At 50.8% G+C, this 230,686-nt stretch carries 193 protein-coding genes, 1 tRNA gene and 1 riboswitch (1 of these 195 only partly in view); of the genes, 127 read left to right on the top strand and 67 right to left on the bottom strand.

Features of this window, described 5'->3' with window-relative positions:
• The 26 genes from rplV to ABD852_RS20735 all read left to right on the top strand — a co-directional run.
• A protein-coding gene (rplV, locus tag ABD852_RS20610) for a 50S ribosomal protein L22 (protein ID WP_345032375.1) crosses the window boundary here: on the top strand, positions 1-255 show its 3' portion. Its footprint begins 108 nt before the window's first position; only the last 255 of its 363 coding nucleotides appear in the window; the start codon falls outside the window, past its left edge; it ends in the stop codon at positions 253-255.
• A gap of 21 nt (positions 256-276) precedes the next feature.
• Positions 277-1,113, top strand: a complete 837-nt coding sequence (gene rpsC, locus ABD852_RS20615; protein WP_345032377.1) for a 30S ribosomal protein S3 — start codon at positions 277-279, stop codon at positions 1,111-1,113.
• Positions 1,114-1,160: 47 nt separating this feature from the next.
• Positions 1,161-1,586: a 50S ribosomal protein L16 gene (gene rplP, locus ABD852_RS20620; protein WP_345032379.1), complete on the top strand. Its 426-nt coding sequence runs from the start codon at positions 1,161-1,163 to the stop codon at positions 1,584-1,586.
• A gap of 40 nt (positions 1,587-1,626) precedes the next feature.
• The gene (gene rpmC / locus ABD852_RS20625; RefSeq protein WP_345032381.1) at positions 1,627-1,821 is read left to right on the top strand and encodes a 50S ribosomal protein L29; all 195 of its coding nucleotides are present in this window, start codon (positions 1,627-1,629) and stop codon (positions 1,819-1,821) included.
• Positions 1,822-1,829: 8 nt separating this feature from the next.
• Positions 1,830-2,096 (top strand): 30S ribosomal protein S17, encoded by a 267-nt coding sequence (gene rpsQ / locus ABD852_RS20630; protein ID WP_345032383.1) that lies wholly within the window; start codon positions 1,830-1,832, stop codon positions 2,094-2,096.
• 4 nt (positions 2,097-2,100) lie between these two features.
• Positions 2,101-2,469: a 50S ribosomal protein L14 gene (gene rplN / locus ABD852_RS20635; RefSeq protein WP_345032385.1), complete on the top strand. Its 369-nt coding sequence runs from the start codon at positions 2,101-2,103 to the stop codon at positions 2,467-2,469.
• A gap of 68 nt (positions 2,470-2,537) precedes the next feature.
• Positions 2,538-2,876, top strand: coding sequence for a 50S ribosomal protein L24 (gene rplX / locus ABD852_RS20640; RefSeq protein WP_345032386.1), 339 nt, complete (start codon positions 2,538-2,540; stop codon positions 2,874-2,876).
• 65 nt (positions 2,877-2,941) lie between these two features.
• Positions 2,942-3,496: a 50S ribosomal protein L5 gene (gene rplE / locus ABD852_RS20645; protein WP_345032388.1), complete on the top strand. Its 555-nt coding sequence runs from the start codon at positions 2,942-2,944 to the stop codon at positions 3,494-3,496.
• 18 nt (positions 3,497-3,514) lie between these two features.
• Positions 3,515-3,784 (top strand): 30S ribosomal protein S14, encoded by a 270-nt coding sequence (gene rpsN / locus ABD852_RS20650; protein WP_345032391.1) that lies wholly within the window; start codon positions 3,515-3,517, stop codon positions 3,782-3,784.
• 75 nt (positions 3,785-3,859) lie between these two features.
• On the top strand, positions 3,860-4,258 hold the full coding sequence (gene rpsH, locus ABD852_RS20655) for a 30S ribosomal protein S8 (protein WP_345032394.1): 399 nt from the start codon (positions 3,860-3,862) through the stop codon (positions 4,256-4,258).
• A 21-nt stretch (positions 4,259-4,279) separates the two neighbouring features.
• Entirely contained in the window at positions 4,280-4,837 is a 558-nt protein-coding gene (gene rplF / locus ABD852_RS20660; protein ID WP_345032397.1) for a 50S ribosomal protein L6, read from the top strand.
• Positions 4,838-4,864: 27 nt separating this feature from the next.
• A complete protein-coding gene (rplR, locus tag ABD852_RS20665) occupies positions 4,865-5,218 on the top strand; it encodes a 50S ribosomal protein L18 (RefSeq protein WP_345032400.1) in 354 nt (117 codons plus the stop codon).
• A 12-nt stretch (positions 5,219-5,230) separates the two neighbouring features.
• Entirely contained in the window at positions 5,231-5,746 is a 516-nt protein-coding gene (rpsE, locus tag ABD852_RS20670; protein ID WP_345032403.1) for a 30S ribosomal protein S5, read from the top strand.
• A gap of 33 nt (positions 5,747-5,779) precedes the next feature.
• A complete protein-coding gene (rpmD, locus tag ABD852_RS20675) occupies positions 5,780-5,959 on the top strand; it encodes a 50S ribosomal protein L30 (protein WP_345032406.1) in 180 nt (59 codons plus the stop codon).
• Between the two features lie 12 nt (positions 5,960-5,971).
• Positions 5,972-6,418, top strand: a complete 447-nt coding sequence (gene rplO / locus ABD852_RS20680; protein ID WP_345032409.1) for a 50S ribosomal protein L15 — start codon at positions 5,972-5,974, stop codon at positions 6,416-6,418.
• A gap of 59 nt (positions 6,419-6,477) precedes the next feature.
• Complete coding sequence (gene secY, locus ABD852_RS20685) at positions 6,478-7,794, top strand: preprotein translocase subunit SecY (RefSeq protein WP_345032412.1); 1,317 nt, start codon at positions 6,478-6,480, stop codon at positions 7,792-7,794.
• Between the two features lie 31 nt (positions 7,795-7,825).
• Entirely contained in the window at positions 7,826-8,641 is an 816-nt protein-coding gene (gene map / locus ABD852_RS20690; protein WP_345032414.1) for a type I methionyl aminopeptidase, read from the top strand.
• 25 nt (positions 8,642-8,666) lie between these two features.
• Positions 8,667-8,885, top strand: a complete 219-nt coding sequence (gene infA, locus ABD852_RS20695; protein WP_207504242.1) for a translation initiation factor IF-1 — start codon at positions 8,667-8,669, stop codon at positions 8,883-8,885.
• A gap of 52 nt (positions 8,886-8,937) precedes the next feature.
• Positions 8,938-9,054, top strand: coding sequence for a 50S ribosomal protein L36 (gene rpmJ, locus ABD852_RS20700; RefSeq protein ID WP_084299511.1), 117 nt, complete (start codon positions 8,938-8,940; stop codon positions 9,052-9,054).
• A gap of 9 nt (positions 9,055-9,063) precedes the next feature.
• Positions 9,064-9,441 carry a 30S ribosomal protein S13 gene (gene rpsM / locus ABD852_RS20705; protein WP_345032422.1) on the top strand — a complete coding sequence of 126 codons (378 nt, stop codon included), beginning with the start codon at positions 9,064-9,066 and terminating at the stop codon, positions 9,439-9,441.
• A 50-nt stretch (positions 9,442-9,491) separates the two neighbouring features.
• A complete protein-coding gene (gene rpsK, locus ABD852_RS20710) occupies positions 9,492-9,887 on the top strand; it encodes a 30S ribosomal protein S11 (protein WP_345032424.1) in 396 nt (131 codons plus the stop codon).
• Positions 9,888-9,969: 82 nt separating this feature from the next.
• On the top strand, positions 9,970-10,575 hold the full coding sequence (rpsD, locus tag ABD852_RS20715) for a 30S ribosomal protein S4 (RefSeq protein ID WP_345032426.1): 606 nt from the start codon (positions 9,970-9,972) through the stop codon (positions 10,573-10,575).
• A 133-nt stretch (positions 10,576-10,708) separates the two neighbouring features.
• The gene (locus ABD852_RS20720) at positions 10,709-11,698 is read left to right on the top strand and encodes a DNA-directed RNA polymerase subunit alpha (RefSeq protein WP_345032427.1); all 990 of its coding nucleotides are present in this window, start codon (positions 10,709-10,711) and stop codon (positions 11,696-11,698) included.
• 112 nt (positions 11,699-11,810) lie between these two features.
• Positions 11,811-12,569, top strand: a complete 759-nt coding sequence (gene rplQ, locus ABD852_RS20725; protein WP_345032428.1) for a 50S ribosomal protein L17 — start codon at positions 11,811-11,813, stop codon at positions 12,567-12,569.
• Between the two features lie 156 nt (positions 12,570-12,725).
• Entirely contained in the window at positions 12,726-13,835 is a 1,110-nt protein-coding gene (gene carA / locus ABD852_RS20730; RefSeq protein ID WP_345032429.1) for a glutamine-hydrolyzing carbamoyl-phosphate synthase small subunit, read from the top strand.
• A gap of 123 nt (positions 13,836-13,958) precedes the next feature.
• Entirely contained in the window at positions 13,959-14,987 is a 1,029-nt protein-coding gene (locus tag ABD852_RS20735) for a methyltransferase (RefSeq protein ID WP_345032430.1), read from the top strand.
• On the opposite strand, the gene ABD852_RS20740 is transcribed toward ABD852_RS20735, so the two are convergent.
• Entirely contained in the window at positions 14,977-16,206 is a 1,230-nt protein-coding gene (locus ABD852_RS20740; protein WP_345032431.1) for a BaiN/RdsA family NAD(P)/FAD-dependent oxidoreductase, read from the bottom strand. The genes ABD852_RS20735 and ABD852_RS20740 overlap by 11 nt on opposite strands.
• Before the next feature lie 261 nt (positions 16,207-16,467).
• On the opposite strand from ABD852_RS20740, the gene ABD852_RS20745 reads away from it, so the two are divergent.
• On the top strand, positions 16,468-17,433 hold the full coding sequence (locus tag ABD852_RS20745) for a DNA/RNA non-specific endonuclease (protein ID WP_345032432.1): 966 nt from the start codon (positions 16,468-16,470) through the stop codon (positions 17,431-17,433).
• A gap of 103 nt (positions 17,434-17,536) precedes the next feature.
• Here the strand turns inward: ABD852_RS20745 and atpH are convergent, their stop codons facing one another.
• The 6 genes from atpH to ABD852_RS20775 all read right to left on the bottom strand — a co-directional run bounded on the left by atpH (position 17,537) and on the right by ABD852_RS20775 (position 20,777).
• Complete coding sequence (atpH, locus tag ABD852_RS20750; protein ID WP_345032434.1) at positions 17,537-18,073, bottom strand: ATP synthase F1 subunit delta; 537 nt, start codon at positions 18,071-18,073, stop codon at positions 17,537-17,539.
• Between the two features lie 59 nt (positions 18,074-18,132).
• Positions 18,133-18,630 (bottom strand): F0F1 ATP synthase subunit B, encoded by a 498-nt coding sequence (atpF, locus tag ABD852_RS20755; RefSeq protein ID WP_345032436.1) that lies wholly within the window; start codon positions 18,628-18,630, stop codon positions 18,133-18,135.
• A 130-nt stretch (positions 18,631-18,760) separates the two neighbouring features.
• Positions 18,761-19,024, bottom strand: coding sequence for an ATP synthase F0 subunit C (gene atpE, locus ABD852_RS20760; protein WP_345032437.1), 264 nt, complete (start codon positions 19,022-19,024; stop codon positions 18,761-18,763).
• Positions 19,025-19,068: 44 nt separating this feature from the next.
• Positions 19,069-20,136, bottom strand: coding sequence for a F0F1 ATP synthase subunit A (gene atpB / locus ABD852_RS20765; RefSeq protein ID WP_345032438.1), 1,068 nt, complete (start codon positions 20,134-20,136; stop codon positions 19,069-19,071).
• 24 nt (positions 20,137-20,160) lie between these two features.
• Complete coding sequence (locus ABD852_RS20770; RefSeq protein ID WP_345032439.1) at positions 20,161-20,523, bottom strand: hypothetical protein; 363 nt, start codon at positions 20,521-20,523, stop codon at positions 20,161-20,163.
• A 41-nt stretch (positions 20,524-20,564) separates the two neighbouring features.
• Positions 20,565-20,777 carry an AtpZ/AtpI family protein gene (locus tag ABD852_RS20775; protein WP_345032440.1) on the bottom strand — a complete coding sequence of 71 codons (213 nt, stop codon included), beginning with the start codon at positions 20,775-20,777 and terminating at the stop codon, positions 20,565-20,567.
• Between the two features lie 127 nt (positions 20,778-20,904).
• Between ABD852_RS20775 and ABD852_RS20780 the strand changes: the two genes are divergently transcribed.
• From ABD852_RS20780 to ffh, 5 genes are all read left to right on the top strand, one after another.
• Positions 20,905-22,029, top strand: coding sequence for a sialidase family protein (locus ABD852_RS20780; protein ID WP_345032442.1), 1,125 nt, complete (start codon positions 20,905-20,907; stop codon positions 22,027-22,029).
• Between the two features lie 100 nt (positions 22,030-22,129).
• Positions 22,130-22,768 (top strand): 3-keto-disaccharide hydrolase, encoded by a 639-nt coding sequence (locus tag ABD852_RS20785; protein ID WP_345032445.1) that lies wholly within the window; start codon positions 22,130-22,132, stop codon positions 22,766-22,768.
• A gap of 236 nt (positions 22,769-23,004) precedes the next feature.
• On the top strand, positions 23,005-24,345 hold the full coding sequence (locus ABD852_RS20790; protein WP_345032447.1) for a Gfo/Idh/MocA family protein: 1,341 nt from the start codon (positions 23,005-23,007) through the stop codon (positions 24,343-24,345).
• A 95-nt stretch (positions 24,346-24,440) separates the two neighbouring features.
• The gene (locus ABD852_RS20795; protein ID WP_345032449.1) at positions 24,441-26,204 is read left to right on the top strand and encodes an SGNH/GDSL hydrolase family protein; all 1,764 of its coding nucleotides are present in this window, start codon (positions 24,441-24,443) and stop codon (positions 26,202-26,204) included.
• A 103-nt stretch (positions 26,205-26,307) separates the two neighbouring features.
• A complete protein-coding gene (gene ffh / locus ABD852_RS20800) occupies positions 26,308-27,630 on the top strand; it encodes a signal recognition particle protein (protein WP_345032451.1) in 1,323 nt (440 codons plus the stop codon).
• 25 nt (positions 27,631-27,655) lie between these two features.
• Here the strand turns inward: ffh and ABD852_RS20805 are convergent, their stop codons facing one another.
• Positions 27,656-30,226: a DUF4838 domain-containing protein gene (locus ABD852_RS20805; RefSeq protein WP_345032453.1), complete on the bottom strand. Its 2,571-nt coding sequence runs from the start codon at positions 30,224-30,226 to the stop codon at positions 27,656-27,658.
• A gap of 199 nt (positions 30,227-30,425) precedes the next feature.
• Here ABD852_RS20805 and ABD852_RS20810 point away from each other — a divergent pair, with 199 nt between their 5' ends.
• The 9 genes from ABD852_RS20810 to ABD852_RS20850 all read left to right on the top strand — a co-directional run bounded on the left by ABD852_RS20810 (position 30,426) and on the right by ABD852_RS20850 (position 41,179).
• A complete protein-coding gene (locus tag ABD852_RS20810) occupies positions 30,426-31,991 on the top strand; it encodes a calcineurin-like phosphoesterase C-terminal domain-containing protein (protein ID WP_345032455.1) in 1,566 nt (521 codons plus the stop codon).
• A gap of 183 nt (positions 31,992-32,174) precedes the next feature.
• Positions 32,175-32,789, top strand: a complete 615-nt coding sequence (locus ABD852_RS20815) for a Cj0371 family chemotaxis-regulating polar lipoprotein (protein WP_345032456.1) — start codon at positions 32,175-32,177, stop codon at positions 32,787-32,789.
• Positions 32,790-33,271: 482 nt separating this feature from the next.
• Positions 33,272-34,444, top strand: a complete 1,173-nt coding sequence (locus ABD852_RS20820; RefSeq protein ID WP_345032458.1) for a glutathionylspermidine synthase family protein — start codon at positions 33,272-33,274, stop codon at positions 34,442-34,444.
• A 193-nt stretch (positions 34,445-34,637) separates the two neighbouring features.
• Entirely contained in the window at positions 34,638-36,677 is a 2,040-nt protein-coding gene (locus tag ABD852_RS20825) for a dienelactone hydrolase family protein (protein WP_345032460.1), read from the top strand.
• 122 nt (positions 36,678-36,799) lie between these two features.
• Positions 36,800-36,896: riboswitch (TPP riboswitch) on the top strand.
• A gap of 84 nt (positions 36,897-36,980) precedes the next feature.
• Positions 36,981-39,428, top strand: coding sequence for a TonB-dependent receptor (locus ABD852_RS20830; RefSeq protein ID WP_345032461.1), 2,448 nt, complete (start codon positions 36,981-36,983; stop codon positions 39,426-39,428).
• Positions 39,429-39,464: 36 nt separating this feature from the next.
• On the top strand, positions 39,465-39,704 hold the full coding sequence (locus ABD852_RS20835) for a hypothetical protein (protein WP_345032463.1): 240 nt from the start codon (positions 39,465-39,467) through the stop codon (positions 39,702-39,704).
• A gap of 125 nt (positions 39,705-39,829) precedes the next feature.
• Positions 39,830-39,997: a hypothetical protein gene (locus ABD852_RS20840; RefSeq protein WP_345032465.1), complete on the top strand. Its 168-nt coding sequence runs from the start codon at positions 39,830-39,832 to the stop codon at positions 39,995-39,997.
• A complete protein-coding gene (locus ABD852_RS20845) occupies positions 39,966-40,142 on the top strand; it encodes a hypothetical protein (RefSeq protein WP_345032466.1) in 177 nt (58 codons plus the stop codon). Before ABD852_RS20840 ends, ABD852_RS20845 begins: the two co-directional genes overlap by 32 nt.
• Complete coding sequence (locus ABD852_RS20850; RefSeq protein WP_345032468.1) at positions 40,136-41,179, top strand: MCP four helix bundle domain-containing protein; 1,044 nt, start codon at positions 40,136-40,138, stop codon at positions 41,177-41,179. Before ABD852_RS20845 ends, ABD852_RS20850 begins: the two co-directional genes overlap by 7 nt.
• 153 nt (positions 41,180-41,332) lie before the next feature.
• Here the strand turns inward: ABD852_RS20850 and ABD852_RS20855 are convergent, their stop codons facing one another.
• Positions 41,333-41,980: an HPP family protein gene (locus ABD852_RS20855; RefSeq protein WP_345032470.1), complete on the bottom strand. Its 648-nt coding sequence runs from the start codon at positions 41,978-41,980 to the stop codon at positions 41,333-41,335.
• A gap of 308 nt (positions 41,981-42,288) precedes the next feature.
• On the opposite strand from ABD852_RS20855, the gene ABD852_RS20860 reads away from it, so the two are divergent.
• The 8 genes from ABD852_RS20860 to ABD852_RS20895 all read left to right on the top strand — a co-directional run bounded on the left by ABD852_RS20860 (position 42,289) and on the right by ABD852_RS20895 (position 52,256).
• The gene (locus tag ABD852_RS20860) at positions 42,289-42,891 is read left to right on the top strand and encodes an RNA polymerase sigma factor (RefSeq protein WP_345032472.1); all 603 of its coding nucleotides are present in this window, start codon (positions 42,289-42,291) and stop codon (positions 42,889-42,891) included.
• A gap of 21 nt (positions 42,892-42,912) precedes the next feature.
• Positions 42,913-43,971: a FecR family protein gene (locus tag ABD852_RS20865; protein ID WP_345032474.1), complete on the top strand. Its 1,059-nt coding sequence runs from the start codon at positions 42,913-42,915 to the stop codon at positions 43,969-43,971.
• Positions 43,972-44,138: 167 nt separating this feature from the next.
• On the top strand, positions 44,139-47,396 hold the full coding sequence (locus ABD852_RS20870) for a SusC/RagA family TonB-linked outer membrane protein (protein ID WP_345032476.1): 3,258 nt from the start codon (positions 44,139-44,141) through the stop codon (positions 47,394-47,396).
• Positions 47,397-47,408: 12 nt separating this feature from the next.
• Complete coding sequence (locus ABD852_RS20875) at positions 47,409-49,100, top strand: RagB/SusD family nutrient uptake outer membrane protein (RefSeq protein ID WP_345032478.1); 1,692 nt, start codon at positions 47,409-47,411, stop codon at positions 49,098-49,100.
• A 73-nt stretch (positions 49,101-49,173) separates the two neighbouring features.
• Complete coding sequence (locus ABD852_RS20880) at positions 49,174-50,559, top strand: Gfo/Idh/MocA family protein (RefSeq protein ID WP_345032479.1); 1,386 nt, start codon at positions 49,174-49,176, stop codon at positions 50,557-50,559.
• Positions 50,560-50,661: 102 nt separating this feature from the next.
• A complete protein-coding gene (locus ABD852_RS20885; protein WP_345032481.1) occupies positions 50,662-51,366 on the top strand; it encodes a 3-keto-disaccharide hydrolase in 705 nt (234 codons plus the stop codon).
• Positions 51,367-51,541: 175 nt separating this feature from the next.
• Positions 51,542-52,027 carry a hypothetical protein gene (locus ABD852_RS20890; RefSeq protein WP_345032482.1) on the top strand — a complete coding sequence of 162 codons (486 nt, stop codon included), beginning with the start codon at positions 51,542-51,544 and terminating at the stop codon, positions 52,025-52,027.
• Position 52,028: 1 nt separating this feature from the next.
• Positions 52,029-52,256, top strand: a complete 228-nt coding sequence (locus ABD852_RS20895; RefSeq protein ID WP_345032483.1) for a helix-turn-helix domain-containing protein — start codon at positions 52,029-52,031, stop codon at positions 52,254-52,256.
• A 12-nt stretch (positions 52,257-52,268) separates the two neighbouring features.
• On the opposite strand, the gene ABD852_RS20900 is transcribed toward ABD852_RS20895, so the two are convergent.
• Genes ABD852_RS20900 through ABD852_RS20910 form a run of 3 tightly spaced genes read right to left on the bottom strand, consistent with a single transcriptional unit; the run spans position 52,269 to position 54,242 of the window.
• A complete protein-coding gene (locus tag ABD852_RS20900; protein ID WP_345032485.1) occupies positions 52,269-52,817 on the bottom strand; it encodes a YceI family protein in 549 nt (182 codons plus the stop codon).
• Positions 52,818-52,833: 16 nt separating this feature from the next.
• Complete coding sequence (locus ABD852_RS20905; protein ID WP_345032487.1) at positions 52,834-53,727, bottom strand: DUF5777 family beta-barrel protein; 894 nt, start codon at positions 53,725-53,727, stop codon at positions 52,834-52,836.
• An 11-nt stretch (positions 53,728-53,738) separates the two neighbouring features.
• Entirely contained in the window at positions 53,739-54,242 is a 504-nt protein-coding gene (locus ABD852_RS20910) for a QcrA and Rieske domain-containing protein (protein ID WP_345032488.1), read from the bottom strand.
• Between the two features lie 281 nt (positions 54,243-54,523).
• Here ABD852_RS20910 and ABD852_RS20915 point away from each other — a divergent pair, with 281 nt between their 5' ends.
• Positions 54,524-54,955 carry an RrF2 family transcriptional regulator gene (locus ABD852_RS20915; RefSeq protein ID WP_345032490.1) on the top strand — a complete coding sequence of 144 codons (432 nt, stop codon included), beginning with the start codon at positions 54,524-54,526 and terminating at the stop codon, positions 54,953-54,955.
• Positions 54,956-54,959: 4 nt separating this feature from the next.
• Here the strand turns inward: ABD852_RS20915 and ABD852_RS20920 are convergent, their stop codons facing one another.
• Complete coding sequence (locus tag ABD852_RS20920) at positions 54,960-55,193, bottom strand: hypothetical protein (protein ID WP_345032492.1); 234 nt, start codon at positions 55,191-55,193, stop codon at positions 54,960-54,962.
• 180 nt (positions 55,194-55,373) lie between these two features.
• Here ABD852_RS20920 and ABD852_RS20925 point away from each other — a divergent pair, with 180 nt between their 5' ends.
• Positions 55,374-57,008 carry a L,D-transpeptidase family protein gene (locus ABD852_RS20925; protein ID WP_345032494.1) on the top strand — a complete coding sequence of 545 codons (1,635 nt, stop codon included), beginning with the start codon at positions 55,374-55,376 and terminating at the stop codon, positions 57,006-57,008.
• Here the strand turns inward: ABD852_RS20925 and ABD852_RS20930 are convergent.
• The 3 genes from ABD852_RS20930 to ABD852_RS20940 all read right to left on the bottom strand — a co-directional run bounded on the left by ABD852_RS20930 (position 56,992) and on the right by ABD852_RS20940 (position 61,209).
• A complete protein-coding gene (locus tag ABD852_RS20930; RefSeq protein WP_345032496.1) occupies positions 56,992-58,320 on the bottom strand; it encodes a sensor histidine kinase in 1,329 nt (442 codons plus the stop codon). The genes ABD852_RS20925 and ABD852_RS20930 overlap by 17 nt on opposite strands.
• Positions 58,320-59,675 carry a sigma-54-dependent transcriptional regulator gene (locus tag ABD852_RS20935; protein WP_345032499.1) on the bottom strand — a complete coding sequence of 452 codons (1,356 nt, stop codon included), beginning with the start codon at positions 59,673-59,675 and terminating at the stop codon, positions 58,320-58,322. The genes ABD852_RS20930 and ABD852_RS20935 overlap by 1 nt, the downstream gene beginning before the upstream one ends.
• 172 nt (positions 59,676-59,847) lie before the next feature.
• Positions 59,848-61,209, bottom strand: coding sequence for a TolC family protein (locus ABD852_RS20940; protein WP_345032501.1), 1,362 nt, complete (start codon positions 61,207-61,209; stop codon positions 59,848-59,850).
• Between the two features lie 274 nt (positions 61,210-61,483).
• On the opposite strand from ABD852_RS20940, the gene ABD852_RS20945 reads away from it, so the two are divergent.
• Positions 61,484-62,734, top strand: a complete 1,251-nt coding sequence (locus ABD852_RS20945) for an efflux RND transporter periplasmic adaptor subunit (protein ID WP_345032503.1) — start codon at positions 61,484-61,486, stop codon at positions 62,732-62,734.
• Positions 62,735-62,804: 70 nt separating this feature from the next.
• On the opposite strand, the gene ABD852_RS20950 is transcribed toward ABD852_RS20945, so the two are convergent.
• Entirely contained in the window at positions 62,805-63,296 is a 492-nt protein-coding gene (locus ABD852_RS20950) for a four helix bundle protein (RefSeq protein WP_345032505.1), read from the bottom strand.
• On the opposite strand from ABD852_RS20950, the gene ABD852_RS20955 reads away from it, so the two are divergent.
• From ABD852_RS20955 to ABD852_RS20980, 6 genes are all read left to right on the top strand, one after another.
• Complete coding sequence (locus ABD852_RS20955; RefSeq protein ID WP_345032507.1) at positions 63,295-63,969, top strand: ABC transporter ATP-binding protein; 675 nt, start codon at positions 63,295-63,297, stop codon at positions 63,967-63,969. The genes ABD852_RS20950 and ABD852_RS20955 overlap by 2 nt on opposite strands.
• Before the next feature lie 30 nt (positions 63,970-63,999).
• On the top strand, positions 64,000-66,414 hold the full coding sequence (locus tag ABD852_RS20960; RefSeq protein WP_345032509.1) for an ABC transporter permease: 2,415 nt from the start codon (positions 64,000-64,002) through the stop codon (positions 66,412-66,414).
• 71 nt (positions 66,415-66,485) lie between these two features.
• Entirely contained in the window at positions 66,486-68,915 is a 2,430-nt protein-coding gene (locus ABD852_RS20965; RefSeq protein WP_345032511.1) for an ABC transporter permease, read from the top strand.
• Positions 68,916-69,132: 217 nt separating this feature from the next.
• The gene (locus tag ABD852_RS20970) at positions 69,133-71,508 is read left to right on the top strand and encodes an ABC transporter permease (RefSeq protein ID WP_345032513.1); all 2,376 of its coding nucleotides are present in this window, start codon (positions 69,133-69,135) and stop codon (positions 71,506-71,508) included.
• Positions 71,509-71,539: 31 nt separating this feature from the next.
• Entirely contained in the window at positions 71,540-73,939 is a 2,400-nt protein-coding gene (locus tag ABD852_RS20975; RefSeq protein ID WP_345032515.1) for an ABC transporter permease, read from the top strand.
• Positions 73,940-73,983: 44 nt separating this feature from the next.
• On the top strand, positions 73,984-76,386 hold the full coding sequence (locus tag ABD852_RS20980) for an ABC transporter permease (RefSeq protein ID WP_345032517.1): 2,403 nt from the start codon (positions 73,984-73,986) through the stop codon (positions 76,384-76,386).
• Between the two features lie 91 nt (positions 76,387-76,477).
• Here the strand turns inward: ABD852_RS20980 and ABD852_RS20985 are convergent, their stop codons facing one another.
• Positions 76,478-77,047 carry a hypothetical protein gene (locus ABD852_RS20985; protein ID WP_345032519.1) on the bottom strand — a complete coding sequence of 190 codons (570 nt, stop codon included), beginning with the start codon at positions 77,045-77,047 and terminating at the stop codon, positions 76,478-76,480.
• Positions 77,048-77,226: 179 nt separating this feature from the next.
• On the opposite strand from ABD852_RS20985, the gene ABD852_RS20990 reads away from it, so the two are divergent.
• The 4 genes from ABD852_RS20990 (at position 77,227) to ABD852_RS21005 (ending at position 83,561) form a co-directional block, all read left to right on the top strand.
• A complete protein-coding gene (locus tag ABD852_RS20990) occupies positions 77,227-77,922 on the top strand; it encodes a LytR/AlgR family response regulator transcription factor (RefSeq protein ID WP_345032521.1) in 696 nt (231 codons plus the stop codon).
• A 124-nt stretch (positions 77,923-78,046) separates the two neighbouring features.
• The gene (locus tag ABD852_RS20995; protein WP_345032523.1) at positions 78,047-80,233 is read left to right on the top strand and encodes an ATP-binding protein; all 2,187 of its coding nucleotides are present in this window, start codon (positions 78,047-78,049) and stop codon (positions 80,231-80,233) included.
• Positions 80,234-80,441: 208 nt separating this feature from the next.
• Positions 80,442-82,829, top strand: coding sequence for an ABC transporter permease (locus ABD852_RS21000; RefSeq protein ID WP_345032524.1), 2,388 nt, complete (start codon positions 80,442-80,444; stop codon positions 82,827-82,829).
• A 69-nt stretch (positions 82,830-82,898) separates the two neighbouring features.
• Positions 82,899-83,561, top strand: coding sequence for an ABC transporter ATP-binding protein (locus ABD852_RS21005; RefSeq protein ID WP_345032526.1), 663 nt, complete (start codon positions 82,899-82,901; stop codon positions 83,559-83,561).
• Positions 83,562-83,592: 31 nt separating this feature from the next.
• Here the strand turns inward: ABD852_RS21005 and ABD852_RS21010 are convergent, their stop codons facing one another.
• From ABD852_RS21010 to ABD852_RS21055, 10 genes are all read right to left on the bottom strand, one after another.
• Positions 83,593-84,873, bottom strand: a complete 1,281-nt coding sequence (locus ABD852_RS21010; protein WP_345032528.1) for a hypothetical protein — start codon at positions 84,871-84,873, stop codon at positions 83,593-83,595.
• A complete protein-coding gene (locus tag ABD852_RS21015; RefSeq protein WP_345032531.1) occupies positions 84,854-85,420 on the bottom strand; it encodes an RNA polymerase sigma factor in 567 nt (188 codons plus the stop codon). Before ABD852_RS21015 ends, ABD852_RS21010 begins: the two co-directional genes overlap by 20 nt.
• A gap of 71 nt (positions 85,421-85,491) precedes the next feature.
• Positions 85,492-86,325 (bottom strand): hypothetical protein, encoded by an 834-nt coding sequence (locus ABD852_RS21020; protein WP_345032533.1) that lies wholly within the window; start codon positions 86,323-86,325, stop codon positions 85,492-85,494.
• Positions 86,326-86,413: 88 nt separating this feature from the next.
• Positions 86,414-87,475, bottom strand: a complete 1,062-nt coding sequence (locus ABD852_RS21025; RefSeq protein ID WP_345032535.1) for an SO2930 family diheme c-type cytochrome — start codon at positions 87,473-87,475, stop codon at positions 86,414-86,416.
• A 100-nt stretch (positions 87,476-87,575) separates the two neighbouring features.
• On the bottom strand, positions 87,576-88,742 hold the full coding sequence (locus ABD852_RS21030; RefSeq protein ID WP_345032537.1) for a parallel beta-helix domain-containing protein: 1,167 nt from the start codon (positions 88,740-88,742) through the stop codon (positions 87,576-87,578).
• A 178-nt stretch (positions 88,743-88,920) separates the two neighbouring features.
• Positions 88,921-90,792 carry a hypothetical protein gene (locus ABD852_RS21035; RefSeq protein ID WP_345032538.1) on the bottom strand — a complete coding sequence of 624 codons (1,872 nt, stop codon included), beginning with the start codon at positions 90,790-90,792 and terminating at the stop codon, positions 88,921-88,923.
• Between the two features lie 105 nt (positions 90,793-90,897).
• Positions 90,898-93,204: a DUF6259 domain-containing protein gene (locus ABD852_RS21040; RefSeq protein ID WP_345032539.1), complete on the bottom strand. Its 2,307-nt coding sequence runs from the start codon at positions 93,202-93,204 to the stop codon at positions 90,898-90,900.
• 17 nt (positions 93,205-93,221) lie between these two features.
• On the bottom strand, positions 93,222-94,931 hold the full coding sequence (locus ABD852_RS21045) for a RagB/SusD family nutrient uptake outer membrane protein (RefSeq protein WP_345032541.1): 1,710 nt from the start codon (positions 94,929-94,931) through the stop codon (positions 93,222-93,224).
• Positions 94,932-95,037: 106 nt separating this feature from the next.
• Positions 95,038-98,490, bottom strand: a complete 3,453-nt coding sequence (locus ABD852_RS21050; RefSeq protein WP_345032542.1) for a TonB-dependent receptor — start codon at positions 98,488-98,490, stop codon at positions 95,038-95,040.
• Positions 98,491-98,700: 210 nt separating this feature from the next.
• The gene (locus tag ABD852_RS21055) at positions 98,701-99,897 is read right to left on the bottom strand and encodes a FecR family protein (protein WP_345032544.1); all 1,197 of its coding nucleotides are present in this window, start codon (positions 99,895-99,897) and stop codon (positions 98,701-98,703) included.
• A 1,217-nt stretch (positions 99,898-101,114) separates the two neighbouring features.
• Here ABD852_RS21055 and ABD852_RS21060 point away from each other — a divergent pair.
• From ABD852_RS21060 to ABD852_RS21080, 5 genes are all read left to right on the top strand, one after another.
• Positions 101,115-102,356 carry an SGNH/GDSL hydrolase family protein gene (locus tag ABD852_RS21060; RefSeq protein ID WP_345032545.1) on the top strand — a complete coding sequence of 414 codons (1,242 nt, stop codon included), beginning with the start codon at positions 101,115-101,117 and terminating at the stop codon, positions 102,354-102,356.
• 56 nt (positions 102,357-102,412) lie between these two features.
• Positions 102,413-104,341, top strand: coding sequence for a sialate O-acetylesterase (locus ABD852_RS21065; protein ID WP_345032547.1), 1,929 nt, complete (start codon positions 102,413-102,415; stop codon positions 104,339-104,341).
• 257 nt (positions 104,342-104,598) lie between these two features.
• Positions 104,599-105,486, top strand: a complete 888-nt coding sequence (locus ABD852_RS21070) for a leucine-rich repeat domain-containing protein (protein WP_345032549.1) — start codon at positions 104,599-104,601, stop codon at positions 105,484-105,486.
• 234 nt (positions 105,487-105,720) lie between these two features.
• Complete coding sequence (locus ABD852_RS21075) at positions 105,721-106,290, top strand: hypothetical protein (RefSeq protein ID WP_345032551.1); 570 nt, start codon at positions 105,721-105,723, stop codon at positions 106,288-106,290.
• 196 nt (positions 106,291-106,486) lie between these two features.
• The gene (locus tag ABD852_RS21080; RefSeq protein WP_345032553.1) at positions 106,487-107,917 is read left to right on the top strand and encodes a T9SS type B sorting domain-containing protein; all 1,431 of its coding nucleotides are present in this window, start codon (positions 106,487-106,489) and stop codon (positions 107,915-107,917) included.
• Positions 107,918-108,035: 118 nt separating this feature from the next.
• Here ABD852_RS21080 and ABD852_RS21085 read toward each other — a convergent pair whose 3' ends face one another.
• The 7 genes from ABD852_RS21085 to ABD852_RS21115 all read right to left on the bottom strand — a co-directional run bounded on the left by ABD852_RS21085 (position 108,036) and on the right by ABD852_RS21115 (position 117,391).
• Positions 108,036-108,620, bottom strand: a complete 585-nt coding sequence (locus ABD852_RS21085) for an RNA polymerase sigma factor (protein ID WP_345032554.1) — start codon at positions 108,618-108,620, stop codon at positions 108,036-108,038.
• A 202-nt stretch (positions 108,621-108,822) separates the two neighbouring features.
• The gene (locus ABD852_RS21090; RefSeq protein ID WP_345032555.1) at positions 108,823-110,076 is read right to left on the bottom strand and encodes an efflux RND transporter periplasmic adaptor subunit; all 1,254 of its coding nucleotides are present in this window, start codon (positions 110,074-110,076) and stop codon (positions 108,823-108,825) included.
• 134 nt (positions 110,077-110,210) lie between these two features.
• Positions 110,211-114,575 carry a CusA/CzcA family heavy metal efflux RND transporter gene (locus ABD852_RS21095; RefSeq protein WP_345032557.1) on the bottom strand — a complete coding sequence of 1,455 codons (4,365 nt, stop codon included), beginning with the start codon at positions 114,573-114,575 and terminating at the stop codon, positions 110,211-110,213.
• A 118-nt stretch (positions 114,576-114,693) separates the two neighbouring features.
• Positions 114,694-115,014 (bottom strand): DUF6660 family protein, encoded by a 321-nt coding sequence (locus ABD852_RS21100; RefSeq protein ID WP_345032558.1) that lies wholly within the window; start codon positions 115,012-115,014, stop codon positions 114,694-114,696.
• A 107-nt stretch (positions 115,015-115,121) separates the two neighbouring features.
• Positions 115,122-116,138, bottom strand: a complete 1,017-nt coding sequence (locus ABD852_RS21105; protein WP_345032559.1) for a DUF4097 family beta strand repeat-containing protein — start codon at positions 116,136-116,138, stop codon at positions 115,122-115,124.
• On the bottom strand, positions 116,104-116,724 hold the full coding sequence (locus ABD852_RS21110; RefSeq protein WP_345032560.1) for a hypothetical protein: 621 nt from the start codon (positions 116,722-116,724) through the stop codon (positions 116,104-116,106). Before ABD852_RS21110 ends, ABD852_RS21105 begins: the two co-directional genes overlap by 35 nt.
• Positions 116,725-116,827: 103 nt before the next feature.
• Complete coding sequence (locus tag ABD852_RS21115) at positions 116,828-117,391, bottom strand: RNA polymerase sigma factor (protein WP_345032561.1); 564 nt, start codon at positions 117,389-117,391, stop codon at positions 116,828-116,830.
• Between the two features lie 205 nt (positions 117,392-117,596).
• Here ABD852_RS21115 and ABD852_RS21120 point away from each other — a divergent pair, with 205 nt between their 5' ends.
• From ABD852_RS21120 to mscL, 10 genes are all read left to right on the top strand, one after another.
• Complete coding sequence (locus ABD852_RS21120) at positions 117,597-118,829, top strand: 4-hydroxy-3-methylbut-2-enyl diphosphate reductase (RefSeq protein WP_345032562.1); 1,233 nt, start codon at positions 117,597-117,599, stop codon at positions 118,827-118,829.
• Between the two features lie 198 nt (positions 118,830-119,027).
• Positions 119,028-119,477, top strand: coding sequence for a 50S ribosomal protein L13 (rplM, locus tag ABD852_RS21125; RefSeq protein ID WP_345032563.1), 450 nt, complete (start codon positions 119,028-119,030; stop codon positions 119,475-119,477).
• Positions 119,478-119,483: 6 nt separating this feature from the next.
• Positions 119,484-119,870 (top strand): 30S ribosomal protein S9, encoded by a 387-nt coding sequence (rpsI, locus tag ABD852_RS21130; protein ID WP_345032564.1) that lies wholly within the window; start codon positions 119,484-119,486, stop codon positions 119,868-119,870.
• Between the two features lie 114 nt (positions 119,871-119,984).
• Positions 119,985-120,833, top strand: coding sequence for a 30S ribosomal protein S2 (gene rpsB / locus ABD852_RS21135; RefSeq protein WP_345032565.1), 849 nt, complete (start codon positions 119,985-119,987; stop codon positions 120,831-120,833).
• A gap of 184 nt (positions 120,834-121,017) precedes the next feature.
• Positions 121,018-121,854, top strand: a complete 837-nt coding sequence (gene tsf, locus ABD852_RS21140; protein ID WP_345032566.1) for a translation elongation factor Ts — start codon at positions 121,018-121,020, stop codon at positions 121,852-121,854.
• A 147-nt stretch (positions 121,855-122,001) separates the two neighbouring features.
• Positions 122,002-122,601: an RNA polymerase sigma factor gene (locus tag ABD852_RS21145; RefSeq protein ID WP_345032568.1), complete on the top strand. Its 600-nt coding sequence runs from the start codon at positions 122,002-122,004 to the stop codon at positions 122,599-122,601.
• The gene (locus ABD852_RS21150) at positions 122,602-122,811 is read left to right on the top strand and encodes a hypothetical protein (RefSeq protein ID WP_345032569.1); all 210 of its coding nucleotides are present in this window, start codon (positions 122,602-122,604) and stop codon (positions 122,809-122,811) included.
• 15 nt (positions 122,812-122,826) lie between these two features.
• Positions 122,827-123,657 (top strand): mechanosensitive ion channel family protein, encoded by an 831-nt coding sequence (locus ABD852_RS21155; RefSeq protein WP_345032570.1) that lies wholly within the window; start codon positions 122,827-122,829, stop codon positions 123,655-123,657.
• Positions 123,658-123,715: 58 nt separating this feature from the next.
• Positions 123,716-124,627: a DUF3078 domain-containing protein gene (locus ABD852_RS21160; RefSeq protein ID WP_345032571.1), complete on the top strand. Its 912-nt coding sequence runs from the start codon at positions 123,716-123,718 to the stop codon at positions 124,625-124,627.
• A gap of 196 nt (positions 124,628-124,823) precedes the next feature.
• Positions 124,824-125,153, top strand: a complete 330-nt coding sequence (mscL, locus tag ABD852_RS21165) for a large-conductance mechanosensitive channel protein MscL (protein ID WP_345032572.1) — start codon at positions 124,824-124,826, stop codon at positions 125,151-125,153.
• Between the two features lie 71 nt (positions 125,154-125,224).
• Here mscL and ABD852_RS21170 read toward each other — a convergent pair whose 3' ends face one another.
• Positions 125,225-125,872: a response regulator gene (locus tag ABD852_RS21170; RefSeq protein ID WP_345032573.1), complete on the bottom strand. Its 648-nt coding sequence runs from the start codon at positions 125,870-125,872 to the stop codon at positions 125,225-125,227.
• 675 nt (positions 125,873-126,547) lie between these two features.
• On the opposite strand from ABD852_RS21170, the gene ABD852_RS21175 reads away from it, so the two are divergent.
• The 10 genes from ABD852_RS21175 to ABD852_RS21220 all read left to right on the top strand — a co-directional run bounded on the left by ABD852_RS21175 (position 126,548) and on the right by ABD852_RS21220 (position 142,957).
• Positions 126,548-127,150, top strand: a complete 603-nt coding sequence (locus ABD852_RS21175; RefSeq protein WP_345032575.1) for a LuxR C-terminal-related transcriptional regulator — start codon at positions 126,548-126,550, stop codon at positions 127,148-127,150.
• Between the two features lie 215 nt (positions 127,151-127,365).
• Positions 127,366-128,880, top strand: coding sequence for a PQQ-dependent sugar dehydrogenase (locus ABD852_RS21180; protein ID WP_345032577.1), 1,515 nt, complete (start codon positions 127,366-127,368; stop codon positions 128,878-128,880).
• A gap of 138 nt (positions 128,881-129,018) precedes the next feature.
• Positions 129,019-130,605: a tetratricopeptide repeat protein gene (locus ABD852_RS21185; RefSeq protein ID WP_345032579.1), complete on the top strand. Its 1,587-nt coding sequence runs from the start codon at positions 129,019-129,021 to the stop codon at positions 130,603-130,605.
• A gap of 439 nt (positions 130,606-131,044) precedes the next feature.
• The gene (locus ABD852_RS21190) at positions 131,045-131,686 is read left to right on the top strand and encodes a LuxR C-terminal-related transcriptional regulator (RefSeq protein ID WP_345032581.1); all 642 of its coding nucleotides are present in this window, start codon (positions 131,045-131,047) and stop codon (positions 131,684-131,686) included.
• A gap of 91 nt (positions 131,687-131,777) precedes the next feature.
• Positions 131,778-134,393: a zinc-dependent metalloprotease gene (locus ABD852_RS21195; RefSeq protein WP_345032583.1), complete on the top strand. Its 2,616-nt coding sequence runs from the start codon at positions 131,778-131,780 to the stop codon at positions 134,391-134,393.
• A gap of 1,128 nt (positions 134,394-135,521) precedes the next feature.
• Positions 135,522-136,853, top strand: coding sequence for a hypothetical protein (locus ABD852_RS21200; protein ID WP_345032586.1), 1,332 nt, complete (start codon positions 135,522-135,524; stop codon positions 136,851-136,853).
• 24 nt (positions 136,854-136,877) lie between these two features.
• The gene (locus ABD852_RS21205) at positions 136,878-139,316 is read left to right on the top strand and encodes an Ig-like domain-containing protein (protein WP_345032587.1); all 2,439 of its coding nucleotides are present in this window, start codon (positions 136,878-136,880) and stop codon (positions 139,314-139,316) included.
• Positions 139,317-139,383: 67 nt separating this feature from the next.
• Positions 139,384-140,460, top strand: coding sequence for a T9SS type A sorting domain-containing protein (locus ABD852_RS21210; RefSeq protein WP_345032588.1), 1,077 nt, complete (start codon positions 139,384-139,386; stop codon positions 140,458-140,460).
• Positions 140,461-140,517: 57 nt separating this feature from the next.
• Entirely contained in the window at positions 140,518-141,174 is a 657-nt protein-coding gene (locus tag ABD852_RS21215; protein ID WP_345032590.1) for a helix-turn-helix transcriptional regulator, read from the top strand.
• A 238-nt stretch (positions 141,175-141,412) separates the two neighbouring features.
• A complete protein-coding gene (locus ABD852_RS21220) occupies positions 141,413-142,957 on the top strand; it encodes a Fic family protein (protein ID WP_345032593.1) in 1,545 nt (514 codons plus the stop codon).
• 91 nt (positions 142,958-143,048) lie between these two features.
• Here the strand turns inward: ABD852_RS21220 and ABD852_RS21225 are convergent.
• A tRNA-Met gene (locus tag ABD852_RS21225) sits at positions 143,049-143,121 on the bottom strand.
• A gap of 109 nt (positions 143,122-143,230) precedes the next feature.
• On the opposite strand from ABD852_RS21225, the gene era reads away from it, so the two are divergent.
• From era to ABD852_RS21245, 4 genes are all read left to right on the top strand, one after another.
• On the top strand, positions 143,231-144,142 hold the full coding sequence (gene era / locus ABD852_RS21230) for a GTPase Era (RefSeq protein WP_345032595.1): 912 nt from the start codon (positions 143,231-143,233) through the stop codon (positions 144,140-144,142).
• 5 nt (positions 144,143-144,147) lie between these two features.
• Positions 144,148-145,458, top strand: coding sequence for a ribosome biogenesis GTPase Der (gene der / locus ABD852_RS21235; RefSeq protein WP_345032597.1), 1,311 nt, complete (start codon positions 144,148-144,150; stop codon positions 145,456-145,458).
• A gap of 191 nt (positions 145,459-145,649) precedes the next feature.
• Positions 145,650-147,431: an ABC transporter ATP-binding protein gene (locus tag ABD852_RS21240; protein ID WP_345032598.1), complete on the top strand. Its 1,782-nt coding sequence runs from the start codon at positions 145,650-145,652 to the stop codon at positions 147,429-147,431.
• Between the two features lie 89 nt (positions 147,432-147,520).
• Positions 147,521-147,895, top strand: a complete 375-nt coding sequence (locus ABD852_RS21245) for a hypothetical protein (protein WP_345032599.1) — start codon at positions 147,521-147,523, stop codon at positions 147,893-147,895.
• A gap of 53 nt (positions 147,896-147,948) precedes the next feature.
• Here the strand turns inward: ABD852_RS21245 and ABD852_RS21250 are convergent, their stop codons facing one another.
• Positions 147,949-148,428 carry an Lrp/AsnC family transcriptional regulator gene (locus ABD852_RS21250; protein WP_345032601.1) on the bottom strand — a complete coding sequence of 160 codons (480 nt, stop codon included), beginning with the start codon at positions 148,426-148,428 and terminating at the stop codon, positions 147,949-147,951.
• A gap of 168 nt (positions 148,429-148,596) precedes the next feature.
• Here ABD852_RS21250 and metH point away from each other — a divergent pair, with 168 nt between their 5' ends.
• Entirely contained in the window at positions 148,597-152,373 is a 3,777-nt protein-coding gene (gene metH, locus ABD852_RS21255; protein WP_345032602.1) for a methionine synthase, read from the top strand.
• Positions 152,374-152,415: 42 nt separating this feature from the next.
• Here the strand turns inward: metH and ABD852_RS21260 are convergent, their stop codons facing one another.
• Positions 152,416-154,119 (bottom strand): hypothetical protein, encoded by a 1,704-nt coding sequence (locus ABD852_RS21260; RefSeq protein WP_345032603.1) that lies wholly within the window; start codon positions 154,117-154,119, stop codon positions 152,416-152,418.
• A gap of 228 nt (positions 154,120-154,347) precedes the next feature.
• Between ABD852_RS21260 and ABD852_RS21265 the strand changes: the two genes are divergently transcribed.
• The 4 genes from ABD852_RS21265 to ABD852_RS21280 are packed head-to-tail and all read left to right on the top strand — an operon-like array spanning position 154,348 to position 155,081.
• On the top strand, positions 154,348-154,563 hold the full coding sequence (locus ABD852_RS21265) for a hypothetical protein (protein ID WP_345032604.1): 216 nt from the start codon (positions 154,348-154,350) through the stop codon (positions 154,561-154,563).
• A gap of 12 nt (positions 154,564-154,575) precedes the next feature.
• Positions 154,576-154,737 carry a hypothetical protein gene (locus ABD852_RS21270; protein ID WP_345032605.1) on the top strand — a complete coding sequence of 54 codons (162 nt, stop codon included), beginning with the start codon at positions 154,576-154,578 and terminating at the stop codon, positions 154,735-154,737.
• 25 nt (positions 154,738-154,762) lie between these two features.
• On the top strand, positions 154,763-154,906 hold the full coding sequence (locus ABD852_RS21275; RefSeq protein ID WP_345032606.1) for a hypothetical protein: 144 nt from the start codon (positions 154,763-154,765) through the stop codon (positions 154,904-154,906).
• 28 nt (positions 154,907-154,934) lie between these two features.
• Positions 154,935-155,081, top strand: coding sequence for a hypothetical protein (locus tag ABD852_RS21280; protein ID WP_345032607.1), 147 nt, complete (start codon positions 154,935-154,937; stop codon positions 155,079-155,081).
• A gap of 32 nt (positions 155,082-155,113) precedes the next feature.
• On the opposite strand, the gene ABD852_RS21285 is transcribed toward ABD852_RS21280, so the two are convergent.
• The 6 genes from ABD852_RS21285 to purH all read right to left on the bottom strand — a co-directional run bounded on the left by ABD852_RS21285 (position 155,114) and on the right by purH (position 161,908).
• Positions 155,114-156,340, bottom strand: a complete 1,227-nt coding sequence (locus tag ABD852_RS21285) for a M20/M25/M40 family metallo-hydrolase (RefSeq protein ID WP_345032610.1) — start codon at positions 156,338-156,340, stop codon at positions 155,114-155,116.
• 77 nt (positions 156,341-156,417) lie between these two features.
• Positions 156,418-156,723: a MerR family transcriptional regulator gene (locus ABD852_RS21290; RefSeq protein ID WP_345032612.1), complete on the bottom strand. Its 306-nt coding sequence runs from the start codon at positions 156,721-156,723 to the stop codon at positions 156,418-156,420.
• A 16-nt stretch (positions 156,724-156,739) separates the two neighbouring features.
• The gene (gene epsC / locus ABD852_RS21295; RefSeq protein ID WP_345032613.1) at positions 156,740-157,609 is read right to left on the bottom strand and encodes a serine O-acetyltransferase EpsC; all 870 of its coding nucleotides are present in this window, start codon (positions 157,607-157,609) and stop codon (positions 156,740-156,742) included.
• 80 nt (positions 157,610-157,689) lie between these two features.
• The gene (locus tag ABD852_RS21300) at positions 157,690-159,309 is read right to left on the bottom strand and encodes a sodium/sugar symporter (protein WP_345032615.1); all 1,620 of its coding nucleotides are present in this window, start codon (positions 159,307-159,309) and stop codon (positions 157,690-157,692) included.
• Positions 159,310-159,417: 108 nt separating this feature from the next.
• Positions 159,418-160,272 (bottom strand): hypothetical protein, encoded by an 855-nt coding sequence (locus ABD852_RS21305; RefSeq protein ID WP_345032616.1) that lies wholly within the window; start codon positions 160,270-160,272, stop codon positions 159,418-159,420.
• 109 nt (positions 160,273-160,381) lie between these two features.
• The gene (gene purH, locus ABD852_RS21310) at positions 160,382-161,908 is read right to left on the bottom strand and encodes a bifunctional phosphoribosylaminoimidazolecarboxamide formyltransferase/IMP cyclohydrolase (protein ID WP_345032617.1); all 1,527 of its coding nucleotides are present in this window, start codon (positions 161,906-161,908) and stop codon (positions 160,382-160,384) included.
• Between the two features lie 145 nt (positions 161,909-162,053).
• On the opposite strand from purH, the gene ABD852_RS21315 reads away from it, so the two are divergent.
• Complete coding sequence (locus ABD852_RS21315; RefSeq protein WP_345032618.1) at positions 162,054-163,262, top strand: TCR/Tet family MFS transporter; 1,209 nt, start codon at positions 162,054-162,056, stop codon at positions 163,260-163,262.
• A 71-nt stretch (positions 163,263-163,333) separates the two neighbouring features.
• Complete coding sequence (locus tag ABD852_RS21320; protein ID WP_345032619.1) at positions 163,334-165,919, top strand: hybrid sensor histidine kinase/response regulator; 2,586 nt, start codon at positions 163,334-163,336, stop codon at positions 165,917-165,919.
• On the opposite strand, the gene ABD852_RS21325 is transcribed toward ABD852_RS21320, so the two are convergent.
• The 3 genes from ABD852_RS21325 to ABD852_RS21335 all read right to left on the bottom strand — a co-directional run bounded on the left by ABD852_RS21325 (position 165,912) and on the right by ABD852_RS21335 (position 168,122).
• Complete coding sequence (locus tag ABD852_RS21325) at positions 165,912-167,300, bottom strand: sigma-54-dependent transcriptional regulator (protein WP_345032621.1); 1,389 nt, start codon at positions 167,298-167,300, stop codon at positions 165,912-165,914. The genes ABD852_RS21320 and ABD852_RS21325 overlap by 8 nt on opposite strands.
• 122 nt (positions 167,301-167,422) lie before the next feature.
• Entirely contained in the window at positions 167,423-167,728 is a 306-nt protein-coding gene (locus tag ABD852_RS21330) for a hypothetical protein (protein WP_345032622.1), read from the bottom strand.
• A gap of 85 nt (positions 167,729-167,813) precedes the next feature.
• A complete protein-coding gene (locus ABD852_RS21335) occupies positions 167,814-168,122 on the bottom strand; it encodes a hypothetical protein (protein ID WP_345032624.1) in 309 nt (102 codons plus the stop codon).
• Positions 168,123-168,435: 313 nt separating this feature from the next.
• On the opposite strand from ABD852_RS21335, the gene ABD852_RS21340 reads away from it, so the two are divergent.
• The 7 genes from ABD852_RS21340 (at position 168,436) to ABD852_RS21370 (ending at position 176,942) form a co-directional block, all read left to right on the top strand.
• Positions 168,436-169,287, top strand: coding sequence for a methylated-DNA--[protein]-cysteine S-methyltransferase (locus ABD852_RS21340; protein ID WP_345032627.1), 852 nt, complete (start codon positions 168,436-168,438; stop codon positions 169,285-169,287).
• Between the two features lie 12 nt (positions 169,288-169,299).
• Positions 169,300-169,917: an alpha-ketoglutarate-dependent dioxygenase AlkB family protein gene (locus ABD852_RS21345; protein WP_345032628.1), complete on the top strand. Its 618-nt coding sequence runs from the start codon at positions 169,300-169,302 to the stop codon at positions 169,915-169,917.
• Positions 169,918-170,160: 243 nt separating this feature from the next.
• Complete coding sequence (locus ABD852_RS21350; RefSeq protein ID WP_345032630.1) at positions 170,161-171,255, top strand: family 20 glycosylhydrolase; 1,095 nt, start codon at positions 170,161-170,163, stop codon at positions 171,253-171,255.
• A 23-nt stretch (positions 171,256-171,278) separates the two neighbouring features.
• Entirely contained in the window at positions 171,279-172,463 is a 1,185-nt protein-coding gene (locus ABD852_RS21355) for a heparan-alpha-glucosaminide N-acetyltransferase domain-containing protein (RefSeq protein WP_345032631.1), read from the top strand.
• A gap of 61 nt (positions 172,464-172,524) precedes the next feature.
• Positions 172,525-174,096 (top strand): glycosyltransferase family 39 protein, encoded by a 1,572-nt coding sequence (locus tag ABD852_RS21360; protein ID WP_345032632.1) that lies wholly within the window; start codon positions 172,525-172,527, stop codon positions 174,094-174,096.
• A gap of 192 nt (positions 174,097-174,288) precedes the next feature.
• The gene (locus tag ABD852_RS21365; RefSeq protein WP_345032635.1) at positions 174,289-175,767 is read left to right on the top strand and encodes a DUF4886 domain-containing protein; all 1,479 of its coding nucleotides are present in this window, start codon (positions 174,289-174,291) and stop codon (positions 175,765-175,767) included.
• A 74-nt stretch (positions 175,768-175,841) separates the two neighbouring features.
• The gene (locus ABD852_RS21370; protein ID WP_345032637.1) at positions 175,842-176,942 is read left to right on the top strand and encodes a lipase family protein; all 1,101 of its coding nucleotides are present in this window, start codon (positions 175,842-175,844) and stop codon (positions 176,940-176,942) included.
• A gap of 53 nt (positions 176,943-176,995) precedes the next feature.
• Here the strand turns inward: ABD852_RS21370 and glpK are convergent, their stop codons facing one another.
• The 4 genes from glpK to ABD852_RS21390 are packed head-to-tail and all read right to left on the bottom strand — an operon-like array spanning position 176,996 to position 183,226.
• Positions 176,996-178,492, bottom strand: coding sequence for a glycerol kinase GlpK (glpK, locus tag ABD852_RS21375; protein ID WP_345032639.1), 1,497 nt, complete (start codon positions 178,490-178,492; stop codon positions 176,996-176,998).
• Between the two features lie 44 nt (positions 178,493-178,536).
• Positions 178,537-180,327, bottom strand: a complete 1,791-nt coding sequence (locus ABD852_RS21380) for a MutS-related protein (protein ID WP_345032641.1) — start codon at positions 180,325-180,327, stop codon at positions 178,537-178,539.
• Positions 180,328-180,332: 5 nt separating this feature from the next.
• Positions 180,333-182,192 carry an ABC transporter ATP-binding protein gene (locus ABD852_RS21385; protein ID WP_345032642.1) on the bottom strand — a complete coding sequence of 620 codons (1,860 nt, stop codon included), beginning with the start codon at positions 182,190-182,192 and terminating at the stop codon, positions 180,333-180,335.
• Between the two features lie 38 nt (positions 182,193-182,230).
• Positions 182,231-183,226, bottom strand: a complete 996-nt coding sequence (locus ABD852_RS21390; RefSeq protein ID WP_345032644.1) for a gliding motility protein GldB-related protein — start codon at positions 183,224-183,226, stop codon at positions 182,231-182,233.
• A gap of 425 nt (positions 183,227-183,651) precedes the next feature.
• Between ABD852_RS21390 and hisH the strand changes: the two genes are divergently transcribed.
• From hisH to ABD852_RS21450, 12 genes are all read left to right on the top strand, one after another.
• Complete coding sequence (gene hisH, locus ABD852_RS21395) at positions 183,652-184,239, top strand: imidazole glycerol phosphate synthase subunit HisH (RefSeq protein WP_345032645.1); 588 nt, start codon at positions 183,652-183,654, stop codon at positions 184,237-184,239.
• Between the two features lie 32 nt (positions 184,240-184,271).
• Positions 184,272-184,997: a 1-(5-phosphoribosyl)-5-[(5-phosphoribosylamino)methylideneamino]imidazole-4-carboxamide isomerase gene (gene hisA / locus ABD852_RS21400; protein WP_345032647.1), complete on the top strand. Its 726-nt coding sequence runs from the start codon at positions 184,272-184,274 to the stop codon at positions 184,995-184,997.
• Between the two features lie 8 nt (positions 184,998-185,005).
• A complete protein-coding gene (gene hisF, locus ABD852_RS21405; protein ID WP_345032649.1) occupies positions 185,006-185,782 on the top strand; it encodes an imidazole glycerol phosphate synthase subunit HisF in 777 nt (258 codons plus the stop codon).
• Positions 185,783-185,813: 31 nt separating this feature from the next.
• Entirely contained in the window at positions 185,814-186,416 is a 603-nt protein-coding gene (gene hisIE / locus ABD852_RS21410) for a bifunctional phosphoribosyl-AMP cyclohydrolase/phosphoribosyl-ATP diphosphatase HisIE (protein WP_345032651.1), read from the top strand.
• Between the two features lie 98 nt (positions 186,417-186,514).
• Positions 186,515-186,850 (top strand): phage holin family protein, encoded by a 336-nt coding sequence (locus ABD852_RS21415; protein ID WP_345032653.1) that lies wholly within the window; start codon positions 186,515-186,517, stop codon positions 186,848-186,850.
• Between the two features lie 49 nt (positions 186,851-186,899).
• A complete protein-coding gene (locus tag ABD852_RS21420; protein WP_345032655.1) occupies positions 186,900-187,250 on the top strand; it encodes a phage holin family protein in 351 nt (116 codons plus the stop codon).
• Positions 187,251-187,329: 79 nt separating this feature from the next.
• A complete protein-coding gene (locus ABD852_RS21425; RefSeq protein WP_345032657.1) occupies positions 187,330-187,749 on the top strand; it encodes a hypothetical protein in 420 nt (139 codons plus the stop codon).
• Positions 187,730-188,494, top strand: a complete 765-nt coding sequence (locus ABD852_RS21430; protein ID WP_425568833.1) for a phosphoglycerol geranylgeranyltransferase — start codon at positions 187,730-187,732, stop codon at positions 188,492-188,494. The genes ABD852_RS21425 and ABD852_RS21430 overlap by 20 nt, the downstream gene beginning before the upstream one ends.
• Before the next feature lie 58 nt (positions 188,495-188,552).
• A complete protein-coding gene (locus tag ABD852_RS21435) occupies positions 188,553-189,401 on the top strand; it encodes a TIGR01459 family HAD-type hydrolase (protein ID WP_345032659.1) in 849 nt (282 codons plus the stop codon).
• A gap of 44 nt (positions 189,402-189,445) precedes the next feature.
• Positions 189,446-190,987, top strand: a complete 1,542-nt coding sequence (locus ABD852_RS21440; protein ID WP_345033162.1) for a YifB family Mg chelatase-like AAA ATPase — start codon at positions 189,446-189,448, stop codon at positions 190,985-190,987.
• Positions 190,988-191,096: 109 nt separating this feature from the next.
• Positions 191,097-191,882, top strand: a complete 786-nt coding sequence (locus ABD852_RS21445) for a sulfite exporter TauE/SafE family protein (RefSeq protein WP_345032661.1) — start codon at positions 191,097-191,099, stop codon at positions 191,880-191,882.
• Positions 191,883-191,935: 53 nt separating this feature from the next.
• Positions 191,936-193,354, top strand: coding sequence for an MBL fold metallo-hydrolase (locus ABD852_RS21450; protein ID WP_345032663.1), 1,419 nt, complete (start codon positions 191,936-191,938; stop codon positions 193,352-193,354).
• Positions 193,355-193,381: 27 nt separating this feature from the next.
• Here ABD852_RS21450 and ABD852_RS21455 read toward each other — a convergent pair whose 3' ends face one another.
• Entirely contained in the window at positions 193,382-194,416 is a 1,035-nt protein-coding gene (locus ABD852_RS21455) for a PorP/SprF family type IX secretion system membrane protein (RefSeq protein WP_345032665.1), read from the bottom strand.
• Between the two features lie 344 nt (positions 194,417-194,760).
• Between ABD852_RS21455 and ABD852_RS21460 the strand changes: the two genes are divergently transcribed.
• Both ABD852_RS21460 and ruvB read left to right on the top strand, forming a co-directional pair.
• Positions 194,761-198,246: a PKD domain-containing protein gene (locus tag ABD852_RS21460; protein ID WP_345032667.1), complete on the top strand. Its 3,486-nt coding sequence runs from the start codon at positions 194,761-194,763 to the stop codon at positions 198,244-198,246.
• A 54-nt stretch (positions 198,247-198,300) separates the two neighbouring features.
• Positions 198,301-199,329: a Holliday junction branch migration DNA helicase RuvB gene (ruvB, locus tag ABD852_RS21465; RefSeq protein WP_345032671.1), complete on the top strand. Its 1,029-nt coding sequence runs from the start codon at positions 198,301-198,303 to the stop codon at positions 199,327-199,329.
• Between the two features lie 40 nt (positions 199,330-199,369).
• Here ruvB and ABD852_RS21470 read toward each other — a convergent pair whose 3' ends face one another.
• Both ABD852_RS21470 and ABD852_RS21475 read right to left on the bottom strand, forming a co-directional pair.
• A complete protein-coding gene (locus tag ABD852_RS21470; protein ID WP_345032673.1) occupies positions 199,370-199,729 on the bottom strand; it encodes a DUF4870 domain-containing protein in 360 nt (119 codons plus the stop codon).
• Positions 199,730-199,906: 177 nt separating this feature from the next.
• Positions 199,907-200,332 (bottom strand): DUF6157 family protein, encoded by a 426-nt coding sequence (locus ABD852_RS21475; RefSeq protein ID WP_345032675.1) that lies wholly within the window; start codon positions 200,330-200,332, stop codon positions 199,907-199,909.
• Positions 200,333-201,028: 696 nt separating this feature from the next.
• On the opposite strand from ABD852_RS21475, the gene ABD852_RS21480 reads away from it, so the two are divergent.
• Together ABD852_RS21480 and ABD852_RS21485 are read left to right on the top strand one after the other, a co-directional pair.
• Positions 201,029-202,033 (top strand): polysaccharide deacetylase family protein, encoded by a 1,005-nt coding sequence (locus tag ABD852_RS21480; protein WP_345032676.1) that lies wholly within the window; start codon positions 201,029-201,031, stop codon positions 202,031-202,033.
• Positions 202,034-202,116: 83 nt separating this feature from the next.
• Positions 202,117-205,461 (top strand): DEAD/DEAH box helicase, encoded by a 3,345-nt coding sequence (locus tag ABD852_RS21485; protein ID WP_345032678.1) that lies wholly within the window; start codon positions 202,117-202,119, stop codon positions 205,459-205,461.
• Between the two features lie 4 nt (positions 205,462-205,465).
• Here ABD852_RS21485 and pnuC read toward each other — a convergent pair whose 3' ends face one another.
• The 4 genes from pnuC to ABD852_RS21505 form a co-directional block, all read right to left on the bottom strand.
• Positions 205,466-206,077, bottom strand: a complete 612-nt coding sequence (pnuC, locus tag ABD852_RS21490) for a nicotinamide riboside transporter PnuC (RefSeq protein WP_345032680.1) — start codon at positions 206,075-206,077, stop codon at positions 205,466-205,468.
• 294 nt (positions 206,078-206,371) lie between these two features.
• The gene (locus ABD852_RS21495; protein WP_345032683.1) at positions 206,372-207,967 is read right to left on the bottom strand and encodes a RagB/SusD family nutrient uptake outer membrane protein; all 1,596 of its coding nucleotides are present in this window, start codon (positions 207,965-207,967) and stop codon (positions 206,372-206,374) included.
• Between the two features lie 30 nt (positions 207,968-207,997).
• Positions 207,998-211,510, bottom strand: a complete 3,513-nt coding sequence (locus tag ABD852_RS21500) for a SusC/RagA family TonB-linked outer membrane protein (protein ID WP_345032685.1) — start codon at positions 211,508-211,510, stop codon at positions 207,998-208,000.
• Entirely contained in the window at positions 211,507-212,505 is a 999-nt protein-coding gene (locus tag ABD852_RS21505) for a FecR family protein (RefSeq protein WP_345032688.1), read from the bottom strand. Before ABD852_RS21505 ends, ABD852_RS21500 begins: the two co-directional genes overlap by 4 nt.
• 163 nt (positions 212,506-212,668) lie before the next feature.
• Between ABD852_RS21505 and ABD852_RS21510 the strand changes: the two genes are divergently transcribed.
• On the top strand, positions 212,669-213,304 hold the full coding sequence (locus ABD852_RS21510) for an RNA polymerase sigma-70 factor (RefSeq protein ID WP_345032691.1): 636 nt from the start codon (positions 212,669-212,671) through the stop codon (positions 213,302-213,304).
• Positions 213,305-213,326: 22 nt separating this feature from the next.
• On the opposite strand, the gene ABD852_RS21515 is transcribed toward ABD852_RS21510, so the two are convergent.
• Entirely contained in the window at positions 213,327-213,557 is a 231-nt protein-coding gene (locus ABD852_RS21515; protein ID WP_345032694.1) for a cytochrome b5 domain-containing protein, read from the bottom strand.
• 203 nt (positions 213,558-213,760) lie between these two features.
• Here ABD852_RS21515 and ABD852_RS21520 point away from each other — a divergent pair, with 203 nt between their 5' ends.
• Complete coding sequence (locus ABD852_RS21520) at positions 213,761-214,207, top strand: hypothetical protein (protein ID WP_345032696.1); 447 nt, start codon at positions 213,761-213,763, stop codon at positions 214,205-214,207.
• Positions 214,208-214,262: 55 nt separating this feature from the next.
• Here ABD852_RS21520 and lon read toward each other — a convergent pair whose 3' ends face one another.
• The 3 genes from lon to uvrA form a co-directional block, all read right to left on the bottom strand.
• Positions 214,263-216,785: an endopeptidase La gene (gene lon, locus ABD852_RS21525; RefSeq protein WP_345032697.1), complete on the bottom strand. Its 2,523-nt coding sequence runs from the start codon at positions 216,783-216,785 to the stop codon at positions 214,263-214,265.
• Between the two features lie 162 nt (positions 216,786-216,947).
• Entirely contained in the window at positions 216,948-218,267 is a 1,320-nt protein-coding gene (rseP, locus tag ABD852_RS21530) for an RIP metalloprotease RseP (protein ID WP_345032700.1), read from the bottom strand.
• Positions 218,268-218,538: 271 nt separating this feature from the next.
• Positions 218,539-221,385, bottom strand: a complete 2,847-nt coding sequence (gene uvrA / locus ABD852_RS21535) for an excinuclease ABC subunit UvrA (protein ID WP_345032702.1) — start codon at positions 221,383-221,385, stop codon at positions 218,539-218,541.
• Between the two features lie 301 nt (positions 221,386-221,686).
• On the opposite strand from uvrA, the gene rpmH reads away from it, so the two are divergent.
• The 4 genes from rpmH to tsaB all read left to right on the top strand — a co-directional run bounded on the left by rpmH (position 221,687) and on the right by tsaB (position 224,705).
• A complete protein-coding gene (gene rpmH, locus ABD852_RS21540; protein ID WP_345032704.1) occupies positions 221,687-221,845 on the top strand; it encodes a 50S ribosomal protein L34 in 159 nt (52 codons plus the stop codon).
• Between the two features lie 2 nt (positions 221,846-221,847).
• A complete protein-coding gene (rnpA, locus tag ABD852_RS21545) occupies positions 221,848-222,255 on the top strand; it encodes a ribonuclease P protein component (protein WP_345032706.1) in 408 nt (135 codons plus the stop codon).
• A 62-nt stretch (positions 222,256-222,317) separates the two neighbouring features.
• Entirely contained in the window at positions 222,318-223,973 is a 1,656-nt protein-coding gene (locus tag ABD852_RS21550) for a S41 family peptidase (RefSeq protein WP_345032708.1), read from the top strand.
• A 27-nt stretch (positions 223,974-224,000) separates the two neighbouring features.
• Positions 224,001-224,705, top strand: coding sequence for a tRNA (adenosine(37)-N6)-threonylcarbamoyltransferase complex dimerization subunit type 1 TsaB (tsaB, locus tag ABD852_RS21555; protein ID WP_345032710.1), 705 nt, complete (start codon positions 224,001-224,003; stop codon positions 224,703-224,705).
• Positions 224,706-224,764: 59 nt separating this feature from the next.
• On the opposite strand, the gene lolA1 is transcribed toward tsaB, so the two are convergent.
• The 4 genes from lolA1 to ahcY form a co-directional block, all read right to left on the bottom strand.
• A complete protein-coding gene (gene lolA1, locus ABD852_RS21560) occupies positions 224,765-225,394 on the bottom strand; it encodes an outer membrane lipoprotein periplasmic chaperone LolA1 (RefSeq protein ID WP_345032711.1) in 630 nt (209 codons plus the stop codon).
• 38 nt (positions 225,395-225,432) lie between these two features.
• Positions 225,433-227,907, bottom strand: a complete 2,475-nt coding sequence (locus tag ABD852_RS21565; RefSeq protein WP_345032713.1) for an FtsK/SpoIIIE family DNA translocase — start codon at positions 227,905-227,907, stop codon at positions 225,433-225,435.
• 17 nt (positions 227,908-227,924) lie between these two features.
• Complete coding sequence (locus ABD852_RS21570) at positions 227,925-228,956, bottom strand: quinone-dependent dihydroorotate dehydrogenase (RefSeq protein WP_345032715.1); 1,032 nt, start codon at positions 228,954-228,956, stop codon at positions 227,925-227,927.
• A gap of 146 nt (positions 228,957-229,102) precedes the next feature.
• Positions 229,103-230,416: an adenosylhomocysteinase gene (gene ahcY, locus ABD852_RS21575; RefSeq protein ID WP_345032718.1), complete on the bottom strand. Its 1,314-nt coding sequence runs from the start codon at positions 230,414-230,416 to the stop codon at positions 229,103-229,105.
• Between the last annotated feature and the right edge of the window lie 270 nt (positions 230,417-230,686).

Below are 230,686 nucleotides of genomic sequence, written 5' to 3' on the forward strand. Positions count from 1 at the left end.
AAGTTTCAGCCCCAGGCGGCTGCGCCTATTTTGCACAAGGTGCTGCTTTCTGCGGTAGCAAACTGGCAACAGGGAAATGAAGAGACCAAGATCGAGGACGCTGACCTGGTTGTGAAAACAGTATTTGTTGACGGTGGACGTATGTTGAAGCGTCTCCGCCCCGCTCCTCAGGGAAGGGCACACCGTATCCGTAAGCGGTCAAATCACATCACGATCATAGTTGACGACTTGTCGGAAGCTGGAAACGATCAATAATAACTAAACGAGCAAAATTGAATGGGACAAAAGGTTAACCCAATTGGTCTGAGGCTTGGAATCGTAAAAGGATGGGATTCCAGCTGGTATGGAGAGAAAGATTTTTCCGATAAGCTGGTTGAAGACGACAAGATCCGCAAGTATATGAGTGCTCGTATACCTAAGGGAGCAATTTCCCGGGTGGTCATCGAGCGGACGCTGAAGCGCATTACGCTTACGATTCATACGGCTCGTCCGGGTATCGTAATCGGGAAAGGCGGCTCGGAAGTTGATAAGATCAAAGAAGAGTTGAAGAGCATCACAGGCAAGGATGTCCAGATCAATATCTATGAGATCAAAAGGCCTGAAATCGATGCGAAGCTGGTAGGTGAGACCATTGCACAGCAATTGGAAGCAAGGATCTCTTACCGTCGTGCTATGAAGCAGGCAATTGCCTCGGCAATGCGTGTGGGTGCGCTCGGTATCAAGGTACGTTGCTCCGGCCGTCTTGGCGGTGCGGAAATGGCACGTACGGAAGAGTACAAGGAAGGACGTGTTCCTTTGCATACCCTCCGTGCTGACATTGACTATGCAATCTCCGAGGCACAAACTGTATACGGTAAAATCGGTATCAAAGTATGGGTGTTCAAAGGCGAGCTTTATGGCAAGCGTGACCTTACACCGAGCGCTTTGACAGCGGCAACAGAACGTAGCGGCGATCGTTTCGAGCGCGGCGGCGGCGGTGAAGATCGCGGCGGCAGAGGCGAACGACGTGGCGGCAGAGGCGGTGACGACAGACGCGGCGGTGGCGGCGGTGATCGGAACAACAGGAGAGGCGGTGGCGGCGCAGCCGGTGGAAACCGTAACAAAAGGAAATAAAGAAAGAATCTTCCTGTAAGTTTTGTGCAGGAGTAATCATCTAGATTATGTTACAACCTAGAAGAACCAAATTCAGAAAGCAGCAGAAACTCAAAGGCAGTTTCAGTGGCATCGCATCACGCGGCCACCAGATCGCTTTCGGTTCATTTGCAATTAAATCACTGGAGTCCGGCTGGATTACAGCACGCCAGATAGAAGCAGCCCGTATTTCTGTTACACGGGCGATGAAAAGAGAAGGACAGGTTTGGATCCGGATTTTTCCTGACAAGCCTATCACCAAGAAGCCTGCTGAAGTTCGGATGGGTAAAGGTAAAGGTGCTCCAGAGTATTGGGTGGCACAGGTGAAGCCTGGTACTATCCTGTTCGAAGCAGGTGGTGTTCCCCTGGATTTGGCCAACGGTGCGCTGGCTTTGGCTGCTCAGAAATTGCCACTTAAAACCAAGTTCATTGTAAGACGCGACTATCAGGAATAGGAGCGCTTTTGAAGGACAAATCTAATCGGAAAGGAACAAGATGAAAAAGCAGGAAATTAAAGGACTTAGCCTGGAGGAGATCCAGGCCCAGGTTGCCGAAGAGAGGACGCGATTGCTTAAACTTAAGTTTGCTAATGCGGTTTCTCCTATCGAAAATCCGCTCAGAATCAAAGCGTCGCGGAAGCATATCGCACGTCTGATGACTGAAGCAACTATTAAGAAAAACGCCAAATAATCCAAGACATGGCTGAAGTAGAATCAAGAAACCTGAGAAAGGAAAGAACTGGCCGGGTGGTCAGCGATAAAATGGAGAAATCCATCATCGTTTCTGTGGAGCGTAGAATTAAGCACCCGTTTTACGGGAAGTTTATGAAAAGAAGTACGCGTCTGGTAGCTCACGATGAGGGGAACACTGCCGGTATCGGCGACGTGGTACGGATCATGGAAACCCGCCCTTTGAGCAAATCCAAGCGGTGGAGATTAGTTGAAATAGTAGAAAAAGCGAAATAGATAAATGGTACAGCAGGAATCAAGGCTATCTGTTGCTGACAACAGTGGTGCCAAGGAAGTTTTGGTGATCCGTGTTCTTGGTGGAACCGGTAAGCGTTACGCTTCTATTGGTGATAAAATCGTAGTGACCGTAAAGTCTGCACTTTCTTCCAGCAGCATGAAGAAAGGAACAGTTTCCAAAGCGGTAGTTGTACGTACAAAGAAGGAGGTTCGCCGCAAAGACGGGAGCTATATCCGGTTCGAAGACAACGCTGCGGTGTTGTTGAACAACAATGACGAGCCAAGAGGAAGCCGCATCTTCGGCCCTGTTGCCCGTGAACTGCGGGAGAAGCAGATGATGAAGATTATTTCTCTTGCTCCAGAGGTTATCTAATCCAATACCCCGCCGGTGAGCCGTTGGACAAATGGTTTACCTGGGGGATATTCCAAGACAAAAAGAACATGGCAAATAATCAGAAAGCTTCTGCAAAACGGCATCTGCGTACCGGCGATACAGTTAAGGTAATCGCTGGTAACTCGAAAGGAAAGACCGGTAAAGTGGTAGCTGTTATTACAGACAAAGACCGCGCGGTAGTGGAAGGTGTCAACTTGGTTACCAAGCACCTTAAGCCCAATGCACAGAATCCCCAGGGAAGCATTGAGAAGCGCGAAGCCGGGATTCATATCAGCAACCTCCAGGTTGTCGATCCCAAAACAGGAGAAGCTACACGTATCGGCCGCAAGCTGAATGACAAAGGCAAGCTCCAGCGCTATTCCAAGAAAAGCGGAGATTTTATCTGAGCTTTTCCGGACAGTAAGTATCTGAATAAGTGGGTCGGTAATCCACTTTAATCTAATAAAAAAGCATGTCAACACCGAGATTAAAAGAGGTTTATAACAAGGACATTGTAGGGAGCCTGAGAGAAAAGTTCCAGTACAAGTCGGTAATGGAGGTGCCTAAATTGACGAAAATCGTCATTAACAAAGGTATCGGCGCTGCGGTAGCAGACAAGAAGCTGGTAGACGTAGGAGTGGAAGAGCTTGGCCTTATTACGGGTCAGAAAGCGATCGCAACACTTTCTAAGAAGTCGGTTTCTAACTTCAAACTGCGGGAGAAAATGCCTATCGGGGCAAAGGTGACCTTGCGTAGCGCAATGATGTACGAATTTCTTGACCGGTTGGTGGCTATTGCCCTTCCGCGGGTACGTGACTTCAAAGGCGTGAGCGAAAAAGGTTTTGACGGCCGGGGTAACTATACGCTTGGTGTTACCGAGCAGATCATCTTCCCTGAGATCAGCATTGACAAGGTCAATAAGATCACCGGGATGGACATCACCTTCGTTACTACCGCGAAAACTGATGAAGAGGCGTACGAGCTACTCAAGAACTTGGGAATGCCTTTTAGCAATTTGAACAAATAACGGAAAGCAATTACATAAATGGCAAAGGAATCTATTAAGGCACGGGAAAGGAAAAGACGGCATTTGGTTGCCAAATATGCCGAGAAGCGTGCTAAGCTAAAGGAGGCTGGTGATTGGGTTGGTTTGGATAAACTTCCTCGTAATGCCTCTCCGGTACGTCTACATAACCGTTGCAAGATTACGGGCCGCCCCAGGGGCTATATGCGTAAGTTTGGTATCTGTCGGGTCGTGTTCAGAGAAATGGCCTCGGAGGGTAAGATACCAGGTATTACAAAATCGAGCTGGTAAGAGCTTTTGAAGTTTGATTTCAATTACTTAACTTTGCACTCCTTTTTCGAGGTGTGCTTAAACGAGTCAAAATAAATGGTAACGGATCCCATAGCAGATTATCTGACACGCATCAGAAACGCCATAAAGGCGCGGCACAGGATTGTTGAGATACCTGCATCCAATATAAAGAAAGAAATCACGAAAGTGCTTTTTGATCAAGGGTATATTCAAAATTACAAGTTCGAAGATACTGGTTATCAAGGAACTATAAAGATTGCTCTTAAATACAACCCGCTGACAAAACAGCCGGCAATCGTTAAGCTTGAGCGCATCAGCAAGCCTGGTCTGCGTAAGTATACGGGCGTTGAAAGTCTGCCACGCGTGTTGAACGGTTTGGGTACTGCGATCTTGTCAACACCCAAAGGTGTAATCACCGACAAGCAGGCACGCGCCCTGAATGTAGGGGGTGAGGTTTTATGTTTCGTGTACTAATCGTACTAACCTAAGAGAAAAATGTCACGAATAGGAAATAAAATTATAGAGGTGCCGGCCGGGGTAACGGTTTCGGTTTCCGATAAGAACGAGGTAACGGTGAAGGGACCGAAAGGGTCGCTTACCCAGAAACTCGACCGCGATATTACAATCGAGCAGGAAGGTGCGAATTTGTCCGTAGTGCGTCCTACTGACCAGAAACGCCACAAGGCGCTTCACGGTCTGTACCGCGCTCTGGTGAACAACATGGTAATCGGCGTTAGCGCCGGCTACCGCCGTGAGCTCGAATTGGTTGGGGTAGGTTACAGGGCCAACGCAAACAATAATGTCCTGGAGCTTAGCCTTGGTTATTCACACTCGATTTTCCTGGCAGTGCCCGAGGAAATTAAAGTGACGACCCTGACAGAAAAAGGACAGAATCCTAAGATTTTCCTCGAAGGGATCGACAAGGAGCTTATCGGGCTTGTATCCGCTAAGATTCGCTCCCTGAGAAAAGTTGAGCCTTACAAAGGCAAAGGGGTTCGCTTTATTGGCGAGCAGGTACGTCGTAAGGCTGGTAAAACTTCTGCGAAGAAGTAATTGAGATAAGAAGAAACATATAAGCATATGTCAAAGAAGATGGATAGGAGGCAACGCCTCAAGTATCATATCCGCAAGAAGGTATCCGGAACAGCTGAGCGTGCAAGACTGTCAGTGTTTCGTTCCAATACGACCATCTATGCGCAGGTAATCGATGATGAGCGTGGGGTTACAGTCGCCAGCGCATCATCAAAGGAGCTCGGCGAAGGAGCACGTTTGAACACCAATACGTCGGCTGCTGCTGAAGTAGGCAAGAAGCTTGCTGAAAGAGCGAAAGAGGCGGGCGTTACAAAGGTTGTGTTTGACCGTAACGGCTACTTGTACCATGGTAAAGTTAAAGCATTGGCCGACGGAGCTCGTGAGGGAGGCCTACAATTTTAAGATTTTCTCAAGATGTTGAATCAATCAAGGCCTTCTAAGGTCAACGAAGCAGAACTTAAAGAGCGGGTAGTTGCCATCAATCGCGTAGCTAAAGTAGTGAAAGGTGGTCGTCGTTTCAGCTTCTCAGCAGTAGTAGTGGTCGGCGACGGCAAGGGTGTAGTAGGTTACGGCCTCGGCAAAGCCAATGAAGTTACCGACGCCATTGCGAAAGGTATCGACGATGCGAAAAAGAACCTGATCAGCATTCCGATGGTGAGAACTACGGTTCCTCACCCGCAGGAAGGTAAATTCGGCGGCGGTTTCGTACTTATCAAGCCGGCAGCAGCCGGTACGGGTGTACTTGCAGGCGGCGCTATGCGTGCGGTCCTGGAGGCAGCCGGAATCAGTGACGTACTTGCCAAGTCTAAGGGTTCTTCTAACCCGCACAACGTGGTGAAGGCTACTTTTGATGCGCTTTTGAAGATGCGTGCCCCTCATCAGGTGGCCATGCAGCGTCGGGTGAAATTGGATAAAGTGTTCAACGGGTAATCGTTACCCGCATTGAACGTAACCGAAAATAAAATGGCGAAAATTCGTATTACTCAGGTTAAAAGTACCATCAAGCGCCCGGAGAATCAAAAGCGGATTATTAAATCCCTGGGACTTGGTAAAATCAACCGTTCTGTTGAAAAAGAGCAGGATGCGTGTTTGGATGGGGCGATCCGCAAGGTGAGCCACTTGGTTAAAGTAGAGAATATTTAAGTTCTATCGAAAATGAAGCTAAGTTCATTGAAACCGGCTGAAGGGTCGGTGAGAGACAATAAAAGAGTTGGGCGCGGCCAGGGCTCCGGACGCGGTGGTACCGCCACCCGTGGTCACAAAGGTGCCCAGTCGCGGTCAGGATACAGCGCGAAGAAAGGTTTCGAAGGTGGTCAGATGCCTTTGCAGCGTCGCGTTCCGAAGTTCGGATTTAAAAACCCGACCCGCGTTGCCTACAAGGCGATTAATCTGGATACCGTGCAGTCGGTAGCCGAAAAAACAGGCGCTACGGTAATTGACTTTAACCTGTTGTTTGAAAACGGCATCGTTGGAAAGCATGATCTGGTGAAGATATTGAACCGCGGTACTGTATCGGCTGCGCTGGAGGTTTCTGCCCATGGTTTCTCGGCAGCAGCGGTTGCTTCTATCGAGAGCGCCGGAGGCAAGGCAATTAAACTTTAACCATTCCGGAAGTAAGGGCATAATTCAGCCGGCGTCCGCTCAGGTTTATTCTTTGAAGAATGAAACGATTCATCGAAACTGTTAAGAACATCTTTTCTATCGAAGAGTTGAGGACTCGTATCCTCAACACTTTGTTATTTATAGCTATCTTCCGGTTAGGCTCGTATGTGGCGTTGCCCGGGGTTGACCCGTCAAGGCTTGACGTGGCTACGGATGGCCTTTTGGGTTTGTTGGATGTGTTTTCTGGCGGCGCCTTCAGCAAGGCTTCTATTTTTGCACTCGGTATCATGCCCTATATCTCAGCGTCAATTGCGATCCAGCTTTTGACAATGGCATTACCGTACTTCCAGAAAATGCAGAAGGAAGGCGAATCGGGGCGTAAAAAACTCAACCAGATTACGAGGGTTCTAACCATTTTCGTAACGGTTGCTCAGTCGCTGACTTATCTGAATACTACTATCCCCAACGAAGCACTGATCGTCTCCCGTATCCAGTTTACGACTATCTCCGTTATTGTGCTTACCGCCGGAACTATGTTCTGTATGTGGTTGGGCGAGCGGATTACGGATAAGGGTATCGGGAACGGAATTTCGATGCTGATTATGATCGGTATCGTTTCACGCTTCCCGGCAGCTATCCTCCAGGAAGCTGACTCGCGGGGTGGCGGTGGCGTATTGCTTTTCGTACTTACCCTGGTGGCGTTGTACTTCGTAGTGATGGGGGCCGTTGCGTTGACACGCGCGGTTCGCAAAATTCCTATCCAGTATGCGAAACAGGTAGTAGGTACCCGCGGCGCGGCTGTGGGTCAGAGGCAGTACCTTCCGCTGAAGATCAATGCAGCCGGTGTTATGCCCATTATTTTTGCGCAGGCATTGATGTTTATCCCGTCTACGGTTGCGTCCTTCTTTGCAGAGAAAAGCGACCTGGCAGGAAGCATTGCATCTACCTTTTCAAATTACACATCGTGGCAATACAACGTGTTGTTCGGGGTGCTGATTCTGGTGTTTACTTTTTTCTACACAGCTATTTCAGTCAACCCGGTGCAGATTGCCGACGAGATGAAGCGGGGTGGTGGTTTCATTCCCGGTGTTAAGCCAGGGAAAGACACTTCCGACTATATCAGCAGCGTATTGGATCATATTACCTTCCCGGGAGCGATCCTCCTTGCGGCGGTTGCCATCCTGCCTGCTATTGCAAGCCTGTTCGGTGTTACGTCCGCTTTTGCCCAGTTCTTTGGGGGAACGTCATTGCTGATTATGGTGGGTGTTGTTTTGGATACGCTCCAGCAGGTAGAAAGTTATCTTCTGATGCGGCGTTACGAAGGATTGATGAAATCAGGAAGGGTTCAAGGGCGTTCGACCGCTTTACCTGCCTGATAGCGTTTAGTACAAGAGAAGAAATTTGCGTATGATTTACCTGAAATCGGAAGAAGAAATAGACCTGATCAAGGCGAGCGGTCAGATTTTGGGTAAAGCGCATGCAGAAGTTGCCAAGTGGATTAAGCCGGGCGTGTCAACGGCCCAGTTGGACAAAATAGCAGAAGGATATATCCGCGACAACGGCGGAATTCCTTCGTTTAAGGGGGTTCCAGGCTCCGGCCGCGGTGTCCCCAGCTTTCCCGGCTCGTTGTGTATTTCGGTAAACGAGGTGGTGGTTCACGGCCTGCCCGGAAATTATACGCTTCGCGACGGGGACATTATCTCGATTGATTGTGGCGTTAAATTGAAAGGCTATCATAGCGACAGCGCCTATACTTATCCCGTGGGTGAAGTTGCGCCGGAAGTGATGGGCCTCCTGGCTGCTACCAAGAAATCGCTTTACCTGGGTATTGAGAAAGCGCGCGAGGGTTTCCGTATGGGCGACTTGAGCTATGCAATCCAGTCACATGTGGAGCGGTTGGGTTACTCGGTGGTGCGTGAGCTTGTGGGGCACGGGGTAGGCAGGGAACTGCACGAGGGGCCGGAAGTGCCGAACTATGGTGCCAAAGGAAAAGGTGTTGCGTTAAAGACCGGAATGGTGATCGCAATTGAGCCTATGATCAATCTCGGTAAGCGGGGTATTGTGCAGGAAGCGGATGGCTGGACGATCCGGACTACGGACCGGAAGCCTTCAGCTCATTTCGAGCATACAGTAGCAGTTGGAAAGACCCATGCTGAGATTTTGACGACCTTCCAGTATATCGAGGAGGTGACGGCAAACAGCAGCCTGATGGTGAATGCTTAATGTTGTAGTCAATCAATAAGAATAAATGGCAAAACAGGCGTCGATAGAGCAAGACGGAGTAATTGTGGAAGCATTGTCCAATGCGATGTTTCGGGTTCAGCTGGAGAACAAGCACGAGGTAATCGCGCACATTTCCGGTAAAATGCGTATGCATTATATCAAGATTTTACCCGGTGACAGAGTAAAATTGGAGATGTCCCCTTATGATCTCTCTAAGGCGAGGATTGTATACCGGTACAAGTAGGTCCCGGTAATTTGGAGTTGAATTGGAAGAACAAGTGTAAATATTAATAACAATGAAAGTTAAAGCATCTGTAAAGAAACGTAGCGTTGATTGCAAGGTGATCAGGCGCAAGGGCAAGATCTATGTGATCAACAAAAAAAATCCAAGATATAAACAAAGACAAGGATAAAAATCAATTATGGCACGTATAGCTGGTGTAGACATCCCTGACAAAAAAAGGGGAGAAATTGGGTTAACTTATATCTATGGAATTGGTCGTAGCTCGGCCAAAAAAATTCTCGAACAAGCCGGTGTTGATGTAAACAAAAAGGTCAGCGACTGGAATGACGAGGAATCAGGAGCCATCCGTTCGATTATCGCTAGCGATTTCAAAGTCGAGGGGGTTCTGAAATCTGAAGTTCAATTGAGTATCAAGCGTCTGATGGACATCGCCTGTTACAGGGGGATCCGCCACCGGAAAGGTCTTCCTTTGCGTGGACAGAAAACGAAGAATAACTCAAGGACCCGTAAAGGGAAACGGAAGACCGTAGCCAACAAGAAAAAGGTTGGTAAGTAACCTGTAGCACAGATTATCTAAATTAAATTTCCCCGTTTCAGGGGTTTGAGATGGCACAAAACAAAAGAAAAGACAAAGCCAAAAAAAGAGTAGTGGTGGTGGAACCTGTTGGTCAGGTGCACATCAAAGCTTCTTTTAACAACATTATTATCTCGATCACGAACTCATCCGGGCAAGTGATTTCCTGGGGTTCTGCAGGTAAAATGGGTTTCAGAGGGTCGAAGAAAAACACCCCTTATGCTGCCCAGACTGCCGCTCAGTCAGCTGCCCAGGTGGCTTATGACCTTGGCATGCGGAAGGCGGAAGTTTTCGTGAAAGGCCCGGGGTCAGGAAGAGAGTCGGCGATCCGTACGATCCAGAACTCAGGTATTGAAGTAACCACGATTCGTGATATCACGCCGCTTCCGCACAACGGTTGCCGTCCTCCGAAACGTAGAAGAGTTTAATTTTTTTTCATGACGCTGTCTCATTCTTAGTTTAGGAACTTGGGGCTAACGAATGGCAGTGTTTAATTCTAATCAATAATAAATGGCACGTTATACAGGTCCAAAGGCAAAGATTGGCAGGAAATTCGGAGAACCGATTTTAGGCGCCAATAAAACTGTTGCTAAAAAAGCTTACCCTCCCGGAATGCACGGGAAAGGACGTAGAGGAAAGAAGTCCGAGTATGCCCTTCAGTTGGCAGAGAAACAAAAGGCTAAATACACTTACGGTATTCTTGAAAGACAGTTCCGTAAAGTGTTCCACAAAGCACACGTGAAGCCGGGAATTACCGGTGAGAACCTTTTGAAGTTTTGCGAGTCCAGACTTGACAACACTGTGTTTCGTTTGGGAATCGCACCTTCAAGGCGTGCAGCACGCCAGTTGGTTTCGCACAAGCATATCCTTGTGGATGGCGAAATCGTAAACATTGCTTCCTATGCGCTTGTCCCCGGTCAGATTGTATCGGTGAGAGAGAAGTCCAAGTCACTGGAAGCGATTACCAATAGCCTTGCCGGCCATAGCAGCAAGCGTTTTAACTGGCTGGAGTGGGATGGTAAAGAGTTGACTGGAAAATTTGTGTCTTATCCTGATCGGGCTGATATACCAGAAAATATCAACGAGCAGCTCATCGTCGAGTTGTACTCTAAGTAATACATATGGATTGAAGACCCCGGGTGAGTCCTCACCCGGGTGTTTTTGGCCTTCGGGCCATTTTTGCGATCGCAATAAACAGTAACGACGGACTGATCAATCGTCATTTACTCAAAAAAAAGGAACATAGACCATGTCAATATTAGCATTCCAAATGCCCGATAAAGTCGTAATGGAAAAAGCGAACGATTTTCACGGGTTGTTTGAGTTCAAACCCTTGGAGAAGGGATATGGCGTTACGATCGGTAATGCTTTGAGACGGATTCTTCTGTCGTCCCTGGAGGGTTATGCCATTACGAGTGTTAAGTTTCCCGGAGTGCTTCATGAATTTTCTTCCATTGAGGGCGTCGTTGAAGACGTTACGGAGATTATTCTTAACCTGAAACAGGTTCGTTTCAAGAAAGTGTCGGATTTGGTCGAGAACCGTATCATTGTTAACCTGAAAAACATCTCAGTTCTGACAGCGGGCGATCTTGGTAAATTCACCAGCTCTTTTGAAGTGCTTAATCCTGACTTGGTTATCGCACACGTGGATGACAGGAAGGAGTTTGAAATGGAGTTGTTCCTGGATAAAGGGCGGGGTTATGTCCCCGCAGATGAGCCGCGCAATACGGAGCTTCCTTTTGGCCATATTGCTATGGATGCCATCTACACACCGATCAAGAACGTGAAGTACAGCGTTGAAAACACCCGTGTGGAACAACGTACTGACTACGAAAGGTTATTGATCGATATTCAAACAGACGGCTCGATTCACCCGGAAGATGCATTGAAGGGCGCCGCAAATATTCTGATTCAACACTTTATGCTGTTCTCCGATCAGACGATGACGTTTGAGAAGCAGAAAGCCGAAGAGGAAAATCAGGTTGATGAGGAAATGCTGCGCATGCGCAAGCTACTCAAAACGCCGCTTGCTGAACTCGATCTTTCGGTACGTGCGTACAACTGTCTGAAGTCGGCCGACGTAAGGTCGCTGGGAGATCTTGTTAAGCTCGAGATTTCGGATATGATGAAATTCCGTAACTTTGGAAAGAAATCATTGACCGAGCTCGAACAGCTGGTACAAGACAAGCAGCTTAGCTTCGGCATGGACGTCAGCAAGTATCGCCTGGACGAAGATTAACAAACAATTTTTCACAGGTTACCTTTCTGGAGCGCGGTCAATAGCTTCGCTGCTCGAAACGGACCGCCGGGGGAAAAAACTGAACAGACAGCCCCGGTAAAACTTAACAATAATGAGACACGGAAAAAAAGACAATCATTTAGGAAGGACCTCCTCCCACCGCAGAGCCCTCTTGTCCAACCTGGCGGGATCATTGATTATTCACAAGCGCATCGAGACTACGCTTGCAAAAGCCAAGGAGCTTCGCAAGTATGTGGAGCCGCTTTTGACAAAATCGAAAGATGATTCAACTCACAGCCGCCGGGTAGTATTCTCTTATCTGAACGATAAGGATGTGGTTAAAGAGCTTTACAATGTGGTGGCCGATAAGATTGCCAACAGACCGGGTGGTTATACCCGTATCATCAAGCTGGGAAGCCGTCTTGGTGATAATGCGGAAGTGGCGCTTATCGAATTGGTTGACTTCAACGATGCATTGTTGCTTGCAAACGCCGATAAACCAGCTAAAACTCGTCGTAGCCGTCGTGGTGGTACTACCAAGAAAACCGGAAGCGAGGCCGCTGCTCCTGTTGCAGAAGCAGAAGTAGTGGAAAGTAGAGTTGCCGGAGAGGCTGCAGCCGACGACCTGGAGAAAATCGAAGGGATCGGTCCGAAGATTGCAGAGGTACTTACTGCCGCCGGGATCGCTACTTTCGCCGGGCTTTCGGAAGCTACTCCTGAAGCAATCCGCGAGATTCTTGACAACGCAGGATCTCAGTTTGCATCACATGATCCTGCTACCTGGCCTAAACAAGCTGAGCTTGCAGCCGCAGGAAAATGGGATGAGCTTAAGACCTGGCAGGATGAGCTGATGGGCGGCCGCGAGGCTTAAGATCAGGATCTTTCTATAAGCGCTTGAATTTGTAGGGTTAAACGTTTTCGTTTAACCCTTTTTTTGTTCAACTTTGCACCCGGTTTTACCGATAGTGCTTTTTTCCATGCTGTCGGAGGTCATCTAGGGTTTTCCCGCATATCATCGTATACTATTATGTCGCAAGCAAAACAGGCGTTATTGGTTTTGGAGGATGGAACAGCCTACTGGGGTTCTCATGTAGGTCAGAAAGGCACTACGGGCGGAGAAATCTGCTTCAACACGGGAATGACCGGCTACCAGGAGATCTATACGGATCCTTCGTATGCAGGCCAGATTATTGTGAATACCACGTCGCATATCGGAAATTACGGAGTGACGCTGAACGAGGAGGAAGAGTCCGCATCTATCAAAATCAGTGGCCTGGTTTGTAACTCCTTCTCCGAGATTTTTTCGCGACAGCAGGCGGACATGTCGCTCCAGGCTTACTTTGAAAAGGCGAACATCGTCGGGATAAGTGATATAGACACCCGTCACCTGGTACGGCATATAAGGGAAAAAGGCGCCATGAACGCTATTATTTCTTCGGAGATCCTTGATGAAAAAGTGTTGCGGGACCAACTGGCGGAAGTGCCTTCCATGGCAGGCCTGGAGCTTTCCTCTGTGGTAAGCACCAAGGAACCTTATTTTGTCGGTGACGAAGCTACGGCAAAATGGCGCGTTGCAGTTCTCGATTACGGTGTCAAAAAGAGTATTCTCAAGCACCTGGCGAGAAGGGGCTGTTTCTGCAAGGTGTTCCCTGCCAAAACCTCCACATCCGATATTCTTGGCTGGGAACCGGACGGCTTTTTTATCTCCAACGGCCCGGGCGACCCGGCTTCAATGGATTACGCGGTGCAGACGCTCCGCGATCTGCTGGCTACCGACCGTCCGCTGTTCGGGATTTGCCTTGGGCACCAGTTATTGGCGCTCGCCAACGGCATCGGTACCTACAAAATGCATAACGGCCATAGGGGGCTGAACCACCCGGTGAAAAACCTGATTACCGGCCGTAGCGAGATTACCTCGCAAAATCATGGTTTCGGGATCATCGCCGACCAGGTTGAAGCCGCTGAAAACGTGGAGATTACGCACGTCAACCTGAACGACAATACCATTGAGGGCATCCGGTTGAAAGACAAGCCTGCTTTCTCGGTACAATATCACCCGGAAGCATCGCCGGGCCCGCACGACTCGCATTACCTGTTCGACAACTTCGTGGAATTGCTGCGGGCCTATAAACAATAGGCGTCTCACCGGTTTTCTAAAGCGCCCGGCATCTGTGCCGGGCGCTTTTTTTTAGGCGCGCCGGTACGCAACGGCAGGCGCGCCTAAGGTAACTTTCACCATATTGCAGGAAAAACGCATATTATGGAGTTGAAAGTCTCACCCTCCCATCCGTTAGAATGGCTGGCGCTCCTGCTGAATAGGGTGCCCATGCCCTTGCTTCACGGGCAAATGTTCCCCATTCTTTCAAAAGCCGTGCTGACGGCCGCGGACAAGGGGGTATTCAGGTACCTTTCCGGAGATAGTCGTACGCTGGGTGAGATCTCGGAGTTTTGTGCCTTTAAACCGGAGCCGGCGCGGCAGCTGCTCGGAGTTTTGGTTTCGCTGGGGTATCTGGTGGCCGACAAAGGGAAATACGGGCTTTCGGCGATGGCGGAGAAGTGGCTGAGAACGGGAAGCGGGTCTGATCTTTCCGATTTGCTGATTTATAACAACCGTGTGGTCTGGAAATGGATGGAGCAGCTCGAGAACTACCTGGAGACCGGGGCGGGAATTGCCTACCACCAACATTTTGAAGAACCTGAATGGCAGCTTTACCAGCGGGCAATGCTGGCAGTAGCGAGGTCCGAAGTAAATGAATTTGCAAAGCGCTGTCCGGTACCGGCGCGGGCGGCCAGGATGCTCGATATAGGCGGAGCCCACGGTCTTCATGTAACGGCCCTGAGATCAAAATATACGGGGCTTGAAGCCGACATACTGGACCTGCCCGGGGCGTGGTCAGCGCATCCGGAGCCGGAGTCGTTTAACCGTATGGAAGGAAATATATTGGAGGTGAAGTTGGAAGATAAACGCTATGACCTCGTCCTGATGTCAAGTCTGGCACACCATTTCAGCGAGGCCGAGAACAGGATGATTGCCCGGAAGGTGGCGGCATCGCTGAAGCCGGGCGGGATTTACGTCATCAATGAATTTGTTCACCCCGCGCGGCTGGATTCAGACAGCGGGCTGGTCGGGACCAGCAGCAGTCTTTTTTTCGGCCTTACGAGTACTTCCGGTACCTGGACGATCGCTGAGACGCAGGCATGGCAGGCGGAAGCGGGGTTGAAACCCATGAAAGCGCGACGCTTCCGTACCGTTCCCGGTAGAGTTTTAATGTCTGCCGTCAGGGTGTAGCGAGGGACAACCCGATGTGCCTGCCCACAGCATAGCCGGTACTCCATGCGTGCTGAAAGTTAAATCCGCCGGTTATCCCGTCTACATCGAGTACTTCGCCGGCGAAGTACAACCCCTTGAGGAGCCTGCTTTCCATGGTTTTGGGGTCGACACTGTCCAGGCTTACACCGCCGCAGGTAACGAACTCTTCCTTAAAGGTAGTTTTACCGGCAACGTCGAACGGGTGATCGGTTACGAGCATCGCCATTTTGTTAATTGCTTTGTGCGGAGTATCGGCCAGCTTTAATTGTGCCGTAATGCCGGCATTTTCGGCCATAGCGCGCCAAAGCCGTGCCGGGATGCCGAACTGGGCATGGGCGGATAATTGCTGCTTTGGAGACGAGTTTTTGAGCGCGATCAGATGGTTCCTTGCTGCGTCGAAGTTGACATCGCCGGTCCAGTTAATCCGTATTTGAAACAGGTAATCTTTTTCGGCAAATTCTCTCGCCCCCCAGGCCGAAAGCCGCAGCACGACCGGGCCGCTGAACCCCCAATGGGTAATCAGGAGCGGCCCCTCCGCCTTAAGTGACGAATTTTGAATTTTTATCACCGCTTTCGGTACCGAAATCCCCGACAGGGCACGGAGGTAATTGTCAGGTGTATTGAAAGTGAAAAGCGAGGGTACCGGGGGAAGGATCGGATGTTGATGCTCGGAAATCCAGTCGAACCCGGAGATTTTAGGTGTCCCCCCGGTTGCAACCAATACCCGGTCGGCGGTCAGGACGCTCCCGTCCTGGAGGATTAGATTAATATGATCGCCTTCCGGCCTGATCTGATCTACGGCGACCGAGGTTCTGATATCCACCCCGGCTCTCCTGGCATTTTCAACGAGGCAGCGGATAACGGTATCGGAAGTGTCGGAAACGGGGAAAATACGGCCGTCGGGTTCCGTCTTGAGCGCTACACCCCGCGATGTGAACCATTCAACGGTATCGGCCGGGCCGAAAGCATCGAACAGTGTTTTGACGAATTTTGCGCCCCGCGGGTAATTTTTTGAAAACACCCCCGGATCGGCGGGCTTGTGAGTGACATTGCACCTTCCGCCTCCTGATATCCTTACCTTCGACAGAACATTCCTGCTTTTTTCGAGAATTGTGACCCTGCAAGCCGGAAAAGTTTCCGCCGCTGTAATGGCTGCCATAAATCCCGATGCCCCGCCGCCAATGACAATAATTCGCATAATAGCTTTGTTAGAGTTTTGGGGAGGTCGGAAATCGGAAATCAGAACTCAGCCCTTTTGTTCCGTCGGGCGGATCCGATTTCCGATTTCCGATTTCCAATTTCCAATTTCCGATTTCCGATTTCCGATTTCCGATTTCCCCCTCCCCAAACAAGTCGTACCTTTGCGGTAAAGATACAGTGCTTTGAACAATTTCTGCAGGAGCCGGGGAGTTCGGCTGCCGTATTGTTCTACATTTCATTGGATACAAGGCGGGATAATATGTTTGGATTTTTTAGGTGGGGATTTGGCCGGGGCGGCAATACGCTGATTTTACTCGGTTTCTTTTTAACAGTAGGTATTTTTCTGCACTTCAAAGACCGGTTCTTCCCTTCCGGCCGGCTTTGGGAAGTGGTAAGCGGTATCGCTTCGGGCTCTATTTCAGAAAAAGCCGGGCTATGGTCGGTTCTTCCGGAGCCGCCCGGGGCAGGCGCAGAAACAGGGGGGATCCCGGCTGAGCCGGGGAAAGAGGCAGCACTGGAAGAGGTCCTCAAGAGAAGCGACTTCGTTTTTCCCGCTCCGGGGAAAGCGAAACTGGAGCTGGTACGACACCAGGGATTTGCGCTTGGATACAACGAGCGCTACGAGCAGGCCGCCTGGGTGGCATATCCTTTGCTGCGGGAGCAGGTGATCGGGCAAAGCGCGCGTGAGCGTTTTTTTAATCCCGATCCGAAGGTAAGCACGGGTTCCGCCCTCTTTTCGGATTACACGCGGAGCGGCTTTGACCGGGGGCATCTGGCGCCGGCAGCAGATTTCAAGCACTCGTTGGACCAGATGCGCGAGACTTTTTTTATGAGTAATATTTCCCCGCAAAACCGCGATTTCAACGCCGGAATCTGGAACGACCTGGAAAAGCTGGTGCGGGCATGGGCCAATCGTTACGAGAAAATCTTCGTGGTAACCGGGCCGGTTCTCAGGCCGGGCTTGTCTTCTATCGGGAAGGTCAACCGGGTGGCAGTACCGGAGAAATTTTATAAGGTGATCTTGTTTGCAGAGCCGCCTCACGTAAAAGGAATTGCATTTTTATTGGATAACCAACCTGCGTCGATGCCCCTTTCAAAGGCAGTCGTGAGCATCGATTCAGTGGAGACCATTACGGGTCTGGACTTTTTTCCGATGCTGCCGGATGACGTAAGCCGGCGCATAGAATCCGTGAGTAATCCGAAAGACTGGTTCAGGTTAAAGTAAATCGCTGCGCGCCATCTGCGAGTTCACCGGCCCCGGGTGCCGGCACATAAAAAAAGGCAGCAGCTCCTGGAAGCTGCCGCCTTAAATTCAAACAAAAAAGATCTTACGAAACCAGTTTTACCTTGAGAGCATTCAGCTGGCTTTTCAAAGAAGCGTCAACTTGCCTGTCGCCCAGTCTCAGGATATAGCCGCCTACCAGGCTCTCGTCTACCTTTTCTTCCAGCTGGATGGTTTTCCCGGTAGAAGCGGTGAGCGAGTCGATAAACTGCTTCCTGACTTCGGGCGTCAGCGAGGTGCTGGAAACTACGGTAGCTTTCTGAATACCTTTGTAAAGGTCGTATTGCTTTACAAATTCATCGGCAATAGCATCCAGGATCGCCTCCCGGTTTTTGCGGGTAATGATGTTGAAAATGCTGAAAGAGACCGGGTTCACCTTGTCCTGGAACAACCCTTTCAGAATCCCGAGCTTCTTTTCATGCCTGACGATCGGACTTCCCAGTACCTTCATCAACAGCGGAGATTCATCAGCCGTTTTACTGAAAAGAACCATATCCTGGTAGACTTCATCTACCACATTCTTTTCTTTGGCCAGTTCTATGAGCGATTTGGCGTATCGGGATGCAACTGTACTGATTGACATTTCTTTACTTTAAAAAGGGATATCTCTGTTTCAATCGTGCGCCGGGGCAATGGCCCCTTTTAGTTCAGCTTAACGCTGTCTTTTACCAGGTCGGCGACAAGCTGTTCCTGGGCGCTTTTGTCATTCAATTCTCTGCGAAGCACCTTCTCGGCAATATCGATAGAAAGGGTAGCTACCTCCTTCTTGATTTGCGCTACGGCGGCAGCCTGCTCGCTTCTGATGGCTTCGCGCGCACTTTCAATAATGCGGTTGCCTTCAGCAGTAGCTTTTTCTTTTGCCGACTCTACCAAACGGTCTGCGGCTTCTTTTGCTTCTTTGATGATCCGGTCGCGGGCAGCATTGGCTTCGATGATCAGCTTTTCGTTGTCAGACTTGAGCCTGGCCATCTCTTCCTTTGTTTTCTTAGCCATATCAAGCGCGCCCTGAATTTCATTTTCCCTTTCTTTCAAACCGTTGATAATGGGACCCCAGGCATATTTGGAGAGAATAAATACCAAAACCAGGAATACAACCAACATCCAAAAGATAAGACCGGGACTCGGGGTTAATAGTGACATTTTGCCTTGATGTTTTGTTTATATTTTTTCTTTTGTTTCAAAAGGGTGGCGGAAGTCTAGCACTTCCGCCGGATACTTTTACGGACGGTTGCCTGGCACCTATTGCGTCAGCGTCCCGGTAGTGTTTTACTTATCCTTTGAAAGAGATAAGAAGACAGATTACCGCTGCAAAAAGAGCAACCGCTTCAATAAGCGCCGCAACGATCAACATAGCAGTCTGGATACGACCAGCAGCCTCCGGTTGACGAGCGATACCTTCCATAGCGCTGGCACCGATTTTACCGATACCAAGACCCGCGCCGATAGCGGCAACACCTGCACCGATTGCTGAGCCGGCAAACGCCAGTCCAAGACCTCCTTGTTCCGCTGCCTGAAGCAAAATTTGAGCTAACATAATTGTGATGTTTGAAAATATATATTGAAAACAAAAGATTAGAATCAATGCCCGTGGTCAGCATGGCTGTGCTCCTCAATGGCACTTCCGATATACATGGAAGACAACAGGGTGAAAATAAACGCCTGTATGAATGCTACCATGATTTCGATGAAGTTCATGAAAAGCGCGAATGCTGAAATAACAGGAGCCAGCGCAAAGCTTTTGAAAATAAAGATAAGGCTGAAAAGGCTCAAAAGAATGATGTGACCGGCAGTGATATTGGCAAAAAGCCGGATCATAAGCGAGAATGGCTTCATGAATACCCCGATGATTTCAACCGGGATCATTACCGGCAGCAAAGCCGGCGGAAGTCCGTCCGGGGCAACCAGGTGCTTCCAGTAGTGCTTGTTCGAGTTGACATGGGTAATGATAAACGTCAGGATCGCGAGAACCATCGTGATGGCGATGTTACCGGTGACATTGGCGCCCCCCGGAAGAAGTCCGAGCAGGTTGTTGATCAGGATAAAGAAGAACAGAGTCAGCAGGTAAGGGAGATATTTGGCATAGTTAGGCCCTACGTTGGGCTTCACTACTTCGTCTCTGATAAACAGGACCAGTACTTCCATTGCAGATTGCAGTCCTTTCGGGGCTTTGCCTTTTTCACGGCTGTAAGCTTTGGCTACAGAGGTAAAAATAAGGATCAGGATGACGGCGCCCAATATCATGGAAGCGACGTTTTTTGTAATGGAAAAGTCATAAATGACACGGTCTCCGTCTACCGGTACGATTTTCTCGCTGTCGCCGTGCTCGAGGCGATAGCCGTTGTATTCGTGCTGGTCGTTGTGAAAACGCGCAGAAGAGAAAATCTCGATTTTGCGGTCCGCAGAGTAGAGAATTACCGGAAGCGGTATGCTTACTCCTTTGGAAAACTCCCACTCGTGGGAATCTCCGATGTGGTGCATGATTAATTTACCCGTATCAAACTTCTCCTCGCCGTCGTGCGCATCATGCTGGGCATGGGCGTCGGCGCCGTGGTGAGCGTGATCGCCTTCCTGAGCGCGTAATGGACTGAAGGCAAGCGTAATAAGGCACAGTGTAAACGTAAGAGCCTGGCGAGTAAATTGTGACATCGTGTCGAAATACTTTGGTCAGTTTCAATTGGCGCGCAATTTACGATAGACTCCCCATATTTCAAAACAAGTATAAAATAAATAGAGTGCAAAAAAGTTCGCGACGAACAAACCGCTGTCCGGAACCCCGTTATAAAGGAAGATGCCTATAAAGGTTAGGCTGAGGAGAAAGCGTACGACGGAAATTGCGAGGTAGAACTGTACGAATTTTTCCCGGTTATTCCTGAAACCCTGTGACATGAGCCGGTCGATCATGAAAGACATCGCCAGGTAGAACGCCAGGATATACCCCATTTTCCCATGGATAATTCCCGAACCGTAGCCAAGTTTATTGACTATAAATAATACAATTCCTAAGACGATGGTAACAAGGGTGGATCGTAGCACGGGATAATGGTTCTGATCTGAAAAATGAATGTTCGCCCGCTTCACTTCCGGGCGCCGCGTATAAACAGGTACAAAGATGCGCCAATAGAGATCAACGACAAAACGAGCGTCCACACCGGAATTTTGTTGCCGGACCATTCGTCCAGCTTGTTTCCGCCCCACGTAAACAGTAAAATTGTACCCAGCATCTGGAAGGCCAGCGAGGCGTATTTTCCGTAGGCATTGCCGGGCGGCTTTTCAGGCTCGAAACTCATAGGTTTGAGGGGTGAGGTTTGAGGGGTGAGCTCATACCTCAAACCTCACCCCTCAAACCCCAAAGATAGCCTTTTTCGCAGGATCTGCGGTATCTAATGCTAAACCATAAACGTAAAAGAAATAGTCATGATAGTAAGACAGCGTTCCCGCCGGTTGCTTGCCGTCGCCATGTTATCGACGGTACCCGCATTATATTCCTGTAACCAGGCTGAAAAGAGCGAGGCCAAAGAAGATAGTGCAGCTGCCGGGATAGCCGCACAGAAGGATTTTGTATTCGGGGATGACCGCCCTTTCCCGCAATGTCATGCATCTACGCTGGTGAGAACAGACGACGGGCAATTTGTTGTCGCCTGGTTTGGCGGTACGAAAGAAAAGGACGATGACGTGGGGATATGGGTTTCGACGGGCAGACCCGGCAACTGGTCGGCCCCGAAAGAAGTGGCAAAGCTGCGGGAGGACCCGCACTGGAACCCTGTGCTGCATCGCGGCAAGGATGGTAAAGTCTACCTGTTTTTTAAAGTGGGCAAAGAGATTTCGCACTGGGAAACCTGGGTTCAGGTATCCGAAGACAATGGAGCGACCTGGTCGGCGGCGCATGAGCTCGTAGCGGGCGATCGCGGCGGGCGCGGGCCGGTCAAGAATAAAATGATAGAGCTTTCTGACGGGACTTGGCTGGCAGGCGCCTCAATTGAGCCGGGACGCTGGCTGGTGATGGTGGACCGCAGTGAAGACCAGGGAAAGACCTGGGTGGAAAGCGAGAAGCTGAAGATGGATACCGTAGCGATTAAAGGAAAAGGCGCCATTCAGCCGACACTTTGGGAAAGTGCCCCCGGTAAAGTGCATATGCTGGTGAGAACTACCGGCGGGGTGATTGGCAGAAGCGACTCCGAAGACAACGGGAAAACATGGTCGGAGATAAAAGCCACCAGCCTTCCCAATCCGAATAGCGGTATTGACCTGACCCGGCTGCCGGACGGAACGCTTGCTCTCATGTACAACCCGGACGATGAGAATTGGGGGTCCCGCTCACCGGTTTCGCTGGCGCTTTCATATGACAATGGTGAAACCTGGCCCGACAAAATCGATATAGACGCCGGTGATAAAAAGGATGAGTTTTCCTATCCGGCGATCATCAGCTGGGGGGATTCGGTAGCAACTACCTACACCTGGAACCGGCAGAAGATTGCATTCTGGATGGGGACAAAAGACCAGGTCAAAAACTGGTCGGCTTCAAAAAAAGCTGAACAATGAGTCTACTATCGTGATAAAGGCATAATTTAGAGGCGCGAATCCTGCCCGCCGGGCAGGATTCGCGCCTCTTTCGTTTTTTGTCCTTAATCCAAAATACAACATGAAAGTAACAGTATTGAGAAAATTAGCACTTTTTTTAACGGTATTGGCCCTTGCCAGCGGCTCTCTTTTCGCAGGTGGCGACAAGCCATCCAAGCCGGGTAAGCCCCAAAAGCTTTTTAACGGCAAGAACCTGAAAGGCTGGGTGGTACATGGCACTGAAAAATGGTACGTGGACAAAGGTGAGCTGGTTTGCGAAAGTGGTCCTGACAAAGGTTATGGATACCTTAAAACAGAAAAGCAGTACAAAGACTTTGATCTTTCGGTAGAATTTCTCCAGAATGCCAATGGCAACAGCGGGGTTTTCATTCGTTCTTCCGTAGAAGGAACAAAAGTTCAGGGATGGCAGGTTGAAGTGGCCGGACCCAACCACGACACCGGAGGGATCTATGAGTCATACGGCCGCGGCTGGCTGGTTCAGATTCCCGACGAAAAAGAAGGCTTCCTGAAATTCGGAAGCTGGAACACGCTCCGGATCCGGGTTCAGGGCGACCGTGTACAGACCTGGTTGAACGGACACGAAATGGTTGATCTGAAAGATGACAAAATCGGTGCGGCCACAGGTTCGATCGCTCTTCAGATTCATGACGGCGGCGGAATTAAAGTACGTTGGAAAAACCTGCTTTTAACCGAGCTGTAATCCTTATAAGGTTATTTAAAGAAGCATCATGTAACCACCTTTCCGGTGAACATGGTGCTTTTTTCGTCGGAGATATGGGAGATCGGAAATCAGAAATCGGAAATCGGCCGGGCCGCGTAGGTCGGGCCGCGTAGGCCGGGCCGATATGCCAATAACCGGACCGTTTCCAATTCCCGATCTCCGATTTCCGATTTCCAATTTCCAACATCCGATTTCCCAACTTCATAAACACAGCAATGGAAAAATCAAGAAGGTCTTTCATCAAAACAGCAGCGGCAGGCGCCGCAGGGGCAGCCCTTTTTAACTTTAATGCGCTACCGGCCAAAGCCTATAGCCGTATTATCGGCGCAAATGACAGGTTGAGAATCGGCCTGGCTGGTTTGGGCAGAAGAATGGGGGCGTTTTATGAACCGATTGCCCTGAAGTCGAGCAACGTGGAGTTGGCTTATCTGTGCGACGTCATGAAAAAGCAGTTGGAAAACGGTGCGGCTAAGTTCTCCAAGCACATCGATTATTCTCCGAAGCTCGAAAATGACATCCGGAAAGTGATTGAAGATACTTCGGTGGATGTCCTGATCAACGCCACTCCCGATCACTGGCATGCTCCCGGTACGATTATGGCGGTGAAGGCCGGTAAACATGTGTATGTTGAAAAACCATGCAGCCACAACCCGCGGGAAGGCGAATTGCTGATGGAGGCGGAGAAAAAGTACAAGAAGATTATTCAGATGGGAAACCAGCAGCGTTCTTCGCCGGAATCCATCGAAATTATCAGCGAAATACACAAAGGAGCAATAGGATCGGTTTACAAAGCGATTGCGTTTTACGCCGCCAGCCGCGGAGAAGTTCCCGTCCAGAAGAAAGCTGCCGTTCCGGAGGGGCTGGATTGGGACCTGTTCCAGGGACCGGCTCCGAGAAGGGCTTATACTTCTGAAACCTGGGATTACAACTGGCATTGGTACGGCTGGAACTATGGCACTGCGGAATCCGGCAACAACGGCACCCATGAACTGGACGTAGCGCGCTGGGCGTTGCAGGTTAATTACCCCTCTTCTGTAGAAGTGGAGGCCGCCAAACGCTACTACGCCAACGACGGCTGGGAAATGTATGATACGATGGACGCTACTTTCCGGTTCCAGGACCAGAAAGTGATCAAATGGGACGGTCAGAGCAGAAACGGCTATAAAACTTATGGCAGTGACCGCGGTACCCTTATTTTCGGAACCGAGGGGTCGGTCTATGTGGATCGTAATGGCTACCGGCTTTACGGACGCGATGGGAAGCAAATCAAAAGCAGCGAGGCGAAAGGAAAAGAAGCCGGTACCCAATTGGGAGGCGGTGGAGACATGAGTACTACCCATATTGTTAACTTTTTCCAGGCGATCCGAGGAAAAGAGAAGCAAAACTCAAATATTGAAGACGGGGCTATCAGCACGCATTTGTGCCACCTGGCCAATATTTCCTACCGGATCGGAAAAGGGTTCAAAGTGGACCCTAAAACCGGGAAAGCAATTGATAAGGACGCCCTGAAACTTTGGAGTCGTCAGTATGAGCCCGGCTGGGAACCGAAAGTTTAGGTATGAGGGGTGAGGGGTGAGAGGTGAGCACCGCTTACCCCTCACACCTCACACCTCATACCTCCACCCCTCACCCCCCAAACCTTTTTAACCCAATGAAATTAATTCTGACAAGTTTCTTTTTTCTCCTTGCGGGCCTTGTCTCAGGCCAGGAAATGCAATGGTGGAATCCTCAATCTGCTTCCTTTAATGTAGTGGAAGGACAGGCTTTTACCGGCAAAACCAAGAGTTTTTATGATCGCCTGCCGGCCAGTGCGGAGGGCTCCGTACGGAGCGCCGTATGGGGACTGTCACGGAATAGTACCGGGCTTATGATCCGATTCCGTACGAATTCACCGTCGATCCAGGTTCGTTACAAGACAACCAACGCCAATTATGCATTGCCGCATATGCCCGCCACAGGTGTCAGCGGGGTGGATTTGTATGCCGTCTCAAGCGATGGTGAAGAACGGTGGTGTGCCGGTCGCTATGCCTTTGGCGATACGGTCAAGTACAATTTCAATGATTTGATACCCAATGACCAGTACCACAAACTGGGACGTGAATACCGCCTGTACCTGCCGTTGTACAACGGTGTGAGCTGGCTGGAAATCGGCGTGAAAAATGACAGCAATTTTGAACCGCTGAAGGTTAGGGACGACCGGCCTATCGTAGTATACGGAACATCCATTGCGCAGGGAGCCTGCGCGACCCGGCCGGGTATGGCCTGGACTTCTATACTCGGTAGAAAAATGGACCGTCCGCTCATTAACCTGGGGTTTTCGGGAAATGGGCGGCTGGAAGAGGAAGTCCTGCGGCCGATAGCTGAAATAGATGCAAAAGTATTTGTACTGGACTGCCTGCCTAACCTGGTTTCGGCAACGGAGCACCCGGATGAACAGGTTGCGCAGCGGATAAAATGGGCTGTAAAATTGCTCAGGGATAAACACCCGCAAACGCCCATAGCGCTGGCGGAACATGCCGGGTACACGGAAGAGGCGATGAATGCGGCCCGTAAATCATCTTATGAGCGGGTGAACCGCGTTTTGCGGCAAACCTTCCAGGAAATGAAAGCAGAAGGGATACAGGGCATTTACCTGATCCCGCATGCAGAATTCAAGCAAAGCATTGAAACCACTGTAGATGGTACCCACCAGTCGGATCTTGGAATGATGCTATATGCGGAGGGCTATGAAAAGGCGCTTCGTACAATATTGAATGAGCCTTCCGGTGAATTCAGTACTACCCGGCCCGTCACGCAGCTCAGAGAGTTGCCGGGTTATGACTGGGAGGCACGGCACCGCCAGGTATTGAACCTTAACCGGAGCGCGGCGCCGGATATCCTGATGATCGGGAATTCTATTACCAACTTCTGGGGTGGTGAACCGCGGGCGTATCGCGCCTACGGGCCTGAAGCCTGGAAGAAAGTTTTTGCCGGTAAAAAGGTGCACAACCTCGGTTTTGGCTGGGACAGAATAGAAAATGTGCTTTGGCGTACCTATCACGGAGAGCTGGACGGCTTCCAGGCGAAGAAAATTTTCCTGATGATTGGCACCAACAATTTTCAACTCAGTTCGGATGAAGAGATTATTGCAGGCTGGCGCCAGCTGATCGGCGCCATCAAAGCGCGCCAAAGCGGGGCTGTACTTCATCTTACCGGGGTTTACCCGAGGCGTAACCAGGAAGAGCGCGTGGCCAGGCTGAACATTGAATTGGCGCGGCTCGCCGGAGATTTTGATTGCGTGTTCATTGATCCCGGTAAAAATCTGCTTGGTCAGAACGGCAAGATCGTGGAAGATTATTTCTCTGACGGTCTGCATCCCAATGAAAAAGGATACCAGCAAATGGTGACCGTTTACAAGTCTTATGTAGACAAATAGACGGCCGTCCTGTCGCTGTTGTCCGCCCGGGGATCGGAAGGAAGGATTTAATCCTCGCAAATAAGTTTTAACTTTGCGGAAAATTTGACAAGAGCTAATTCAGATGTTTCAGAGCTTACAGGATAAACTTAATGGTGCTTTCCGTACCCTTAAGGGAAAAGATAGAATAACGGATATTAACGTTGCGGCCACCACCAAGGAGGTGCGGCGTGCGCTGGTAGATGCCGACGTTAATTTTAAGATTGCCAAGGATATCACCGACCGGATCCGGGAGACTGCTATGGACCGTAAGATCCTGATTTCGGTGGAGCCGGGGCAAATGTTTGTCAAAATTGTCCAGGAAGAACTTACCCGGTTAATGGGGAGCAATTCCGAAAGCATCAGCATCAAAGGAGATCCTGCCGTCATCCTGATCGCAGGCTTGCAGGGGTCCGGGAAAACTACTTTCTCGGGCAAGCTGGCCGCTATGCTCAAGAAGCAGGGAAAGCAGGTGATGCTCGCTGCCTGTGATATTTACCGGCCGGCTGCGATAGATCAGCTGAAAGTTCTCGGGGAGCAGATTGGGGTAGAAGTGTATGCGGAGCCGGAAAATAAAAATGCAGTCGCAATTGCGCAGCAGGCAATCGCATATGCGCGTCAGAACGGCAAAAAGATCGTCATAGTCGATACCGCAGGGCGTTTGGCGGTAGATGAGGCCATGATGCAGGAGGTGGAGGACATCAAGAAAGCATTGAACCCTTCAGAAATCCTGTTTGTGGTGGATTCTATGACCGGCCAGGATGCCGTTAATACAGCCAAGACTTTCAATGAAAGGCTGAACTTTGACGGTGTGGTGCTGACCAAACTCGACGGTGACTCCCGTGGTGGAGCGGCGCTGTCGATTCGCCAGGTAGTGGAGAAACCCATTAAGTTCATCAGTACCGGTGAAAAAATGGAGGCGCTCGACCTGTTCCACCCCGATCGGATGGCCAGCCGTATTTTGGGCATGGGTGACGTTATCTCGCTTGTAGAGCGTGCGCAGCAGGCTTTTGACGAGGAAGAAGCCCGGCGCCTCAATGCGAAAATGCGGCAGAATAAATTCGATTTTGACGATTTCCTTGGGCAGCTCCAGCAAATTAAAAAGATGGGGAACGTTAAAGACCTGATCGGGATGATCCCGGGAATGGGGGCCGCCATCAAAAACCTGGATATCGACAACAGCTCGTTTGTCCCGATTGAAGCAATGATCCAGTCGATGACGAAGAAGGAGCGGGCCAACCCTGAGCTGATCGATAGCAGCCGCAAAAAGCGCATTGCGCAGGGCAGCGGGAAATCAATTACCGAAGTAAACAACCTGCTGAAGCAATTTGACGAAATGCGCAAAATGATGCGCAAAATGAATACCATGCAAGCCGCAGGAAAGCTCGGCAAAGCATTGAAAAAGTAGGGGGGATTTTTCTCCCCCTGCTTTTTTATCTCGTTGCGGCGCTTTTCATGCTATTGTGAAATGCTTCCGTCGCCGGCTTCCCGGACTCCGAGAGGTGGGTAATACCTTCTCTTTCCACTATTTGATTGAACCGGTCATAGCTGCCGTCGTTAACTGCCATTGAAGGTGTCCGGCGGCATTTAAGATAGAGGGCCGGCAGCGCTGCCAGGTCAATCCGCCGGATGATTTCATCGTTATCGGCTACTTTATAGGCTTCGTCAAAGATCGCCAGCGACTCCTCAACAAACTTGTCCGAAAACATCCGGTCGACCGGCTCAAGGCCAATGCCCATGTGTGTATCCGGTTTGACAAGTGCCTGCAGGTTATCGAAGTATTTTCTGACAAATTCCCCTGCGCGGCCATAATAACCATACATGAAATCGTCAATCACCTGTTTCTCGTCGATGTCCGGGTTCCACAGGAGTTTTGAAATTACATAGGCGCGCAATTCGGCGAATTCCGCCCCGCGGCTCTGGTAGGCCGCCTGTTCCATAATGCCGATGGACTTGTTATTACGGAAAGTTTTGATGTTCGGTTTGAGGACCGCAAAATTCGGGAAAGGCATCAGGTAGTGCGAGAAACTGACGACATAATCCCAGATATACAAGTGCGGCGCCCGCCTGGACCAGGCCGTGAGGTCGTCCATAAAGGACTTGTTTTGCGGACAACTTTCAAAATCATGTGCAAAGCAGCATTCGATACTGCAGAACCTGACCACCACATTGTTGCGTGGCTTAATGTTTCTGGGGGCTGAGCGGGTGTACTGATAGGCGAGCGTGCCGATAAATTTATCAGGAAATTCCTTTTCTACTTCCTCCGCAACCTGGTTAACAAACCAGATCATAATGCCTGACTCGCTCCCTTCGCGTTTGACAATGGCCTGGCATTTGTCGCACTCGCATGGATTGTAATAGTCGTTTTGAGACACGTCATAGATGAGGTACCCCGGGTTTTCCCTGATTTTTTTCTTGATCCGTTCTTTCACGATGGCCAGCACCTCGGGATTGCTGAGGCAAAGCTGTGCGTTGTGAGAAACGCGCTTCCCTTCGAGAAGGCTGTAGTATTCAGGATGTTTTTCGAAAAATTCTTCGGGCGGTACCAGCGGGTAAAAGGTGTGTACCGACCAGTAGCTTTCTACTCCTCCCGGCTGATCCGGTATTCCCATGGATCCGTTCATTTTGTTGCGTGCCGCCCAAACGGGGTCGAACGCTTCATAGTAAAAATCGTTTCGGACTCTTATCCCGGCACGCTCGGAATGCCCGAAAGACAGATACTTCAGTTCTGACCTTTTGGGTACAACACTGACGGTCGGGGTGTACCAGCGGCAGCCTAATTCATTTTCGAGAAACGACATAACGCCATACAGGGTTCCCCGCTGTTTTCCGCCGTAGATCAGGATATCCGCGTCGCTGGAAGTGTACCAGTAGGTCTCGTCGCCGTCTGCCGGTGCCTTCACCCCGGTTTTTTTCCCGACTTCGGGATTGTACCCGACAATGATGCGCGGAGATTTACTCTTATCAAGCGGTACTATCGGGAAATCGGCATTGCTGATTTCTTTCAACCAATGCCTGAGCTCGTCGGCAGCCCATTTTTCGGACGGAGACGCGGTGGAAGCCAAAGCGATTGTATAGTCGGTGCGGCCTTTTGAAAAAAGGGTGCGCTCCTCTTTTATACCGGCGCTGAATTTTTGATGATAATGCAGCCTTTCTCCTGTTTTGAGCACAACATCAAAATGGGTGTGATAAGGCTGATACGACGGAGAGGATAATGAAATCGGGTCGAAATAACCCTGGGTGCGGGTGGTGTTCACAACTGTTTTACCGACAGCATTTTCGATTTTGACGGATACCTCACGAATCAAATGGCTGAGTACGGATGAGTGATAAGGTGAATTGAGCTTGATTTGCCCGTTTTTGAGCGGTTCGATGCTGAAAAAGTTTTCCCGTTTCGATAGTTCGTCCACAGAAAAAGCCGCCAGCCTGGCGCAGAACTCCCATTTATTTCCGAGTTGTTCAATCTTGAACAGGATCTGGTTGCGGCCCTTTTTCAAGGCGATCGGCACCCAGTCGCCGTCGATCCTGAGGCTTCGTTGCGTGATGTGGTCCCAGACCGGCTTGCCATTGACAAAAAGCGTACCTCCGTCATTGGTGCCAAAAACGATAAACAGGGTCTGATCCTTGTCGGACACCAGTTCCGCATAGGCATATGCGAGTACCGGCGCTTCTTTGGAGAGCTGGCTCCGCAGGTCAATTATAGAATCGTTCCCGGAAGCAAGCTTCCACACCGCCTGTCCCCCGGCGTAATTGACCACGTCGCCCGCTTTTACCCGGAGGTTCTCCTCACCGCCTGAAGACTTGAGGTAATCGGTTTCGTAGCCGGGAGAATGGTACCATCCGCGGGCCGATTCGTCTGCGTGGTGATTGAGGTGGATCGGGCCGCAAAGCAGCCACGATTTGATCCATTGGCCCGCTACTGCCGGCTGTTCATATTTTTGCTGGCTGTGCGCGGAAAGTTGAAAAAAGTACAGAAGGACCGTGACGAGAAGAATTCGTTGCATATGGAATAAGGGATTAGGCTGTCTGTTTTGGTTTATTACGGCCGGTCCGGACCAAGTTACTACTCACAATTTCATGTAAGCGTCATATTGAAGTAATCTGCCGGTATTTATTTCCCATTTTTATTTTTACCGGTAAAATGCCGGGTAAAACCGGTGAGGCGCCGGTTTATGTTAATAGCTTGATTAACTTGAATTTGCAATGAAAAATTTCGCATTACTGTTTTGTCTTTTTCTTTTTCAATCCTCTCTTTTTGCGCAGGAAAGCGCACAGGGCTATGTATTCCTGGATGCAAATGGCAATGGCACAAGAGACCGGAAGGAGCAGGGACTTGCCGGGGTATCGGTGTCCAACGGCAGGGATGTTGCCGTAACGGACGCAAACGGCCACTATTCGTTGAAAATTGGAACGGACGAAATTATTTTCGTTATCAAACCTTCCGGCTATCAGGTGCGGATTGACAGCAACAGGCAACCGAGGTACTTCTACGTGCACAAGCCGAACGGCTCGCCTGTCAGTAAATATGCCGCTTTTTCGCCTACCGGACCGCTTCCGGCATCAGTGGATTTCCCATTGGTGGAGCAACCCGAAGACGAAACCTTTACAGCACTGGTGTTTGGCGATCCGCAGCCTTATACCCTGGAGGAACTGGAATATTTTGCCCGTGGTATTGTAAAGGAAGTGGAGGGTGTGAAAAACGTGCAGTTCGGAATTAGCCTGGGCGATATCGTAGGTGATGATCTGAGCCTTCAGAAGCACTATACCGGGGTTATTGCCCGGGCGGGCGTACCCTGGTACAACGTCATGGGGAACCATGATATGAATTATGATGCTGCGGCCGATTCGCTGTCCGACGAGACGTTCGAGCGTAATTTTGGACCGGCGAATTATGCATTCAATTACGGGAAGGCGCATTTCATCGTCCTTGACGACATCTTATACCCCGATCCGCGCGACGCGAAAGGATATTGGGGCGGCTTCCGGCCGGATCAGCTCGCTTTCGTAGCCAACGACCTCAAAAATGTAGAAAAAGACAAGCTGATTGTACTGGCGTTCCATATCCCGATTGCAAATGCCGGGTCAGGCTTCAGGACCGAAGACCGCCAGCGTTTGTTTGACCTGCTGCGGGATTTTCCGAATGTTTTGGCTATGTCGGCACACACGCACCTGCAGCGCCAGAATCTTTACCATGAAAAAGACGGCTGGCACGGGAGTAAACCTTTCCATGAATTTAACTCGGGTACACCGTCGGGAAACTGGTACTCGGGAGAAATGACAAATGCCGGCGTTCCGGACGGGACCATGAGTGACGGTACCCCACGCGGTTATTCTTTCCTGCACATAGAAGGGAATCAGTATAAAATCGATTACAAGGTAGCCGGCAAGCCCGCCAGTTACCAGATAAGGATTCATGCACCCAAGGTGGTTCCGGCGGAAGGGAGGACTTCGGCTGCCATATACGCCAATTTTTTTATGGGAATGGCCGGGAACGCCGTACAATGCCGGATCGACAATGGCGCCTGGACAGAAATGGTCCATACCATAGAGCCTGATCCATATTACCTGCACCTGCAGCACCGGTACGACCATGCAGAAAGCTTGCTCTCCGGCAGAAGGCCCGGAACAGCGACAGATTGCATGCATTTGTGGAAATCCGGCATACCCGCCAACCTCGCGGAGGGTCCCCATGTAATAGAAGTAAAGGCTACCGACATGTTTGGGAGGACCTTTACTGAAAAGAAAATGCTTTGGGCCGAAAAGAGATAGGAGGTTTGTAGAATGGCTTCGCCGGTCACGGAGAAAATTCCTGGAATTTTGCTTGTTCACAGGCCGCTCATGTATTTTGGATGGCCGCTTATGCCCGTTTTACGGCAAAAACGGCTATATTTGAATACTTCCGTCTCTCGAGCGGAGGTTTCAAAGACTGAATTTTCACGATCAAAATCAGATATGGCGGTTATTAAAAAGGGCTTGGTTATCAGGAAAGTAAAGCACATCGGGATCAGCGGCGCATTTATTATGGCGTTGGGTGGAGCCGGCGTGCTGTTTACCGGATGTAATAAGGGAGGGAACCAGGAAGAAGAATACAGCTATGAGGAAGTGTCCTATACGAAAGGGGTAATCTCGCATATAAAAGAGGTAAAACCCGGGGAGTTTCAGATCACGGACGAAGAGAGTGTCCCGGCGTCGGATGCGAAAGCCATTGTCAGCTACCTGGATGGGCATACCGACACCCTGTCGGTGGAGACTTCCAAAGCTCTTATTGATAAGGAAATTGCTAATAGCGGCACTCAATACCACAGCAGTGGTCTGTCGAGCATGCTTCTCTATGGAGGGATGGGTTATATGCTTGGAAGCATGATGGGAAACAACCGCATCGCGCAGCAACGTGCTGCCTACCCCAATAACGCAGGTTTTTATGGGTCTCCTGCCGCTTATAACAAGGCGCAGGCCGCCCAGCAGGATGTAAGCGCATCCCGGTCGGTGAGAACCGTTAAATCGAGACCGACAAATAGTCGAAGCGGTTTCATGGGCGCGCGTGGCAGCCGGTCAAGCGGCGGATAGTCCTTTTTTACCACAGAGCTCACGGAGGGCACAGAGGTTTTCTCTGCATGAGTTTGCCGCTAAGGCTTTGTATTCCCGGCGCTCTCTGTGGTTTGTTATTTTACCACAGAGCTCACGGAGGGCACAGAGGTTTTTCTCTGCATGAGTTTGCTGCTAAGGCTTTGTGTTCCCGGCGCTCTCTGTGGTTTGTTTTTTTACCACAGAGCTCACGGAGGACACAGAGGTTTTTCTCTGCATGAGTTTGCCGCTAAGGCTTTGTGTTCCCGGCGCTCTCTGTGGTTTGTTATTTTACCACAGAGCTCACGGAGGGCACAGAGGTTTTCTCTGCATGAGTTTGTTGCTAAGGCTTTGTGTTCCCGGCGCTCTCTGTGGTTTGTTATTTTACCACAGAGCTCACGGGGGGCACAGAGGTTTTCTCTGCATGAGTTTGCCGCTATGGCTTTGTGTTCCCGGCGCTCTCTGTGGTTTATTTTTTGTTAGCTATGATAAAATTAAGATCTCTGTCACAATCGCCGGAAGGTTTTTTGAAAACACTGGGGTGGGACTGGATGTTGGGAACAGATACGCTCCCCTATGTAACCAGTGATGTGGTCTCTATCTCCGCGGAAACTGCAGAAAAATATTATGAAGGCGGAGAGCAGCTTTCTGAAATGCTTCGCGAAGCAGCCAAATATGCGGTGGACAACCATTTGTACCGGGAGATGGGTATTCCCGAGAACCTGGTAGATCTGGTCAGGTATTCCTGGGAAGACGAAAGGCACGTCCATCTGTACAGCCGGCTCGATTTGAGCTTCGACGCGAAGGAAAATCACGTAAAGCTCATTGAATGTAACGCTGATACTGCTACCTGTATCCCGGAAACTGCTATCGTCCAGTGGGCCCAGCTGAAATCAAACGGATTGGATGAAGACGGTCAGTTTAATACGCTGAACGAAGAATTAGTGGCTCGTTTTGAACACATCCGCGAGCTGAATAGCGACCTTACTCCTTCTATTCTTTTTTCCGCACTCCGCGATTATCCCGAAGATGACGCCAATGTCGGCGTGTTGATGGAAGCCGCAAAAGAAGCCGGGTTCGACGTCGCATTCGCCTATATCGATGAAGTCGATTTCTCCGAAACAGACGGTGTGTTTATGCATGACCCGTACAACGCGGCTTTCGTGCGGTTTGACTTCTGGTTCAAATTAATCCCCTGGGAGTTCATTGCAGGAGAGGAGAAGGAGTTGACACGAATTTTAACGTCTCTGGTAACTAAACGGAAACTGGTGGTGCTGAATCCGGCTTATACCCTTTTGTACCAGTCTAAATATTTGTTGAAAATACTGTGGGATTTGTATCCCTATCACCCGCTCCTGCTACAAACGGAAAGACATTCGATGCCGCACAAAAAATGTGTTTCGAAAGTTCTGTTTGGCAGGGAAGGAGCCAACATAAGTATCATCGAAAAGGGCGGCGATATTTTGGAATCGGTAGCCGGGGAGTACGGTAATCAGCCAAGGGTGTACCAGGAGTATTTTCCTTTTGAGACCGATACGGCCGGTTATACCTACCAGGCCGGCCTTTTCATCGTAAACGAAGCCTGCGCGCTTGGTTTTAGGCGCGGCGGTCAAATTCTTGATAATACTGCACAGTTCGTCGGACACATAATTGAGTAGTAGAAAAACTGCAGGTGACGAAGACTTTTTTTTAAACAAGGCGGGCCGGTACTCCGGCCCGCCTTGTTTTTGAGTGCGCGTTGAATTCCGATAACGTTACCGTTAATAAATTGTGTTCGCGCAAGAATGCAGTCTTCGTTCTTTCTGTAGTTTTATTTTTATTGTCACGATTACTAAGCCCGAAATAAAGCCTGTGAAAGAAATTCTTCTATCGACTGTATTGAGTATTACCTTGCTGAGCCCGGGTTGGGCCCGGCCGCTGCAGGGCGTATTGCCGGATTCGCTGCCTAAGGTTTTCAACGACGAAACAGATGTTCTTCATGCCCGCTACCGGCACCTTGCGCTGAATAGAAGCAAGGCACACCAGCTACCGGGCAATCTGGCGGCGTGGAAAGAACAGCGGAAGCGGCTGCGCGAAAATGTAATCGCTCGAACCGGTGTAAAGTTTTACGAGTCGCTGCCATTTAACCTGAAAGAGACAGGGAAATACCAGGGAAATGGTTACACCGTCAAAAATGTTTATTTCCAGACCCGGCCGGATGTCTACGCAACAGCAAATCTCTACGAACCCGAAGGTAAAGGTCCATTTCCTGCGGTGGTCATGATGATGGGACATTCCCGGGACGGCAAGCTGTATGAACCTTATCAGCTGGTAGGACAGTCGCTTGCCCGGGAAGGATATGTCGCGCTTTGCATCGATCCCTGGGGCGCCGGAGAGCGGGGTACTGTACACGGCGAGTTCGAGTATCATGGTGCAGCGCTGGGTGCATCGCTGCTCAATATCGGCGAAACGCTGATGGGGATGCAGTTGACCGATAATATACGAGCCGTGGATTTGCTGCGCTCATTGCCGAATGTGGACCGGGATAAAATCGGGGCAACCGGCGCAAGCGGCGGCGGTAATCAGACCATGTGGCTGGCAGCAATAGATGAACGGGTTAAAGCCGCAATGCCCGTGGTCAGTGTCGGCACTTTCGATTCATATATTATGGCACACAACTGTGTGTGTGAAGTGCTTCCGAAGGGACTGACTTTTACGGAAGAGTGGGGGGTATTGGGGTTGGTGGCGCCGAGGGCAATCAAGATGTGCAATCATAACCAGGAATCCAACCCGACTTTTTACCCGGCAGAAATGAAAAAAAGTCTTGCGAAAGCACAACCTGTTTTTGACTGGTATGGTGTTGGAAAGAACATCGGCTACGAGCTTTATGACCATCCCCACGGGTATTTTGCGGAGGACCGGGAGGCGCTTTTAGGCTGGATGGATTTCCATCTCAAGGGAAAAGGTGACGGCCGCCCGAGAAAAGAGCAGCAGGTATCCGCTCTGCCGGCCGGGCAACTTATGGTTTTTCAGGATGGGAAACGCGATCCCAAGGTTCAAAGTACCGAATCTTACAGTCGCTGGGCAGGGAGTGAGCTGAAGAAAAAGCTGATGGCGGAATCCGCTATCAATGCAGCCAAAAAGCGGTCTGATCTGTCGGCTCTGTTGGGGATTTCCGGAAAGCCGGCCATTGCCGTTTCTCAGAAAGCCGGTGAAACTGATGGTTGGAGCCGTGTCATACTGGAGACCGGGGATGAACGCCTGCTGCCCGTTCTGCTACGAAAGGGGAAAAACAAAGAATTCGTGGTGGTCGCACATGCCGAGGGAAAATCGGCGATACCCGCCTCTGGTCTGTCGTTACTCATGAAATCAGGGTCAGGGATTGCCGTAATCGATTTTTCCGGGACCGGGGAAGCGTTTTCAAAATCGTCCAATGGGTTCGATAACCTCAGCCGTCTGCATACCTATGGCCGCGCAGCGTTGTGGTTGGGCGGAACAGTAATGGGGAATTGGGCTGACGAGCTGGCTACGGTCGCGGATTGGCTGAGAAAAGAGCAAGGTGCTGCCGGCGTGTCATTTCACGGGTACAAGGAAGCCGGCCTCGCCGGAATTTTCCACGCAGCTACCGGCGGGAAGCTGAAGGAGGTACATACCTACGGAAGCCCGGCCAGCTATGTTTTTGATTCGGGGAAGGGGATAGAGCATTTTGGGGTGGGAGTTCACGTGCCGGGTATCCTCCAGTGGGGCGATCTTTCACTGGCGGCAGCACTAGGCCAATCTCCTGTATTCCTGCACAATCCGGTCACCCTCTCCGGAAGGGCACTTTCTTCTCCTGAAAAAGAGGAGGCTCAAAAAGAATATGCAGCGATGCGCACAAAGACGGGCGGCGGGGCAAAGGTCGTTATAGACTGATCGTCGTTATCTGTCGTTTATTAAAACTCCCGATGTCGCAACGACATCGGGAGTTTTTGTTTTCTCGCCGGTTCAAACCCCAAATAAAACTTGTTTCCTCCCGGATAACCTGTTTACTTTGTAGCGACTCAAAGGGGTGCCCAAAATAAACGGGCTGAGATCATACCCATACAACCTGATCCGGGTAGTGCCGGCGTAGGGACTGAGATCAATTGACAACAAAGCTCAATTTCTCAAAAGTATTATTGTTTAACCTAAGGATAGGTACGGCCCCTTGCCTGTTCGTTAACTTAGCTCATTTTTATGCGTAAAGTTGCGGCCTGTCTGATGTTCGTTTGCCTGATTGCGGGCAAACCACTTTTGGCCCAGAAAAATGTTTCCGGAAATGTTTCGGATGCAGAAACAAGACAGCCCCTGCCCGGGGCGACGGTAAAGGCCGGTCCGAGCCGGGGGACCACTACCGACGAGCGCGGCCGGTTTCACCTGAACAATCTCCTCCCCGATACGGAGACACTGGAAATCTCTTTTCTCGGGTTTTTGCCGGCCACCGTGCGGATTTCAGATCTGGAAAAATCCCCTGAAATTTTATTGAAACGGACCACTTTCACTGCCGATGAAGTCATTGTAAGCGCTACCCGGGTTTCGGATAAAACCGGGATGGCTTATACCAACGTTACAGCCGAGGCAATTCGCGGACAGAATCTTGGCCAGGATTTACCGGTTCTGCTGAATTTTACCCCCTCAATGGTTACTACCACCGACGCGGGCGCCGGGGTTGGATACACCGGTATGAGGATACGGGGCTCCGATGCCACGCGTATCAATATGACGATCAACGGTATTCCTTACAATGACCCTGAAAGCCAGGGCGCCTTCTTTGTCAACATGCCGGACTTCGCATCGTCCGTAAGCAGTATCCAGATACAAAGAGGCGTAGGAAGCTCCACCAACGGAGCGGGGGCTTTCGGGGCCACGGTAAATATCAACACCAACGAATTCCGGAGAGAAGCTTATGCAGAACTTGCCAATTCATACGGCTCTTTCAACACCTGGAAGAACACAGTCAAGGTGGGGAGTGGGTTGTTGAATGATAAATTTACAGTTGATGCGCGTCTGTCCAGAGTTAAATCGGACGGTTTTATAGATCGGGCAAGCTCCGATCTGAAATCATTTTACCTGTCGGGCGCTTATTACGGGAGGAAAAGCTACATCAGGGCCAACGTGTTTTCAGGGAAGGAACGCACTTACCAGGCGTGGAATGGCGTTCCCGAAGCCAAATACCGGAACAACCGGGAGGGTATTCTTGCCTTTATCGGCCGGAATGAGCTGAACGAACGTGACGCTCAAAACCTGTTGAATGCAAATCCCCGGACCTATAACCTGTACTGGTACGACAATGAAACCGACAACTATCAGCAGGACCAGTACCAGTTGCTTACTTCGCATACGCTTTCCAACCAGCTTACCCTTAACGTAAACGCGTTTTATGTAAGAGGCGCCGGTTATTACGAACAATATAAGGACAATGCCAAGCTCAGCAGCTACCTGTTGCCGCCGGTCGTGACGGGCAGTGACACCATCAAGCGAACGGACCTGATCCGCCAGCGCTGGCTGGACAATCACTATTATGGCACCACTTTCTCGCTCGACTACAACAATTTCAAAAAGCTGAACCTGAGCATCGGCGGCGGATGGAACCAGTTTGATAATGACCACTACGGAAAGGTAATCTGGGCCAGGTTTGCGAGTACAAGCGAATCAGGGTACAGGTACTATTCGGGGCGCGGGCTTAAAACAGATTTTAACCTGTACGCAAAAGCATATTATCAGCTAAGCACGGCCTTCAATGTGTACGGAGATTTGCAGTTCAGGTCGGTGGATTACACTGTGAACGGTACCGACAACGAGCTTTTAGAGCTGAATGTAGATACCCGGTCCCGTTTCTGGAACCCCAAAGTGGGTATTAACTACGATCTCGCCAATGGCGCCTCCGTCTATGCATCCTTCAGCGTCGGCAACCGCGAGCCAAACCGTAATGACTTTGTAGATGCCCGCCCGGGGGCAGTTCCCACCCATGAGACGTTGTACGATTGGGAGGCCGGGTACCGGGTCCGCTTAAACCGGGTTTCGTTGAATGCAAATGCCTACCTGATGGATTACCGCAATCAATTGGTGCTCACCGGCGCCGTAAATGATGTAGGAAGTTCGGTCCGGATGAACGTACCCAAAAGCTACCGTGCGGGAATTGAGTTGGAAGCCGGCTGGGCAATTACCAGCGACCTGAACTGGAACGCCAACGTTACCTGGAGCCAAAACAAGATCAATAACTTCACCGAGTACGTTCTGAACTATGAGACTTATGAACATGAAGCGGTTCATCACGGAAAAACGGATATTTCATTTTCTCCCAACGTGGTAACGGGCAGCCAGCTGCGTTACAAGCCTGCTTCGGGCTGGGAGCTGGCATTGCTTTCCAAATATGTCGGGAGTCAATACCTTGACAATACTTCTTCGGCAGACCGCCGGCTCGACGGCTACTTCACGAACGACCTCCGTCTTTCCTGGAAAGTAACGCCGAAGTGGGTCAAGTCGATTGAGGTGATCGGATTGATCAATAACCTGCTGAATACCAAATACGTTTCCAATGGGTATACTTACGGTTACCGTTCAGGAGCGGTACATACGCAGGAAGTGTTTTATTTCCCGCAGGCAGGCACCAACTTCCTTCTGGGTGTGAACCTGTCGTTTTAAGAAAGAAGTTTTTTGCGAAAACACCTTGTGCCGGAGATGACAAATAGATGTTGTCAGTGGAAGTCAATGGTAACCGGAGGCTACCGCCCGGACGGTCATCCTGTAGCGCATCTGCCGGATGGTCATCCTGAGAAAAAAGTTTTTTTGCGAAAACACCTTGTAACGGAGAAGACAAATAGATGTTGTCAATGGAAGTCTATGGTAGCCGGAGGCTACCACCCGGACGGTCATCCTGAGCGGAGCGCAGCGGAGTCGAAGGATCTCTTGTTGCTATAAAAAGCCCTCTGAAATGGATTGGGTGCAGGGAGATCCCTCCACTGCGGTCGGGATGACCCTCCGGTTGGTGCGGTGCCAAGCCTGTTGTTGTCAATGGTAGCGCATCTGCCGGATGGTCATCCTGAATGGAACGCAGTGGAACTGAAGGATCTCCTGTTGCTATAAAAAAGTCCTCTGAAATGGATTGGGTACTGGGACCGGGAGATCCCTCCACTGCGGTCGGGATGACCCTCCGGGTGGCGCACCCATCCGTAGTATTCAATGGTAGCGCATCTACCGGAGGGTCATCCTGAGCGGAATGTAGTGGAGCCGAAGGATCTCCTGTTGTTAGAAAAATCCTACTCAAAGGAACGGGTCCGGAGAGCGGGAGATTCCTCGGCTCCGCTCGAAATGACCCTCCGGTTGGAGCGGAGCCAAACCTGTTATTGTCAATGGTAGCGCATCTGCCGGATGGTCATCCTGAGCGCAGCGCAGCGGAGTCGAAGGATCTCCTATTATTAGGAAAATTCTATTTAAAGGATTTGGTGCAGGGACCGGGAGATCCCTCCACTGCGGTCGGGATGACCTCCGGGTGGTGCGGCGCCAAACCTGTTGTTGTCAATGGTAGCAGATCACGAACAGGCCGGCCGCCGGTTACCGAAGCTTTTTTACCCGGCTTCGGTAACCGGCGGCCGGTTTCGTACAAATCGCCTTTTTCGGTAGAGAAATTCCGGAGTTTAGTTGTAAAATATGCGGCTTTTTTATTAAAATTACTATTTGGTGGTCGTAGGTTCAGACAAAATTGTTCGGTGATGAAGTGGTCATTTGTGATTCAGCAAAAGGTGAAAGCGGCGTTGCTGCTCGGTGGGGTGATGGTAATGATCGTACTGATCAACGCATTGTCCAACTACAACATCAATGGGATAGCACGCTCCTTTACGTCCATTTACCAGGACCGGCTGATGCCCGCGATCGATATTATCCATCTGACGGAAAGCTTGTACACCAAACGCCTGCTCCTGGAAAAACACTTGCTTACCGAGGCACAGCGCGACCAGGTATCCCTCCAGGAGAAACTGGAGAAACACGATGAGAAGATAGATTCTCTCCTCGGGGCCTATGAAAAAACTTACCTGGTTGAGCAGGAGTCGAGGAGTTTCACAGCGCTCAAAAACAGGGTCACTGAGTATGCCCTTCTCGAAAAATCAATTCTCAATTTCAGCAATGCCGGCTTTATAAATGAGGGTATCGGTCTTTTTGAAGGCAAGGGCGGTGAAGTGTTCCAGCATACGATACTAAGACTCAATGAGCTGACAGCCATACAGCTGCGCGTGGGAGAAGAGCTGACCGAAGCGTCCTCGACTGATGTTTCGCTGGTCAGGTTATACTCAACCCTGCTTATTTTGACCGCGCTTCTGGTCGGGGGGCTGGTGCTGCACCTTATCTTCAGCTCGAAGATCGTCAATACCGAACGCAAGGGGTTCAACCTGAATTGATAAAAGACTCACGCTTGCCGATGCCGTGCTCGCAGAAGATGCCCGGGTGTTGCGTGCGAGCACGGCGATCTGTGCGTATTGAGCCATACCCGTCCCGACAACCGTCGTGTGACTTTGTCTCTAAATTATCGTTTCGAATAGGACAGGCCGATACTACCGCGGAATGGTCTCAGAAGTTCCGTGCCGCCTTTTTTTGTAAAGGTTAATAAAATGGCTGGTCGGCCGCATAAACCGGTTGAACGTTCGGGAAAACCTTTTGCTGGTCGGGTACTGCCGGTCAGGGGTGATGTTATTGAAAACGAGCGCCACAGCCAGTAATATCAACGCCCCGGAAAGCACCGGTGAAAACACGAACCAATAACCGAGGTCCTTTACCTGCTCAGAGCCTGTGACAGCAATCAGTGCGCTTGCACCACCCGGGGGGTGGAGTGTTTTTGTCATTTGCATACTGATGATAGACAGTGCTACGGCAAGCGGCGCTGTGATCCAGATAATGTCCGGGCAAAGGCGGCAGACGGTTACACCCACGAGCGTTGAAATGACGTGACCGCCTATCAGGTTGCGTGGTTGTGCCAGCGGGCTCTGGATGGCCCCGTAAATCAGGACCGAGGAGGCGCCAAAGGATCCAATCAGGAAAAGGTGATCGGATGCTGTAAAGTGAGACTGTAAAAATGCAATTATTCCAATTCCCAGGAATGCGCCGGTAAAGGACCAGAAGTGCTCGGTGTTATTAACGAGTGTTTCTTTGTAAAATACGTACCGGGCAATTCTGTAACTTCGCTTTATTTTCTCTTTGACCATATTTGTCGCCCTAACGGATGGTAGGGTTTATTTTTGTTATTCGCCCGGTTCCCTGGCGGGTGTGTGACTTTTTTTATCGGATGTACAAGAATGTTTTATTTTGCAAAAGTAGGAAAAATACTATTTTGGTTAAAAATGATTTTTTGAATTTTTCCGATAGCGAAAGATTGGCGCCGGCAAATCGCGGCGGTAATTTGGGTGGGCAGAAAAAAAAGTGAGGCCGGGAAGGTATAAAACATGGGGGTTGTGAGATTAGTAATAAAGGACCAAGTTTTTGTATCGAACCCTGACCAAACTTTTACGTAAACGTGATTAATCATTCGGTGAACAGGTCTGTACCGGGCGTGTGGGATGCGTTCCGTAAGGGAAGCCGTTCGGCTTTTCAGGAAATATACGAGCATCACGTACACCAGCTCCTGAAATACGGGAGAAAGATCGCCGCTGATCCCGACCTGATCGAAGATACAGTCCACGATTTATTCCTGGAGCTGTGGCGGTCGCGGGAAAAGCTGGCGGACGTCGGGGAGGGACAGCTGAAATTCTATCTTTTCAGGGCGCTTCGGAACCGGTTATATACGGTACTTAAAAGAGAAGAAACGAATAAGACGGGGGAGAGCCTCCTCGATTACCAGGACCACCTCCAGGCCGAAGACCCCTTTGAAACCATCCTGATAGAGGACCAGGCACGAAACGAACTTTTAAGATCGCTGCAAACCAATCTCAAAACACTGAGCGCACGTCAGCAACAGGCGATATACCTCCGGTTTTATGAACACTTCAGCAACGAAGAGATCGCGCAGCTGATGGGAGTGAATTACCATTCGGCATGCCGCTTTATTTACGATGGCCTGAAATGCCTCAAAGAAGTGGTGCGCATTTTGGGCCTTTTTCTAATGCTGGCAGAATTTTAAGAAGCACAACGATTACATCCGATGGATTATTACCAATACAAAGCCGAGGACTTTGCTTCGGAGGATTACTTCAAGAATTGGGTAAATGCGCCCGATCCGGAAAGTGACCGGTTCTGGAGTGATTTCCTGAAAGAATTTCCGGAGAAGTACTACGATTTTCATGAAGGCCGGAGGCTGGTCGAAAGCTTGTCGGCGGTGTACGAATCTTCCGCAGGAACGGAAGAAGGCAGCGCCAGAATCTGGGAACGTTTGGACAGGGCGATCAATGAGCCGCCTTTCTACCAGTTGATCCGCCGCTTTTATCCGTGGCTGGCAGCAGCCTGCCTGCTTATGGCACTGGGGTGTTTCGCCTATTTTTACCAGGGAGCGCAACAGAGGTCCGGCACTCCCGTGAATGCAGTAGCCGCCACGGGAACTACCTATGACAACCCGGGAAATGCCACCCGCCTGGTAAGGTTGCCGGACGGCTCCGAAGTTTCTATCGACAGCGGCAGCCGGCTTGAATACCGTGAAATCGACGGCGTACGCGCCGCAACCCTGCATGGCGGAGCCTTTTTTAAAGTAGTACGTCAGGCGGGGAAAACATTTGAAGTAAGTGCGGGCGGCGTAAAAACAACCGTATTGGGGACTTCTTTCCGGATTCGGGCTTATGACAAGGATCAGAACGTAACGGTAGAAGTCAGGAGCGGAAAAGTCCGGGTGTCGCATGAGCGGGATGAACTACAAAAAGGAAATTCTATTGTGCTGGCCCCCAACCAGAAGGCGGTTTTTTCGAAAGAGTCCCAGTCGTTCCGGAAAGACGTGGCGGATCCAGATTCAATGTTTCCCGAAGGGACGGAAGTCAGAAACGCGATCTACATTTTTGACGATGCGCCCGTAGAAAAGGTTTTTGAAGCCATAGAAAGCCAGTATGACGTAGAGATTATCTACGACCGAACCCTTATGAAAGACTGTAGACTAAAAATTAACCTTGAAGATGAATCACTTAACAGAAAGCTGGACGTAATCAGTCTCGCACTAGGAATTGCCTATGAGAAAAACGGAAGAAAAATAGTATTCGAAAAGAGGGGCTGCCAATAAAAGCCACCGAATGTGTTCCAGCACATTCAGTGGCAGGTCTCCCCTGGTTTGTCTGACACCGTATACCGGCAGAAATGCCGGTAAAGGAGATGTTTATGTCAAAAAATTTAACACAACATGTGAAACTAATGAAAAAACCATTACGACTAACCCCTATCATTTACCAAATGATACGACTGTCCTTTATCCATTGCCTGATCGCGGTTATATTTTCGGGGTTGAGCCTGGCGACACCGGCTGTTAGCCAGGGGTTGCTTACCAAAAAACTAAGCCTTGACGTAAAGAATACTGAAGCGCGGAAAGTGCTGCAACTAATAGAAGCCCAGACCGAGGCCAAATTTGCCTATCGCCCGAAACTGCTTTCGGGAAGTCAGAAAATGAGCCTCCACCTGGTCGACCGGTCGCTTGGCGAAGTGCTCGACATCCTGACCCGGAACCTGAAGTTGCAATACAACGTATTGGGAGACCAGATTATCCTGAGTCCCGCGCCGGTCCCGCAGAGCCAACCCAGTGCGATCCTCAGGTTCCCGACCGTGCCGGAATCAGCCGGGGAACGTCTGGTAAAGGGAAAGGTTACCGACGAAAAAGGCGAGGCCCTGCCAGGTGTGAACATACTGCTGAAGGGGACGCAGAACGGTACGATTTCGGACCAAGACGGACTGTATAGTATTTCGGTGCCGGACAATTCAGGCCTGCTCGTTTTTTCGTTTGTAGGCTATAAAAGCCAGGAAGTTGGTGTCGGGCCGCTGCAGTCGTCGTTGGATATTGTTTTGAAAGCCGATGCCAAATCACTGGAAGAGGTGGTGGTGGTAGGCTATGGCACCGTTCGCAGGGAGGAGTTGACGAGCGCGGTCGTGAGTGTCAGCTCAGATGAATTTATCACCGGCGCCTTCAATAATCCCATCCAGATGATCGACGGCAAGGTGGCCGGCCTGACCATGGGTACGGCAGCTGCGGCGGATCCTAATTCAGGATCGTCGCTTCAGCTCCGGGGTGTGGCTTCGGTGAATGCCGGGACCGGTCCGCTGGTCGTGGTGGATGGCGTGCCGGGACGGGACCTGGCTTCGATCCCGCAGGATGAAATTGAGAATATTACCATACTAAAAGATGGTGCATCGGCTGCTATCTACGGGGCCAGAGGCGCCAACGGTGTTATTCTCGTTACCACCAAGAAGGGAAAAGAAGGCGAATCGAGCGTTTCCTACGAGACCTACCTCACCTCCAATTACGTAGCGAAAAAGCCCGAGGTACTATCTGCCCGGGAATATGTGGAACGCGGCCGGTCTAATCTTTACGATCCCTCCCAGGCCGACCACCTCCCCTATTCCAATAATTTCTACGATTTGCTCCTTCGAGACCAATCATTCGGAAATTACCATCACCTGGCGATCGAGAGCGGTTCCCGAAGCTCCAATTACAGGCTGTCAATGAACTACCGGGATATGAACGGTATTGACATTATTTCAAAACGGAAGGAATATGGCGCCCGTCTTAACTATAATTATACCATCCGCAACAAAGTGAGTGTTTACGGAAATGTGTATGCCAGCAAAAACAAACAGGATGTGACGGACTACATGGCATTCCGCCAGGCGATAAAAGCGCAGCCTACCGAGCCGCTGTACAACCCCGAAGACCCTTCAAAATATTATATTTTCAGTGGACACGACTACTACAATCCGGTTGCGCTGCTGAGAACCAGTACCAACCGGAAGGAATTCCTGAACCTGAGCGGTGATCTGAACATCCGCTGGGACCTTACCGACTATCTCTCAACCAACCTGATGGTGGCGGAAAATATGGTGGAGGGTTCGGGATATGGTTATAAGAACAGCAACTCGCATGTGTCGAGAGATAACCTGTACACGGGAATGGCATCGCGTGACCAAAGCCGTTCGGACAGCAGGATACTGGAATGGACGGGGAACTATAATTTGGCCCGGGAAGCGCATAACCTGCAATTGCTTGCCGGTTACAGCTATCAAAAGTTTCTCAGTGAAGGATTCAGCGCCTGGAATGCCAATTTCCCTTCCGACGCGCTCCTTTGGAACAATCTGGGCGGCGGAACCTGGCATAGTCTGTCGAAAGGACTGGTAGGACCTTCGTCATACAAGTCAACCAATACGCTGATCGCTTTTTTCGGCCGGGCCAACTACTCCTACCAGGGCAGGTACCTGCTGACGGCTTCGCTCCGCCGGGAAGGTTCAAGTAAGTTCGGGATTAACAACAAATGGGGGAATTTCCCGGCAATTTCAGGCGCCTGGATAATGTCCAGGGAGAAGTTCTTTAATGTTCCGGCAGTTAATTCCCTGAAATTGCGGGCCAGCTACGGTGTGACCGGTAGAGAGAATATTAACCCGCTGCTTTCCCTGTCTACTTACAGCGCCAACTCTTTTTATAATATGGAGGGAGGTTGGCTGCGTACCTGGGGGCCGTCGGGCAACCCCAACCCCAATCTGAAATGGGAGGTAGGCTACAATACCAATTTCGGAGCAGATGTAACCCTGTTTAACCAGAGGCTTACCGTCTCGCTTGACTACTTTATCCGGAAGACGAAAGACCTCTTGTTCTATACGCCGGTTCCCATGCCGCCGAACTTGTACGGAAACACATGGAGCAATGTGGGCTCCATCAACAACAAAGGGATAGAGCTCGTGCTTGATGCACAATTGGTCAACAAAAGCGATTTTGGCTGGACGACCAACCTTGTAGGTAGCTATGGGAAAAGCAGGATGATGAAAATTGCCGGAAGCGCCTCCGCTTCCAAGTTCATGGATCTCTATACCCTGCCTTCTCCGGGTAATCCGGGGCCTATCGTCCGCCTCGAAGAGGGCCAGGAAATCGGGAGCTTTTATATGTACAAGCACGCCGGCGTTGATGACAACGGTAACCTGATGGTATACAATAAAGAAAATGAGGCGATTATCGCGTCGGCCAAGAAAGAGGCAGACAAACGTTATGTAGGCAATGGCATTCCGGACTACATTTTTTCGTGGACCAATAATTTCCGCTACAAGCGTTTTGACCTTTCGCTTTTCTTTAAAGGCGCGCTTAAATACGACGTGTATAACCTGCATGAAATGTATTACGGGCTGATCAATGCGCCCGGGAACGTACTGACGGTTGCCTACGGAAAGAATGCGCACATCAAGTCGGAGAAAGAAGCCAGTTCCTACTTCCTGGAAAAAGGAGACTACCTGAACCTGAGAAATGTATCGCTCGGATACCGTTTCTCCCTGGGTAAACAGACTTTCCTGCGGCAGTTGCGGGCGAACCTGAACGCTACCAACCTGTTTACCCTTACGAAATTCAGCGGGCTGGACATCACGCAACTCGAAGTGAACGGGCTTACACCGGGCATCCAGACGATGGATTTTTACCCGACCACCCGTTCGGTTACTCTTTCTGTTCAATTGACATTTTAAAAGGTGCACGTCATGAAGTTGAGAAATATATTAGTGTGCATGCTGTTGGTTACGGCAAACAGCTGCACTGACCTTTCTGAAGATATGTATGACCGCGTGGGGTCGGGCAACTTCGTTCAGAAAAAAGACAACCTGATGCAGGTGATAGGAAGCGTGTATGCCAAGGCGCATAATACCACCCTGATTTCATGGTTTTTCCCGCAGGAGCTTACCGCCGACCAGATCCTGACGCCGACGCGGGGCATTCATGGCTATAATGCCGGTGAGTACCTCAGGCTGAACCAGCACAACTGGTCCAATCTTGACCGGGGAGCGACTATGGCCTGGACGGAAAACTACCAGCTGATCGGCTTTGCCAATCATGTGCTGGCCGAACTTCCGGGTACAGATTATACAAAGCTCGGGCTGACCGATGCCGACAAAAAGCGGCACATGGCCGAGATTCGCACGTTAAGGGCTTACGGGTACTGGCACCTGCTTGAAATTTACGGTGAAGTCCCCATCGTGACCTCCGTCGAGGAGCCGGTGAAGGCCAAAAATACCGACCAGGAAGTTTTTGATTTTGTTGTGAAAGAACTGAATGAAACGCTTCCCGATCTGCCCCTCAAATCGGAGACGGCGCCGCCGCAAGGGCTTTATCGCGTTACTAAGGCATTCAATCGTTTCCTGCTCATGCGTTTGCTGTTTAACAGCGAAGCCTATATCCGGAAACCGATGTATGACGAAACGCGTAAACTGGCCGATGAAATAGTAAGCGGTGTTTACGGTCAATACGCGCTCGACAATACCTGGAACGGCCCTTTCACACACAACAACGCCAATTCCGGAGAGTTGATCTTCGCTTTCCCTATTGAAAAGGGACAACGCGACGAAAAAGGATGGTGGTTCGGTGGTTTTCATCATTACCAAAGCCACCTGACTTTCGGCTCGTCGTATGGCGGGGCCGGATGGAACGGCTGGGGCCTGGCGCCTTCCATTACTGCAAAGGGGGAGAAGCTCAACTACAAGCTGGGGATGCCGTTTTCGCGTTACCATGCGAAAGATTTGCGTAAGAAACCCTGGAATTACCTGGGTAACGGGAACTTTGAAGGCATGTTTTTACAGGGGCTTCAGCTCGCGTTCAACAAAAAAGATACGATCCGGGGCGTGGAAGAGTATAAGGGGCGTCCATTGGTGCTAGTAGATTATGTGGCCAGGACCTCAGAAGGCGATGCCGCGTCAGGAAGTATGTTGAAAGGAGAAGAAAATACAGGGATTCGGCCGGTGAAGGTATGCCCGGTCTTCCCGGATGTGGAAAGCCAGTTTGAGGCCCAGGCCGATCAGCCCGAAATGAGGTTGGCAGAGGTTTATCTGACACTGGCGGAGTGCGAGCTCCGGTTGGGGAATAAGGAGCGTGCTGCCGACCTGATCAATACGCTGATCAAGCGCAACTACGCGGCTGCCGATTGGGGAAATGCCGCTCTGGCGCTGCCCGTAACTGCCGCCGGGCTGGATGCCGGCGGCTACCGTATGCTGGAAGAATGGGGTAAGGAGTTTATCATGGAAGGACGGCGCAGGACCGACCTGATCCGTTGGAATAAATACACCACCGACCTGTGGTTTGACCACAATGAACCCTCTGCAGCTTTCAGAAACCGGATGCCTATCCCGTTCTTCGCGATGAACGCCAATCCACTGCTTATACAAACTAACGGATATAACTAAATAGCGGTGAGGTATGAGGCATAAGGTGCTAGCCCTCATACCTGATACCTTACCGCTCAACCTTTAAGTCAAAATGAAATACAATTCGAAACGTCGTAATTTTCTTAAAAATCTTGGAGGAGCAGCAGTGGCAGCTGCCATTGCACCCAACGCTTACGGGAACAGTAATGCCACTAACATCATAGAAAACCGGCCGCGGCTCCCTTTTTCCGCCAATGACAAGATCCGGGTTGGCCTGGTGGGTACCGGCGGGATGGGAATCGGCGATATGCAGACGGCCCTCATGGTAGATGGTATTGAAATAGCGGGCGCCTGCGACCTGTATGACGGCCGCCTGAAGCGTGCCCGCGAATTATGGGGAAAGGACCTCTTCGTCACCCGCGACTACCGGGAACTGTTGCAGCGCAAGGACATTGACGTGATTATCAACGCGACGGTAGACCACTGGCACTCAAAGATCTCAATTGATTCTCTCGCAGCAGGCAAACATGTCTACAGCGAAAAACCCATGGTGAAACATGTGGAAGAAGGGCACGCGCTGATCGCAGCCCAGGAGAAGTACAAGAAGGTGTTCCAGGTAGGCAGTCAGTTTGTGAGCTCTATTATACACGCCAAGGCGAAGGAGCTTATTAAAGCCGGCGAAATAGGTGAAGTGAATTTTGCCGAGGTACAGATCGACCGGCACAGCGCAATCGGGGCCTGGCAGTATACACTCCCGCTGGATGCCAATCCGCAAGCCGTAGATTGGGATACCTATATTCAACCCACGAAGAAGAAACTGCCTTTTAACGCCGACCAATTTTTCAGATGGCGCAATTATCAGGAATTTGGTACGGGCGCAGCCGGCGATTTGTACGTTCATATGTTGTCTATGCTACATTTCGTACTGGATTCAAAAGGGCCGAACCGGGTGATGTCAACCGGCGGGCTCCGCTATTGGAAAGACGGCCGGGATGTGCCGGATATTCACGTAGGGCTTTTTGACTACGCGAAATCTGCGGCCCATGGTCCGTTTAACTTGTCTCTCAGGACCAACCTGGTCAGCGGCGGCGGGGAAAATTACCTCTTTCGAATAGCCGGTACCGAAGGCGATATCTCCATAGGCTGGGACAACCTGGTGCTGCGCAGGACACCGTTCCCGAAAGCGCCCGGCTTGTCTATCGGAAGCTTCGACACCGAAATGCAGGACCGTATCAAGAAAGCCTACAGTGAGAAATACCCCACAAAATTTGAGATGACCGCCCCGGCCGAGCAGGTCTTCAAAACGCCGAAGGATTACAAAGGCGACCGGTACGAGCACTTTGTCAATTTCTTTGACTCCATCCGGCACAACAAGCCTGTGGTAGAGGACGCCGTATTCGGCTTGAGAGCCTGCGGGCCTACTGTTGCCGGTAATATCAGTTATTATGAGAACAGGATCGTGGAATGGGATCCTGAGAAAATGGTGATTAAAAAATGATAATTTAGCGGTGAGGTGTGAGCCGTGGGGTATGAGGGGCTGGCTTATACCTCACTCCTCATGGCTCATACCCAACAGCTACAAACCTTTTAATACAAAAGAATGAAATGGATTAACGCAGTTTTCCTGGCCGGCCTGGTAACAGCCGGATATGCCGGAGGAAAAAAAGAGGGGGAAAAACACAATGTCCTGACAAAAAAGGAGGCAAAAGCCGGGTGGGTTTTGCTTTTTGACGGCAAAACGACGAATGGCTGGCATAACTACCTGAAAAAGGGTGTTAGCGGTTGGATGGTCATGAATGGTGAACTGATGACCGAAGGCCGGAGCGGCGACATTGTTACTGACGCCGAGTTCGGAAATTTTGAAATTACTGTCGACTGGAAAATTAAAGAGAAGGGGAACAGCGGAATTTTTTATTACATCGTTGAGGATCCGGCGAACAAGCGCATGTACGAGTCCGGACCGGAATTCCAGATTATTGACAACAAAAATTATCCGCAAAAGCTTGAGCCCAACCAGGTGACCGGTTCGGCTTCAGATGTGTTGCCACCTTCTGGTGACTATACCAAACCGGTAGGCGAATGGAACTCTACCCGTATCATCGTGAAAAACGGCAAAGCGGAACACTGGCTGAACGGGAAGAAAATTCTTTCTTATGACCTGGAGTCGGATGCCTGGAAAGAGGCGGTGAAAAAGAGCAAATTCGCTCCCCTTAACTATACAAAGACCCGAAGCGGGAGAATTGGCCTCCAGGATCATGGTAACTTTGTCGCTTACCGGAATGTTAAGTTGAGGAAGCTGGATTAGCCGGCAGTTTTACAATAAAAGCCAAAAAGGGTATGGGGAAGTGGTCAGGCCGCTTTTTCATACCCTTTTCCTTAAAATTGCTTATCAGGAGAAAATTTAGCAATTATTGTTTTACATTAAATATTTATCATATTTGTATAGTAAATATATGTTGAACAATTAAAATTGAATTTCTATGAAGATGCTGAATTTTCTCCTGGTTCTCCTCGTGGTGGTGGCAGGGGCTAACTCCCTCCTTTTTTTCTGGCGGGGAATGACTTCTGTTGTGAATGACGAAGGGCTTTTGCAACTGCTCTGGATCTTTAAAATGGCGGCCTGTACAGGTGTGATTTTTATCCTCTACTATGTTTTCCGGATTAAATCGGCCGTCCTGGCGAAAGATGGCGATCTTGCGGGGACCCGTATCCGGATAGCGTGCGGAATAGGGCTTTTAGCGGCTTTTTTCAATTCCCTGGCCGAGGCCGGGATCAAAACACAAATGGAGTTCTCAGGTAGGTTGGTGGGTATTGGCGAAGCTAAGAAGCGGCTATTGGCTCATGCATTGGAAGGGATTTTTGACCAGAATATCCTGGTGTATGTGTTGATACTGGCGTTGTTTTTACTGACCGGCTTTGTTCAACTCGCTTCACAGTTGAAAAGCGAAAACGAAAGTTTTATTTAAAATGCCTATCCTGGTAAATCTCGATGTCATGATGGCAAAGAGAAAAATGTCGTTGAACGAGCTGTCGCAGAAAGTCGGGATCTCAAATGTGAACCTTTCTATCCTCAAAACCGGGAAGGCAAAGGGCGTCCGGTTCGAGACGCTGGCAGCCATTTGTAAGGCGCTGAATTGCCAACCCGGCGACGTGCTCGAGTTTGTGGAAGAAGAAGATGGCCCGGGAGTGAGTTAATCCGGTCTCCGGTTAGTTTTTAGGCAGGAGCATATAGTCCGCCTTTACCCGGATAACTTGCGCGATTTTCACGAAAACCAGCGTCGGTACTTCGATGTTATGGTCGCTGAGTGCGACATCGAATTCGGTCTGGAGAGAAATTTTCCCGTCCTGGACCGTGAGTTTTCCCTTGAGCTCGCGGTCTTTGGTAACACCGTGAATGGTGATCTTACCGGACGCCGTTACGGGAAAAGTGCCATTTTTAGTGTAGTCGGGCGGGTTGGTGATTTTTCCCGAAAAAGTGGCCAGCGGAAGCCGTTCCGATTCCATGTAGTTTTCGTTGAAATGCTCCTGCATCAGTTTGTTGGGGAAAACGAAGTCGCGGATTTTGATCCTGGCCGCAATGTCGCCCGTAGCCGTATTGAGCGCCACCAGGGAAGTTTTGTTGACTGCGTGGATATTTTCCACCGGTGTTTCCGAGAAAAACTCTGTTTTTCCGTTGGCTGTGACGTAGGTCTGTGCCTGCGCGAACATCAATTGTCCTGAAAACAACAGCAGTACGAAGAGAGAGTAGTTGCTCATCTGTCTGGAAGTTGAGTTAGTTTTCGTTGGAAGGGGCGTTTTTTCGCGTGCGTTTGTCAAAGCTGAAAGTGCGGGAAATATTGAACCCGTAGTGGATGTCGCCCTTGCCCCAGGAACCCGTTGTCTCTGCAATGAATTGTCTTTCAATCATGCCGAGCGAATTGGTAAAATGCAATTGAAAGACATGCCCGCCGGTCTCGATGTCAACGCCAAAGGACATAGAATTATAATAGTGTACCGGAATCAGGCTTTCGTCCCGGGCGGTCCAGAAATATTCTCCGTTCAGTGAAACCCGTTTGGTGAGCTTGAAGCGCCCGCCAACGCCTACCGCCAATACGTCTTGTTCATCGCCTGCCGCTACCACGTTGCGGTGTATCCAGGTAGGGGAAACTTGAAGCGACAGCCTTTCACCGAATTTGCGGGCGATCAGCAACTGTGTAGCATAGGAGAGTTTGTCTTCGAAGCTCGCTTCCCTGTTGACCGTTGCGGCTGCCGCGCTTGCAAACAGCGTGACCGAGACCGGGAATGAACCGGGGCCTGAACTTTGACGGAGGAGGCGGTATTTGGCAAACGCGTCGTAGGTTTTTTCAGAAGTGCTTCGTCCGACCCCGATCATCAACCGGTTGGTCAGGCCGTATTCGAGCCCCATTCTCATGGTGGCCTGGTCAAGCCCGAAAAAATGATAGGCACCCATGTTGACGCGACCGAAACGGTGCGAAATACGAAAGTCGAGGTGCCTGGCGCGCATGGTTTCAACGGAGTGGCCGTTGACAACCCGTGTTGATTTGAAAGTAGCCTGAACGGGGACTTTCCCGGCGCTATCGAGCTGGGAAAGCTCGCCTAACAGTTGGTCTTGTGCCTGCACAAAGGCAGGCAGAAATAATAATACCAGGATGCGGAGTCTGTACATGATCGGATGGATTATGAAGTTACGGTCAGACTATTGCCATCGGCAGACAAAGTGGCTTTGTAAACCTTAAGCGCAGGAATATTGCCGCCTGTGTTCGGACCTTTTTGCACCTCGCCGGTCAGTTTGAATTCAGATCCGTGCTGGGGGCAGGCCAGGTCATTGGTGGCGCTGCGGAAGCCAAGCGTAGTGCCTTCGTGCGTGCACATTTTGGATAAGGCAGCGTAGGTACCGGACGTAGTATGCGCGATGAGCACATCGCCTACGATAGAAGATTCCCCGGCGGTCTTAAGCTTTGCAAAGGTATTGTGTTTCAAATCCAGCGTGAATTGGATATTGGAGCCGGTTGTTGTTCCCGTAATGCCGTTGCCGGTAGAACCGCCCGGATCGGGATCGTCTTCTTTTTTGCTGCCGCAGGCGGTCATGGTGGTCCCGATGCAGTAAAAGGCCATGAGTGCCGACGTGCTTAGTCCCAGGCTTCTGAGAAATGCCGATCTTGAAAGTGTTTCGTTGTTCATGTTGACAATGGTTTAAAAATTAAAATGGAAAGGCATGCGGGTGAGTGCTGGAAAATACCGGCTGCAAAGGCCCTCAGAGCCGGCTGCGCACGGTTTTTTCACAGTTAATTGGAAGTACGTAAATGGTTGTGCTAGGGTTGCGGCGGCATAAATTCTTTCTGACGGGGATGACAGAAGCGCTGTGTGCCAGGCTCGGACTTTTCCGGAAAATAAAAGATAAAAAAGTCTTTTATTTGTGCTTTTTTTATTTACATTTGCCTGAGACCAATCAATCGGGGACTATGTTTTCAAAAACCTGTGAGTACGCGATCCGGGCAATGATTTTCGTAGCGCAGAAGAGCGCTGAGGGAGAGAAGACAGGCATCAAGGAAATTGCAAAAGGCATAGATTCTCCGGAGTATTTTATCGCCAAGATTCTTCAGGACCTGAGCCGGCGGGGTTTGCTGCAATCGGCGAAAGGGCCGAACGGCGGTTTTTATCTCGATTCGGTCGGAAAGAGCTGCAGCCTGGCCGACGTGGTTCGTGCGGTAGATGGCGACAGTCTGTTCACCGGCTGCGGACTGGGCCTAAAGCAATGTTCGGAGCAGCTGCCCTGCCCGATTCACTTTCAATTCAAGAAAATTCGTACTGAATTGTCCGATATGCTTAGCAACGCGCAGGTGGGAGACTTTGCTCAAGCACTTGACAACAGCCTTGCTTTTCTCCGGAGATAGTAGCTCATAGCAAACTTGTATCTTTCCCCTGCTGCGCCATCTGCTCATCGAGCGGTCCTGCGGAGATGTTGGATGCGTCGTATTTTCCTTCTCCGCGGTTCGGATCATACGATGACGTTTGCGCCTCAGGTTTCGCTTTTTCTTCTTTTGCGCTTCCTGATTCCGTAGTGCCTCCGCCGCAATTGACTAAGAATAGGGCGGCCAAGAGGATGAAAAATGAAAGAAGTGTCTTGCTCATGTAGGTCTGAAAGTTGAAATTTGAATCAAAAATGGGCGGTTATTCATAGTGAGCGTTATGATTGCAGTCATAAGCGGTGAGGTTTGAGGTATGGGGTGGAAGCGGCGTTCTAACCTGAAGGAAATGGCTCACGCCTCACCCCTCGTACCTCATACCTCATACCTCACCCCTGTTATTCACATGAAAACGTCACTCAAAATTTTCCTGCTTGCAGGACTGGCCATATGGCTTTGCCAATGCGGCCCTGAAAAACAAAACGCCCTGAAAATAGAGGCGCGTGACACGACCATTACTAAATCGGTAGCGTTCAGTGAACTTTTCATGGATTCGCTGGATCTGGCAAAGTTTATTGCCCGAACCCCGATGCATGATAGCCTGGCGGCCCGGCTGACCAGCTTTTACAACCGCAGAAACTATCAGTACGCCTGGTTTTTTCCGAACGGAATTGCCGATTATGTGTTCACTTTCCTGGGAATGCAAAACCAATACCTGTATTATTCCGGCGATAGCACCATTTATCTGCCGGGACTTCAGGCGCGGATCGACTCGCTTGCAGAGGTAAGGGACATCCATCCGGGGGATAGTCTGATCCGCCAGACAGAGCTGCTTTTGACGTATCAGTTTTTCAGGTATGCGTATTTCGCCTACGCCGGTGACCGTCGTGTAAACCAGGGCGACCTGGGTTGGTTTATCCCTAGAAAGAAACTGGACCTGGCGCCTTTCCTGGATTCGCTGGTGGCCAATAAAGGAAAGCGGGTAGAGCAGTACGAGCCGGTAAACCGGCAGTACCGCCTGCTACGAACGCATTTACTGCGTTATTACGGCATCAGGAACGCCAACCGATGGGACAGCATTCCTCCCGCGAAAAAAGCATTGAGGAAAGGAGAAAGCGCCGGAGTGGTGCCCGAGGTAAGAAAACGGCTGATGCTGCTGGGGTTTGAAGCCGGTTCGGAACCCGATAGCCTGGAAGCGGTAACGCCGGCGCTCCTGGAAGCGGTGGCACAGTTTAAGCAGCAACATGGTTTGGCGAGCGACAATACGCTGGACCGCGAGTTCTTTGACGCAATTAACGTGCCCATTACGAAGCGTATCCAGCAAATCCTGATCAATATGGAACGTATCCGCTGGATGCCCGACCAACCGGACAAGGATTATTTGCTGGTGAATATCCCGGAATTCAGGCTTCATGCTTACGAAAATGGAAAACTGGCATTCCAGATGGACGTGGTAGTCGGCTCGGCGGCTCATCATACGGTGGTGTTTCAAAACGTGGTAAGCCAGGTGGTATTCAGCCCGTATTGGAACGTGCCGCCCGGTATTATGAAGAATGAAATACTGCCCGCGATTGCGCGGGATCCCAATTACCTGGCGCGCAACCGTATGGAATGGCACGGGACATCGGTCAGGCAAAAGCCCGGGCCTGGAAATTCGCTTGGACGGGCAAAGTTCCTTTTTCCCAACAGCTATAACATTTACCTGCACGATACACCCGCCAAACGACTTTTTAAAGAAACCAGGAGGGCGTTCAGCCACGGGTGCATCAGGGTGTCGGATGCAAAAAAGCTGGCGGAATTCCTGCTTCGGAAAGACTCGACCTGGACGGCAGAAAAGATTGAAGCCGCTATGGAATCCGGAAAAGAAAAGGTGGTGCGGCTGAAAAAAGAGGAACAGGTGCAGGTGGTAATCGGGTACTTCACGGCCTGGGTCGACAAAGACGGGAAGCTTAACTTTCGTAATGATGTGTATGGGCACGATCAGAAAATGATCGGCAGGTACTTTGCAGGCAAACCGGCAATGGCTAAAACGCCAGAGTAAAGGTGCTCCCCGTGTTTTCTTTACTCTCAACCCGGATATTGCCGCCGTGAAGCAGCATAATCTGTTTGCCAAGGGTAAGGCCCACTCCGCTCCCGGTTTTTCGGGTGGTAAAAAACGGTACAAAAATGCTGTCCATGAGGTCGGCGGCGATACCTTTCCCGTTGTCGGTAACACGTATCTGGAGCCGGTCGCCCTCCATAAGCTGGGCTGTAATACTGATGTAGGGCGCTTCTTTTTCTTTCACCGCTTCTATAGCATTGAGCACGAGGTTAATCAGTACCTGTTCAATTAACCCGCCGTCCATTTCGTACTGAAGTGACGGATCTTTCATGATGATATCCAGTTCAATCCCTTTCTGGATAAGTGTCGGTTCAAAAAGCTGGTTAATATTTTCAAAGAGGGTGGACAGGGTAGTTTTTCTCAGGTTCAGGTTGGAAACCTGGTTCAGTGACCGGTAAGTCTGGGCAAACCTGAGCAGCCCTTCGCTTCTCTTCCTGATGGTGTCTACCCCGACCCTGATGTCCTCCATTTGCGGAGCGGGCGGCATCTGGCTGATTCTGCCTGAAAGGGTGCTGGCCAGGGATGAGATGGGCGCAATGGAGTTCATGATTTCGTGGGTGAGCACGCTCAACAATTTCTGCCAGGCCAGTGATTCCGTGCGGTCGATGGTTTCATTGACGTTCTGGCAGGAAATCATCCGAAAGCGGCCTTCCATGGTTTGGAAATCACGTGCGTACAGTTGTAGCTTGAGCGGGCCCCTGGGCGACTCTACCGTGAAAAGTGTGGTTGTTCCCGGACTGAGCTGGGTAGACTTCCGGTAGAGGTCGGGGCTGCGTTTCTGGAGTGCTTCAAAGTTGTTGAGGAACGGAATGGCAAACAGTTTCCGGAATGATTCGTTCATCCAGGCAACCTTCCCGGTATCCAGGTTGTAGGAAATAATGCTGGTGTCGGCGATTTCCAGTAAATTTTGAAGGTACTGGTACTGAATTTCCCTTTCGCTGCTGACTTCGTGGAATACCTGGTTGATGCCGTTGAAAGTTTTCCTGAGCAACTTGATTTCCCCGTCTCCCGAGCCGGCCGGGAAGGAGCGGGTAAAGTCGCGGTACATAACCGCTTCATGGAAGTCTTCCAGTTCCCGGAATACCCTCATTCTCACGGTAGCCAGCCGGAGGGCAAGAACAGCGATTGCGGGGATAATCAATATCAGGTAGCTGTACAGACCTTTAAAAAAACAATAGCAGGCCAGGACGGTAAGCGCCAGCAGCAGCAGCAGGACCAAAAGAAATCCGATACGAATGCGGCGAAGGGACATCAGATATCGTATTTGTTAAGTCTTCGGTACAGAGCGGTCCGGGTAATTCCCAGTTCCCGCGCCGCCTTGCTAATATTCCCGTTGTGCTTGTCGACCACATTTTTGATCGTGGCCCGTTCCAGGTCCATCAGGTTGTTTCCTGCGCCCGGGACGCCGGCCGGGATGAATTCCGCCGTTTCAATCGGGGAGAAGATAATGTCTGATGCCATGATGCCGTCACCTTCTGCCATGATGACGGCTCTCTCGATACAGTACTGCAGCTCGCGCACATTGCCGGGATAGTGGTAGGAGCGGAGTTTCTGTAAAGCGCCCGGGTCAAAACTGTCAAATGACTTGTTGTATTTACGGGCATAGATTGCCAGGAAGTGCCGGGCGAGCTGCAGGCAGTCGTTTCCCCTTTCGCGCAGCGGGGGCACCTGCACTTCCACTGTGTTGATGCGGTATACCAGGTCTTTCCGGAACCTGGTCTCGTCGGCAAGTACCGACATGGGCACGTTGGTCGCGCACAGCAGCCTTATATCTACCGGCACCGGGGTATTGCTTCCCAGCGGAACCACTTGCCGGTTTTGCAGCACACTCAGTAATTTAGCCTGGTGCTGGAGGCTGATATTTCCTATTTCGTCGAGAAAAAGCGTGCCGCCGTCGGCTGCTTCGAATCTTCCTTTACGATCGTCCCTTGCATCGGTAAACGCCCCTTTTTTATGCCCGAAAAGCTCCGATTCGAACAGGGTGTCCGTGAGGGCGCCGACATCCACTTTCACCAGCGGCTTGCGGTTCCGGAGCGACAAATGGTGAATGCGCGACGCGATGATGTCCTTCCCGGTACCGTTTTCTCCCAGGATGAGAATATTCGCGTCGGTGGGCGCAATTTTACTGATCTTGACCTGCAGTGATTTCATGATGTCAGATTCCCCGATCAGCTCCGGGAGATCGGGCTGGTCAATGCTTTTTGCTTTTGCCTGTGGACCTTGCTGCTGCAGCGCATCCCCGAGTGTTGATTCCAGCCGGTCGTTTTGCCAGGGCTTCACGATGAAGTCGCGCGCTCCTCTTTTCAGCGATTCGACCGCCAGGTCAATTGCGCCATAGGCGGTGATCATCACTACCGGGAGATCGGGGCGCATGCTTTTTATTTTTTGCAGCCAGAAAAGCCCCTCGTTTCCCGTGTTGACGGCGCTTTTAAAATTCATGTCAAGCAGGATGAGATGAATTTCTTCCTTGCTGAGGATGGTCGGAATATAATCGGGGTTGCGTTCTTTGATCACCCGGTTCACCTTCGGTTTGAGCAGAAGACCTACCGCTGTCAGTAAGTCCTGATCATCATCAACAACCAGGATGTTAGCGTTTTTTAGTTTCATAGCTGTGAGGTTTGAGCTGTGAGGTTTGGGGGAGATCGGAAATAGGAAATCAGAACTCGGAAATCAGAACTCGGAAATCGGGAAAATGCCGATGGATGCGGGCCTATGCGGCGCGGCCTACGCGGCACGGCCGATTTCTGATTTCCGAGTTCCGATCTCCAAATCTACTGTATTACTTCTGAAATTGTTGCCAGGGGAGAAGCCCCTGGTAGTAGTCAATGATAAATTGTTGAAGCCGCCATTCGTATTTACCTATGATTTTATCGGCCAATGCCTGGTCCATATTGTTTTTTGCGGTCAGGAACAGTACCGAGTTGAGGTCGCCGGCTTCGAAGCGCACCTTGGCGATACGGAACGATTCCTGGAAATTTTCTTCGCGTTCGACCAGGTTTTTGAAGTTTTCGGCAGCGAGGCGCAGGTTGATAAGCGATTGTGAGATGGTTCGCTGGAGGTCATTTTTGGTATTGGCCGCTTTGAGCTCCGCATCCGTCAGCTGAATTTTGGAACGGGCAACGTTGTTGCGGACAAAGAGGTGGTCTACAATGGGGATGTTCAGCCCGAACGACAGGTACCGCCCCATGTTGTTTTTGGTTTGGTTGAAATAGGTCTGGTCCGAATTGCTCGAATAGGTGCTTTCGAATCCGGCTCCGAATGTCAGCCTGGGCGAGTGGGCCGACCTGGATGCTTTCAGGGCGGCTTTTGAAGAAAGGATCCGCAATTCTGTGGCTTTAACGGTCGGCAGGCTCAGGACAGCATCGTCATAGAGGCCGTCGGCAGTCAGGGAGTCAGGTGTGGTCAGAGGGAAAGCGTCCCCGAAAGAGCGCACCGGCCCGACCTGGTCCGCCGGGACGTTCATTGCCCTGGCCAGGTTGGTCATCGCCTCGGAATAGGTTTTGTGAAGGTCGTTCAGCGCATTTTTATCGCTGGCATACTGTCCTCTAAGGTCGTAGTAGTCTGCGGGCAATATCGCGCCGTTGTCATGGAGGTCACTGGTGCGTTTGACTTGCTGCCGGGTAAGCTCCAGGCGCAGCTCCATCTGGTGGAGCATGTCCCGGGCAGTCAACACCTGGGTATAGGCCAGTATCACATCCAGCATGACCTGTTCCCTGGCCGATTGTTCTTCCGCAACGGAAGCGCGGTAGGCGGCAGCCTGCTCGCGTATTTTATGAAGTGCTGCCAGGCCCTGGAACAGGGTTGCCGAAGTGCTCAGAGACTGGTTGCCGGAAGTAAAGCGCTGGTTGATGTATTGGTTGGTTACGAGATCGATCCGGCGTCCCTGGCTCAGGTTATGCCCAAAGCGTGCTTCGAGGGAAGGAATCAGCCTTTGCCGTGCTTCGCGGTGGTCAATATGGGCCTGTTCGCGGCTGAGCCCGCTGCTGGTAGCCAGGTAATTGTTGCTCCATGCCAACTGGATACAGGTGGCCAGATCCAGAGAGTCTCCCCTGGTTCCCTGGCCCCTGACCGGAAGTGCTGCCAGGAAGCAGAAGATGATTACCGGGAAAATACGGTTATTGTTCATTGCTAGTTGTACCATGTCTCCCGGCGCACGTGCATAGGTTATGCCAACAGGTTAAGATTCTGATAATCAGTGGTGTATTGTGTTTTTGGTTTTGTGTACCCGTCCGGTTTCGGACAGAAATTGTCCGAAACCGGACGGGTACACAAAACTGTGCGCTTGTGAACAAAAAATGTGCGGTATCGGACACCAATTCCCGGCAACAATTTATGTAAAAGTCTGATAATGAGGATATTTTTTAATTGGCATGTTGTTGGTACCGCTCCTGTCCAAATTCAGTATACAAAATAAAATGGACAGAGTCTTACCCAAAAAAACCTGGAATGCCCGAACAATTTCGTGGGTCGTTGGCGGAGCGGGCATATTGGCACTCATTGCCTCAAGCTGGTATTTTACTTCGGGCAACAGCAGGTTGAATGTCGAGCGTGAGCGATTGACGATATTCGAGGTAAAAGAGGGCGCCTTCAGGGAATTTATACCCGTAAACGGGACGGTCCTTCCAATAAGCAGCATTTTCCTGGATGCTTCGGTGGGAGGACGGATCGAGGAAAAATTCGTGGAAGACGGCGCGCATCTCAAAAAGGGAGATGCCATCATGCGATTGTCGAACACAGACCTCGAGCTTAGCCTGGTCAACCAGGAAACGCAGGTATTGAACCTGCTTACACAGTCCAGGATTGCGCAGACGAACGCGCAACAGGTTTCTATCAACAACCGCAACCAGATGGCCGATGTCGAAAACGGGCTGAAGGAAGCCGAGCGGATCTACAGGCTCAATAAAAAGCTCTACCAGGAAAAGGCCATCGGTTCCCAGGATTTCCAGAAAGCGGAAAATGACTATCAATACCAGTTAAAGCGGAAGAGCCTCACCGAGCAGATTCTGCACCAGGATTCTATCTCGACAGCGCAGTCACTGGACCAGAGCAAACAAACCTACGAGCGGACCCGGAGTGCGCTTGCCCTCATGCGACGCAAGGTTGACGATCTCGTGGTACGCGCCCCGGTCGACGGACAACTGACCTCTTTCGATGCGGAGATCGGGCAGAGTAAAAATGCAGGCGAGCGATTGGGGCAAATCGACGTGCTGACCGGTTTCAAAGTCAGGGTGGATATTGATGAACACTATATCACGCGGATTTATACGGGCCTGGAAGGCGAGTTTACCCTTGCCGGGAAAGCTTATACGCTGCGTATCCGCAAAGTATACACCCAGGTGACGAACGGCCGGTTCCAGGTAGATATGGAATTCGCCGGCAGTATTCCCGAGGGGATACGCCGGGGCCAGACCCTGCAGATCAGGCTGGCACTGAGCGACGAAACCAAGGCCCTTCTGCTGGCGCGAGGTGGATTTATACAGCAAACCGGCGGCAATTGGGCGTTCAAACTGAGCGATGACGGCAAGGTAGCCTACAAGGTAGACATCCAGCTCGGCCGACAGAACCCGAACTACTACGAGGTAATCCAGGGCCTTAACCCCGGCGACAAAGTGATTACTTCGAGCTACGAGAATTATGAGAAGGTGCAGGAGTTGGTAGTGAAATGAGGGAGGTCGGAAATCGGAAATCAGAAATCAGCCCGTTTGTTTCGGAGTTGTCATTTCTGGCCCTCAAGAGTCAAAGCTTTTCTGAGTACCTAAAGATGAGTTTCCGGATGGAAATAATCTGTTCTGTCAGTTTTTGATAATCATGTTCGTCAATGTGTAATAAATCTTTGCTTAGCCGAACCTGGTATTGTAGTTCAGACGCGGATCCTGCGGAGATAATCAAAAACCGTTTTAGCTCCGCATTTGAGCTGCGACCGCAACCTTCGGCAATGTTTGAAGGGATAGAGAACGCCGCTTTTCGCATTTGTGACACAAGGCCGTATGTCTCTTCTTTCGGGAATTTTTTAGTCAATCTGTAAATTTCCAGAGTAAGTAGATGGCTCAACCGCCAAAATTCAAATTCAGTGAAATCTCGCATGTTATCGTATAGTAAGAATATGAGAATATATGTCCCAAAATATACAAAATCCAATTCCAACTTCCAATTTCTGATTTCCGATTTCTGATTTCCGATTTCTGATTTCCGACTTCCGATCTCCATCCGCTTACAACTACCAATCATGATCAAAATAACCGATCTTCAAAAACTTTACCGCACGGAGGAAGTAGAGACCGTTGCGTTGAACAACCTGAGTATTCATGTGAAGAGTGGCGAGTTTGTCGCCGTAATGGGCCCTTCGGGCTGTGGAAAATCCACGCTCCTGAATATTGTCGGCCTTTTGGATGACATGGAGGGCGGAAGCTACCTTTTCAATGGTGTGGAGGTTGCCAGGTTCAACGAAAAGAAGAGGTCGCAGCTGCGGAAGCACAATATCGGCTTCGTCTTCCAGAGCTTTAACCTGATCGACGAGCTTACCGTTTACGAAAACGTGGAGCTACCTTTGATTTATACCAAGGTGCCGGCCTCCGAACGGAAAAAGCGGGTAGAGGAGGTGCTTGAAAAAGTACAAATTATGCACCGCCGGAACCACTTCCCCCAACAGCTTTCAGGCGGGCAGCAGCAAAGGGTGGCGGTAGCACGCGCTGTGGTAAACCGGCCCAAGCTGATCCTTGCCGATGAACCTACCGGGAACCTCGATTCCAAAAACGGGAATGAGGTAATGCAGCTCCTGACCGAGCTCAACGAAGCCGGCACGACTATCATTATGGTCACGCACAGCGAACACGACTCCCAATATGCTGACCGGGTGATCCGGATGCTTGACGGCCAGGTGATTATGGAAACTGTTGGTTAGCGCCCGAATGCCACGTTAATTCTATTAGCCATGATACGTAATTATCTGAAAATCGCCTGGCGGAACATCACGAAAAACAAGCTTTTTTCGGTGATCAATATGCTGGGGCTAGCCATCGGTGTCGCCACGTTTTTCCTGATCATGTTGTTCGTAGCGGATGAGTTGAAATTCGACCGGTTCAACCGGCGGGCCGACGATATCGCACGCATCATTTTCAAGGCAAATATCAACGGCGGAAAAATCAGTGAAGCAAGCGTTATGGCCCCGGTTGCGGCTACCATGAAAAAGGATTTTCCTGAGGTGGAAGATGCAACCCGGCTGGTCAACGCCGGCGTTCCCAGGGTACGGGTTGGCGGGAAGCAATACAAAGGCGACCGCCTGGCCCGGGTAGATCCCAATTTCCTGACCATTTTTACTTTGCCGATGATCTCGGGTGTCCCGGGAAAGGCGCTTTTGAACCCGGATGAAGTGGTGCTCACGAAGTCGGCGGCGGAGAAATATTTTGGCAGTGAGCCTGCACTCGGAAAAACCATAGAAATAGACGGAAATAAGAATTACATCGTTTCCGGTGTAATCGAGGACGTCCCCAGGACTTCTCATTTCCATTTCGAGATTTTCGGCTCGCTGACCGGTATGAAAGAGGCTACGTCGGATTCATGGATGTTGGGAAGCTTCTATACCTATCTCCTGCTAAAACCCGGCACCGATCCGGCAAAGCTGGAAACCCGGTTTCCGCAGATGGTTGCCACCTATATGGGGCCGCAAATCCTGTCACAAATGGGCGTCACCCTCGATCAGTTCAGGACCAAAGGAAACGAGCTGGGTTTTGCAATGCAGCGTCTTACCGATATTCACCTGAAATCGGCTACCACCAATGAGATTGAACCCGGCGGGAATGCAGCTTATGTGTATATTTTTACCATAGTGGCGTGCTTTATGCTGCTGGTGGCCGGTATCAATTTTGTCAACCTGTCGACTGCGGGTGCTTCAAAGCGCGCGCGGGAAGTGGGAGTGCGTAAAGTAATCGGGTCGGAAAAAGGGCAGTTGGTCGGGCAATTTCTTTCGGAGTCTTTCCTGACTACTACCATCGCCTGCACCATCGCAGCGGTTCTGTTGTGGCTGCTCCTTCCGCTTTTCGGAGCGTTGTCCGGGAAATCGCTTACGCTCAACCTGGAATCATGGCTGGTATTTCTGCTGTTGGGAACTGTAGTGGGATTGGTGGCCGGAATCTACCCCGCTTTCTACCTGTCGGCTTTCAAACCTGTTGAGGTGCTCAAGGGGAGACTGATGAGCCGGCCGGGGAAAATTGGCTTGAGAAATGGGTTGGTGGTTTTTCAATTCTTTGTCTCGGTATGCCTGGTGGTAGGGACTATCGTCACCTATCAGCAGATGAAGTACATCCAGAAAAAGGACATTGGTTATAGCCGGGAGCAGTTGTTGATCATTCCCAACTCCTATGCATTGGGCAAGAATGAGCGTGCTTTTAAACAGCAAATGCTGCAGGATACGCGTATCAAAGGAGCGACGATGTCATGGTTTAAGCCGGTAGGACCCACTAACTTCAATAATGCATTTGCGTACACCCGCGAAGATCACAACAAATTTGTAAACGGTGTCAATTACCAGGTCGACGAAGATTATATTCCTGTAATGGCCATGAAAGTTCTGAGGGGGAGAAATTTCTCTCCGGATTTCCCGACCGATACGCTGGGTATTATCCTGAACGAAACTGCGGTAACGGCCCTGGGATGGAATGTTGACAATGTGATCGGGCAGGATGTGGTGATTCAGAACAGTAACCGGGGAAACAGCGTGGATTCCCCTTATCACGTAATCGGGGTAATTAAAAACTTTCATTTCAAGTCGCTGCATAACGCAATCAGTCCGCTGTTCATGACGCTGGACCCGCAGGGCGGCCTGATCTTCAAACTCAATACCGCCGATGTGGACGGGGTGCTTGGTGACATGAAGCAGAAATGGGAAAACTTTCAGGCGGAAGATCCCTTTACCTATGCTTTTATGGATGAGCTTTTTGAAAAGACCTATGACGCTGAGCAAAAGACAGCGCGGGTACTCAATATTTTTGCCGTGCTCACCATTTTCGTCGCGTGCCTGGGGTTGTTCGGGCTCGCCACTTTTGCATCAGAGCTACGGACGAAGGAAATCGGGATCAGGAAAGTGCTGGGTGCAAGCGTTGGCCAGGTAGTCGGGATGTTGTCCCGCGACTTCCTGAAATGGGTATCCTTAGGCGCGATGATTGCCTTCCCGGTGGCCTGGTGGGCCATGAGCAGATGGCTGGAAAACTTTGCTTACCGCATTGAAATATCATGGTGGATATTCGTGGTGGCCGGCCTGGTCTCCATCGCTATTGCCCTGCTCACGGTGAGTTTCCAGGCAATTAAAGCGGCAGTTTCAAGCCCGGTAAAGGCATTGCGTACCGAGTAAGGCGGCTTTGCCGGATGATGCTTTCCTGCTTTTACGATTGTGCTAAACTTTTATCCCATCACTTTCTGACCATGATCCGGAACATATTTAAGGACGCTTTTCGCTCCCTGACCCAGAACAAGGCGACCACATTGGTCAACATGGCCGGACTTGTCTTAGGCATTACCTCCTGTATTGTCATCTACCTGGTTACCAGCTACGAGTTGAGCTTTAATAAGGTGCATCCGGAGGGGGACCGGATTTTCCGGCTGGTCGGAAAATCACAAATCAACCCCAGCCAGCCGTGGCACCCGGTAGGGTTTGTCCCCAACGCAGTTCCGGAAGCAATACGGGACGAAATAGGCGGATTGGGAACGGTGGTGGCTTTTCATAATATCTCAGCCAACATTGAAGTTCCCGTCGGGAAGGAGAAGCCGCTTCGTTTTGCTGAAAACCGTGCGGGTGAAATCATAGCGACCGAACCGGCTTATTTTGAGGTTTTCCCCTACAAATGGTTGGCCGGTAACCCGGAACAGGCTTTGCGGAAACCCTTTGAGGTGGTACTGACCGACCTGCGCGCAAAACTCTTTTTTGGCGATCAACCCCCGGCCGCCTTGCTCGGCCGCGAGCTCGTTTACCTCGACTCCGTCAGGGTGACGGTGGTAGGTATCGTACAGACGCCAACCGGCCCGACCGACCTGAAATTCACCGATTTTATCTCCTTTCCGACGATCAAAGCGAGCCCGTTGAAAAGAAATATTGACCTGTCTGCCTGGAATGATATCTGGTCGGCCTCCCAGGCCTATGTAAAGCTGCCTGCGGGTAGCCGTCCCGAACAGTTTACGGGCGCTTTCGATAAATTCGGAAAAGAGCACTACCAGGGTGACTTTAAGTTTACGCCGTCGTTTCAGCCGCTTTCGGACCTTCATTTCAATGAAGACTACCAGGACAACTATTCCCGCAAGGCACACCTGCCGACCCTGTACGGACTGATGGTCATTGCGGGGTTTATTTTGCTGGTAGCCGCTGTTAATTTTATCAACCTGGCGACCGCCCAGGCCGCCAGGCGGGCCAAAGGGGTAGGTATCCGGAAGGTGCTGGGCGGGAGCCGGAAAATGCTGTTGACGCAATTCCTGGCCGAAACAGGAATAGTCACCGTTCTGGCCGTTCTGATAGCATTATTGCTGACGGGGCCTGTAATCAGATTGTTTGAAGGCTTCGTTCCGCCCGGAATGACGTATAAATTTTTGAGCGGTCCGACCCTGTTGTTCCTGGGTTGCATAGCTGTCCTTACCACACTACTTTCGGGAATTTATCCTTCCTGGATTTTATCCGGGTTCAACACCACCGGCATTTCAAGAGGGATATCCCTTTTCGAGGGAAATAAGGGGAATTCGCGGAAAGCGCTACTGGTTTTCCAGTTTGTTGTGTCACTTGCCTTTATTACCGGTTCGATTGTTGTGGGGCGCCAGATAGCCTTCATGCGGGACCGCGACCTGGGATTTTCTTCCGATGGGATTATTTCAATAAGGTTACCGTGGAACGGCAGGGACAAACAAGCTGTTCTGGCCGAAAAAATTGAGCGGATGGCCGGAGTGGAAGGGCTTACCAGAGAATGGTTCCCGCCTATGGGGAACAGTTACATGATGACACGCTTCAAATACCACGAAGAAGGCAATAAGCCGATAGAATTGGACGCGTCCGCGAAACTTGGCGACAAAAATTTTATCCCGCTTTATGGGCTCCGGTTGCTGGCCGGCAGAAATTACATTGAAAGTGATTCGCTTCGCGAGGTGGTGATTAACCAGACGTTTTCGAAAGCACTCGGGTTCAGCAGCCCTATGGATGCCGTCGGCCGGCAGCTGGAATGGCAGAATGGCCGTAAATGCCCTATTGTGGGGGTTGTGGCGGATTTTCATGAGCAATCGTTCCACGAAAAAATTGAACCTGCCTTTCTCGGTTTCGAGCCTTCGAGAGCTTTTAATCTCGGGGTCAGGCTTTCATCCCGGAAAGGCAATACCGTTGATGCTGCGTTGGAAGAGATCAGGCAGGCCTGGCAAAGCGTGTACCCCGACGAGCCCTGGACGTACAGTTTTCTGGATGACTCGATCCGCGAGCTTTATCTGAAAGAAAAGAAGACCCAGCAGCTGACCAATGCTGCCACCGGGATTGCCATCTTTATTTCGGCGATAGGCCTCCTGGGCTTAATCGCCTTCCTGGCCGAGCAGCGTGTAAAGGAAATAGGGATCAGGAAAGTATTGGGGGCTACGGTGGGCCAGGTGGTTTGGCTGCTTTCCCGGGATTTCGTGAAACTCATTTGCCTGGGTGTTGTAATTGCTTCCCCGATCGCCTGGTGGGCCATGCAAAGGTGGCTCCAGGATTTTGCCTACCGCATCAGCCTGTCATGGTGGATGTTTGCGTCGGCCGGGCTGATCGTGACTACAATAACACTCGTCACCATTGGTTTCCAGGCTTTACGGGCTGCCCGTGCAAATCCGGTAAAATCATTGAGAACCGAGTAAGGGCGGCATCGGGCCACGGAGTTTTCCTATCCGGAAACGGACACTGTTTTGACCGTTTCCGGACACTTTTCAGGAGTTGAATTTTGTTTAAGTTTCTGTTATACAGGTACTTAAAATAATGGCATAACGTGTTTAACTACTTTTGTTGCCTTTTTTTCCGGCAAATTCGCTGCCATTTGTCTGACGGGCTGTGTTTATCTTTACTTTCTTCAATACCATGTTGACCAACTATTTCAAACTGACCTGGCGAAACCTGAAAAGCAACCGGATATTCAGTATTCTTAATATTGTCGGTCTCGCTGTGGGGATTGCATGCGCCTGCCTGATCTTTCTCTGGATAGAATACTATGTGGACTTTAATCATTCGATTTCCAACCTGGATAATCTCTATAATGTCAAAAACAACCAGACCTACGGCAAAGACATCTATACTTTTTCATCCACCCCGTTTAAGGCAAAGGCAGCTCTTGAGAATGGTGTGACGGGTATCAGGCAGGTTGCCAGGTACAACGGTTCTAACGCAGCATTAGCTGTCGGAGATAATATCCAGGCGCAGAACGGTGCTTATGTGGATTCCACCTTTATGAGTATGTTCGGGTTTGCTATGGTAACCGGAAATGCCGGTACTGCCCTGAACGACAAAAGCCGCATAGCCATATCGGAGAAGCTGGTAAAGGTATATTTCCCGGATGGAGACCCGCTGGATAAAACGATCCTGGTTAACAATAACCCGTACACGGTTTCGGCGGTTTTCAGGCAGAGAAGCGGTAATGTTTCGTTCAACAACCTGGATTGGCTGCTTCCCTATGAAGTGTTTTACGGGCCGCACCGCGACAAGCCCGAGGACAGCTGGGGTAATAACTGGACGGACACCTGGGTGCTTACCGATCCCGGTGTCAACCTTGAAAAGGTAAATGCGGAAGTCAGAAAACTGGTAGAGCGCGAAACGGCGGGTACCGTCGACAACATCCTGTTTCTCTACCCGCTCAAACGGATGACCCTGTACGGCGGTTTTACGAATGGGGAGGAGGCCCCGGCCATTGGCCAGATCCGGTACATCCGCATGTTTGCATTCATAGCCGGAATTATCCTACTGGTAGCCTGTATCAATTTCATGAATCTTTCTACAGCGCGTAGCGAAAAGCGGTCAAGGGAGATCGGGATCAGGAAAGTACTCGGGTCGCAAAGAAAGGAGCTGGTAAGCAAGTTCCTGTTCGAATCCGTTTTCATTTCTTATGTAGCGGTTTTCCTGGCCCTGGTGCTTGTTCTGGCTACATTGCCCTTTTTTAACAAGCTGATCGGGGTAGAGCTGACCTCGGGGCTTTCAAAAACCTCGCACTGGTTGTTTTTGCTGCTTATCGGGCTGTTTTCGGGTATTCTGGCGGGGAGCTATCCTTCGCTTTACCTGTCATCTTTTAACCCGGTTTCGGTGTTGAAAGGACATTTTGCCAAAGACCGGGCCGGGGTGCTTAACATCCGGAGGAGCCTTGTAGTAGTTCAGTTTGCAGTCTCTGTAACGATCATAGTAGCAGTCATCCTGGTGTACCAGCAGATCAGTTTTACCCGCAAGCGCGAGCTGGGGTACTCCAAAGACAATATTCTTTATGTAGCCACCACCGAAGCCATAAAGAAAAACCCGGAATCATTGAAGCAGGCCTTACTGAATACCGGGGCAGTCAGTTCTGCTTCGTTCAGCAATGCCTCGCCCATGGCGATGTACAGCAATGGCGGCGGGTTCAGGTGGAAAGGGAAGAATGAGGGTGAGGAGATACTGGTTACACTGGTCGCTGCCGACCATGATTTCCAGAAGACGTTCGGTATCAAACTTAAAGAAGGACGGCTCTTCTCGAACCGGCCGGAACCGGATAGCAATAATGTGGTGATCAACGAAACATTCTCCAGGATAATGGGCGCGGGAGGGCAGCTGGGTGCAACCATTACACAAGGCGACGGCGGTCCGCTTACCATAATCGGGATTGTCGACGATTTCGTTTTCAATAATATCAACCGTGCTAAACCCGAACCGCTGCTGTTTTTTAATTTGCCCCAATATGCTGAAACAGTCTATATGAAACTCAAGCCTACCGGGGATCTGCAACGCGATATCCGGAAAATTGAAGCGGCTTTCAAAGAAATTGATTCAACGACTCCTTTTGACTACCATTTTGTGGATGCCGATTTTGAGGCCAAATTCTGGCAGGTTAAATTCCTGGGGTCCCTCGCAGTTGTTTTTGGTAGCCTGGCTATTTTGATATCGTGCCTGGGGTTGTTCGGGCTATCTGCCTTCATGGCAGAAAAACGGACGCGCGAAGTAGGGGTCCGGAAGGTTTTGGGCGCTTCTGTTAATTCGCTGACGTTTTTGTTGACCAAGGATTTCCTGAAGCTCGTCCTGGTCGCTTGCCTGGTGGCCTTCCCGCTCGCCTATTGGCTGATGGACGGCTGGCTCCGGGATTATGAATACCGGGTCGACATCAGCTGGACGGTATTCCTGATTGCAGGCGCCGGAGCCATGCTGATCGCCTTTTTGACGGTAAGTCTGCAAACCATAAAAGCAGCAATGGCAAACCCGGTAAACTCACTACGGGCAGAATAAGCTTGCCGGTCCACTCATAAACAAAGCACCCATGATTGCTTCCTATCTCACCATTGCCTGGAGGAACCTGTTGCGGAACAAGGTCTATTCTTTTATCAACCTTATGGGACTGACGGTAGGAATATGCTGCTCCCTGTTGCTTTTTATGTTTGTCAGGGATGAAATGTCTTATGACCGTTATAACAGGAACGCAGACCATATCTACCGGGTCAACCGAACCTTCCTTTCGACCGACGGCAGCCCGTCCCTGAACCTGGGTCATGTGGCGCCACCGTTCGGGCCGTTGATCCTGTCCGATTTCCCGCAGGTGAAGGCGGCCGTCCGCATGTTCGGTACCAACGCCATCGTTCGCCGGGGAGAAATGATTTTCAAAGAGCAGAATATTTTCGCCGCCGAGGAATCCATTTTCAAAATCTTTGATTTCAAAATACTCAGGGGCAATGCAGATCATGCTTTGGCCGAGCCGTTTTCGATTATGCTCTCCCGGCCCATGGCGGAAAAATATTTTGGCGATGAAGATCCTGTCGGACAGATATTGCGGATGGACAACCAGGTTGATTACAAAGTGACAGGCGTGTACGAGCCGTTGCCGGTGCAGGCCACTTTTCACCCCGAATTCCTGGTGTCATTTTCGACGCTGAACAATGAGAAAATATACGGCGCCGAACAGTTACGGACCAACTGGGGCAATAATGCCTTCTCCCTCTATCTTTTGCTTGAGCCGAACGCCGATCCTGCCGCCCTGGTAAAGGCGTTCCCGGCTTTCCAGGATAAGCATGTCGGCCCGAACACGTCGAGCTATTCGATCCTGAGCCTGACGCCGCTCACCGATATTCACCTGCATTCGCACAAGGACAGTGAACTCGAGGCGAATTCGGATATCCGGTATGTGTATTATTTTACGGCCATCGCACTCTTTATCCTGCTCATCGCGTGCATCAACTACATGAATCTTACCACGGCCAGGGCTTCTAAGCGGGCGCGGGAAATAGGGTTAAAAAAAGTGCTGGGCGTAAGCCGGGCGCAACTGGTGCGGCAATTCATCAGCGAGTCGTTCATTTTTACGGTATTGTCGCTGGTGACCGGGCTGCTGCTGGCATGGGCGCTGCTCCCGTACCTCAACCGGTTTTCCGGTAAGGATATGTCGCTCACGACGCTTTTCAGCCCGGCCAATTTCCTGTGGCTCATCGTATTTGTGGCGGTGGTCGCGCTTCTGTCGGGCAGCTACCCGGCGTTTTACCTGACTGCTTTTCAACCGGTGGAGATACTGAAATCAAAAATGTCCCGCGGCCGTAAGGGCGGGTGGGCACGACAGGCGCTGGTGATCGTACAGTTTTCGATTGCGGTGCTGCTGATCGGTTCGACCGTTGTGGTTTACAGGCAGCTTCGCTACATGCAGGATTTCGACCTCGGTTACCAGAAAGACCGGGTGGTGGTTTTCAGGGGCGGACAGACGCCGACCCAGGATGAGACCGTCCGCAACGAGCTGATGAAAGACAATCACGTACAGGAAGTCGGCAGATCGTCGCGTATCCCCACAGGTCGGCTGCTCGATTCATGGGATACGAAGGTCGTGCGCGGCGATTCGACGGCGCCTTCCGACGTGACCATCAAAATGCTGACCATCGATGAACATTTTATACCGGCCTACCAGATCGGTATGGCCGCCGGACGGAATTTCTCCAACCGGTTTTCAACTGATTCCACACAGTCGCTGATCCTGAACACTACCGCGGCCAAAATGCTTGGCTGGAAGCAACCCGAAGACGCGCTGGGGAAAACGATGATGTACGGGCCAATTAACGGCACGATTGTGGGCGTGACCAAAGATTTTCATTTTGAGTCGCTGCACCAGCATATCCCGCCGTTGGTTATGCTGATGCAGGGCGGGCGTGCCAACTGGATATCAGTACGGATCAAAGGCGACCGTGTACCGGAGACGATATCGCATATACAGTCAGTTTGGGACACCCATTATGCCGATCAGCCTTTCGATTATACTTTTATGGACAGCCGGTATGGCGAGCTCTATGCGTTGGAACAAACCCAGCAAACACTGCTCTCCGTTTTTGCCCTGATTGCGATCCTGATTTCGTGCCTGGGGTTGCTCGGGTTGTCGATGTACATGACCGAGCTGAGACTCAAGGAAATAGGCGTCCGCAAGGTGCTGGGCGCCTCTACCGGCCATATCGTCGGTATACTTTCCTTCGATTACCTCAAACTGGTGGCGGTTTCGATCATAGTGGCGGTACCCCTGACCTGGATATTGATGAACAACTGGCTGCAGCATTTTGCCTACCATATCGACATTACCTGGTACATGTTTGTGTTTGCGGGTACGCTGGCCGTCGTCATTGCCTTTGTGACCGTCAGCACCCAGGCGATAAAGGCGGCAGGTACCAATCCGGTCGATACACTGCGGGCGGAATAGCCGGTTTTTAGATCCATCGCTATGAAAACCTTTCGGCAAAACATATGATACTGAACCATCTGAAAGTTGCTTCGCGAAGCCTGAGGCGCAATAGTTTCTACAGCGGTATTAATGTCTGCGGACTCGCCTGCGGGCTGGCGACCGCTATTTTGCTGCTGGTTTGGGTACAGAACGAAAGAAGTTATGACCAGTCGGTTACCGCCCATGAACGGATTCACAGGGCCGTCGTGACCATTGACAACAATGGAAAAGACTATGTTCTTGATGTGCTGCCCGGACCTATATCCGGTTTGGCGCAGTCTTTGCCGCAGGTGGAAAAAGTGGTCCGGGTCAACGATGACTGGGACCAGGTACTGGCTACCCTCGACCGGCGGGAAATCCTGGACGGATTTCATACCGCCTTTGTGGATAGCGCGTTTTTCAGCGTTTTCGATTTTCCGCTCCTTTCCGGAGATCAAAGGTCGCTCTTTCCTGATATTCAAAGCGTTGTGCTGACCAGGACCACCGCAATGAAACTGTTTGGCAACGACAACGTAGTGGGTGAGGTAGTCAGTTTTCGTAAAAAGCCGTTTGCAGTAACCGGCGTGCTGGCCGATTTTCCTTCCAATTCTTCCCTCCAATTCGATGCCCTCTTCCCGATTGGCTACTATGGGAAGGAATTCACATCATGGGGTGGAAACGGGGAATGGAAAACGATTGACGAAGACATGGGCAACTACAGCTTCAAGACATTTCTGAAACTACGGGAGGGAGCGGACCCTGACGAAACCGTTAAAACCCTGCAACATTCCTTTTTGAAAAGGGTCAGGGCAATAGCGGCTTCAAGCGGATCGGATACGGCGGCTGATCTCAGTTTGAGGCTGCAACCCATAGGCGACATGCACCTGGTCGGGCTTGACGGCAATAACGCCCGTGCTACGATGGTCGGTATTTTCATGGCAGTTGCCATTCTGATCCTGGCTATTGCGGCCATCAATTACGTGAACCTTGCAACCGCCCGGGCAGTGGTCCGGATGCGGGAAATCGGTATCCGCAAAATAGTCGGAGCTGAGAAAACACAGCTTTTTTTTCAATTCATGGCCGAGACACTGGTCTTGTTCTGCCTGGCAGCCTTGATGGCGGTTGGGTTGATCATCGCTTTGTTACCCGTCTACAGGTTGGTTTCCGGCAGCCAGTTGAGTTTCGCCAACGCCGGCTGGACTGTCTGGAAGCTGATCGGCCTGGCCGTGACGGGCACCCTGCTGGCTTCGTCGGTTTATCCGGCGCTCTTTCTTTCGGGTTTTCAGCCGTTGGAAGCCCTCCGCGGACGGCTATTGGCCGGTGTCGGAAAAGCACCTTTGAGAAAGGTACTGGTCGTGTTCCAGTTTGCCATTTCCAGCTTCCTCGTGATTGCGACCCTCGTAATTGGCAGGCAAATGAGCCATGTCAGGCAAATGAACCTGGGTTATAACAAAGATTATGTGTTGACAATAGCGCTTCCCGGCAGCGTGGTCGATCACACCGATGTGTTCAGACAAGACCTGGAGAAAGAAAAGGCGATATCGGGAGTGGCGTTTTCTGACATCTTTGACCTGGGCAATCATACGAATGCCACTGCCGATGTAGAATGGCCCGGGAAACGCGTGGGACAACAGGTAATTATGGGTTATGCAGACATTGACCAGGATTTTATTCCGGTAATGGGACTGCAGCTGGTGGAAGGCAGGAATTTTGCGGGAACACCGGCAGACGAAAACCAATACATTGTCAACGAAGCCGCTGTGAAGGAAATGGGGTGGTCGGCCCCCTATGTCGGGCGTGCGTTTACCGTGCACCAGAGAAAGGGTACGGTAGTCGGCGTGGTGAAAGATTTTAATTACCAGTCGCTTACTACGAAAATTGGTCCCATGGTCCTGAAATACGGCAATCGCGAGAATATGCTCTACGTGCGCACGTCTGCGGGAAGGGTGCAGGAGGCTATCAGCGCAGTGGAAAAAGCGTATAGCCGGTATGCTAACGACGTCCCGTTCAGCTATAATTTCATAGACAAGCAGTTGGAGGCCAGGTATGAGTCTGACCTTCGGACGGGTCTGCTTTTTAACATTTTCGGCGGGGTCGCTATTTTTATTTCCTGCCTCGGGCTATTGGGACTGACTACCTATGGACTGGGCCAACGGGTCAGGGAAATCGGCATAAGGAAAACGCTGGGTGCCGATACGGTCACGATTGTCAGGATACTCTCGGCCGGTACGCTGGCCAGGGCACTTTTATCGTTTGCCCTGGCTGCCCCTCTGGCTGCATGGATGATGCACAAGTGGCTTCAGAATTTTGCCTACCGGATTGTTATGCAATGGTGGATATTTGCCGTAGCCGGTGCGGTAACGGTGTTGATCGCCTTGCTGACGGTCGGTTTTTTATCCGTTCGTGCAGCCCGGGCCAATCCGGTGCGGGCACTCCGCAATGAATAGGTTTGAGGTGTGGGGGATGAGGGATAAGGCGTGAGCTTTCCCGCTCACCCTACCTCTCATCCCCCACACCTCAAACCTCATATCTCCCCCCTTACTTCAAATCTTTGAAAAAAGAGACATTCCCGTCCATGGATACCATCAGGACTGATTCCTTCGGGCCTTTGGACACGGTTACAAAATAGTGGTCCCTGCCTTCAAACTGCATTCCGTACAGGTACATGTCCGAGTCGTTCGATTCGTTATCGTCATACATCAGGACGGCGCCGGGGGTATACCCTTTGAATTGTTTCGTGATTTCTTTACGGGCGGCCTGTGGAAGGTCTTCGTATTTTTTCGGCGTTACGGTGCCCACCAGGTTGGTATCGTAGCCATAAAATGCGGTTTTGGTTTCTCCGTTATCATCGGTGAACGTCGCCTCGTCAAACATGGTATTGTGGTTCCAGCTTACGTTTTTTGCTCCGGGGAAATCGGCTGAAAAGTTGTCTTTAGCGGCGGTACTGACTTCGTTTTCCCTCAGATGGCGCAATGCCTTGCGCTCTACTTTTTTCTCGGCTCTTTTTTCGGCTTTTTTTTCATGTTTGACGGAGGCGATTTGTGCATTGGTCTGAACTGCTGCCAAAACTGCTACGGAAAAAAGGGCGGAAGCGATCAAAGTTTTCATGTTTTTAAATGATTTGTGTTTTAATTTTATTGGTGTATCTCCGAATTGATGAATCAAAGCTAGCCGGTCGCGGCGGGTCGCGAAACAGGCGATAGGCAGAAGGGCAAAAACTGTCGTTGAATAGTCGGTAAGGAGCTTTGTAAACTGATTTCCGGCTTGTAATACCCCCCGTCCCATAAATGAAATGCCTGGTAGTTGACGATAATAGCCTCGCACGAGCCATTCTGGTTCAATTGGCTACCCGCGTCCCTTCATTGGAAATTGTCGCGGAATGTGACAATGCAATGGATGCGTGGCAGATCATAACGGCCGGAAATATTGACCTTGTTCTCCTGGATATAGAAATGGAAGCGATGTCCGGTATAGAATTGGTCAGAGGCCTGAAAGAAAAACGGCCCATCGTTATTTTCACGACTTCAAAGCCGGAGTATGCAATCGAGGCATTTGAGCTGAACGTGGCCGATTACCTGCCCAAACCTGTAACGCCTGCCCGTTTTTTACAGGCGATTGAAAAAGCCGGCGAAATAATGAAAAGCCGTGGGCAGAAAGTAGTGGCTGCCGATAATACTTTTTTGTTTTTTCGCGACGCCAACATTATCAAAAAGCTGGATGTAGCCGATATCCTGTATGCGGAGGCTATGGGGGATTATGTAAAGCTCTTCACGCAAGACCGGTTTTACGCCGTTCATGCGCCGCTCAAAGAAGTGGAGACAAAGCTTCCGACAGCCCTTTTTCTCAAAGTTCACCGGTCATTTGTTATCCAGGTAGGGAAGATCGATGCCATCGAGGGCGGGACGATCATAATCAACAAAAAGATGGTCCCGGTTGCGGACAGTTACAGGAACCAGCTGAACAAACGGTTGAACGTCCTTTGAATCCGGCGATGGTAAACGCCTGTTCAACGCCATCAACCGGCTACTTACCTATTACCTCTTGCCGCGGGCCGGAATGAAGAATTTATTTGCTTCATATTGTAATCCCCCAACTAGATCATCAGCGATGAACAACAGGGTCCTTTCCGGCTACATTACCTTGGGGTTTTTATTTGGCGTCGCGCTATTGGTGGCGGTTCAATACTTTTCCGCCGACAGGATCAGCCGCTTAATAGAAGGGAACGAAGACGTGCTGAATGAGTACCGGCGCAGCAAAATCCTTGAAAATCTCCAGAAAGAAATTCTCCTGCTGGACCGGAACGGCCGGCAGATCCTCACTACCGGCAGCAACAGGCATTTGCCCGAATTTAACAAAGGGGTTACCGTGATCCGGAAAGACATAAGCGACCTCGACGACCGGTTGGACAGCACGGTTTCTGTTGAGGAACTGACGGAGCTGCAGCGGCTGGTCAATCTGAAGCTGCAGCTTACCGAAATAATGTTTGACAGCCTGAAGGCGGGTGGCCGCCCGGTTTCAGAGAAACGCCTGGCAGAAAGCGAAGCCTTTCTCCTTTCCGAAAGAATCAACAACCTGGCGGCCCGGATTGATACCGGCGGTCGTGCTGCGCTCCAGAATAAACTAACCGAAGTCGATCGGTCAGGGCAAATTGTGATGAACTGGAACCGGTATGTGCTGGTATTGATCCTGGTGCTCCTGGTGGCGGTATTTTTGGTGATCATGTACCGTTTAAAACGACAGGCCGGCCTGATTCAGCGACTGAACGAAAGTGAATTCAAGCTGAAAAACGCGGTTCGCGTAAAAGAAAACTTTCTGGCCAATATGAGCCATGAAATCCGTACGCCGTTAAACGCCATACTGGGGTATACCGGCCTGCTTGGGAAAAAGGTGACCGATGAAGAGGGTAAGCTGCACCTGGCAACTATCGCTCATTCCGGTGAGACGCTGATGACAATCGTGAACGATATACTGGACTTGTCAAAGATCGAGTCCGGTATGATGCGTCTTGAGAAGATACCTTTTAACCTGCGGTTGCTGGTGGGATCCGTTGTGGATTTGTTCCAGCCGAGGATGAAGGAGGCGGGCCTTCAGTTCAGCGCGGTATGGCTTACCGAGGTACCGGGGGAGGTCCGCGGCGACCCTACCCGCCTGACCCAGATTCTTACCAACCTCATCGGTAATGCGCTGAAGTTCACAAGAGCCGGATCGATTACCCTGGAAGTAGGTGGGCGCGAAATAGGCGACGGGGATGTAACTGTTGTTTTTTCAGTGCGGGATACCGGCATAGGGGTTGCTCCGGACAAACAGAAGTCTATTTTTGAACGGTTTAACCAGGCAGATGACGATACCACCAGGAATTTCGGCGGGACTGGACTTGGCTTATCCATTGTGCGGGATCTTGTGGCGCTCCAAAATGGCGAATTGAAACTTGACAGTACACAGGGAAAGGGTACGGAAGTCAGGGTGTCGATCCCTTACCAGGTGGTTGATGTTCGGGAAATGAAGCAGGTTGACGAGCAATTGCCGCAGACTGTCTCTTTCCGGTCGGGCAGCCGTGTGCTCGTTGTGGAAGACAACCCGATCAATCAAAACCTGATGGCCCACTACCTCCAGGAACTGCAGATTGATTTTGAAATAGCCGGAAACGGCGCCGAAGCTTTGGAAAAAGTTGAGGCTTCGGATTTCGACCTGGTTCTGATGGACGTCCAGATGCCTGTCATGGATGGGTATTCTGCGGCCCGTCAAATCAGGAATGAGCTCCGGCCGGACCTCCCGGTTGTGGCCATGACTGCACATGCGATGGTGGGGGAGCGGGAGCGCTCGCTAAGGCACGGCATGAACGACCACATGACCAAGCCGATCCGGAAGGATAAGCTGATGGAGGTGCTCGCCAGGTACCTGGCACACCCCCCGGCAGCTCCGGGTGAAATACGGGCTGCGGAAAAAAGCGACCCGGTTTTCAGTTGGATTGACCCGGCTTATCTGCGTACCGTCAGTAACGGTGACACGGCCTATGAGCGTATGATGACCGCACAATTCATGAAAGTGCTGCCGGAACAGCTCGAAGCACTGACAGCGGCATTCGAATGCGGGGACCGCCGATCAGTCAGCCGCATCGCGCACAGCCTGAAAACCACTGTCTCAGTGATGGGGCTGGACTCCCACCTGAAGCGTAACCTGGATGCGCTCGAAAATGGGGAGCGTACAGGACGGGACGTTTTATGCCACGTACAGCGCGTTGCCGGGGCGGCTTTAAAGGAGGCAAAGGTATACCTGGAAGGATTGGAGCCGTAGCGTCGGTTGATTGGTTGTTTTGGGCACTATTCCGTTCAAAAGCGAACACAAAACTGTCCGGATACGAACATGGTTTTTGCTTGGTTTTTGGTGTAAATAGTTGTTAATCAGATTTTTATTTGACAGGTATGGCAATTTATATGAAATACGCGCAGGATTGTAACCTTACTTACAGGGTTGCTGTATTTGAAGCCGATACTATTGTGACATGATAAAGAACTTTCTGAAAATCACCTGGAGAAACCTGAACAAGAACCGGATGTCTTCCTTCATCAACGTAGGTGGTTTGGCCTTGGGGATGACGGTGACGATCCTGATCGGGCTGTGGCTGAAGGACGAGCTGGATTATGACAAATCGTTTGACAACTACGAGCGATTGGGGCAGGTTTACGGGCACGTCACAACCAACGGCAAGATTTATACCGGTCGTGCGATGCCGATCCCCATGTCTACTGAGCTCCGGAGCCGGTATGGAAGGAATTTCAAGCATATTTCCATGGCGTCCTGGATGGAAAACCATATCCTCTCATCGGGCGATATTCATGTTGGCCGGAAAGGCTTTTTCATGGAGCCGGAAGCGCCCGGGATGTTTTCACTAAAAATGCTCAGGGGATCGCAGAACGGTCTTGAAAAACCGAACGATCTGATGTTGTCTGAATCGGCGGCCAAAGCGCTTTTCGGCGATGCCGACCCGATTACAAAGCAGGTGAAACTCGACAACAAAGACCTGGTGACGATAACGGGCGTCTTCCGGGATTTTCCCGAAAATTCTTCATTCAAAGGGGTTGATTTTCTGGCGTCATGGCAACTGTATGTTGCCTCTGAGCCCTGGATACAAAACGCGCAGGACAGCTGGGATGAAAATTCCTTCCAGGTTTTCGCAGAGATTGCTGACAATACGACTTTTGAAAAAGTAAATGCTTCCATTCGCAATGCGAAGCAGGACCATGTGTCGGATGAACAAAAAAACCAGGAATTCCGGACTATTGTGCACCCGATGCGTGACTGGCACCTGCGATCGAACTGGGAAAATGGCGTGTTGGCCAACGGCCAGGACCAGTACCTGTGGATGTTCGGTGTGATCGGTTTCTTCGTACTTGTGCTTGCCTGTATCAATTTTATGAACCTCAGCACTGCCAGGTCGGAAAGGAGGGCGAAGGAAGTCGGGATCAGGAAGACGGTCGGCTCGGAACGCAGGGCAATTATACTCCAGTTCCTTTGTGAGTCGGTGTTCGTTGCATTGGTGGCGTTCCTGCTGTCGGTTTTGCTCGTAAATATTGCCCTTCCCTGGTTCAATGAGGTGGCCGGAAAAGCGGTGACCGTCCCTTGGGGCGAGCCTGTCTTCTGGTTGTCGGGGCTGGTGCTTTCCATCCTGACCGGCCTGCTGGCGGGCAGCTATCCCGCACTCTACATGTCGGCGTTTGACCCGGCCAGCGTGCTGAAAGGAGCCTTTAAGGCCGGCCGTGCCGCGGCCATCCCGAGGCAGGTACTGGTAGTCTTGCAGTTTGCGGTTTCCGTGACGCTCATTATCGGCACATCGGTGGTGTACAAGCAAATTCTGCACACCAAAGACCGGCCGACGGGCTATGACCGCGACCGGCTGGTGATGATCGAGATGCGTTCGCCCGATTTTTACGGAAAGCTGGACATCCTGGACAATGCGCTGAAAAAGGAGGGAGCCATCGAATATATGTCGGAGTCGTCAAGCCCGATGAACGGAGTGCACAGCAACAATGGTGGTTTTGGTTGGGAAGGGAAAGATCCAAACCTTACGGCTGTCTTCGGGACGATCTGGGTAACAAACGACTATGGCCGGAGTATCGGCTGGGAGCTCGTGGCGGGCAGGGATTTTTCAAAGGACTTCGGCGCAGATTCGGCCGGTGTGATCGTCAATGAAGCCGCCGTGAAATACATGGGCATGGAGGATCCTGTCGGTAAGGTCGTTACCTGGGGCGGCAACCGGACCTACCATATTGTCGGGGTGGTCAAAGATGTGGTCATGTCATCGCCTTTCGAGCCAGTAAGGCAGGTGGCCTACTTTCTTGACCAGGAAAACGTGAATTTTATGAACTTTAAGCTGAGCGCCCGGATGCCTGTTTCCGAATCGCTGGCCATTCTGGAAAGAACATTCAAAACGGTTATGCCGGGAGTTCCTTTCGACTACCAGTTCGCGGACCAGGCCTATGCCGAGAAATTTGTGCTGGAAGAACGAGTCGGTAAGCTGGCTTTCTTTTTCACCTTCCTGGCGATCATCATCAGTTGCCTGGGGCTCTTCGGCCTCGCTTCTTTTACCGCCGAACAGCGAACAAAAGAGATCGGGATCAGGAAAATCGTAGGGGCCTCTGCCTTTACAATATGGCGGCTGTTGTCTGTCGACTTCCTGGTGCTGACCCTTGTTGCCTGTACGGTGGCCATACCGGTTTCATACTTCCTGATGCACCGCTGGCTGCAGAAGTATACTTACCGGGCTACCGTCGGATGGGAATTGTTCGGCGGCGCCGTGGTTCTGGCACTGTTGATCACCGTCGTGACGGTCAGTTACCAGGCATTGAAAGCCGCCGCCACCAACCCGGTTAAAAGCCTTAGAACGGAATAGAGCCGGCTGCCTGAGGACAGCCTTCGGTGAGCTCAGGCGCCTCTTATGTAATACTTCATATTTCAAATAATGATTGAACTCAAGAAAATATCCAAATGGTTCCCGGTCAACGGGGCAAGGTCCTATGTTTTGCGGCATATCGACCTGACCGTAAAACCGGGTGAGTTTCTTTCCATCATGGGGCCTTCCGGGTCAGGAAAATCGACGCTGTTGAACGTGATTGGAATGCTTGACCGCTTTGATGAGGGAGAATACCTGTTCCAGGGCGAAGAGGTTTCCAAATTGAAAGAAAAGCAGGTCTCAGCACTGTACAAGCAATACATCGGTTTTGTTTTCCAGGCTTATCACCTCATCGACGAATTGACGGTATACGAAAATATCGAAACGCCGTTGCTGTACAAGAATGTAAAGTCCGGCGAGAGAAAGGCCATTGTTGCCGATTTGCTGGACCGTTTTAACATCGTAGGCAAGAAAGATCTTTTCCCGACGCAGCTTTCCGGTGGCCAGCAGCAGCTCGTCGGGATTGCACGGGCGCTGGCAGGCCACCCGGGTCTTCTGCTTGCCGACGAACCTACCGGTAATCTTAATTCCAAACAGGGAGAGGAAATTATGGAGGTTTTTACGCAACTGAATAAAGACGGAGTAACCATTATCCAGGTTACACACTCGGAAAAAAATGCCGCTTACGGCAACCGCACCATCCATCTCCTGGACGGTTGGCTGCAGGGTTAACGGCCAGGGCCCCGGCCGGAATTTAACGGCGCTACCGTCCGAAACTGAGATAGAGCCAGGCGCCCGCCGTATAAAGATTCACGCGGCCAAAACCGACCTTCCGGGTCGGTATCTTGATATAGGGCTCTATACCCATCCGCAGATGACGGGTGATACGACGCTCATAACCGGCGGAAACGTGCACATGGCTGGCCCAATACCAACCGGTGGAGCCTTCCCAGCTGTACCACCGTATAGACGGGTCCGGGTTTTTATAACGGTATTCGTATTTTTCAGTACGCATCTGGTAGTTGGTGGCCCCTAGGGCAAAATGCCAGCTCGAGCCATTTTTTCGTTCCAGGACGTATTTGAGATTCACGGGTATTTCTACCATGTCGCAGGTAGCGTCCACGCCTTCCGGTAGTACATCCTGGTACCAGCGTTTCGGCCAGGTGTAATCTCCGGGCAAAGCCTCATACTTTTTGTTACTTTTTACATAGCCGGTTTGCAGCCAGATATGCCTGGTAACCCGGTAGTCGAGGTGCGCGGCCCAGGCGAAAGTAGGCGGGGAGAAGTTGGGGACCTTTACCGCGCTCATATCGGGGCCGGCCCCGATGCGAATTGCCCACCGCCTGGTGGAGAGCGGCGGTTCGTCATCTGCGGGATCCGATTCCGGTACGACCGGCAACGAAGCGTTTTCCGGTTGTTTTACGGCCGGGGCGCCCCATTTCAATGCCCGGAAAGCCGGCGGAACAAGCGGGGTGAGTGAAGCATAAAAAGGGGTCTCGCCAGTCCCGCGAGCGTTGCCGCCCCCGGGGTTCCGAGGCTCTCCGCCAGCCACATCCTTCTGGCGAGACCGTTTCTTTGATGCTTGTTGTCCCGGCGGGCCGGTGGGGCCGGTTACCGGTGTTTCGGAGGCGGCCCGGGCTGCGAGCTTTCCGGATTTCAGGCCTTTGACAGGATTGGCTGCCGGTTTTTCAGTGGATACGCGGGTAGCCGGAGGAGGAGCGGCTGATTCGCGGAGCGCCGGTTGGGGTACCGTTTCTTTGGACGGCACAGCACGGAACGCGCCATGGTCCTGGTTTCCCCGGCCTGGCGAGGTACTGCTGAAATCGCTTTTCCAAAAGTAGACCAGTGAGCCGACCAGGCCCATCAAGCCGGCCAGGATCAACCCTTTTATGGCACGGTTTTTCCACCAAGCCGGTTTCACGCCGTCTGCTTCATCCAACCGCTTGCGAAGCGCTTCCCAATTATGAGGGTCAAAGTTTGGATCATTTTCTTCAGCCGACTTTCTGAAGAAATCATCCAGTTGATCATCTGGCCATTCTTGCATAGTCGTCTGAATTGATTTTGGATAGCATTATTTTCAATTTTTCCCTCGCCCTTGACAGGTTCGATTTGGAGGTGCCTACACTAATTTGCAATTTTTCGGCGATTTCTTCGTGGCTGTAACCATCAATGACAGCCATACAGAATACAACGCGGTAGACCGGGCTCAGCCTGTTGACCAGCTCCAGTATTTCAGCGTAAGACATTTCGGAAAGCGCCATTTCCTCTACGGCAGCGTCTTTCCCTTCAATGGTGTCGGTGTTGAACTTCTGATTCCGGCGACGGTAGTGGTCCAGCGCACAGTTGATCATGATTCTACACAGCCAGGTTTTAAACGGGCGGCCTGCATCGAAGGTGTCAATTTTCGTGAATACCTTGAAAAAACCGTCCTGCATCACTTCCAGAGCGTCATTCCTGTCCTGCACGTATCTCAGGCAGACTGACATGGCGTACCCGTAGAACATCTTGTAAAGCTGTTCCTGACTACGGCGGTTCTTTTGCAAACAGCCCGCTAGCAATTCAGACAATACGGCGGAGTTGATTGCTGACATATTGGGGCGGAAATTATCGGAACAATTCTGTCCTTTTTACGATAGGCATTGAAAGTAAAAGGTTTGCCCGACTATATGGGCGCCGGTGCCACTCCTTTTTGCACGACGGGCCATACACCCGGCTGCGGTACACTTACGCCTTTGGTAGCGCCTCTCACCTTATTGTCAGCCCCAAAATAATAGATGGGCCAGCCTTTGTAAGTTAATTGTTTTTTGTTGAATACGGTGATCACGTTAAAGAGGCTCTTGTCGAGGGCAGAGGGCAGATCCTCGATTTCGGCCGTAAAAATGGGCCAGTTGGCATCGTTGGAAAAGTCTTCCTTGGTGTACTTGTTCATGTCCTTTTTGTCCTTGATAAACGTGTAGAGCGTTCTGCCCTGGCCGTCTACAAAGAACTGGGTCTCGCCGGTGCCTTCGGTGTAGTCCGACTTGTAAGATTTACCGTCGTTGCCCACCAGTTGCTGGTTGGCGAGCATGATGGTATAGGCCGGTTTAGCCACTACCCAAACCGAGTTTACGTTTTCTCCCTTTACATCACCGGCGGCTTTGTCGTCATGGAAGTAGTACAAAGGCCACCCTTTGTAGGCAGTTTGTTTGGTGCCGTCGGTCCGGGTAATGGTCGTAAAATCCGATGTATTGAGACCGTCGCCTACTTCCAGCGTGCCTTCGTAGGCAAAAATCGGCCAGTTGGTCAGGCAGCCGCCGGAGCAAAGCGATGCGCCGGCTACATCTTTTGTGAAATAGTAGAGCGTCATTCCTTTGTCATCGGTGAGTACTTTCCCCAACGAAGTTTCACGGAGGGAAATGTCTTTTGCTGCCATCGGCTCATCTTTGTCACAGGCAGAAAAAGCAAGCGACATAGAGGTGATCAGTCCGAAAGCAAGCAGTTGTTTTCTGTTTTTCATCGCAACCAGGTTATAAGTATAAGACTTGTTTAACCCTGATACGGAAAACAAAAGGCCGGGGTTGCTTGGCGCATTTTTTTTTGTGAAGCTACCGGGCCGGTCGCCCCAGCGACTGGATCCAGGCACGAATCGTGGCGGCTCCTTCCCGGTGCATGACGCTCCGGCCCAGCTCGGGCATCATAACTCCCGGGTCACCTGATTCTATCCTGTATTGAAGAATGGACTCGTCAGGTTTGCCCATCACAATATCGAATTTCCGGCCGCCCGAACCCCTTCCGGCGGCAACCGGTGTTTTGTTGATACCCAGCAGTGTCGTGTCTTTGTTGTGGACACCCAGATGGAGACCGGAGCTGTTGGCAGGGCCTCCGGGCCTGTGGCAATGCGCGCAGTTTACATCCAGCCAGGCACGCGCTCTTTCCGGTAAGGTGCCCGAGGCTTCGTCGGACCAGACCGGCGCTTTTTCTACCGTGGCCAGATCCGGCAGATTGATCAGTAGCTGTCGTTCCTGCCAGTCTGAAAGCTGATTTTTCCCGGAGGGGGATCGCTCCCATCCTGCGTAGTACCCGTTGAGCTGCCGGGCCGAGGGACCAAGTGGCTGCAGGGTTTCATTCAGGTTGTGGCAACCCTTACATTGATTGAGATTGGGTACCTGGAACTGGTGCCGGTATTTTTTACCGTCGGTATAGGTGTAGGAAACTTCGAAAGTCTCGCCTGCAACTTCCAGTAAAGCGTCGTTCTGCGCTTCGTCCCAGACGTAGGTAAGGGCCTTCCACCCACTTTTTTCATGAAGGAGCAGCCGGGTTTCTATCAGTCTTTTTCCTTTTGACGGGTTGCGGAAATCCTTCGGAAAGTAAAAAGTCTTGATCAGTACGGCGCCTTCCGGGAACCGGAAAACCTCGGCAGGGTCGAATTCGGCGGAAGTGCCTTCCGGCAAGTAGACAAACCTGCTCTTCTCCGCGTAATCGCTGAAGAGCGGTGTGTTCAGGGAATAGGGAGTAACACCCTTCGCAGGTACCTGGTCGCGCAGGTTTCCCGTGAAGAACCCGTACTCCGAAAGCCGGAGCTTCGGAGCAGCGACCGGCTCCCGTTTCATTGAAACGAATAAAAACCACCCGGTGACCAGCAGCAACAAGACACTGTAATGTTTCATGTGTTTTTTTTGGTTTGGGGCTTGAGGTGTTAGCTCTCTTTCCCCCACCCCTTACGACCCATACCTCACCCCTCATACCTCACCCCTCACCCCTCAAGACTCACCGCTCACCCCTAAAATCACAGTTTACGGCCGCGGTATCCCGGGAAACGTTCCTGAAATTGTTGGCAACGTCCATGTTGGCAAAAGTATTTTCCTCGTTGTCGTGAACGCAAACCACCGGGCCGCCGTTTTTTTCGTCCTTGATGCCGTCCCAGAGCACGTGCGGCACATCCTTTCCGAATTTGAGCTTGAAGCGGAACATCATGCCCATCCGGCCTTTGCCGGTGGGGCGTTTATGCTCCCTGGCGAAACGATTGTTGTGGATGTGTATGCGTGCAGGATAGGGGTAGTAAGCCGTATCTTTGATGGGATTTTCTGTTACGAAATAGCTGATAACACCGGCGCCGATTGATTTGTTGTTAAGAATGGTGTTGCCTGTGATTTCGACGTCGGAAGCGGCAAGGATCAGCACGCCGGTCCCGTCGGGTACTTTGGCAACAATATTACCTTTCGGCGCAAAATTCCGCAGGTTGTTGTGATGAATGTTGTTGCGGTAGACTTTTACGTTTCCGCCTTTTTTCAGGATCAGGTCGGGCAGATCGAAAACGAGTATCCCACCGGTATTTTCAGTGGCCTCATTGTCAAATACTTCCGCATCCAGTGAATTCTCTATTTCAATACCGGCAACGTTGCGATAGGCACGGTTGTTTTTAACCGTTATGTACCGCGATTGGCCCACATAGATCCCCGCGTCGGATGCTCCGTAGGCTTCGCAGTTTTCGATAAGGACTTTTTCGCAAAGGACCGGGTACAGGGCATACGAGCCGTTTTTTGAAGAGGGTTTTCCAGGCCAGCCGGCTTGAATGTTACGGAAGGTGATCCCCTTGACGTCCTTGGTTTTAATGCAGTCGCCTTTGGCATTGTGAATGGTGAAATCTTCCAGGACGATGTTGGTGCCGTTCGTAATCAGCAAACCTTCCGCGCCGGAGGTCTGCCCGGAAAAATCGAGCACGGTTCTGCCTTTTCCCTTGCCTTTGATAACAAGGTTGTGTTTTCCCTCAAGTGAGAGACTGCCGGTCATCCTGAAAGTCCCTTCTCCGAGCTCTATGGTGCTCCCGTCCCCGGCCAGTATCAGCCGGGTCTGGATTTCCTTATAGGCTTCTTTCTGGGCAAGGGCATGCGTCGTCAGCAATGCCGCAAACAAAAGCAATTGGATGGATCGCATTGAAATCGTATTTCTGAATTATTGTTGTGCAAAATATTAAGAAAAATTTGTACAATAATAATTCACAAACAAAACTTTGTTATGGCAGATATTCCCTGAGCTGTATTCTGAGTATGCTGAGCCCGCGTGAAACATGGTATGCTACCGCCCGTTCCGTGATGGAAAGACAACCCGGTCGCTATCGGACGGGCTTTACACGAAGGAGAAGGGTGGAGTTGGGCTGGAGCGTTACCGTGATGCTGTCGACTCCTGATGCAGTAAAACCGGAACGGGCCGGGTCTGACACATCGGATCGAACGGGCAGGTAGATGGTGCGTTCCCCGCCCGAGACCGTATGCAGGCTTACCCATCCGTTACCTGCGTAACAGACTTCATTCGATGAAACATAGATATGGACCCCGGCGGCCTGATAAAGCGAGCGAAGCTCTCCGGGCGCCCACTGGATTTGGGCAGATTTTTGAGCGCCGGAGGAGAAAACTGTCCCGGTTTCTGTGGTGCGCATGACGGTTATGCCGGATTTTTCCCATTTGGCGATTTTTTCGGTTTCTGCTTTGGACAGACCGTCAACCCCAAGCAGCCAGATAAATTTGTATGCTTTGCTTTTCAGTGACGAAAGGTCGGAGCGAAGGAAAAGATCGTAAGGTGCCCCGGTCTTTCCGAGCGAATAACGGTTTCTGAGCATTTCGCCGGTCAGTTGACCCAGGCTGGCGTCGCGGTAGCTGAGCGCTTCATCCACCACCACTGCCACTTCCGTATTTTGCCCGTTGTCAGCTGCATTCCGGAAGCTCGTATAAAACAGGTTGGTTTTTGCGATTACATCCAGCAGCTCGGGACTGTCGAACCAACCGCCCCACATATCAAACCACCAACCGCCATATCCGTAAGCCAGCATCCTGGCGGCGTTTTTCCACAAAAGCGCAAGCGAGGTTTCCGGTTTTTCCGGCCCGACCCAAACGCCCGATTCATACCAGCCCGGCGGCGGAATCCCCGGCGCTTTTTCTTTCAACAAAGTAGTAAGGTGGGTCCTGGTGTCGTTTTCGGCCATCCATAATTTTCCGTGCTGCTGAACAGAGGCGACTGCGGCAAATGGTGGCCAGTCTTCACCGGCGACCCGGTGGTAGTCATTGGGGCTCGAAATGTAATCCAGGTCCGGGCACTTCAGCAGTTTGGCAAGCGCGCCGTGCCCCGCCTTGGGGTCGGTCAGAAAATAGTGATAACCGTAAAAAGCGCCGGTCAACAGTCTTCCCCGGCTTTTTTTCTTTACCACTTTACAAAAGAAAGCGATGTTGTCGGCAAGGGTTTCCGATTGAAATGTAAAAGTATCCACGATCCTTTGTTCCTCACCGGGGCGCCGCCACCGCTTTTCAGGTTTTTCCAGGCCTATTTCCGACGGGGCGCAGCTAGTCAGCGTCACGTCCGGATCTTTCCAGGCATGTTGCAGGTTTTTGTCGTTGCGGTATTTTTTTGCGATCCAGGAGCGAAACTGCGCGGTTCGAAGGGGACTATGGTCGTCCTGCTGTTGCCGGTGAAAAAACCATTCTTCGGTACCGCCGGCCGCCACATGTACTCCCACAAAGTTTTTTGCGTACGGTGAACGGGAAATCCAATCCATGCAGTCCAGCAGCGCGCCGGCGGTTTCATCCTGCCATTTTTTCGAATAGAAGGATTGCCTGAATGTAGTGCCGTCTTTCTGAAGGGTAGCCTCACCGGGGTTGCTTTCCTCCCACCAGAGGGGGGCGTCCAGGTAGAACCGAACGATGATCATCGCATGGGGATCGGCTTCGACTACTTTTTTGAAATCGGTTTCAATACTGGAAAAGTCATATTGCCGGTAGCCTTTCCAAATGGAATTCCGGAAAGGCCGGATCCCGGAATTGGCATTGATCCCCCGGTCGCCGAGGTATGCCGGGATGCAAAACAGATGAACCCCGGCGTCAGCAATTTTCTGGTAGTACGGTTTTTCCCCGAGATAGGACATGTAGGCGAACGGCGGGTAGGGCCGCCCGTCAACCAGGAGTGTGGGAACGCCTTTCATAACGCTGATTTCCACTTTTTTCTGGGCTGAGACAGAGAAAATGCTCGTCAGACCCAGAAATATCAATATCAACTTTCGGGAAAAAGGACCGGTGTACTTCATAGCGGTGGCTGAGCAGGTTTATAGACAGGTGATTTCCCAGGCGGAGACGCTTTCCTTCGTGAATGTGACCGGTTGCCTGATTTGCGGGGCAGTCAATTTTTCCCTGCCGCCGTTGGCATCTATGCGGAATACCGACATCTTTTTGGGATCAATCCCGTATTCCGACAATTCCAGCTTGACAGAAGCGGTAATGTTTTCGGACGAGGTATTGGCAAAAAGGACGACAACAGACGCGGTTTTACCGTTTCGTGCCAACTTCCAGGCGCCGGTCCGCAGAGCCGGTGCGGAAATAAGCGGAGAGTCATAGAAATTCCAGTCCGCGGTAACGCGGGGTACGTTGCTGTCAAGCTGCGGAACACGGCACATTTCACCCTTGTAAAAGTACGTTCTGAACCGGTTTCGCAAATGGACCACATCTTTCAGGAAGGGGAATTTGTCGTCTTCTTCCGTAATCGTGGGTACAAACCAACCGATCTGTTCGCCAAAACAGAGGGCTTCAGCAGCTTTCATCCGACAGGCCAGGGGTTCGTTCGTTTTTTTCATCCTCGGCTCCGTACGCTCGGCGTAAGTTTTGCCGGCCCGGTAATCTCTCCCGATCATCTGGATCGTTCCGCCGTAGACTGCCGAAAATGCCGGCACCTGGTTTTCCAGCTGATGATGCCAGGTGAGGAAGCCGTCTACAATCGGGAGGCTGGTCTCGCCGGTACACTCAGTCGTAATGGCCACATCGTTGAGACCGGCCCTGGCGAGTTCGGCATGTATGTTCTCGAGCATTTTCCGGTAACCTGCGTTCCACCAGTTACCGCCACCGAGCGGATGGCCGTGTGACCTGTCGAAACACAATTCGGGAATGGCTGCGGCAACCTGGTCGATGTAAACTGCCTTTGTGCCGTTTTCCCGGGCCAGGCGGAGCACATTTTCCAGCACTTTTTTCTGCCATATTTCGGTAGCGGGGCACATGTGCGCCAACCTTACATCGCTCCCGTCAGACTCTTTACTGCCGTAAGTGTACAGCCGGGGTTTGCCATCGGTTCCTTTGCTGGTTCCCGCGACTGCTTCGCTGGTATACAGCCAGTCTTCCATCCCCCGGTCCCTGGAATCCCAGAGCAGACCGTTGATATAGGGCATGATAAAAATGTCGTTGTTTTTCTGAAGCTCCTGCACGGCTTCCCTGAAACCGTCGCGGGGGAAAAAATGCGGATAGTCGTTGTCATACGGGTTTTTATGCCAGTAGTACCAATGGACGGCAGCGGGGACGCCGAAAGCCTGGCGGAAGTCTTTCATTACCGGCGTCATTTCTTCGGGGCTGACCCTGTGCATGGCCCACAGGCTGTGTTCTTTGATCCATTGCGGAGAATCTTTCCGCCCGTTTTCGTCCAAAGCGGTGCGAGGGAACCAGGATGCTTCTCTGCGTACCCAGTCTTTGTACACCATGGCGCCGTCGAACCAGTCGTTTTGCAAGGTGCGGAGTACGGTTTTTCCACCGATGGAGAATTCATTATCAGGCTCATACATATTTTCAGCCTGAACGGTAACCTGGAGCTGAATGTTTTTCCCGATGGTACAGGCTATTTCCTTTCGCGAACCGTTTTGGTCGTGGACGCCCAGGTAGATACCGGTGTTGCGATTGGTCCGAAACCCGTCGGGCCCGGTAGATTCGCTCCATAAAGCAAACCAGGGCATGGGTACGGCATAACCGGGATAGCCGTGTTTCCAGTTGCGCGGACCGAGGCCGACAGGGTCATTGAGCACGATCCCCGAACCGTGCGGAAGAAATAACCGGGTTTGTTTTCCGAAGTCCCGGAAAGAAAACCGTGCGATGGTCATAGCGGAAACGGAGGCATGTCCGGAGCCGGCGGCTGCGCGGTATGAGATTTCAATACCGTCCTTTTCCGGGGAAGCTTCCAGTTTCATTTCTACGCTCAGGTCGGAGCCAGGCGTCGAGTTGCCGAACCCGCGGAAGCTGAATACGATTCCGTCTGCCGTTGCGGCCGATCCGATCTGTTTCCAGGCTACCGAATCTGCATGGGCGGGTAGCTGGCTTTGCCCGGCGCCGGGCGCCGAATAACTAAGCGTGAAAAGGGGCGGTGTCTCCCCGGCAGTCAGGACGCGCCGGTTTTTTTTCTCTTCCAGTGACAAAAGCTTCAGTCCCTGAAAACCGGAGACCTGCTGTTTTTCAAGCAGGAGCAGGAGATCGCGGCTTTCGACTTTATAGGTAGTTTGGGCATACAGCGGCGCGAAGCTCAGCGATGCCACAATCAGCAGCGCATTCTTTCGGCATCGGGTAGCGAGAACCTTCAGGAATCTTAATGAAAAATCGGTCATAAGATGTTCGGTGTTGATCACAGGTAACCGGGATTCTGGACCATCTGCACGTCTTTGTTCGCCTCGATTTCGGAGAACGGTATCGGCCAGAGCCCGTGGTAGTCTTTGATTTCGTCTTTGTTCAGCGTATTGTATTTTCGCACCCGCTCAACCAGCTTCCCGACGCGGTGCAGCGTAACTCGTCTCGGTTCTTCATAGACAAGCTCCCGGGCTCTTTCGTCAAGAATATAGTCAATGGTCACTTTTCCCGGCGCCACGGGTGTCGCTTTCGACCTGTTCCTGACGACATTGATGTCGGCGGCGGCATCGACCTGGTCGCCTTTGCCCAGGTAGGCCTCGGCTCTCAGCAGGTAGGTTTCCGGTAACCTGAGCAGGTATTGGTCGCGGTATAACGCCCCTGCCGTGTTTTTGATTGTCCCGAGTGTTTTGTCGACGTAGACGCCGTCGGGGTGCTGATGCGGTGTTGTAATTTTGGAGGGATGCGGATACCACCTCCACGGTTGTGCGATGAGTGTGGATCCCGGGTTTTTAACTGCGCTTTTTCCGTACCATTTGGAAGCGGGGTTCGTGTAAACAAAATCCCGGACGATATTGTGCGGAGCGTTCCGGATGTCGGTATTCCAGTCTTCTTTCCAAAGGTCATTCAGGAAATATTCCGTGTTCATCATCAGGGATACGCCCGCCCCGGCAGTATTGTAATCCGACATGGGAAGGCCGATCACGCCCTCATTGCCGTCGGGATCTTTCAGGGTGATCCAGGGCACAGGGCCGGCTACGCGTTCCAGTGTATGGAAATGAAAGTACCCGCCGGAAGACTGGAGGATACCGCCGGGGATATCAATCTCATAGGTGGCCAGCCACAGGGCTTCCCGGTTGCCCCGGCTCCGGCGCTGGTTGCCTACCCTGAACAAATCCCAGTAAACATCTCCCGGCTGGGTGAATTTGAGAAAATTGTCGGTGGGGTTTTGGGTAGCCATGCTTCCGAACCGTTCGGTCATCAGGCCGACGTTCCCGTCGTTGATCACGACGCTGGCGGCTTCAATAGCCTTGTCATAGTTTTGCAACGAAATATAGGTTTCGGCCAGCAGGTGGTAGGCAACCAGGTTGGAGATTTTCCCGTCGGTTACGCTGTTGATCGCCGGAAGATTCTCGGCGGCAAAAGTGGCGTCCAGCACCATTTGCTGAAGCACGTCGTTCTTGGGTGTCCTTGTAAAATCCCGCCGGGGCGCGGTGACTTCCTCGGTCACCAACGGCACGTCTCCCCAGAGGTACACCAGGAAGCGATAGGCGAAGGCACGGAAAAAGCGCGCCTCGGCTTCCACCTGTTTTTTCTGGTCCGCACTAAGCTTCGACGGTTCAAGCCTGGCTATAATGGTGTTGGCATTGCTGACAATTTTATACCAGCTTCTCCAATGCAGCAATACGTCATTGTTGGTCGGGACCAGGTAATTAGTATGCCCGCCGAAACGCGCAGTTAGCTGGTAACGCCCGTCCTGTGCGATGTCAGTGGCGGTAAGGTAGGGCTTGTATTCGGTTGAGGCGTAGCAGATTTCCCGGACTTTGGCGTACAGGTCGGTGAGCCCGCTCTGGAAGTTTTCGTAAGTAACGAAACTATTTTCCGGGCTGAAGAAATCAAGCGGTTCTTCCCGCAGTATTTTTTGCTCGTTGCAGGCAAAGACTCCGCACGCCAGCAGAACAATAGTTGCAAATTTTATTATCGTTTTCATTTTTTCTGTTTGAAAGGTTGGTGGTTGGAGGTCGGCAATCAGAGGTCGGCAATCGGCTATCGGAAATCGGCAATCTGATTTCCGATAGCCGATTGCCGATTTCCATCTAAAAACTTAATTCCAATCCCAATGTGAAAGATTTCAGCACCGGGTAGGCGTCGCTGTTGATGCCCTGGCCGGTTTCAGGGTCCCACCCGTCCCACTTGGTAAGCGTGACCAGGTTTTTGCCGCTGGCAAAAACTTTGAGGTGTTTTGCGCCGATTTTATTGACGATAGCACTTCCCAGGTCGTAAGCGAGTGAAACGTCCTGCAGGCGTACGAAGTTGCGGGCGTAGTAAGGGGTGGGGTTAATTTGCGGGACCGACCAGCCGACGGCATACTTACCGGTTGGATTGCTGACTGACCACAGGTCGTAATTAAAGGTGTTCAGGTTCGCGAAATTGCCTGTGGACTCCACGTTTGCCGGGGTATTTTCGCCCAGGTAGCCGTTCTTTCCCCCCTGGATGGTATTGATAAAGAAGCGGAACGAAAAGTTCTTGTAAATCATCTCGTTCTGAAGCCCGATACTGTAGGCCGGTTCGGTCCTGCCCAGGAAGACCCGGTCTTTGTCGGCGGTAATTTTCCCGTCATTGTCCTGGTCCACCACGCGGTAGGCGCCCGGGTAGTAGCCGGTCATGATCTCGTCGTTCAATTGCCATATCCCCTGGATCTGGTAATGATAAACCGTGCCGATGGATTTGCCGATAAACAGGTTGCTCCCGGTGAGGTCGTCTTCACGGCCGTCTTTGTTCTTGTCTTCGCCGAGGAGGGACACGATCTTGTTGTTGTTCCTGGCAAAATTGGCGTTGACGTTCCATTCGAAATTACCCGATTTTACCGGGGTTGCCGAGAGAATCACTTCAAGCCCGGAATTTTTTATCTTCCCTACATTGCTGGCTATGCTGGAAAATCCCGTAATCTGCGGGATTACTATGTTCCACAGCAGATCGGTGGTGGTCGTGCTGTAATACTCAATGCTGCCACCGATCCGGTTGTTCAGCAGGCCGAAATCAAGCCCGACGTTCAATCCTTTGGTTTTTTCCCACTGTAGGTTTTTGTTGGAAAGCGACGTCAGCGACTGGCCGAGAGAGGTGGCGCCATCGCCGAAAACATACTTGGAGGCGTCGGCGGTAGTAACCCGCGCCAGCGAAGAATAACGGGAGGTCATGTTTCCGTTGAGCCCGTAGCTGGCCCTCAATTTCAGGAGGTCCACTTTCGGGATTTCCAGGAACGGATGGTTGGACAGTACCCAGGCAAGCCCGACGGAAGGAAATAGAGCAAATTTGTTATCCTGGGAGAAGCCGCTGAACCCGTCTCTTCTCAGGGTGGCGGTCAACAGGTAGGTGTTCCGGTAGTTGTAGTTAAACCGGCCCATCTGGTACAGAAAGGACTCTTTCCAGGCCCCGGAATAGATTTGCTGGATTGTCGCCTGCTGCAGGCTGTTGTACGACAGCGATAGGTTGGAAAGGTTGGAACCCTGGCCCACGGTGGATTCGAATTCGTTTTTCCGGTAACCCGCCACCAGTGTAGCGGAAATGCCGTGGTCGCCGAAACGATTGTCGTAGCTCAGGATATTGTCAATCGTACGGTCGAGGCGCGTCTGGCTGTTTTTTGTTACAAAACCTGTGAGGTTTGATTCGTACCGGTTGCTGTTGAAATAGCTTTCTACCAGGTAATCGTTGCTGTAGTTCAGCCTGTAGGTGAGGCCTTCGACGAATGGCAGCTTTACAATGCCGTAAAAGGTCCCGTTGAACCTGTTTTTGATATCCTTGTTGTCCGCCTGGGCCGAAAGAAAGGGGTTGATAATATTGGTGGCGCCGGTAGGATATACAACCAGGTCGCCCTGGTCATCCCAGGGTTTCACAAACGGGCTGGTAAGCTTCATCGCGTACATGTTCGGATAAATGCCCGAGTAATTGGTGAATGAGCCGAAGGTGTTGGCGCCGATGGTCAGCCAGTCGGTTACCGCCGTGCTGAGGTTGATCCGGATGGAGTTACGACGGTAGTTGTCATTCATGAGAAAGCCTTTTTGCTTGGTGAAGCCGCCGGACAGGTAGTAGCTGGTTTTTTCCGTGGCGCCGTTGAGGCTCAGGGCATGGTCGGTTAGGAACCCCGGGTTGCTGAGGGCATTCCACCAGTCGAAATCCGTGCCATTTTCTATCCCTTTCAGGTTTTCGGGTACCAGCTCCGTTTGTGCGAAATCCCAGGCCGGGTTGGGTTCGGTATAGTCGGGCCCGAGGTACGACTTGAGGTAGTAGATGTCCCGTATGATCCGCTTCTTTTCTTCGGCATTCCGCAGCCTCATTCTGGATGTCGGCGTTTGGGTAGCGAGGTAAGTGGTGTAGGTGATCGTCGGTTTTTTGTCTTTGCTTTTGCTTCTTGTGGTAATAAGTATAACCCCGTTTGCAGCCTGAGCGCCGTAAATAGCTTTGCTGCTGGCGTCTTTCAGAATATTGACCGATTCAATATCGGCCGGGTTGATGTCGCCCAGCCTGCCGTTGTAGATAATGCCGTCCAATACGATCAGCACCGCGGCATTGCCGTTGATAGTGTTTCTACCCCTGATCTGGATGGAAGGCTCCGCGCCTGCCTGGTTGGTCTGGCCGATCGTCAGACCGGGAATGGAACCCTTGATCGACTGGAGTATGTTGGTATTGGGCGCTTCCTTGAAAGCGTTTAGGTTGGCGGTGACGATAGACCCGGTCAAATCGTTTTTTTTCATGGTTCCATACCCAACCACGACAACCTCCTGGAGCGCTTTGTTGTCGGTCTCGAGGGTAATGTTCAGGGTGCTGCGACCTTCGGCCAGTACTTCCTGCGTTATATAGCCCACGAATGAAAAGACCAGGATATTTCCCTCGTTTTGCACGTCGATCCGGAAGTTGCCGTCGGCGTCGGTGGTCGTGCCTTGCTGGGTACCCTTTATGAGGATGTTTACGCCCGGCAGCGATTCTCCATTCTCATCCGTGACTTTACCCGATATACGTCGAAATGCAGGCAGCGGAAGAGCCTTTAGCTCCTGTTGAAGGGGCGATAGGGCCTGCTGTACCGGCAGTGTTGCCGGGGCTGTCAGTTCTGTCAACTGGGTGCTTTCTGCCCGGCCGGCAGTTTTTTTGTCTTTTTTCCTGACGGCGATCGTTTTCCCGATAATCCGGTAGGTAAGCGGGAGTTCTGCAAAACATTTTTCCAACGCTTCGGCCAGGCTTACTTCCCTGAGGTTAACGCTGATTTTTTTGCTGCGGATATCGGCGCTGTCGTAAAAAAAGACGTAGCCCGTCTGTTTTTCAATGGTGCGGAATATCGATTCTACCGAGGTGTTCCGCCCGGTCAGCGTGACTTTTTGGCTGTATCCGGTTGCTCCCGCCTGCACAAGGGCCAGTGTGAGAAACGCAATGATCAGTTTCATCTGTCTTAACCAGTAGTTTAGGTTTCCGCTGCCTGCCGCATGGGGTCTGCCGTCAGGTATCGGGTGTTGGATACTGCCCAATGACATGGGCGTTTTGAACGCACAAATTTTCATTAACTTTGTACAGTTTGAGTTGAAAGGAAATTTCAGATCAATCTTGCTCCACAAGAAATTTGAAGAGATTTGCGACCTCAAACCATTCCGTAGAAGTGGTTGCAACATTTCTACGGTTTTTTTGTTCGGGTCGCGCAGGGCGGGTCAGGGACTTCTTTGTTTTTGTTTCATTTGGTGCCGGTTTTCCTTTGCTTTTTACGCGTTTTGCCGTTATTCGGACATGACCACGATAACTCCTTTTTTATCTTTCCCCGGAAGCCGTTCAATCCGGAAATTCACACCGGTAAATCTCAGGATTTCAAGCGCGTCGGAGGCGTTCACATTACGGTCGATCTTGCCGTTAAATCGCTGGTCCGGGATTTTTCCCTCGTAGGATACGTCCACGTCATACCAGCGGCCGAACTGCTGCATAATGGTTTGTATACCTGCGTTTTCAAATTGAAAAAAGCCATTTTTCCAGGCAATGATTTCTTCCGTATTCACGTTCTCCTGCACACTGACTTTGCCGGTACGGGTGATGGAAGACTGTTCTCCGGGCCTGAGTGTAACTGCGGCTATACCCGCCTGCTGTGCGTTGACCTGCACACTTCCTTCCAGGAGAGTGGTCATGACGGCCCCATTGTCGCCGTAGGCGTTTACGTTGAATCTCGTTCCGAGTACTTTTATTTTCTGAACCTCTCCGACCTGCACAAAAAAGGGTCTTTGTCTGTCTTTCGACACTTCAAAATATACCTCTCCGGTAATTTTTACAGACCTTTCATTGCCGGCAAAGGCGGTGGGAAAAGTGATGGAAGACTCGGCATTCAGCCAGACGCGACTTCCATCCGACAGGACGACGCTGTATTTTCCTCCCGCCAGGGCTGAAATCGTGTTGTAGTCCTGGTTGGGTGCACTGCCTTCTTTTTTGTAGCTAACCAGGCCGTCGGCTACTTTGCTAACCATGGTGTTGCCTTGCCGTGCGAGCAGGCCGGTTGTAGCGCTGTCCAATGTAATTTGTCTGCCGTCACTGAGGGTCAGGATGGCCCGGTCCCCTCCCGGCGACAGGTCCTGCAGGGCAATGGGTAGTGCTTCAGGCTGCGGTTTTCGCGGTTTTGACAGGTAATACCATGCACCGGCCAACATCAGGAGGAGCATCGCCGCGGCTACTTTTCCAGAGAGCAGTGTTCTGCGCAGGGTTTGCCACAAGGTCGGAGATTCCCGTTCATTAATCTTCTGCCTGATTTGCTGTTCCAGGCGCTTTTCAAGAAGCTGCTCATCGGGAATGGCGGCGTCTGCAGCGTTTTCTGAAACCTGGTCGAACGAATCATACCAGGCTTCGACGAACCGCTGTTCATCGGGGGTAGCTTCCCCGTTCAGATATTTTCTGAAGAGAAGCAGAAGCTCCCGGCGGTTGTCAAGTGGTTTCATATCGAATGGTTACTATTATCTGGTACCATTCGCGGAAGGATCTCCCAAGGGTTGGAAAAATATTTTTTCAGGGACCGGGATTGTTCAGCTGGCGGGAAAAGGAAGTTGACTTCTGAGCAAATTTGCAGGTAAACTGGCCGTCAATGTGTTCAGTATTCCCCAATCCAGCGAAAGATTTTGTTAATATTGAGTTTAAGAATCTTGAGTTGCACATCCTGGCAGTAGGGCAAAACTGGATCTGGAACCGGATCCACTCCGAGATGAGATAAGTTGCTTGTCGTACCGGTTAGTCCGTTACCTGATATCCCGCACGGAAGCTGTACCACTGATGTGACAAAATAACATGGCTATCAAGCGTGCCAAAAACTAAGTATCCTCGCGCTAATCCCCTTCTGATGCTTATCAAAAGAGTGCTTGGACAAATAGTAAATTCGAACTTATCCCGGAAAATCAGACTAAGCATTTGACTGAAAATGTGATATTTTTATTGTCGGGAGACTCATTGGTTTTTGTTTCGCAACTACAACCCAGCAGTTTTGGGTGAGAGTCTTCCGCTTTTATGTGATCTCAGGTTTTATTTTGGATGCATTAAAAAATACAAACAACCTAGTTTTAACAGATTTTTTTAAGGTAATTCGAGTGATTTACTACGGCATCAACTCACACCTAATTTAAGCTTAGTAAACCACTTCAGCCAATTACGGATTTTTTTAATTATCTATTGGAAGTAATACAAAATTTAAGTATAATTACTATCCATAAGCGTCATAGTAAGTCAGTTCTGATCAACTATTAGGTAAAGCAAACTAAAATATAGATGTCTCTCTCTAGTAGCAGCGCTCCACATAGCTATTGGAACTACTGGGAATTGGAAGCAAAATACTATATCAACAGAAGCAACATCTCTATCTTGTTATAAATAGTTTACTTATAGTTCAAACTCCTTAATAAACTTAAAATGTCTTATGAAATCATACTATATCTATCATATTTTTTACTTCTTATTGTGTTATGTATTTCGCGGCATGGTCACGCTCAAAAACCGGATTTTATTTTACCGATTTCCCAGAGTGAAATTCGAGATAACGCGGTCTTATCCGCATTCGAGAAATGACATTGGATATTTATAACGAAAATATAGGCTGTTAGACTATATGATTACCGTGTAAAAACGGCGATAATTTAATAAATATACACTTTTCATATCTACATGAATTATGAGAAACTACTATCTGATTACTTCGCTACAATTGTTGATTTTGGGAGGTTGCCTGCTGGACTTTGGCCCGTCTTACAGCCAGTCAACCCCGCCCAAGACCGCGGTTACTTACATCGCCATCGGCGGCTCCCTGTCGGCTGGCGTACAGGACGGAGGAATCTCCCAAAGTTCCCAGCTTACCTCCTTCCCAAATCTACTGGCCAGGCAAATAGGGGCTACTGAATTCAGACAGCCCCTGTTCGAAGGGGAGTTTCAAAATGGGAGCGGAACCCATAGCGCATTCAACAAGAAAGGCGTCCTGACCTTTACAGAAGCAAAGAAACCGGCCTTCAGCACCCGAGACAATCTGCCCAAAGTCACCGGGATCATCCACAATTTCGCCCTTCCTTATCTTAAGGTTCGTGAGAGCATGATCCCTGAGGATCAACCCGGCGCATTCCTGCTCAGCTTTGAGAAGGCTTCCTATCAGCACCTGAACCGCTTTGCCCGAGCAGACCAGGAGGGAAAACTCTCCTACCTAGCCATGCTACAAGAAAAAGAAATCAAGCCGGATTTCTTTACGTTTGAGCTGGGGATGGATGATTTTGTGGATTACTTCCGCAAAGGAGGGTACGGAGAGATGCTGGCCAGCGTGACCGAATACCGGGAGGGATATTATCCGGAAAACAATTTGATAAGGTTGCTACATAAAAAAGGGGCGAAGGGCGTGATAGCCAATGTTCCCGACGTTTTGGCCATGCCCTTTTTCAACTTTTACAAATACGACGATATCGTAGCCTTGGTGGGGGACGGGGTGTTTATCCAGTGGCTTTGGAAAAATGACCTGCGTTTGATCGATCCCCGTGACAAATTCATCCCATCCCAGGACTTGGCAGACCTGGTCCAAAGATCGGGAAAAGGTCTCAGGGCTGATAATCCATTGCTGGATGAAAACGTGCTGAGCTATAACGAAGTGGGCAGTGTGGAGTTTTACAACGCGATCGTGGCCGAGATCGCCACTTCGAATAAGCTCCCGGTGGTGGACCTGTACGGGCTTTATAAGAAAATACAAGCCGGTGGCTATGTGACAGATGACGGCCTCAAGATAGACCCTTCTTATCCCGGGGGGAATTTCTTCTCGGCCGACGGCATCTTTCCTACCGCTGCCGGGCAGGCCGTGATTGCCAACGAGTTTATCAAGACTTTCAACAGACATTATGGCACTACTATAGAGCTGATACGCGTAAGTGATATCCGGTAAATCTCTAAAAAGCTTGTTCGTGTACATATTCGTTCGAATCAAAGAAAAATATACTTATGGAAAATTTTGTCACTTATTTCTTGCTATTTGTATGCCTATGCATCACGACTGTGAGTTATGGCCAGAGTGTGCCGGCTTATCAGCAGCCAGGGGGGGTATATGACCCTCCGTCAAAGCCCACAATTTCCTGGCCAAGGACCCATTCGGTGTTTCAGCGTAATGCGTCAACGGGTGGGTCTGCAACAGTCACTTTTGCGGGTCAAGTGATCAATAGGACCGGGGCTCAATACCGGATAGAAAAGCTGGACCGTTTCGGGGGGTATGTAAGTGATGAGGTAACACTTCAATCCCTTCCAACCGGAAGCATGACCCAGCTAGGCACTTCCACCTCTGGTTATTACTATTTCAGCCGCAGTGTCCCGACGGGCTGGTACCGGTTTACGATCAAAGACGGCACGACTGAAATCCGTCAAATCAAATTTGGTGTAGGGGAGGTTTTTTTCATAGCAGGCCAATCCAATGCGCAAGGGGCAGGTGGGACCCTCAATATACCAGGAACTCCGGATTTAGATTGTGTTGTATCCTCTAAAAACATAAGTATGGAAGTTAATCAACTTGCCTCTTACGACAGTAAAGGTCGGCCTCGATACACCTTTAACGGCTATCCTAATATTCTTCCCCCTACTATGGGTGTTCTTACCTCATCTGACCCAAATATCGCCCCCAACGGCACGCGCCCATGGTTTTTTCAGTCCTTCGGCGCGCAGATCGCAACCAGTGAACTAGGTGCTGGCCGTACAGTTCCTGTCGCTTTTTTTAATACGGCGATGGGTGGCAGCAGTATAGCAAACTGGAAAACTTCAATAGACAAAGTACGTGCGATGTTTTTAGGGAATTATACCTATGATATGGCTTATCTTGCCACTCAATTTCAGCATAACCCCTGGCTTCCCCATGATTATGATAATTTTGATACACGATACCCTTATATACCCTTAAAAAACTACCTATCATCTTTCGCCCATATGTTTGGGGCCAGAGCGGTACTCTGGCATCAGGGCGAAGCAGAGACTCATAGCATTAACATTTCCTTGCCAGGATATAGCGTGACCGATTACCGGGTCAAGTTGAAGGCGCTGATCGACGACACACGTTCTTATCTACCCGGTCTACCGTGGGCAATTTGCAAGGTTTCATACCTGACCGGAGGGACCAACTCATCGGTTATTGCTGAGCAACAGAATGTATACAGCACCTACAGCAATATTTCCTGGGCCTCTGAAAATTCAGATACCTATGTAGCTTCGCACCGCGATCCGGACAATACGCACTTCAATGTGAGCGGACTGACCGCTATCAGTAACGAAATTTACGCTAATAGGTCGTCTATCTTTGCTAAAACGCCCATTTTACCGATAAATCCGGCACGAATATATCTTGCCTCTACGATGTGGCCGGGATACCAGTCCGCGACAACGGCTGCACCGCATTTAAGGTACGAGTGGCATAATTCTATTCATGTCCCGTCCTTCTACCAAATTGGTGTCGACCCACCTTATGACTCGACAGTTTTTGAAGCCAATTATGGTGTTTCCGGCTTTGTAAAGACCTTTTCCGGCAATCTGTTAATGATGGCACCAGGGGTTTCCTTCTGGGGGCTTTCTGGGGCGCGTATTGGAATTGAGCCTCTGCCGGAAATGGCTGAATCGAAATCTGAAAAAAGCTATGCGTTCCCCAATCCGACGAATCCATCCGAAGAAGTTTTGACGATTTATTTCGGGCTTAAAGAAACATCCAATATTTCCCTGAAAGTTTATGATCGTCAAGGTCGGCTCTTGGAGCAGGTGAGTAAAGAAAAGATGCCGGCTGGCGGTCACGAGATTAAGTTCCCTGTAAGTAGCCTTAAGAACGCAGGCGAAATGGTGATCTACCACCTGCTTACCGAGGAGCACAACGAAACTAAAAAGGTCTTGTTAGTAAAATAAAAAAGGAGAACTTGTTCTTGCAGAACTGGTGCCTTTACTCTTTTCCGCTGTAAAGGCACCAGTTCATTCAAATCAGCTTGACCATATAAAGTATCTTACTTTCAAGTCCTAGGCCAGGATTTGAACTGGAGTTGAGTTGCGCAAGTGATATTTTATTCCTGGGAATAGTTTTATTTTTCCTTTACCTTAGAATTGATCAACTTAAAACAAATTTGATATTAAAGCAGCTAATCGAAATTTACTATTTCAAAATCAATATGGAGAAGATAACACAATCATATATAATGGCCTTTATCCTAATGTGCGCATCATGGGGATGTAAGAAAGCCGATCCGGAGCGGAACCCCAACGATCAGGTGATCAGCATCCCGGATCCGGTATTTGAGAAAGCCTTAGCGGCTTATGACTCCGATAAGACCATTAATGGCAGGGTTTTATATGATGATATCAAAGATGTTGAGACCCTGTTCATAAGCGCTGGAGTTCAAAATCCATTTGGCGGTACACGCGATACCACCATGTCGGCCGACGATTTGACCGGGATTGAGTATTTCACTAATCTCAAGTCGCTGACTGTTGAGACTTCCAAGCTATCTTCACTCGATCTGACACAGAACAAAAACCTGGAATATCTGGATTGCAGCGGTTATTACAAATCAGAAGTCTACTATAGGAGCCTGAAAGAACTTAAGCTTTCTGCAAGCAATAAACTGAAAACATTGGTTTGCGACTATACTTGGCTTGAAGAGCTCTCGCTTGAAGGGTTCCCCAACTTGGAGCGTTTGTCGTTTATGACCTCGGAAAAGCTCATGAACGTGAAAGTTAATAAAAACCCGAACTTAATAAACCTGACCGGCAACATGCTAGCCCCTCCAATGGATCTGAGTCATAATACAAAACTCCAATATTTGTCGGGCATGGTTAAGATTGAACAGCAAACCTTTAAGGGCAAACCGGACTTATTAGTTGTTGGGGTTACTGCACCTGACGGCGTTGAAGAACTGATTTTTTGCGAAAATCCGAAAATCAAAACGCTATCGGTGGCAAGCAACACACTGGCACGGGTGACAATCCCAGCCGGCATCAAGAACGAAAACGTTGATATCAAGTCCTTGATTGAGCCGATCATAAACAGATGTAGGTAGGCTTGGGCCTTGTCATTTAATTTCGATCGGGCAAAATCTATACCGTGATATTTGTGAAAGAGTGATTGGTGAAATCTTCTCATTAGCGTTCATAAAATCGAATTTGTTCCACCTGAAAATAACATGAACAAAGATCTGGGGTCGAGCTATCAGGAATCTCATTCTTACCTTTGTTAAAGTCAAATATTTAACAATCCGCTGATCACAGTTTAATCTTAATCAACCGATAATTGTATGAAATTCATATCAAATATTCTGGTTTTTTGTTTGTTCTTTTTGCTCGGGTGTACACAAAAACCACCATTGCCTTATCTTGCTGGGCGCTTGAGTGTAAAGCTGAATGATCGTGAATTGACAGATCAGTATCCTGTTAAGCTTAGAGAAGCATATACCATAAAGGATAATCCTCGGGACGGATGTGAAGAACCGATTAGAATTGGATTTATGTTTTATGACAAAAAAAATTTGCTAAGAGCAGGGCTGGTTTGGCAAAAAACAGACCTTTCATTAGGAAAATTTCAAGTGCAAGGTCGGAAGGCGGATTGTGATCAGGGTACTTACGTCGGGGTCAATTTTTATTCGATGATCGGAGGCGATGTTTCGGGTGATTACTATGATGTGATCCCGTCTCCTGAAAACTTTTTTGAACTCCTGTCCTACGATGAAGCCGGTAAAAAGGTCCGCGGAAAGTTTGCGATTACGCTTGTAAACCGATCAAAAATTGACCGCCTCTTCCCCGATACCGTTCGCCTTACCGATGGGAATTTCGAGACGGAGGTTGGGAAAACTACGCAGCGGTTCTGAAAACATGTTCCTGGTAGGTATTGGAAACCGATTGCAGACGGCCTGAAGTCCGATATAAAGAAATCCCAAATTTTGGTTGAGTGAAGCAGTGGGAGCTGAGTCTACTTACATCTACTAAACTGATTTGTGGGTAGTGTCCTGTAATGGTATACTTAGAATGAGTCGTAAAGTGGTTAAGTTAAGCAAGTTTTTGAAAATGCCGATTTCGCTACTTTTAAGGCGTCTGACTTTTTCTTTATGTTTTTTACATCTATTAATACCATTAAGGGAGGCGTATGCTCAAAACCTTGTTCCAAATCCAGGATTTGAACTGTACAAAGAGCGTCCGTGTCATAGGCCAACCTCCTCAACCGGGGCCTTCGAAAATAAGAACATAAGAAGGTATGTTATGGATTGGTATACGCCAACCCTGGGAACATCTGACATTCTATATAGCGACACATCAGATGTATGTGATGCAAGCTTGTCCCGACTCGGAGTTAATACCATGTATGATGGAAAGATGTGTGCAGGCATATACCTATCTGAGTTTAACCACTTAGCCAACAATTCTTTTTCCAAGGACAAACGCGTAGAGTATAGGGAGTATTTACAGGTAAGGTTGTCTAGTAATTTGACGATTGGAAAGGTGTATCGGCTTGAGTTCTTTGTGCGCGGCATTATTCCTACCGGATTATTATCCAACAATATGGGAGCGTTGTTTTCAACCGATTCCGTGCTACGTCGAAATTCTTTCGGAGAGCGGATCGAAGCCATCCCACAGATAGTAGAGCGGAGCGTATTGGGAAATAAAGCCGAGTGGCAGAAAGTCTCGGGATGTTTTGTAGCAGATTCGGCTTACAGATTTCTCACTATTGGCAATTTTCTAAGCGATTTCGAGACCTCCTATCAGAAAACTGAATGGAATGTTTCCTTAGGCCCCTATTATCTTGTGGACGGTATTTCCGTGGTTGAAACCGATATTTCCGCGATGCCCCCTATAGATTTTCTTGGTTCTGATACTACGATTTGCCAAGGGAAATCTATTGAGATTACCTCCGATAGATACAGACCGTGGGTTTTTGAACACAGAAATGGAACAACATCTACGTCTCTTTCGATAGACCAGGCGGGAACATATACGGCAAATTTGTCCTATGCGGGTTGCGTCATTACAGATACCATACATATAAAGATTATCCCCCCTGTCGACATTGGAAGAGATACCTTGATTTGCGACTCTGGAATATTTGAACTCAAATCTAATATCCCGGTTATTTGGCCGGATGGGAGTTTGGGAATGCAATTTATTGTAAAGGCAAGTGGACAGTACAGAGTTGAATCTGTCAGCAATGTCTGCCCTTCGTCGGCAACAGTCAAAATAGAACTGGCTAACTGCCCGGGCGAAATACCAAATACCTTTTCTCCAAACGGAGATGGGAAGAACGACTATTTTATCATCCCGAACATGCATACTGGCCTCTGGGAATTACAAGTTTTCAATCGCTGGGGGGACCGTGTATATTTGAATAAGGTCTACGATAATAGCTGGGACGGGGGAAAGCTACCGTCGGGACAATACTTCTATCGGCTTAGTAGTGCCTCTTTACGAAAGGATTATAAAGGGTGGGTAGTTATTTTGAGATAACTTGCCCGGCCTGCGTTAGATGATATTGATGAATATTGCTGTTCCTCGCCGGCTTCAATCCGGGGAAAAAACGGATATTGATTTTTTCTGCGAAAATTTATAGTCTGCCGGGTGTCGTTCAGCTCAGCCAGAACAGCTGGATCGCGAGCAAAGCAGAGAGCGTTTTCGACAGTTGGCTGCGAATAGATGAAGTAGCAGAAGTAAGCTGGTTCTGTACCGTTTTCTGAGATATACCAAGCAACTCGGCAATTTTTGCCGAGCTCAGGTTTTCCATATAATACATGAGGAAAATTTCCCTGCGCTTTTCAGGCAGAGCGTTGATCCACAACCTGATCAGGTGTTCCGTTTCAGCTTCAATCAGCGGATCCTCGGATCTGAGAGACGAAATCAACGTGTTCTCCAGGTGTTCAACCAAGGGGATATTTTTTCGTTGACGTGTACTGAATTTGATAACCTGGAACCGTACCGCCGATTGAAGATAGGCCGACGGATGGTCCAGATTAATCTCGTTTCTCCGCTCCCAGAGGTCTACGAAAATGTTTTGAACAATGTCTTCGCAAACTTCCTCAAGCTGAAGGCGTTTGTAGGCAGCGTTGTACATAGCGCGCCAGTTCCTCCGGTACAATTCCACGAAGGCGTTGTCATCGCCCTGTCTGAGTAACGAAGTAAGTTCCTGGTCGCTATGGTTTTGGTACAATGACAATTTGAGCAGCCTTAAAATGCCAAAGATAGGTAACTAACACTTAAGGCTTTCCGAAACCACCCTGATTTTGTGATTTTCTGTAAAAAAATGGTTTGTTTCCCGGACGACGCCCGGCAGCTATGCCGGGTCGTTTGGTACTGAAAAATCCTGATCCGCTGCAGATTGGCAGGCCGGATCAGGATTTTCCGGTTCCCCGGATGGCTTAGTGTGCGTGCCCGTGATCGCTTTCGGTATTTTTTAGCAATGACAGCAGGGTATAGGCGCCCTTGGTTACGATTTGATCGAGCGAGTCGGCCTGGTTTGCCGGGGTGATGGCTGTAAAGCCGTTTGCGGAAAGCCCGCGGATAACCTCAATCATTCGGAATACTGATTTCTCCTGGTGGTCCTCAGACTCTTCCTTCCCTTTAAACACAAAAACGTAGTCTTTGTTGTCAAAAGCAACCAGGGCTTCGTCCGGCACGCTCTGCAGGGTCTCGGTGCCGGTTTCAATGAATGCCTTTACGTACTGGTCAGGCATCAGGTCGGGGTAAACCTTGCTGAGGTGACAATGAACCCTCACGGTTCTGTCTTCATCGATTTTGGTATTGATAAGGTGAACTTTAGCCAGCATCTCTTTCTTCGGGTTGCTGACAAGTGAAAACCTCACCGTCTGCCCCTTTTTAATCTTATGAATATCGGACTCATAAACCCGCAATTCGGCGTGAAGATGGTCGGGGTTGACGATCTCGAAAATCTCGTCGGAAGGCCCCACCTGCTTTCCCAGGTTAACAGAAACAGTTGTGACCGTACCCGAAATGGGGCTATAGATTGGTAAAATGCGTTGTATGCCATTGGCTACCTGGCCGGGTGACAAGCCTATGGCGGCGAGCCTCTGCTCGAGCCCGGCTAACCTGGCGCGGAGGGAACCGAACTCGGCGCGCGCACTTTCGTAGTTTTTGCGGGCGTTGATTTGTTCTTTTTGAAGCTCATCCTGCCTTCTTAATTCCAGCTCGGCGTATTCCAGACGGCTCTTGGTGTCGAGGTAATCCTGCTGGATCTGGATGAATTCGGGGTTCTCGATCGTAGCCAATACCTGCCCCCTTTTTACCGGCGTTCCTTCAATAATCCGGGTACTGCGGATCACACCTCCCAAAATGGCCGAGACCGTGACCAGGTTGTAAGGCGGGGTGTCAATATACCCGTTGACGAGCAGGCTGCCGCTGAGTCCCTTCGAGGCCGTTGTGCCGACCTGGATGCCGCCGGTCTGGAACTGGCGTTCACTCATTTCAACGGTAAACTCGTCGTGCTCCTTATGCACATCGTGGTTGTGGGTTTCTCCCTCCTTATGGGCGTGGCCTTCATGGCTGTGCCCCTCATGGGATTCCTGGACGGGTTGACCCTCCTTGTTTTCGCTGGTACACGCCGTCGCAAAGGCAATGAGCAAAAATGCCAGCAGTGAATTTATGCTTCGTTTCATATGTGTATTATGGTTATCGGAGGTCGGAAATCGGTAATCAGTTGCGCCGCATAGGCCCTTTTGTACGGCCCGATTTCTGATTGCTAATTGCTGATTTCCGATTTCTGATTTCTGATTTCCGATTTCTATTATTTTTATTCAGCTAGCCCGGATTTTCCGGCCTTGTATTCAAGATCGATCACAGATTGGTTGTATTGGAAAAGCAGCTCGAGATAACCGGTCTGGATGTCGGACTGGCGTTCCAGGGCCTGTAAAAATTCAACGTAACCGATATCGCCTAACTCGTAAGACCTGATCGCGTTCTGTGACAGGTTCTTTCCCAGTTCGAGTGTGGCCTGCTGGTACCGGGCCAGGGCGGTTTTCAGGGTTGCGTTGCGGGCCAATGCCTGCGCCCATTGCGTTTCCAGCGATTGTTTTTGTGCTTTTGCATCCATTTGAGCGGCTTCTTCCAGTATTTCCGACGACTTTACTTTTGCTTTCAGGGGGCCTCTGAACAGCGGGAGAGAAAGGCCGAAATCAATGGTTTGGAAGCGTTTGCTTAAACCGTAAATAACACCGTTTCTTCCTTCGCTGCCGGTAAGCGTATGGCTTGAAAAGCCAAAAGTAAAATCGGGCAGGCCGGAAGCCTTCAAAAGCGAGGTTTCGGCTTTCCGGACCTGAACCTGGCGTTCCCAATACCGGAGTTCCGGATGGCCCGATGCGGATACCTCGTCGTTCGCCGGTCCCGGTAATAGTGTGAACACTTCTCTTTTAGGAATCACGGGCGTTTCGAAATTTAGCAGGAATTGCAGGTACAGCGCCACTTCTTTCTGCTCCTGGCGCACCAGGTCGGTCCGGGTCTGTATTTCGCTATGCCGGCTTTTGGCGCTATTGACTTCCAGCATCCCCGATTCCCCGGCTTTAAGTTTTGCCTCGGCAAACGACACGGCCCTGCTCAGGAGTTCTCCCTGCATTTCAAGCAGCCTCCCGAGGCTGTCGAGGTAGTACCATTTCTGGTAGGATAGCTTTACTTCTTTCACCAGCTGAGCGGTTTCAACTTCATTAATATTCTGTTGTTCCTCGTAATGCTGTTGATACAGGGTAGATCGCCGCCGGGCAACTGCCGGATGCGGAAGCGTCTGCTGGAGGCTGAACTGGTTGTCGGTCTGGTAGGAATCGAACTGGCCGATGCCGAAGCCGAAGCTGGTATTCCCCGGCGTTTTGGCTGACCTGATAGCGGCATTCGCACCTGATATCCGTAGTTTTCGCGCGGCACCCCGGAGGTTATTTTTTTGGGCATAAACAAGGGCATCTTCCAGGCTGATCTCCTGGGCTTTTGCCTCCGGAACGGCGGTGCCGGCCAGGAGCAGAAGCAACACCGCGGCTATTTTGCCGGGGGCGCCTTTTATCGAAAGTTTCTCGATCCGGAGGTAGAGAATCGGCAGTACGAGCAGGGTCAGGAGGCTTGCTGTGATAATACCGCCGATCACTACCGTGGCCAGCGGACGTTGCACTTCGGCGCCTGCCGACTGCGAAACGGCCATCGGAAGAAAGCCCAATGAAGCCACCGATGCTGTTAATACTACGGCACGGAGCCGGTGATTGGTCCCGGTGCGGATCACTTCCATGAGATCGGTCATGCCTTCTTTTCGCAGTGAATTGAATTCCGCTATCAGTACAATCCCGTTCAACACTGCTACGCCGAACAGCGCAATGAAACCGACCCCCGCGGAAATACTGAAAGGCATGTCCCGCAGTTCCAGTGCAAGAATTCCGCCGATCGCCGAAAGCGGAACGGCTGTGAAAATGAGCAGGCTGTGCCTGAAGGACTTGAACGTGAAATACAGGAGCGCGAAAATCAGCCCCAATGCTACCGGTACAGCGATTACGAGCCGTTCTTTCGCCTCCTCCAGGTTCTGGAATTGCCCGCCATAGGTAATATAGTATCCTACCGGCAGCTTGAGTTGCGCCTTTACTTTTTCACGAAGCTCTTTCACGGTGCCTTCCACATCCCTGCCGCGAACATTGAAGGCAACGATCGCCCTACGCCGGGTGCCGTCCCGCTGGATCTGGTTGATCCCCGGCTCGATGGTCACGTTGGCCAGGTTTTCCAGGGGGACCTGTTCGCCATGAGGGGTGGTGACAAAAAGATTCTTCACCGATGCAAGGTCCTGCCGGTTTACCTCGGCCAGCCTGACTACCAGGTCATACCGCCGTTCTCCCTCGTACACCAACCCGGCTATGCCGCCGGCAAATGCCGACTGGATCGTCTGGTTGGCTACATCTATGTCAATTCCAAACTGGGCCAGGCGCTCATAGTCGTAGCGCACTACCACCTGGGGGAGACCCGTAATTGTCTCTACATAAAGGTCTTCGGCCCCACCGACGGAAGACGAGATCCTGCCTACTTTCTGGGCCAGTTCGGCAAGTGTCTTCAGGTCGTCACCGTAGATCTTGATCCCTACGTCCTGCCTGATCCCGGTCATCAGTTCGTTAAACCGCATTTGTATGGGCTGCTGAAAACCGTACGCCACACCGGGGACTTCCTCCTTAAGCTTGTTTTGCATGGCATTGGCCAGCTCTTCTTTGGACTTGGTAACTTTCCATTTTTCCTTCGGATGCAGCAGTACCATCATGTCGTTTGCCTCCATGGGCATCGGGTCGGTGGGGATTTCACCCGTACCGATCTTGCCGACAACTTCCCTGACCTCGTTCGGAAAATGCTTCAAAAGCGCCTGTGCTGTTTTTGTCGATGTTGCGACTGACTCCGACAGGGAGCTACCAGGAAGCACCATGGCCTGGATGGCAAAATCGCCTTCGTCAAGCTGGGGTATGAATTCACCGCCTAACCTGTTGAAAACAAAGATTGCCACGGCCAGCATCACGAAGGTGATACCCAGTGTGGTCCTCTGGAACCGAAGTGCAAGCGAAAGTGCTTTAGAGTAGTTTCGCTGTAAAAAAGCGATGATGTTATTCGAAATTTTGTGGTCGGCCTGCGGAACCTTCGGAAGCACCAGCGCCGACATCATAGGTACATACGTAAGCGAAAGAATAAAGGCGCCTAGTATGGCAAATGAAATGGTCTGCGCCATGGGCTTGAACATTTTTCCTTCAATTCCGCTCAGCGTAAGGAGGGGCAGGTAAACAATCAGGATGATAATTTCACCAAAGGCGGCGGAATTCCGGATTCTTGACGAAGCTTTGAATACCTGCTGGTCCATCTCTGCGGCCGTCAGCCGTTTGCCCGGGGTTAAACGCGACAAATGGTGCAGGGTTGCCTCCACCACGATTACGGCCCCGTCTACGATCAGGCCAAAATCAATGGCGCCCAGGCTCATTAAATTGCCCGAGACGCCAAACAGGCGCATCATCGAAATGGCAAACAACATGGCAAGTGGTATAACGGAGGCCACAATCAGGCCGGCCCGCCAGTTTCCCAGCAAAAGCACCAGCACAAATATGACGATCAAAGCCCCCTCCACAAGGTTAGTCGTGACCGTTTTTATCGCGCGGTCCACCAGGTGTGACCGGTCAAGAAATGCTTCCAATACCACCCCCTCCGGTAATGTAGCCTTGATTTGCTCCATTCTTTCTTTTACCTGGTCAATTACCTTGGAAGAGTTTTCTCCCTTCAGCATCATTACAATACCGCCGACCGCCTCGCCTTCGTCGTTGTAGGTAAGGGCGCCGTATCGTACAGCATGACCGAATTGTACGGTTCCGACGTCTGAAATGGTCACCGGCAGGCCGTTCGGGTTGTTCCTGATTTTGATTTTGCTGATATCTTCAAGACTGGAGATCAGGCCCTCTGACCGGACAAACCAGGCGTTGGGCCTTTTGTCAATGTAGGCGCCGCCCGTATTCTGGTTGTTTTTTTCAAGTGCCGTAAAAATGTCAGCCAGCGTAAGGTTGAGGCTGCGCAGCTTGTCGGGGTCTACAGAAACCTCGTACTGTTTGAGGTGCCCGCCGAAACTGCTTACGTCGGCAATGCCTTTCACGCCGAGAAGTTGCCTGCGGACGATCCAGTCTTGTATACTTCTCAATTCGGTAGCGGAGAACTGCTTCTCATATCCTTTTTTCGGATGAAGAATGTATTGGTAAATTTCTCCCAACCCCGATGAATGCGGTGCGATACCCGGAACGCCGAGGGCGGGCGGAACCTCGCTGGCTATATTGGCCAGGCGCTCGGTGATTTGCTGCCTCGCCCAGTAAGGATCGGTATCGTCTGGAAATACAAGCGTTACTACCGATAACCCGAACCGGGAAATTGACCTGATTTCCGTGACATCCGGAATGGTTGCCGTAGAGGTCTCGATGGGAAACGTAATCAACCGTTCCACGTCGGATGCGGACAGGGAAGGGCTGGTGGTGATAATTTGTACCTGGTTGTTGGTGATGTCGGGAACGGCGTCAATGGGAAGCTGCGAAACGGAAAACCCGCCCCAGACCATCAGCCCCAGTACCAGGAAACCCACTACCACTTTGTTGTGAATGGAAAAGCTGATAATGCGGTTAAGCATATGGGATCATTTAGATAGAAAATACGACTCGGATAGGTATGCGGTTCTGTTGTACGGCAATTTGCCGGTACCTGCGGGTGCGTGTAAAGGCGCCTCTGATCCGCAAAACGGAGTGTATTTACAACTTGGGAGGTTGCCAGATGGCCCGCACGAGCAAGGGCACAAACGGCGTTTTGTAGGAGGAGTTCCTGGGGTGCCACACGGTGGTATTGAGCGGCGGGAAACTCAGGAAATAATTAGCGGAAATGCAATGAATGGTACAGCAGCCGCAGGCACATAAGGGAGAGCAGCCTTCGCCGTCGTCGTGGCCGTGGCAATCGGAATGAGCGTGGGCGAGTTGTTCCTTTTTGGTGTGCTGATGAGTTTCTCCACTGTCCTGGCACGGGTAGCAGGACAGCAGCAGGATGTAAGCCGAAAGAAGAATGGCCAGAAATCTCATGGGGCAAATATAGGTGCCCCTGCGGTGCAATCGGGTTGCAAAAGGCAGAAAATAAGGGGTGTGCGTGTATTTCTGCGCCCGCACGCCCCTTGCTTCCCCGGATCAGTCTAGTCTTTCAGCTTCACATTTCCATAAACCGAAATTATCTTGATGGTATTTGCCGGGTTGTCACCCCCGATATTGCCTTCGTACAATTTGGTCTTGTAGTTGCCGCTCTTGTTGGTAAAGGAGACCGGGACTTTCGAAGGATAGGTGAAATTTCCGTAGGTGACCGATACGTCAAACCGGGCGGGCTGCACCGCAGGGACTACGACGGAAGAGTAAGCGGCTTTAATGTCAACATTTTGTGCGGTGGACTCTGAAATGCAGAATTCGTCCGAGTAATTCAGTTTGACAACTGCTGCTTCCGTGACGGAGCCGATCTTGGCGCCGGCGTAGTCAATATCCGCCTTCAGGGAAGCAACCTGGCCAATATTAAGTTGGCCGAACTTATTGACGACCACCAGGTCTTTTACCTTGTTCAGATTGATTTTTGAATATTGTGACGCCAGTTTGCCGACATCCATCTGGTCAATCGTTGCGTTTCCGTAGGTAACCGTAATGTTATTGTTGTTGCTGCTGAGATTTTGCGCGCGAAAATTCCCGTAATGGGACTCCACCGCGAGCGACGCCCTGAACTGCGCGATGTCCGTGTCTCCGTAGGTGTTTTTTACGGTAAGCGGATTCTGTTTCGGCATCTGTACCAGGTAATCTACACGTATTGAGTTCTCCCCTTTCCGGCTACGCCAGATAGAAAACCGCTCCCCGCCCCCGAAAATCGTCTGCAGGGTAATGCCGTTGCTATTGCGCTTCTCTTCAATCTGGATGGAGTTAACGGCTTCTGCCGCTTTTTCTTCGGTGGGGGCATTGGCTGTAATGGTAATGTCAATGCGTATGGAAGATTTCTCCCAAAGCTGCACTTTTACATCCCCGTAGCGATTGTCGATATGCAGGGCTTCGGTGGGTTTTGTTTCGAAAGACTTCAGGATGGTTTTCTTTCGCTCAATAAACCCGGAACCATGCGGGTGCGCGATCGCTACCGCGACTACACTAAATAGCCATAATGTTGCCAGCGTCTTTTTCATGTCCGTTCGCCTTCTTGATTTTTTCAATAATGATAATTTGCTGGTTGAGAAGGTCAATCTGCCATTGCAGGTTCCTGACCATTGCATGTAGCTGGATATCGGGATCCGGTGAGCCCGGAAGTTCGGAGCGCAGACCGGAATAGTCGTTCTCAAGCTGGCTTAACTCGGCGGCGAAACTGGTGTACAATTCCGGCTTGCTGGCGGTCAGCCTTTTTAATTCATCGCGCTTGGCGTTGATGATCATGGTATACTGGTTTACCTCCTTTGCGTAGGTAGGAAGCTGGATAGCCATTTGCGGATCCCGCGCAAGCCCGTAGTGATTGTTGACATACACGAGAATCCCGGCGGTGCAAATCACCAGCACGGCGGCCGCAACACGCCAGTCATAACTGATTTGCCGTTTCCATCGCTTTTTAGGCGAAGGTGCTGCCGGGTGTACCTTATCATGCGGGCTGCCGGGCGTACCGGTGAGCCGGCCTTCGATTTTTCTCCATAAGAGATCATCCGGTTCCTCCGAGTCGAATGCTGAACGGTTGTCCCTGACAAACCTCTCCAACCTATCTTTCCTGTCAAAAGACTTTTTCATGTGTTTAAAGGTTTTAGCAGTGAGGGGTGAGGTGTGGGTGTAAGACCTCAAGCCTCACCCCTCACTGCTATATCTGGTAAAAATGCCCGATAGATGTGTCAGTTTATAGATTCCTGATTAATTCAATCAACTTCTGTTTGGCCCTCATATACTGGGTTCTCGACGTGCTTTCCGAAATTCCTAAAACTTCACTGATCTCTTCATGGTCGTATCCTTCAAAAAGGTACAGGCTCAGCACTACCCGGTACCCGCCGGGGAGCAAATGAAGCGCTCTTTTAACACGATCAAGCGTCAAATCCGCTTCATCGCCGTTATCGTCCGAATCCGCTTCAAAATTGTACTCCTGGTGGTTGTTTTGAAGCGATTCTATTTCTACCCATTGTGCTTTTCTCGACCGCAGCTGCGAAATGGCCTTGTTCAGCACGATTTGTTTGAGCCAGGCTCCGAACGTCGACTGTTGCCGGAATTGATGCAAATGGCCGAATGCATCGACGAAAGCATCCTGTAGTACGTCTTCGGCCTCTTCCGTATGGTTGAGCACGCGCAGGCACACATTGAACATGGCTTTGGAATAAAGCTTGTACAATTGATACTGCGCACTGCGCTCCCCCAGTTTACATCGCTCCACCAGTTCGATGTGCGGATCAGGATAAAGACTATTCTTCAAAAGCTGCTTCCGGCATTGTGATGAATGTTCACAGTAAAGTCTCCGCAGGAAATTAAATGTTGCATATTGATGGCAAAAAAAAAATACTGGCCGATCTTTGGGTTTGGAACTTAGCAATGAGGTGTCAGGTTCTAGCCGTGAGCGACATGGAGCTGTGGGTAGTCCCTCACCCCTCACCGCTCACACCTCACACCTTATACAACAGATGAAAGCGTTTAAAATCCCGGATTTTTATAAAAGTAGCATTATTACGCCGATCAAAGAGCTTCGACGTAAAAAGGACAAGCTTAAAAAGGACTATACGCCGACGGTGCTGGACCTGGGCAGCGTCAGGTTTTTGATCGCCAGGCACTTCGGGTTTTGCTACGGCGTGGAAAATGCAATTGAAATTGCCTACAAGGCACTGGACAGCAATGCCGGTAAGCGGATTTTCCTGCTCAGTGAAATGATTCACAATCCCGATGTGAATGCCGATCTGGTCCAGCGGGGTGTTAAATTCCTCATGGATACCAAGGGCCGGCAAATTCTGAGTTGGGACGTATTAACGCCTGACGACATTGTGATTGTGCCCGCTTTCGGTACCACCCTGGAGATACAGGAAGCGCTCGCGGCCCGCGGGGTCGACATTCACGCCTACGACACCACCTGCCCCTTCGTTGAGAAGGTCTGGAACCGGGCTGCTCAAATAGGGGGGAAGGCCTATACCATCGTCATTCATGGCAAACCCCAGCATGAAGAGACCCGTGCCACGTTTTCGCATAGCAAGGAAAATGCACCTACTGTAATCGTACGTGACCTGGAGCAGACCCGTCGGCTGGCGTTGTATATAACCGGTGAGTTGCCTTCTGAGGGATTCTACGAGGAGTTCAAAGGCCTCTATTCGGAAGGCTTTGATCCTGACCGTGACCTGCAAAGGATCGGTGTAGTGAACCAGACTACCATGCTGGCTTCCGACACACAGGGCATAGCCGATTACCTGAAAGCAGTCATGATGCGCCATTTCGGACTGGATGCCGATACGGTGGAGGCTCATTTTGCCAATACCAAGGACACCCTTTGCTATGCTACCAACGATAACCAGGACGCAACCTATGCGCTCCTGCAGAACGAAGCCGATCTTGTGATTGTAGCCGGGGGATATAACAGCTCCAATACCACCCACCTGGTGGAATTGTGTGAGCGCGTGCTGCCGACCTATTTTATTTCGTCTGCCGAAAAAATTCTGAACAAGGACGAGATCCTTCACTTCGATCTGCATCAGAAGCAGGAAGTCAGAACCTCCGGTTATCTCGGGACCAAAACACCCCAGGTGATTATGCTGACGAGCGGAGCTTCGTGCCCGGATGCGACCATCGAGCAGATATTGCTTCGTCTTGCCTCGTTTTTTGAAGGCGCAAAGCCGGTGGAAGAGGCCCTTGAGGCCATCGCAGGCGCTTAGCTTTTCCAGCTCCGGCGCCCCGCATCTCATAGCCCACCGCTCAAAGCTCACCCCCTCAAAATGAAAAATCCAATTATTTTCTGGTAAGTATCTTGCTATTGAAGAGTTGAGCATCTATATTTGCACTCCCTTTTTGGCTAGGTGTATTGCGCCTGCCAGGGTGGATACGTTAAAATCATTAAAATCATATAGTTAATCGTGGATACGTTAAGCTACAAAACCATCTCTGCCAACAAGAGCACTACAGTAAAGGAGTGGGTCGTGGTAGATGCAGAAGATGCAGTTTTAGGACGTTTGGCCAGTAATGTGGCGCGGATTATCCGTGGCAAGCACAAAACGAGCTATACCCCGCATGTCGACTGTGGCGACAATGTCATCATTATCAATGCGGATAAGGTTCGCCTGACTGGCAAAAAGCTGACCGATAAGGTTTATGTTCGTCATACGGGTCACCCGGGCGGACAGCGTTTCCAGACTCCCAAGGAAGCATTCGAAAAGTATCCTGAGCGGGTTTTGGAAAGAGCTGTGAGAGGAATGCTACCAAAGAGTCGTTTGGGGCGTAGATTATTTACCAACCTGTTTGTGTATGCCGGCAACGAGCATCCGCATGCTGCGCAACAACCAAAAGAATTAAAGTTTAATTATTAATCCCCAATGGCATACATCAATACCATAGGTAGAAGAAAAACCGCGGTGGCGCGGATCTATCTCACTCCTGGTAAGGGCGATATTCAGATCAACGGCCGCGACCTGAAAGAGTATTTCCCTTTTGAGGTTCACCAGATCCTGGTGAAGCAACCTTTCTCCCTGCTTGAATCCGGCGATAGCTACGATGTGAAAATCAACGTGCAGGGTGGAGGAATTAAAGGACAGGCTGAGGCAGCCCGGATGGCTATCTCCCGTGCGCTTGTTGAGTACAACGGCGAGAACCGTCCGCCATTGAAGAAGGAAGGTTTCCTTACCCGTGATTCACGTATGGTTGAACGGAAGAAGGCGGGCCGCAGAAAGGCACGTAAGCGCTTCCAGTTCTCGAAACGTTAAGCATCAGATTGTATTGTCAGGTGTCCTTACGCGACATCTTTTAATTATATATCGTCCAGTCGGCGCTTACTGTGTCCGGTGCGTCGTGCTGCTTATCTTTTTCTTTTTTCAACAATGGCACAATTAGAATATAAACAACTATTGGATGCAGGTGTCCACTTTGGTCACCTTACCCGCAAGTGGGATCCCCGTATGGCTCCGTATATTTTCATGGAGAAAAACGGGATCCACATCATTGACCTCAACAAAACTGTTGCGTGCCTTGACCAGGCGCAGGAAATAGTGAAGTCAATTGTTCGCTCCGGACGTAAAATTATGTTCGTAGCCACGAAAAAACAGGCACAGGAAATCGTTGCTGAAGAAGCAAGAAGATTGAAAATGCCCTATGTAACCGAACGTTGGCTGGGTGGTATGCTGACCAACTTTACAACGATGAGAAAGTCGTTGAAAAAGCTTCAGTACCTGGACAAAACACTTAAGGACGAAGTTACCGTTAAGAATATTGCGAAACGTGAGCGCCTTACTATCTCACGTGAGCGTGACAAGCTGGAGAAGGTATTGGGTGGTGTGGTTGAACTGACCCGCCTGCCTGCCGCATTGTTTGTTGTAGACGTGAAGCGTGAGCACATCGCAATCGCCGAAGCGAAAAGACTGGGCATTCCTGTGATTGCGATTTGCGATACCAACTCTAACCCGGATCAGGTAGACTACGCAATTCCCGGCAATGACGATGCATTCAAATCAATTTCGTTGATTACGCTTGCAATCGGAAAAGCAGTAGAGGAAGGCTTGCTGGAGAGAAAGCAGGACAAGGAAGATCAACGCCTGGCTGAAGAAGAGGAAGCGAAAAAGGCAGTTGATACAGAAGGTTCGGCCTCAGCAGAAGGTGAAGGCGAAGAACGTCAGGATAAAAGAAAGAGGTTGAATGTAAAGGCTGATGCTGATGAAGCATCCGCTGAATAGTACAGACAACAACACAAGTAATACAGTCCCTTTGACCTCTGAAGCTATGGAGAGTTTGGGGTAAGATGCACAAAGCCTGTAGCTTGTCAGCTATAGGCTTTGCGCGTTTAGAAATGTGTTTGCCCGGGGCATTACACGTCAGGATTAACTTTTTACCATATAATCATATCATTTTTTCGGAACCATGGCAATTACTGCTCAAGATGTAAACAAACTTCGCCAGCTAACAGGAGCGGGCATGATGGATTGTAAAAAAGCGCTTACTGAAGCAGAAGGCGATTTTGATAAGGCGATTGAAATTCTGCGTAAGCAAGGTCAGAAGGTCGCTGCTAAACGTGCCGACAATGCTGTATCGGAAGGAGTCGTTGTAGTAGAAATCAGCAGTGACGAAAGCAATGGCAAGCTGGTAGCCCTGGCTTGCGAAACCGAGCCTGTTGCCAATGTGGCAGATTTTAAGGAACTGGCCAAGACCATCCTTGGGGAAGCTGTTGCCAATGACCATAAGAGCGTCGAGAGCCTGATGGCCGCTACATTGTCAGACGGTTCTACCGTTGCTGATCAGATTGTAAACCTGACCGGTAAACTGGGCGAGAAAATTGAAATCGTAGGATACGAAAACGTGAGCGCACAAAAAGTCGTTCCGTATATCCATTCCAACGGTAAATTGGGTGTTTTGGTAGCATTCGAAGGCGGATCAGGCGCAGACCTGCAGGTAGTAGGCCGGGATATCGCGATGCAGATCGCCGCAATGCGCCCCGTTGCGCTGGATAAGGATGGTGTAGACGCCGCGCTTGTGGAACGCGAAATCGAAATCGGGAAAGAACAGGCCCGTGCAGAAGGAAAGCCTGAAGCCATGTTGGAGAGAATCGCCCAGGGCAAGCTTCAGAAATTCTACAAAGACAATACGCTGTTGAACCAGGAATTTGTGAAAGACTCGTCACTGACCATTCGCCAGCTGCTCGAAAAGACTGCAAAGGACCTGTCGATTGTCAGCTTCAAACGTGTCGGAATAGGTAACTAGCCGATTACCAAATAGTTTTTTTACCGGATGCGCTTTGCTTTTTTCGAAAAGTAAAGCGTTTTTTGGTGTTAAAACCTCCCGTTCAGATATTGATTTACCTGGCGTTACTTTTTTAAAATTCCGAAGTCTATAAAACAAACAGGAAAGGTGCATTCAGACGAAGAATTGGTTCAGCTTTTCGTAGTTACCCAAAAAAATAGTTTTTTCGAGGAATTATACGCCCGTTATGCGGATAAAGTCTATCGTAAATGCCTCACACTGGTGAAAGATACGGCCCGGGCGGAGGATTTTACCCATGACATCTTCCTGAAGCTTATTTTTAAGCTGGGGAGTTTTAAGGAGGAAGCACGGTTTTCAACCTGGCTGTATTCTATCACCTACAACTACTGCATGGATCAGCTGCGCGTTAACAAGAAACGCGGCGAGACGAACCTGGACGAGGAACTGGAGGTGCCTGACGAAGACACTGATGTTTCGGTGTTGATTGAGGAAAAAGACGCTGACGCTCAGCGTTTGCAGCGCGCTATCGATCACCTCTCTACGGAAGAACGCAGTATCCTGATGATGAAATACCTGGACGACCTCAGTATACGCGACATTGCCGGCGTTTTCCGCATCACCGAGAGTGCTGTTAAAATGCGCCTGCTCAGGTCAAGAGAGAATCTGAGAAAACGGTACCTCGAGGCGGTTATCCTGGTGATCTGCTTCCTGGCAAAGCTTATTTCTGAAATAATCGGTAAGTTTTAAATGAGTGATCTGCAAGATGAAATACGTAAGCAGCTGGAGGTAGAAGGCGCTGTCCCCGAATACCTGAAGACCAGCCTGGTGTCGGAAATTGATTTGATAAAGGATACTTTGCAGGTCGTTTCGCACTTCGGAGGCTTTTTCTTCCTGTCTGCCTTTAGTGCCTTGACGGCCGCGCTGGATCAAAATTCTAATGACGAAGAGAACCCCTAACTTTCAAGCACCCTTATGGAAAGTTTTTACAACATTTCTGATATTTTAAAGAATACCTTCAATTCACTTATCGGTCAGTTTGTTGACTTTGTCCCCCGTCTCATCGGGTGTATCGTCGTGCTGCTGATCGGCTACCTGGTCGCCAATTTTGTACGGGCAATTGTCAAAAACGTTCTGGGCCGGGTGGGGTTCGACAAGATCGGCGAGCGGCTTAACCAAATCGGGTTTATCAAGCAAATTAAGGCGGAGATAAAGCTAAGCAATATCGTTGCGGCATCGCTTTATTATTTTATTATCCTGATGTTCCTGACGGCCGCCACAGAAATTCTGGGAGTAGAGACCATCACCAGCATGGTATTGTCGGTCGTCAACTTTATTCCGCAGCTTATTGCGGGAGCAATTATGCTTCAGTTGGGGATTATCATCTCCGATATTATTAAATCTGCCGTCGTCACGCTTTGCAAGTCGTTTAACGTCCCTTCTGCCAAGCTGATCGGGAACCTTGTTTTTGGCTTCTTCCTGGTAATTACATTTATTTCTGCGCTCGCACAGATCGGCATCAATACGGAGTTGCTGGAATCGAGTTTTATTATTGTTTTCGGCGGTATCGTCGCGGCGTTTGGTGTGGGCTACGGCCTTGCCTCGCGTGACGTACTGGGGAATATTATTTCTTCGTTTTACAGCAAGAATAAGTATACCATCGGGCAGTTAATTCAAATCGATGGCGTTAAAGGCAGGATTATCGAGCTGGACAACCTTTCGGTTACCATAAAAACGGAAGAGTCCCGCGTCGTTCTTCCCCTGAAATATTTTCAGTCGCAGAAGGTCGAAATCTTCGCTTCGTGACCGTTTTTTACTATCCAACGGACAAAATATCCACCATCTTAATCAACACTTTTACAGAATGAAAATAGTAAGATTCTCTCTCTTAGGCCTGTTGTGCGTGTTTGCCCTGACGACCCGTGCGCAGGACATTGCAGCCTTGAACCAGGCGGTGAAAGATACAACGTGGAAAAGCAAAACCGAATTCGGTGCCAATTTCAACCAGGGATCGTTTAACACGGCCTGGACGGGCGGTGGTGTAAATTCCATCTCCCTGGGCGTATTTTTCAATATGCTTCGCGAATTCAAGAAAGGGAAGCACACCTGGCGGAATGATCTGCAGTCGCAATACGGCATTGTAAAAAATGAAGGACTGGACGCGAGAAAGAGCTTTGACCGGTTGTTTTTTGATTCGAAGTACGGTTATGAGCTGGCTGAGCATTGGAGCCTGGTAGGAAACGTGAATTTTCTGACCCAGTTTGCCCCGGGGTATAATTTCGAAACGGGAACCGACGGTCGTGAAATCCGCAAGCGTATTTCCAATTTTCTGGCGCCGGGTTACCTGACGGAAGCCATCGGCTTGCAATACAGTCCTGCGCCCTTTTTCTATGTAACATTCTCACCGGGTGCGCTGCGGCAGACTTTCGTTACGGATACGGAGCTGTTCAGGAATACGCCCGACTCGACGAACTATGGTGTTCCTATCGGGAAAAAAGTAAGAAATGAAGTGGCATTGGCCCAATTGATCGCCAATTTCGACAAGGAAATTGCCAAGGACATCAGCCTGAAATGGAGGTACCAGCTCTTTGCCTCCGCTAATAAGAACAGGAATACCGCTTTCCATACAGATCACAGGCTCGATGCCAATATTACCGCCAAGATCCGTAAGTATTTCAACGTTAATCTCGGTGTGATTATGTTATACGACGACGACCAGGTCGCCCGCGTGCAATGGGCCCAGGCTTTGTCAGTCGGGTTTTTATATTCGTTTTGAGGGGAAATCGGAGGTCGGAAATCGGAAATCGGCTGCGCCGCATAGACCCGTTTGCTCCGGAAGGCTGGTTGATGGCGCGTTAATTTCCGATTTCCGACCTCTGATTTCTGATTTCTGATTTCTGATTTCCGATTTCCAACTTCCAAATACTTACCCCCTAATATTCAATTCCTTCAAACAAAAAACTTTTTCTTGTATGCTTAAAGAATTTAAAACCTTCATCGCCCAGGGCAATGTTCTGGATCTTGCTGTCGGTGTTATCATCGGCGCTGCGTTCGGGAAAATCACCACCTCGCTGGTGGATGACATTATCAATCCCATCCTCGGTCTTATCATCGGAGGTGTGGATTTTGATAAGCTTAAGTACGTCCTGAAAGAAGCCGAAGGCGAAACGGCCGAGGTAGCCATTCGTTACGGCGCCTTCCTGAACCAGGTCATTCAGTTTCTCCTGATTGCCTGGGTCATTTTCCTCATCGTGAAACTGGCCAACCGCGCCAAGTTGAGCAGCAGCCTGGAAAAGAAATAGGATTGAGGTGTGAGGTATGAGGTGTGAGGTCCGCTGCTGCGGGCTTAATGCTCAGATCTCACACCTCATACCTATTTTTGCGTCTTCGGGAAATACAAACCTTTTTCAATGGCGAATTTTATCAGGTCCACCGTCCGGTGAACGTTGAATTTCTTCATAATCGACCGATAATAGTTCCGTATGGTGTGGATGCTGAGGTTCAGCTGGTAGGCGGCTTCCTTCAGCGTAATGCCGTCGCAAACCATGTACAGCAGCTCCTTTTCGCGGGGGGATAGCAGCAAAGTATATTCATTCTCCGTCAGGATATTGTTGATCAGGTTTTTCTGAAGGTAACTCGAAATGTAATTTTCGTTCCGGGTTACTTTTTCAATTGCTTCTGAAAGTTCTTCCAGCCGGGTATTTTTGGAAAGATAGCCGGATGCGCCCGTGAACAATGCTTTTTTTATGATCTGGTAGTCCTCTACCGATGAGAGAACAATGATTTTATATTTCAGCTTTTCTCTTTTCCGTTTATCCGCCAGTTCTTTGATTAACTCCACGCCCGAAATTCCCTCCATCATCAGGTCGGTAAGCACCAGATCCGGGTTCCAGCCGGCTGTCTGGAGGAATTGCCGGCCATTTTCAAACAGTTGAACGTTCTGTGCAATGCCCATTCTTTCAAAGTAAATTTTCAGGCACTCAGCAAAAAGCTGATGGTCTTCTATAATTGCAATTTTCATCCCGGTGGATTCTTGTCTTGTTAATGGTATAGACTGATGCGTCGCCCTCTTTTTTGTGAGTAGCCGGCATGGAAAACAGTGGGCCCGGATCGGAACGTCGCGCTAACGATTAGCAGTTTGTTGACGCTGTTTTTCTACAAAAATATAGAGGAAGTGCTATTTAATTGCTATATAGACATATTTATGCCTATTTGTAAAATACTTTTATGCGTGATTTCGAGAGATAAATATTCGACTACTTTGTATAGTAAAATGTTGAAATTGGTTGCCGGGGGTTCATAGGCCCCGTTTTCAGCGGTAAAACCGGGCCGGTCCGGGGCAAATATCTATTTGGTTTTGTCTGTATCGCTATGTCACAGCTAATTCCGACGCATCCTGTTTTAAGATTCCAGTATTCCGAGTGCCGGACCCGCTCCTTGCTCGTTAAGTGATATACCAAACCCTGCAGTGACGGAGACCCCGACCGGACCTGGATGTGGTTGAGCCGGCACCAGGCTGACAGATCCGGCTTACCGGCAAATAGACGATCCGGCCAGGCAGTCTGTCCGTTCCCCGGTACCGCGGTTTACTACACCGGTCTTCATCTTCAATAACTAACTATATGATTGGAAATATTACGGAATGAACATTTTATTGACTAACACATTTCCCGCGCTCGAACCGGGTCTAAAAAGCATGCTTTCTCAAAGCCGGATGGGAAAGGTGAACATCCTGGATACAGATTTGGCAGCTATTCTCAAAGGAGGACTGAATTATGGAGATGACACCACCGTGTTTCTCGTGCTCGATCCGTCTGCGGTTGTTTTCAAGAAAGTTCAGGCGATATCGCTTGTCAGGAAAAAGCTTCCCGCCTGCAGGATCATCGTGTTTGAGATAGACACAAAAATGAATGATGAGAACATTATTCAGTACATCAGGGCGGGGGCTTCCGGTTTCCTGAACCTGGAAAGCAGCGCGGGCGATTTTGCCGACTGCCTCAGTGAAGTACGGGAAGGAAGGCATTATATTTCGTTTAAAGTGGTGGATTCCATTATCCGGCGCCTTATGGATGTAACCGCCGAGCCGGATGCTTCCGGAAAAAATCCGAAAGAACGCATTCGTCTGACCAATGCGGAGTGGGAAGTCGCTGAGTTTCTAGTGGAAGGAAAGAGCAATTCCTGGATTTCGGAAACAACAGGCCGGCACCGGTCCACCATCTCCACCATCAAAAAGAGGATTATGGGTAAAACAAAAACGACTAATATCCTGGAGCTGCGTAAGTTATTGCTAGCCGAGTAAAAATCGCTGCAACTATCAGGCAAAGGCTCGTACCCGGTTGGGTGCGGGCTTTTTTTTGAGCAAAAGTGCATGCTGCGCACGCTTTACCGTTTCATGCTCCGTGAAGGCCGCAATCTACCGCCCGAAGGGCAGTAGCTGAACGATGATTGTGCATTTATTAGAAGAGGAGTTTCGGAATGAGGGAGAGGTAAATCAATTTTTGAATACGTGCTTCTATGAAAAAGAATATAGCTTTTCGCTTGGCTGCGGTCGTTGGACTCCTTTTTTCACTGGGAATGGCTGTCCGGCCGGGATTCGAAGCAGGGCTTCCCGGGGCTGCGGCAAAGGGAGATACCGTAGACCTTGAAACGTCGCGCGTGGTGATCAGTTCCGTTGCGGAAAAACAGAACGCAATCTGGGATCTCGCCTGGGGGCCGGACAACTGGATCTGGTTTACGGACCAGGATGGGAAACTAAGCCGGCTTAACCCGGAAACAGGTGAAATAAAGCTGTTGCTCCAGGTAAAGGGATACTTCCGCAAACGGGTCGGGCTTATGACTTTCGTTCTCCATCCGGATTGGAAAAAATTTAAACAAGTGTTTGTGAATTATTCCCATATCGACAGCGATTCTGTGATTACCGCCAAATTGGTCCGCTATAACTATCGAAACGGCGCGCTGACAGATCCGGAATTGCTGATGGAGATACCCGGGTATCAGGGGCATAACGGGGCCCGCCTGGTGATCAGCGCCGACAGGAAGCTTCTTTGGGCTACCGGTGACATTGTGCAGGAAAAGAAAGTGCTGGATCCGGCTTACCCCAACGGGAAAGTATTGAGGCTTAACCTTGACGGGTCTATCCCCGCCGATAATCCGTTCCCGGGAAGCCCGGTTTGGTGCATGGGGTTCCGGGTGCCGCAGGGCCTGGTTTATACAGCGAAGGGTAATCTTTTTGTTGCCGAGCACGGCGACGCCACCGACGATGAAGTGAACCTTCTTACCCGGGGTGGGAACTACGGCTGGCCCTATATTGCAGGAACCTGCGACCTGCCGAAGGAAGAGGCTTATTGCCGGGATAACCACACCATTTTCCCGGTCAAAAGCTGGACGCCAACGATTGCGCCTGCCGGAATGGATTATTACAACGGAAATATTTCAGAATGGAAGAACGCGCTTCTGCTGACCACGCTCAAGACCCAGAGCCTGCGCGTGCTGCATTTGGACGCTTCAGGAACCCAAATTGTATCTGAAGATATTCTGTTCAGCAAAAAGTTCGGCCGCTTGCGCGACGTATGCGTTTCGCCAGCCGGCGACGTATACATCGGTACCTCTAACCGGGACTGGAACCCGCCCGCAAATTTTCCGCTCGCGACGGACGACAAAATCATAAAAATCAGGAGAATCGGTAAGGTGCCGGCGAAAGACCGCAAAAAAGCCATTGCCGGGGAAAACACAACAGAAAGCGGGGCGACGATCTATGCCTCCTATTGTGAATCCTGCCACAAGCCGGATGGCCGCGGGGTTCCGGGATCGTTTCCGTCGCTGGTAGGGTCTGCAAAACTCAGCAGGAGCAAGGAGGGATTTCTTTCTATGGTATTAAACGGCGGCCAGGCAGCTACCGGCGAGGCCATGCCCGCATTTACCTTCTTGTCGGACCGGCAATTGGCCTCGCTCGCCTCCTACGTCAGGCAGCAATTTGCGCCTGAACTCCCCGAATTGAAGGAAAGTGATTTTAAGGCTTTCAGAAAATAGGGAAGAAAAAGATAATCTTGACTTTCGGCCCCTTTTCCTTCTATCCCCACTTGCACAGGTGTAACCGGATTGGTATCTTGCTCCAACGGATTGATGAATATACAAGGTCCATGTATATCCTATTTAACAGACGGAAAGATGGGTTGGCGTATTTACCTTTTATTATTGCTACTGGCCACAGGTTCCGGTACAAAAGCGCAGGATAAGGCTTTCGATGAAGCTTATGATAAGATCTGGAAGGAATCGGCTCACAAGGATCTGAATGCCTCATTGGCTGATGCCGACTCGCTGTACCGTTCTTCCGTCTTGCCGGTCAGCCGGATGCGGTGCCTGATGCTAATTGCAAGACTGTACCAGCAGAGCGGAGATCTGGATCAATCAATCGAGTACGCGCTGAAAATTGATAAGCTGGCGGCGGAAGCCGGCAACTATACGTGGCTGGCGAGGGCCAACGGGTACCTGTCAGGTCTTTATCGGATAAACGAACTGTATGACAAGGCCAGGAGCCATTCCCGGAAAGCGCTTGCAATTATTCCGAAAATAAAAGATCCGGAACAGGCCAACAGTACGAAAGGGCTCATGCTCCAGGAACTTGCTTACACCGCAATGGCTGAGGAGAACTATCGCGAGGCCATCAGCCGTCTTCGTGAAGCCGGGCAGAGCATTGAAAAGATGCAGCACAACCGGGAAGTGAATACAATGTGCAACGAGGTGATGCTTGGAGATAACTACAGGCTCCTGGACCGTTACGATACCGCAGTTATACATTATCAACGGGCATTGACGGCAGGCATCAACTTGCCTTCTTTTTATGAAACCGGCTATGCTTTCAGGGGAATGGCTGACTCGTTTTTAAAGCAAGGGGATCTGCAGAAGGCTAAAGAATACCTTGACAAAGCGGAGCGTTTTGCCGATGAAACCAAGAATTTACAGCTGAAGGACGCGACTCACACGCTTTCAAAAGACTACTACGCCCGGGTGAAAGACCAGGAAGGACTGGCCATGGCCCGTGAAAAAAGCAACGCGGTTACCGATACCCTCCTGAATAAACGTGCGCACCTGCTCGACAAAATGTACGGTCAACTTGAGCAGAACGAAATAACGAACAAGTTGAGAAATGACCGGAAGGATGTGGTAATCGTTGTAGCCTTCGTACTGCTTGTGTCCGCGATTGTGTTTTTTGCCTGGTATAAGAGAAAGCGCAGACGGGAACTTGAACAGGTAAAAGCAGTCCTCGAACGACTGAGCGGAAATGAAGTTGTTCCCGGGCCTGTTGAAGCCGCGACTGATTTTGACGAAACATTTGACCTTCAGGAAAAAGATACGGCGGGGAACCAGGGAAGTGTGGAAAAGCGGATCATGCCGCCGGAGACCGAACGAATTTTACTGGATCGGCTCGCCGAATTTGAAAAGTCCGGCCTTTTCCTGGAAAATGGGTTTTCACTGTCTTCTCTGGCGACACAGCTGGATAGCAATACCAAGTATATTTCCTACCTGGTCAGGAAATACAAGGAGTCAGACTTTAACGGGTATGTGAACGAGCTCCGCATTAATTTTGCCATTAAAATGCTCCGGGAGAACCCGCAGTGGAGACAGTACAAAATAAGCGCTTTGGCCGCCGAGTCCGGCTTCTCTTCTCATAGCCAGTTTGCGGCAGTATTCAAACAGCAAACCGGGTTGCCTCCTTCCGCATTTATCAGGCACCTTGCCGAAGAACTGGGGTAGTTCCGGCGTAGCTTCCAGCAGTTTATTCTCTCAATATTTTTTTATCGTTCCGGTCGACGTAACCATTGCAAGCCGTTTATGGGTTAACGAAGAAACTTGTAGCCGTCTGCCCTGTGGTACGCCTTGTCGTTACGGGTGTTTTTCTGTGTTTTTATTGCTGAAGGGTAGAAAAACTTGCTGTTTACTACCAGAATTCCGGAATTCCGGTATAGTTGGCATTGATGGACTTGCCGGTCTGCAATTACTTTTGACCTCAAAGTAATTAACTATAACCATGTGACGGAATGTTGATACGACCCGCCGTTCAATCATAGAATTCCCACTACCACGCTCGCGCCAAATGGCTCCATCATTTACTCATACCCCCGCAACGGGACCTCACACCTCTGTTGTGAACATCGTAATCATTGATAAATCGGCTGTTCAGCGCCTGGGCCTTATGAAGCTTATAAGTGAAAGCATGCAAGAGGTTGCGCTGACGGGCTTTGACAAAGTCCGGGAACCTGCGCAAGTTCCCGGGCAGGGGTGCGATCTGGTGATGCTTTGCCTTTCACAGGCAGATCCGCTGGATGAAAACGTCCGCCAGCTGAGGATGGTATCGGGACAGTATCCCGAAGCCAAAATACTTGTATTGGAGACGGTCCGGGGCCTGCAGACTTTCAGAAACCTTTTGGCCTACCTTAAGCTGGGTGTCAGGGGGTATGTTACCGCATTTGATCCGCTGGAAAACATTGAGCATTCGATAAGAAAGGTGTTGGCCGGGAACCGGTACGTCGGTGAGGAAGCATTGGAGTGGCTCCTGGACCATCTTGCCAATGAAGAAGTGGCCACCTACCTTACGGCCAACGAGCTGGATGTTGCCAGGTTACTCGCAGAGGGGCGCTCGGTTTCCCGGATTGCCAGGGAAACCAACCGGAAAATTTCTACAATCAGCACCATTAAAAGGAGTATCCTCCGGAAAACCAATGTCAGCAATCTCCTCAAACTTGGTGAGATTCTGAGCCGGCAAAGCGACCCCGAACTCGCGGGATCAGGTCGCCGGGCTTTATCTAAAAAGAGGTTGGGGCGTTTTCAGGTTTGAAAACAGCGCGACCTCCAATCTTCCGAACCTATCAAACCGGTTTAACTACACTACTTTGACTTATTTATTGCACTATTTAATCTTATTTCCTATGAAGGCAGTTTTTACAATTTTATTCGCACTATCGCTCCAGCTTGCATTGGCTCAAACGGGTTTTTTCACCAAAGCAAAGGTGCCGGATGCGACTTCGGCCCGGATCGGGAGCTACATCTCCAGGTTTTCCCTGTTCCAGGTGCATACAGCAAAGCTGAAATTCTACCTGAAAGACGCCCCGCTGGAGTTCAGCGGAAAGCGCACCCCCGGCATTCCGCTGGAAGTGCCGCTACCGGACGGGACGGTAGCCGTTTTCGATATTTTCGAATCGCCGATTCTCGCTGCCCATGTGGCCCGCAAACACCCGGAGATCAGGACCTACGCGGGGAAAGGCCGGCAGAACCCCCGGCTCACGATCCGTATCAATTTTACTTCCAGTGGGTTTAGCGCCGTCATTCTCGGAGCGGGAGATGACACGGCCTATTTCGAAAAGCTCAAAGACGGAACTGCAGACAGCACCTATAAATGCTACTTTGCCGGTGATGCGGTAAGCCCGGCCCATCATAAGGCGAACAACAGCAATAACCGGTGCGGGGTCCATGATTCGGAAAGCCTCGGGGGAAACGGCTTGGATACGCATACGGAGCACGGGCGGATAGGCGCAGTTTCTGCTACCGGCGCTACGCTCCGGACCTTTAAACTGGCAATGGCGGCTACGGCTGAATTTACGGCCCAGAAGGGCAACGGTATACAGATAGAGGGCTTTAATGCACTTACCAATTATGTAAATAACCTGAATGCCGTTTACCGGCAGGAGCTGAGCATCGCGTTTTCGCTGGTCAGTGACGAAACGCTGGTTTACACAGATGCTGCTAACGACCCCTATAGCAACGACGACCAGGATGCCATGCTGGATCAAAACCAAGCCAACCTGGATGCTATTTTCGGGAGCACCGGTTATGACATCGGGCACGTGCTGGGCACGCTGGGCGGATCCGGCGGTGGTGTTGCCGTCCGGCCGTCGGTGTGTGATGACGCGACCAAAGGACAGGGCGTTTCCGGTGTGGGAGATGGTAATTTTCCTGAAGTGTTTGATTTTCAGCTTGTAGCTCACGAGATCGGTCACCAGTTCGGGATGTCGCATACCTACAACAGCAATGTACCGGTGTGTACAACGCGGGCTTTCGAAACCTCGGTGGAGCCGGGCGCGGGAACTACGATTATGAGCTACGGATTTACCTGCAGCAATACAAATATTGCCGATGGTATGCTGGGCGATGACGACTACGAAACGCCTTATGCCCCTTTCTTGAATTTTCATGCCGTAAGCCTGGAGCAGGCAAACGCCTACGTGGCAACGCTGAGCTGCTTTACCGAAACTGCTACGGGTAACGCTGTCCCCGCTATTGCGGCTATGACGGCCCTGCATACGGTGCCAAGGTCTACACCTTTTGTCCTGGAAGGACAGGCTACAGACGCTGACCCAGGTGACGTTTTGAGTTACAGCTGGGAGGGAACCAGTATCAGCGATGAATCCGACAAGACGCATCTCACCGCCACAACCATTTCCGATGCTGCCAGGCCGCCTTTCTTCCGGTCGTACGTCCCGGTGCAGGCTACTGAAAGCAACCCGGGCAGAAGGTTCTACCCGAGGCTTTCGGCCGTTCTGGATGGCTCCAACTATGCGAAAGGAGATAAGCTGCCTTCCGTGGGCATTATTACTACGCACGCCCTCACCGTGCGCGACAGCCGGGGCGGGGTGACCAGGGAAAACGTGACAGTAACTATAGACGGCGGCTCAGGGCCCTTCCTGGTAACCGATGACCCTTCCGGAACCCACGAAGCCAATAGCCAGCTGGCAGTAAAGTGGAGCGTGAACGGGACTACCGCTGCGCCGGTAAGCTGTACGCTGGTCGATATTCTCCTGTCGACGGATGGAGGATTGACATTTTCGACCCTGCTGGCGAGCGGCCTTCCTAATTCAGGCAGCGCGTCGGTTGTACTCCCCAACATCAATACAACGACGGCCAGGATCAAAGTAGCGCCCAGCACCAGCACCGATGCCGGAAATGTGCCCAATATCTTTTTCGATATATCCAACCAGGATTTTACCATAGAGAACGCCATGCCGGTCGAACTAATCAGTTTTGAGGTTACGCGCGAGGAGCCGGGTAATGTGCAGCTTTCCTGGAAAACCACACAGGAAGTGAACAACCTGGGGTTTGACATCGAGATGAGTCTCGATGCCCGCGGGTTTTTGAAAGCAGGCTTCGTTCCGGCGATTGGAAAAAACACGGTCAATTTATACCGCTATACCATCGGTAATCTTTTGGCGGGAACCTATTATTTCCGTTTGAAGCAAATAGATTATGACGGGAAGTATGCATATTCTCCAGTCAGAAGGTTGAAATTGGGGGCTGACGGAACCACGGCTGAGGCGTATTTGTATCCAAACCCTGCTGGTAATACCCTCAGGATAAACAGCAGTTTTTACGGAAAAGGCGAACCCAGGCTAGAGATTTTGGATTTAAAAGGTGTTTCGATCCTTATCCCTGTAAAAACCATATCGAGGGACCATTGTGAAGCAGATGTCAGTTCGCTGGCGCCCGGCGTCTATATTTTATCGTTAACTACCGACGGCCTTTCCCAAAGCCTGAAATTTATCAAGAAGTAGAAGCGTAAAATCCCCCAGAGAATAAAAGCAGGGCTGTTCCGGGTTATAACTCCGGTGCAGCCCTGCTTTTTGTACATATATCCCGGTACATATGCTCCTGATTTATCAATCCGAATTCACGACCGACCGCACAAAGCCTGATGGCTGAAGTTTGATTGGCAAAAACAGAGGATAGAAAATTCTCTATTAACGGAATCGGGTTGCTAAGGATTATTGATGCGGTCATAGGAGAGGTATTAGCGTTTGATTGCGTAGAAATATTTGGATAATGTAGCTAGGTTTCTATTTTTCTATGCGACGGAAGTAGTTATGAAACAGGGAAAAGGTTGGGCTTGGAATGTAAATTTATAATGGTATTATTATGCAAAATATTGCATAAGTTATATAAAATAGCGCTATTCTGTCAAAATTCCGGAATTTCTGTAACGTATACGTTGTTTGGGACGCTACATTCAGTCTGCTTTTGTCGTAGAAACAAGGCGATGAAGTTTTGTAGGCCTGTAGTAATATTTAGGTAAGTGTCCCGGAGCAGAAAAGTGTATGACGATACCGCTTCTTGCCTATATAAGTCGTATTGAAATAGAAATTTATGTATACCCGGAGATTAAAATAGAGTTGATTTGAATTGCCCGGGAAAGATGTTTTTTAGGTGTTAGTATTTAAATACAATTCGATGGATTCTTGTCCCCCCAAAAGAAAAACCATGGATGCATTTCAGAATTACCTCGTCACTCCCAGTCGGCGTGTAGAAGGACATGATTCAGTTCCTTCTCCGTGGCCGGCGGGCTTTGTTATCAGGCTGAAATTGATTACAAACCTTCTCGTCAGGCATAGGGATACGGCCTTGTATCCCGGAAGGCCGATGTTGTCAGCTGCCCTTTAAACAGGAAAGAATTAGCCTGCTTCTGATCTAAAGTTAAGGCGATAGTGCCTTTGCCGCAGGATCCGGATTACCGGCCTTAAAACAGGGCCGATGGCTTTTTTCACCTGAGCGGAACGCTTGTTTCCCGACCGGAAATTGAATTTCCGGCAGGGGAGCGCTATGTCTCAACTGAACTGGAATTTCGTCCCCCCGAAGGCCCCCTTCTTTTTCCAATAACTATTCAGGTTTCACTAAAAATCAAGTCTATGTACAAAACTCTAACAAAAACATTTGGCCTGCGCCGCAGCAGGTATTGGTTTGGAAGATGCGTTGCCGGCTGGTTGTTGGGGGTGTTGTTAAGTCACCACCTTTCCGCCCAGGTTACCATCCCGTCAGGTTCATATATCATCCAGATGAATGCCAATACGTCGGCCGCAGACAAAGGGCTTAAGCCTTATGGGATGATTCACGAACTGGTGAAGTTTTATAACGTCCCGGTACTGTGGGTGGTAAAGGAAGGAAAAGCAAAAGACGCTACCGACTATGTGATTAACGGCACTGCTTATTCAGGAAGCTTGTTTGTTATATCGTCGGAGTTTTTAAGCTCTTCCGTTCAAACCGTTATCAACCAGTGGAGAGCCGCTTCCAACACAACCAACGGCGGAAACGGCTATACCAGGGGATTTGTGACCGCCAACCAGATTCCTTCCGATTATACCTTCCAGGGTGCGAAAACGATGACTATCCGCAGCGTGCCCCTGTGGACCCTGGACGATAAAAACGGTAAGATTTCCGAAAAGTTCATTCAGAATGCGGGGATTCCGTCCAGCGCTTATAACCGGATAGATCCTCAAAATCTTGGTGCCTGTAACGATATCTTTGTCATGCCCCACGCTGATCCGAAATGGAGCACGCACGGGAATCTTCTCACGTGGAACCAGGTAAGCAAAGGTTCAATCTGGGCGGGATGTCATGCCATCAGTGCGCTTGAAAATACTTACAACCCTGCCAATATTTCGCAGCAAATGAATTTTCTTACCCGTAAGGTAACCGCCGCCGGGACGGGAATCGTTCTTCCGCAAGCAGGTAAAACCAGCTATTCCCAGAATTCACTGGTGCTGTGGGACAAGCATAAGGACGGAACGCCAGCTTACCTGACGAACGCAGCTATGCCGGTTACCCAAACCGGTAAGGCTACGCCCGCCGACGACTGGGTGTCACAGTATCTGGGTACTTCAGACCTCGCCCATACCAACGGGAGCGAGCAGATTTACATGCCGGTATTAGGCGGCGGGTGGAGAGATGAAGCGAATGTTATCGCATATGACCCCACCCAGGAAGATGTACCGGGCAAGTCGCCGGGTGTTGCCGCGGTCATCGTGTATGGGCAGGCGTTCGGTGACCCCAACCGTGGCTCGGTGATGTATGAATCCGGGCATGATATCAACGAAAACAACGCATCGGGAGTAGCAGCGATGCGGGCCTTTTTTAACTGGAGCTTCATGACTATGGAAGGCAAAACCCCCCATGTCGGCCCGATCGCGGCAGTGGGCGCTTCCGGTAGTAATATGGCTGTACCTGTTCAGCTTTCTGTCTGAGCCAGTTCTCCTATAGGGGCCGCTTTGACGTATAAGTGGACGGCCATAAGGAAAAGCGACTCTGCACCGGTCGGAAGCTTTTCGGTCAACAATAGCGCTGGTGCCGCCACTACCGTATTTACTCCTCCCACTGTTACTTCACCTACAGAAATCGTTATTCAGGTAGTTGTCACCGACGCCTGCGGCAGGGTTGCCGTATCAGCAGACAATTTTAATGTTACCAACGAAGTGAGTGTTGCCGGTAAATTGTGGCACGACTCCGACGGAAATGCCGTAGCCGGGGCCGGCGAAAAAACGGTCAGCGGGAACAGCGGCGATAGCAACGGCGGAAGTTCGCTGGTAACGGGCGGCAATGTGTATGCCAACCTTGTCAATGCAGATAACCAGGTAGTTCAGTCTGTTCAGGTAAGTCCCGACGGAACGTTTCTCTTCGCGGATGTGCAGGCCGGACATGCGTATAAGATTATTCTTACTACCGAGCAGAAAGCGCCGGCTTCTACTCTCGAAGCTGCAGATGCCCAACTGCCTTCGGGATGGGTGGCAACCGGTACAAACCTCGAAGGCGCCGCCGATACGGATAACAAGGGTGGTGTCCTGTCACTCGGGACGCTTACAGGCGAGGTCGGGAATGCCGATTTCGGAATGGAACAGGCGCCGGTCGCAAGAGATAAGACCTCGGAGGCTTTGATCAACCCAGGGGGTACCACGAAGGTACCGCTTGCTGCTTCCCTGTTCGAAGCAAGTGATTTTGAAGATGCCCCCGACGGGTATACCGGCAATCTTTCCGGCCGGGAGGTAGTCCTTTTCCCGGCTACCAACGGTACACTCTACTACAATGGCGTAGCCATTACTACAGCTACCCCGATTGCTGCGTTTGATCCGGGAAAGGTGTCGGTAGATCCCGATGGTACCAGTCCGTGGAGTACAGTAGAGGTTACATTCGAATTTACGGTAAAAGATAACGCGCAGGTGGTGTCGGCTCCGGGTACTATTACCGTGCCGTTTGTTCCCGCGTTGATTGCTATTAACGACATCAATCAGACGCCGCAGGATGTACCGGTAAACGGAGATGTGCTCACAAACGATGAAGGAAGCGGACTTTCCGTGACGGGGGCAACCCAGGGAGGGACACCGATACCGGTAGGCGTTGCCACTACGGTTTCCGGGGTCAATAAGAGCGGTGCAGCGGTTAGCAACGCGGGAAGTATTGTGCTGAATGCCAACGGCACGTACACCTTTACACCCGCTCCCGGTTTCAACGGGACCATTAACCCGATAGTCTACAATATTACAGATGTAGGCGGAGATACGGATAATGCCATACTGGATATCAAAGTGATCCCGGCAACTACCGCAGGAAACGACGGCCCTATCGCGCAGGATGATAATGTGAAGACAGAAATAAATACCCCGATCAGCGCCAATGTGCTCGTCAATGACAGCGACCCGGATGGTGATCCGCTTACGGTAACAGGATCATCCATACCGCTCGGCTTTACGGTACAGGTTCCCGGGAAAGACAAGGATGGCAATAATGTTCCTAACGCAGGGACGCTTCTTCTGAAGCCCGACGGCTCCTATACGTTTACGCCTGCTAATGGATTTGCCGGTACGGTCGATCCGGTTGACTATACGATTTCCGATGGAAAGGGAGGAACGGATGCCGCGCAGCTGAACATCGTGGTACTGCCTGCGGCAGACAATACCACACTGGCCAATGATGATGCCAATTCGGCTCCGAAAGGTAAAACCATGACCGGTAATGTGAAAAGCAACGACTCGGATCCTGAAGGAAACACCACAACCGTGACTACTGCGAATGCGAACGGTACTCCGATTGTCATCGGGAACACACCGACGGTAATTCCCGGAGCCGGTCAGTTAACACTCAGGCCCGACGGAAGCTATACGTTTGTTCCTGACGCTGATTTTGTAGGAACCGTCCCGGTAGTGTACCAGGTTTGCGATAACGGTACGCCGGTAGCCTGCGACCTGGCTACCCTGTACCTTACCACCTTGGATGCGGTAGTCCCCGATCTTACCCCGTTCGTAACATTTGACCCTAACGTGATATCCGGAACCAGAGGGTTTACCGCGCGTATTCGTGTGCTCAATCTGAACAGTACTTCGGGTGGGCCTACCACGGGCGCAAAAATTACGGTGAGGGTACCCAAAAATGCCAAATGGACAGTGGTTTGGGATGGCGCGGCCACTTCGAACGCCCTGGGAACATTGCACAACGCTATCTGGACCTATTCGGCTTCAGGGATTTACCACACTTGGACAGCTACCGCAGTGATACCCAAAGGGGGTTCGCGCTACATCGGGTTCACCGGCACCTTTACGCCCGGAAAGACCATGGGCACCTCGCCGGTGACGGTACAGATCGACTACCCGAGCGGCGGTGAAACCAACGATGCGAATAATACGGATATAGAGTCTGTGGAGTATTCGGGCTTCTAAAATGATTTTTCGGTCGGGGCCGGAAGTGGTCCCGACCACCTTTATTAAAACCAACCGTACTCTTTTTATGAAACGATTATTTTTACCAGTATTTTTCTGCCTCATTTTCTCCGCAGCTTTTGCCGACACCAACCCGTTTGTACAAAGTGCGAACATCAGCGTTGCCCCGATCCCCGGTGCAAATCCATATGCTACTTTTTCCTTCCTTTTTGGCAATAGCGGCAGCGAACCTATAGGATTCGAGGATGTTGACGGAGAATATGACCCCATTACGCTCATCATAAGCATGGGCAACGGCACCTATGACGACGACCATTATAATGACCCGGTAAGCGCCGTGGGAGGAGACTATAAAGACTACTTTTCCTGGACTTATAATGCAGCCACCAGCACCTATACCGGGAAACAGATAAAGGAGATAGAAGCCCGGGGCGGAGGTGAAATTACCATCGCTTATAAAGCCACAAAAGCTACGCCGATGACGCAGCCATTCAATGGATTTAATGTCAACCTGACTTCCAATGGCAATGCTCCCAACGGACCGGGCACAAACCCGACCGAGGATGATTATACAAAGGAATTTACCTATGTAGACGGAAGCCTACCGGTCGCTTTGGCTGAGTTCAATGTCACAAGGGAAGGCGCCGGCGCCCTGCTGCGCTGGGTGACTACCGAAGAGATCAATAGCAGCTATTCCCAGGTAGAACGCAGTACCGATGCAAGAAACTGGGCAAGCCTCGGGACAGCCCGGGCTCAGGGAGAAGGCCGGTCGCTGATAAATTACCGGTTTAGTCATGGCTCTCCTCCTTACGGGATTAATTACTACCGGTTAAAAATGGTGGACGTCGACGCAAGTTTTGAATACAGCCCGGTTAAATCGATTGATTTTAAAGGAGGAAAAGAAGAAGATATATTTGTTGGCTATCCCAACCCGGTAACCGATCGCATATGGGTCAACAGCAAGCTTCAGAGCCGCTTCCATAGTCTCCGGGTACAGAACGTGTCGGGCCGGACGCTTATCGACCTTGCTTCTTTTCCGGTCAATGGAATTGATGCCGCTAACCTCCCGGCAGGCATTTACATTCTGACGTTAAAGTCGCAAAACGGATCAACCCTGCACCAGAAAATATCGGTACTGAGATAGAGGTGTGTAGTTGCCGGAAAGGGATACGCCCGGGACGGAGCACAAAGAAGAATAAAAATGGATATAGTAATCATTGGCAAATCGCCCATTTACAACCTGGGATTTACAAATGTCTTACGTGAAAAAGCGAAGCGCATTGTGATAGAAAATCCGGGAGATCGGTCTCAGGCCGTCAAAAGCAGGGACGTATCCACTGAAACTATTGTAATCGTATGTCTTTCGCAAATGGACGCTCCTGATGAAAATCTTTCGGAGCTGAAAGCGGCGTCCAGGAAGTATCCTAAAAGCAGGATAGTTGTTTTTGAAATCGTTTCTCAAAGAAATCCTTGTCAGAATCTGAGGGCTTATCTGAATTACGGGGTAAGTGGTTTTCTTACTACGCTTGATTCTTTGGAGGTAATCAATGACTGCTTTGAAAGTATAGGACAGGACAGAAGATATATTTGTCCACAGGCCGTAGATTGGTTGATGAACGATTTCGCGGCGGAAAGGGAAAGCCGGCCTCTGCTTACCAAGACAGAGTTCTATATTGCCAGGGAGCTTTCCGAAGGGTTGTCTGTAAGCGAAATTGCCAGGAAGACGAATCGGAAATCGTCGACGATCAGTACCATCAAAAAGAATATTTTCCGCAAAATGAATACCGACAATATCGTTAAGCTGAGGGAAAAGGTGCTGAATTCGGAGTTGCGCGATTTTTCTCAAGTGGTACGCTGACCGGACTGCCGGTTTATTGAATGTCGTACCTCGTTTAAAGGCCGGCTTTTTGCAACGAAAACTGCGGAAGGCCGGCCTTCCATGCTTTCCGAAATAATCTGATATTTCTGGGGTAGGCTGTGCCGGTAACTGTTTTTCGCCAAAAGGGGCTGTGAATTATTAAAATCCGTAGAAAGTAATCGCTATTCATGCTATATTGCTTTTTGTAATCGAATTTCTCGGAAAGTAATCGTTTTTCATGCCCAATAAAGAAAGTAAGTTTTTTTTTGAAGCAGTAATTATTTTTCATGAAAAGCGGTTGCCCGAAGCAGCCGTACCCGTTGGTTATGCTGCCTTGATCCACGCTTATGAGCTTTCCGTTCCACTCCCCCGGGTTTTATCGGCTATCTGCACGCGGCATAGTGTTTTTGAAAAAGACGGGTGGCGCATTTTAACACCGCGCCACAAGCCGAACTTGACTTTGGAAGGACAGCTCGTTTTTGCGCTGAAATATGAGGGGGTGGATCTGGTTGTGCTAAAACGGCTGTTTGATGTCGTGCAGCCACAGGAAATTGCAGCTATGATTTCAAGCAAGCCGACAAGCTCCTACATGCGCCGCATCTGGTTTTTATACGAATGGCTCCTGGATAAGCCGCTGGATCTGCCTGATGCCAAAACAGGTTCGTATGTTGAAGTGCTGGATGAAAAGCAGCAATATGCGGGCAAAGGCAAAAATTCGACGCGACACAGGGTTAAGAACAATCTGCCGGGCACGAGGAATTTTTGTCCTTTGGTTTTTCGGACGCCGAAGATAGATGCCTATATCGCACAGGACTTAGCCGGGCGTGCACAAAAAGCGGTTGGAAATATCTCAGCCGACATACTCGCGCGAACAGCTGCATTTCTTCTGCTGAAAGATTCTAAATCCTCTTATGCGATTGAAGGAGAATCTCCCCCGCAGAACCGCATTCAACGTTGGGGCAGAGCCATCGGAGAGGCCGGAAAGCAACCTCTTGATCTACCTGAACTTTTGCGGCTACAGAAAATCGTCATCGGAAACGATAATCGTTTTATTGAAATGGGCTTGCGCCAGGGTGGCGGCTTTGTGGGAGAACATGATCGGGAGAGTCGCTTACCGCTGCCGGAACATATTAGCGCAAGGCATGAAGATTTACCGAGTCTTGTACAAGGCTTGATTGATTTTGACACCCAGTATGCAGGTAAAGTGGATGCTGTTCTGGCAGCAAGTGTTCTTGCCTTCGGGTTTGTGTATATCCATCCATTCGGAGATGGAAATGGTCGTATCCATCGCTATCTCATTCATCATGTTTTGTCCGAGCGGGGCTTTAATCCGCCAGGTGTTGTATTTCCCGTATCCGCTCCCATTCTGGAACGTTTAGACGAATACCGTCGGGTTTTGGAAAGCTATTCCAAACGACTGCTTCCTCTTATCGATTGGGAACCGGCCGAGAAGATGAACGTTCGTGTCTTGAACGATACCGGTGACTATTACCGCTATTTTGATGCAACGCCGCATGTGGAATTCTTATACTCCTGTGTTGAGCAAACAATCGAAGTCGATTTGCCGCAGGAAATTAGATTTTTGCAACGGTATGATCAGTTTAAAGCTAAGATCGAGGCGCTGATCGAAATGCCGGCTTCAACCGTTGATTTGCTATTCAATTTCTTGAAGCAAAATGAGGGGGTACTTTCCAAGCGGGCCAGGGAGAAGGAGTTCGCCGCGCTGAAAGAATCTGAGGTCGAATATATAGAGGCGACGTACTCCGAAATTTTTAGCTCTTGATTGGGGAGCTCTTACAGGTGTAACACTTCATTGTTGTACCCACCATGAAAAAAGCCAGTCACATTTTCATGTAACTGGCTGTCTTTCTTTGTAGCGGGAACAGGACTCGAACCTGTGACCTTTGGGTTATGAGCCCAACGAGCTACCAACTGCTCCATCCCGCGGTGTTGTGTAACCGGATTGCAAAGGTAGCAAAGAATTTTTAAAAAACAACTACCTTTGTCAAAGCAATTTTTTTTCAGGCATATTTTTTTAGTGGAAACCGGTAAAATTTTGGAAGCGAATCAAACAAATCAGCCGCATCGCGCAGGCTTTGTCAGTATTGTCGGGAAGCCTAACGTCGGTAAATCTACCCTGATGAATGTGTTGGTGGGCGAATCGCTTTCCATTGTCACCTCAAAAGCCCAGACTACCCGTCACCGCATCATGGGTATCCTCAACGGCGTGGAGAACGGGATTCCCTATCAGCTCGTCTATTCAGATACCCCCGGTATTCTGCATTCTACGTATAAGCTCCACGATTCCATGATGGCTTTCGTTCGCGGTTCCCTGGAAGACGCGGATGCCGTCCTTTTCGTAACCGAACCCGGTGAGAAAGCGGAAACCCACGACGCATTGCCGCTTCTTAAAAAAACTGACGCTCCTATTGTTTTAATTATCAACAAAATGGATTTGTCCGGGCAGGAAGAGGTGGAAAGTAAAATTGCTGAATGGAAGGAGGTGATTGAACCGGTGCACGTCGCCGTAGTTTCTGCCCTGCATAACTACAACACTGACGGCATCCTGGAAGTGCTCGTTAACCTGCTTCCCGAACATCCGGCCTATTTCCCGGACAATGACCTTACCGACCGTCCGGAGAGGTTTTTTGCGTCCGAGATTATCCGGGAGAAAATTTTCCTGAACTACAAACAGGAGATCCCCTACAGCAGCGAGGTGGTAATCCAGGAGTTCAAGGAAAAAGAAGATATCATCGTGATCCTCGCCGATATTCTGGTTGAGCGGAACAGCCAGAAAGGGATTATTATCGGCGAAAAAGGCTCGATGTTAAAGAAAATAGGCATCCAGGCCCGAAAAAACCTGGAAGCTTTCTTCCAGAAAAAAGTTTTCCTGGAAACACGCGTTAAAGTTGATCCCGACTGGCGGAATAATGAGCTTCGTCTGAAGCAGTTGGGATATAAAGAATAATTTACATGGCGAATATAGTTTCGATAGTGGGGCGCCCCAATGTGGGCAAGTCCACGTTATTTAACCGGCTGATAGAACAGCGGAAGGCAATTATGGACAACGAGAGCGGGGTTACCCGTGATCGTCACTATGGTTATGCCGACTGGACCGAGAAGTTTTTTACCGTTATCGATACCGGCGGGTATGTGGTGGGCTCCGAGGATGTCTTCGAAGAAGCAATCCGCGAACAGGTAGAGCTGGCCATCGAGGAATCAACGGTTGTACTTTTTATGGTAGATACCGATTCGGGTCTGACCGAGCTGGACAAAGAATTTGCCAATGTGCTCCGGCGTTACAAAAAGCCGGTTTTGATCGTGGCCAATAAAGCAGAAACCGAACAGCGCCGGCTTACCGTCGCCGAATTTTATGAGCTTGGCCTGGAATCGGAGATTTTTGCCGTATCTTCTCAAACCGGCGAGGGGACAGGCGAGCTGCTGGACGCCGTGGTGAGCTATTTCCACGAGGACGGAAAGGAAAACCCGGAAGAGGGGATCCCCAGAATTGCCATTATCGGCCGTCCCAATGTCGGCAAATCTTCTTTCCTGAACGTGCTTACAGGCACAGAAAGAAGTATCGTAACGGATATTGCCGGAACTACCCGCGATTCTATCCATACCCACTACAAGGCCTACGGAAAGGAGTTCATCCTGACGGATACAGCGGGGCTGAGGCGCAAGTCCAGGATTGCGGAAAGTATAGAGTTTTATTCTACCCTGCGCTCCCTGAAAGCAATTGAAGAGTCCGATGTCTGTGTAGTGCTGATTGATGCCGGCAGGGGACTGGAGGGCCAGGATATCAGCATCATCGGTCACGCCCAGCGTGCGAAAAAGGGGATTGTGCTGATGGTAAACAAATGGGATCTCGTAGAAAAAGATTCGAAAACAGCAGATGCCTGGGTGAAGTCGATCAAGGAGAGACTGGCGCCCCAGAATGATATCCCCATTATTTTTGCATCGGTACTTACCAAGCAAAGGATTTTCCAGGTAATGGAGAAGGCAATGGAGGTCTTCGAGAATAAAACCAAAAAGATCTCTACCTCGAAACTGAACGAGGTCATGCAGGCCGAAATAGAAAAGCACCACCCGCCGGCCTATCGTGGGAAATACATCAAAATCAAGTATATGATCCAGCTGCCTTCCGCGTCGCCGAGTTTTGTATTCTTTTGTAACCATCCCAAGTACGTGCTGGAACCCTATAAGCGCTATCTCGAAAACCGCCTCCGTGAAAACTTCGGTTTTACGGGCGTATCGGTGTCCCTCTTCTTCAGGGAAAAATAAAATGGAAGTGCCGTTCGGGGTGCTAACCGCCGGAATCTCCGGTGGTTAACACCCCGGGCTGTTTTTCCCCGGGGGTAACCGCAGCGTTTTTTTCCGGATCGTAAACTTTCGGCCGCTTTATCTTGTTTTCAAGAAATCACCGGTTCGTTCCATATCGGACAGGAAAGGTTGGTTATCCTAATATTTTTTTTGTGAAGGCACTAGCGCATCTCAATAAGTATCTGCTCAAATACAAGTGGTACCTGGTACTGGGGACTGTTTTCACGATTATTTCCAATCTCTTCGGAATTTTGCCCGCGCAGATCGTGCGGCAGTCTCTCGACCTGGTAAAGGATACGCTCGATGTCTACTTTGCCTTCCAGGGATCTTCCCTCCAAAGCGGTATCCGGGACCAGTTTTACACGACCATACCCTATTTCGGCTTCCTGATCCTGCTGATGGCGATCATGAAGGGAGTGTTCCTGTTTATGGTGCGGCAGACCATTATCGTGATGTCCCGCCACATAGAATTCGATCTGAAAAACGAAATCTATGCGAAATACCAGGAGCTGCCCATGCGCTTTTTCAAGCAGCACAATACCGGTGACCTAATGGCGCGGATTTCGGAAGACGTCGGGAAGGTCCGGATGTATGTAGGGCCCGCCCTCATGTACGGGATCAACCTGGTGGTGCTGATTGTGCTGGTTATTTCCTACATGCTTTCGGTGAGCCCGAAACTTACTTTTTATGTGCTGCTGCCCCTGCCTTTCCTGTCAGTTGCGATTTACTATGTGAACAGTGTGATTATGAAGCGCTCCGAGCAGATCCAGGCGCAATTGTCGACACTTTCTACCGATGCCCAGGAGACTTTTTCCGGGATAAGGGTGATCAAGACTTTTGTCCAGGAGTCGTTCTTCGCCGATAAGTTCCGGGCAGGCGCCGATGAGTTCAAGAAAAGATCGCTGAAGCTGGTAAAGGTAGATTCTTTGTTTTACCCGTTGGTGATGGTCCTGGTGGGCCTCAGCAACGTGCTGGTGATTTACGTGGGCGGGCAGGAAATAATAAACGGCAGGCTGACCGCCGGGAATATTGCAGAATTTATTATTTACCTCAATATGATGACCTGGCCGGTAATGGCCATCGGCTGGACCACCAGCCAGGTTCAGCGTGCCGCCGCTTCCCAACAGCGGATTAATGAGTTCCTTAATGAAAAAACCGAGATTGTTTCACGGAAAAAGCTGATGACGGAAGTCAAGGGAAAACTGTCTTTCCGTGATGTGCGCTTCGTGTACCCGGATTCGGGAATTGTGGGCCTGGACCGGTTTAACCTGGAGGTCGCGGCAGGCGAATCTGTGGCAATATTGGGAACCACCGGCTCCGGGAAAAGTACGCTGGCCAACCTCATCGTCAGGATGTACGATCCGGAAGGGGAGATCCGGGTGGATGACGTGCCGTTAAAAGATTACGAGGTATCCTATATCCGGCGCCAGATCGGTTATGTACCCCAGGAGGTCTTTTTGTTTTCTGATACTATAGAGAACAACGTAAGATTCGGCGCGGGCGAGCTGACCATGGAAGAGGTGGAACAGGCGGTGAAAGATGCTGACCTGTACGACAATATCCAGGGTTTCCCGGAGGGTTTTCAAACCCGGTTGGGTGAACGCGGAATTACCTTATCCGGCGGACAAAAACAGCGGCTTTCAATTGCACGCGCTATTGTCCGTCAGCCCAAAATACTGGTGCTCGATGATAGTCTTTCTGCGGTAGATACCCACACGGAGAATGTGATTCTGAACAACCTCAGCAGGATCATGAAAGACAAAACATCGGTGATCATTTCTCACCGCGTGTCCTCGGCCAAGCTTGCCGATAAGATCGTGGTGCTCGACGAGGGGAAAATAGTAGAGTCCGGTACGCACGAAAGCCTGATGAACAAAGGCGGTGTCTATTTTGAATTGCACGAGAAGCAGCTCAAAACCGAGGAGCTGAGCTGATAGTATCCTCCCTGCCGGGTTTATTTTTGCTGCAATTGCAACTAAATCAAAGACATGAGGGTCTTTTGAGGGAATAACCCTGATCTGAAATGAAAATCTTCTTCGCTCTGTTGCTGGTGACGTATACGTTGGCAGCGTGTAAAAAAGATGAGGCTGCTGCTGTTTCCGCGTGTGGTGTCAGAAATCCGGCCCAAAACCTGCCCTGGTTAAAGAAGCTCCTGGACGAGGAGCGTAAGAACGGGACGGAATGGGGTTTGAGGGTAACAGCGTTCCAGTACAAGGGAACAACCTATTTCAATTACAACAAGGCCCACATGTCGTGCCTGCTTTGTGTGGTGCATGACTGTAATGGCAACATACTGGGGATAAGAGAAGTGGTACCTGAAGAAGAATACCAGGACTTTATGAAGGCCGCCACAGGCCCCTCCTCCGTCGTCGTCTGGAAAGGAAAATCCGCCCCCTGAAGCTCACCCCCTCATACCTCACCCCTCACCCCTCACTCCTCATACCTCCCCCCTCACCCCTGCCGTCGCTGCAAACTAAGCGCCGTTGTCGCCTTAATTTCTCCCATTACGAACTGGCTTTGGGTGCTGCCGATGATATTCTCCAGCGAGCCTAATTTTTCCATCAGGAATTTCTGGTATTCGGGCATGTCTTCAACGACTACTTTAAGCAGAAAATCGTATTCTCCCGATATATTCAGGCATTCCAATACCTCGGTATAGCCCATCACTGCCTGTACAAAGCGCTCTCCCATCGCCCGGGAGTGCTCTTTGAGCGCCACACTGCAGATGACCATGAGCTTTTTTCCTACCTTCTCGCGGTCTACGAGCGCCACATATTTTTTGATAATCCCCTCTTTTTCCAGTTTTCTGACCCGTTCGTATACAGGCGTGTAGGAGAGGTTGACCATTTCCGAGAGCTCCCGGGTCTTTAAAGTAGCGTTTTGCTGAAGATGGTGCAGGATGGCAACGTCAGCATCATCAAGTGAAAACATTGTGCTGGTTAATTTGTTTTTGAAATAGCTATTATCTAAGGTATTAATTTATAAATGTAGCTTTTTTTTAGATAAAATAACTACATTATTCTTTATGTGCCGACTGTTGAATGAAGTTAGCTTATTTTTGTTAAAAGAGTAGAGAGCATAAGACCTGTTACTAGGACGATGAGCGCAATAAACGAAATATTAAAGGAAAGAATCATGGTGCTTGACGGCGCCATGGGGACCATGATCCAGCGTTATCATTTGGAAGATAACGATTACCGGGGAGACCGGTTCAAAGATTGGCCGCACGATGTAAAAGGCAACAACGATTTGTTGTCGCTGACGCGGCCGGACGTTATACGGGAAATTCACGCGGCCTACCTGGAGGCAGGTGCCGATATTATAGAAACCAATTCGTTCTCAGGTACCAGCATTGCGATGGCCGACTATGGCATGGAAGCGTTGGTTTACGAGCTCAATTTCGAGTCTGCCCGCATCGCCCGTGAAATAGCCGACCAGTTTACGGCGCTGACACCGGAAAAACCCCGCTTTGTTGCCGGTTCAATCGGTCCGACCAACCGGACTGCTTCGCTGTCGCCGGACGTTAATAACCCCGGCTACCGGGCCGTTACGTTTGATGATCTCGTTCAGGCCTACTATGAGCAGGTGCGGGGGCTTACCGACGGCGGCTCGGATATTCTGCTGGTCGAAACCATTTTTGATACGCTCAATGCGAAAGCTGCTCTTTATGCCATTGATTTGTTTTTTGATGATGCGAGAAACGGAAAGGTAACCGCGCTGCCGTCCTGGCGCTGGAACGGTCGTGATGCCTTGCCAATTATGGTATCGGGAACAATCACCGATGCTTCGGGCCGAACACTGTCTGGCCAGAACACGGAGGCTTTCCTGACTTCAGTATCGCATCTTCCCCTGCTCTCGATCGGGCTGAACTGTGCGCTCGGAGCAGACCAGATGCGGCCCTATATCCAGGTTTTGGCCGATAAGTCGCCTTTCGCTACTTCGGCACACCCCAATGCCGGGCTCCCCAACGAAATGGGTGAATACGACGAGTCGCCTGAGCAAATGGGCGTGGTAATTGAAGGGTTTCTGAAAGAACGTCTGCTCAATATTATCGGTGGTTGCTGCGGTACTACCCCGGATCACATTCGCGTGATCGCGGAGCTGGCAAAAAAGTACGAGGGGCGGGCTACACACCAGAGAGAACACGTTATGAAGCTTTCGGGACTGGAAGCAGTAACGATCAACGAGCTTTCCAATTTTGTAAACATTGGTGAGCGCTGCAACGTAACCGGATCCAAGAAGTTCGCCCGGCTGGTACGCGAGGGAAATTATGATGCGGCATTGGCCATCGCCCGCGAGCAGGTAGAAACCGGGGCGCAGGTGATTGACATTAACCTGGATGAAGGAATGATCGACGGCGTGGAGGCAATGCGCACTTTTGTAAACCTGATCGCTTCGGAACCGGATATATCCAGGGTGCCCCTCATGATTGATTCGTCCAAATGGGAGGTAATCGAGGCAGGACTGAAATGCGCGCAGGGGAAAGCAATTGTGAACTCCATTTCCCTGAAAGAAGGTGAAGAGAAATTCCGTCAGTCAGCCCGGGATGTATTGCGATACGGGGCCGCCGTTGTGGTAATGGCCTTTGACGAAACCGGTCAGGCCGATAATTACGAGCGGCGTATAGAAATCTGCGAACGTGCCTATCGCATCCTGGTGGACGAAGTGGGGTTCCCTGCCGAAGATATTATTTTTGACCCCAACATCCTGACGGTGGCTACCGGGATGGAGGAACATAACAATTACGCCGTCGACTTTATCCGCGCGGTGAAGTGGATCAAAGAAAACCTCCCGTTTGCCAAAGTTTCGGGCGGAGTTTCCAATGTTTCATTCAGTTTCCGTGGGAACGAGCCGATCCGGGAGGCCATACACACCGTCTTTTTGTATCATGCAATCCGCGCCGGGTTGGATATGGGTATCGTAAATGCCGGACAAATCGGTATTTATGATGAAATTCCGGAAGAAACACTTGAGCTTGTCGAAGACGTGCTTTTGAACCGGCGTTCAGATGCTACCGAGAGGCTGCTTGCCTTTGCCGATACTATCAAGAACAAGGGGAAATCGCAATCCGGCCCTGATTTGAGCTGGCGTGAATTGCCGGTGAAAGAACGTATGGCGCACGCGCTGGTTAAAGGGATTGCAGATTATATAGACGAAGATACGGAGGAATGCCGTCAGCTTTTTGCGCGGCCGCTGGAGGTTATCGAAGGTCCGTTAATGGACGGGATGAGTATCGTCGGCGACCTGTTCGGAGCGGGTAAGATGTTCCTGCCCCAGGTGGTGAAGTCGGCCAGGGTAATGAAGAAAGCCGTAGCATACCTTCAGCCATTTATCGAAGCGGAGAAAGACGAAGGTGTTTCTAGCGCCGGTAAAGTGCTGATGGCCACGGTGAAGGGTGATGTTCACGATATCGGGAAGAACATAGTGGGAGTGGTATTGGGGTGCAACAATTACGAAATTATCGACCTCGGCGTAATGGTGCCCACCGAGAAAATCCTGGCGGTGGCCAAGGAGGAGAACGTAGATATTATCGGGCTTTCGGGCCTGATTACGCCCTCCCTGGATGAAATGGTCGGTGTGGCGAAGGAAATGGAACGCAGAGGATTTACAACCCCGTTGCTTGTCGGCGGTGCTACCACGTCGCGCGTTCATACGGCGGTGAAGATAGATCCGCATTACAGTGGTCCCGTTATTCATGTGCTTGACGCGTCACGGTCAGTGCCGGTGGCCGGTAAACTGCTGCAAAGCGCCGACAGCCTTCGTGCCACTCACCAGGAGTTTAAAAGTGAATATGCAAAAGTGCGTGAGGATCATGCCCGCCGTAAGTCCGAAAAAAGCCAGTTATCGCTGGATGCAGCGCGGGCAAACCGGTTCACGACCAACTGGTCGGATTTTGAGCCGGTGAAGCCTGCTTTCCTGGGAGTTCAACGGTTCGAGGATTACGACCTGAGAGAGATCGCCGCTTATATTGACTGGACGCCGTTCTTTCAGACCTGGCAGCTGGCCGGTAAATATCCGGCTATTTTGAAGGATGAGGTGGTGGGTGTCGAAGCTACCAAGCTATTCGGGGAGGCCAAAGCGCTGCTGAACGAAATTATTGATGGGAAGCTATTGAAGGCGAGTGCCGTGATCGGCTTTTGGCCTGCCGCTTCCGATACTGATGATATTCAATTGTATGCGTTCAGCAAGAATGAGTCTGAGGCTGCCTGTGAGCGTCATGGTAGCCACCTGCATGTTTCATACGAGGCTGGCAGCGAGCCGACGGTGCTTCTTTCACACCTTCGCCAGCAGAATCAGAAAGCGCCTGGTTTGCCCAATTACTGCCTGTCCGATTTTATCAAGCCGGTGGGGATAACGCCGGAAAAACCGGACTACCTGGGCGGCTTCGCGGTTACCGCCGGGATCGGGATCGAGCACCTGCTCGAAAAGTATGAAGCGAACCACGACGACTATAACAGTATCATGGTAAAAGCATTGGCAGACCGCCTGGCCGAGGCATTCGCGGAGCTGATGCACGAGCGCGTCAGAAAGGAATTCTGGGGATACAGTGGCGGCGAGAAGTTTTCTAACGAGGAGCTGATCAGGGAAGCTTATTCCGGGATCCGGCCCGCACCGGGCTACCCGGCATGTCCTGACCATACGGAAAAAAGCAAGCTGTTTGAACTGCTCGATGCCGGTTCAATCGGGATTGAGCTCACCGATAGCTTTGCGATGTACCCGGCGAGTTCAGTCAGTGGCTGGTATTTTGCGCATCCTGAAAGCCGGTATTTCCCGGTGGGGAAAATACAGAAGGACCAGGTGGTGGATTATGCGGCCCGGAAAGGGATGACGGTAGATGACACCGAAAGATGGCTGGCGCCTCAATTGAGCTATTGAGAAAATCTTTGCGGAACCCGGCATCGGGTTCCGCAAAGATTTTTATACCAGTTTTAACGTATGTTGAAAAGGGGTAAAGCCCGTCAGGAACACAGACGGTGCGCCGCTATGCGGCAGTGCCCCCCGAAGCGCCGTATTGAGGTGGCGGGCAATGCCCGGGCCGAACGTTAAAGTGCTTCCGTTTCGGGTAAAGGTACCGGTACCTTCTTTAAGCAGCCAGCTATTGGCTGCACCGGGCACAGCTTCGACACCTTTCAATTCGCCGCCTTCCCTGAATATAAGTTCAAGCGCCACCGGCACTCTGTCGGTACCCGTTGCTGAAATTTCAATTTCAATGCCGCTGTCGTTTTTCCGGATGGTGACGGTAGTATCCAGCTTTTGGATTTCGCTTTGCGGACGCTCTGATTTGGGCATTTTCTCCCAGTCACCGTCGCCGGGCAGCCGGTTCGGTGGCAACGGCTGAAAATAGGGCCCTTCGAGGTGCTGCGTGAGTTTCCAGCTTCCCCCGGTTTCGTTGATTTTTTCGCTGGTAAATTGGCCTTTCCCGAAAAAGGAAGAGGCGAATCTTATCCCCTGGATCACGGCATTGTCTTTCATAAAGGTAAGCCAGGCCGGATTTTTTGCTATAATGCTGGCATCCCAGTTGTCTTCCCTGATCCTGACGAGACCTGAATGCGGAAAGGCTTTTACATATTTGGTTGGAACAGCGTTCCCGTTCGGCAACTCTTTCCAGAGTGACGGGTCTGTGAGGAAGTAGTCAAGGTGCGTTACGATCTTGTTGCCGGCCGTCTTTTCGATGAACCGGCACATGCCGGCGAAGTCCTGGTTACCGTCTTTTAAAGCCAGGTACCGATAGGGGTAGTAATAGTTTTCCAGGTTCCCGACAATCGCTTTGTCCTGTCGGCCTGAGGCATCCGTCACAATTTCTGCGTTGGGGTGAACGTAGTACCGGGTCATGGCCAGGTTCTTCCGCACGTAGTCCAGAATATAGGGCTTTTTCGCATAATCCGCCACCGAAATCAGCACCCGGTCGGTGAGCGAAGAATAAATGTAGGTGCTCCTTTCGTTGAACTGGCCGTCCGGATCCAGGTCGATGCCTTCTGACAGCCATTGCTCAATCCGGTTGAGGTATTTCGTCTCGGGCCAGATGGAATAAAGGCTCGCTAAGGCGCCCGAAACTACCCACCGGTGGTTCGGTGTGTGAATGCCGCCCACAGAAAGGCCGTCTCCCGCTTTTAAGAGAAAGGTCTTCAGTTTGGCTTCAACGGGCGCCACCGATTTCATCCCGGACTGCTGGAGCAGCCGGTAGGTATGGGTGAGCCGTTTCACCAGGAAGGCTACGTCGGGGGTAGAGTGAAAGTTGGTTGAAAGCAGGTCGATGGTGCCGTCCTGATGTTGCAGTTTCAGCAGGTAAGCCATAGCGTCGTCCATCAACGGCGGAAGCTCTTCGGACCGGTAGAATTTTGAGTTGGGCAGTGACAGGGCATTGGCGCAAACCCGTACAAATCCCGACGTACTGTGTGCATTGAACATTTGCTGGTGATCGGTCAGACCTCCAAAATCGGGTCCCGGACGGCGCTCCTGGTATTTCGCCAGCTGCTCAACGGAGAGGTCATTCACCGGCGCTAGATCGAGAAGCCATTGGGGAAGTGTTTCTTTGGTGGGAGGGGCATTTTCCGGGAATCGGTTAACCAGGGGTAAAAGGGCAATGGTGCTTGCTTTTTGCAGGAATATACGTCGTCTCATTCGGGTTGGATAAAGAATTAAAATGAAGCGCCCGGGGGGCACCGTATTTCAAAAATAACAATATGTTGAGATAAATTGATGTTTTTGAGTGGGAAAGGCGGGTGGGATATACACAGGGAGCCACGAATTCACGAATCGTTTTATGTTTTTTGATCTGGAATTCGTAACCCCCCGCGCTCCAGTCATCCCGAGAAAGAAGTTTTTTTGCGAAAACACCTTGTAGCGTAGATGACAAATAGATGTTGTCAATGGAAGTCAATGGTAGCCGGAGGCTATCACCCGGACGGTCATCCTGAAGCGGAGCGCAGCGGAGTCGAAGGATCTCCTGTTGCAAGAAAAGAGCCCTCTGAAAGGGATTGGGTACTGGGAGCGGGAGATCCCTCCACTGCGGTCGGGATGACCCTCCGGTTGGAGCGGCGCCAAACCTGTTGTTGTCAATGGTAGGGCCTCTGCCGGATGGTCATCCTGAAGCGGAGCGCAGCGGAGTCGAAGGATCTCCTGTTGCAAGAAAAAAAGTCCTCTAAAAGGGATTGGGTACGGGGAGCGGGAGATCCCTCCGCTGCGGTCGGGATGACCGTCCGGTTGGAGCGGCGCCAAACCTGTTGTTGTCAATGGTAGCGCCTCTGCCGGATGGTCATCCTGAATGGAACGCAGTGGAACTGAAGGATCTCCTGTTGCAAGAAAAAAGTTCTCTGAAAGGGATTGGGTGCAGGGACCGGGAGATCCCTCCGCTGCGGTCGGGATGACCCGGAGGTTGGAGTGGCTCCAAACCTGTTGTTGTCGATGATAGCGCATCTGCCGGATGGTCATCCTGAATGGAACGCAGTGGAACTGATGGATCTCCTGTTGCTATAAAAAAGTCCTCTGAAAGGGATTGGGTGCAGGGACCGGGAGATCCCTCCGCTGCGGTCGGGATGACCCTCCGGTTGGAGGGGCGCCAAACCTTTTGTTGTCAATGGTAGCGCAACGCAGTGTAGCCGAAGGATTTCCTTTTTCAGAAAGTCAGCCTGGTCTTCCTGATTTCCTGTCCACGGACAAATTCTACCTCCACTGTCTGACCTTTTTCATGTTTCCCGAGCACATCCATGTACTCGTAAATGTCTTTAATTGCAGTCTTTCCGATCCTGGTAATAACATCGCCGGATTTGATGCCCGCCAGTTCAGCAGGCCTTCCCGCCGAGACACCGTCAATCCTGACGCCATTCCCGGTAAAGTTGTAGTCGGGCATTACGCCAAGCGTTACTTTGAAGCTCGTCCTGGACGCCTGTGCATGCGGGTTGGCGGCTTCCAGGTAGTCGGGGATACCCGTCTCCGAGTCGAGTTTTGCTATGAGCCCGGTGATGATTGCAAGAACTTTGGCCGTTCCTTCCGCATTGATTTTGTCAGCGTCGTCTACCGGCTTATGATAGTCGCTGTGGGCGCCGGTGAAGAAGAATAAAACCGGCTTCTTTTTAGAGTAGAACGACGTATGGTCGGAGGGGCCAATGCCCGACGAATCGGGCTTATAGACGATGCCCTGTTGACGGGCGATGCCGGGGATCAGTTTTCCCCACCAGGACGACGTCCCCCAGCCGCCTATGGTGAGGCCTTTGCCGGCGTTATAGCGCCCGATCATGTCCATGTTGATCATAAAGGCGATGTCGTCGAAAGGTATCGTCGGATTTTCAACGAAGTATTTAGACCCTATCAGGCCCAGCTCCTCGGCAGAGAAGGCGATAAATAGGAAATTGAAGCGTTCTCTGATGTTATTGGAAGCCAGGAAATGCGCCAGTTCGATCATACCGGCAGTGCCCGAGGCGTTGTCGTCGGCGCCGTTGTGTATGTAGCCGGCCGATTCGGGGGCCAGCGACCCGCTTTGAAGCCCGGTCCCGAGGTGGTCGTAATGGGCGCCGATAACAATTGTTGCGGCCGCTCCGTTATCGAGAAGCCCAACCACGTTCCGGGCGGTTTGCTGGTGGGTGAACCCGTCTATTTTGAAGGAAAGTGTGAAGGGCTGAAAGTACGTGTCGTTATGACCGCGGGGCATGAGGCCGGCCTTCTGAAACTGGCGGGCGATGTAGTTGGCCGCCTTTATCTCCCCGGTGGTAGCGGTTCCCCGCCCTTCAAGCGAGTCCGAAGCAAGAACGTTGATATGCGTTTGCAGGGAAGAAGGCGTGATTACCTGGCTGTAGGATGTGGTCAGGCTCCACAGCAGAAAGAGAAAAACAGCAGTGTGTTTCATGGAACAGGCGATGGTAAATGATGGCGCAAATATTGGAAAAAAGCGCCTAATTTACAATCATTTTAAATAGGCTACTCCTAATTCAGGTTACTGCGAAGTTCCTCCAGGAAGTTGCGGAGGTGCTGGAGGTTAAAGATTATGTTTTCAGCGGTCTCCCGGTGGTTAAGTTGCTCGCGGGTACCCTTGATGGTACGACCCTGTACTTCCTTTTGGTATTGAATTTTTTTAATAATCTCGATATCGGCTTCGGTATACCGCCTGCGATTCCGCGCATCTCTTTTCGGCTTCAGGTGCGGAAACTCCTTTTCCCAATACCGCAATGTATACGGTTCCAGGTGGAGCATTTCGGCTATCTCGTTGATATCGTAGTATAATTTTTTCATGAAAACGCCCGGATCGTCAGGCGGGCTGATGCGTACGGATTTCAGTGGCGCTACGCTGGTATACCTGTGAGTAAGGCGGTATACTGTGCGTAACCCATGCATTTCCCCCGACGATGGTGTCGTGACCGATTACGGTGTCACCGCCCAGGATAATAGCATTGGCGTAAATCACGACATTGTCCTGGATGGTCGGGTGCCGTTTGGTGGCTGCCATGGTCTTGGATACATGTGTGGCGCCTAGTGTTACGCCCTGGTATATTTTAACATGATTGCCTATTTCAGCCGTTTCTCCAATGACAATCCCGGTACCGTGGTCGATAAAAAAGCTGCGCCCGATGACAGCGTGCGGGTGGATATCGATGCCGGTCTGGCTATGTGCATATTCGGTAAACATACGCGGCAGGAAAGGTACTTTCAAGCCGGCCAGGGCATGTGCAATGCGGTAGGTGGCAATGGCCATAAATCCCGGATAGATGCCAACCACTTCTTCAATTCCCTGCGAGGCGGGATCGTTGTCGGTAATGGATTGGGCATCTTCAAGGAGCTTTTCGTAGATATCCGGCAGACACGCGTTAAAATTGCTGACCGTTTGTTCGATTGTGCCATCCAAAAGGGGGGAAATCGGCCTGATCAGGCATTCCAGCTTGTACGAAAGTTTCTCAAAAGTATCGTGAAGCTCTTTCCGGTTAGAAGCAAAACGACATTCACAGTCGGAGCTGCTCGGGAACAGGTAATCAATGAGCGATTGAACATATTGCCCGCTGTCCTTTCTCGAGGGTAAACTGTACCTGAACCGGCTGTTTCCCTTGTTAAGTTGCTCAAAAAATGCTGCTTTTGCTTCCGGTGTCATGTTCCAAATGGCTATTATGTCGGTGCTTTCCGTCATAACAAAACAAATTTAGTTTGTATTCACTAAATACGCACGAATTGAGAGCAGAAACCGTAAGTGTCGCGCCGGACAAGAGATTACCAGAAATACCAGTACAGAAAAGCAATCACGGACAACACGGCTGCGGCCCCGATGGTAAAAGTGCGATGGGTTTTGAACCCGTTGAGGTCTACCTCGAGTCCTTTTCTTTCGTCCGGCATCAGGTAGCCGAGGACTACCATTCCGGCCACGCAGATCAGGAAAACCCAGCCCATACGGTCAAGGAACGGTACGGTCGTCCAGTCGGCGAAGGGGAAAAGGTTGAGGTGCATCAGCAATGCTACCAGGAAGCCGCCTACAATGGCGAAAAGCGCTCCGGCGGAATTGGTTCGTTTCCAGAAGAAACCCAGTATAAACGAAGCAAATATCCCGGGGGAAAGCAGCCCGGTCATTTCCTGGATAAATTGAAAGCCTCCTTTTTTCTCTATTCCCATGTAGGGAGAAACGACAATGGCGATCAGCATCGATGCCACCACCACCCAGCGGCCGATATTGACCAACTGTTTTTCAGTGGCATTCGGCCCGATATAGTTTTTGAAGATGTCGAGGGTGAATATGGTCGAAATGCTATTGGCTTTCCCCGCCAGCGATGCCACCACTGCGGCGGTCAGTGCTGCAAACGAAAGCCCTTTCAGGCCGGCCGGGAGCAGGCTCAGCAGCACGGGATAGGCCTTGTCCGGGTTCAACACGCCGTCTGCGCCGAGCATTTCTTCCCGGTAGAGCCCTTTGCTGTAAAGCGCGAAAGCAGCAATGCCTGGTAAAGTCACGATAATCGGCATCAAAAGTTTGAGGAAAGCCGCAAACAAAATGCCGTTGCGGGCCGTTTTGAGGTCGGCGCCGAGGGCACGTTGTGTGATGTACTGGTTGCAGCCCCAGTAATTCAGGTTGACGATCCACATCCCCCCGAGGAGAACGGTCAGGCCCGGAAGCGACATGTAATGAGGATCTCCTTTTTTGAAAATCATATGGAAGTGGTCGTCGTGGTGCTCACGCATGAGCTGGAACCCGTTGACGAGCCCTTTTACTCCGAAGACGTCTGATACGAGGTTTACGGCGAGGTAGGTCGTGGCGAGGCCGCCGATCACCAGGAAAAACACCTGGATCACGTCGGTGTACCCGATTACTTTCATTCCGCCGAGGGTAATGACAATGGCAAACACCGCAAGCCCCATCATACAGGTCGTGAAATCAAGCCCTGAAATACCCGATATGGCTAAGGCGCCGAGATAAAGTATGGAAGTAAGGTTGACGAGGATATAGAGCGCGAGCCAGAAAATGGCCATCGTCAGGCTCACTGCTTTGTTGTACCGCTGATTCAAAAACTGCGGCATGGTATAAATCTTGTTCTTCAGGTAGATAGGCATGAAGAATACAGCTACCACAATCAGAGTTGCCGCCGCCATCCATTCGTAGGTAGAAATGGCGAGGCCCATGGAAAACCCGTTACCGGACATACCGATAAATTGCTCTGCAGAAATATTCGACGCAATCAGTGAGGCGCCGATCGCCCACCACGTAAGCGATCCCTCCGCGAGGAAGAAATCTTTGGTAGAGGTCTCTTTTGCATTTTTGCGCTGGAAAATCCAATAACCGTAGCCGGCTACAATCACGAAATAGAAAAGGAATATTATGTAGTCAAGCGTAGCAAGTTGATTCATGAATCGGTATTGTTGGTAGAAAGCTTCGGGATGTTACTGTGGCAGCGTGCCAAAAATAAACAACCGGCCTGAAAACATAGCAAGGTTTTTTTGGAATTTAAAAAGAAGTCATTCGGAAGGTTGAGCCTGGTCCAGGCGCCTCACCGGGTTGCCGGGGTGCGGGGTGATTTTGCGATGCAGGTTTTCAATCTCGTAGTACACCTCGAAGCGGTCTCCCCTTTGAATGGCTTCCGTCCACTGGATAAGGCCTTTCTGCCCTACCAGCAATAACCAGTGTGATACTTCGGTTGCGGCGGTGAGGTAGGCAAGCGTTACGTGGCGCGCGTCGCCGCCGAAGAAGCCGTTTAGCGTCGAGATTTCAGCGAGCCTTAATTTTTTTGCCGGCGGGACGGTACGCAGCCGCCATTCCTTCAGGTAGCGTTCATAGCGTGCGGCGCTGTTCGGGGTATTGACGAAGCGGTAGTCAAGCATCATGGCCAGTCCTTCATTGAACCATTGCGGGATTGCGAAAGTGGTTTTACGCCATCCCAGCCGTGAGAAAACCTCGTTATGGCACATTTCATGGCTGATCACATCGGGATTAATGCCGTAAAGATTGAGCACGATGAAAGAGTTGCCGTAAAAGGTCCCCAGGCTGCAGCCGGCCCCTTCTTTGTTCGGGCAGTACCGTCCGTATTCCGCAGGAGTGGCGCATACAATTACGGTAGCCCTTCCCTTTTTCTCCCCCCAGAAGGCATTCACACGGTTTTCCGCGGTCTCCAGCATCCGCAGGATTTTCGCGTGTTCTTTCCGGGCAATGCCCGGACTGATAAAGATGTTTTCCGCCGGCTCCGAGAATTGGCCGAACTGTACGGTTTCGCAGAAAAAGAGATGCCGGTAGGGTAGGCAGAATACTACTGCCGTTGCTATGGCGAGCAACAGAAAAACCGTTTTGAGTGGTAAAGTATTTGGTTTTCCGCGCACTTGAAGGAATGTTTTGGGTTTGGTACCGGAGTATTCGCCCTTTGAAAAAAAGCCCTGCATTACGGGAAGGCAGGGCTTTTTTCGAGCGTTATTTCGGTAATCTTCCCGGTCAGTGTTTGAAATGCCGTATGCCCGTGGTCACCATCGCGACCCCATTGGCATTGCAGTAGTCAACAGAATCCTTGTCGCGGATCGAACCGCCAGGCTGAACTACGGCGGAAATCCCTGCCAGGTGTGCTATTTCCACGCAGTCAGGGAAAGGGAAAAACGCGTCGGAAGCCATTACCGCGCCTTTAAGGTCGAAACCGAAGGCGCCGGCCTTTTCAATGGCTTGTCTGAGCGCATCCACCCGCGAAGTCTGACCGGTACCGCTTGCCAGCAGCTGGTTTTCGTTGGCAAGCACAATGGTATTGGATTTCGTATGTTTACATACCTTCAACGCAAACTCAAGCGCTTTCAGTTCTGCTTCTGAGGGCGCTTTTTCCGTCACTACCGTCATTTGAGCCGCATTTTCGGTAAGTGCATCTTTATCCTGTACCAGCACTCCGTTCAGCACGGTCTTGAACATTTCGTGCGAAACTTTGGTCGGTTTCCGCTGCAGGATAATCCGGTTTTTCTTGGAACGGAGCAGCTCCAGGGCGTCGGCATCGTAACCGGGAGCGATCAGGATTTCCATAAAAAGCTGGTTAAGCTCCTGTGCCGTTTCAAGGTCGATAATAGAATTGGATACCACAACACCCCCGAAAGCGGAAACCGGGTCGCATGAAAGCGCGTTGAGATAGGCTTCCTTCGCTGTCGCAGCAACCGCGACACCGCAGGCATTGGTGTGCTTGATAATCGCAAAGGCAGGTTGTTCGCCCGCAAATTCATCGATCAGGCTCAGGCAGGCGTCAACGTCTACCAGGTTGTTATAGGAAAGCTCCTTTCCGTTCAATTTGTCGAAAAGAGCATCCAGGTCGCCAAAAAAGGTTGCATTCTGGTGCGGGTTCTCGCCATACCGAAGCACATGCGCCTGGAGGTTCTCAAAATCGCGCACGGAAATAGAAGCATCTCCGAGGAACCAGTTATTGATGGCTGTGTCGTAGTGGGAAGTCGTCGCGAAAGCCTCCTGGGCGAACTGGCGGCGGTCATCAAGTTTTGTTGCCGCGTTGTCCTCTGTCAGCAGCGCCAATACCCGTGCATACTGCTCACGCGATGAAACGATCAGCGTATCTTTAAAATTCTTGGCGGCCGCACGGATCAGCGAAATCCCGCCGATGTCGATTTTTTCAATGATTTCCTGCTCAGAAGCGCCCGAGGCGACAGTTTCCTCGAAAGGGTACAGGTCTACGATGACGAGGTCAAGCGCGGGAATATTAAATTCGGCAGCCTGCTCTACGTCACCCGGATAATCCCGGCGGTACAAAATTCCTCCGAAAACGGCAGGATGAAGCGTTTTGACCCTGCCACCGAAAATAGACGGGTACCCGGTGAGGGTCTCTACCGCGGTGACCGGGATGCCCAGGTCTTCTATAAATGTCTGGGTACCTCCCGTAGAATAGAGGCTCACCCCATTTTTATGAAGTAGCTCTACAATCGGGGCAAGACCGTCTTTGTAGAAAACCGAAACCAGGGCTGATTTTATCTTTTTAGCCATTTCCAATAGAAAGAAGTAAAACTGGGATAAATTTTAAGACGGCAAAGGTAATAGTTTCGGCGCAATTTTCATTGGCGAAATGTGGGTCAATTCCTTTGTATTTATCTAAGTTTGCAGCACTTAACTCGAAGGATTGAAATACACTATGTCAACCAAACGGAATGCAGCGCTCGGATTTATCTTTGTTACGTTGCTGATTGATGTAATCGGATTGGGAATTATTATACCGGTTATGCCTAAGCTGATCACGGAACTTACCGGCGACTCGCTGGGAGAAGCTGCGCGCGACGGCGGCTGGCTGATGTTTGTCTATGCTTTCTTCCAATTTATTTTTGCGCCCGTGATCGGCGGCTTGAGCGACCAGTTTGGTCGGCGGCCCGTCCTGTTGGCATCGCTTTTCGGTTTTACCATCGATTACCTTTTCCTGGCATTTGCCCCCTCGCTTTTCTGGCTGTACCTGGGGCGCATTATTGCAGGTATACTCGGCGCGAGTTTTACCACGGCGGCGGCTTACATCGCCGACATCAGTACCCCGGAGAAAAGGAGCCAGAATTTCGGGCTGATCGGTGCGGCCTTTGGGGGAGGATTTATTATTGGGCCTGTAATAGGAGGTCTGCTGGGCCAGTACGGTTCCAGGATGCCGTTTTTTGTAGCCGCCGGACTATCTTTTCTCAATTTCCTCTATGGGTATTTCATTTTGCCTGAATCGTTGAAAATCGAAAACCGGCGAAAATTTTCCTTTAAACGTGCCAACCCCGTGGGAGCGTTGATGCACCTTAAGCGTTACCCGGTTATTTCAGGCCTGGTCCTCTCACTGATATTGCTGTACCTGGCCGGTTATGCCGTCCAGGGAAGCTGGTCTTATTTTGTAATGGAAAAGTTTGGGTGGAAAGAAAAGGAAATCGGGATTTCACTCGGGGTTTTCGGGGTCCTGTCTATGATCGTGCAGGGCGGGCTTATCCGTATTATTATTCCCAGGCTCGGGAATGAGCGAAGTATATACGTTGGGTTAGGGCTGTATTGTATAGGGTTTACATTGTTTGCCTTTGCCCGTGAAAGCTGGCAATTGTACCTTTTTATGGTGCCTTATATTATGGGAAGCATAGCGGGGCCCGCCATACAGGGTGTAATTTCCACACAGGTAAAAGTAAACGAGCAGGGCGAGCTGCAGGGCGCGCTTACCAGTCTGGCAAGCGCTACTTCCATCCTGGGACCGCCGCTTATGACGGGGGTGTTTTCCTATTTTACAACATCGCCCTCGGAGGTGTACTTTCCCGGTGCGCCGATGCTGCTTGCCGCATTTTTCGCACTTTTAGGAGCAGTGCTTGCCCGCAGGAACCTGGGCGGGAAGTAGGGAACGACTGTTGAACTATATCAGTTTAGTAGATTATTTCGTTATCTTCAGCTAACCAAATTATTATGAGGATGATAACTAGTGAGGCGCACGATCAGTCTTTCTTGAAATCCGTCAAGGGGAAGGTGATCTTTGGCTTTCTGGTAGGGATCATCGCGTTGGGTGCGTCTTATGTGATCAGCAAAGGCGCATTTGAAAAAGTCGAGGGAATGGTCTCCCAGTTGTCGACTCCCGACGAAAAGCTGCGTATCGTCAATTCGGTTTTCCAGGATATACTTCTATTGAATGAGTTGCAGACCGAGCGGCCTGCCGGCCGGAAAGCCGGTAACCGGCAGGTTGTCCGGGCCGAGTATGACGCACATTCCGACCGCCTGAAAGCCCGCCTGGATACGCTGGAGGTACGGCTTGCCGACAGCCCGGGGCAGTTGGTCAGGATCGATTCGATCCGGTACCTGCTTGAACGCCGCGCCGATGTTTTTGAGGCTTATATGCGCGAAAGAAGGGGCCTGGCCACCAATGCCGACCTGAAACGTAAAGTGAATTCGATCGCGGAAATTATCGCAACCTCCAATGAAGCAAAGGGGGATAGTACGGTAATCACTACCGAAAAACGGACTACCACTACAACTATTACCAAGAATGAACCGCCCGTCCCGGCAGAGGAAGACGAGAAACGGGGTTTCTGGAACAAGATATTCAAAGGAAAAAAGCCGAAGGAAGAAGAGCAGGCGGCAGCGGTAGCCAAAGAGCCGGTTGTGATCCAGAAGGAGGAGGTGAAAGTGCTGATTGATACGCTGACCATTGCCAAAAATGACAGCGCGATCCAGATTGTCGGCAATGAGGTAAAAAGCATAGCCCACAACCAGATGGTGCGGGCCAGTCGTTTCCTGGAGCGCGAGCGGCAGCTTCAGGCCGGTGAAACCCTGTTGGTCGGGAAGCTGATGGAGATCATGCGGGAAGTTGAGGCGGATGTGTTGAACAGCATGTACCAGGACAATGAACAGATCAAGCTTACGCTGCATCGAAGCATTAAAAATATCGGGATTATCCTGCTGGGCGTGCTTTCACTGACTGCTTTGCTGGGTTTCTGGATTTTTGCCGACATTACACGTAGCGGGGAATATCGGAAAGAGCTGATTCTTGCAAAGGAAGAAGCTGACTATCATAGCGCGGCCAAACAGCGTTTCCTGGCGAATATGAGCCACGAAATCCGTACCCCCTTACAGTCCATTATCGGTTTTAGCGAGCTCGTGAGGAACCAGCCGACGCCTAGCCGCGCGCAGTTGGAAATGATTCATAAATCGTCGGAACACCTGCTCTACCTGGTAAATGAAATCCTGGATTACAGCCGCATTATCTCCGACAGCTTCGAGTTCGTGGAGGAAAGCTTTGAGCTCCAGCCCCTGCTCGAGGAAGTAGTGGAGACACTGCGGCCGCAGGCAGAAGTAAAAGGGCTGATGCTGGTTTTGGAAAACCGCTTTCCACCGAAAACCTTTCTTTCCGGTGATACCTTCCGGCTGAAACAGATTCTTCACAATTTGTTGGGCAATGCCATTAAGTTTACCGCCAAAGGTGAGGTTTCACTGACCGCGGGACCGGTAGAAACAGATGGCAAAAAAGAGCTGCGCCTGGAGATACGGGATACGGGTATCGGTATGGGCCCTGACCAGATCCGCAGGATTTTTAACCAGTTTGAGCAGGGTCATGCCGGCATTAACCGCGAATACGGCGGGTCGGGGCTCGGTCTGAGTATTGTAAAGGTGCTGGTAAACGGGCAGGGAGGAAGAATTACGGTAAATAGTAAGCCCGGTTCGTATTCGTCTTTCGAAGTGACCTTGCCGCTGAAAGAAGGTAGCCCGGTAGAGGAAGCGGTATTTGTTTATGAGGACGAGATAAGCGACGAGGTGGTGTTTGACGGCAAAGTCTGGGTAATTGACGACGATAAGTATATTTTACAGTGGGTAAGGTCGGTGCTTGAGCTGAACGGTATACCGGCCAAGGTTTTTGGTTCTCCGCTGGATGCAGACCAGGCGCAATGGGACCCTGAAGTCTCTGTAGTTTTTATAGACATGCGGATGCCCCATATGTCAGGGCCGGAGCTGTGTGTACATTTAAAAAAGAAAGCCGGGTCGTCGGTCCGGTTTGTGGCCTGTACGGCTATGGCGCTGCCCGGCGAGCGGGCGCGTATCCTCGAAATGGGTTTTGATGAAGTACTGATGAAGCCGTTTAAAGAAGCAGATCTTTTGAGGGCGCTGAAGAAGCTGCCGTCGCTTTCGGCCCACGCCGACCGTGCCGTGCCAGAAAATTACGACGCGACCACTTCTCCGCTATTGGATATTTCCAAGCTGGAATCCATGACCATGGGTGACGAGCAGCTACTCAAGGACAGTCTTGAGCAGTTCATTGAAGACACTGTTGCCGACCTTTCGGAGATAGAAAAACAGGTTGTTTCCGGGGCTGAGCGGGCCCAGTTACGGGAGCTTTTCCATCGGCTCGCCGGTAGAACGGGGCAAGTCGGGGCGGCTGAGCTGGGCGTTAAAATGCGTGAAATCGAAATCAAGCTGGCTGGTGATAGCTTCCCGCAGAATGATATAGAAACCGCAATCAAATTGGGGTACCGCCTCGTTGACGAAATCCAGGAAAAATACGTCAGCTGATCTGGTATTTTTCCAGCTTGTAGTAAAGCGTCTTCCGGTCGATCTGTAGAATCTTTGCTGCCTTGCTTTTGTTGAAGCGCACCTGGTGCAGCACATTGGTAATCATTTCTTTCTCGTGCTCCTCCTGTAGTTTTTTGAGGTTGGCAGGATTGGCCTTTTGCGGCGCTGTTTTGACAATCGAGTAGCGCATATCCTCGGGAAGCGCCTCCACCGAAGCCGTACTGCCTTCGGGTGTAAGCAGGATCAGTCGTTTAATTACATTTCCCAGTTCCCTGAGGTTGCCCGGCCAATCATACTTGTAAAGCATAGACATCAGCTCGGGAGAAAAATTGGTAATATTCTTGTCTAGCTCGTAATTGGTCTTTTCAATAAAATAGCGGATAAACGAATTCAGGTCCTCCGTACGTTCCCGCAGCGGCGGCACATAGATCTTGAACTCATTGAGCCGGTGGTAAAGATCCTCGCGGAACTCCCCGCTTTGCGCGCCATTGAGCAGGTCATAGTTGGTGGCTGCAATAATCCGGACGTCAATTTTTACGGGCTGCAGTCCGCCGACGGGCACCAGAACGCGCTCCTGGATAACGCGCAGCAATTTAATCTGGATTTCATAGCTCAGGTTTCCTATTTCATCGAGGAAAAGCGTTCCGCCGTTGGCCATCTCAAACTGGCCTATTTTATCCTGGATCGCCCCGGTGAATGCTCCCTTTTTGTACCCGAAGAATTCGCTGGTAGCCAGTTCGTTCGACAGCGCACCGCAGTCTATTGCCACAAAAGGGCTGTTTCTTCTGGGGCTGAGGTTGTGGATGGTACGGGCTATATGTTCCTTTCCGCTGCCGCTTTCGCCTTGTATGATTACGGACAACTCGGTAGGGCCCACCAGGTCTACATATTTGTACAGCTTTTCGGCCGCCTCTCCTTTACCCTGGAAAAACTCCGGGATATTGGGCGCCTTTTTTGCCTTCGCCGCAGGCTGTTGCTGGGTGCCCTGGTTCCTGGAAAGCGCTTCCTTGAGGGTCTGCAGCAATTCTTCGTGATGTACCGGCTTCGTGATGTAATCAAGAATGCCCGAACGAAGCGCATGCACCGCCGTTCTGATGTCATTGAAGCTGGTCATCATGATGCTGGGCGGGAATTGCGCCTCCGGTCTTCGCTCCAGTTCGGCCCTGACGGCCTTGATGAAATCCATAGCATTGCCATCCGGCAAATGGTAATCCAGTAAAAGCGCGTCAAAATAGTTTTTGCTGCTAATTGACTCTCTGAATGCCTGGATGGCACTTTCAATGTTCGGACACAAGACTAACTGATGGCCGTGTTTGGTCAGGAAACCATTGATAATGGTGGAAAAAGTCTTGTCGTCCTCCAGTAATAAGAGATTCGCCATTTACTCAAAAGCTATTTAAACCAGGATGCCGGCATCGCGAACGCAACGCCGGTAACCAATTAAACGAAAAAGACCGGAGGAATATTCCCTCCGGTCCGACTTTTAGTTTGTTTTAGGCTGAGTTATTGAATAACCTTGCCGTCTTTATCCAGTTTTACGGTCGCAGTTTCCTCTCCCTTGGACAGGTTGATCTCGTAATACTTGGTTTCGTTTTCCCCTGGTACGAGGTACGCTTTTTCTGCCTTCCATTCGCTGTAAGGCGCTGCTGCCAGCGTAGCTTTTACAGGTTCGGGCAAATCTTCCGGTTTCACTTCCACCTTGTCCTGAGATTGGGAAATCACGGTCGGTGCAGTATTGTTGACCGGTGTATGGGCGAATGACAGTGTTGCGATGCTTGCTACTGCCAGTGACATGATCAGCTTTTTCATTTTTTTCTGGTTTTAATAGTGTAGGTTGTTTTTGGAGCGCATGACCACCACCTGGGAGGTCATGCGCCTGCTATTAATTGAAGGTCTATTCAATTACTTTGCCGTCTTTATCAAACTTGGCAGTAGAAGTTTCCTCGCCCTTCACCAGCGCTACCTCGTAGGTGTTCGCACCATTCTCTCCCGGAACCTGGAAGGCTTTCTGAACCTGCCATGCGTTGTAAGGTTCCGCAGCCAATGCGGCCTTTACAGGATCAGGAAGCTCCTCTGGCTTGATTTCGACTTTCTCCTGGTTGACAACTTTTGCGAATGGTGATGAAGTAGATATTGCAGAAGCATTTGCCATTGAAACTGAAGCGACCAGGGCAACTGCCATTGACATCATTAACTTTTTCATAATATAGTTTGTTAAATTGGAAAATGTCGACGCCGACTCTACGATCGTCGTTATGCCATTACTTTTTTCCATAAGCATGCCAAAAGGGTATATTTTGTATTAAGTAACTGATTGTGAACTGGTTACATATTGTTTAATTTTGTGGAGTACTGAGGAAAGTTGTTGGGTTTTTCAACATTTTGTCCGGAAAACTTCGGGGGATTTCAGCATTTTTGGGAAGTTTCCCCGGGGGGCAGGCGACGGGAAAGATCGCATGATTTGGATTTTATGCGGGGGAGTTCTTTCTCAATTTTACGTCATAAATTTGACGACCATGATAACGACTGAACAGCAGGAGGTTAATTTTGAGCGAATTGCGGCGGCGATCGCTTACATCAGAACACATTTCAAAAAACAGCCGTCACTGGATGAGGTAGCGGCCGCAGTCAACGTGAGCCCGGCACATTTCCAGAAGATGTTCACCGATTGGGCCGGCACCAGCCCGAAGAAGTTTCTGAAATACGTAAGTATTGAGCATGCGAAGCGTATTCTTCAGGGAAGCGCCCAGACAACACTTTTCGACGCTGCCTGGGAGACGGGGCTATCCAGTACCAGCCGGCTGCACGATCTTTTTATGAGTGTGGAGGGCATGACGCCGGCCGAGTATAAGAACGGAGGTGAAAGCCTGCAGATCCGCTACGGCTTTGACCCGACACCTTTCGGCCAGGTCATAGTGGCTTCAACGGGCCGTGGAATTTGCCATATCGCCTTTGGAAGCAGCAGGCAGAAATTGTCGGATGACCTGAAAAACCGGTTTCCGAATGCCCGTTTCACAGAAGAGCAGGACGAGGCTCAAATTGCGGCACTGCGCTTTTTTGAACGCGACTGGTCTGAGCTGCCGCAACTGAAGTTGCATCTGAAAGGGACTGATTTTCAGCTGAAAGTTTGGGAGAGCCTGTTAAAAATTCCGGTCGGGGGACTGACTACCTATGGCGAAATAGCCAGGAATATTGGTGTTCCAAATGGTTCTCGTGCAGTAGGAACAGCGGTAGGAAGCAATCCGGTTGCGTTTTTAATCCCCTGCCACCGGGTAATTCGTTCGACAGGCGTAGCCGGGGAATATATGTGGGGCGCCGGCCGTAAAGCTGCGATGATCGGCTGGGAAGGCGCATGTGTAAACGGTTGAACGGCAGGTAGGATGGAGTTGTTTGAATACCCGGCCGACTGCAACAGGAACCTGCTTCCCTACGGTGGGTCTGTCCATTATTATGGAAAAATAATGGATAAAACCGGTGCGGATCGTTACCTGCAATATTTGCTTGCAGAAATTGCGTGGGAGCATGACCAGGCGGTAATTTTTGGCCGTAAGCTGGTAACGAAGCGAAAGGTTGCCTGGTACGGTTCGATGCCCTTTGAATATACTTACTCGAATATCACGAAGGTCGCCCTTTTATGGACACCGGAATTGCTGGCGCTCAAGGATTCCGTAGAGCAGCTGACCGGTGAGGCATACAATTCATGTTTGCTCAATCTCTACCACAATGGATCTGAAGGTATGGCCTGGCATAGTGACGGTGAGTCCGACCTTAAAAAGGAGGGCGCCATAGCTTCGCTCAGTTTTGGTGCGGAGCGGAAATTTGCCTTTAAACACAAACAAACGAAAGAAAAGATAGAGCTGGTGCTGGCGCACGGGAGCTTGCTGGTTATGAAGGGCGCTACGCAAACCCACTGGCTTCATCGGCTGCCTCCCACTACCCGCATCCATACTCCCAGGATCAATTTGACCTTCCGGACCATTGAAAATCACCTGTTATAGGACTTCTCCGCTTTTTTTTAGCAAACAAAGATGAAGATCGCACCCGGGCTAACCAGTTTATCGCTATCTTGTAGAGTGATTGAATAGAGATCGGAAATCAGAAATCGGAAATCGGCGGCGCCGCGTAGGCCGGGCCGCGTAGGTAGTATTACCGCCAGCCAACTTCTAATTTCCAATTTCCGATTGCTGATTTCCGAGTTCTGATTTCCGAATTCCGACTTCCGATTCCCAACCACCATCTATATGCAAAAATATTTACGTATTCTTTTTCTGCTGGCAGTTGCTCCATTCCTGTCTCCCGCCCTTGCGCGCGACTCAACCTCCGTTGTCCGGGGTTTTTGTATTGCTGCGCCGACGCCGGCAGAATTTAAACGGTTTACCAGGTTTGTGGAAGAAGAATTGGTGACGCGAAAAGTCAATACACTTATTCTGCGGGTGGACTTCAATTACCAATACAAGCGGCATCCGGAACTGGTGGATACGCAGGCTTTGAGCGAGTCACAAATCAGGCAGTTGGTGAAGTTGTGTAAAGCCGGGGGAATTAACCTTATTCCCCAGATCAATTTGCTGGGGCATCAGTCGTGGGCCGGGCAATTGGGAAAATTGCTGGCGGTATATCCCCAATTTGATGAAACACCGCACGTAAAAATGCCGGAAAAGTATGCATGGCCTAATCCTGACGGCCTTTACTGCAAGAGCTATTGCCCGCTCCATCCCGACGTTCACGGTGTTGTTTTCGAGCTGGTCGACGAGTTGATGGAGGTTTTCGAGACGAAGGATTTTCATGCGGGCCTGGACGAAGTGTTTTACATTGGTGACGACAAGTGCCCCCGGTGTGGTGGCCGCGATAAAGCGGAATTGTTTGCCGGCGAAGTAACCAAAATCAGCAATCATCTGCGCACAAAAGGCCGTACACTCTGGCTTTGGGGGGACCGGCTGCTGGACGGAAAGCAGACAGGCCTGGGAATGTGGGAGGCCAGCATGAACAATACCCACCGCGCGGTTGACCTTATCCCGAAAGACGTGGTGGTGTGCGATTGGCATTATGAGCGGGCTGAAGCGACGGCGACTTACCTGGCGATGAAAGGCTTACCGGTGATTACCTGCCCCTGGGACAAACCGCAGGTAGCACAGGCCCAGTTTGAGCAAATGGTCAGTTTTCGAAAAAACAGCAATTCCGCTCTCGCCGGACGTTACCTGGGCATGATGCAAACTATCTGGACTGGCGCGGGCAGTTTTATGGATGCTTTTTATAAGCCCGAAACAGCAAACGACCGCCTGAAAGGACAGGTTGAATGTTTCAAAAAGCTATTTGAAAGTCTTAATACCCTCAATTAAACGCCGCGAAACCGCCTGAACATATGAAACCATTGTCAATACGCGTCCGTTCTATTGATCATTTCCGGGCATTGACCATGTTTCTTATGGTTTTCGTAAACGACTTCTGGACCTTACGCGCAATTCCGCAATGGCTGGGTCATGCCGCCGCCGGAGAGGACAGGCTGGGGTTCTCCGATATTATTTTCCCGGCATTTTTGTATATCGTGGGCCTTTCTATACCCTTTGCGCTTCAGCAGAGACTTTCAAAGCCCGGCGGGATCGCACCGACTTTGGTACATATTTCCGGGCGTACGCTGGCTTTGCTGGTAATGGGACTGTTCCTGGTAAACCTGGAGAACATAAACGGGACCAATATGCAGGTGCCCGTGGTCGTGTGGCGCTTATTGCTTATTGTCGCGTTCTTCCTGGTATGGAACAAATACCCGAACGCATCGCGGCTGGAGAGGCCGCTTAAAGGGGTGGGTATCGGTATCCTGGTTTTCCTGGCATTTACCTTTAAGGGGGGGAGCACCGGGCAACCTGAAGGGATGAAAACGCATTGGTGGGGAATTCTGGGCCTTATAGGCTGGGCTTATCTCACCGCCGCAGTCGTCTATTTTTTCGCCCGGGAAAGGCTCTTGCCGAATGTGCTTGTGTGGCTCGCCTTGCTGACCATCAATGTTTTGTCCGCAACCGGAATGCCCGACTGGCTGAAAACGGTATTGGCGCTGCTTTGGCCTATCGGCAACGGTTCGCTGGCAGCGATGACCATGGCCGGCGTGGTGACGGCGCTCTTGCTGCGCGGCCATCAATTCGCCACAAAAGAACGTCTGACCCTGGTTTTGATAGCCTGGGGCGCAGCCTGTATTTTGTTGGGAATCCTGATCCGGCCGCATACGGGCGGGATTTCAAAAATGGGCGGTACACCGGCATGGTCGCTTGTTTGTACCGGTATCAGCTTGTTTGTTTTTTCGCTGTTGAATTATTTTGATCGCCCCGACAGCGACCCGCTTTGGGCCAGGTTACTCAAACCGGCGGGGGCAGCAACCCTCACCTGTTACCTGATTCCCTACATCGTATACCCGCTCGCGGAACTCAGCGGAATAAAGCTCCCTGAAATGCTGGTGACCGGCACGGTGGGCCTCTTGAAATCGCTGGTATATTCGGCAGCGGTTGTGGCTATTACCGGCGCCCTGGTAAAGCGAGGAGTTCAGTTGAAAATATGAGACCGGTAGCGGATTCAAAGACCGGAAGCCGTTTAAAGTCACGTTTACCACGACAGATAAAGTGGAGAATACAAATTGGAAAAGAAAGTCATTGCCCCTCTGGAGGTTCTGGGTCCTGGGTGCCTTTGTTCTCGTTAAATTTATTTTGCAATACACCCTGACCGACCCGGTGTATGAACTGCAGCGCGATGAATTTCTGCACCTCGACCTGGGTAAGCATCTGGCGTGGGGGTATTTGTCGGTGCCGCCTTTTACCTCGTGGGTAGCCTGGCTGATCAATGCCCTGGGCAATTCTGTCTTTTGGGTGAAATTTTTCCCGGCGCTTTTTGGTGCGCTTACCCTCGCGCTGGTATGGTCGGCCATTGAGGCATTAGGCGGAGATATGTTCGCGCTGGTGTTGGGTGCAATGGGCATTACGCTTTCGGTGCTCCTCCGTCTCAACCTGCTCTTCCAGCCCAACTCAGCGGACGTATTGTACTGGACCGCCTTTTACTATGTGGCCATCAGGTACCTGGCGGATGAAAAAGCCAAATGGCTGATGGTTGGTGCAGTTGTGCTGGCCTTCGGTTTTCTGAACAAATACAATGTCGTTTTTCAATTGATGGGGATTGTCCCAGCCTTCCTGGTGACAGCAAAAAGACATTTGTTTTTGCGGAAGGAAGTCATTGGGGCGGGGGCGCTTGGCCTTGCTTTGGTAAGCGGGAATCTTTGGTGGCAATATGCCAACGGGTTTCCTGTAGTGCATCACCTTTCTGAACTGAGCGAAAGGCAGCTGGTACATGTGAAGCCGGCCGATTTTCTGAAATCGCAGTTGTTTTTCTTTGCAGGCTCGCTGCCGGTGATCGTCGCCGGCCTCGCCGGATTTTTCGCCTACAGGCCTTTTCGTCTTTATCAGCCCTTTTTCTGGGCTTTCTTTTTTACCATCGCGATATTTATCTTCTTCCGGGCGAAGGACTATTATGCAATCGGGCTTTACCCCATTTATATCGCTTTCGGATCGGTCGCCTGGTCGGCTTTCAGCCGGAGCAGTTTTTGGCGAATCTTGAGGCCGATTGGCCTGTTGTTGCCGATTCTTGTTTTCGCGAAGATGTACCAGGTTGTATTTCCAAACAAATCACCGGCTTATATCGCGGCGAATCCCGATAAATACCGGGCATTCGGGTTGCTGCGGTGGGAAGATGGAAAAGACCATACCATCCCGCAGGACTTTGCCGATATGCTCGGCTGGAAAGAATTGGCCCGAAAGGTCGATGACGCCTTCGCTGATCTGAACGCACCCGGGGAAACGCTGGTACTTTGTGACAATTACGGACAGGCCGGTGCCATTAATTTTTATTCCAGGAGGGGTATCCAGGCTGTCTCGTTCAACGCGGACTATCTCAACTGGTTCGTGACGGACCGGCCATACCGGCATTTGATCAGGGTGAAAAACAAGGGCAGCCAGGCGGAAGAACTCGCCACGACCGCACCATTCTTCAACGAGGCCCGTATTGCCGATTCGATTGCCAATCCGTTTGCAAGGGAACACGGTACGATCATTTTCAGCTTTAGAGATGCGCGTATTGATATAAGCAAACGTATTGAAGAGGAAATCAGAGATCGGAAATCAGAAATCAGCCCGCGTTATCTTTGACTTCAGCAATTTGCAGATTCCTGCTTCCCGATTCCTCAGGCCGGTCGCATACGCGGGGTGCCGGCCCGGATTAGTTTTACACTTCCTGTGAGATTTGCACTGGAACCCCCGGTCATGCCCCGGGTAAGATAATTACGCAGCACTTTTCGCGGGAAGTTTTATCTTTGACCTTCTTATCATTTGCTTATCAAGATGACTTTCAGATTGCTTCTTCGGCGCCCGGTACCAACCCTGCAAATTGTTTTATCAATTCTCCTCACTGTTTTTCTTTCAGGAGGAAGCGCCTTTGCCCGCAATGCCGATGATATCGTAAAGGTCCTGGCAATCGGGAACAGCTTTTCAGAAGATGCTATCGAAAATAACCTGTTTGACCTGGCGCGGGAAAAGGGCATCAAAATGGTAGTCGGCAATCTTTACATCGGCGGCGCCCCGCTTACGCTTCATGTGAAAAATACCCGGGAGAATAATTCTGTCTATGCCTACCGCAAAACGTCCGTAGACGGCACGCGCAGCGCCACACCCAGGGTTAGTATCGAGCGTGCACTTGCAGACGAGGACTGGGACTATATCAGTTTTCAGCAGGCCAGTCCGTTGTCCGGTCAGCTAACTACTGTTACAGAATCGCTGCCCGAACTCCTTGACTATGTGAAGGCGCGCTCTCGCAACCCGGACGTGAAATTTGTTTATCACCAGACCTGGGCCTATTCCGCGCATTCGCCGCATGCAGGCTTCGCCAATTATGAAAAAAGCCAGGAGAAGATGTACCAGGCAATTGTGAATGTCTCAAAAGAGGTGGCAAAAATGGACGGTATCGACAGGGTCATACCGGCGGGTACTGCCATTCAAAATGCCAGAACGTCGTTCATAGGAGATAATTTTGATCGCGACGGTTATCATTTGCGGATGCCGCTCGGTCGGTATGTTGCGGCCTGCACCTGGTTTGAAAAGCTCTTTGGCATACCGGTTACCGGGATGAAGTACAAGCCCGAGGGCGTTAGCGAGAAGGAAAAGTCGGTGGCCCAGTCGGCCGCCCATTTTGCGGTAGAAAACCCGTACACGGTGACCGGACTTACCCGGTTCCAGAAAGCGCCGAAGGGCGTCAGGCACCCGGAGGCAATCCTCGTTGATTTCGGCGGGACCCTGCATGCGGGTCCGTGGAATCCCGTTACGTCACCGCTTGAAGGAAAGACCTATGTTTTGAACGACAGTCTTGGCCGGACCACCCGCGTTCACCTGGAAATGACAGCACGCTTTAACGGCAAAACCGGTGGTGGTACCGCCGCTTCACAAACCCCGTATGCCCTTCCCGGCAATGTGACGGCATCTGCTTACTTCGGAAATGCGAAAAAGGCTGTGGGCGGCGGCGCCATTACGGAATCCGGGTTCAGGCTAACCGGGCTTCGCCGGAAAGGACAGTATGATATTGTGCTTTTTGCCTCAAAAATGGGCGACTCTCTTGGTGTGCAGGACACCAGGGTCGTATGCCGGGGGAAAAATGAGCAGCAAGGGAGCCTGAATGCAACCGACAATATTTCCGGGCTGATCGTCTTTTCCGGCGCGCAGCCGGCTGCCGACGGAACGCTGACTTTTACCGTGACGGCGGGACCTGCAAATACCAATCCCGACGGGTTCTATTACCTGTCAGCCCTTCGGTTGAAAACAAAAAAGTAAAAAAAGCAAAGCGCCCGGATTCCAACTTCCGATTTCCGATTTCCGATTTCCAACCTCCGATAACCCTTACACCTATGAAAACAATATTCGGGACAGTTCTCCTTATGTTGGTGGCCCGCCCGGGGCTCGGGCAATTTTTAGAACCCGGGTTTGACAAGAAAGAGTATGCCGAACTATTGAAGATCAATCAGAAGGTGCATCTCGGCCAGGAGAAGTGGCCCGGTGATACGGCACTCCCGCTTCCGGAAAGGTATGAATTTGTTTTCCGGGCGCCTGCCCTGGCATTTGACAACTGCTGGGACTTGTGGGTGCACCGTGACAAACGTCAGGCTGTGATTGCCGTTCGCGGGACCGTTGAAACGCAGGCCAGTTTTATGGCCAATTTCTATGCGGCCATGGTGCCGGCAAAGGGGAGTCTGGAGTTAGAGAAGGGTGTTAAATTTGACTATGCGTTGTCGGAGAATCCTCATGCCGCGGTGCACGTAGGATGGTTGGTATCGATGGCTTACCTTTCAAAAAGTATCGGGCACAAGCTGGATTCTTGTTACAAGGCAGGTATCAAAGACTTTATCCTGACGGGCCACAGCCAGGGGGGCGGAATTACTTTCCTGCTTACTTCGTACCTGAATAGTTTAAAAAAACAGCAGAAATTGCCGGGCGATATGCGTTTCAAAACCTATTGCAGCGCTGCTCCGAAACCGGGCAACCTTTTTTTTGCTTACGACTATGAGGCCGCGACTGCCGGCGGTTGGGCGTTTAATGTAGTCAATCCGGCTGATTGGGTGCCGGACGTACCGTTTTCTTTGCAAACGGTCGACGATTTTACACAGACCAACCCATTTTCCGGTGCGAAGGCCATGATCAGGAAACAGAAATTTCCCCGGAATATGGCGCTCCGGCATGTGTACCGGAAGCTAAGCCGTCCAAGTAAAAAAGCGCAGAAGAATTATGAACGGTACCTGGGAAGAATGGTTGCAAAAGGCGTTAAGAAGCAGCTCCCCGGCTTTACCCTCCCGGAGTATTATCACAGCAACTATTACGTGAGAACGGGAACCACCATTGTACTGTCCCCCGACGAAGAATATTTCAGGATTTATCCGCACGAAACCGGGAAAATCTGGAAGCACCATTTTCCCCAAAATTACCTTTACCTGCTGGAGTCCTACCAACACTGACCGGTGGTCGGGTTCCAGGCCGTGATCAAAGGCCTTTACCGCTCGCCGGTAGGTTATAGCCAGTCAAGCGATTTGCTGATGGCTTTTTTCCAGCCTTTGTACAGCTTGACCCTTTTGGCGTTGTCCATGTCAGCTTCGTAAGACGCGCCCGACACCCAGTTTTTTTTGAGCTCGTCTTTGTCAGACCAAAAACCGACTGCCAGGCCGGCGGCATAAGCAGCGCCCAGCGCCGTAGTTTCGGTAACTTTCGGAGCAATTACCTGGACATCAAGCATGTCGGCCTGGAATTGCATCAGCAGCCTGTTGGCAACCATTCCGCCGTCAACGCGCAGGTTGGCAAGGGGAATGCCGGAGTCCTGTTCCATGGCCCGCACCACATCCATAGTCTGGTAAGCGGTAGCCTCCAGGACGGCCCTGGCAATATGTCCTTTGTTTACATATCGGGTGAGGCCGGCAATTACGCCCCGGGCGTCGGTCCGCCAATAAGGGGCGTACAGCCCTGAAAACGCCGGTACAAAATAGGCCCCGCCGTTGTCGTCAACTGTACGGGCCAGCGCTTCAATTTCATTGCTGTCTTTGATCAGCCCCAGGTTGTCACGCAGCCATTGGACCAGCGCACCGCCAATAGCGATACTTCCCTCCAAAGCATATTGAACCGGTTCATTTCCGAACTGGTAAGAAATGGTAGTGAGCAAACCGTTTTTTGAGAGTTTAAGCTCATTCCCGGTGTTCATTACCATGAAACAGCCGGTGCCGTAGGTGTTTTTTACCATGCCCGGTGAAAAACAAACCTGACCTACGAGTGCAGCATGCTGGTCGCCCAGATCGCCCGCGATGGGCACGCCGGGCAGGACCTCTGTCTGCATGTGGCCATACACTTCACTGCTGCTTTTTATTGTAGGCAGCATTTTTTCCGGGATACTGAATGCCGAAAGCATTTGCGGGTCCCACTGAAGGGTCCGGAGGTTCATCAATTGCGTACGGGATGCATTGGTTACATCGGTAACGTGAATGCCGCCCCTCGGCCCGCCGGTGAAATGCCAGATGAGGAACGTGTCGATATTGCCGAACAGCGCATCCCCATTTTCTGCATCCTGGCGAAGGTCCTTTACGTGCTCAAGAAGCCACTTGAGCTTAAGCCCGCTGAAATAGGTCGCTACCGGTAAGCCGGTGATCTCCCGGAACTGATCAGGGCCACCGCTTGTTTCAAGCTCTGAAACGTACGATTCGGTCCGGGTATCCTGCCATACCAGGGCATTGTAGTAGGGTTTCCCCGTGTGTTTGTTCCAAACGACGGTCGTCTCCCGCTGGTTGGTGATACCGACAGCCGCAATATCTTCTACTGCCGCAGAGGCTTTGATCCTGGCAACTGCGATTACTTCCAGCGCATTTTCCCGGATCTCTTCCGGGTTGTGCTCCACCCAGCCCGGTTTCGGGTAAATCTGTTGGTGTTCTTTCTGGCTGGTAGAAACAATTCTTCCCTTCCGGTCAAAAAGAATACAACGGGTGCTGGTAGTGCCCTGGTCGACGGCAGCGACATATTTAGACATATCAAATTAAAAATTTGGCTTGAACCTAAAAAGGCATGAAAGGGTTATTTCTCATCATGCAGCTCCATTTTTATCCCCATCATGCGCATCAGTTCCGACGCATTAAAGCTGGCACAGGTGCCCGGCCGCAGCCGGTAGTCAAAAGTAATACGGCCTTTTGAAAGGTCGGATTGAAAATTGAAGTTCTGCACATAAGGCCGGCTGTTTCCCCAGATACCAAGTTCAAGGTCGTGAGTCGATACGATCCCGGAGGCGTTCATCGGGTGGAGCTGTCGGATCAGCGCGGCAGCGCCGCGGTGACGGTCTGCCGAATTGGTCCCCTTCAGAATTTCGTCCAACAGGTAAAAGACGGGGATGTCGGTCCGGGCTTCCGCCAGTGTAATAAGCTGTTTCAGACGCTTCAGTTCGGCATAGAAAGAAGAAGTATTTTCCTCCAGGGAGTCTTGCGTGCGCATGCTGGTAAATACCTGCATGAGCGAGCAGGAGAGGCTTTGCGCGGCCACTACACCGCCGGCCTGGGCCAATACCAGGTTGAGGCCCACAGTTCGGAGGAAAGTGCTTTTCCCGGACATATTGGAACCGGTTATGAGCACGGTCTGCCCGCAGCCTTGCAATGAAAAATCGTTACAAACCCGCTTTTCTGCGGGGATAAGGGGATGCCCCATTTGGACAGCTTCAATGTCAAGCGTGTTTCCCCAATGAACTTCGGGAAGGACCTGGTCTGGGTTGGCGAAGGCGTGGCCGGCCAGGCTGTTGAGCGCCTCTATGTTGGCCAGGGCATCTACCCAGTCAGGAAACTGCTCGCGGTACCTGTCTTTCCAGTTTTCGAGCGCGTCAAGGCAAATTAGGTCCCAGAGAACGGGGATTCCGATAAAAAGAGTAAAGTAGGCGTTTGCCCTGAAATCCAGCCGGTTGAACCAGGTGCCCAATTCCCGGACGGCTTTTTCGGCTTCTTTTCCGGTTTCAAGCTGCCCTTTCCACCATTTGCCGGTCATGGGAGCTTCGCCCGTCAGGGCCATCATATCCGCGTAGGCCACCAGGGTGGTGCCGATCCGCAGGGTCTGGCCGGTAAGCTGTTGTATCGGTTTGGCAAATCGTCTTAGTACAAGAAGGTGAACCACAAGACTGAAGGCCGACGGCCAGAAGGGCAACAGGCCTGCGCCCCATGCCACCAGCAGGGAAACGGTAACGATACTCCACCATTTCCAGGGAAGTAGTTTTTTCAGGCCCGCTTCCAATGGCGTGTTGAGCCAGTTTTCCAGCGCGCCGATATGCTGCGTTGCGTTTTCGTGCAGCATAGCCGTAGCCTGCCAGTTTTGCCGCCATTCAAAATGGCCCCGGCTGGCGGTAAGGGCCTCCTGGCGTTCCAGTATGGTTTCCAGTGGTGCGGGCGTCCTGAGCCAGTCGGCAAGCCGCGTGCTTCCCTCGGCGGTACGGGTACGGTTGAGGAGCCGAAACAGCGAATGTTTACCAAAAATATCCAGGTCTGACGAATAGGGGTGCAGCGTATCCTGGAAAGAAGCCCCTTTGTCGTCCCGGGCAAATTCAAAGCCGAGCCGCTTTTCTTCGTCAAGATTGATATCGGCGATGTTCCCGAAAAAGCGGCGCTGCCGTTGCGCATCCTGGTGGAGCCGCATCAATACAAGGAAACAAACGGCGCCAATTGCCAGGACAGCAGGCCACATATTACCACCCTGACGGCTCCAAAGCCAGGCCGAAGCTACCAACAACGCAAACGCGCCCAGCCTGAGAATGGAGAGGAGGTTGACTTTTTTTTGTGCAATTAGCCCCTTTTCTACGGCCAGTTGCCGTTGGGATTGAAAGTGTTGCTTCAAGATTATTACTGGCTTAGCGAGGGGTGCACAGCGGCGTCCTGGGTCACCGCCTCAAATTGTAATTTAATGAGATTGGCGTACAGGCCGTTGTTCAGCTTGCTCAACACTGCGTGCGAGCCGCTTTCGGCGATAACCCCTTCCTGGATGACATAAATTTTGTCTACTTTGTTAATGGTCGCCAACCGGTGGGCGATGACAATAGTCGTACGATTCTTCATGAGCTCATTCAGGGCGTCCTGTACCAGCTTTTCGGATTCCGCATCGAGCGAACTGGTCGCTTCATCCAGGATCAGGATCTTGGGATCTTTCAAAATGGCTCTTGCAATGGCAATACGCTGTCTTTGTCCGCCCGAAAGCTTGATTCCCCTTTCACCTACAATGGTATCGAACTTCTCGGGGAAGGATTGGATAAATTGGAGGGCGTTGGCTTTTCGCGCTGCTTCGTGAACTTCTTCCCGGGAGGCGCCGGGTTTTCCGTAGGAGATATTTTCATAGATAGTTCCGCCAAAAAGCATCACTTCCTGCGGTACAATCGCGATATTTTTCCGGAGGCGGGCAAGGTCGTAAGCGTTGACCGGTTTGCCGTCGATCCTTATTTCACCTCGGCTGACCTCGTAAAACCGCATCAGTAATTGGATAATTGTCGACTTTCCGGCACCGCTGTAGCCTACCAGCGCTACACGCTCACCCGGGTGTACGTGAAATGATATTCCCTTCAAAACGTCGATATCCTGCCGGGTAGGGTATGAAAAACGCACGTCGTCGTAAACAATGTCGCCCTGAAGCGGTTCCGCTTTCGCTTCTGTTGCCAGGTCCGGGTTGATTTCCGGGGTGTCGTCCAGTATTTCGAGCACCCGTTCGGAAGCACCTATAGTTCTGTTAATCTGAGCGTACATATCGCCAAGGCTATTGAGTGCGCCGCCTATATAAGCCGTGTAGATCACGAAAGTGAATAAGGCGGAAATGCTGAGCTCCCCCGTCTGAATCAGGCTCGCGCCGTACCACACAATACAGACAATTCCCCCGAACATCACCAGGATCAGGAACGAAACGAAGGCGCCGCGGTAGGTAGCCGCTTCGAGCAGGAGAGCCACCACTTTGTCCAGCGAGGTTTTGTACCGGGCTATTTCCAACTTTTCGTTGGTAAAGGCTTTCACGGTATGCACGTTCTGGAACGTTTCCTCTACCACTACGTTCGCCTGTGCAAGTTCGGTCTGCGCCCTCTTGGAGAGGCGACGGATGTAACGCCCGAAAAATATCGCTGCAAACACCAGGAAAGGGAAGGTGGCCAGCATAAACAGGGTAAGCTTGGTAGAGGTGTAGAAAAGAAAAAGCGTTCCGATGATGAGGGTAGCGCCCTGGCGAAAGAATTCGGCAAGCGTGAACGAAAGCACGTTATCGAGAAAGGACACGTCGGAGGTGACCCTGCTGGTGAGCTCTCCAACCCGGTTTTGCTCAAAAAATGTAACGGGAAGACAGATAATCCGTGAATAGAGGTCTTTTCGTACGTCGGCCATGGCGCGCTCACTCACCCGCGTGAACAGAAAAATCCTGAAAAACGAGAACGTAGCCTGGAGCACCAGTATCCCGAAAAGAAACCCGATGATCTGGTTAAGCGTAAACCTGCTGCTTCCCTGAAGCACTGCAACAATTTCACCGACCGCCTTGGGGAAAACCAATGAGGTAGCCGTGGCCAGGATCAGGAATACAAAGCCCAGTGCAAACGTCTTTTTGTAAGGGAGGGTATAGCGGAGAATCTTAAGCGCTTTTTTCAGCCCCTCACCGCTAATTGCTTTTGTTGAAAAAAAGGACACTTCCCCGTTGCCGGATGTGTCTTCCTCACTATTGAATCTTTTTCTTGCCATTTGGTTGGTTTAATAGCTGATAGGTTCAGCGGGGGTTCTCAATCCGGTAATCCTTTGTAGCCCGATTCTTCCAGGATCTTTTTCGCGTTGTCGTTGCTCATGATCTGCTGCAGCGTCTGTTCCGGATGTTGCCGGAAAAGCCGGTCAACAATCTTCCAGCCGACCCACCTGCCTATTCCGCCGGGCACATCTTCGCCGATCTCGAAAGTGAGCGGCCGCTCGCCCACGTACTTTTGTCTTTTCTGTTCGGTTTGTTCGTAAAGAAGCTTGTTACTCGTGAGATGAGCCCAGATGTCTTTCTGGGAGACTTCGGCCTTATCCAGTTTTTCCTGGGAGAATCCCAGAATGAGGCTGTCCGGGGCCAGGGGCATCATCCTGCGGGTGAATTCGAAGTTTTTGCCATACCAGACCATGTCAGCCAGTAGCGTCCTGTCGTCCGGGTTAATACGGTTGTATTGCTGGGCAATGAAAAACATGATCGACGGAGCAATAAAATGCTGTTCATAGGGCCGCAGCTGGTAGTGATGTACATCGGGCCGGTAACGGGCTCCCGGGCCGCCGAAATAATCCAGCCCGACGATAATGAGCGAGTCCGAAATCAAAAGGTCCCTGCCCAGAAAGCCGGTAACCATGGTTTGTACCCTGGGCACCCGGACATCCGGATAATAATATTTCAGGTGTCTGAAAGCGTCTTCCAGGGGCTTTCTGACGGTTTGATCCGCATTGCTGAAAATTGAATCAATCTGGGATTTGAAAGCGACAAGACCGGGGTTGGAAATGTTCTGGTACAGTTTAGCCGAAAGCTGCGCCGGGTCGGTATCGGGAAAATACAAAACGGCCACGGCGGGGTTCTTTTCGAGAAACCCGGCTACCTCGGCTTCAGACCGGCAGGCAAACAGTTGTTCTTCCAGGCGTTCCAGCGGCAACGAGATGTCGATATGACTTACGTCCGGATCTTTTCGGTCATTTTGGCCGCACGACACTAGCAAAAGGAGGCACCCCGTCAGGAAAAATACATTTTTCAATTCCGCCATTTTGTAAAAATGATCGTTTTTTTAGTCCGCAAAATTAGCTAAAATTTAATAGCTTTGTGCCTGTGAAATTAGGGGTGAGTCTTGAGGGGGTGGTTGCAATGCACTATGGGCTGACCGCCGCTACAGGCTTACCAGCGTCCCTTGTTGGGGGCAGATCTTTTTTTAACTCAATGAAATCTGACGTTCTACATCACCATCATGCGCAGACCCTGGCTGATTTGGCTTACGGGCGGTAGATTTATGGTTGGATATCTGAAAAATAGGAAAATCATATAGCTCCAGAGGCCCGGTTCCGAGAAGAGTCGGGCTTTTTTGGTTTTAAAACGATGAAATAGCCATGAGCTTTGAGGTATTAGCTACAAGTGGCACACAAACAGCCGATGAATAAATAGCTCACCCCTCACAGCTCAAACCTTTTTATTCACATGAATACAGTCATCATAAAATACAACGCAGGGAATGTGCAGTCTGTTATGTATGCCCTCGACCGGATTGGGGCTGCTTATGCCTACACTGACTCGGAAGAAGCCATCAGGGCAGCGGACAAGGTGATTTTCCCGGGTGTGGGCGAGGCAAGTTCCGCGATGGCCTACCTGAAGGAGCGTGGCCTTGACCGGCTTATTCCTGAGCTGCGGCAGCCCGTTTTGGGTACCTGCATAGGCATGCAGCTGATGTGCCGGCATTCTGATGAAGGCGACACCGATTGTATGGGAATCTTTGACGTGAATGTGGAGCGTTTTCCGGCCGCGGAAGGCGTTAAGGTACCGCACATGGGCTGGAACAGCATTTACGGCTACCGGTCAGCGCTGCTGAACGACCTACCGGAAGAGGCTTTCGTTTATTTTGTTCACAGCTACAGGGCGCCCGTATGTGATTACACCGTTGCTACCTGCGACTATATCACGCCTTTTAGCGCCATGCTACAGAAAGATAATTTCTATGCAGCCCAGTTTCATTGCGAGATCAGCGGTGATGCCGGCCAGAAGGTCCTGGAGGCCTTTCTGAAAATGTGAGGTATTCCCGGAAAAGTAAAGTTTGATTTGAAATGCATATCATCCCAGCAATAGACCTGATCGACGGTAAGTGTGTCCGTCTTACCCAGGGCGACTACGCCCAGAAGAAAATATACAATGAAAACCCGCTGGAAGTGGCCCAACAGTTTGAAGACGCCGGGTTGAAGCGCCTGCACCTGGTGGACCTGGATGGTGCCAAAGCCAAGAAAGTAGTGAACTGGAAGGTGCTGGAACAACTTGCGGGCAAAACCGGTCTGCACATAGATTTTGGGGGCGGCGTTCAATCCGATGCCGACCTGGACATTGTCTGGAATTGCGGGGCCCGGCAGGTGACCGGCGGGAGTATCGCCGTGAAAAACCCGGAGTTGTTCGAAAGTTGGCTGGAGCGGTTTGGCGGTGAGCAGATTATTCTCGGCGCTGATGCCCGTAACGAAAAAGTTGCCGTAAGCGGCTGGGAAGAAGGAACGTCTATCTGGGTGTACGATTTCGTGGAGGGTTATGTAGCCAAAGGGGTTAAATACGTGATCAGCACCGATGTAGCGAAAGACGGATTACTGGAAGGCCCCTCTTTTGACCTGTACAAAAATCTGCAGGACAAATGCCCTGACCTGCATATAATTGCCAGCGGAGGGGTAAGCGGGATGGCTGACCTGGAAGCTCTGGCAGAACAGAAGGTATTCGGCGTGATCGTAGGAAAGGCTATTTATGAAGGAAGGGTAACCCTGAAGGAACTGGAACTTTTCCAATCACGTAACTGATAAACGGCATGCTGACGAAAAGAATTATACCCTGTCTCGACGTAAAGGACGGGCGAACAGTAAAAGGGGTCAACTTTGTTAACCTCCGTGATGCGGGTGACGCCGTCGAGCTGGGGCGCATGTATGCCGATCAGGGCGCCGACGAACTGGTGTATCTTGACATAACGGCTACGGTTGAAGGGCGTGGGACCTTCCTCGAACTTGTGAAAAAGGTGGCGCAGACCATTAATATCCCCTTCACGGTGGGCGGCGGTATTTCTTCGGTCCGGGACGTGTCCGCCCTGCTTCATGCCGGCGCCGACAAAATTTCCATCAATTCCTCCGCAGTTCGCGAACCCGGATTGATTGATGAACTGAGCCGCGAGTTTGGCAGCCAGTGTATTGTCGTAGCCATTGATACCCGCTGGGTGGATGACGGAGCCGGGAATGCGCAGCACCTGGTCCATACCCACGGCGGCAGAAAGCCGACGACGCTCAATACCCTGCAATGGGCCAGGGAGGTGGAGAATCGGGGCGCGGGTGAAATCTTGCTGACCTCAATGGATGCAGACGGTACCAAAGCCGGCTTTGCGCTGGAACTCACCGCAGCCGTGTCCGGCAACGCCAATATCCCGGTGATTGCCTCCGGCGGGGCCGGGACAATGGCGCATTTTGTAGACGTTTTTACAGGGGGTAAAGCCGATGCCGCACTGGCCGCCAGTATTTTCCACTTTGGTGAGATAGGGATACCGGAGCTGAAAAACTATCTTAGCAGCCAGAGTATTCCGGTCCGGCTGACCCGATAAATGTGACAATTACCTTAACAAAAAAGGATTCATGGAATTGGATTTTTCAAAATCGCCCGACGGCCTTCTGCCGGCGGTAATACAGGACAAGCTGACCGGCAACGTGCTGATGGTCGGTTATATGAACGCAGAAGCGCTCGAAGCTACCCGCTCGTCGGGTAAGGCGACTTTTTTCAGCCGGAGCAAACAGCGGCTGTGGGTAAAAGGAGAAACCTCCGGGAATTTTCTCTTTGTACGCGAAATATTCGCCGACTGTGATCAAGATACAATTTTGATCAAGGCAGAGCCGGCGGGCCCGGTATGCCATACGGGGGCGGCGACCTGTTTTGAGCCTAAAAATGAAGGTAAGGCATTGTTTCTTAATTATTTACAGAAAGAAATAATCCGCGTAAGAAAAAACGAGCCGTCCGATTCTTCCTATACCAGCAAGCTTTTTGCAAGAGGAATCAACAAGGTTGCGCAAAAGGTAGGAGAGGAAGCCGTTGAAGTGGTGATAGAGGCAAAGGATCAGAATGACGACCTGTTCAGGAACGAGGTGGCTGACCTGGTTTTTCATCTTTTGGTGTTACTGGAACAGAAAAATGTTGATTTAGATGAAGTAATTGACGTACTTCGTGAAAGGCACAGGCCGTAAACAGCCATGAGCTGAGAGGGATTAGCCATAAGCCTGATGTCGGCGGTACCGCCCGGGCTCAGACCTCACACCTTACGGCTCAAACCTTATATACACATATGAAATTGCTCATCAGACTATTGATTATCACGTTGGGTGTGCTGGTTGCCGTTAATACCATAGACGGTGTTGATGTGCCCGGTACACAGCAAGCTGTTGTAGTTGCGGTGGTATTGGGAATTCTGAATGCTTTTCTGAAGCCTGTTCTTCAACTGCTGGCGCTGCCGGTTACGATCCTGACCTTAGGGTTGTTTTACTTCGTGATCAACGTATTTATCGTTTACCTTACCTCTTATATCGTTCCCAGTTTCACGGTTGCCGGTTTTTTTCCGGCCTTGTTGTTTAGCCTCGTCGTGTCATTGGTTTCGTGGATTCTGGGAATTTTCCTGGATTAGGTGAAAAGCCTCCGGTGAGCTATTGCAGGAATGTTAAACCAAAACAGCCATGCTGAATCAACTCGAGGAGTTAAGAGAAACACTTTACCGTTTTATTGAGACGCGTATAAGCCTTCTGGAGGTAGAAACACGTGGGTACCTCGAGCGAATTATTCTCCAGCTTGTCTACTTTGCGGTGGTAATGCTGACCACGGTAATTGTGATCACTTTTTTGCTGATTCTTCTGTCGGTCTACCTGAACAGGGTACTCGAAAGTACGTATGCAGGTTACCTGATCGTTTCCGGCTTCTTTGGGGTGGGCCTGGTTTTGCTCATTACCATGCGGGAAAGCTGCCTGTCTTTTATACGGTGGGCCCTGGAAAAAGCACTCGGTGAGGGTAATGACAATCAGACAAATTGAAGAATAAGCTTACCGCCGTTTCGCCGGAATCGTTTATTTTTGAGAAATATTGGGAGATGTTGACCATTCAGAACAAAGCATGAGCCTGAAACCACCTAAAATATCGAACCCGTTTTCTTCGAATACAGAAGAGGAAAAAGAGGTTTTGAGCCAGCGGTTGAGCCTTTACAAGGACAAGCTTGAGGACCAATGGACAGATATGAAAAGTGATGTTGCCACACATGCCAGGCACGCCGCAGTGATTGGGGGGGCGGTGTTGGGGGTTTATGCACTGTTGAATTTGGTACTTCCGGCTGCCGACGACGAGGTAGAAGAAGATATTTATGAGGAAGAAATAGCGAAGCCCGCTTCGAAGCCCGCGGCAGCTGCCAATGCCGGATTTCCAATGGCGAGCGCTATAAAAAGCCTGTTGTGGACCGTCGCAATGAGCTGGGCCAGAGAAAAGGTTAAAGATTTTGTGGTAGCAGATAAATCAGCAGATAGCGAAAGTGAAGGATAATGTACTTGTCCGGCTCCTTGACAGAAAAGGGAGAAATGTAAAATCTTTGGCCGTGCTACTCGACCCTGATAAGGTGGAAATGGAAACATTGCCCTTGTTCGTGGAAAAGGCGGTAGCATGTGGTGTTGATTTTTTCTTTATCGGCGGCAGTCTGATTACCAATTACGGGCTGGAGAGATTGGTGGCGGTTATCAAAGCAAGCTGCTCCGTGCCGGTCGTTCTTTTTCCGGGCAGCAGCCTCCATATCGAACCGTCTGCAGACGCCATCCTGTTGCTTAGCCTGATCTCAGGGAGAAACCCCGAACTGCTCATCGGGCAGCATGTGGCGGCTGCGCCGCTGCTGAAGAGAAGTGCGCTGGAAATTATTTCTACAGGGTATATGCTGGTTGAGAGTGGTAAAACAACAACCGTATCCTATATCAGCAATACGCTTCCCATTCCCGCCGATAAGCCGGAAATTGCCGCATGCACCGCTATGGCAGGTGAGATGCTCGGGCTTAAAGCGATGTTCCTGGACGCCGGCAGCGGAGCTTTACGGCCCGTTCCCGGAGCAATGATACAGGCCGTGCGCCAATCGGTGGAAGTCCCGTTGATCGTGGGGGGAGGAATTGATAACATTGAAAAAGCTATGAACGCCTGGAACGCAGGAGCCGATCTGATTGTGGTCGGAAATGCAATTGAGCGGAACCCGGCTTTTATGGAAGACCTTGCCATGCTGGAAAAAGCCGAGAGGGTTCTTCAATAGAGTTTACCCGCCTGAGTTCTCAATTAACCATTTTACCAGTTTTTTCCTGAAATTTCAGATGGAGCTAACAGACTTCAAGGTAGCCATTGACAAATACAAGGTTATTTTTTTCGACGCCTTTGGCGTTTTGAAGACTTATAATGCTCTGATACCCGGGATAGAAGCGACTTTCGCCTACCTCAAGGAAACCGGGAAGGAATTTTACATACTGACGAACGACGCTTCCCGCAGCCCCGAACAGTTGGTAGAGTCTTACCATAAGCTGGGCGTGTATGACATTGTTCCGGAAACCATCGTTTCTTCCGGTATGTTAGCGCGGGAGTACCTGCAATACAAAGTCGAAAACGGGACGGTTGCCTATCTCGGTACGGCCAACTCTGCTCATTACCTGAAAACGGCCGGCTTGAAGGCTTTGCCGATATCAGAGGTGGATCTCGACAATACGGATGATATTAGTGCACTCGTATTTATGGACGACGAAGGTTTTGACTGGAACAATGATCTGAATAAGACCCTCAACCTGCTTCGTAAAAAGACAATTCCGGTTATTGTTGCCAATACCGACAAGACGTACCCAATGGGGCGGAAATCTGTGGCGATTGCAATCGGCGCGGTGGCAAAAATGATTGAAGACATCGTCGGCAAGCAATTTATGCGTTTCGGGAAACCGGACGCACAAATGTTTATTTTTGCCTACCAGCATATCCTGAACAATGCCGGGGTCAGCCGGAATGACATCCTGATGGTGGGCGATACCCTGCATACGGATATCCTGGGCGGCAATAAGTTCGGCCTTGATACCGCCCTTGTACTTACCGGCAACACCCGTCTGGAAGAGGTTGATTTGCGGATCAGAAGTACCGGCATTATCCCCACTTACGTTTGCGAATCGGCGGTGGTTAAGTAGCGCCCCTGTCTTATACTACATACTTATACTTTAACGACAAGATGATGTTATCCAAATCATACGGGAGTGCCGTTTACGGCGTGAATGCGACCATGATTGCGCTGGAAATAACGGTAGCGCAAGGGCTTGGCTTCTATATGGTAGGCCTTGCCGACAGTGCGGTAAGGGAAAGTCAGCAGCGGGTAGAAGCTTCTCTGAAATTTGCCGGGTACAAAATGCCGCGACAAAAAATAGTGGTGAACCTTGCGCCTGCTGATCTTCGTAAGGAAGGCTCGGCCTATGACCTGCCGATTGCGCTGGGCGTGCTCGAATCTTCAGGGCAGATGAAACCCGTTAAAAATCTTCAGGACTACGTCATGATGGGAGAACTGTCGCTCGATGGCGTTTTGAGGCCTATAAAAGGTGTTTTGCCTATAGCGATTGAAGCCCGGAAGAAAGGTTTCAGGGGGTTCATCCTGCCGGCGGAAAACGCCCACGAGGCGGCAATCGTCAACCAGTTGGAAGTAATACCGGTTGAGACGCTCACAGAGGCTGTCGGGTTCCTGGAGGGAACGCACGAAATAGCGCGGCTCGAAATTGATACCCGTGATCTTTTTTTCAGCGCCCAAAATGAATATGATGCCGACTTTGCTCACGTGCAGGGGCAGGAAAACATAAAACGGGCACTCGAGATTGCGGCTGCCGGTGGCCACAATGTGATTATGATCGGCCCGCCGGGCGCCGGTAAAACCATGTTGGCGAAACGAATTCCGGGGATTTTGCCGCCGCTTACGTTACAGGAAGCATTGGAGGCTACTAAAATCCATTCCGTGGCCGGAAAGCTCGGTACGCGTGCTTCGCTGATCGCCCGACGGCCGTTCCGCTCACCGCACCATTCAATTTCCGATGCTGCCCTGGTAGGCGGCGGAAGTTTTCCGCAGCCGGGAGAAATATCGCTGGCACACAATGGCGTGCTTTTTCTCGACGAGCTTCCGGAATTTAAAAGGAGTGTGCTGGAAGTAATGCGGCAGCCGCTGGAAGAAAGGAAAGTGAGCATTTCAAGAGCACGGATGGCGGTCGAATTTCCCGCCAATTTCATGTTGATTGCCAGCATGAATCCGTGCCCGTGCGGCTATCACAACCATCCCGACAAGGATTGTGTGTGTGGACCGGGGGTTGTTCAAAAGTATCTCAATAAAATCAGCGGGCCGCTGCTCGACCGGATCGATATCCACGTTGAGGTGACGCCGGTTTCGTTCGACCAGATTGCGTCGACGCGCAAGTCGGAAAGCAGCAGCGAAATACGGGAGCGGGTAATCAGCGCACGTGACCGCCAGATCAACCGCTACAAGGACTTTCCTGAAATATATTCCAACGCAATGATGTCGCCCGAAATGGTCCGGGAAGTGTGCGAAGTGGGGAATGTGGGGCGGGTGTTGCTGAAAACTGCCATGGAACGGCTCGGGCTGTCGGCGCGGGCCTATGACCGTATCCTCAAAGTATCCCGCACCATTGCCGATTTGTCCGGTTCGGTAGAAATCAAGGCCGAGCATCTCGCAGAAGCGATCCAGTACCGTAGCCTCGACCGCGAGAGTTGGACCGGTTAGCAACGGAAGATTTTTCTTCTGTAACAAATGTGGCAGATTTTCATTTTCTTAAGCCTGAAATTTGTTCCATCATTAACGTGGAGGGAATCATATGGAATTGGCTGGGTACTTGGCTTCTTTTTTGGTTGGAATTTCGCTCGGGCTGGTAGGCGGGGGCGGATCAATACTGATGGTCCCGGTACTGGTCTATCTTTTTGGCATTACGCCCGTGAGCGCCACCGCCTATTCCCTTTTCGTAGTAGGCGCTACCAGCCTCGTAGGCGCTATTCCCAAAATAAAACAGGATCTGGTCAGCTTCAGGACCGCCCTTATTTTCGGTGCGCCTTCTATTGTGGCGGTGTTTCTTACCCGCAAATACCTCGTGCCCGCCATCCCGGACGTCGTCTTGCGATGGGACCCGATATTGGTTACCCGGTCTACTTTCCTGATGCTGCTGTTTGGAATGATCATGACCGCCGCTGCTGTTTCCATGTTGACAGGGCGGGAATGTGTCGATTGTGAGGAAAATGAGCAGCAGCGGTTTCGTGTTCCTTTGATCGTGCTCGAGGGTATCCTGGTAGGTACGCTGACGGGCCTGGTGGGGGCGGGCGGCGGGTTTCTTATCATCCCGGCACTGGTTAAGCTGAGCAAACTGTCTATGAAAAAAGCCGTAGGGACTTCCCTGGTCATCATTGCAGCCAAATCGTTGATCGGGTTTTCCGGGGACGTGCATGCCGGGGCAGCTACGATTGATTACCGGCTTCTGGTGTCGGTAACGGCATTGGCTGTCCTCGGAATTTTAGCGGGAAATGGTGTTTCAAAGAAGGTAGACGGGGAAAAGTTGAAACGCGGTTTCGGTTGGATGGTATTGATAATGGGTATTTATATAGTGATAGCCGAGGCGAATGGCTTGTAGAGGAAATAGTTAAGTAAGAAGAAAGGAATTTTAAAGCGTTAATCCTGAAAGTTATGAAAGTAGAGCAAATTTATACCGGTTGCCTGGCGCAGGGGGCTTATTACATTGCCAGCAATGGAGAAGCCGTTATCGTGGATCCGCTACGGGAGGTTCAGCCCTATATCCGTCGTGCTGAAAAGGATGGTGTGAAGATTAAGTACGTGTTGGAAACGCATTTTCATGCAGACTTTGTGAGCGGCCACCTCGACCTGGCCCGCCATACCGGCGCAACTATTGTATATGGCCCTACCGCAAAACCCGACTTTGAAGCTCATATTGCCGGAGACGGTGAAGAACTTAAGGTAGGCGATGTAACCATCAAAGTTCTGCATACCCCCGGCCATACAATGGAAAGCTCCTGCTTTCTGCTTCGCAATGAGAAGGGAAAGGACGTGGCTGTTTTTACGGGCGACACACTGTTTATCGGCGACGTGGGCCGGCCTGATCTTGCGCAGAAGGTGGTGCCGGATCTTACACAGGACAAACTGGCCGGCTACCTCTATGATTCACTGCGGACGAAGATCATGCCGCTAGCCGACGACATCGTTGTTTATCCGGCTCACGGCGCAGGATCTGCCTGCGGTAAAAATATGAGCAAGGAGACGACCGATACCCTGGGCAACCAGAAGAAAACCAATTACGCGCTTCAGGAGATGAGCAAGGAAGCGTTTATTAAACAGGTGACCGACGGGTTGACGCCGCCCCCGGCTTATTTTCCTGAAAACGTACGGATGAATATACAAGGCTATGAAAGTATAGATGAAGTACTGAACAGGGGGCTCAGGGGGCTTTCCCCGGCCGAATTTGAGGAGGCGGCCAATCAAACCGGTGCGCTGATTATGGATACGAGGGCAGCCGGCGTATTTGCCGATGGGTTTATTCCCAATTCAATCAATATCGGGATTGACGGAAGCTTTGCCCCATGGGTGGGAGCTTTGATCCCGGATGTGAAACAGCCCATTTTGCTCGTTACTGAGGAAGGCCGCGAAGAGGAAGTGGTTACCCGCCTGGCGCGTGTCGGCTATGATCATGTGGTGGGTTACCTGCAGGGCGGCTACAGTTCCTGGGCAGCCGCCGGGCATGAGTATGATACCATTACGTCGATCAGTGCAGAAGTGCTTGCAGAACGCCTCCTGGCCCACCCCGACCAGAAGGTGCTGGACGTCAGAAAAGATAGCGAGTACCAATCCGAGCACGTGGTAGGGGCAGAAAATGTGCCGCTGGATTACATCAATGAACACATCGCCGAAATACCGAAGGACGAAACACTTTATGTGCATTGTGCCGGGGGGTACCGGTCTATGATGTTTGTTTCCATTCTGCGCGCGCGCGGCTATGAAAACCTGATTGATGTAAAAGGCGGTTTCAAAGCCCTGAAAGAGTCCGGTAAATTCAGGCTGACGGATTACGTCTGTCCGACCACGCTTTCCTGACCGGTGATACGTACGGCGGCGAATGTGTTAAAACTTCGGACAGGACAATTCTTTGAGTCTTCTTTTGACCGGCTTTTTGCGGGGCGGAAAGTTTTCAAAGCGGTAGCTGAGTGAAATTTCATGTGCACCGCCGCTGCTGAACCCCAGTGTAGAGATTGTCGCGTCGTAGCTGTAACCGATAGAGAACTTGTCCTGCCGGTATCCTATCAACAATATTAATGCCTCGTGATTGTTGATGTTAATGTTGTATCTTTTAATAGGGAGCCCCCGGTACCAGGCGCCGAAAGTAAGCGGCGCATAGGTAACATACACGCCGAGGTCCAGTTGATCGTATTTCCCCTGCTTTTTGTACATGATGGCAGGGGAAATTGTTTTTTCAATATCTATTTCGTTGCCCAGGAAAGTGTATCCCGCAAATGGGATACGCAGCCCCGCATGGAAACTGGTTTTCATCGGCAGGCGGGCAATCTCCAGGTTGGAGAACGCCTGGTCGGGGCGGTTCATGTGGTGAACCGAAACGCCCGCCCAATACCAGTCCGAGTACGCCATCATCCCTGACGAGAAGTCGGCATACAGCAGCGAGGGAGAACCCTGGGCAACGGGGTCGCCTGTACTCGGGTTCTGGAGGTAGCCGTCCGGGGAAAACTGGTCACCGAAAGTAAGTCCGAAATAGTCCAGTTTTCGGGAGGCAAGAGACCCTTGTAAGCCCATGCGGAGAAAATTCTCCTCGTTTAGTTGAATCTGGTACGAATACTGGAGGCCCAGTTCGGTCGATTTGATGTTACCGGCTCCCTGGCTATCGGTGGTGACGAGGAAACCGACACCGCTGTTGACACTGGGCAAAAACATGTCAAGCCCGAAGGTCGTAGTAATGAAATTGGCTGAAAGAGAAGGCCATTGATTCCGGTAATTGAGCGTGGCCCTGGTTTCCAATGCGCCGCCCGCCATTGCCGGGTTAAGATACAGGGGGTTCGCGTAGAATTGTGAAAATTGTGGATCCTGCGTCCAACCTTTGTGGCAAATGGGAATCAATAGTAAAACCAATAAACAAAATTTTCTCATAATGTCCGTTCCTGTGTTCTGTCAAATCATCTCTTCTATAGATCATGCTACTTGTAACGACAGGGGTGCTTTGCCACAATTTGTAAACAATCAACGTAAATTATTTCAAATTTAAGGTATTTTAGCAGATAAAAATGTCTAAAATTTTGGGGATTGTTTTTCGTTTGGAGATAGGACAACGGGTATGGGAAGGTTAGGCATACAAAAGCGGAGGCGAACTTTTGATGAGAGGTTTAGATAGCAGCAGATTTTTAGCCATTTTGATTTGGTTGACCGCACTTTCGGGCTGCGGAAACTGGTTACATGCGCAAAGCGGACCCGGTTTTGTGGTGAAAAATCCGTGTATGGGCAACCCCGAATGCGACGGTGACGGTGCCACTTTCACGGATACGGTCGCCAAGGCAACGGCGTGGAGCTGGAGTTTCGGAGGTACCGGTTCCGCCACTACCCGGTCGGCAGTTCATGCATTTTCAGCTCCCGGGTCGTATCCGGTATCGCTGACCCGGACACTTTCCGACGGTACCACGCAGAGCGTAAGCCAGACAGTCGACATCGGGCAGCTCCCCGACGATTTCAAGAACTGGAAAACCGATACTACCATTTGCCCCGGAAGCACCCTGGAGCTTGATCCCTATCCCAATGGGGGCGCTCCCGCGGGAGCAAAATTCCTGTGGTACCCCAAAGGCGATACCACGCAGGTACTTTCAGTTACCGAATCCGGCTGTTACTCAGTGGAAGTGATCATGCCCAATGGCTGTAAAATACAGAACATGGTCAACGTGAAACTCTGTCTTGAACCTTCGGGGAACCAGGGCGCCAAATGGTATTTCGGGAATGGTACCGGGCTCGATTTCCAGGGGTCTCCACCAAGGCCCATTGCCGGTGAAGCCAATACGAGAGAAGGGACCTCCGTAATTTCCAACTCGAAAGGCGAGCTTTTGTTTTACACGGACGGGATTACCATTTACAATGCCGATGATCAAAAAATGCCTTGTCTTTCGGGAGATTGTAAAGACCTCCGCGGGAGCAAAGAGTCAACCCAGTCGGTTTTGATCGTGCCGCAGCCAACCTGCCGGGGATGCGAATTTTTGTACAACGTGTTCACAACGAGCTCTATCCGGGACAATGAAAAAGTGCTGACCGTAAGCGTGGTCGATATGCGCCAGAAAGAAGGCAAGGGGGCCATTATCGAGCAGAATACTATTCTTCACGCCAACACGACCGAGCGGCTTGTATCGTCGCGAAACGACCAGGATACTACTTATTGGACCATTTCGCATGATTTCGGCAGTAATACTTTCCGTATTTTCCACGCCACCGCCGCCGGGTTGGTTGAGTCCGGCACGTTTTCCGGCGGGATCAGCCACGAGCGGGAAACCCAGGGAGAAGGCCAGATGAAGTTCTCGGCCGCAGATTCCAGCGGTCAGCGCCAACTGGCGGTAGTGGTACCCGGCCCCGACCGGAATTATGTGGAACTGTTCGGGTTCAACGACCAGGATGGCACCATGTCCTTTATCAGGCAGCTTGATCTAGGGAAATCACCTCCGACAGCTTATGGTGTCGAGTTTTCGACTGACCGTAGTAAGCTATACGTTTCGTTTATGGGGAACGATACGACCGCTTCGAAGCTCGTACAGTACGATCTTAACGCGAATGACGATAAACTCATCGTATCGTCCGCGATGACGGTTGACAGTGTTCAGAATCTCATCTTCGGCTCCTTGCAGGCGGCTCCTGACGGTAAGATTTATATGGCCGTCAAAGACCAGGATTACCTGGCTGTTATCGGTGAGCCCAACGATTCCACCAGGGTTCTTAGCCGGCTGGAATATGACCGGAAGGGACAGCCGTTAGGTGGTAAGAACAGCCAGCTCGGTTTGCCAAACTTTGTTCAGAATTTTACAATGCCCAGCGACGGACCAGGGTTCAGCGCGGAGGGGTTTTGCGTGGAAGAACCGACGAATTTCACCATAACCCCGCTTTGTGATCCGCTGAAAGATACTTACACCTGGAATTTTGGTGACGGTACTTCCATGTCCGGGAAGGAAACGGAAATGTCGCATACCTATACGGTTGCCGGAAAATATACGGTCACATTACATGCACGGAATGATTGCGCGGACACGCTCTTTACCCAGGAAATAGAGATTTATGACGTACCCAAGGACCTGGAGCTGGGTGACAACCTGGAAGTGTGCAAGACGTCGCATGTGCTGGAGTCAAATGTTCCGGCCAAAAACTATGTGTGGGTGGACCTGAATACGCGGAGAATTGTTGGCCGGGACCGCAAACACACCGTTTATTTCCCGGGCGGCCGGTTTGCGCTTTACGCCTGGAACGACCCGGACGGTCAGTGTATCTTTGGCGATACGGTGTCGATCATGATGAGACGTCCTCCTGCACTCGATCTGGGCCCTGACCTGACCATGTGCCGCGACAGTTCCCTTACCATCCGTACCCCCGGACAGGCCTGGCAGCAGTTCCTCTGGAACAACGGAGAAACGTCGCGTGACCTGGTGGTCAGGCAGCCGGGAACTTACTGGGTCGAGGCAAGGGACGGGAACGACTGTGTCAACGGTGACACCATCCAGGTAATTGAAAGGCCGAAACCCAAAATCGTTGCCCAGTTGGTCGGTCCCAGTGGTTGTACCACCAAGGACGGGGAAATTACCATTCGCAGCGTTTCTCCGGGAACAGCCGGTGATTATACCTTTCAGTGGAGTGACGTTTCGGGAACGCCGATCGGAACTGCCAATGTGCTGCTCAATATTCCTGAGGGAGCTTACACAGTCACCATAAGCGGTTATGAGGAGGCATGTACTGCCGATACCACTTTACATTTGCGGTCGCCCGCCAATAAGCTGAACCTTCAACCGGTCATCACCAATGCCTCCTGTACCGATCCGCTCGGCGGCGAAATAGGCGTATCCGTATTGGGCGGAAACCCCAACAGCTTTATCTGGTACAATGAGGCCGGGGCGGAGCTGGGCCGTGCAGATACTGTTGCCAATCTCTCGCCCGGTGTATACAGCCTTCTCGCCGGTGATGCCGGCGGATGTACGTTTACGCTCAAGCCGATCGTGGTAGGAATGGACATGAATAATCTCGCGGATTTAGGGCCTGATCTGGCGAAATGTGAAGCCGACCCGCTCGAAATTGTCCCGCTGGCCATCGATTTTCCCCATAACCGCTATCTCTGGAGCACCGGAGAGACTACACCGACTATTACGGTAACCAAGGCAGGGACTTATAAACTTACGGCGTGGAATACAGAAAACGGCTGTAAGGGAGAGGACGAGGTTGTGGTAAGGCAGGCGCCGAAACCGGCAGTTAGTTTGCCGGCTATACACGGGCTTTGTCTCGACGACCCTGATCACAGTGTAACCCTCAGCCCTTCGGGCCGTAAAGGTTATCTGTATTACTGGCCTCACGCAGCCGATTCTTCGCAGCAAATCAAGGTGAATGAATTGGGTATCTATATAGTAGAGGTAACGAACCAGGAAGGTTGTAAAATTGAACTTTCGACTGAGGTCCAGGACCGGTGCGAGCCAAGGCTGGTCATCCCTTCTGCCTTTAGCCCGGACGGGAACGGACGGAATGATGTGCTGGATATGATAGGGCTGTATCTTACCGATTTCGATATCAAGATTTACAACCGTTGGGGTGAAGTGATTTTTGCCTCTACGAGCCTGGATAACAAATGGGACGGGCGGTATAAGGAGGTAAAAGTACAGCCCGGGGTATATGCTTATGTTGCAACGTACAGAAGCCAGGATTACCCGGAGCGGCCCAGGTATAAAGTGCGGGGTTCGGTGACGGTGATTCGTTAAGACAGGTATGGCGGAGATTGGTATCGGGTCCGGAGGAATTCTTAACTTTGGCTTATGAGAAAAGATTATCTATCGGGCGAAAAGAGTTCTTTACCGGGTTCAGCGGAGGGGGAAATAGAAAGGGCGCTGCGGCCCTTGTCTTTTGACGACTTCACGGGGCAGGATAAGGTATTGGAGAATCTGAAAGTATTTGTAGAGGCGGCCCGGCGTCGGGGGGATGCGCTCGACCATGTCCTGCTCCACGGACCGCCGGGCCTGGGGAAGACAACGCTGTCGCTCATTATCGCAAATGAGCTGACTGCGAATATAAAGGTTACTTCAGGCCCCGTTCTCGACAAGCCCAGCGACCTCGCGGGACTACTGACCAATTTGCAGGAGTTCGACGTTCTTTTTATAGACGAAATACACCGGTTAAACCCGGTCGTGGAAGAGTACCTGTACTCAGCCATGGAGGATTATAAAATTGATATCGTGCTGGATACCGGTCCCAACGCACGGAGCATCCAGATCGGATTGAATCCGTTTACGCTGATCGGCGCTACCACCCGTGCAGGAATGCTGACTTCGCCGCTCAGGGCGCGTTTCGGGATCAATGCCCGGCTGGAATATTACGATGCCCGCCTGCTGGCGTCTATCGTTCAGCGTTCCGCACGTATTCTGAAAACGGATATCAACGAGGATGCGGCTTTTGAGCTGGCCCGCAGAAGCAGGGGAACGCCCCGCATCGCGAACAACCTGCTCCGCCGTACCCGGGATTTTGCCGAGGTTAAAGGAACCGGGGTCATTACCATGGAGATTACGCAAATGGCATTGGCCGCTTTGGATGTCGATCAGAACGGGTTGGATGAGATGGATAACCGCATTTTGTCAACCATCGTGGAGAAATTCAAGGGTGGCCCGGTGGGATTGTCCACGATTGCGACGGCCTGTGGTGAGGAGGCGGAAACCATTGAAGAAGTATATGAGCCGTTCCTGATCCAGGAAGGTTTCCTGAAGCGGACTTCCCGGGGGCGGGAAGCAACAGAAAAAACCTACCGTCACCTCGGTATCCTCCCGAAGCATCGCACGGGCGAACTCTTTTAGAAAAAGAAAAGCCGCTCCCGGTGAGAGGAGCGGCTTTTCTTTATATCCCTTTCAGCCATTCTACATATTTGTCGCCGAGAATGGGCACTGTTTTCTCTTTTCCGTTGATGGCGTAAAGAAGCCCGGAGATCCACATGTAGATCAATACAAAAAAAGCAACAAGCCCTAGTAACCACCCGATAAAGGGGACCCAGCTTACGAGGCCTACGGCAAAGCCGGTCAGCATAATGCCGAGTGACTGCCTGATATGAAAAGAAGCGAACGCGTTTTTCTTGTCATTATTGAGGACCAAAGCAACTACCAGCCCGATTATTGTCAGGTAAGAAATAAGGGCAGTTGTTTTGCCTTCTTCCACTGTCTGGTTGGCAGAGCTGGGAACGGGAGAATCGAATTCAGTCATGGTTATTTAGTGAAAAAGTGAAAGGATTTGAGCTGTATGAACGTTTAAGTGAGTTCAGAAATTTGAAAAGCGTATAACCACATTCCTTTTCAAATATAGCAATTTAACTTTCAGGTTGTCAATAAATTGAGTGACTGGTTTTTGCTCGGTGAAGGCTTTGTTATTTTTCGGGCTGAGCTATTTTTTTGAAGTGCGCATGGCTTTTACTTTTTGAACCGCCGGGTCGTTTGCCAAAGCCCGGTACTCTTCTGATTCAAGCGGATAAATAGCAATCTTGCCTTCGTGGTTGGCATGGACTCCGAAGCCGTGACTTTTGGTGAGCGGCGAGGCACGGAAGCAGGGCTGTCCTTTAGAGAAAAATTCTTCTCTCGCTTCGTGGTACGCCGTTTTCTCAAGTTCGTTTCGCTCGGCGAAAACCCAGAACAACACATCGTCGGACGTGAATTCGTACGGGTGGTTGATCAGCAGCTCAAATTGTTGTTCCGCGATTGTCTTTTTGGATCCACGAGGCATTGGCATTTTAGCAAAAGTCGCGCCATAGTCTTCCGCTACCTCAATTAAGGTGTCTGTGTAGTTGGTGGTATGGATTTTGTCTTTCATCATGTGGTGGAACGTGGTAATGAGAAATCGGAAACCGGAAATCAGAAATCGGACTATCGCTCTGGCGGCTTGGTTTTGGACAGCACCGCAGATCCGATGTTCAAAGGTATAAAATCCCGGCAAAAAACGGAGTTTATGAAAAAGAGCCGGCCAAACCGAATACAACGCAGTGAAGCCGGGGAACCTCCGGCTGTCGTTCCGCGGACCAAACCTCCGGAGTCCTCTCTATGTTAAAAAATAAACTACAAAGCGCACAAAGTACGCAAAAGGGCGGTATACAAACCCTCACAGAAAAAAACTTCGTGCTCTTCGTGGCCGCTGTGGTGGAAAATAAACCACAAAGCACAATGAGCACAAAGGGCTACTAACAAACCTTCACGAAAAGAAATCTCTGTGTTCTCCGTGCTCTTCTATGTTAAGAAAGTAAACCACAGAGGACAAAGTACACAAAGGGCGGTATACAAACCCTCACAGAAAAAAACTTCGTGTTCTTCGTGGCCGCTGTGGTGGAAAATAAACCACAAGAAGAGCACAATGAACACAAAGGGCTATTCAAACCTTCCCGAAAGAAAATCTCTGTGTGCCGGAAGAACCGAGCGGCGACCTGTATGCATTTGGGCGGTCTGCCCGATAGTAAGAATAAGCGGGAAAATCGTATAATGTAATGCAACAAGAACCAAAGAACTAAAAATAAGAAAGATGAGAACGCTGTTACTTCTGCTGATCGTATTAAGCAGCCTGGCCGCCTGGTCCCAGGAAGCGCCGAAGACCTATGCCGAAATGCTCGGCTTTCCCAAGGGCAAAAAAGTGGTGATTCTACATATTGATGACGCCGGGATGTCCTACGACTCGAATCTTGGTACGATCAGGGCATTGAAAGAAGGCGTCGCCAACTCGGTAAGTGTGATGATGCCCTGTGGCTGGGTGCCGGGCTTTGTCCATTTCCTTAAAGATAATAAAGAGGTGGATGCGGGGCTACACCTCACGCTCACTTCGGAGTGGGCGCAATATCGCTGGGGGCCGCTGGCCGGGAAACCTATGGTCCGAAGCCTGGTGGACAAAGAAGGTGCGCTCTGGCCTTCGGTGGGCGATGTAGTGAAAAACGGCACGGCCGATCACGTGGAAATGGAAATCCGGGCGCAGCTTGACCGCGCGAGAACGATGGGCTTCGAACCCACACATATGGATTCTCATATGGGAACGCTCTTCGCAACGCCGGCTTTTCTGGAGCGCTATGTAAAAGTAGGGATCGAGGAGCAGATACCGGTGATGTTGCCGGCCGGCCACAATACACTGATTAAGGTAGACGAACGGCTTGAAGGCGATGCGCTCAATAGTATCAGGGAACTTGGAAAGAAGGTTTGGCAGGCGGGTTTGCCCGTTCTTGATGATTTGCATAATGTCAGCTATGGCTGGATACCCAAAGACGCTCATAAGCTGAGTAAAGCGAAACTCCAGAAGTATAAAGCGGATAAATACAGTAAGGCGCTGAAAGAGGATATCCAACCCGGTTTGACCATGGTCATCATGCATTGCACCCATCCGACGGAAGTTTTTGAGCACATATCCGGTTCAGGTATTACCAGGGAAGGAGACCTGTTGGCAATGCTCGACCCCGGACTCAGGAAGACCATAGAAACGGAAGGTATCATTCTCACTACCTGGCGCGAAGTCATGGAACGACGGAAGGCGCTGAAAGAATAAACCGGCACATGCGTATGTTCGGCTAGCAGCATGAATCCTCCTGGCTTTCTGACTATATTGCAACCCTAAAAGTTGCTTACAGGATGCCGGAAGTGAATCTCCATGTTTTTGATTTTAGAAATTTTGACATCTCGAATTGGTCCTACAGCAATTTGCTGAAATTGCTGCCCGCCGAGCTCTCCAGCCTTTCGCGGCGGTCACATAAAGCAGTGCCGGAGGAAGCGCGCGTAGGTGCGGTTTTACTCTCTATTTCGTCGCCTGCGACTGCCGCTATGGTGACGCTCACCGAAGAGGAAGGCACCCTGCACGTAGGCTGTACCTGCGGTGGCCAGGCCGGTAAGCTATGCGCCTTCCAGGTTCAGGGCGTGTTAAATTTGCTTGAAAATCCCGCCGTAAATGTTTTTTTTGACCGGGTAAAAAGGCATGTGCTGTTCCTGGAAGCAGCGCGGAAATATGGTTTGGAGGATTCCGACGAACTCGATACCCAATTTGAGCTTACACTAAGCCGCCACCTGCCCGTGGTGCGGCCGCTCAACAGCCACTGGCAGTCTGCCGATGAGGAAGATCTCCGGAAACTGGCACATCGCTTAACACCCGCAAAGCCGGGGTTGCCGGAATGGAAAGCAGATGCGATCAGAATATTGGTTTGGACCCAGAGCCGTTTCCAGGATAACTTCCAGTTGTCGGTTTATGAAGCCTTTCAGGCAGGCAAAGGACAGCTTCGCGGGCCACTAAAACAGCTCCATGCCGTGGACCTCCTGCTGGAGAGCGACACTACCGAACAGCTTAAGTTTTATGGCGCCGTTGCAAAGTTCCAGGAAACATACCGGAATAACGGGCAGGTTACAGACAAACAGGCATTTTACTGGATCTTGAAAAACCCGGACCGGCTGCCGGTTTACCTGCACGCTTTCGGCGTTAGCGAGACGGTAGCGCCGCATGCACTGCGGCAGGTGGAAATGGTGACCAAAGAAATGGAAATGGCTGTGACCGTACACCAGGCAGATGAGTTTTTTGAAATAAGCGGCCTGCTGACAATAGAGGGGAAACAGTTCGATTTGTTGGAAACCAGGTTGCGCTATGGCAATTTTCTGTTGGCAGGGGAACGCCTGCACCTCATCGAAAGGGAAGGATTCAAAGAACTGCTTCAATACCTGCAGCAGCACCGGAATAAAGTCGTGCTTCACCGGAGCAAATATGAGTCTTTCCGCAAGGAAGTGCTCGAAAAGGTTGAGGCACACACCCGTGTCATTTATACCTACCTCAAGCCGGCTACCAAAAAACAGAAAGCGGCGCTGGGGTTGGACCTGCCGCCCGAAAAAATGGTTTACCTGGACGATGCAGGCCAGTATGTGCACATCACGCCTGTTATGCGTTACGGCCCCGTTGAAATGCCGGTATTGTCACCGCGGGTACTTTACAGGGTAGATGATGAAGGACGGCCTTTCCGGATGGAGAGAGCCGCAATGGCAGAGATCGAATTCGCCACTTCTGTCCTGCTTGCGCATCCCGGTTTCGCCGAACAAACGGGACAGGACTATGTCTACCTGCATAAGCAGAAATTTCTCGACGAGAATTGGTTCCTGAAAACTTTCGAAAGCTGGAGACAGGCGGGCATCGGTATCTATGGTTTCAACAAAATACGTGGGAATAAGCTCAATGAAAATGCCGTCAGCGCTTCCGTTACCGTTGTGAGCGGGGTTGACTGGTTCGAGACCAAAGTGGAGATACGGTTCGGGAAGGAAATCGTACCGCTCCGGCAACTCTTTACTTCGGTGCGGAATAAAACCCGGTACGTGCCGCTTGCCGATGGGACAAATGGCATCTTGCCGGAAGAATGGCTGGAAAAGCTCGCAGATTATTTCAGGATCGGTTTCGCCCGGAATGAGGTGCTGGTGACACCGCGGCAACATTTCGCTGAGTTGAGGAGCCTCTATCCGGAGGAGTATCTTTCGCCGACGGTAAAAGAAGAAATTGCGGCTATTTCGGCACAATTGGATGATCTGGACGAAATTCCCGAGATCACATTGCCGGAAGGGCTGGTTACACCGCTTCGCGACTACCAGTACGAGGGAGTCAAATGGCTGAATTTTATGAGCCGGCTCAGGTTCGGAGCCTGTCTTGCCGATGACATGGGGCTCGGGAAGACGATCCAGGTAATTGCTTTTCTGGTTATGCAGAAGGAGCAATTTCCCGACAGCACAAGCCTGATCGTTGCGCCGGCCTCCCTGCTGTTTAACTGGCAGGTGGAGTTGAGAAAGCATGCCCCGGGGTTGGAATTTGCCGCCTATTACGGGGAAGGCCGGAAAATGAGCGCCGAAGTGCAGCAGAAACATGACGTAATTATCACTACCTACGCGGTAATGGTGGCCGAAATACACCGGCTGAAGGCAAACCACTACCATTACGTGATACTGGACGAGTCGCAGAATATTAAGAACCCTTCGTCCCAACGCCATCGGGCGGCGTGCCAGCTCCGGGCAGAAAACCGGATCATCCTGACCGGTACACCTGTTGAAAACAATACTATGGATTTGTATGGACAGTTTTCGTTTGTGTGCCCCGGCCTCCTGGGGTCTAGAAGGTATTTCAAGGACCAGTACTTTATGCCGATTGATAAATTCAGGGAGTCACGGAAGATTGAGGAGCTGCACAGTCGCATCCGCCCGTTTATGTTGCGCCGAACGAAAGAACAGGTCTCGGAGCAATTGCCGGGGAAAACAGAAATGGTGATTTATTGCGAGATGGGCGATACGCAGCGCAGGGTATACGATGCCTATGTAAATGAATTCAGGGAGTACCTGGCAGGAAAGTCGGACGGCGACATTGCCAGGGAAAAGCTACATGTTTTGCAAGGACTGACCAAGCTGCGCCAAATCTGTATCAGTCCGTCCATTCTCAATGACGAGGAATTTTATGGCGGGGAGTCTTCAAAGATCGTGGTACTGCTCGAACAGCTGGAAGGGTTGATCGGCAACCATAAAGTACTTGTTTTCTCTCAATTCGTGACGGTTCTCGATCTCGTCAGGGCGGAATTGGACAAGCGGGAGATCGGCTACAGCTACCTCGTCGGGAGTACCACCAACCGCGGCGCAGTGGTGGATGAATTCCAGGAAGACCCAGGCAAACGGGTCTTCCTGATCAGCCTGAAAGCCGGCGGGACGGGTCTTAACCTGACCGCCGCTGACTATGTATTCCTGATGGATCCCTGGTGGAACCCGGCGGTGGAAAACCAGGCGATTGACCGGGTACACCGCATCGGCCAGGAAAAGCCGGTAGTGGCCATGCGCCTGGTATGCCCGGATACCATTGAGGAAAGGGTGATGCAATTGCAGCAGAACAAAAAGGAACTAACCGATGAATTGATCCGCGAAGAAGAGTCAATTGTAAAAGCATTGGACAAGCAAGCGATAATGGGGCTTGTATGACCCGTTATCGCGCGCTGTGCTCACGCGTAATTTTTTTCCACCGGAAGTACCCCTGGACCGCTACCACGAAAAGAAAAATTGTTAACAACGCATATAGCGGGAGTTCTTTTTTGATGAGCAATGGAATGGCAAAGGCATTGCTGACGTTCAGGAAGAGCCAGTTTTCTACTTTTCTGCGCGCAAGCAGCCACATACCTGCCCACGCCGCAGCGCTTACCCAAGCGTCCCAGAAAGGTACCGTTGAGGGGGTGTAGTGCGCCAGAACGGTATACAGAACTCCCATTGATACAATGGTAATTGCCAGCGATGTTTTCCAGTCTTTTGATGACGAAAACGAAACCTGTACGATGCCGCCTCCGTATTTTTTCCAGTTCCACCAGCCAAAGATGGTCATTGCCAGGTAATACAGGTTCAGAAGGCTTTCGGCATACAGGCCGGCGTGAAAAAGTGTATAGGTAGCAATCACGGTGGAAACGATCCCGGCGGGGTATAACCAGATTTTGTTGCTCCGGGCCAACAGTACTTCCGCGACCGAAAACCCGACGCCGATCCACTGCAGCAGGGGCGTTTCTTTCAGTTGCTGCGCCAGTAATTTCATCCACTCGTAAAGGCTCATTTCTGATCGTTTAAAATCACATAAAGCCAGGTGGTGCGCTGCTGAATATCAGTTCTGCGATACACGATTCCCTCCGCCGGCATTATCCGGATCAGGTGTATGACAGACTCGAGGCCGATGCTGTCAACGGGTATGTTCTCAGCCTGTCACAACCATTGTGGTTTTTCAGGCACCCCCTGTGCTGCAGCAAAGGTAAGACTTTCGGGGTAATTTGGAAATGTATCCGCTACACGGCCACCCCTTGCAGGGCGACCGCGTATGCGGACAGGAATCATTGGTTTGTCGATGCAGGTGTTAGTTCCATCCCCCTGCTATGTCGCGGGCAACATTGGGGTTGTAGTTTTTCTCAACGTCCGGAATCGGAAGTAACACGTGCTTGTCCTGGAAGGGCTGCAGTCCGTCTCCCGGTTCCGCTTTTCTTTGGTTATTGATAGTTTCCTTCGCGATCCCCCACCTGATCAGGTCGAAATAGCGGAGCTGTTCCCCGGTAAATTCGAGCTGGCGTTCCCTGCGGATCAGGCTCATTGCATTGTTCTGGTCGCCAAGGGAGGTGTAGACGACGGCGCCGGCTCTTTTTCGGACTTGGTTGACTAACCCGAGCGGTTGGGCTCCGGAATTGCCCTGTTGGATATAGGCTTCGGCCAACATGAGCAAAACGTCTGCATAGCGGATCACATGGCCGTTGACGGGGCTTTGCGGACCGCCGTATGACTCTACATCTTCGTAGTACTGGTATTTACGCCAGACGTAGTACCCCTGCGGATCTGCGGCGTTGAAGGGGAAATTGATTTTTCCGCCGGCGCAACGGTTGCAGTAGTCAGTATCTCCGCCGCTGGCTGCGTTCCCGTAAAAAGTATATTTCGCACGCGGATCGATATAGGCGGCTCCATTGGCAGGGTTCGGATATTTGAACGAATTAACGACTGTAGTCGGGACGTAGGTATTGAACCAGTCGCGGAACCCGTATTCCTGTGCCCTGTCTGAATGGGTGGCTTTGCCCCCCCAGGTTTCCTGGCCGCCAAAAACGTAATACTGGTTGCCTATTCCCCAGTCTGTCCATTTGCCATTCATGATTTGGAATACATTCTCCTTACTGGTTTGATTTTCAAGGCTGAAAAGATGGTCGTAATCCGGGTCCAGCTCATATCCGAAGGGAGCTTTGGTGAGTTGTTCGAGGGTAGATTGTGCCAGCGCCCATTTTTTCTGGTAGAGATAAGCGCGTCCCAGCAGTGCGAGCGCGGCACCTTTGGTTGCCCGGCCAAGCCCGGTGGCCGCGTCGTACTCGACCGGCAAGTCGGCGGCGGCGGCGGTCAGGTCATTTTCTATGAATAGCCAGATGGACTCGGCAGATGACCGCGCAGGATAATTGTTTGCCGTTATACTGTCGTAAGCGGTAATCAGGGGCGCCCGGCCCCAGAGGTTTACGATGTTGAAGTAGGCGTAAGAACGGAGAAAACGGGCTTCGGCCATGTATTGTTTGACTTTTGCCTGGTCATCGGCCGATGTCGGCGACCACTTGCTTCCCCGGTCAATCACTACGTTGGAACGGAGCACCAGCCGGTATAGGCTGTTCCAGAGGTCGCCGATCTGGGTTTGGCTGGTGCCGAAGGAATAGTCTGCCAGTTGCGCCATATCGCCTTGTAAGTTGGTGGTTTTCTTGGCTTCGTACCCCAGGAGATCGAAAATGAAGTAGTACTCGCGTGACCACAAGCCGTTGTGGAGCAGCGTGGCATAACTTGCAATAGTGGCCTGATTCAGGATATCAGCCGAAGAAAAGTACGATTCGTAGTCATAGTTGCTCTGGCTTTTGAGATCAAGCCTGGATTCATCACAGGCCCATACGGCGAGGGCCGATGCGATGAGAACGGTGTATAGGTGGAGTTTTTTCATTGGAATGTCGCTTGAATGGCCTTGATCAGATTAAAAACCTATTTGCAGTCCGCCCAGGAAGGTGCGTGGCTGCGGCAGCTGCTGCCGGTCGTCGATCCCCCGGGAAAAAATGTAGTTTCCGTCGTTTTGTGTACTGACTTCCGGGTCATAGCCGCTGTAATTGGTAATTGTGAAGAGGTTTTGTGCGGCAACGTAAATACGCAGTGTACTGAAAACTTTTCCGTTCCCGATAGAACTGAGCATTGATTTGGGGAAGGAATAACCTAAGGTGATATTTCTGAGCCTTGCATAGGAGCCGTTTTCGAGCCACCAGTCGGAGGGCCTGAGGTTTCCGTCTCCGGTTGCGCTTTGCCCGGCACGGGGCAGGCTGGCGTTATCTCCGGGTTGCCGCCAGCGATCGAGCATAGCAGTCGAAGTATTGTGGCCGGTAGCTTCGTTGTGCGTGACAAATTTAAAGGCGTTGAGCAAATGAAGACCGGCGACGCCGGATAACACCAGGTTGAAGTCGAAGCTTCTGTAATTGAAACCGGCATTGAAGCCGAAGAGGAACCGGGGAATCGGGTTTCCGAGAATTTCACGGTCGGTCGCAGTCACCTTTCCGTCACCGTCGAGGTCCTTGAAAATAAAATCTCCCGGAAGCAGGCCGGATTGATAGACGGCATCCGATTGGCCGCTGTTTTCTCTGGCTTTCTGGTTAAGCGCGTCTATTTCTGCCTGGTCGCGGGCGACGTGGCTTACCCGGTGCCCGTAGAACGAACCGATGGGGGAGCCGGCAGCCGTATAGGTAAATGCCGGGAGGTTACTGAATGCCCCTGCCTGAATGGGAGCGGCGAATTCATCGCCTAGAGAATTCACGATGTTTTTGTTGTAGGAGAAGTTCGCTGAAATGTTGTACAGAAAACCTTTTCCGGCATCGTCACGGTAACCTACTGCAAGTTCTACGCCCTTGTTTTGTGCACTTGCTGCATTGGCATATTTACTGGGCTGCTCGGCACTGATCGAGGCGCCGGTGCTACCAGAAACCGGCACACGCACCAGGAGACCGGAGCTCTTCCTGTTGTACCAATCCAGGGCAACGGTGAGCCTGTTGTTCATGAAGGCAAGGTCTAGTCCGATATCCGTCTGGTCAGTCGATTCCCATTTGATGTTCGGGTTGGACAAGGTTCTTATGGTAGTACCCGATACAAATCCTTCATTGGTGCCGAGGGAGTAAACCAGGTTGCCATTGGGGTCGCCGCTGAAAGTGAGCACAGAGGTAATCCCGGTGGTGGGAATTGTATTGTTCCCGGTACGGCCCAGGCCCAGCCTGAGTTTTCCGTCACTGAGAAAAGGGAGACCTCTGCTGACAAAGGTCTCGTCGACAAAGCGCCACGCCAGTCCCAGGCCGTAGAAATTGCCGAAACGGTTGTTTGCGCCGAAATTGGAAGCGCCGTCGCGGCGGTAACTGGCGGAGAGAATGTATTTTTCATTGAAGGTATAACCTGCCCGGCCGAAATAGGAGATGATTGCGGAACGGGCATAGCCGTAGGTGCTTCCGGTGACCGCCTGTGACTGGGCGACGCTGATGTTCTGAATATTGTCGTTCGGGATGTTGCTCCCGGTGCCATTCAGCGATGCGGTGTTCCCGGGGTCGAGGTAGCTGTTCCCAAGGGTGGCCGAAATGCTGTGGTTTCCGAAAGTCCGGTTGTAGGAAAAATAGTTTTCCAGCGTATAATGCGCGTAGTTGTTGAAATTAAGCGTTGCGCGTTGAGGTTGCGAAAGGTTATTGCCGGACAGGTAATAGTATTGGTAGCTCTCGGACCGGCCGCCGCCTATTTCGGCAGATAGCTGTGTTCTGAACCGGAGTCCTTTGAAGAGATCGATTTCACCATACACCTGTGGGAAGAGAACGTAGTTGCCGGATTTGGGTTTGTTCAGGTAGACATTTGCCAGTGGGTTATCGCCGTTGCTGAAGTCGTCAACATTGGTGGTATTTGAAAAGCCCCCGGGAATGCTTTCATCATAAACCGGCTTGTAAGGGGCATAATAGACGGCATTGTAAATGCTGGCGCGGTTGCCCCTGTCTTTGATGTACCGGACGTTGAGTGCCTGCCCCAAACGCACCCGTCCAAAGTCTTCCTGCAGGGCCAGGCGCGCGTTGAGGCGGTTGTTCCGGTAGTCTTTTACAATGGCTTGTTGGCTGATATAGCTGACAGAGAAGTTGTAATTGATCTTTTCGGAACCCCCGCTGATATTAAAGTCATTCTGGGAAACAAGAGCATTCCTGAAAATTTCGTCCTGCCAGTTGGTACGATCCGTGCGGGTATCGGCGGTTTTGAATTTATCCGGAAGGGTAGAATTGGCCGTAGCAGCAAAATCTTGCAGCAGGTCCACATACTGCGACGCATTCAGGAGGTCCAGCCGTTTCCAGGCGCTTGCCACTCCCCACTGCGTGTTGAGGGTAATCCGTGGCGTACCGAGCCTCCCTTTTTTGGTCGTAATAATAACGACCCCATTGGCTGCGGCCGATCCGTAAATAGCGGTGGATGAAGCGTCTTTAAGAATGGTAATGTTTTCAATATCCTGGGCGGCGAGTGTGTTGAACATAGTTTTGTTGCCCTGTATACCGTCAATGACGTACAAGGGGTCGACCCCGGTAAAGGAGCCCGTGCCCCTGATCAGGATCTGGGCGTCCGCCCCGGGATTCCCGTTGCTTTGGAGAATCTGGACACCGGCAGATTTTCCGATCAGGAGCTGGGCGGGATTGGTAGCGGTATTGGCTCCTGCATCTTTAACACTGACAATGTCCAGTGCACCGACGACATCCTTTTTCCTGGAGCTTCCGTAGCCGATCACTACAACTTCCTCGAGCGATTTGTTGTCGGTCTGAAGCATGACATTGATCTGTGACCTGCCTTCTGCAATTTCTTCCTTGGTCAGGAAGCCGACAAATGAAAACACAAGGACGGGCATAACGTCGTCCGGAATAGTGAGCTCATATTTCCCCTGGATATCAGTTGTTGTCCCCTGGCTGGTGCCTTTCACAAGAATATTGACTCCGGGCAGCGGACTCCCGGTTTCGTCAGTGACCAGCCCGCTGATAATGCGTTTGGCGAAAACAGGCGTAATGGAAGGCAGCGACCTGGAAAGGTGCACCAGCGTAAAAAACGAACGCGCAGACTCGTTGCGAAGGGGTACCGCAGATTCGTCGGGAAAGGCAGGTTGGCTATTTTTGATAATGAGGAACGTATCTTTCCGCGTTTTGATCACCTGAAGCCCGGTGTCTTTCAGTGCCGTTTGCAACAGCAGTCCCACATCCCCGTTGAGGTCGCCCGGGCTCAGGGCAACGGTCTTACCGGTTAGCTGTGTATCGCTGAAAACAATGTTAACTCCTTTTTTTCGCTGCAGCTCCATCAGGAATTCACGCAGGCTCAGAAGTGCCTTTTTTTCGGATTGCCGTTTGGAAATTACGCCGTAGGCAAGGGTTTGCCCTTCTGTCGGCACCGCCGAATTGCACAGTATGCTCAACGCGCAGAATACTGCAGGTTTCCATCGAAACGTCATAATTGAAAGTTGAGGTTTTTTTGTAACAGGATTTCATGGGGGTGGGGCCTGCTGTAGCGCAGGTTCAGGATTGTACTGAGCATCTTCACCACTTCTTCGGCGTTGGCTGCGGGGTAGTTACCTGAAATAGCAGTTGCGGCAAGAGCAGAATCCGGGATCAGCAGGCGGATGCCGAATCGCTCCTGTAATTGTTCCCCGATTTCACCCAGGGAAGTGTTGTCGAAGAAAAAGCGGTCGTCTTTCCAACAGAAATGTTCGGCGGGGCGGGGAGACTGGCTGACAGCGAAATTGCCCCGGCTATTTACGTTTACTACCTGCCCGGGTTTCACGAGCAGCGGTGCGCCGCCTGATTTTAAAGACCTGAGCTGAATAGCCCCTTCAGTGAGAACGACCTTGCTTCTTTCTCTCCGGCTGTAGACCAGGAAATCTGTACCTAACACGCTTACCTGCAGACTGTCTTCGGTCTTGACAACAAAGGGGGTGTGGTCGCTTAGGTGCGTCACCGAGAAGGCTGCTTCGCCTTTCAGAAACGCTTCGCGTTGCCCAATCAGAGCCGGGAAACGCGAGAATTTCAGGTCCGAATTAGCGTTCAGGGTAACCTCGCTGCCATCGGGGAGCCTGACCGACTTTGTGCTGCCGTACCCCGTATGGTAGTGATGATACAGCAGAAGGTCGCGTTTCCAGTAGCCGGTTAAGGCCGCCACAAGGAGGGCAGCCGCCACCCAGTAGCGGCTTGACCGGATCAGGGGCCGCCAGGTCGGGGCAACGGTACGCAGGGAACCGGGTTGATTCAGCCGCCCGGATAGCGCCAGCCAGTCTGCCTCGGTATCAGGAAGTATCTGCGGGTTTCCAAGCTCCCACTCGTGCAGGAAGTCGTAGTAGGCATGCTGGTTGACCGGGTCTGCCAGTGCTTCCCGCAAGAGATGCATTTGTGCCTGGGTCAGCGTCCCTTCAAAGTAGCGCCGCAATAAATTTTTTAACTGGTCGATTTCCATAGGGTGAAACTGGGCATTCACTCAACATGATCCCTAAAAGTGTATTCACCCTAAGTCGTATTTTATTTTTTTATTCGAAGAAAAAATTTAACTTTTTTATCATAGTGAAGTTAGGGTGAGACGGGGCAGTTGGATCTTACTTGTTGAGAAGCATTGCAATCGTATGAGCTTGTCTTTACCACAGGATGGCGATGATGTTGAAAAACAGAATTATGACCGTGCAAACGCGGCCGGTGGCCGGATTGTGGATGACGGTGAGATGTTTATCAGGGCAGCATTTCAGGTAAACCCCGAAAAAGGACTCGAACTTTTGTTCCGGGAATACTATCAACCGCTATGCAGCCACGCCATAAGGTTTGTTTTTTCGGCCGAGGTGGCCAAGGATATCGTGGCGGAGATTTTCTGCAATTTTTTGCAAAAGGCTCATTTTTTGAAAGTTGAGCGCTCGTACAGGTATTATCTGTACAGAAGCGTGAGAAACGACTGTCTCAAATACCTCCAGCGGGAGGTGGGGCGGTCGCGGATTGATCTCGGGATAGAGGAGTGCCAGGATATGCCCGGTTACGAGACGCCGGAAAGCCTCCTGGGCTGTGAGGAACTTTCACGGAGGATCGATGCTGCTATTGCCAACCTGCCGCCGCAATGCCGCCGTGTGTTTGTCATGAACCGGTACGAGGGCCTCAGGCATCACGAGATCGCTTGTGAGCTGAACGTTAGCCTCAAAACCGTAGAGGCACACATAACCAAATCGCTAAAGGCGATCCGCCTCGCGATCCGCGACGGGTGGGACCTTTGGTAGCCCGCAGCCCCGCTATCCTGACCTACAACAACGTACCTACAATCGGAAATCGTTCAAATACGCTTTCAGTATGCGGCGCGTCCGGTAATTCTTCCGTGAGGTCCTGACCGGCCCAGTGCTCATAATGGTGCCCGTTGCGCCACAGCCGGGACGCGCTTACATCGTAAATTACACCTTTGAAAGCGCACCAAATCTCTTCCCGGTCCTGCCCGTTGCGTAGCGCGAGTTGAGATTTTGTATAGGGTTTCAACATTCTTTCTAATTTGTACGTATTAGTCAAAAGGCGTAATTTCCCCTTTTTATAAATATGTTTTCAAAACCTGTCAAAAATTGAGATTATTTTGTTGTTTTGTTTGCCTTAATGTAAGGGGATAATGAAATAGGCTTGAACTTTGAGGAATTCACTTTAGCAAAGAGAATGGAGCCTCACAGCTCATCGCTCAAACCTTAATGAACATGAATAGACATTTGCGTTTGATTTTAGGAGTGGCATTTTGTGTGCTACTGGGTTTTACTGCCTGCAAGAAGAAGAAGCCGGTTTCGGAGCGTATTGCCAAGGCCTGGGTAGCTCAGTCGGTGAAGCACGATGCTACGGAGGTATATGTGGTTGGCGGGAGCAACAATGCTGTTCCGGGTTATAGCAATTACCTGCTGATCCTGGACGCGAACAAGACGGCTACTCTTGAAGAATTTGACAATACCTCTTACACCGGCGAGTGGGAGCTCTCAGGAGAGACTACGCTTATTCTCAAAAACCTGGGTCCTGAACCGCCTACCGGCAGCAACGGGCGGCTTGAATTTACGATTAAGACGCTTGATGATGACAAGCTGGTGCTTTCCAGGTTATCGCCAAGTCTGAAAACCGGCAACACCGTAAATGAATACACGCTTAAACTGCGTTGATGTGCGGTCTCTGCAAAAAAAGAGGGCGGCGATCTTCAGATCGCCGCCCTCTTTTTTATATAACTACAACCGGTTCCGGAGTCTTTCCGGTTGAACCGGTCTCCTGAGGGGCGTCGAGGATAAACTCGAGTGGTTCGGATACTTTTTCAGGAAGAAGCGCTATCTGCAACACCTCATCGACTGTATCCACATAATGGAACACCAGATTCTCGATATAGCTGGCTTTTACTTCCTCCACGTCTTTGCGGTTCCGGCTGCACATGATGATCTCCTTGATACCCATCCGGCGGGCGGCGAGTATTTTTTCTTTAATACCGCCCACGGGAAGTACTTTACCACGGAGCGTAATCTCACCAGTCATGGCCAGGAAAGGCCGTACCTTGCGCTGGGTGAAGATAGACGCGATCGAGGTGAGCATGGTGATACCGGCCGACGGGCCGTCTTTCGGCACTGCGCCTGCCGGGACATGGATGTGCAGGTCGTAGGCGTTAAAAATCCGGTAGTCGATATTCAACTTAGCGGAGTGCGCTTTCAGGTAAGACAGTGCTGCCACCGCCGATTCCTTCATTACATCTCCGAGCTGGCCCGATAGCGTGAGCGTTCCCTTGCCGCGGTGCAGGCTCGATTCGATTGACAAAATTTCACCGCCGACCGAAGTCCAGGCAAGTCCGGTTACAACACCCGCTATGTCATCGTTCTGGTAAATGTCTTTATCAAAAGTCTCGGCGCCCAGGTATTTTTCAATATCCGCAGCTTTGATCGACTTGTTATACGCTTCTTCCATGGCTACGGACTTTGCAATTTTCCGTACAACCGCTCCGATTTTGCGTTCCAGCGACCGGACACCCGATTCCCGTGTGTACCCTTCGATGATTTTGAGCAATCCGCCGTCATCTATCTTGACGTCACTCGCCTTCAGCCCGTGGTCCTTCCGTTGTTTCGGAAGAAGGTACTTCTTCGCGATCTGGAGCTTTTCTTCAATGGTATACCCCGTGATTTCAATGATTTCCATCCGGTCACGAAGCGCATAATTGATGGTTTCCAGCGAGTTCGCGGTAGCCACGAACAGCACCTTGGACAAATCGTACTCTACCTCCAGGTAATTGTCGGTGAATGCCGAATTTTGCTCAGGGTCCAGCACTTCAAGCAGGGCTGACGAAGGATCGCCCCTGAAATCGGACGATACTTTGTCAATTTCATCCAAAATAAAAACGGGGTTGGAGGTTCCCGCTTTTTTGATATTCGTAATAATCTTACCGGGCATCGCGCCGATATAGGTTTTTCGGTGCCCCCTGATTTCGGCCTCGTCATGCAGACCGCCCAGGGCCATACGGATGTATTCCCGGTTCAATGCTTTCGCGATGGATTTGCCGAGAGAGGTCTTACCCACGCCCGGAGGACCATACAAGCAGAGAATAGGGGCTTTCAGGTTGTTTTTAAGCTTGAGAACCGCCAGGTACTCAATAATGCGCTCTTTTACCTCTTCCAGGCCGAAATGATCGGAATCCAGTATTTTTTGTGCCCGCGCAAGGTCAAAATTGTCTTTGGTGAAGTGGTCCCAGGGTAAATCGATCAGCGTCTCCAGGTAGGTCAGGGTTACCGGGTATTCCGGAGCCATTGGGTTGATCCGGAGTAATTTGGATAACTCCTTGTCAAAGTGCTGCATAACCGACTCCGGCCATTTTTTGGCAAGCGCCTTGGCTCTCAGATCATCAATCTCCCTCTCCGGGCTGTCTATCCCGAGCTCGTCGTGGAGGACCTTGATCTGCTGGCGGAGAAAATAATCTCTTTGCTGGGCGTCTATGTCAGAGCTGGCCTTGGTTTGGATCTCCTTCTTCAGCTCGAGCATCTCGATTTCGCGGAGAAGGAGCTGAAGCAGCAGATTGGCTTGTTTCTGCGCATTTTCTTCCTCGAGCAATCCCTGTTTTTCCTTAACGTCCACGTTCAGGTTGGACGACAGGAAATGGATCAGGAAAACCGGGCTTTCTATGTTGTCCAGCGCAATTCTTGCTTCCTGCGGAATTTCCGGGTTCAACCTGAAAATTCTTAAGGCGCTGTCGCGCAGGGACTGGATAAGCGCTTTCGATTCCTTACGGTTTCCGGTTGAAAATTTATCTTCAATCGGTGTTATTTTCGCCGTGATATTGGGTTCTTCACGGATGATCTGGTCAATCCGGAAGCGCTGGCGGCCCTGCACGATAATGGTGACGTTGCCGTCGGGCAGGACGATCATTTTCAGGATATGCGCCACTGTGCCGACTTTGAAGAGGTCCTCGGATGTCGGATCTTCTTTTTGCGGCTTCGCCTGGGTAACAACCCCTAAAATCCGTTGGTTGAAATCGGAATTTCTGTAAATCCGCTTCACAAGCCGTATTGCCTTCTGCCGTACCACAGTCACCGGAATTACCATCCCCGGAAAAAGGACGGTTTGGCGGATGGGGAGTATGGGCAGCTCGTCAGGGAGATTGAGTGGTTCTTCCTTCCCGTCAAGACCGCCTATTGGAATAATTTCCAGACTGTCTAAATCCCCTTCGGGAAGCAACAGCCGGTTGTATATTTCAGAATTTTCAAATTTCATAAACATGGTGCCAAAAAGGCGCAGTTGCATTTGTGTAGTGCCAAAAACCTCACGCTCTTTCCTGGAAAATAGTTATGCCAGACTTGACAACATGTCAGGCTGGCATACGCATGAGACGCTAAAGGGCGAACCGCATACGGTTGCCCCGGGCAGGCGCTTCGGTTAGAAGATAACTTTCCACACGTCGTTAAAGATCGCGAAAGCCATCAATCCGAGAAGAAGTACCATGCCGACCACCTGCGCTTTTTCAAGGAACTTATCGGAGGGTTTGTGACCCGAAATCATTTCGAACAAAAGAATTACCGAGTGCCCGCCGTCCAAAGCAGGGATCGGAAGGGCATTCATAAATGCCAGGATCATGGATAGAAGTCCTGTAAGGAACCAGAAGTGGCCCCAGTCCCAGGTGCCGCCAAACATCTTGGCGATCCCGATCGGGCCGCTCAGGGACTTGGTAGCCGAAACCTCACCCCTGAAAATTTTACCAAATGCCTTTACCTGGCTGAATACCGCATTGAAAGCTGTCTTGGCGCCTACGCCTACCGCTTCCGGGAATGTATAGTCGACTTTGACGTAGTTCAGCAGAAATTTCGCGGCGATACCAATCGTGCCATCGTCTTTCACCGGCGTTGAAACCGTCAATGTGTCATGGTTGCGAATTACCGAAAGGGATGCGTTTTCACCCTTTACTTCGTCAAGCTGCTGCTTGAATATCTGGAAATAGGGAGTGGGCGCCCCGTTGACGGCAATGATCTGGTCACCTTGTTTCAGGCCGGCCTTCTCCGCGGGCTGCCCCGCCGTCAATTCGCCGATCACAAAAGGTACGCCTGGCTGAAGAAAGCTGCTTCTGGCACCCGGTTCCGACAGTTTTTCGATAAAGTTGTTCGGGACATCGATCCGGATTTCCTTGCCGTCGCGAAGAACGGTGTAGTAGCTGTTCGTACCCAGGAAAACATCGGAAGAAGTGACCGCCTCCTCGAAACTCTCAAAATCCTTGCCGTTGATGTTAACGATCCGGTCACCCGTTTTGAAGCCTATTTCCTCTGCAAGATGGCTTGCAAAAACCCCGTATTTATTAACCTCTTCTTTTGTAATGTATTCTTTTCCATTGGTATAGGAGATGCCGATAAAGATAATAATGCCGACAATTATATTAACGATTATCCCACCCAGCATCACAATCAGGCGTTGCCACGCCGGTTTTGACCGGAATTCCCAGGGTTCTGCCGGACGATTAAGCTGTTCTTTATCCATCGACTCGTCGATCATCCCGGAGATTTTTACAAAACCGCCCAGCGGAATTGCCCCGATCCCGTATTCGGTACCGCCCCGTGTAATGCTCCATACTTTCGGTGGAAACCCGATAAAATACTTTTCAACCCGCATTCCGAACATTTTGGCGGCAAACAAATGCCCCAATTCATGTAACCCCACAATTATGGACAACCCTAAAATCAGCTGTCCTACCATTACCAAAACTTCCATTGAAAATCGTTAAGCTCTGAATGAATATTTATACTGGAACTTGTACACTAAAGTCATGCCATCTCCTGCAGGTACTGCCTTTTTTGCAGGATTGGCCGGGAATTGCTGCTTCGCCCCCGGTTTTTTTCGGCTCCCGCTTTTTAAAAACCGGTGCATTCGTGGCGCGTGCCCATGCCGGATCGCGACGCAAAGGTAAGGAAAGAAGCACGCAAATGACCCGGCGCCTTTTCTCTACTTGCATATTTGAGAAAAAAAACACCGGGCAAACGGTTCATAGTTTCTCTTTTAAAAAGGTGGCCGTATGATTATCCGTCAGCAGCACCATCTCTTCCGGGGTACCTGCAAAGGTCAGGTTGCCGCCTTTGTCCCCGCCTTCGGGTCCCAGATCGATAATCCAGTCGGCAGATTTAATAACCTCCATGTTATGCTCGATTACAATAACCGTGTCGCCCTGGTCGACAAGCGCGTTGATTGAATCCAGCAGTTTTTTGATATCGTGGAAATGGAGCCCGGTGGTAGGCTCGTCAAATATGAAGAGGGTCTTGCCCCGCGATACATTGCCTTTCCCCAGAAATGAAGCGAGTTTGACCCGTTGCGCTTCCCCGCCGGAGAGGGTATTCGACGACTGGCCAAGCTGTACATAGCCCAGTCCTACATCCTGTAGTGGTTTCAGCTTTTCGGCAAGTTTTTTGTCCGAATCCTGGAAGTAGGCAATTGCATCGTCTACCGTCATGGTAAGAATTTCGGTGATATCTTTCTCCTTATACTTGACATCCAGGATTTCCTGTTTGAAACGTTTGCCGGAACAGGCTTCGCAGGTAAGGTAAAGATCCGCCATAAACTGCATTTCTATCTTCACCTGTCCCTCTCCCTGGCAGATTTCACAGCGGCCGCCTTCAACGTTGAAAGAAAAATGACTCGGCTTGTAACCACGTGATTTCGAGAGCGGCTGATCTGCCATTGCCTGGCGCAGGTAATCGTACGCCTTGATGTAGGTGACCGGGTTGGAGCGGGACGACTTCCCGATCGGGTTCTGATCCACCATTTCCACCGCTTCGATGCGGTGCAGGCTGCCCGACAATTCCGTAAACTTGCCCAGATCGTCGTTGAATTCACCCCGCGAACGCATCAGGGCAGGGTAAAGTACTTTCCTGATCAATGTCGACTTCCCCGAGCCGCTTACCCCGGTTACGACCGTCAGCAGGCCGAGCGGGAAGCGTACATCCAGCCCTTTGAGGTTGTTTTCCGATACGCCTTTGATCTCGATGAAATCCCTCATTTTGCGCCGTAGTTTGGGGACGGGAACGGTGTCTTTTCCCAACAGGAACGAAATGGTATGGCTCCTGGCTAATTCCGGGGCCTCGCTGTTCTCCAGCGACTGTATCTTCTCCCAATCGCCCTGGAAAACAAGCTCCCCGCCGTGGCTTCCGGCATTCGGGCCAATGTCGATGATCTGGTCTGCAGCGCGCATAATTTCCTCTTCGTGCTCGACCACTATAACCGTATTGCCGAGGTCGCGGAGCGATTCCAGTACGCCGATAAGTTGCCGGGTATCGCGTGGGTGAAGCCCTATGCTGGGTTCGTCAAGGATATACATGGAGCCCACCAATGCGCTTCCAAGGGAGGTAGCCAGTTTTATTCGCTGGAACTCGCCCCCTGACAGGGTGCTGGTAAGCCGGTTGAGGGTGAGGTATCCCAGCCCGACGCGCTCCATGTAGCGGAGCCTTTTCCTGATTTCGGTAAGTATTCGCTTCCCGACCTTCTCCTGGTAGTCCGGGAGCGAAAGCGCTCTGAAAAAAGCACCGGTTTCAGAAACCGGCATGAGCACAAGATCGGTAATGGAATGCCCGTTTATTTTCACATATGACGCGTCCTTGCGCAGCCGGGAGCCGCGGCACTCAGGACATACCGTCCGGCCCCTGTATCTCGACAGCAGCACCCTGTATTGAATTTTGTGGGTTTGCCGTTCCAGGTCATCGAAGAAATCGTGAAGCCCGGTGAAATACTGGTTTCCGTTCCATAAAAGGTCTTTTTCCGCTATGCTGAGGTCTTTGTAAGGCCGGTGTATGGGGAAATCGAACCGGATGCCGTTGGCCAGTAACGGTTTCAGCCATTCGGACATTTTGTCGGTTCGCCAGGGAGCGATTGCGCCTTCGTATACGGAAAGCGATTTGTCCGGAATTACGAGCTCTGGATCAATGCCCAGCACTTTGCCGAAGCCTTCGCAGCGTTTGCAGGCGCCGTAGGGGTTATTGAAGCTGAAAAGGTTAATGCTCGGAACTTCGAAAGTAATGCCGTCCCGTTCAAATTTATCGGAGAAAATCCGGTGCTCGCCGCCCGGAATTTCTGTGATACACACTGAGTCGCCTTCAAAAAAAGCGGATTGCACTGAATCCGAGATGCGGAATTGCAGCGCTTCGTCATCGTGCTTAACCACCACCCGGTCGACCAGGATGCGGTACTCTGCTTCGGGATCGGCATGATCGTCAGCCAGCAGCGTTTCAATTTCTACGGTTTCGCCGTTCTTCAAAACCCGGTTGTACCCCTTCGAGAGCAAAATACTGAGCTCTTCCCCCAGGCTTCGGCCGTTATGAAGGAGCAGTGGGGCCAGCAGTAGCAGCCTGGTGTTTTCAGGCAGGCCGATAATATAATTAACAACGTCCGTTACGGTATCTTTTTTTACTTCTTCGCCTGAGACGGGCGAGTAGGTGACCCCGATCCTGGCAAAAAGCAGTTTGAGGTAATCGTATATCTCGGTGGTTGTGCCGACCGTGGAGCGCGGGTTCCGGGTATTTACCTTCTGTTCAATGGCAATCGCAGGTGAAATTCCCCTGATATACTCCACTTCAGGCTTTTCCATCCGCCCCAGGAACTGGCGTGCATAGCTGCTCAGGCTCTCCACGTACATGCGCTGACCTTCGGCAAAAAGCGTGTCGAAGGCAAGCGATGATTTTCCCGAGCCGGAAAGACCGGTAACCACCACCATTTTATTCCGGGGAATAGCTACATCCAAATTTTTGAGGTTGTTAACCTTCGCTCCTTTAATAAGGATATACTTTCGCGCATCAAGTGTGTCGAACAACACTTTTTCGTTTTCCAAGAGAGATTGTACTGGCATGTATGTTGATATGTGGGAGTCGTTTACGGATTTCCCCATTTAGTATAAACCGCTAACCGGGCAAAATAGTTTGTCAGGCGAAAAGTTATTTGACAGGACCGGCAAACCCGCCACAAAAGTAAGAAATCGTACCGGATTGGAGCCGCTCCCGCGTCGGGTTTCGCTTTATAGCCATGTGCCATAAGCGATTGAATAATTTAATTCGGTTTGAATTGTTTGTTTATCAATCGGAAATTTTTAACTTTGCCAGCCCAAATTGAGAATGGATCAAAGGATTTAGAGCTATAATTTTGATTATCAGATGAAACGTACGTATCAACCATCGAACCGCAAGAGGAGGAACAAACACGGGTTCCGTTCCAGAATGGAGACTCCGGGCGGACGCAAGGTAATGGCTGCCCGTCGCAGGAAGGGTCGCTGGAAGTTATCAGTATCCGACGAAAAGCGTCACAAACAGTAATATTGAAACAAACGTTTGGCAAATCCGAGAGACTTTCGAATCGTCGGATTATTGACAGGCTGTTCAAAAGAGGTAGTACGGATACTCAATCGTTCTACCTCTTTCCGTTTCGTGTGGTTTACCTTACCGACGAAACGAGTGATCTTCCTTTGCCCCAGGTCCTGTTCTCAGTCCCCAAGAAAAGCTTCAAACGCGCAGTCGACCGCAACCTGATCCGGAGGCGTTGCCGTGAAGCCTATCGAAAGAACAAATCCATCATTGCCGGTCTTTCACCCCGGAGCCGCCCGGTATACCTCGCTTTTTTATATCTTGCAAAAGAAAAGATCGAATCCGGCGTTATTGAAAACGGCATGGTCAGACTTTTCGAGAAATTGCGTGCAAATGCTGCCGCCGAAAGGAGCGGTCAGTGACGCGCCGGCGTAATTTCAAGGGATTCCTGTTCAAGTCTTTGTTGCTCAAACACTCTCACGATATGATTTCCTCGGTAATAAAAAGGTGGTGGCCGGTTTTTGTGATAGCGGGCGTGGCGTTGGTTTCATTCAGAAACGAAGACCGTCTTTTTGAAATAGCCCGTAATCTTGATATCTACGCGACGCTCTACAAGGAGCTGAATACCTATTACGTTGACGATGTTAACCCTAACCAGGTGATCAAGACCAGCATTGACGCGATGCTGCAGTCGCTCGACCCCTATACGGTTTATTATGCCGAAGATGATATCGAGGATTTTATGACACTGACAACCGGTAAATACAACGGTATAGGAGCGCTGGTCAATTCGGCCAATGGCAAATATATCGTCATGATGGTATATGAAGGCACTCCCGCCGAAAAAGCAGGCATCCGCCTGGGGGATGAAATTTTGAAAATAGACGGCGTAGAGGTCAATGAAAGACGGGGCGCTGACTCGGGTAAACTGTTGAAAGGGCAGACCGGTACGGTTGTTAAACTCACGGTAAGGCGCGTCGGGAACCCTACCCCCATTGACATAGAGGTTGGGCGGGACGTTGTGAAAATGACCAACGTGCCGTATTACGGTATGATGAATGAGGAAGTAGGCTATATTGATCTGAAAGATTTTACGGCTTCTTCAGCCAAGGAGGTCAAGAACGCTTATATCGAGCTCAAAGGAAAGGGAATGAAAAAGCTGATTCTGGATGTCCGCGATAATCCCGGCGGGCTGTTGGATATGGCTGTCCAGATTTCCAATTTGTTCATACCGAAAGGTAAGGAGATTGTTTCGACGAAGGGTAAGATAAAGGAATGGAACAAGACCTATTATGCGCGTGAAATTCCCGAAAATACCGAGATGCCGCTGATCGTGCTCACCAGCAACAGGAGTGCTTCTGCTTCCGAAATTGTGTCGGGCGTGATCCAGGACTATGACCGGGGCGTACTCATTGGCCAGCGTACGTACGGTAAAGGCCTCGTGCAGACCACGCGCGATCTTTCATACGGCACCAAGATGAAAGTTACCACCGCCAAATATTATATTCCCAGCGGAAGGTGTATCCAGGCGATTGACTACAGCCTCCGGAATGACGACGGCAGCGTTGCGAAAATACCGGATTCGCTCATGACCGCATTTAAAACCGCGAACGGCAGAAAGGTTTTTGACGGCGGCGGCGTATTGCCGGATGTTGAGCTTGAGCATGAGAATTTCTCGCCCATAGCCAACGCATTGGGCAGCAATCGCCTGTTCTTCGACTATGCGGTCAAATATCATTCTCAGCACGCTACCATTAAACCTGCCGCTGAATTTTCGCTTACCGATGCCGAATACAAGGAGTTTGAAAAATGGTTATCGGGCAAGGACTACGATTATGTGACGCAGGTAGAAAATGACCTCGCCCAGTTAGAAGCATCGGCGCGGCGGGAAAAGTCTTTCAATACCATCGAAGGACAGTTCAAAGCGCTTAAGGCGAAGCTGACACATAGCAAGGAAAATGATCTGCAGCTTCACAAGAATGAAATCAAAGCGCTCCTCGAGGAAGAGATCGTGAAGCATTACTACCTCGAAAAAGGCTTCAAGGAGGCTTCTTTTAGAAATGATCGTGAGCTGAAAGCGGCTTTGGAGCTTTTCAAGGATATGCCCCGTTATCATGAAATCCTGAAAGGAAGCCGGTAATAGTTAACCCCTCATAAATACTGTCTTTTGTACCTGGTAAGTGTAGATTCTTCAACAAAATACTGTTCTGTGGCCGTCCGTCAGGATGGTCGTGAACTTTTTTCTGTCAATAATTTTACTGAAAAATCAGCCTCGTCGATGCTGACGGTACTCGTCCGGACGGCTGTAGAAGGAGTCGGGATAGAGCTCGCGTCGGTAGATGCCTTTGCGCTCGGGATGGGGCCGGGGTCATATACCGGCCTGAGGGTGGCGACTTCGGTGGTAAAAGGATTGTGTTTTGCCCTTGACAAGCCCCTGGTGGCGGTGAATACGCTCGAAGCGATGGCGGTACAGGTGCGGAAAAGCCTGCAGGCTACCCGACAGGTACTCGGCGAAGGCAACGAGGTGTTGCTCGTCCCGATGATTGACGCACGCCGAATGGAAGTGTATGCGGCGGTGTTCGATGAGAAAGGAACAGAGATTGAGGGCACCCGGCCCGTAATTGTCGATGAGAACTCCTTCGGTCATCTCCTGGAACAAAGACAGGTGGTTTTCCTGGGTGATGGTGCGGACAAATGCCGCTCTGTACTCGGCAAGCATCCAAATGCCCGGTTTTGGCCCGATGTTATCCACCCCCGGGCATCGGAGGTAGGCGACCTGGCTTACGGGCACTTTCTGGCCGGTCGTTTTGAAGATGCCGCGGCTTTTGAGCCTTACTACCTCAAAGCATTTATGACCAAACAGAAAGCCTGATCATACCGCCCGGCCGCAAGGCCTGCTACGTCGGGAAATGAAAGGTGCAACCGCAGGATTTACCGCAGATCAACGATTTCGGCTCCCGGGAAGAGCTTTTTACTAAACGTAAAATCAGCATCTGCGGGGTCGGGGTTGGCTTGAAATCCGGTGACATCAAAGTTCATGGTATCACTTCCTTTCGCAAAAACTTTCCAGCCTTTAATGGCCTTATCCTGCTTGCCTATCTTCAATTCAACTTTGGAAATCGGCGCACTGCTGCCGGTAGGCGTCAGGCGAATGTTTTCAAAGGTCTGGCCGTTTGCGTTCGTTTCGCCGGTAAACGCATTTTTATATCCCTTTTTATAGGCGAGGTAAATGCGCGCCGGGCTCAGGTCGCCGATTTCCTGCGGATCGTACGCCTGCAGCGTTACTTCATTGGTTTCCGGGATATACGTGGCAATCGTTTTGCCGTCGGTAACGATCTCCTGGTCGGCCATTTTCAGCCTGAACTTTTGTCCTTTCACAATTGCCTCGCCTCTTGCCGGCCGGCCGCCGGCGGGCGCGTAAGTGAAGTTGATCTTGAACGAACTGTAAGCCTGGTAGCGCCTGCTCATCTCGTCCAGGATAGAAAGGGCTCTTTTTTCATCCTGTGCCGAAGCGACACCGGAGAAAAACATGAGTAAGAGAAAAAGCTTTTTTGCTGACATGGATTTTTTTTTGTTGGACAGGCGTGATACAACGGGGTTTAATCAAGCCCCATTGTCTTCAGATGATAATCAAGGCTGTCCAGGTCATGGAAAAGTACTTCTCGGGCCTTGCTGCCGGTGAAGGGACCGGTTATTCCAAGCGTTTCCAACTGGTCCATGATCCTGCCGGCGCGGTTATAGCCCAGTTTCATTTTTCTTTGAATCAGCGACGTGCTGCCTTGCTGGTGAGTAACCACCAGTCGTGCGGCGTCTGGCAGCAGCGGGTCGAAGCTGTTGATATCGACGTCTTCTTTTAACTCTCCGGTATCGTCGCCTTCGAATTCAGGCAGGGCATAGGCTTCGTTGTAGCCGCGCTGGTTGCCAACGAAATTACAGATGGCTTCTACCTCTTTGGTATCAATAAAGGGACACTGAAGCCTGAGCATTTCCGAGTTGAGCGACAACAGCATATCGCCGTGCCCTACCAGCTGCTCCGCACCGCCGGCATCCAAGATGGTCCTTGAATCGATGCTGGAAGTTACCTTAAACGACAGGCGCGCCGGGAAGTTGGCTTTGATCAAACCAGTGATGACTTTCACCGAGGGACGCTGCGTGGCCACAACCAAATGAATTCCTACGGCCCGCGCCAGCTGCGCCAGCCGGGCTATGGGTGTTTCGACTTCTTTCCCGGCCGTCATCATAAGATCGGCCAGCTCGTCGATAACCAATACGATGAAAGGAAGGAAACGGTGCCCCTTTTGAGGATTGAGCTTCCGCTCGACGAATTTGGCATTGTACTCTTTGAGATTTCGTACTGCAGCCTCCTTCAACAGGTCATAACGGCTGTCCATCTCGATACAGAGGGAGTTCAGCGTGTAAATCACCTTTTTGGTGTCGGTAATAATGGCTTCGTCGCTGTTGGGGAGCTTGGCCAGGTAATGCCTTTCCAGGTGGTTGAACAGCGTCAGCTCCACCTTCTTAGGATCAACCAGCACGAATTTTAGCTGGGACGGGTGCTTCCGGTAAATAAGCGACGCAAGGAGAACGTTCAGCCCGACGGATTTTCCCTGCCCGGTAGCCCCTGCGATCAGGAGGTGCGGCATCTTGGCGAGGTCAGCTACGTAGATCTCGTTGGAGACAGTTTTACCCAAAACAATGGGGAGGTCATAAGTCGCTTTCTGAAACCGGTCGCTGCTGAAGACCGACCGAATATAAACCGTCTCTCTCCGCTTATTGGGAACCTCAATCCCGATTGTGCCACGCCCGGGCATAGGTGCGATGATCCTGATCCCCAGAGCGGATAAGCTCAGGGCGATGTCTTTTTCAAGGCTCTGGATTTTGGAAATCCGGACGCCGGCTTCCGGTATAATCTCGTAAAGCGTGACGGTCGGGCCGATAGTAGCCTTTATTTTAGCGATACGGATGCCATAGCTGCCGAGGGTTTCGACGATCCTGTTCTTATTACCCTCCAGTTCTTCATGCGAAACTTTCTCCTGGGGATTGTCGTCCGGAAGGGCCAGTAAATCAACCCCGGGGTTCCGATAGGTAGGAAGGTCGAGGGTAGAGTCATACTCACCGAACTCTTCTACAAGTTCCTCGCTCAGTGTTTTTTCCTCCGCTACGACAGGCTCAGCGGGTTGCTCTTCCTCAATTTCAAGCTCCAGAGGGCCTTTTGGCAGCTCAGGCTCAATTGCCGGAATTTCTTCATGCAATACTTCGAATGCAGGGCCGGTTGGCTGCGAAGGCGGTTCGTTTTTGGTAGACGAAATAATAAAGGGCGCACGGGCCGGTACAGGTTCGCTCGGTTCGAAAGAGTTGCTGCCGGGCGTAAAAAGCGGGCGCGGCGATGCTTCTGTTTCCGGGTCTTCTTCCGGCGAGTCGGAATGCCTGCGCCTGAAATCGGGCAATGGAAGGTTTTTCAAAAAGCCCGGCGATGTGATGTCGTAGGCAGAGAGCGCAAAGAAAAAGAGCGCCATGAGAATAACGATAAAGCTGCCCCATTTCAGGAAAGTAAAAAGAATGAGGTTGGCTTCATAGCCGAAACCGCCGGAAAGAAACCCCCATGTGGCCTGACTTTCGCTCATCATCACGAAATAGCCCATGAGAAGGCTTATCCATAGGGTGTAAAAAACCACATGCCGGGATATGGTGGCGAGGGGAAGGCGTTGCTCTCCCGAGAGAAGCGTCCAGCCGGCCAGTATGGGGATAATCGGGATGAGAAGCGCTCCGATCCCGAACCACCGGTAGACAAACACCTGCGAGATGACGGCGCCCCAAAGCCCCAGGGCGTTGTCGGCCTGCCTGACCGTTTGGTCGGTCCAGAGGCCGTCGATTGCGCTTTGATCGCTGCTGCCGGTAAAGACGTGCGATAAAAACGCGATAAACATTAACAAGCCCAGTGTCAATAGAATCGCGCCCCAGAACAGCGGCCTGTTTTCACCATAGAAAATACCCCTTACCGAAAATCCACCGGGCTTCGGAGCCTGCGTGTTTCTGGTCCGGGTACTGTTCCCTCTTTCTCTTCTCTCAGACATTGCAGCGCAAACGTTCTTTATGATTTGACAAGTCCTTTACAAATTCTGCTCGCCAGGCCAGGACCTTCGTAGATAAAACCTGTGTAGACCTGGAGGAGGGATGCGCCTGCCGCTAATTTGGTTTTGGCGCCGGCAACGGAAGATATGCCGCCCACTCCGATAATCGGGAATGCCCCGGACGATTTTTCACGAATATAGCGAATGACATCGGTACTTGCTTGCTCAACGGGCGCACCGCTCAGCCCGCCTGCGCCGATTTCTTCAATTGCGGATGCCGCGGTTTTAAGGTTGCTTCGCGAAATGGTGGTATTGGTGGCAATTACGCCGGCGATTTTGGTTTCCAGGACAATCTCCACAATATCGTCCAGTTGCGCCATTGTCAGATCCGGGGCGATTTTGAGGAAAACGGGACGGGGAGCGGGTTGGGCTGCGTTCAATTGCTGCACGGCGGTCAGAAGTTGTTTCAACGGGCCTTTTTCCTGTAGCTCCCGGAGGCCGGGCGTATTGGGAGAACTCACATTGACAACGAAATAATCGACGAAATCATATAGCTTATTGAAGCAGTAGATATAGTCGTCCAATGCTTTCTCGTTGGGTGTATCTTTGTTTTTTCCAATGTTGCCCCCTACGAGAATGGAAGACTGACGGTATTTCAATCGCGCGGCAGCTACTTCAACTCCGCGGTTATTAAAGCCCATCCGGTTGATCAGCGCTTTGTCTGGTTTGAGGCGGAAAAGCCTCGGTTTTTCGTTTCCGGGCTGCGGTCTCGGGGTAACCGTGCCGATTTCCACAAAGCCGAACCCGAGTGTTTCCATTATATCCACCAGTTCCGCATTTTTGTCGAAGCCGGCTGCCAGTCCGACGGGATTTTTAAAAGTGAGCCCGGCAACGGTGACCGCAAGAGCGGGATGCTCAAAGGAATACAGGCGCTTGAAGATGGATTTGATAAACGGTATCCTGAATAGAAAATGCAGAATGCCGGTAACAAAACCGTGCGCTTTTTCTGCATTCATGTTGAAAAGTAGGGGGAGAACCAGGTGCTTGTACATGAGAACAAAATTAGGAATAATAGAAGTGGGGACTCCAAAAAGGGCGGGTAATTATTTTTGAGCCGGAGTGGATTCCCGGCGGGGATGAGCGTAAAAAGAAAAGAGCGCCCCGGGAGGCGCTCTTAAAGGAAATATACTATTTGTGTCTAGTAACGGTAAGTGTCCGGTTTGAAGGGGCCCGCTACGGATACACCGATGTATTCTGCCTGGTCAGCTTCCAGAACTTCCAGCTTGGCGCCGACGTGCGGAAGGTGCAGGGCCGCAACTTTCTCATCAAGAATTTTCGGCAATACGTAAACTTCTTTCTGATATTTTTCGGAATAATTCCAAAGCTCGATTTGTGCCAGGGTCTGGTTAGAAAATGAGCAGGACATAACGAACGACGGGTGGCCCATGGCACAGCCCAGGTTAACGAGGCGGCCTTCTGCGAGGATGATGATCTCCTTGCCGTCAACGTTGAAAATATCTACCTGGGGCTTGATCTGGTTTTTCGTCTGGCCGTAATTGGCGTTCAGCCACGCCATATCAATTTCGTTATCGAAGTGACCGATGTTACATACAACGGCTTTATCGCGCATTTTTTTGAAGTGCTTTTCCGTAATAATACGCTTGTTCCCGGTAGCGGTTACAAAAATATTAGCCCTGGAAGCGGCTTCGTCGAGGGTAACTACCTCGTACCCGTCCATAGCCGCCTGGAGCGCACAGATCGGGTCGATTTCAGTTACGAGTACGCGACAGCCGGCTCCGCGCAGAGACTCGGCAGAGCCTTTTCCTACGTCGCCGTAGCCGGCAACTACTGCTACTTTCCCAGCCAGCATCAGGTCGGTTGCCCTTCTGATGGAATCCACAAGTGATTCCCGGCATCCGTATTTGTTGTCAAATTTCGATTTGGTCACCGAATCGTTGACATTTATGGCAGGCAGGAACAGAGTCCCTTTTTTCTGGCGTTCATACAGCCGGTGTACACCTGTAGTGGTTTCTTCCGAAAGTCCCTTGATGCCGTCGATAAGTTCCGGGTAAACGTCAAAAACCATATTGGTAAGGTCGCCGCCGTCATCCAGGATCATGTTAAGCGGTTTGCGCGCTTCGCCAAACCAGAGGGTCTGCTCAATACACCAGTTGAATTCTTCTTCGTTCATCCCTTTCCAGGCGTAAACCGGAATACCTGCTGCGGCAATTGCGGCAGCGGCGTGATCCTGGGTAGAGAAAATATTACATGACGACCAGGTGACTTCGGCGCCAAGGGCGGTAAGTGTTTCGATCAGAACTGCGGTCTGAATCGTCATGTGAAGGCATCCTGCTATCCGTGCTCCCTTCAATGGCTGTGAAGGGCCATACTCGGAACGGATGGCCATCAATCCCGGCATCTCAGCTTCAGCGAGTGCTATTTCTTTCCGTCCCCATTCAGCCAGGGAGATATCTTTCACCTTGAAAGGCACGTATTCAGTGGCTACTGACATAATGTTTTTCGTTTGTATTTGAGTGAATGCTATTCAAAATGTAAAATTAGTAATATTATAGTCTTGGTGTATGTGAGATAGATGATTAGTTGGATATTTGGGTAATTTTTAGATATTATCACTATTGTCGTTGCCTGCCATAACTTTTTTGTAGGGCGTTGCGCGGCAAAATCACGTGCTTTAGATAAATTGTCTTGACGTGCCGCCGACGCGGGAGCAGCGGCGGGCTGCGTAAGGGATTTAGCCGGCGATTATAGGTGTATACAAAGA

Source organism: Ravibacter arvi (assembly GCF_039540405.1).
Taxonomy (GTDB): Bacteria; Bacteroidota; Bacteroidia; order Cytophagales; family Spirosomataceae; genus Ravibacter; species Ravibacter arvi.

Bases quoted from the DNA above. Each gene is read 5' to 3' on its own strand.
- ABD852_RS21390 (WP_345032644.1), bottom strand. From the start codon at position 183,226: ATGGCGGAATTGAAAAATGTATTTTTCCTGACGGGGTGCCTCCTTTTG.
- ABD852_RS21550 (WP_345032708.1), top strand. From the start codon at position 222,318: ATGATTTCCTCGGTAATAAAAAGGTGGTGGCCGGTTTTTGTGATAGCG.
- rpmJ (WP_084299511.1), top strand. From the start codon at position 8,938: ATGAAAGTTAAAGCATCTGTAAAGAAACGTAGCGTTGATTGCAAGGTG.
- ABD852_RS20960 (WP_345032509.1), top strand. From the start codon at position 64,000: ATGATACGTAATTATCTGAAAATCGCCTGGCGGAACATCACGAAAAAC.
- ABD852_RS21355 (WP_345032631.1), top strand. From the start codon at position 171,279: ATGAAACCATTGTCAATACGCGTCCGTTCTATTGATCATTTCCGGGCA.
- ABD852_RS21350 (WP_345032630.1), top strand. From the start codon at position 170,161: ATGCAAAAATATTTACGTATTCTTTTTCTGCTGGCAGTTGCTCCATTC.
- atpH (WP_345032434.1), bottom strand. From the start codon at position 18,073: ATGTCAATCAGTACAGTTGCATCCCGATACGCCAAATCGCTCATAGAA.
- ruvB (WP_345032671.1), top strand. From the start codon at position 198,301: ATGAGAAAAGATTATCTATCGGGCGAAAAGAGTTCTTTACCGGGTTCA.
- ABD852_RS21440 (WP_345033162.1), top strand. From the start codon at position 189,446: ATGTTATCCAAATCATACGGGAGTGCCGTTTACGGCGTGAATGCGACC.
- ABD852_RS21120 (WP_345032562.1), top strand. From the start codon at position 117,597: ATGAAAGCGTTTAAAATCCCGGATTTTTATAAAAGTAGCATTATTACG.
- rpmH (WP_345032704.1), top strand. From the start codon at position 221,687: ATGAAACGTACGTATCAACCATCGAACCGCAAGAGGAGGAACAAACAC.
- lon (WP_345032697.1), bottom strand. From the start codon at position 216,785: ATGAAATTTGAAAATTCTGAAATATACAACCGGCTGTTGCTTCCCGAA.
- ABD852_RS21285 (WP_345032610.1), bottom strand. From the start codon at position 156,340: ATGAAACACACTGCTGTTTTTCTCTTTCTGCTGTGGAGCCTGACCACA.
- ABD852_RS20745 (WP_345032432.1), top strand. From the start codon at position 16,468: ATGTTTGGATTTTTTAGGTGGGGATTTGGCCGGGGCGGCAATACGCTG.
- ABD852_RS21090 (WP_345032555.1), bottom strand. From the start codon at position 110,076: ATGAAACGAAGCATAAATTCACTGCTGGCATTTTTGCTCATTGCCTTT.
- ABD852_RS20830 (WP_345032461.1), top strand. From the start codon at position 36,981: ATGCGTAAAGTTGCGGCCTGTCTGATGTTCGTTTGCCTGATTGCGGGC.
- rplF (WP_345032397.1), top strand. From the start codon at position 4,280: ATGTCACGAATAGGAAATAAAATTATAGAGGTGCCGGCCGGGGTAACG.
- ABD852_RS21290 (WP_345032612.1), bottom strand. From the start codon at position 156,723: ATGAAAAAATTATACTACGATATCAACGAGATAGCCGAAATGCTCCAC.
- ABD852_RS21075 (WP_345032551.1), top strand. From the start codon at position 105,721: ATGAAATTCATATCAAATATTCTGGTTTTTTGTTTGTTCTTTTTGCTC.
- ABD852_RS21315 (WP_345032618.1), top strand. From the start codon at position 162,054: ATGTCAACCAAACGGAATGCAGCGCTCGGATTTATCTTTGTTACGTTG.
- ABD852_RS21025 (WP_345032535.1), bottom strand. From the start codon at position 87,475: ATGAAACATTACAGTGTCTTGTTGCTGCTGGTCACCGGGTGGTTTTTA.
- rpsD (WP_345032426.1), top strand. From the start codon at position 9,970: ATGGCACGTTATACAGGTCCAAAGGCAAAGATTGGCAGGAAATTCGGA.
- ABD852_RS20805 (WP_345032453.1), bottom strand. From the start codon at position 30,226: ATGCAACGAATTCTTCTCGTCACGGTCCTTCTGTACTTTTTTCAACTT.
- ABD852_RS21010 (WP_345032528.1), bottom strand. From the start codon at position 84,873: ATGCAAGAATGGCCAGATGATCAACTGGATGATTTCTTCAGAAAGTCG.
- ABD852_RS21510 (WP_345032691.1), top strand. From the start codon at position 212,669: ATGAGCTTGTCTTTACCACAGGATGGCGATGATGTTGAAAAACAGAAT.
- secY (WP_345032412.1), top strand. From the start codon at position 6,478: ATGAAACGATTCATCGAAACTGTTAAGAACATCTTTTCTATCGAAGAG.
- rseP (WP_345032700.1), bottom strand. From the start codon at position 218,267: ATGGAAGTTTTGGTAATGGTAGGACAGCTGATTTTAGGGTTGTCCATA.
- mscL (WP_345032572.1), top strand. From the start codon at position 124,824: ATGCTTAAAGAATTTAAAACCTTCATCGCCCAGGGCAATGTTCTGGAT.
- ABD852_RS20850 (WP_345032468.1), top strand. From the start codon at position 40,136: ATGGTAGCGCATCTGCCGGATGGTCATCCTGAGCGCAGCGCAGCGGAG.
- hisIE (WP_345032651.1), top strand. From the start codon at position 185,814: ATGGAATTGGATTTTTCAAAATCGCCCGACGGCCTTCTGCCGGCGGTA.
- ABD852_RS20785 (WP_345032445.1), top strand. From the start codon at position 22,130: ATGAAAGTAACAGTATTGAGAAAATTAGCACTTTTTTTAACGGTATTG.
- ABD852_RS21190 (WP_345032581.1), top strand. From the start codon at position 131,045: ATGAAGCTTATAAGTGAAAGCATGCAAGAGGTTGCGCTGACGGGCTTT.
- ABD852_RS21330 (WP_345032622.1), bottom strand. From the start codon at position 167,728: ATGAAAAAGCTGATCATGTCACTGGCAGTAGCAAGCATCGCAACACTG.
- ABD852_RS21265 (WP_345032604.1), top strand. From the start codon at position 154,348: ATGACAAATAGATGTTGTCAATGGAAGTCAATGGTAGCCGGAGGCTAT.
- ABD852_RS20995 (WP_345032523.1), top strand. From the start codon at position 78,047: ATGAACAACAGGGTCCTTTCCGGCTACATTACCTTGGGGTTTTTATTT.
- ABD852_RS21425 (WP_345032657.1), top strand. From the start codon at position 187,330: ATGAGCCTGAAACCACCTAAAATATCGAACCCGTTTTCTTCGAATACA.
- rpsH (WP_345032394.1), top strand. From the start codon at position 3,860: ATGGTAACGGATCCCATAGCAGATTATCTGACACGCATCAGAAACGCC.
- ABD852_RS20870 (WP_345032476.1), top strand. From the start codon at position 44,139: ATGATACGACTGTCCTTTATCCATTGCCTGATCGCGGTTATATTTTCG.
- ABD852_RS21065 (WP_345032547.1), top strand. From the start codon at position 102,413: ATGGAAAATTTTGTCACTTATTTCTTGCTATTTGTATGCCTATGCATC.
- ABD852_RS20955 (WP_345032507.1), top strand. From the start codon at position 63,295: ATGATCAAAATAACCGATCTTCAAAAACTTTACCGCACGGAGGAAGTA.
- epsC (WP_345032613.1), bottom strand. From the start codon at position 157,609: ATGACGGAAAGCACCGACATAATAGCCATTTGGAACATGACACCGGAA.
- ABD852_RS21150 (WP_345032569.1), top strand. From the start codon at position 122,602: ATGAGTGATCTGCAAGATGAAATACGTAAGCAGCTGGAGGTAGAAGGC.
- ABD852_RS21415 (WP_345032653.1), top strand. From the start codon at position 186,515: ATGAAATTGCTCATCAGACTATTGATTATCACGTTGGGTGTGCTGGTT.
- ABD852_RS21040 (WP_345032539.1), bottom strand. From the start codon at position 93,204: ATGACCGATTTTTCATTAAGATTCCTGAAGGTTCTCGCTACCCGATGC.
- ABD852_RS21515 (WP_345032694.1), bottom strand. From the start codon at position 213,557: ATGTTGAAACCCTATACAAAATCTCAACTCGCGCTACGCAACGGGCAG.
- ABD852_RS20925 (WP_345032494.1), top strand. From the start codon at position 55,374: ATGAAAACGTCACTCAAAATTTTCCTGCTTGCAGGACTGGCCATATGG.
- ABD852_RS21495 (WP_345032683.1), bottom strand. From the start codon at position 207,967: ATGAAAAAACTCCACCTATACACCGTTCTCATCGCATCGGCCCTCGCC.
- ABD852_RS21250 (WP_345032601.1), bottom strand. From the start codon at position 148,428: ATGTTTTCACTTGATGATGCTGACGTTGCCATCCTGCACCATCTTCAG.
- ABD852_RS20890 (WP_345032482.1), top strand. From the start codon at position 51,542: ATGAAGATGCTGAATTTTCTCCTGGTTCTCCTCGTGGTGGTGGCAGGG.
- ABD852_RS21030 (WP_345032537.1), bottom strand. From the start codon at position 88,742: ATGCGATCCATCCAATTGCTTTTGTTTGCGGCATTGCTGACGACGCAT.
- ABD852_RS21505 (WP_345032688.1), bottom strand. From the start codon at position 212,505: ATGGAAATCGACCAGTTAAAAAATTTATTGCGGCGCTACTTTGAAGGG.
- ABD852_RS21300 (WP_345032615.1), bottom strand. From the start codon at position 159,309: ATGAATCAACTTGCTACGCTTGACTACATAATATTCCTTTTCTATTTC.
- ABD852_RS20790 (WP_345032447.1), top strand. From the start codon at position 23,005: ATGGAAAAATCAAGAAGGTCTTTCATCAAAACAGCAGCGGCAGGCGCC.
- ABD852_RS21105 (WP_345032559.1), bottom strand. From the start codon at position 116,138: ATGAAAAAGACGCTGGCAACATTATGGCTATTTAGTGTAGTCGCGGTA.
- ABD852_RS20895 (WP_345032483.1), top strand. From the start codon at position 52,029: ATGCCTATCCTGGTAAATCTCGATGTCATGATGGCAAAGAGAAAAATG.
- rpmC (WP_345032381.1), top strand. From the start codon at position 1,627: ATGAAAAAGCAGGAAATTAAAGGACTTAGCCTGGAGGAGATCCAGGCC.
- ABD852_RS21110 (WP_345032560.1), bottom strand. From the start codon at position 116,724: ATGAAAAAGTCTTTTGACAGGAAAGATAGGTTGGAGAGGTTTGTCAGG.
- ABD852_RS21435 (WP_345032659.1), top strand. From the start codon at position 188,553: ATGGAGCTAACAGACTTCAAGGTAGCCATTGACAAATACAAGGTTATT.
- ABD852_RS21570 (WP_345032715.1), bottom strand. From the start codon at position 228,956: ATGTACAAGCACCTGGTTCTCCCCCTACTTTTCAACATGAATGCAGAA.
- ABD852_RS20915 (WP_345032490.1), top strand. From the start codon at position 54,524: ATGTTTTCAAAAACCTGTGAGTACGCGATCCGGGCAATGATTTTCGTA.
- rplO (WP_345032409.1), top strand. From the start codon at position 5,972: ATGAAGCTAAGTTCATTGAAACCGGCTGAAGGGTCGGTGAGAGACAAT.
- ABD852_RS21055 (WP_345032544.1), bottom strand. From the start codon at position 99,897: ATGAAACCACTTGACAACCGCCGGGAGCTTCTGCTTCTCTTCAGAAAA.
- ABD852_RS20740 (WP_345032431.1), bottom strand. From the start codon at position 16,206: ATGCGAATTATTGTCATTGGCGGCGGGGCATCGGGATTTATGGCAGCC.
- ABD852_RS20720 (WP_345032427.1), top strand. From the start codon at position 10,709: ATGTCAATATTAGCATTCCAAATGCCCGATAAAGTCGTAATGGAAAAA.
- rpmD (WP_345032406.1), top strand. From the start codon at position 5,780: ATGGCGAAAATTCGTATTACTCAGGTTAAAAGTACCATCAAGCGCCCG.
- ABD852_RS20905 (WP_345032487.1), bottom strand. From the start codon at position 53,727: ATGTACAGACTCCGCATCCTGGTATTATTATTTCTGCCTGCCTTTGTG.
- ABD852_RS21045 (WP_345032541.1), bottom strand. From the start codon at position 94,931: ATGAAAACGATAATAAAATTTGCAACTATTGTTCTGCTGGCGTGCGGA.
- ABD852_RS20775 (WP_345032440.1), bottom strand. From the start codon at position 20,777: ATGAGTTTCGAGCCTGAAAAGCCGCCCGGCAATGCCTACGGAAAATAC.
- ABD852_RS21320 (WP_345032619.1), top strand. From the start codon at position 163,334: ATGATAACTAGTGAGGCGCACGATCAGTCTTTCTTGAAATCCGTCAAG.
- ABD852_RS21335 (WP_345032624.1), bottom strand. From the start codon at position 168,122: ATGAAAAAGTTAATGATGTCAATGGCAGTTGCCCTGGTCGCTTCAGTT.
- hisF (WP_345032649.1), top strand. From the start codon at position 185,006: ATGCTGACGAAAAGAATTATACCCTGTCTCGACGTAAAGGACGGGCGA.
- ABD852_RS20845 (WP_345032466.1), top strand. From the start codon at position 39,966: ATGGTAGCGCATCTACCGGAGGGTCATCCTGAGCGGAATGTAGTGGAG.
- ABD852_RS20815 (WP_345032456.1), top strand. From the start codon at position 32,175: ATGGCGGTTATTAAAAAGGGCTTGGTTATCAGGAAAGTAAAGCACATC.
- ABD852_RS21270 (WP_345032605.1), top strand. From the start codon at position 154,576: ATGGTCATCCTGAAGCGGAGCGCAGCGGAGTCGAAGGATCTCCTGTTG.
- ABD852_RS21420 (WP_345032655.1), top strand. From the start codon at position 186,900: ATGCTGAATCAACTCGAGGAGTTAAGAGAAACACTTTACCGTTTTATT.
- ABD852_RS20920 (WP_345032492.1), bottom strand. From the start codon at position 55,193: ATGAGCAAGACACTTCTTTCATTTTTCATCCTCTTGGCCGCCCTATTC.
- ABD852_RS20910 (WP_345032488.1), bottom strand. From the start codon at position 54,242: ATGAACAACGAAACACTTTCAAGATCGGCATTTCTCAGAAGCCTGGGA.
- ABD852_RS20930 (WP_345032496.1), bottom strand. From the start codon at position 58,320: ATGTCCCTTCGCCGCATTCGTATCGGATTTCTTTTGGTCCTGCTGCTG.
- rpsI (WP_345032564.1), top strand. From the start codon at position 119,484: ATGGCATACATCAATACCATAGGTAGAAGAAAAACCGCGGTGGCGCGG.
- ABD852_RS21095 (WP_345032557.1), bottom strand. From the start codon at position 114,575: ATGCTTAACCGCATTATCAGCTTTTCCATTCACAACAAAGTGGTAGTG.
- ABD852_RS21000 (WP_345032524.1), top strand. From the start codon at position 80,442: ATGATAAAGAACTTTCTGAAAATCACCTGGAGAAACCTGAACAAGAAC.
- ABD852_RS20735 (WP_345032430.1), top strand. From the start codon at position 13,959: ATGGAGTTGAAAGTCTCACCCTCCCATCCGTTAGAATGGCTGGCGCTC.
- ABD852_RS21185 (WP_345032579.1), top strand. From the start codon at position 129,019: ATGGGTTGGCGTATTTACCTTTTATTATTGCTACTGGCCACAGGTTCC.
- ABD852_RS21385 (WP_345032642.1), bottom strand. From the start codon at position 182,192: ATGGCAAGAAAAAGATTCAATAGTGAGGAAGACACATCCGGCAACGGG.
- ABD852_RS21455 (WP_345032665.1), bottom strand. From the start codon at position 194,416: ATGAGAAAATTTTGTTTATTGGTTTTACTATTGATTCCCATTTGCCAC.
- infA (WP_207504242.1), top strand. From the start codon at position 8,667: ATGGCAAAACAGGCGTCGATAGAGCAAGACGGAGTAATTGTGGAAGCA.
- ABD852_RS20780 (WP_345032442.1), top strand. From the start codon at position 20,905: ATGATAGTAAGACAGCGTTCCCGCCGGTTGCTTGCCGTCGCCATGTTA.
- ABD852_RS21460 (WP_345032667.1), top strand. From the start codon at position 194,761: ATGGGCAACCCCGAATGCGACGGTGACGGTGCCACTTTCACGGATACG.
- rplE (WP_345032388.1), top strand. From the start codon at position 2,942: ATGTCAACACCGAGATTAAAAGAGGTTTATAACAAGGACATTGTAGGG.
- ABD852_RS20855 (WP_345032470.1), bottom strand. From the start codon at position 41,980: ATGGTCAAAGAGAAAATAAAGCGAAGTTACAGAATTGCCCGGTACGTA.
- ABD852_RS20945 (WP_345032503.1), top strand. From the start codon at position 61,484: ATGGACAGAGTCTTACCCAAAAAAACCTGGAATGCCCGAACAATTTCG.
- ABD852_RS20835 (WP_345032463.1), top strand. From the start codon at position 39,465: ATGACAAATAGATGTTGTCAGTGGAAGTCAATGGTAACCGGAGGCTAC.
- ABD852_RS21370 (WP_345032637.1), top strand. From the start codon at position 175,842: ATGAAAACAATATTCGGGACAGTTCTCCTTATGTTGGTGGCCCGCCCG.
- ABD852_RS20935 (WP_345032499.1), bottom strand. From the start codon at position 59,675: ATGAAACTAAAAAACGCTAACATCCTGGTTGTTGATGATGATCAGGAC.
- rplX (WP_345032386.1), top strand. From the start codon at position 2,538: ATGGCAAATAATCAGAAAGCTTCTGCAAAACGGCATCTGCGTACCGGC.
- rpsN (WP_345032391.1), top strand. From the start codon at position 3,515: ATGGCAAAGGAATCTATTAAGGCACGGGAAAGGAAAAGACGGCATTTG.
- rpsM (WP_345032422.1), top strand. From the start codon at position 9,064: ATGGCACGTATAGCTGGTGTAGACATCCCTGACAAAAAAAGGGGAGAA.
- carA (WP_345032429.1), top strand. From the start codon at position 12,726: ATGTCGCAAGCAAAACAGGCGTTATTGGTTTTGGAGGATGGAACAGCC.
- ABD852_RS21210 (WP_345032588.1), top strand. From the start codon at position 139,384: ATGAAACGATTATTTTTACCAGTATTTTTCTGCCTCATTTTCTCCGCA.
- tsf (WP_345032566.1), top strand. From the start codon at position 121,018: ATGGCAATTACTGCTCAAGATGTAAACAAACTTCGCCAGCTAACAGGA.
- ABD852_RS21195 (WP_345032583.1), top strand. From the start codon at position 131,778: ATGAAGGCAGTTTTTACAATTTTATTCGCACTATCGCTCCAGCTTGCA.
- ABD852_RS21345 (WP_345032628.1), top strand. From the start codon at position 169,300: ATGGAGTTGTTTGAATACCCGGCCGACTGCAACAGGAACCTGCTTCCC.
- ABD852_RS21470 (WP_345032673.1), bottom strand. From the start codon at position 199,729: ATGACTGAATTCGATTCTCCCGTTCCCAGCTCTGCCAACCAGACAGTG.
- ffh (WP_345032451.1), top strand. From the start codon at position 26,308: ATGTTTCAGAGCTTACAGGATAAACTTAATGGTGCTTTCCGTACCCTT.
- ABD852_RS20975 (WP_345032515.1), top strand. From the start codon at position 71,540: ATGATTGCTTCCTATCTCACCATTGCCTGGAGGAACCTGTTGCGGAAC.
- ABD852_RS21340 (WP_345032627.1), top strand. From the start codon at position 168,436: ATGATAACGACTGAACAGCAGGAGGTTAATTTTGAGCGAATTGCGGCG.
- hisA (WP_345032647.1), top strand. From the start codon at position 184,272: ATGCATATCATCCCAGCAATAGACCTGATCGACGGTAAGTGTGTCCGT.
- ABD852_RS20940 (WP_345032501.1), bottom strand. From the start codon at position 61,209: ATGGTACAACTAGCAATGAACAATAACCGTATTTTCCCGGTAATCATC.
- ABD852_RS20900 (WP_345032485.1), bottom strand. From the start codon at position 52,817: ATGAGCAACTACTCTCTCTTCGTACTGCTGTTGTTTTCAGGACAATTG.
- ABD852_RS21200 (WP_345032586.1), top strand. From the start codon at position 135,522: ATGTACAAAACTCTAACAAAAACATTTGGCCTGCGCCGCAGCAGGTAT.
- ABD852_RS21500 (WP_345032685.1), bottom strand. From the start codon at position 211,510: ATGACGTTTCGATGGAAACCTGCAGTATTCTGCGCGTTGAGCATACTG.
- ABD852_RS21155 (WP_345032570.1), top strand. From the start codon at position 122,827: ATGGAAAGTTTTTACAACATTTCTGATATTTTAAAGAATACCTTCAAT.
- rplR (WP_345032400.1), top strand. From the start codon at position 4,865: ATGTCAAAGAAGATGGATAGGAGGCAACGCCTCAAGTATCATATCCGC.
- rplQ (WP_345032428.1), top strand. From the start codon at position 11,811: ATGAGACACGGAAAAAAAGACAATCATTTAGGAAGGACCTCCTCCCAC.
- ABD852_RS21100 (WP_345032558.1), bottom strand. From the start codon at position 115,014: ATGAGATTTCTGGCCATTCTTCTTTCGGCTTACATCCTGCTGCTGTCC.
- ahcY (WP_345032718.1), bottom strand. From the start codon at position 230,416: ATGTCAGTAGCCACTGAATACGTGCCTTTCAAGGTGAAAGATATCTCC.
- metH (WP_345032602.1), top strand. From the start codon at position 148,597: ATGAGCGCAATAAACGAAATATTAAAGGAAAGAATCATGGTGCTTGAC.
- rpsK (WP_345032424.1), top strand. From the start codon at position 9,492: ATGGCACAAAACAAAAGAAAAGACAAAGCCAAAAAAAGAGTAGTGGTG.
- ABD852_RS21080 (WP_345032553.1), top strand. From the start codon at position 106,487: ATGCCGATTTCGCTACTTTTAAGGCGTCTGACTTTTTCTTTATGTTTT.
- ABD852_RS20865 (WP_345032474.1), top strand. From the start codon at position 42,913: ATGGATTATTACCAATACAAAGCCGAGGACTTTGCTTCGGAGGATTAC.
- ABD852_RS21005 (WP_345032526.1), top strand. From the start codon at position 82,899: ATGATTGAACTCAAGAAAATATCCAAATGGTTCCCGGTCAACGGGGCA.
- ABD852_RS20820 (WP_345032458.1), top strand. From the start codon at position 33,272: ATGATAAAATTAAGATCTCTGTCACAATCGCCGGAAGGTTTTTTGAAA.
- ABD852_RS21565 (WP_345032713.1), bottom strand. From the start codon at position 227,907: ATGTCTGAGAGAAGAGAAAGAGGGAACAGTACCCGGACCAGAAACACG.
- ABD852_RS21070 (WP_345032549.1), top strand. From the start codon at position 104,599: ATGGAGAAGATAACACAATCATATATAATGGCCTTTATCCTAATGTGC.
- atpB (WP_345032438.1), bottom strand. From the start codon at position 20,136: ATGTCACAATTTACTCGCCAGGCTCTTACGTTTACACTGTGCCTTATT.
- ABD852_RS21260 (WP_345032603.1), bottom strand. From the start codon at position 154,119: ATGAGACGACGTATATTCCTGCAAAAAGCAAGCACCATTGCCCTTTTA.
- ABD852_RS21015 (WP_345032531.1), bottom strand. From the start codon at position 85,420: ATGTCAGCAATCAACTCCGCCGTATTGTCTGAATTGCTAGCGGGCTGT.
- ABD852_RS20840 (WP_345032465.1), top strand. From the start codon at position 39,830: ATGGAACGCAGTGGAACTGAAGGATCTCCTGTTGCTATAAAAAAGTCC.
- ABD852_RS21280 (WP_345032607.1), top strand. From the start codon at position 154,935: ATGGAACGCAGTGGAACTGATGGATCTCCTGTTGCTATAAAAAAGTCC.
- ABD852_RS20880 (WP_345032479.1), top strand. From the start codon at position 49,174: ATGAAATACAATTCGAAACGTCGTAATTTTCTTAAAAATCTTGGAGGA.
- ABD852_RS21215 (WP_345032590.1), top strand. From the start codon at position 140,518: ATGGATATAGTAATCATTGGCAAATCGCCCATTTACAACCTGGGATTT.
- uvrA (WP_345032702.1), bottom strand. From the start codon at position 221,385: ATGCCAGTACAATCTCTCTTGGAAAACGAAAAAGTGTTGTTCGACACA.
- pnuC (WP_345032680.1), bottom strand. From the start codon at position 206,077: ATGAGCCTTTACGAGTGGATGAAATTACTGGCGCAGCAACTGAAAGAA.
- ABD852_RS20950 (WP_345032505.1), bottom strand. From the start codon at position 63,296: ATGATTGGTAGTTGTAAGCGGATGGAGATCGGAAGTCGGAAATCAGAA.
- ABD852_RS21520 (WP_345032696.1), top strand. From the start codon at position 213,761: ATGAATAGACATTTGCGTTTGATTTTAGGAGTGGCATTTTGTGTGCTA.
- rplN (WP_345032385.1), top strand. From the start codon at position 2,101: ATGGTACAGCAGGAATCAAGGCTATCTGTTGCTGACAACAGTGGTGCC.
- ABD852_RS21180 (WP_345032577.1), top strand. From the start codon at position 127,366: ATGAAAAAGAATATAGCTTTTCGCTTGGCTGCGGTCGTTGGACTCCTT.
- atpE (WP_345032437.1), bottom strand. From the start codon at position 19,024: ATGTTAGCTCAAATTTTGCTTCAGGCAGCGGAACAAGGAGGTCTTGGA.
- ABD852_RS21365 (WP_345032635.1), top strand. From the start codon at position 174,289: ATGACTTTCAGATTGCTTCTTCGGCGCCCGGTACCAACCCTGCAAATT.
- glpK (WP_345032639.1), bottom strand. From the start codon at position 178,492: ATGTCTAAATATGTCGCTGCCGTCGACCAGGGCACTACCAGCACCCGT.
- atpF (WP_345032436.1), bottom strand. From the start codon at position 18,630: ATGTCACTATTAACCCCGAGTCCCGGTCTTATCTTTTGGATGTTGGTT.
- ABD852_RS21275 (WP_345032606.1), top strand. From the start codon at position 154,763: ATGGAACGCAGTGGAACTGAAGGATCTCCTGTTGCAAGAAAAAAGTTC.
- ABD852_RS21160 (WP_345032571.1), top strand. From the start codon at position 123,716: ATGAAAATAGTAAGATTCTCTCTCTTAGGCCTGTTGTGCGTGTTTGCC.
- ABD852_RS21245 (WP_345032599.1), top strand. From the start codon at position 147,521: ATGAAAATCTTCTTCGCTCTGTTGCTGGTGACGTATACGTTGGCAGCG.
- hisH (WP_345032645.1), top strand. From the start codon at position 183,652: ATGAATACAGTCATCATAAAATACAACGCAGGGAATGTGCAGTCTGTT.
- ABD852_RS20970 (WP_345032513.1), top strand. From the start codon at position 69,133: ATGTTGACCAACTATTTCAAACTGACCTGGCGAAACCTGAAAAGCAAC.
- ABD852_RS21485 (WP_345032678.1), top strand. From the start codon at position 202,117: ATGCCGGAAGTGAATCTCCATGTTTTTGATTTTAGAAATTTTGACATC.
- ABD852_RS21450 (WP_345032663.1), top strand. From the start codon at position 191,936: ATGAAAGTAGAGCAAATTTATACCGGTTGCCTGGCGCAGGGGGCTTAT.
- ABD852_RS20885 (WP_345032481.1), top strand. From the start codon at position 50,662: ATGAAATGGATTAACGCAGTTTTCCTGGCCGGCCTGGTAACAGCCGGA.
- ABD852_RS21060 (WP_345032545.1), top strand. From the start codon at position 101,115: ATGAGAAACTACTATCTGATTACTTCGCTACAATTGTTGATTTTGGGA.
- map (WP_345032414.1), top strand. From the start codon at position 7,826: ATGATTTACCTGAAATCGGAAGAAGAAATAGACCTGATCAAGGCGAGC.
- ABD852_RS20795 (WP_345032449.1), top strand. From the start codon at position 24,441: ATGAAATTAATTCTGACAAGTTTCTTTTTTCTCCTTGCGGGCCTTGTC.
- ABD852_RS21220 (WP_345032593.1), top strand. From the start codon at position 141,413: ATGCCCAATAAAGAAAGTAAGTTTTTTTTTGAAGCAGTAATTATTTTT.
- ABD852_RS21170 (WP_345032573.1), bottom strand. From the start codon at position 125,872: ATGAAAATTGCAATTATAGAAGACCATCAGCTTTTTGCTGAGTGCCTG.
- ABD852_RS20985 (WP_345032519.1), bottom strand. From the start codon at position 77,047: ATGAAAACTTTGATCGCTTCCGCCCTTTTTTCCGTAGCAGTTTTGGCA.
- ABD852_RS21475 (WP_345032675.1), bottom strand. From the start codon at position 200,332: ATGATGAAAGACAAAATCCATACCACCAACTACACAGACACCTTAATT.
- ABD852_RS20965 (WP_345032511.1), top strand. From the start codon at position 66,486: ATGATCCGGAACATATTTAAGGACGCTTTTCGCTCCCTGACCCAGAAC.
- ABD852_RS21020 (WP_345032533.1), bottom strand. From the start codon at position 86,325: ATGAAAAACAGAAAACAACTGCTTGCTTTCGGACTGATCACCTCTATG.
- rpsE (WP_345032403.1), top strand. From the start codon at position 5,231: ATGTTGAATCAATCAAGGCCTTCTAAGGTCAACGAAGCAGAACTTAAA.
- rpsC (WP_345032377.1), top strand. From the start codon at position 277: ATGGGACAAAAGGTTAACCCAATTGGTCTGAGGCTTGGAATCGTAAAA.
- ABD852_RS21480 (WP_345032676.1), top strand. From the start codon at position 201,029: ATGAGAACGCTGTTACTTCTGCTGATCGTATTAAGCAGCCTGGCCGCC.
- purH (WP_345032617.1), bottom strand. From the start codon at position 161,908: ATGGCTAAAAAGATAAAATCAGCCCTGGTTTCGGTTTTCTACAAAGAC.
- lolA1 (WP_345032711.1), bottom strand. From the start codon at position 225,394: ATGTCAGCAAAAAAGCTTTTTCTCTTACTCATGTTTTTCTCCGGTGTC.
- ABD852_RS21175 (WP_345032575.1), top strand. From the start codon at position 126,548: ATGCTTTCTCAAAGCCGGATGGGAAAGGTGAACATCCTGGATACAGAT.
- ABD852_RS20990 (WP_345032521.1), top strand. From the start codon at position 77,227: ATGAAATGCCTGGTAGTTGACGATAATAGCCTCGCACGAGCCATTCTG.
- rpsQ (WP_345032383.1), top strand. From the start codon at position 1,830: ATGGCTGAAGTAGAATCAAGAAACCTGAGAAAGGAAAGAACTGGCCGG.
- ABD852_RS20980 (WP_345032517.1), top strand. From the start codon at position 73,984: ATGATACTGAACCATCTGAAAGTTGCTTCGCGAAGCCTGAGGCGCAAT.
- rplP (WP_345032379.1), top strand. From the start codon at position 1,161: ATGTTACAACCTAGAAGAACCAAATTCAGAAAGCAGCAGAAACTCAAA.
- ABD852_RS20875 (WP_345032478.1), top strand. From the start codon at position 47,409: ATGAAGTTGAGAAATATATTAGTGTGCATGCTGTTGGTTACGGCAAAC.
- ABD852_RS21325 (WP_345032621.1), bottom strand. From the start codon at position 167,300: ATGGCGAATCTCTTATTACTGGAGGACGACAAGACTTTTTCCACCATT.
- der (WP_345032597.1), top strand. From the start codon at position 144,148: ATGGCGAATATAGTTTCGATAGTGGGGCGCCCCAATGTGGGCAAGTCC.
- ABD852_RS20810 (WP_345032455.1), top strand. From the start codon at position 30,426: ATGAAAAATTTCGCATTACTGTTTTGTCTTTTTCTTTTTCAATCCTCT.
- ABD852_RS21050 (WP_345032542.1), bottom strand. From the start codon at position 98,490: ATGAAAATTTGTGCGTTCAAAACGCCCATGTCATTGGGCAGTATCCAA.
- rpsB (WP_345032565.1), top strand. From the start codon at position 119,985: ATGGCACAATTAGAATATAAACAACTATTGGATGCAGGTGTCCACTTT.